Source organism: Chryseobacterium scophthalmum (genome assembly GCF_900143185.1).
GTDB lineage: Bacteria > Bacteroidota > Bacteroidia > Flavobacteriales > Weeksellaceae > Chryseobacterium > Chryseobacterium scophthalmum.
On record NZ_FSRQ01000002.1, the window covers coordinates 634,385 to 865,070 of the forward strand.

General features: G+C 33.5%; 218 protein-coding genes, 3 tRNA genes and 1 riboswitch (2 of these 222 cut by a window edge). Of the genes, 127 read left to right on the plus strand and 94 right to left on the minus strand.

What is annotated here, in order from left to right; genetic code table 11:
* Positions 1-336, minus strand: partial view of a DUF4271 domain-containing protein gene (locus BUR17_RS13150; RefSeq protein WP_074230811.1) — the 5' portion only. 333 nt of this gene lie to the left of the window's left edge; 336 of the gene's 669 nt are visible here — the first part of the coding sequence; the start codon lies at positions 334-336; the stop codon falls past the left edge of the window.
* A gap of 75 nt (positions 337-411) precedes the next feature.
* On the opposite strand from BUR17_RS13150, the gene BUR17_RS13155 reads away from it, so the two are divergent.
* From BUR17_RS13155 to BUR17_RS13170, 4 genes are all read left to right on the plus strand, one after another.
* A complete protein-coding gene (locus BUR17_RS13155) occupies positions 412-1,128 on the plus strand; it encodes a polyprenol monophosphomannose synthase (protein WP_074231237.1) in 717 nt (238 codons plus the stop codon).
* Entirely contained in the window at positions 1,125-1,499 is a 375-nt protein-coding gene (locus BUR17_RS13160) for a DUF4296 domain-containing protein (protein WP_074230812.1), read from the plus strand. The genes BUR17_RS13155 and BUR17_RS13160 overlap by 4 nt, the downstream gene beginning before the upstream one ends.
* A gap of 41 nt (positions 1,500-1,540) precedes the next feature.
* Positions 1,541-2,671 (plus strand): tRNA guanosine(34) transglycosylase Tgt, encoded by a 1,131-nt coding sequence (tgt, locus tag BUR17_RS13165; protein WP_074230813.1) that lies wholly within the window; start codon positions 1,541-1,543, stop codon positions 2,669-2,671.
* A 74-nt stretch (positions 2,672-2,745) separates the two neighbouring features.
* Positions 2,746-3,858 carry an LptF/LptG family permease gene (locus tag BUR17_RS13170; protein WP_074230814.1) on the plus strand — a complete coding sequence of 371 codons (1,113 nt, stop codon included), beginning with the start codon at positions 2,746-2,748 and terminating at the stop codon, positions 3,856-3,858.
* On the opposite strand, the gene BUR17_RS13175 is transcribed toward BUR17_RS13170, so the two are convergent.
* Positions 3,852-4,568, minus strand: a complete 717-nt coding sequence (locus BUR17_RS13175) for a biotin--[acetyl-CoA-carboxylase] ligase (protein ID WP_074230815.1) — start codon at positions 4,566-4,568, stop codon at positions 3,852-3,854. The two genes, BUR17_RS13170 and BUR17_RS13175, sit on opposite strands and share 7 nt — an antisense overlap.
* 86 nt (positions 4,569-4,654) lie before the next feature.
* Between BUR17_RS13175 and rsfS the strand changes: the two genes are divergently transcribed.
* From rsfS to BUR17_RS13205, 6 genes are all read left to right on the plus strand, one after another.
* On the plus strand, positions 4,655-5,023 hold the full coding sequence (gene rsfS / locus BUR17_RS13180; RefSeq protein ID WP_074230816.1) for a ribosome silencing factor: 369 nt from the start codon (positions 4,655-4,657) through the stop codon (positions 5,021-5,023).
* A 16-nt stretch (positions 5,024-5,039) separates the two neighbouring features.
* Entirely contained in the window at positions 5,040-7,049 is a 2,010-nt protein-coding gene (gene ftsH / locus BUR17_RS13185; RefSeq protein WP_074230817.1) for an ATP-dependent zinc metalloprotease FtsH, read from the plus strand.
* Positions 7,050-7,188: 139 nt separating this feature from the next.
* Positions 7,189-7,770, plus strand: a complete 582-nt coding sequence (locus BUR17_RS13190; protein ID WP_074230818.1) for an LUD domain-containing protein — start codon at positions 7,189-7,191, stop codon at positions 7,768-7,770.
* Between the two features lie 23 nt (positions 7,771-7,793).
* Positions 7,794-8,666 (plus strand): phosphatidate cytidylyltransferase, encoded by an 873-nt coding sequence (locus BUR17_RS13195; protein ID WP_074230819.1) that lies wholly within the window; start codon positions 7,794-7,796, stop codon positions 8,664-8,666.
* Positions 8,667-8,729: 63 nt separating this feature from the next.
* Positions 8,730-9,383, plus strand: coding sequence for a phosphatidylserine decarboxylase family protein (locus BUR17_RS13200; RefSeq protein ID WP_074230820.1), 654 nt, complete (start codon positions 8,730-8,732; stop codon positions 9,381-9,383).
* A 195-nt stretch (positions 9,384-9,578) separates the two neighbouring features.
* Positions 9,579-10,907 carry a peptide-N-glycosidase F-related protein gene (locus BUR17_RS13205; RefSeq protein WP_074230821.1) on the plus strand — a complete coding sequence of 443 codons (1,329 nt, stop codon included), beginning with the start codon at positions 9,579-9,581 and terminating at the stop codon, positions 10,905-10,907.
* Between the two features lie 143 nt (positions 10,908-11,050).
* On the opposite strand, the gene BUR17_RS13210 is transcribed toward BUR17_RS13205, so the two are convergent.
* Positions 11,051-11,410 carry a helix-turn-helix domain-containing protein gene (locus BUR17_RS13210; RefSeq protein WP_074230822.1) on the minus strand — a complete coding sequence of 120 codons (360 nt, stop codon included), beginning with the start codon at positions 11,408-11,410 and terminating at the stop codon, positions 11,051-11,053.
* A 256-nt stretch (positions 11,411-11,666) separates the two neighbouring features.
* On the opposite strand from BUR17_RS13210, the gene BUR17_RS13215 reads away from it, so the two are divergent.
* The 4 genes from BUR17_RS13215 (at position 11,667) to BUR17_RS13230 (ending at position 16,309) form a co-directional block, all read left to right on the plus strand.
* A complete protein-coding gene (locus BUR17_RS13215; RefSeq protein ID WP_074230823.1) occupies positions 11,667-11,936 on the plus strand; it encodes a hypothetical protein in 270 nt (89 codons plus the stop codon).
* 95 nt (positions 11,937-12,031) lie between these two features.
* Entirely contained in the window at positions 12,032-12,802 is a 771-nt protein-coding gene (locus BUR17_RS13220; RefSeq protein WP_074230824.1) for a GLPGLI family protein, read from the plus strand.
* Between the two features lie 28 nt (positions 12,803-12,830).
* On the plus strand, positions 12,831-13,595 hold the full coding sequence (locus tag BUR17_RS13225; RefSeq protein WP_074230825.1) for a GLPGLI family protein: 765 nt from the start codon (positions 12,831-12,833) through the stop codon (positions 13,593-13,595).
* Positions 13,596-13,669: 74 nt separating this feature from the next.
* The gene (locus tag BUR17_RS13230; protein ID WP_074230826.1) at positions 13,670-16,309 is read left to right on the plus strand and encodes a carboxypeptidase-like regulatory domain-containing protein; all 2,640 of its coding nucleotides are present in this window, start codon (positions 13,670-13,672) and stop codon (positions 16,307-16,309) included.
* Between the two features lie 18 nt (positions 16,310-16,327).
* Here the strand turns inward: BUR17_RS13230 and BUR17_RS13235 are convergent, their stop codons facing one another.
* The 4 genes from BUR17_RS13235 to BUR17_RS13250 all read right to left on the minus strand — a co-directional run bounded on the left by BUR17_RS13235 (position 16,328) and on the right by BUR17_RS13250 (position 20,113).
* Positions 16,328-16,675, minus strand: a complete 348-nt coding sequence (locus BUR17_RS13235) for a DUF1801 domain-containing protein (protein ID WP_074230827.1) — start codon at positions 16,673-16,675, stop codon at positions 16,328-16,330.
* Between the two features lie 22 nt (positions 16,676-16,697).
* Positions 16,698-18,536: an ABC transporter ATP-binding protein gene (locus BUR17_RS13240; RefSeq protein WP_074230828.1), complete on the minus strand. Its 1,839-nt coding sequence runs from the start codon at positions 18,534-18,536 to the stop codon at positions 16,698-16,700.
* A 50-nt stretch (positions 18,537-18,586) separates the two neighbouring features.
* Positions 18,587-19,510 carry a M28 family metallopeptidase gene (locus tag BUR17_RS13245; RefSeq protein WP_074230829.1) on the minus strand — a complete coding sequence of 308 codons (924 nt, stop codon included), beginning with the start codon at positions 19,508-19,510 and terminating at the stop codon, positions 18,587-18,589.
* A gap of 213 nt (positions 19,511-19,723) precedes the next feature.
* Positions 19,724-20,113, minus strand: coding sequence for a DUF4293 family protein (locus BUR17_RS13250; RefSeq protein ID WP_074230830.1), 390 nt, complete (start codon positions 20,111-20,113; stop codon positions 19,724-19,726).
* A gap of 145 nt (positions 20,114-20,258) precedes the next feature.
* Between BUR17_RS13250 and rho the strand changes: the two genes are divergently transcribed.
* Positions 20,259-22,142, plus strand: a complete 1,884-nt coding sequence (gene rho, locus BUR17_RS13255) for a transcription termination factor Rho (protein WP_074230831.1) — start codon at positions 20,259-20,261, stop codon at positions 22,140-22,142.
* Between the two features lie 56 nt (positions 22,143-22,198).
* On the opposite strand, the gene BUR17_RS13260 is transcribed toward rho, so the two are convergent.
* Positions 22,199-22,792: a hypothetical protein gene (locus tag BUR17_RS13260; RefSeq protein WP_074230832.1), complete on the minus strand. Its 594-nt coding sequence runs from the start codon at positions 22,790-22,792 to the stop codon at positions 22,199-22,201.
* 149 nt (positions 22,793-22,941) lie between these two features.
* On the opposite strand from BUR17_RS13260, the gene BUR17_RS13265 reads away from it, so the two are divergent.
* Positions 22,942-23,538, plus strand: coding sequence for a superoxide dismutase (locus BUR17_RS13265; protein ID WP_074230833.1), 597 nt, complete (start codon positions 22,942-22,944; stop codon positions 23,536-23,538).
* Between the two features lie 53 nt (positions 23,539-23,591).
* On the opposite strand, the gene BUR17_RS13270 is transcribed toward BUR17_RS13265, so the two are convergent.
* Positions 23,592-24,011, minus strand: a complete 420-nt coding sequence (locus tag BUR17_RS13270) for a DUF6146 family protein (protein WP_074230834.1) — start codon at positions 24,009-24,011, stop codon at positions 23,592-23,594.
* A 47-nt stretch (positions 24,012-24,058) separates the two neighbouring features.
* Entirely contained in the window at positions 24,059-25,258 is a 1,200-nt protein-coding gene (locus BUR17_RS13275; protein ID WP_074231239.1) for an endonuclease/exonuclease/phosphatase family protein, read from the minus strand.
* Positions 25,259-25,496: 238 nt separating this feature from the next.
* On the opposite strand from BUR17_RS13275, the gene BUR17_RS13280 reads away from it, so the two are divergent.
* The 10 genes from BUR17_RS13280 to BUR17_RS13325 all read left to right on the plus strand — a co-directional run bounded on the left by BUR17_RS13280 (position 25,497) and on the right by BUR17_RS13325 (position 40,282).
* Positions 25,497-28,226 (plus strand): TonB-dependent receptor, encoded by a 2,730-nt coding sequence (locus BUR17_RS13280; RefSeq protein ID WP_074230835.1) that lies wholly within the window; start codon positions 25,497-25,499, stop codon positions 28,224-28,226.
* Positions 28,227-28,238: 12 nt separating this feature from the next.
* Positions 28,239-30,302 (plus strand): DUF5689 domain-containing protein, encoded by a 2,064-nt coding sequence (locus BUR17_RS13285; RefSeq protein WP_074230836.1) that lies wholly within the window; start codon positions 28,239-28,241, stop codon positions 30,300-30,302.
* A 134-nt stretch (positions 30,303-30,436) separates the two neighbouring features.
* Complete coding sequence (locus BUR17_RS13290; RefSeq protein ID WP_074230837.1) at positions 30,437-31,066, plus strand: NAD(P)H-dependent oxidoreductase; 630 nt, start codon at positions 30,437-30,439, stop codon at positions 31,064-31,066.
* A gap of 30 nt (positions 31,067-31,096) precedes the next feature.
* Positions 31,097-32,674 (plus strand): L-aspartate oxidase, encoded by a 1,578-nt coding sequence (gene nadB / locus BUR17_RS13295; protein WP_074230838.1) that lies wholly within the window; start codon positions 31,097-31,099, stop codon positions 32,672-32,674.
* A gap of 13 nt (positions 32,675-32,687) precedes the next feature.
* Positions 32,688-33,731, plus strand: a complete 1,044-nt coding sequence (locus BUR17_RS13300) for a PDDEXK nuclease domain-containing protein (RefSeq protein ID WP_074230839.1) — start codon at positions 32,688-32,690, stop codon at positions 33,729-33,731.
* On the plus strand, positions 33,731-34,591 hold the full coding sequence (gene nadC, locus BUR17_RS13305; RefSeq protein WP_074230840.1) for a carboxylating nicotinate-nucleotide diphosphorylase: 861 nt from the start codon (positions 33,731-33,733) through the stop codon (positions 34,589-34,591). The genes BUR17_RS13300 and nadC overlap by 1 nt, the downstream gene beginning before the upstream one ends.
* A gap of 212 nt (positions 34,592-34,803) precedes the next feature.
* On the plus strand, positions 34,804-37,536 hold the full coding sequence (locus BUR17_RS13310; RefSeq protein ID WP_074230841.1) for a TonB-dependent receptor: 2,733 nt from the start codon (positions 34,804-34,806) through the stop codon (positions 37,534-37,536).
* 89 nt (positions 37,537-37,625) lie between these two features.
* Entirely contained in the window at positions 37,626-38,063 is a 438-nt protein-coding gene (locus BUR17_RS13315) for a hypothetical protein (RefSeq protein WP_074230842.1), read from the plus strand.
* Positions 38,064-38,092: 29 nt separating this feature from the next.
* On the plus strand, positions 38,093-39,085 hold the full coding sequence (locus tag BUR17_RS13320; protein WP_074230843.1) for an aspartate-semialdehyde dehydrogenase: 993 nt from the start codon (positions 38,093-38,095) through the stop codon (positions 39,083-39,085).
* A gap of 201 nt (positions 39,086-39,286) precedes the next feature.
* On the plus strand, positions 39,287-40,282 hold the full coding sequence (locus BUR17_RS13325) for a cation diffusion facilitator family transporter (RefSeq protein WP_074230844.1): 996 nt from the start codon (positions 39,287-39,289) through the stop codon (positions 40,280-40,282).
* A 338-nt stretch (positions 40,283-40,620) separates the two neighbouring features.
* Here the strand turns inward: BUR17_RS13325 and BUR17_RS13330 are convergent, their stop codons facing one another.
* Both BUR17_RS13330 and xrtF read right to left on the minus strand, forming a co-directional pair.
* Entirely contained in the window at positions 40,621-41,061 is a 441-nt protein-coding gene (locus tag BUR17_RS13330; RefSeq protein WP_074230845.1) for an exosortase F system-associated membrane protein, read from the minus strand.
* Positions 41,048-41,578, minus strand: coding sequence for an exosortase family protein XrtF (gene xrtF / locus BUR17_RS13335; protein WP_074230846.1), 531 nt, complete (start codon positions 41,576-41,578; stop codon positions 41,048-41,050). The genes BUR17_RS13330 and xrtF overlap by 14 nt, the downstream gene beginning before the upstream one ends.
* Positions 41,579-41,628: 50 nt before the next feature.
* Here xrtF and BUR17_RS13340 point away from each other — a divergent pair, with 50 nt between their 5' ends.
* From BUR17_RS13340 to BUR17_RS13360, 5 genes are all read left to right on the plus strand, one after another.
* A complete protein-coding gene (locus tag BUR17_RS13340) occupies positions 41,629-42,651 on the plus strand; it encodes an aminoglycoside phosphotransferase family protein (protein WP_074230847.1) in 1,023 nt (340 codons plus the stop codon).
* Between the two features lie 181 nt (positions 42,652-42,832).
* Positions 42,833-43,243, plus strand: coding sequence for a RapZ C-terminal domain-containing protein (locus BUR17_RS13345; protein WP_074230848.1), 411 nt, complete (start codon positions 42,833-42,835; stop codon positions 43,241-43,243).
* Positions 43,244-43,343: 100 nt separating this feature from the next.
* A complete protein-coding gene (locus BUR17_RS13350) occupies positions 43,344-44,057 on the plus strand; it encodes a nucleotidyltransferase family protein (RefSeq protein ID WP_074230849.1) in 714 nt (237 codons plus the stop codon).
* A 5-nt stretch (positions 44,058-44,062) separates the two neighbouring features.
* Entirely contained in the window at positions 44,063-44,815 is a 753-nt protein-coding gene (locus tag BUR17_RS13355; RefSeq protein ID WP_074230850.1) for an LOG family protein, read from the plus strand.
* Between the two features lie 57 nt (positions 44,816-44,872).
* Entirely contained in the window at positions 44,873-45,343 is a 471-nt protein-coding gene (locus BUR17_RS13360; RefSeq protein WP_074230851.1) for a DUF6702 family protein, read from the plus strand.
* 351 nt (positions 45,344-45,694) lie between these two features.
* Here BUR17_RS13360 and BUR17_RS13365 read toward each other — a convergent pair whose 3' ends face one another.
* The 15 genes from BUR17_RS13365 to BUR17_RS13435 all read right to left on the minus strand — a co-directional run bounded on the left by BUR17_RS13365 (position 45,695) and on the right by BUR17_RS13435 (position 65,819).
* A complete protein-coding gene (locus tag BUR17_RS13365; RefSeq protein WP_074230852.1) occupies positions 45,695-47,968 on the minus strand; it encodes a T9SS type B sorting domain-containing protein in 2,274 nt (757 codons plus the stop codon).
* Positions 47,969-48,166: 198 nt separating this feature from the next.
* Complete coding sequence (locus BUR17_RS13370) at positions 48,167-50,422, minus strand: T9SS type B sorting domain-containing protein (RefSeq protein ID WP_074230853.1); 2,256 nt, start codon at positions 50,420-50,422, stop codon at positions 48,167-48,169.
* 156 nt (positions 50,423-50,578) lie between these two features.
* Positions 50,579-51,055: a ribonuclease HI gene (gene rnhA, locus BUR17_RS13375; protein WP_074230854.1), complete on the minus strand. Its 477-nt coding sequence runs from the start codon at positions 51,053-51,055 to the stop codon at positions 50,579-50,581.
* Positions 51,056-51,138: 83 nt separating this feature from the next.
* Positions 51,139-52,716, minus strand: coding sequence for a replicative DNA helicase (gene dnaB / locus BUR17_RS13380; RefSeq protein WP_074230855.1), 1,578 nt, complete (start codon positions 52,714-52,716; stop codon positions 51,139-51,141).
* 154 nt (positions 52,717-52,870) lie between these two features.
* Positions 52,871-54,940, minus strand: coding sequence for a T9SS type B sorting domain-containing protein (locus BUR17_RS13385; protein WP_074230856.1), 2,070 nt, complete (start codon positions 54,938-54,940; stop codon positions 52,871-52,873).
* Positions 54,941-55,052: 112 nt separating this feature from the next.
* A complete protein-coding gene (locus tag BUR17_RS13390; protein ID WP_074230857.1) occupies positions 55,053-57,131 on the minus strand; it encodes a T9SS type B sorting domain-containing protein in 2,079 nt (692 codons plus the stop codon).
* A 91-nt stretch (positions 57,132-57,222) separates the two neighbouring features.
* Positions 57,223-58,458: an MFS transporter gene (locus tag BUR17_RS13395; RefSeq protein ID WP_074230858.1), complete on the minus strand. Its 1,236-nt coding sequence runs from the start codon at positions 58,456-58,458 to the stop codon at positions 57,223-57,225.
* Between the two features lie 94 nt (positions 58,459-58,552).
* Positions 58,553-58,915: a hypothetical protein gene (locus BUR17_RS13400; protein WP_074230859.1), complete on the minus strand. Its 363-nt coding sequence runs from the start codon at positions 58,913-58,915 to the stop codon at positions 58,553-58,555.
* Between the two features lie 135 nt (positions 58,916-59,050).
* Positions 59,051-59,428, minus strand: a complete 378-nt coding sequence (locus BUR17_RS13405) for a hypothetical protein (RefSeq protein WP_074230860.1) — start codon at positions 59,426-59,428, stop codon at positions 59,051-59,053.
* Between the two features lie 22 nt (positions 59,429-59,450).
* Positions 59,451-60,950, minus strand: a complete 1,500-nt coding sequence (locus tag BUR17_RS13410) for a GH3 auxin-responsive promoter family protein (RefSeq protein WP_074230861.1) — start codon at positions 60,948-60,950, stop codon at positions 59,451-59,453.
* A 124-nt stretch (positions 60,951-61,074) separates the two neighbouring features.
* Positions 61,075-61,320, minus strand: coding sequence for a hypothetical protein (locus tag BUR17_RS13415; RefSeq protein ID WP_074230862.1), 246 nt, complete (start codon positions 61,318-61,320; stop codon positions 61,075-61,077).
* Positions 61,321-61,400: 80 nt separating this feature from the next.
* Positions 61,401-61,646, minus strand: a complete 246-nt coding sequence (locus tag BUR17_RS21245; RefSeq protein ID WP_084550619.1) for a T9SS type A sorting domain-containing protein — start codon at positions 61,644-61,646, stop codon at positions 61,401-61,403.
* Positions 61,643-63,250, minus strand: a complete 1,608-nt coding sequence (locus BUR17_RS13425; RefSeq protein WP_074230864.1) for a hypothetical protein — start codon at positions 63,248-63,250, stop codon at positions 61,643-61,645. The genes BUR17_RS21245 and BUR17_RS13425 overlap by 4 nt, the downstream gene beginning before the upstream one ends.
* Positions 63,251-63,457: 207 nt before the next feature.
* Complete coding sequence (locus BUR17_RS13430) at positions 63,458-63,847, minus strand: hypothetical protein (RefSeq protein ID WP_074230865.1); 390 nt, start codon at positions 63,845-63,847, stop codon at positions 63,458-63,460.
* Between the two features lie 139 nt (positions 63,848-63,986).
* Positions 63,987-65,819 carry a T9SS type A sorting domain-containing protein gene (locus BUR17_RS13435; protein ID WP_074230866.1) on the minus strand — a complete coding sequence of 611 codons (1,833 nt, stop codon included), beginning with the start codon at positions 65,817-65,819 and terminating at the stop codon, positions 63,987-63,989.
* Between the two features lie 196 nt (positions 65,820-66,015).
* Between BUR17_RS13435 and mfd the strand changes: the two genes are divergently transcribed.
* The 4 genes from mfd (at position 66,016) to pth (ending at position 72,077) form a co-directional block, all read left to right on the plus strand.
* On the plus strand, positions 66,016-69,378 hold the full coding sequence (gene mfd / locus BUR17_RS13440) for a transcription-repair coupling factor (RefSeq protein ID WP_074230867.1): 3,363 nt from the start codon (positions 66,016-66,018) through the stop codon (positions 69,376-69,378).
* 125 nt (positions 69,379-69,503) lie between these two features.
* Positions 69,504-70,397: a hypothetical protein gene (locus BUR17_RS13445; protein WP_074230868.1), complete on the plus strand. Its 894-nt coding sequence runs from the start codon at positions 69,504-69,506 to the stop codon at positions 70,395-70,397.
* A gap of 100 nt (positions 70,398-70,497) precedes the next feature.
* Positions 70,498-71,424 carry a hypothetical protein gene (locus tag BUR17_RS13450; protein WP_074230869.1) on the plus strand — a complete coding sequence of 309 codons (927 nt, stop codon included), beginning with the start codon at positions 70,498-70,500 and terminating at the stop codon, positions 71,422-71,424.
* A gap of 89 nt (positions 71,425-71,513) precedes the next feature.
* Positions 71,514-72,077 (plus strand): aminoacyl-tRNA hydrolase, encoded by a 564-nt coding sequence (gene pth / locus BUR17_RS13455; RefSeq protein WP_074230870.1) that lies wholly within the window; start codon positions 71,514-71,516, stop codon positions 72,075-72,077.
* A gap of 61 nt (positions 72,078-72,138) precedes the next feature.
* On the opposite strand, the gene BUR17_RS13460 is transcribed toward pth, so the two are convergent.
* The 9 genes from BUR17_RS13460 to BUR17_RS13500 form a co-directional block, all read right to left on the minus strand.
* A complete protein-coding gene (locus BUR17_RS13460) occupies positions 72,139-72,774 on the minus strand; it encodes a carbonic anhydrase family protein (protein WP_074230871.1) in 636 nt (211 codons plus the stop codon).
* 63 nt (positions 72,775-72,837) lie between these two features.
* On the minus strand, positions 72,838-74,433 hold the full coding sequence (locus BUR17_RS13465) for a SulP family inorganic anion transporter (RefSeq protein WP_074230872.1): 1,596 nt from the start codon (positions 74,431-74,433) through the stop codon (positions 72,838-72,840).
* Between the two features lie 146 nt (positions 74,434-74,579).
* Positions 74,580-74,879 (minus strand): hypothetical protein, encoded by a 300-nt coding sequence (locus BUR17_RS13470; RefSeq protein ID WP_074230873.1) that lies wholly within the window; start codon positions 74,877-74,879, stop codon positions 74,580-74,582.
* 23 nt (positions 74,880-74,902) lie between these two features.
* Positions 74,903-75,571, minus strand: a complete 669-nt coding sequence (locus BUR17_RS13475; RefSeq protein WP_074230874.1) for a carbonic anhydrase — start codon at positions 75,569-75,571, stop codon at positions 74,903-74,905.
* 156 nt (positions 75,572-75,727) lie between these two features.
* Entirely contained in the window at positions 75,728-76,282 is a 555-nt protein-coding gene (locus tag BUR17_RS13480; RefSeq protein ID WP_074230875.1) for a serine O-acetyltransferase, read from the minus strand.
* A gap of 55 nt (positions 76,283-76,337) precedes the next feature.
* Complete coding sequence (locus tag BUR17_RS13485) at positions 76,338-77,489, minus strand: glycosyltransferase (protein WP_074230876.1); 1,152 nt, start codon at positions 77,487-77,489, stop codon at positions 76,338-76,340.
* A 104-nt stretch (positions 77,490-77,593) separates the two neighbouring features.
* Positions 77,594-78,742 carry a glycosyltransferase gene (locus tag BUR17_RS13490; protein WP_074230877.1) on the minus strand — a complete coding sequence of 383 codons (1,149 nt, stop codon included), beginning with the start codon at positions 78,740-78,742 and terminating at the stop codon, positions 77,594-77,596.
* 2 nt (positions 78,743-78,744) lie between these two features.
* Positions 78,745-79,641 carry a glycosyltransferase family A protein gene (locus BUR17_RS13495; RefSeq protein WP_074230878.1) on the minus strand — a complete coding sequence of 299 codons (897 nt, stop codon included), beginning with the start codon at positions 79,639-79,641 and terminating at the stop codon, positions 78,745-78,747.
* Complete coding sequence (locus BUR17_RS13500; RefSeq protein ID WP_074230879.1) at positions 79,638-80,792, minus strand: glycosyltransferase; 1,155 nt, start codon at positions 80,790-80,792, stop codon at positions 79,638-79,640. The genes BUR17_RS13495 and BUR17_RS13500 overlap by 4 nt, the downstream gene beginning before the upstream one ends.
* A gap of 93 nt (positions 80,793-80,885) precedes the next feature.
* Between BUR17_RS13500 and BUR17_RS13505 the strand changes: the two genes are divergently transcribed.
* Positions 80,886-81,662 carry a class I SAM-dependent methyltransferase gene (locus BUR17_RS13505; RefSeq protein ID WP_074230880.1) on the plus strand — a complete coding sequence of 259 codons (777 nt, stop codon included), beginning with the start codon at positions 80,886-80,888 and terminating at the stop codon, positions 81,660-81,662.
* A 34-nt stretch (positions 81,663-81,696) separates the two neighbouring features.
* Here BUR17_RS13505 and BUR17_RS13510 read toward each other — a convergent pair whose 3' ends face one another.
* Together BUR17_RS13510 and BUR17_RS13515 are read right to left on the minus strand one after the other, a co-directional pair.
* Positions 81,697-82,503 (minus strand): glycosyltransferase family 2 protein, encoded by an 807-nt coding sequence (locus BUR17_RS13510; protein WP_074230881.1) that lies wholly within the window; start codon positions 82,501-82,503, stop codon positions 81,697-81,699.
* A 42-nt stretch (positions 82,504-82,545) separates the two neighbouring features.
* Positions 82,546-83,661 (minus strand): glycosyltransferase, encoded by a 1,116-nt coding sequence (locus tag BUR17_RS13515; RefSeq protein ID WP_074230882.1) that lies wholly within the window; start codon positions 83,659-83,661, stop codon positions 82,546-82,548.
* Between the two features lie 313 nt (positions 83,662-83,974).
* On the opposite strand from BUR17_RS13515, the gene BUR17_RS13520 reads away from it, so the two are divergent.
* Entirely contained in the window at positions 83,975-84,973 is a 999-nt protein-coding gene (locus BUR17_RS13520) for a glycosyltransferase (RefSeq protein WP_074230883.1), read from the plus strand.
* A gap of 4 nt (positions 84,974-84,977) precedes the next feature.
* On the opposite strand, the gene BUR17_RS13525 is transcribed toward BUR17_RS13520, so the two are convergent.
* Positions 84,978-85,988, minus strand: a complete 1,011-nt coding sequence (locus BUR17_RS13525; RefSeq protein ID WP_159437605.1) for a glycosyltransferase family A protein — start codon at positions 85,986-85,988, stop codon at positions 84,978-84,980.
* A gap of 127 nt (positions 85,989-86,115) precedes the next feature.
* Between BUR17_RS13525 and asnB the strand changes: the two genes are divergently transcribed.
* Positions 86,116-87,936, plus strand: a complete 1,821-nt coding sequence (asnB, locus tag BUR17_RS13530) for an asparagine synthase (glutamine-hydrolyzing) (protein ID WP_074230885.1) — start codon at positions 86,116-86,118, stop codon at positions 87,934-87,936.
* A gap of 41 nt (positions 87,937-87,977) precedes the next feature.
* Here the strand turns inward: asnB and BUR17_RS13535 are convergent, their stop codons facing one another.
* From BUR17_RS13535 to BUR17_RS13640, 22 genes are all read right to left on the minus strand, one after another.
* Complete coding sequence (locus BUR17_RS13535) at positions 87,978-88,925, minus strand: glycosyltransferase family A protein (protein WP_074230886.1); 948 nt, start codon at positions 88,923-88,925, stop codon at positions 87,978-87,980.
* Positions 88,926-88,931: 6 nt separating this feature from the next.
* Positions 88,932-89,720 carry a class I SAM-dependent methyltransferase gene (locus BUR17_RS13540; protein WP_074230887.1) on the minus strand — a complete coding sequence of 263 codons (789 nt, stop codon included), beginning with the start codon at positions 89,718-89,720 and terminating at the stop codon, positions 88,932-88,934.
* 134 nt (positions 89,721-89,854) lie between these two features.
* Positions 89,855-90,535, minus strand: a complete 681-nt coding sequence (locus BUR17_RS13545; RefSeq protein ID WP_074230888.1) for an NAD-dependent epimerase/dehydratase family protein — start codon at positions 90,533-90,535, stop codon at positions 89,855-89,857.
* The gene (gene wecB, locus BUR17_RS13550; RefSeq protein ID WP_074230889.1) at positions 90,532-91,611 is read right to left on the minus strand and encodes a non-hydrolyzing UDP-N-acetylglucosamine 2-epimerase; all 1,080 of its coding nucleotides are present in this window, start codon (positions 91,609-91,611) and stop codon (positions 90,532-90,534) included. The genes BUR17_RS13545 and wecB overlap by 4 nt, the downstream gene beginning before the upstream one ends.
* A gap of 29 nt (positions 91,612-91,640) precedes the next feature.
* Entirely contained in the window at positions 91,641-92,423 is a 783-nt protein-coding gene (locus tag BUR17_RS13555; RefSeq protein ID WP_074230890.1) for a glycosyltransferase family 32 protein, read from the minus strand.
* Between the two features lie 2 nt (positions 92,424-92,425).
* Complete coding sequence (locus BUR17_RS13560) at positions 92,426-93,196, minus strand: FkbM family methyltransferase (protein WP_074230891.1); 771 nt, start codon at positions 93,194-93,196, stop codon at positions 92,426-92,428.
* Between the two features lie 83 nt (positions 93,197-93,279).
* The gene (locus BUR17_RS13565) at positions 93,280-94,155 is read right to left on the minus strand and encodes a glycosyltransferase family 2 protein (RefSeq protein WP_074230892.1); all 876 of its coding nucleotides are present in this window, start codon (positions 94,153-94,155) and stop codon (positions 93,280-93,282) included.
* Positions 94,152-95,276 (minus strand): glycosyltransferase family 4 protein, encoded by a 1,125-nt coding sequence (locus BUR17_RS13570; RefSeq protein WP_074230893.1) that lies wholly within the window; start codon positions 95,274-95,276, stop codon positions 94,152-94,154. Before BUR17_RS13570 ends, BUR17_RS13565 begins: the two co-directional genes overlap by 4 nt.
* Positions 95,273-96,367, minus strand: a complete 1,095-nt coding sequence (locus BUR17_RS13575; RefSeq protein ID WP_074230894.1) for an acyltransferase family protein — start codon at positions 96,365-96,367, stop codon at positions 95,273-95,275. Before BUR17_RS13575 ends, BUR17_RS13570 begins: the two co-directional genes overlap by 4 nt.
* Complete coding sequence (locus BUR17_RS13580) at positions 96,360-97,250, minus strand: glycosyltransferase (RefSeq protein ID WP_074230895.1); 891 nt, start codon at positions 97,248-97,250, stop codon at positions 96,360-96,362. The genes BUR17_RS13575 and BUR17_RS13580 overlap by 8 nt, the downstream gene beginning before the upstream one ends.
* Positions 97,251-97,317: 67 nt before the next feature.
* The gene (locus BUR17_RS13585; RefSeq protein WP_074230896.1) at positions 97,318-98,109 is read right to left on the minus strand and encodes a glycosyltransferase; all 792 of its coding nucleotides are present in this window, start codon (positions 98,107-98,109) and stop codon (positions 97,318-97,320) included.
* Positions 98,110-98,466: 357 nt separating this feature from the next.
* Positions 98,467-99,492 carry a glycosyltransferase family 2 protein gene (locus tag BUR17_RS13590; protein WP_074230897.1) on the minus strand — a complete coding sequence of 342 codons (1,026 nt, stop codon included), beginning with the start codon at positions 99,490-99,492 and terminating at the stop codon, positions 98,467-98,469.
* Positions 99,477-100,358 (minus strand): alpha-1,2-fucosyltransferase, encoded by an 882-nt coding sequence (locus BUR17_RS13595; protein ID WP_074231241.1) that lies wholly within the window; start codon positions 100,356-100,358, stop codon positions 99,477-99,479. Before BUR17_RS13595 ends, BUR17_RS13590 begins: the two co-directional genes overlap by 16 nt.
* Positions 100,359-100,362: 4 nt before the next feature.
* On the minus strand, positions 100,363-100,671 hold the full coding sequence (locus BUR17_RS13600; RefSeq protein WP_074230898.1) for a hypothetical protein: 309 nt from the start codon (positions 100,669-100,671) through the stop codon (positions 100,363-100,365).
* Positions 100,664-101,590, minus strand: a complete 927-nt coding sequence (locus tag BUR17_RS13605) for a glycosyltransferase family 2 protein (RefSeq protein ID WP_074230899.1) — start codon at positions 101,588-101,590, stop codon at positions 100,664-100,666. The genes BUR17_RS13600 and BUR17_RS13605 overlap by 8 nt, the downstream gene beginning before the upstream one ends.
* Positions 101,583-102,302 (minus strand): class I SAM-dependent methyltransferase, encoded by a 720-nt coding sequence (locus tag BUR17_RS13610; RefSeq protein ID WP_074230900.1) that lies wholly within the window; start codon positions 102,300-102,302, stop codon positions 101,583-101,585. Before BUR17_RS13610 ends, BUR17_RS13605 begins: the two co-directional genes overlap by 8 nt.
* Positions 102,302-102,943 (minus strand): CmcI family methyltransferase, encoded by a 642-nt coding sequence (locus BUR17_RS13615; protein WP_084550631.1) that lies wholly within the window; start codon positions 102,941-102,943, stop codon positions 102,302-102,304. Before BUR17_RS13615 ends, BUR17_RS13610 begins: the two co-directional genes overlap by 1 nt.
* A 24-nt stretch (positions 102,944-102,967) precedes the next feature.
* Positions 102,968-104,209, minus strand: a complete 1,242-nt coding sequence (locus BUR17_RS13620) for an ABC transporter ATP-binding protein (protein ID WP_074230901.1) — start codon at positions 104,207-104,209, stop codon at positions 102,968-102,970.
* Positions 104,210-104,287: 78 nt separating this feature from the next.
* On the minus strand, positions 104,288-105,145 hold the full coding sequence (locus BUR17_RS13625; RefSeq protein ID WP_074230902.1) for an ABC transporter permease: 858 nt from the start codon (positions 105,143-105,145) through the stop codon (positions 104,288-104,290).
* 171 nt (positions 105,146-105,316) lie between these two features.
* The gene (gene rfbA, locus BUR17_RS13630) at positions 105,317-106,180 is read right to left on the minus strand and encodes a glucose-1-phosphate thymidylyltransferase RfbA (protein ID WP_074230903.1); all 864 of its coding nucleotides are present in this window, start codon (positions 106,178-106,180) and stop codon (positions 105,317-105,319) included.
* 11 nt (positions 106,181-106,191) lie between these two features.
* Positions 106,192-107,271, minus strand: coding sequence for a dTDP-glucose 4,6-dehydratase (rfbB, locus tag BUR17_RS13635; RefSeq protein ID WP_074230904.1), 1,080 nt, complete (start codon positions 107,269-107,271; stop codon positions 106,192-106,194).
* Between the two features lie 79 nt (positions 107,272-107,350).
* Positions 107,351-108,661: a UDP-glucose dehydrogenase family protein gene (locus BUR17_RS13640; RefSeq protein WP_074230905.1), complete on the minus strand. Its 1,311-nt coding sequence runs from the start codon at positions 108,659-108,661 to the stop codon at positions 107,351-107,353.
* Positions 108,662-108,955: 294 nt separating this feature from the next.
* On the opposite strand from BUR17_RS13640, the gene rimP reads away from it, so the two are divergent.
* The 15 genes from rimP (at position 108,956) to pckA (ending at position 134,055) form a co-directional block, all read left to right on the plus strand.
* Positions 108,956-109,423, plus strand: coding sequence for a ribosome assembly cofactor RimP (gene rimP, locus BUR17_RS13645; RefSeq protein ID WP_074231245.1), 468 nt, complete (start codon positions 108,956-108,958; stop codon positions 109,421-109,423).
* Between the two features lie 15 nt (positions 109,424-109,438).
* Positions 109,439-110,674 (plus strand): transcription termination factor NusA, encoded by a 1,236-nt coding sequence (gene nusA / locus BUR17_RS13650; protein WP_074230906.1) that lies wholly within the window; start codon positions 109,439-109,441, stop codon positions 110,672-110,674.
* Between the two features lie 78 nt (positions 110,675-110,752).
* Positions 110,753-113,761 (plus strand): translation initiation factor IF-2, encoded by a 3,009-nt coding sequence (infB, locus tag BUR17_RS13655; RefSeq protein ID WP_074230907.1) that lies wholly within the window; start codon positions 110,753-110,755, stop codon positions 113,759-113,761.
* A gap of 547 nt (positions 113,762-114,308) precedes the next feature.
* Positions 114,309-117,218 (plus strand): SusC/RagA family TonB-linked outer membrane protein, encoded by a 2,910-nt coding sequence (locus BUR17_RS13660; RefSeq protein WP_074230908.1) that lies wholly within the window; start codon positions 114,309-114,311, stop codon positions 117,216-117,218.
* A gap of 109 nt (positions 117,219-117,327) precedes the next feature.
* Positions 117,328-118,821 carry a RagB/SusD family nutrient uptake outer membrane protein gene (locus tag BUR17_RS13665; RefSeq protein WP_228418734.1) on the plus strand — a complete coding sequence of 498 codons (1,494 nt, stop codon included), beginning with the start codon at positions 117,328-117,330 and terminating at the stop codon, positions 118,819-118,821.
* Positions 118,822-118,840: 19 nt separating this feature from the next.
* On the plus strand, positions 118,841-119,668 hold the full coding sequence (locus BUR17_RS13670) for a hypothetical protein (protein WP_074230910.1): 828 nt from the start codon (positions 118,841-118,843) through the stop codon (positions 119,666-119,668).
* Between the two features lie 468 nt (positions 119,669-120,136).
* A complete protein-coding gene (locus BUR17_RS13675; RefSeq protein ID WP_074230911.1) occupies positions 120,137-122,974 on the plus strand; it encodes a SusC/RagA family TonB-linked outer membrane protein in 2,838 nt (945 codons plus the stop codon).
* Positions 122,975-122,987: 13 nt separating this feature from the next.
* On the plus strand, positions 122,988-124,352 hold the full coding sequence (locus BUR17_RS13680; protein WP_074231246.1) for a RagB/SusD family nutrient uptake outer membrane protein: 1,365 nt from the start codon (positions 122,988-122,990) through the stop codon (positions 124,350-124,352).
* An 82-nt stretch (positions 124,353-124,434) separates the two neighbouring features.
* Positions 124,435-125,121, plus strand: a complete 687-nt coding sequence (locus BUR17_RS13685) for a hypothetical protein (RefSeq protein ID WP_074230912.1) — start codon at positions 124,435-124,437, stop codon at positions 125,119-125,121.
* A 33-nt stretch (positions 125,122-125,154) separates the two neighbouring features.
* The gene (locus BUR17_RS13690) at positions 125,155-127,095 is read left to right on the plus strand and encodes a putative porin (RefSeq protein WP_074230913.1); all 1,941 of its coding nucleotides are present in this window, start codon (positions 125,155-125,157) and stop codon (positions 127,093-127,095) included.
* A 12-nt stretch (positions 127,096-127,107) separates the two neighbouring features.
* Positions 127,108-128,694 carry a bacillithiol biosynthesis cysteine-adding enzyme BshC gene (gene bshC, locus BUR17_RS13695; RefSeq protein WP_074230914.1) on the plus strand — a complete coding sequence of 529 codons (1,587 nt, stop codon included), beginning with the start codon at positions 127,108-127,110 and terminating at the stop codon, positions 128,692-128,694.
* A gap of 37 nt (positions 128,695-128,731) precedes the next feature.
* Entirely contained in the window at positions 128,732-130,462 is a 1,731-nt protein-coding gene (locus BUR17_RS13700) for an amino acid ABC transporter substrate-binding protein (RefSeq protein ID WP_074230915.1), read from the plus strand.
* 56 nt (positions 130,463-130,518) lie between these two features.
* Positions 130,519-131,394 carry an ACP S-malonyltransferase gene (fabD, locus tag BUR17_RS13705; RefSeq protein ID WP_074230916.1) on the plus strand — a complete coding sequence of 292 codons (876 nt, stop codon included), beginning with the start codon at positions 130,519-130,521 and terminating at the stop codon, positions 131,392-131,394.
* A gap of 11 nt (positions 131,395-131,405) precedes the next feature.
* Positions 131,406-132,311 carry a GYDIA family GHMP kinase gene (locus BUR17_RS13710; protein WP_074230917.1) on the plus strand — a complete coding sequence of 302 codons (906 nt, stop codon included), beginning with the start codon at positions 131,406-131,408 and terminating at the stop codon, positions 132,309-132,311.
* A 127-nt stretch (positions 132,312-132,438) separates the two neighbouring features.
* Positions 132,439-134,055, plus strand: a complete 1,617-nt coding sequence (gene pckA / locus BUR17_RS13715; RefSeq protein ID WP_074231248.1) for a phosphoenolpyruvate carboxykinase (ATP) — start codon at positions 132,439-132,441, stop codon at positions 134,053-134,055.
* A 52-nt stretch (positions 134,056-134,107) separates the two neighbouring features.
* Here pckA and BUR17_RS13720 read toward each other — a convergent pair whose 3' ends face one another.
* The gene (locus BUR17_RS13720) at positions 134,108-135,085 is read right to left on the minus strand and encodes a helix-turn-helix domain-containing protein (RefSeq protein ID WP_074230918.1); all 978 of its coding nucleotides are present in this window, start codon (positions 135,083-135,085) and stop codon (positions 134,108-134,110) included.
* A 374-nt stretch (positions 135,086-135,459) separates the two neighbouring features.
* Between BUR17_RS13720 and BUR17_RS20900 the strand changes: the two genes are divergently transcribed.
* Positions 135,460-136,755, plus strand: a complete 1,296-nt coding sequence (locus BUR17_RS20900) for a hypothetical protein (RefSeq protein WP_074230919.1) — start codon at positions 135,460-135,462, stop codon at positions 136,753-136,755.
* A gap of 108 nt (positions 136,756-136,863) precedes the next feature.
* Here the strand turns inward: BUR17_RS20900 and BUR17_RS13730 are convergent, their stop codons facing one another.
* Positions 136,864-137,271, minus strand: coding sequence for a type II 3-dehydroquinate dehydratase (locus BUR17_RS13730; protein ID WP_074230920.1), 408 nt, complete (start codon positions 137,269-137,271; stop codon positions 136,864-136,866).
* A gap of 242 nt (positions 137,272-137,513) precedes the next feature.
* A riboswitch (SAM riboswitch) is annotated at positions 137,514-137,610 on the plus strand.
* Positions 137,611-137,693: 83 nt separating this feature from the next.
* Here BUR17_RS13730 and BUR17_RS13735 point away from each other — a divergent pair.
* The 13 genes from BUR17_RS13735 (at position 137,694) to BUR17_RS13790 (ending at position 150,779) form a co-directional block, all read left to right on the plus strand.
* Positions 137,694-140,603 carry a SusC/RagA family TonB-linked outer membrane protein gene (locus BUR17_RS13735; protein ID WP_074230921.1) on the plus strand — a complete coding sequence of 970 codons (2,910 nt, stop codon included), beginning with the start codon at positions 137,694-137,696 and terminating at the stop codon, positions 140,601-140,603.
* 19 nt (positions 140,604-140,622) lie between these two features.
* Entirely contained in the window at positions 140,623-141,177 is a 555-nt protein-coding gene (locus tag BUR17_RS21015) for a RagB/SusD family nutrient uptake outer membrane protein (RefSeq protein WP_228418737.1), read from the plus strand.
* Positions 141,081-142,115, plus strand: a complete 1,035-nt coding sequence (locus BUR17_RS13740; RefSeq protein ID WP_228418740.1) for a RagB/SusD family nutrient uptake outer membrane protein — start codon at positions 141,081-141,083, stop codon at positions 142,113-142,115. The genes BUR17_RS21015 and BUR17_RS13740 overlap by 97 nt, the downstream gene beginning before the upstream one ends.
* A gap of 120 nt (positions 142,116-142,235) precedes the next feature.
* Positions 142,236-142,655, plus strand: a complete 420-nt coding sequence (locus BUR17_RS13745; protein ID WP_074230922.1) for a Fur family transcriptional regulator — start codon at positions 142,236-142,238, stop codon at positions 142,653-142,655.
* Positions 142,656-142,699: 44 nt separating this feature from the next.
* Entirely contained in the window at positions 142,700-144,646 is a 1,947-nt protein-coding gene (locus BUR17_RS13750; RefSeq protein ID WP_084550634.1) for a heavy metal translocating P-type ATPase, read from the plus strand.
* A gap of 303 nt (positions 144,647-144,949) precedes the next feature.
* Complete coding sequence (locus BUR17_RS13755) at positions 144,950-145,312, plus strand: hypothetical protein (RefSeq protein WP_074230923.1); 363 nt, start codon at positions 144,950-144,952, stop codon at positions 145,310-145,312.
* Positions 145,313-145,394: 82 nt separating this feature from the next.
* Positions 145,395-145,670, plus strand: coding sequence for a YHS domain-containing protein (locus tag BUR17_RS13760; protein ID WP_074230924.1), 276 nt, complete (start codon positions 145,395-145,397; stop codon positions 145,668-145,670).
* Positions 145,657-146,340: an SCO family protein gene (locus BUR17_RS13765; protein ID WP_185116692.1), complete on the plus strand. Its 684-nt coding sequence runs from the start codon at positions 145,657-145,659 to the stop codon at positions 146,338-146,340. The genes BUR17_RS13760 and BUR17_RS13765 overlap by 14 nt, the downstream gene beginning before the upstream one ends.
* Positions 146,341-146,463: 123 nt before the next feature.
* Positions 146,464-147,138, plus strand: a complete 675-nt coding sequence (locus BUR17_RS13770; protein WP_074230925.1) for a superoxide dismutase — start codon at positions 146,464-146,466, stop codon at positions 147,136-147,138.
* A gap of 4 nt (positions 147,139-147,142) precedes the next feature.
* Positions 147,143-147,511, plus strand: a complete 369-nt coding sequence (locus tag BUR17_RS13775) for a hypothetical protein (protein WP_074230926.1) — start codon at positions 147,143-147,145, stop codon at positions 147,509-147,511.
* Between the two features lie 447 nt (positions 147,512-147,958).
* Entirely contained in the window at positions 147,959-148,786 is an 828-nt protein-coding gene (locus BUR17_RS13780) for an MbnP family protein (RefSeq protein ID WP_074230927.1), read from the plus strand.
* Positions 148,770-149,825 (plus strand): cytochrome-c peroxidase, encoded by a 1,056-nt coding sequence (locus BUR17_RS13785; protein ID WP_074230928.1) that lies wholly within the window; start codon positions 148,770-148,772, stop codon positions 149,823-149,825. The genes BUR17_RS13780 and BUR17_RS13785 overlap by 17 nt, the downstream gene beginning before the upstream one ends.
* Positions 149,826-149,837: 12 nt before the next feature.
* A complete protein-coding gene (locus tag BUR17_RS13790) occupies positions 149,838-150,779 on the plus strand; it encodes a transporter (RefSeq protein WP_074230929.1) in 942 nt (313 codons plus the stop codon).
* Positions 150,780-150,882: 103 nt separating this feature from the next.
* On the opposite strand, the gene BUR17_RS13795 is transcribed toward BUR17_RS13790, so the two are convergent.
* From BUR17_RS13795 to BUR17_RS13840, 10 genes are all read right to left on the minus strand, one after another.
* Positions 150,883-152,088, minus strand: coding sequence for an MFS transporter (locus tag BUR17_RS13795; protein ID WP_074230930.1), 1,206 nt, complete (start codon positions 152,086-152,088; stop codon positions 150,883-150,885).
* 48 nt (positions 152,089-152,136) lie between these two features.
* Positions 152,137-152,793: a FadR/GntR family transcriptional regulator gene (locus BUR17_RS13800; protein ID WP_074230931.1), complete on the minus strand. Its 657-nt coding sequence runs from the start codon at positions 152,791-152,793 to the stop codon at positions 152,137-152,139.
* A gap of 133 nt (positions 152,794-152,926) precedes the next feature.
* Positions 152,927-152,998 (minus strand) — tRNA-Glu (locus BUR17_RS13805).
* Positions 152,999-153,095: 97 nt separating this feature from the next.
* Positions 153,096-153,167: transfer RNA gene (locus BUR17_RS13810), tRNA-Glu, on the minus strand.
* A 10-nt stretch (positions 153,168-153,177) separates the two neighbouring features.
* Positions 153,178-153,432, minus strand: a complete 255-nt coding sequence (rpsT, locus tag BUR17_RS13815; RefSeq protein ID WP_048501176.1) for a 30S ribosomal protein S20 — start codon at positions 153,430-153,432, stop codon at positions 153,178-153,180.
* 77 nt (positions 153,433-153,509) lie between these two features.
* Positions 153,510-153,830 (minus strand): hypothetical protein, encoded by a 321-nt coding sequence (locus BUR17_RS13820; protein ID WP_074230932.1) that lies wholly within the window; start codon positions 153,828-153,830, stop codon positions 153,510-153,512.
* A gap of 203 nt (positions 153,831-154,033) precedes the next feature.
* A complete protein-coding gene (locus BUR17_RS13825; RefSeq protein ID WP_074230933.1) occupies positions 154,034-156,157 on the minus strand; it encodes a cation:proton antiporter in 2,124 nt (707 codons plus the stop codon).
* 6 nt (positions 156,158-156,163) lie between these two features.
* A complete protein-coding gene (locus tag BUR17_RS13830; RefSeq protein WP_074230934.1) occupies positions 156,164-156,727 on the minus strand; it encodes a hypothetical protein in 564 nt (187 codons plus the stop codon).
* 175 nt (positions 156,728-156,902) lie between these two features.
* Positions 156,903-156,977: transfer RNA gene (locus BUR17_RS13835), tRNA-Glu, on the minus strand.
* A 55-nt stretch (positions 156,978-157,032) separates the two neighbouring features.
* A complete protein-coding gene (locus BUR17_RS13840) occupies positions 157,033-158,325 on the minus strand; it encodes an N-acetylmuramoyl-L-alanine amidase family protein (RefSeq protein WP_074230935.1) in 1,293 nt (430 codons plus the stop codon).
* Between the two features lie 52 nt (positions 158,326-158,377).
* Between BUR17_RS13840 and BUR17_RS13845 the strand changes: the two genes are divergently transcribed.
* The 3 genes from BUR17_RS13845 to BUR17_RS13855 all read left to right on the plus strand — a co-directional run bounded on the left by BUR17_RS13845 (position 158,378) and on the right by BUR17_RS13855 (position 161,903).
* Positions 158,378-160,966: a putative LPS assembly protein LptD gene (locus BUR17_RS13845; RefSeq protein ID WP_074230936.1), complete on the plus strand. Its 2,589-nt coding sequence runs from the start codon at positions 158,378-158,380 to the stop codon at positions 160,964-160,966.
* 104 nt (positions 160,967-161,070) lie between these two features.
* Positions 161,071-161,451 (plus strand): RidA family protein, encoded by a 381-nt coding sequence (locus tag BUR17_RS13850; RefSeq protein ID WP_074230937.1) that lies wholly within the window; start codon positions 161,071-161,073, stop codon positions 161,449-161,451.
* A complete protein-coding gene (locus tag BUR17_RS13855) occupies positions 161,451-161,903 on the plus strand; it encodes a hypothetical protein (protein WP_074230938.1) in 453 nt (150 codons plus the stop codon). Before BUR17_RS13850 ends, BUR17_RS13855 begins: the two co-directional genes overlap by 1 nt.
* Positions 161,904-161,973: 70 nt before the next feature.
* Here the strand turns inward: BUR17_RS13855 and BUR17_RS13860 are convergent, their stop codons facing one another.
* Positions 161,974-163,503: a trypsin-like peptidase domain-containing protein gene (locus BUR17_RS13860; RefSeq protein WP_074230939.1), complete on the minus strand. Its 1,530-nt coding sequence runs from the start codon at positions 163,501-163,503 to the stop codon at positions 161,974-161,976.
* Positions 163,504-163,825: 322 nt separating this feature from the next.
* Between BUR17_RS13860 and trhO the strand changes: the two genes are divergently transcribed.
* Together trhO and BUR17_RS13870 are read left to right on the plus strand one after the other, a co-directional pair.
* Complete coding sequence (gene trhO / locus BUR17_RS13865) at positions 163,826-165,181, plus strand: oxygen-dependent tRNA uridine(34) hydroxylase TrhO (RefSeq protein WP_074230940.1); 1,356 nt, start codon at positions 163,826-163,828, stop codon at positions 165,179-165,181.
* 194 nt (positions 165,182-165,375) lie between these two features.
* On the plus strand, positions 165,376-165,951 hold the full coding sequence (locus tag BUR17_RS13870) for a 5-formyltetrahydrofolate cyclo-ligase (protein ID WP_074230941.1): 576 nt from the start codon (positions 165,376-165,378) through the stop codon (positions 165,949-165,951).
* On the opposite strand, the gene BUR17_RS13875 is transcribed toward BUR17_RS13870, so the two are convergent.
* On the minus strand, positions 165,900-166,481 hold the full coding sequence (locus BUR17_RS13875) for a hypothetical protein (RefSeq protein WP_074230942.1): 582 nt from the start codon (positions 166,479-166,481) through the stop codon (positions 165,900-165,902). The genes BUR17_RS13870 and BUR17_RS13875 overlap by 52 nt on opposite strands.
* Positions 166,465-167,631, minus strand: coding sequence for a hypothetical protein (locus tag BUR17_RS13880; RefSeq protein ID WP_074230943.1), 1,167 nt, complete (start codon positions 167,629-167,631; stop codon positions 166,465-166,467). The genes BUR17_RS13875 and BUR17_RS13880 overlap by 17 nt, the downstream gene beginning before the upstream one ends.
* Before the next feature lie 184 nt (positions 167,632-167,815).
* Here BUR17_RS13880 and BUR17_RS13885 point away from each other — a divergent pair, with 184 nt between their 5' ends.
* A complete protein-coding gene (locus BUR17_RS13885; RefSeq protein ID WP_074230944.1) occupies positions 167,816-168,043 on the plus strand; it encodes a hypothetical protein in 228 nt (75 codons plus the stop codon).
* Between the two features lie 74 nt (positions 168,044-168,117).
* Here BUR17_RS13885 and BUR17_RS13890 read toward each other — a convergent pair whose 3' ends face one another.
* The 7 genes from BUR17_RS13890 to BUR17_RS13920 all read right to left on the minus strand — a co-directional run bounded on the left by BUR17_RS13890 (position 168,118) and on the right by BUR17_RS13920 (position 174,192).
* The gene (locus BUR17_RS13890; RefSeq protein WP_074230945.1) at positions 168,118-168,885 is read right to left on the minus strand and encodes a TrmH family RNA methyltransferase; all 768 of its coding nucleotides are present in this window, start codon (positions 168,883-168,885) and stop codon (positions 168,118-168,120) included.
* 185 nt (positions 168,886-169,070) lie between these two features.
* A complete protein-coding gene (gene rmuC, locus BUR17_RS13895) occupies positions 169,071-170,561 on the minus strand; it encodes a DNA recombination protein RmuC (protein ID WP_074230946.1) in 1,491 nt (496 codons plus the stop codon).
* A gap of 20 nt (positions 170,562-170,581) precedes the next feature.
* Complete coding sequence (locus BUR17_RS13900; RefSeq protein WP_074230947.1) at positions 170,582-171,094, minus strand: hypothetical protein; 513 nt, start codon at positions 171,092-171,094, stop codon at positions 170,582-170,584.
* Between the two features lie 10 nt (positions 171,095-171,104).
* Entirely contained in the window at positions 171,105-171,860 is a 756-nt protein-coding gene (locus BUR17_RS13905; RefSeq protein WP_074230948.1) for a DUF5995 family protein, read from the minus strand.
* A 59-nt stretch (positions 171,861-171,919) separates the two neighbouring features.
* Positions 171,920-172,429: a YciI family protein gene (locus tag BUR17_RS13910; protein ID WP_228418743.1), complete on the minus strand. Its 510-nt coding sequence runs from the start codon at positions 172,427-172,429 to the stop codon at positions 171,920-171,922.
* An 11-nt stretch (positions 172,430-172,440) separates the two neighbouring features.
* Positions 172,441-173,619, minus strand: coding sequence for a nicotinate phosphoribosyltransferase (gene pncB / locus BUR17_RS13915; protein WP_074230949.1), 1,179 nt, complete (start codon positions 173,617-173,619; stop codon positions 172,441-172,443).
* Between the two features lie 96 nt (positions 173,620-173,715).
* Positions 173,716-174,192: a Dps family protein gene (locus tag BUR17_RS13920; RefSeq protein ID WP_074230950.1), complete on the minus strand. Its 477-nt coding sequence runs from the start codon at positions 174,190-174,192 to the stop codon at positions 173,716-173,718.
* A 124-nt stretch (positions 174,193-174,316) separates the two neighbouring features.
* Between BUR17_RS13920 and BUR17_RS13925 the strand changes: the two genes are divergently transcribed.
* From BUR17_RS13925 to BUR17_RS13965, 9 genes are all read left to right on the plus strand, one after another.
* Positions 174,317-175,720, plus strand: coding sequence for a hypothetical protein (locus BUR17_RS13925; RefSeq protein ID WP_074230951.1), 1,404 nt, complete (start codon positions 174,317-174,319; stop codon positions 175,718-175,720).
* Positions 175,721-175,893: 173 nt separating this feature from the next.
* Positions 175,894-176,307: a 30S ribosomal protein S12 gene (gene rpsL / locus BUR17_RS13930; RefSeq protein ID WP_027383325.1), complete on the plus strand. Its 414-nt coding sequence runs from the start codon at positions 175,894-175,896 to the stop codon at positions 176,305-176,307.
* 23 nt (positions 176,308-176,330) lie between these two features.
* Positions 176,331-176,807: a 30S ribosomal protein S7 gene (gene rpsG / locus BUR17_RS13935; RefSeq protein ID WP_027387226.1), complete on the plus strand. Its 477-nt coding sequence runs from the start codon at positions 176,331-176,333 to the stop codon at positions 176,805-176,807.
* Between the two features lie 6 nt (positions 176,808-176,813).
* Positions 176,814-178,931 carry an elongation factor G gene (gene fusA, locus BUR17_RS13940; RefSeq protein ID WP_074230952.1) on the plus strand — a complete coding sequence of 706 codons (2,118 nt, stop codon included), beginning with the start codon at positions 176,814-176,816 and terminating at the stop codon, positions 178,929-178,931.
* Positions 178,932-178,950: 19 nt separating this feature from the next.
* Entirely contained in the window at positions 178,951-179,256 is a 306-nt protein-coding gene (rpsJ, locus tag BUR17_RS13945) for a 30S ribosomal protein S10 (protein WP_002661363.1), read from the plus strand.
* A 184-nt stretch (positions 179,257-179,440) separates the two neighbouring features.
* On the plus strand, positions 179,441-180,268 hold the full coding sequence (locus BUR17_RS13950; RefSeq protein ID WP_074230953.1) for a GLPGLI family protein: 828 nt from the start codon (positions 179,441-179,443) through the stop codon (positions 180,266-180,268).
* A gap of 137 nt (positions 180,269-180,405) precedes the next feature.
* Positions 180,406-182,670 carry a TonB-dependent siderophore receptor gene (locus tag BUR17_RS13955; protein WP_074230954.1) on the plus strand — a complete coding sequence of 755 codons (2,265 nt, stop codon included), beginning with the start codon at positions 180,406-180,408 and terminating at the stop codon, positions 182,668-182,670.
* 130 nt (positions 182,671-182,800) lie between these two features.
* Positions 182,801-183,286, plus strand: coding sequence for a low affinity iron permease family protein (locus tag BUR17_RS13960; RefSeq protein WP_074231256.1), 486 nt, complete (start codon positions 182,801-182,803; stop codon positions 183,284-183,286).
* Positions 183,287-183,377: 91 nt separating this feature from the next.
* A complete protein-coding gene (locus tag BUR17_RS13965; protein WP_074230955.1) occupies positions 183,378-184,217 on the plus strand; it encodes a GLPGLI family protein in 840 nt (279 codons plus the stop codon).
* A 42-nt stretch (positions 184,218-184,259) separates the two neighbouring features.
* Here BUR17_RS13965 and BUR17_RS13970 read toward each other — a convergent pair whose 3' ends face one another.
* From BUR17_RS13970 to BUR17_RS13980, 3 genes are all read right to left on the minus strand, one after another.
* On the minus strand, positions 184,260-186,968 hold the full coding sequence (locus BUR17_RS13970; RefSeq protein ID WP_074230956.1) for a hypothetical protein: 2,709 nt from the start codon (positions 186,966-186,968) through the stop codon (positions 184,260-184,262).
* A gap of 191 nt (positions 186,969-187,159) precedes the next feature.
* Entirely contained in the window at positions 187,160-188,131 is a 972-nt protein-coding gene (locus tag BUR17_RS13975; RefSeq protein WP_074230957.1) for a hypothetical protein, read from the minus strand.
* A complete protein-coding gene (locus BUR17_RS13980; protein WP_074230958.1) occupies positions 188,131-188,544 on the minus strand; it encodes a hypothetical protein in 414 nt (137 codons plus the stop codon). Before BUR17_RS13980 ends, BUR17_RS13975 begins: the two co-directional genes overlap by 1 nt.
* A 240-nt stretch (positions 188,545-188,784) precedes the next feature.
* Here BUR17_RS13980 and rplC point away from each other — a divergent pair, with 240 nt between their 5' ends.
* From rplC to rplQ, 28 genes are all read left to right on the plus strand, one after another.
* Complete coding sequence (gene rplC / locus BUR17_RS13985) at positions 188,785-189,411, plus strand: 50S ribosomal protein L3 (protein WP_074230959.1); 627 nt, start codon at positions 188,785-188,787, stop codon at positions 189,409-189,411.
* A complete protein-coding gene (gene rplD / locus BUR17_RS13990; RefSeq protein ID WP_066679846.1) occupies positions 189,402-190,031 on the plus strand; it encodes a 50S ribosomal protein L4 in 630 nt (209 codons plus the stop codon). Before rplC ends, rplD begins: the two co-directional genes overlap by 10 nt.
* A gap of 3 nt (positions 190,032-190,034) precedes the next feature.
* A complete protein-coding gene (rplW, locus tag BUR17_RS13995) occupies positions 190,035-190,325 on the plus strand; it encodes a 50S ribosomal protein L23 (RefSeq protein ID WP_047442263.1) in 291 nt (96 codons plus the stop codon).
* Between the two features lie 22 nt (positions 190,326-190,347).
* Positions 190,348-191,169, plus strand: a complete 822-nt coding sequence (rplB, locus tag BUR17_RS14000; RefSeq protein ID WP_074230960.1) for a 50S ribosomal protein L2 — start codon at positions 190,348-190,350, stop codon at positions 191,167-191,169.
* Between the two features lie 2 nt (positions 191,170-191,171).
* Positions 191,172-191,450: a 30S ribosomal protein S19 gene (gene rpsS, locus BUR17_RS14005; protein ID WP_055861765.1), complete on the plus strand. Its 279-nt coding sequence runs from the start codon at positions 191,172-191,174 to the stop codon at positions 191,448-191,450.
* Positions 191,451-191,452: 2 nt separating this feature from the next.
* Positions 191,453-191,851 carry a 50S ribosomal protein L22 gene (gene rplV, locus BUR17_RS14010; RefSeq protein ID WP_066679843.1) on the plus strand — a complete coding sequence of 133 codons (399 nt, stop codon included), beginning with the start codon at positions 191,453-191,455 and terminating at the stop codon, positions 191,849-191,851.
* Between the two features lie 8 nt (positions 191,852-191,859).
* Positions 191,860-192,597 carry a 30S ribosomal protein S3 gene (gene rpsC / locus BUR17_RS14015; protein ID WP_074230961.1) on the plus strand — a complete coding sequence of 246 codons (738 nt, stop codon included), beginning with the start codon at positions 191,860-191,862 and terminating at the stop codon, positions 192,595-192,597.
* A gap of 78 nt (positions 192,598-192,675) precedes the next feature.
* Positions 192,676-193,101, plus strand: coding sequence for a 50S ribosomal protein L16 (gene rplP, locus BUR17_RS14020; protein ID WP_050378488.1), 426 nt, complete (start codon positions 192,676-192,678; stop codon positions 193,099-193,101).
* Positions 193,102-193,113: 12 nt separating this feature from the next.
* Positions 193,114-193,299 carry a 50S ribosomal protein L29 gene (gene rpmC, locus BUR17_RS14025; RefSeq protein WP_074230962.1) on the plus strand — a complete coding sequence of 62 codons (186 nt, stop codon included), beginning with the start codon at positions 193,114-193,116 and terminating at the stop codon, positions 193,297-193,299.
* A gap of 14 nt (positions 193,300-193,313) precedes the next feature.
* Positions 193,314-193,568: a 30S ribosomal protein S17 gene (gene rpsQ, locus BUR17_RS14030; protein ID WP_065400323.1), complete on the plus strand. Its 255-nt coding sequence runs from the start codon at positions 193,314-193,316 to the stop codon at positions 193,566-193,568.
* Between the two features lie 2 nt (positions 193,569-193,570).
* Positions 193,571-193,939, plus strand: a complete 369-nt coding sequence (gene rplN / locus BUR17_RS14035; RefSeq protein ID WP_034684837.1) for a 50S ribosomal protein L14 — start codon at positions 193,571-193,573, stop codon at positions 193,937-193,939.
* 21 nt (positions 193,940-193,960) lie between these two features.
* Positions 193,961-194,287, plus strand: coding sequence for a 50S ribosomal protein L24 (rplX, locus tag BUR17_RS14040; RefSeq protein ID WP_074230963.1), 327 nt, complete (start codon positions 193,961-193,963; stop codon positions 194,285-194,287).
* Between the two features lie 13 nt (positions 194,288-194,300).
* On the plus strand, positions 194,301-194,852 hold the full coding sequence (gene rplE, locus BUR17_RS14045; protein ID WP_074230964.1) for a 50S ribosomal protein L5: 552 nt from the start codon (positions 194,301-194,303) through the stop codon (positions 194,850-194,852).
* Positions 194,853-194,855: 3 nt separating this feature from the next.
* Positions 194,856-195,125 (plus strand): 30S ribosomal protein S14, encoded by a 270-nt coding sequence (gene rpsN, locus BUR17_RS14050; RefSeq protein WP_047442254.1) that lies wholly within the window; start codon positions 194,856-194,858, stop codon positions 195,123-195,125.
* Positions 195,126-195,272: 147 nt separating this feature from the next.
* On the plus strand, positions 195,273-195,671 hold the full coding sequence (gene rpsH / locus BUR17_RS14055) for a 30S ribosomal protein S8 (protein ID WP_074230965.1): 399 nt from the start codon (positions 195,273-195,275) through the stop codon (positions 195,669-195,671).
* A 17-nt stretch (positions 195,672-195,688) separates the two neighbouring features.
* On the plus strand, positions 195,689-196,234 hold the full coding sequence (gene rplF / locus BUR17_RS14060) for a 50S ribosomal protein L6 (protein ID WP_074230966.1): 546 nt from the start codon (positions 195,689-195,691) through the stop codon (positions 196,232-196,234).
* 14 nt (positions 196,235-196,248) lie between these two features.
* The gene (gene rplR, locus BUR17_RS14065) at positions 196,249-196,602 is read left to right on the plus strand and encodes a 50S ribosomal protein L18 (protein ID WP_074230967.1); all 354 of its coding nucleotides are present in this window, start codon (positions 196,249-196,251) and stop codon (positions 196,600-196,602) included.
* An 18-nt stretch (positions 196,603-196,620) separates the two neighbouring features.
* The gene (gene rpsE, locus BUR17_RS14070) at positions 196,621-197,142 is read left to right on the plus strand and encodes a 30S ribosomal protein S5 (RefSeq protein WP_034678028.1); all 522 of its coding nucleotides are present in this window, start codon (positions 196,621-196,623) and stop codon (positions 197,140-197,142) included.
* Between the two features lie 10 nt (positions 197,143-197,152).
* On the plus strand, positions 197,153-197,329 hold the full coding sequence (rpmD, locus tag BUR17_RS14075; protein WP_007839493.1) for a 50S ribosomal protein L30: 177 nt from the start codon (positions 197,153-197,155) through the stop codon (positions 197,327-197,329).
* Between the two features lie 19 nt (positions 197,330-197,348).
* Positions 197,349-197,798 (plus strand): 50S ribosomal protein L15, encoded by a 450-nt coding sequence (gene rplO / locus BUR17_RS14080; protein ID WP_074230968.1) that lies wholly within the window; start codon positions 197,349-197,351, stop codon positions 197,796-197,798.
* A gap of 9 nt (positions 197,799-197,807) precedes the next feature.
* Entirely contained in the window at positions 197,808-199,187 is a 1,380-nt protein-coding gene (gene secY / locus BUR17_RS14085; RefSeq protein WP_074230969.1) for a preprotein translocase subunit SecY, read from the plus strand.
* Positions 199,188-199,190: 3 nt separating this feature from the next.
* A complete protein-coding gene (infA, locus tag BUR17_RS14090) occupies positions 199,191-199,406 on the plus strand; it encodes a translation initiation factor IF-1 (RefSeq protein ID WP_029297754.1) in 216 nt (71 codons plus the stop codon).
* Positions 199,407-199,517: 111 nt separating this feature from the next.
* Positions 199,518-199,634, plus strand: a complete 117-nt coding sequence (rpmJ, locus tag BUR17_RS14095; protein ID WP_007839480.1) for a 50S ribosomal protein L36 — start codon at positions 199,518-199,520, stop codon at positions 199,632-199,634.
* A 3-nt stretch (positions 199,635-199,637) separates the two neighbouring features.
* Positions 199,638-200,015, plus strand: coding sequence for a 30S ribosomal protein S13 (rpsM, locus tag BUR17_RS14100; protein ID WP_074230970.1), 378 nt, complete (start codon positions 199,638-199,640; stop codon positions 200,013-200,015).
* Positions 200,016-200,027: 12 nt separating this feature from the next.
* The gene (rpsK, locus tag BUR17_RS14105) at positions 200,028-200,417 is read left to right on the plus strand and encodes a 30S ribosomal protein S11 (protein WP_066679832.1); all 390 of its coding nucleotides are present in this window, start codon (positions 200,028-200,030) and stop codon (positions 200,415-200,417) included.
* Positions 200,418-200,436: 19 nt separating this feature from the next.
* Entirely contained in the window at positions 200,437-201,045 is a 609-nt protein-coding gene (rpsD, locus tag BUR17_RS14110) for a 30S ribosomal protein S4 (RefSeq protein WP_074230971.1), read from the plus strand.
* A gap of 33 nt (positions 201,046-201,078) precedes the next feature.
* On the plus strand, positions 201,079-202,074 hold the full coding sequence (locus BUR17_RS14115; RefSeq protein ID WP_074230972.1) for a DNA-directed RNA polymerase subunit alpha: 996 nt from the start codon (positions 201,079-201,081) through the stop codon (positions 202,072-202,074).
* A gap of 6 nt (positions 202,075-202,080) precedes the next feature.
* Positions 202,081-202,599: a 50S ribosomal protein L17 gene (gene rplQ / locus BUR17_RS14120; protein ID WP_074230973.1), complete on the plus strand. Its 519-nt coding sequence runs from the start codon at positions 202,081-202,083 to the stop codon at positions 202,597-202,599.
* A 57-nt stretch (positions 202,600-202,656) separates the two neighbouring features.
* Here the strand turns inward: rplQ and BUR17_RS14125 are convergent, their stop codons facing one another.
* A complete protein-coding gene (locus BUR17_RS14125) occupies positions 202,657-203,085 on the minus strand; it encodes a hypothetical protein (RefSeq protein WP_074230974.1) in 429 nt (142 codons plus the stop codon).
* A gap of 171 nt (positions 203,086-203,256) precedes the next feature.
* Here BUR17_RS14125 and BUR17_RS14130 point away from each other — a divergent pair, with 171 nt between their 5' ends.
* The 13 genes from BUR17_RS14130 to BUR17_RS14195 all read left to right on the plus strand — a co-directional run bounded on the left by BUR17_RS14130 (position 203,257) and on the right by BUR17_RS14195 (position 218,961).
* A complete protein-coding gene (locus BUR17_RS14130; protein WP_074230975.1) occupies positions 203,257-203,889 on the plus strand; it encodes a response regulator transcription factor in 633 nt (210 codons plus the stop codon).
* Between the two features lie 5 nt (positions 203,890-203,894).
* Entirely contained in the window at positions 203,895-204,671 is a 777-nt protein-coding gene (locus tag BUR17_RS14135; RefSeq protein WP_074230976.1) for a hypothetical protein, read from the plus strand.
* Positions 204,672-205,246: 575 nt separating this feature from the next.
* Positions 205,247-206,032 carry a sensor histidine kinase gene (locus tag BUR17_RS14145; RefSeq protein ID WP_074230978.1) on the plus strand — a complete coding sequence of 262 codons (786 nt, stop codon included), beginning with the start codon at positions 205,247-205,249 and terminating at the stop codon, positions 206,030-206,032.
* A gap of 136 nt (positions 206,033-206,168) precedes the next feature.
* Positions 206,169-206,495, plus strand: a complete 327-nt coding sequence (locus BUR17_RS14150) for a hypothetical protein (RefSeq protein WP_074230979.1) — start codon at positions 206,169-206,171, stop codon at positions 206,493-206,495.
* A gap of 23 nt (positions 206,496-206,518) precedes the next feature.
* Positions 206,519-206,950, plus strand: coding sequence for a hypothetical protein (locus tag BUR17_RS14155; protein ID WP_074230980.1), 432 nt, complete (start codon positions 206,519-206,521; stop codon positions 206,948-206,950).
* 1 nt (position 206,951) lies between these two features.
* On the plus strand, positions 206,952-208,187 hold the full coding sequence (locus BUR17_RS14160; protein ID WP_074230981.1) for a hypothetical protein: 1,236 nt from the start codon (positions 206,952-206,954) through the stop codon (positions 208,185-208,187).
* Positions 208,188-208,381: 194 nt separating this feature from the next.
* A complete protein-coding gene (gene eno, locus BUR17_RS14165; protein WP_074230982.1) occupies positions 208,382-209,674 on the plus strand; it encodes a phosphopyruvate hydratase in 1,293 nt (430 codons plus the stop codon).
* A gap of 89 nt (positions 209,675-209,763) precedes the next feature.
* Positions 209,764-211,050 carry a citrate synthase gene (locus BUR17_RS14170; RefSeq protein WP_074230983.1) on the plus strand — a complete coding sequence of 429 codons (1,287 nt, stop codon included), beginning with the start codon at positions 209,764-209,766 and terminating at the stop codon, positions 211,048-211,050.
* A 464-nt stretch (positions 211,051-211,514) separates the two neighbouring features.
* Positions 211,515-212,576, plus strand: a complete 1,062-nt coding sequence (locus BUR17_RS14175) for a helix-turn-helix domain-containing protein (RefSeq protein WP_074230984.1) — start codon at positions 211,515-211,517, stop codon at positions 212,574-212,576.
* A gap of 80 nt (positions 212,577-212,656) precedes the next feature.
* Positions 212,657-214,828 carry a TonB-dependent receptor domain-containing protein gene (locus BUR17_RS14180; RefSeq protein WP_074230985.1) on the plus strand — a complete coding sequence of 724 codons (2,172 nt, stop codon included), beginning with the start codon at positions 212,657-212,659 and terminating at the stop codon, positions 214,826-214,828.
* Between the two features lie 341 nt (positions 214,829-215,169).
* Positions 215,170-216,084 carry a dimethylarginine dimethylaminohydrolase family protein gene (locus BUR17_RS14185; protein WP_074230986.1) on the plus strand — a complete coding sequence of 305 codons (915 nt, stop codon included), beginning with the start codon at positions 215,170-215,172 and terminating at the stop codon, positions 216,082-216,084.
* A 72-nt stretch (positions 216,085-216,156) separates the two neighbouring features.
* Positions 216,157-217,080, plus strand: coding sequence for a citrulline utilization hydrolase CtlX (gene ctlX / locus BUR17_RS14190; RefSeq protein WP_074230987.1), 924 nt, complete (start codon positions 216,157-216,159; stop codon positions 217,078-217,080).
* A 123-nt stretch (positions 217,081-217,203) separates the two neighbouring features.
* The gene (locus BUR17_RS14195; protein ID WP_074231258.1) at positions 217,204-218,961 is read left to right on the plus strand and encodes a discoidin domain-containing protein; all 1,758 of its coding nucleotides are present in this window, start codon (positions 217,204-217,206) and stop codon (positions 218,959-218,961) included.
* 43 nt (positions 218,962-219,004) lie between these two features.
* Here the strand turns inward: BUR17_RS14195 and BUR17_RS14200 are convergent, their stop codons facing one another.
* Entirely contained in the window at positions 219,005-219,859 is an 855-nt protein-coding gene (locus BUR17_RS14200) for an alpha/beta hydrolase (protein WP_074231260.1), read from the minus strand.
* 75 nt (positions 219,860-219,934) lie between these two features.
* On the minus strand, positions 219,935-222,250 hold the full coding sequence (locus tag BUR17_RS14205) for a TonB-dependent receptor domain-containing protein (protein ID WP_074230988.1): 2,316 nt from the start codon (positions 222,248-222,250) through the stop codon (positions 219,935-219,937).
* Positions 222,251-222,530: 280 nt separating this feature from the next.
* Here BUR17_RS14205 and BUR17_RS14210 point away from each other — a divergent pair, with 280 nt between their 5' ends.
* Positions 222,531-224,312: a hypothetical protein gene (locus tag BUR17_RS14210; protein WP_074230989.1), complete on the plus strand. Its 1,782-nt coding sequence runs from the start codon at positions 222,531-222,533 to the stop codon at positions 224,310-224,312.
* A 54-nt stretch (positions 224,313-224,366) separates the two neighbouring features.
* On the opposite strand, the gene BUR17_RS14215 is transcribed toward BUR17_RS14210, so the two are convergent.
* The 4 genes from BUR17_RS14215 to recJ form a co-directional block, all read right to left on the minus strand.
* On the minus strand, positions 224,367-224,705 hold the full coding sequence (locus tag BUR17_RS14215) for a DUF3817 domain-containing protein (RefSeq protein WP_074230990.1): 339 nt from the start codon (positions 224,703-224,705) through the stop codon (positions 224,367-224,369).
* A 71-nt stretch (positions 224,706-224,776) separates the two neighbouring features.
* The gene (nadD, locus tag BUR17_RS14220; protein WP_074230991.1) at positions 224,777-225,361 is read right to left on the minus strand and encodes a nicotinate (nicotinamide) nucleotide adenylyltransferase; all 585 of its coding nucleotides are present in this window, start codon (positions 225,359-225,361) and stop codon (positions 224,777-224,779) included.
* A 25-nt stretch (positions 225,362-225,386) separates the two neighbouring features.
* Entirely contained in the window at positions 225,387-225,746 is a 360-nt protein-coding gene (locus tag BUR17_RS14225) for a four helix bundle protein (protein WP_074230992.1), read from the minus strand.
* Between the two features lie 36 nt (positions 225,747-225,782).
* A complete protein-coding gene (gene recJ, locus BUR17_RS14230; RefSeq protein WP_074230993.1) occupies positions 225,783-227,495 on the minus strand; it encodes a single-stranded-DNA-specific exonuclease RecJ in 1,713 nt (570 codons plus the stop codon).
* 215 nt (positions 227,496-227,710) lie between these two features.
* On the opposite strand from recJ, the gene BUR17_RS14235 reads away from it, so the two are divergent.
* From BUR17_RS14235 to BUR17_RS14245, 3 genes are all read left to right on the plus strand, one after another.
* Entirely contained in the window at positions 227,711-228,421 is a 711-nt protein-coding gene (locus BUR17_RS14235) for a ferritin-like domain-containing protein (RefSeq protein ID WP_074230994.1), read from the plus strand.
* 19 nt (positions 228,422-228,440) lie between these two features.
* Complete coding sequence (locus BUR17_RS14240; protein ID WP_074230995.1) at positions 228,441-229,256, plus strand: ferritin-like domain-containing protein; 816 nt, start codon at positions 228,441-228,443, stop codon at positions 229,254-229,256.
* Positions 229,257-229,357: 101 nt separating this feature from the next.
* A complete protein-coding gene (locus tag BUR17_RS14245) occupies positions 229,358-230,173 on the plus strand; it encodes a M48 family metallopeptidase (protein ID WP_074230996.1) in 816 nt (271 codons plus the stop codon).
* 76 nt (positions 230,174-230,249) lie between these two features.
* Here BUR17_RS14245 and BUR17_RS14250 read toward each other — a convergent pair whose 3' ends face one another.
* On the minus strand, positions 230,250-230,686 hold the 3' portion of the coding sequence (locus BUR17_RS14250) for an ABC-F family ATP-binding cassette domain-containing protein (RefSeq protein ID WP_074230997.1). It continues 1,186 nt past the right edge of the window; the window shows 437 of its 1,623 coding nt (coding positions 1,187-1,623); the start codon falls outside the window, past its right edge; it ends in the stop codon at positions 230,250-230,252.

A 230,686-nucleotide genomic window follows, 5' to 3' on the forward strand; every position in this document is an offset into this window, starting at 1 on the left:
ATAAAAAAGTGAAATAATTATTAAAGTATATCCTATTTTATTAAGTTGATAGCCAAAAGGCTGAAAGTCGGCAATATATTTTGGGACAATCGGTATGTATTGAGAAACCAGAACGCTTAAACTTAAAGCAGTAACAAGCGATGTAATCATCCAACTTGGAAGATTATTGCTGGAGTCATAATATTTCTGCAGAAGAAAATCTTTAAGATTGGCTTCACGCTCTATCACATTCATCATAAAAATGTACAGAAAAAGGCAGCCGATAAGGATAAAAACTACCCAATCATTATTTTCAGGTATTCTTACTTCGTTTTTGAAAGTTTGTAATAATGGCAAAGGAAATTTTTTGCAAAATTATAGATTATTTTGTATAAAATAAAAAACTTAAATAAACTATCTTTGCAAATTGAAATGAAAAAACTCGTCATAATTCCGACCTATAACGAAAAGGAGAATATAGAAAATATAATTTCCGCTGTTTTTGCATTGGAAGAAGAGTTTCACGTCTTGGTCGTAGACGATTCTTCGCCAGATAAAACGGCAGACATCGTAAAAGAACTTCAAAAAAAGTTTCCACATACGCTTCATCTTTCCATAAGACATATTAAAGACGGCTTAGGAAAGGCATATATTCATGGTTTTAAATGGGCACTTCAAAACAATTATGATTACATTTTTGAAATGGATGCCGATTTTTCTCATGATCCGAAAGATTTACCAAAACTTTTTGAAGCCTGCAAAAATGCAGATATGGCAGTCGGTTCGCGTTATTCTAAAGGAGTAAATGTTGTGAATTGGCCAATGGGAAGAGTTTTGCTTTCTTATTTTGCTTCAAAATATGTGAGATTTATTTTAGGCCTTCCAATTCATGATACAACGGCAGGTTTTGTATGTTTTTCAAGAAAAGTTTTAGAAGAAATCGGTCTGGATAATGTAAGATTGAAGGGGTATGGCTTTCAGATTGAAATGAAATTCAGAGCTTTCAAAAAAGGGTTCAAAATTGTAGAAGTTCCGATTATTTTTACCAACAGAATTTTGGGTGAAAGTAAAATGAATGGCGGAATTATACATGAAGCTGTTTTTGGTGTTTTAAATTTAAAGTGGAAATCAATTATCAACAGGTTATGAAAAAGCTGATTTTCTTTTTTGTTTTATTGAGTTTATTTTCATGTAATGAATATATAGATAAACCGAAAAATCTTGTTGGGAAAACTAAGATGTCAGAAATTATTGCCGATTTGGCGATTAATGATCAGGTAGTTTTTCTATATCCTAAGACAAACTTAGAAAGCGGAACAAGATTTATTCTGAAAAATCATCAGGTGAAAACTGAAGATTTTCTTGAAAGCTACCGTTATTATATTGTAAAGCAAAAAATGAAGGGGATTGTAGAAGATGCCCAGAAAATTATTATAGAAAAAGACCCGAAGTCTGAAAAGACAATAAGAGGTGATATTCGATTGAAAAATACGGAATTACCAAAGTTAGAAAGGCAATAATGAAGTAATGCTTTCTCGCAAAGCAGTTAAAATGTATAAGAATGAATTTTTTTAATATAGAAAAAACCTCAGAAGGCAAAGCAAGAGCCGGAGTTTTGAATACAGATCACGGAACCGTTCAAACACCAATTTTCATGCCTGTAGGAACTGTAGCAAGTGTAAAAACCGTTCATCAGAGAGAAATAAAAGACGATATTAAAGCTCAGATTATTTTGGGAAATACATATCACCTTTATCTTCGTCCGGGAATGGAGGTGATGGAAGCTGCAGGAGGTTTACATAAATTTATGAATTGGGATCTTCCGATTCTTACCGATTCAGGAGGTTTTCAGGTTTTTTCACTTTCTGGAAGCAGAAAAATGTCTGAAGAAGGGGTGAAGTTCAAATCTCATATCGACGGAAGTTATCATTTATTCACTCCGGAAAAATCAATGGAAATTCAGAGACAAATTGGAGCTGATATTTTCATGGCATTTGATGAATGTGTTGCTTATCCCGCACACTATAATCAAGTGAAAAAATCGATGGAAATGACGCATCGTTGGTTAAAGAGATGCATCGACTGGAATGCAGAAAATCCTGAACTATATGGTTATAAACAAAGATTTTTTCCGATTGTTCAAGGTTCAACGTATTCAGATTTAAGAAAAATTTCTGCAGAAGTAATTTCAGAAGCTGGTGCAGAAGGAAATGCAATTGGCGGTCTTTCTGTAGGTGAACCTGAAGAAGAATTGTATAGAATTACGGATGAGGTAACCGATATTTTACCGAAAGACAAGCCAAGATATTTGATGGGAGTCGGAACTCCTTGGAATATTCTTGAATCTATCGGTTTGGGAATCGATATGATGGATTGTGTGATGCCAACAAGAAACGCAAGAAACGGAATGCTTTTCACTTGGCAAGGGGTAATCAATATGAAAAACGAAAAATGGAAGAAAGATTTTTCTCCATTAGACGAGTTTGGGACAAGTTTTGTAGATCACGAATATTCGAAAGCTTATGTGCGTCATTTGTTTGTGTCTAAAGAATATTTGGCAAAACAAATTGCATCAATCCACAATCTTGCATTTTATTTAGATTTGGTGAAAGTAGCAAGAGAACATATTTTAGCAGGAGATTTCTATCAATGGAAAGATTCTATAGTTCCTGTATTGAGACAAAGACTTTAGAAATAAAAAAGAATCCCTAATTAAGGATGATTTAAAAGAAAATAGGGTGTAATTCTATTTAAAAATAAACAAAAATGCTTAAAATCGTAGACGGATATATCGTAAAAAAATACCTTGGAACATTTAGTTTCATGTTGATATTGCTGTCTATTGTGGTTTTGGTAATCGATGTTCAGCAGAAAATTCCCAGAATTGAAAAAGCAACTGAGATTGATCCTAAATTAGATTTAACGTACTTTCTTATTCATTTTTATCCTTATTGGATCATTAATTTGGTGATAACATTCTTGGCGATTCTTGTTTTTATATCGGTGATTTATTTTACCTCAAGAATGGCAAATAATACCGAGATTGTTGCGATCATAAGCAGTGGCGCCAGTTTTCACAGATTTGCAAGGCCCTATTTGTTAACTTCTTTATTTATTGCCCTTATTTCTTTAACGGTGAATCATTTCGTTTTGCCTTGGGCAAATGTTAAGAAAAATCAGCTAGAAGCCTATACTTATAATGCCGCTGCTAAAGAGAAGATCCTTGGAACAGCTCCTGTTTCAGCTCAGCTCAGCAAAACGGAATATATTTTTATTAACTCCTGGAATAAAAGAGAAAAAAGAGGCTACGGATTTCTGTATCAGAAGTTTGATAAAGACCGAAAACTCATTTATGAACTTAAAGCAACTGATGTTTTCTGGCAACAGGACAAAAAAAGTTTTGTGTTGAATAGTTATTTGGAAAAGACCATCAATAAAGATGATTCTGAAAAATTAGGACAGGGTTTTGAGTTGAAAAAAAATTACGGACAAGATCCTGAAGAACTGTTTCCAAACGAACTTTTAGGTCAAAATAAAGTGACTCCAGAGCTTATAAAATTCATTGAGCGTGAAAAAGATAAAGGAAACAGCAACCTGAATTCTCACCTGAATGAGCTGCATCAGCGTACTTCAATGCCGGTTTCAATTATTATTCTGACGTTTTTGGCGCTTTCTCTTTCATCACAAAAGAAAAGGGGAGGTTTAGGAATTAACCTTGCGATAGGGATTTCTCTGGCATTTGTATTTGTATTCTCTTTTGAAGCTTTAAAAGTGGTTTCAGAGAACAAAAGTATGTCACCTGCATTGGCAATGTGGTTCCCGAATATTATATTCTTCCCGATTACTTTGTTTTTATATTTAAAACGAGCCAATCAATAAAGTAACTTAATTTCTTTGTGGTAGAAAGACTGTAATCCGGATTGCTCCATTTCTATCCAGATATTACCTTTTTCGTCAGCGTTTTTAATGATGCCATTTTGTCTTACATTGTCCAATTCGAAAACTGAAATTTCATCTTTTCTGAATAGGTTTGAATTAAACTGAGCCAAGATTTCTGCATGATCAGGAATATGGGTCAGCTTTTCAATTAAAAATAAATGCAGAGCTTCAGTAAATTGTTTTAAATTAAATCTTTTTCCTGTTTGCGTTAAAAGTGATCCTGCATTAGAAATTTCGTCAAATTTTTCTTGTAAAATGTTAATTCCTATTCCAATAACAAAATAGTTTTCCTGATTCATTTTCTTCTTTTCAATCAGTATTCCGACAACTTTCTTATTTTTTACGATAATATCATTTGGCCATTTTATTTTTACTATCTTTTCAGTCAGATTGGCAAGATAATTTTGTACAGCAATTGCGGTATAATAATTGAACAAGAAATCCGAGTGAATAGTGCATGAGGTTTTTACAGCCAATGTATAAGCTAGATTCTGTTCCGCTACTGATGTCCAGGAGTTTCCGTATTGTCCCCGTCCTTTTATTTGATTAAATGTGTAAAGACCAACAAAATTTGATTGCGGATAAAGTAAAACGTCATTTATTTCGTCATTAGTAGAAGAACACGCATTGCGGTAAAATAGCTCACTCATTTAAGAAAACTTTAAGACTTTAAAACCCTAAAAGTAAGGCTAAAGTAAAAGAAAAACAATAAATTTGCAGATTATAGTATATTTTAATGAATAAAACAGCAGAAAAGCAAGCGCTAATAGATAAAATTGTAGAGGCAATTCAAGACGTAAAAGGTGAAGATATTATGATTTTTGACCTTACTAAAATCGAAAATTCAGTTGCAGAAACGTTTATAATTTGTAGCGGAAACTCAAATACACAAGTTTCGGCATTAGCGGGAAGTGTAGAAAAAAAGGTGAGAAACGATCTTCAAGACAGACCTTGGCATGTAGAAGGTACAGAAAATTCAATGTGGGTATTGGTAGATTACGTTTCAGTGGTGGTGCATATTTTCCAGAAAGAAACTCGTGAATATTACGATATTGAAGAACTTTGGGGAGATGCAAAAATCACAAGGATAGAAAGTGAAGTATAAATTTTAAAAGTAATAAATGAATAATAAAGGATTTAACTGGTTTTTCCCTGTAATGATTATAGCACTTGTGCTATTTTTTATCGCCACTTCTATGGGTGACAACAGTGCAAAATCGATCGATGAAGATTCGTTCTTCAAAGAGATGCAGGCTGGGAAAATTCAGAAAGTGTTGATAGACAAGCAAAAACAAAATGCTGAAGTTTATCTAACGCAAGCTGCTAAAACGGAAACGGTAAAAACTCAGGATAAAAGTTCTAACCCATTCTCATCACTGGGAATGACTCCAAAAGCAGATTATACACTTAAATATGGTGATTTACAGCTGTTTTTATCAAAGTTTGAAACTTTGAAAGCTGAGAATCCCGCATTAAAGACAACAAAAGATTATGCAGAAGGCGAAAGCCCTTTAATGAGTATTCTTATTCAGGCATTGATCTGGATTACAATTTTGGGTCTTTTTTATTTCATTCTTTTCAGAAAGATGGGCGGCGGTGGCGGTCCTGGTGGACAAATTTTCTCTATCGGAAAATCTAAAGCAAAACTTTTTGACGAAAAAGAAAAAATTCAAACAACATTTAAAGATGTTGCAGGTTTAGAAGGTGCAAAAGAAGAAGTGCAGGAAGTTGTAGACTTCTTGAAAAACTCTGAAAAATACACGAAATTAGGAGGTAAAATTCCTAAAGGAGTACTTCTGGTAGGACCTCCGGGAACGGGAAAAACTTTATTGGCAAAAGCTGTTGCTGGTGAAGCTAAAGTTCCTTTCTTCTCATTGTCAGGTTCAGATTTTGTTGAAATGTTTGTTGGGGTAGGTGCTTCAAGAGTGAGAGATTTGTTTGCTCAGGCTAAAGCAAAATCTCCGGCAATTATCTTCATCGATGAGATTGATGCAATTGGTAGAGCAAGAGGTAAAAATAATTTCTCTGGCGGAAATGACGAAAGAGAAAATACTTTAAATCAGCTTCTTACAGAAATGGATGGTTTTGGTACCGATGTCAACGTTATTGTAATGGCAGCGACCAACAGAGCAGATATTTTAGATAAAGCATTAATGAGAGCAGGTCGTTTTGACCGTTCAGTTTATGTTGACCTTCCGGAATTGCATGAAAGAAGAGAGATTTTTGATGTTCATTTAAAGAAAATCAAATTAGACGAAAATATAGACAGAGAGTTTTTATCTAAGCAAACTCCTGGTTTCAGTGGAGCAGATATTGCAAATGTTTGTAACGAAGCAGCACTTATTGCAGCGAGAAACAGCCACGAGTCGGTTACTAAACAAGATTTCCTTGATGCGGTAGACAGAATCATCGGTGGTCTTGAAAAGAAAAATATGGCAATCAAGCCTTCTGAGAAAAGAAGGGTGGCCTTCCACGAAGCAGGTCATGCAACAATTTCTTGGTTGGTAGAGCACGCTTCACCGCTTCTAAAAGTAACCATAGTTCCGAGAGGAAGATCTTTAGGAGCAGCTTGGTATCTTCCGGAAGAAAGACAATTGTCTACTACTGAGCAGATGTTAGACGAAATGTGTGCTACTTTAGGAGGAAGAGCTGCAGAGCAGGTAATCTTTGATAATATTTCTACAGGTGCCCTTTCTGATCTTGAAACAGTGACGAAAAGAGCTCAGGCAATGGTAACAATCTACGGTCTAAGCCCGAATATTGGGAATATTTCTTATTACGACAGCTCAGGTCAGTCTGAATATAGTTTCGGGAAACCTTATTCTGAAGCAACAGCCTCAAAGATTGATGCAGAAATTAAAGGCATTATAGAAAACCAATATGAGAGAGCGGTAAGAATTCTTACTGATAATAAAGATAAGCTGAATGCTTTAGCAAATAAACTGTTAGAGAAAGAGGTTATCTTCCGTGAAGATTTGGAAGAGATTTTCGGTCAAAGAGCTTGGGATCCTGAGTTGACAGAAAAACCGGTGACCAATACAATTCCTATTCTTGAAAAAGAAGAAGAGCAACCGAGCGAAGAACTGAAGGATAGTGAAATTCAGGCTCCTGAAAGTTCAAGTCAAATCTAAGAATATCCTTATTGGATTTAAAATAACTCCCGGCAAATAAATCTATTTGTCGGGTTTTTTGTTATTTAAACTATATTCTTAGACGAATTATAATTATATTTTCTATTTTTGTATAGAAGTTGACTAAAAATATACTAAGTTGAGTTTATTTAAAAGAATTGTAAGCAGACTTACCAACCAGCCAGAAGATGATGAGAAGCAGAGCCTGGAAAAGCTTGGAGATTCGCTGAAAAATGCAGATCTCGACTATAAGTTTGCGCAATTATTTACGCATTCTGGTGGCTTTTTCAACTATTGCGCAGATGAGGCAGAAGCATTGCAGACCTTGAACCAGATTTTGAAAATCGAGGGGATTAACTCTGTTTTTTGCTGTGATAAAGATCTTCAGGGATTTTTGAACGTAATTAAAATAAATAATACGCCCGAGCTGGAATCGCGTAACGATGCCGCTTTTATATCATGCGAATACCTTATTGCGTACGACGGCAGAATCATGCTTTCGCACAATAACATTCTGCATTATCATTCTTCAAGACTGCCCGGTAAAATAATTATTATGGCAAATGTTTCTCAGATCGTCAATAATCTGAATGACGCGATGGGCAAGATCAAACGTACCGGAAACATCAAAAACCTTACTTCAATCAGCGGAAATCACTCTAAGCTGGATGCTGCTGCAAACAATAATACGAAGCTATTTTTACTTTTACTGGAAGATTAGCATCGCTTTCTAAATTTTAAATTTTGGACAAAAATCTTATTCAGAGAACGCTTTCAGGGCTGGTTTATGTAGCCGTAATATTTCTTTGTGCAACACCTTTTGGTGCGCAATTGCTAGATTCGGTTTCTCCCGGTCTCGTTCAGCAGCAATATTTGTATTATGGTTTAATAAGCTTTCTTTTGCTGGTTGGAACATGGGAATGTATGAAAATTATGAAATTCGGAGACGGCTACGAAAAGTGGATTGTTTTTCCATTAGTCATTTTTATTTTCTATGTTTTCTCTAAACGATATTTCCAGCACGGATTTTATTTTGACTTCAGGCTGTCGGAAATCTTGGCAATTTCATTAACTCTTATTGCGGTAATTACTTTATTTAAATTCTCAAACGAACTTTATATCGACAGCGGAAAACTTATTTTTACAGTAATCTATGTCGCTTTACCGTTTTCTTTTGCCTTAGGTTTGCCTAAATATTCTTCTATTGAAAATACTTTTTCACTGGAAGTTATTTTCTTATTTATTTTAATTTGGAGTAGCGATACCTTTGCTTATCTCGTTGGGAAATTCTTCGGAAAACATAAAATGGCACCAAAAATTTCACCCAAAAAAACCTGGGAAGGTTATATCGGAGGTGTTGTTTTAACATTGGTACTTTCATATTTCGTTGAGCAGTATCAACCACAGCTTCGCGGAAATTGGATGGTTGTAGGTTTTCTGATTGCTGCATTTGCACCTTTGGGAGATCTGGTAGAAAGTCAGCTGAAAAGAAATTTTGGCGTAAAAGACAGCGGAAACATCATTCCGGGGCACGGTGGAGTATTAGATAGGTTAGACAGTTTTTTAATTTGTGTTCCTGTCGTATATTTGTACTTTATTTTAGAAAAATTTATTTAAACTTATATTACTGTTATACTTCGGAAACTTCGTTGCTTATAACAAACAACAATTAGTATCATTATGAAATTACATAAAGAGTCGAAAGGAACCATCACGGTAGCGTCTATACTTTTCGCAATTATTGCTGCGGCATCTATTTATTTTCTTGAAATGTGGTCGCTTTTGATTATCATACCATTATTGGTTATTTACAGTTTGGTATTTTGGTTCTTCAGAGTTCCGAACCGTGATATTTTAGATCACGTAGAAAATGTAATTGCTCCGGTTGATGGAAAAGTAGTGATGATTAAAGAAGTAGAAGAGGATGAATTCATCAAAGGAAAGGCAATTCAGGTTTCTATCTTTATGTCTCCACTGAATGTTCATATTTGTAGATATCCCGTTTCTGGAGATGTAATTTATAAAAAATATCATCCTGGGAAATACTTGGTTGCATGGCACGAAAAATCGTCTACAGAAAATGAAAGAACGACTGTTGCCGTACAAAGTTTAACCAATCATAAAGTTGTTTTTAGGCAGATTGCTGGATATGTAGCTAGAAGAATTGTTTTCTATTGTAATGAAGGGGATGCTGCAAAAGCGGGTCATGAGTTTGGATTCATTAAATTCGGTTCTAGAATGGATGTTTTCTTGCCACTCGATACTGAGATTATCTGTAAAATAGGTGATATTACCAAAGGTGGGATCGATGTGATTGCAAAAATGAGAGATTAATATTTAATGAAAATATATAAAGACCGTTTCGAGAGAGACGGTCTTTTTTGTTTCAAATAAATCATGATATTTTTATTGAATCGAAATCAAAAATAAAAATACATTGCTATTGTGATACTCATTTAATACTTTGATGCTTGTAAATAATTTTTTAGGTTGTAGTTTTGATGCGAAATCAAAAATCTAATTTTTTAAATGAAAAAAATTCTACTTCCTTTAATGGTCTTCACAGGACTATTTAAAATGTATGCTCAAACCAATATCAATGTATTTTCTCAAATCGTCTTTTATGACGGATATGCATCGAATGTATCTAACCCGGTTCCTGCAAATACGATAAGACTTGCCAATTACAGATATGCTAAAAAACTTACAGATGCTGAACTGAATTCTTTTCAGAATAAAATTACGATGAATGTTACCATCGGCGCATTGTGTGATAATTATGACAGAATTGGAGGTGTACACATAGCGTTAGTTCCAAAAAATCAATTGACTTATTCTTTAAGTGATACAAATGTCAAAAGAATTGAAATTGGAAGATATATTACTCCTTTTATGAATAAAAATATTTCTCCAACTTCGGTTCCTTATACCTATAATGTTGATAATTTGTATTCTATTTTCAGTAATACGACTTTAAGAAATGCCTATGATATTTATGTAGAGCTTGATGTTTTTGGAGTTCCTTATGCTGCAAATACGCAAGTTGCGGGTTGTTCAGGAAGAAATGATGTCTTTGCCGGAACGCTTGATTTTGTTACTTCTAATGATCCTGCAATCACCACTTCTTACAATAATTTACTTCCGTTATTAGATTCAAACGAACTGAATAATTATAATAATACAGACCAACCCGGACAAACGGTTAGATTGGTTAATTTTAATTTAAACCAAAGTACAGACAATGCAAAGTTTTTTATTATTTCTACACCGCATGGAGCAGGTTCTGGTGGTGAAGAATACATAAGAAGACAAAACTTTGTTTCTTTAGACAATACTCAGGTTTTAACGTTTACACCGGGAGGAAAATCTTGTGAACCCTACAGAATGTATAACACACAAGGAAACGGTATTTATGGAGCAAACGCGCAAAGTCAGTCTTGGTGGACATCGTGGAACAACTGGTGTCCCGGAGATTCTGTACCTATTCGAAGCTTTACTACACCTACACTTTCAAATGGAAGTCATACTTTGAAATATGAAGTTCCTGCCGCTGTTTTCAACGGACAAGACGGTAGAGTAGTGCTTTCTATTTATATGCAAAGCAACAATCAGTTGTTATCTGTAAAAGATATTTCTACGGTTGATGTTTCTATTTTTCCTAATCCTACTGCAGATTTTGTGAATATCAGATCCGATAAAAAAGTAAGAAATGTAATTATTTACTCACTTGATGGAAGAAGATTGAATGAAACTAAAGATTCTAAAATTGACTTATCGGCTTATCCATCCGGAAATTATTTGTTAGATATTACATTGGAAGGTGGAACTCAGTTTAAGCATAGGGTCATTAAAAGGTAGTTTAAACATTCATTATAACAGAAAAGAGAAACCAATTGGTTTCTCTTTTTATTTGATTATTTTGTGTTATTAGTATTTTTTAATCTATCACAATAAAACATATCTTTTGTCATTTTCAGTTTGTTTTGCTGAGCATTGTTTATCTATTTTTGTTTAGATTTTAAGAGCTTGATTTCTTCTAAAAGATCAGAATTCTCTTTTTCTAACTTTTCAATATACTTTTTCTGGATTTCTAAGAAAAAGTCTGGAATATTAGAAAAAGTAATATTTCTTTTAGGATAATCATTAAATGATTGAAATGAAAACTTAGTTTCATTATTCTTAATGTCCTTTACAGAAACTTCAAGAGCATCTGCAAGCTTTTGCCACTCTTCGTCGTGTATTCCTATTTCACCACGTTCTTTTCTAGAATAGTTAGATGGATCTGTAGATAGTATTTTTGCCATTTTTTCCTGAGAGAGACCTCTTTGCTTGCGTAAAATTTTTAATTTTTCTTGTACCATTTTGTGTGTTTTTATTATTTGTAAATATGTGAAATTTTTACATGTATTGCAATAAATTTACAATAAAATTGCATATTTTTTTAATTATTTTAAGTAAATTATTTTTAGTTTTGAAATATGAAGAAAATAAAAATTCTTTAGATATTTAAGTTTTTGTATGTGTACAATGCAAAAATGTAAATATAAATGCTGATCAGCAAACCCTATGTCGGGGATTATATGACAAATTGAGTTACAAAATTTTAAATCAAAAAACATGAAAAAACTAATTTTCGGTGCTGTTACAGCACTTCTTATTTCAGGAACCGTGTTCGCTAACGAAACGACTAAAGATTCTAAAAAAGCAGATCAACCTGAACAGGTTGTACGAACTTATTGTAAAATTACTATTGTTACAACACATTCAAATGGGACTAAAAGTTATGATACAACATATTATGAGGTGTCAAGTGGCGAGGCAGGAGCAAAACAATGTGATAAGATTAAGAAAAATGTTCAAGCTTCTTTGTCGGTAGCGACAGATTAAGCTAAAAGCTATTATTCTGAGTTTCCTTTTGTGAATAAATTCATTAAAGGAAACTCTTTTAAATAATTTTTTTTATAAAATACTTACCACCAAATATGAAAATAGTAAATAAAATTTCTTTAGTATGTTCCGTAATGTTTTTTGCATTTTCTTTTTCCCAAAATATAAAAGTGACCTATAAGTACATGCCTTCTGACGTTTTTGAGTTCGAAGAAAATGTTTATCTAAACAATAATTACAAGGTTAGTATTATAGACTCTATTCCTGTAAAAAGATACAAAGAAAATAAAGTTGCGGATGTGTATATTGAACAAGATAAGGGTATTAAACAATATCGTACAATTTTAATGAATGACTTAAAAAATAATAATATTTTTTTTACTTATCAAATAAAGAAAATAAATTATTTGGTGTCAGATACTCCACCGGTCATAAAATGGAATCTGAAACACAAAGAAACCAAAAAAATAGGCAAGTACATCTGCAAAAAAGCCACGGCTGTTTTCAGAGGAACAGATATAGAAGCATACTATACCACTGAAATTCCTGTTTCTGTTGGTCCATATAAATTTAAAGGATTGCCGGGATTGATACTAGAAGTAAGAACTTTAGGTATTAATCCAATGTCGTGGAGAGTGAAAAATGTACAATTTCCTTATAAAGGAACCCCTAATTACAGTAAAAAATTTGTAAATTCTTTAAAAAAGATAGATATTAAAGAATTGATTAAAAAGATTGATGATCGTAATGATGAAGATAGGAGGATTTTTCACAGTAAACTAAATTTACCAATGCCTGCTAAAGTGGAAGTAACTGGAGGAAATCCCAGAGGGGTGGTAGAGAACAAATTTGAATGGGAAAAGTAATTTAAAAATAAAACATTTCCTATCAAATATGAAAATAGCAAATAAAATTTCCCTCTTGTTTTTCATTGCATTTTTTGCATTTTCTTTTTCACAGAATATAAAAGTGACTTATAGGTATGTTCCTTCATATACTGTTGAATACGAAGAAAATGTGTATGTGAACGATAATTACAAGATTAGTATTATAGATTCTATACCTATAAAAAAATATAAATTAAACAGAGAATCAGCTGATGTTGTTATCGAAGATAAGACTAAACTTTTCAGAAGAATTCTAATGGGGGATATTCGGCAAAATAGCCTCTATTTTACCCATCAGATAAAAAAGACAAATTATTTAGTATCGGATACCCCACCACTAATTAGATGGAACCTAAAATACAAGGAAACCAAAAAAATAGGCAAGTATGTCTGTAAAAAAGCTACAGCATTTTTTAGAGGAACGGATATAGAAGCGTACTATACTACTGAAATTCCTGTTTCAGCTGGTCCATTTAAATTTAAAGGATTACCAGGACTGATACTGGAAGTAAAAACTTTAGGTATTAACAAAGAATCCTGGGTTGCGAAAAACATGCAATATCCTTATAAAGGAATGCCCAATTACAGTAAAAAATATGTAAATTCTTTAAAAAAGATAGGAATTAAGGAGTTGATTAAAAACATTGACAATCTTAATGATGAAGAACAAAGAATTTTTCACAGCAAACTAGGTTTGCCAATGCCGGCTAAAGTAGAGATAAACGAAGGAAATCCGAGAGGAGTGATAGAAAATAAATTTGAGTGGGAATAAACACAAAAAAATATCTTATTTCATTTAACAGACAAAAGATTTTGTCTGTCTTTTCTTATAAAATATTTTTGATATTGTTACTGTTTTCAATATCAAAATTTAATGCACAATCATTTTCTGGCATTGTTTATAATGATAGCAAAAAGCCTTTGGCTGGAGCAATTATAACCTTACTTACCCCTGAAACAGAAGAAACAGAAGACTATGTACTATCTGATGAAAAAGGTTTTTTTAGCATAGAAAATGTGAAAAAAGGTAATTATAAAGTCGTTATCAATGCTCTGGGGTACACTAAAATTGAAAATAAAATAAATGTTACCGGAGATTTAAAAATCAATTATAATTTAATATTAGAAAAAGAACAAAAGATTGAAGAAGTTATCCTTACTGCTACAAAACCTATAAAAATAAAATCTGATACCATTGAAATGACTGCTAAATCTTTTATGAATGGTACAGAGAAAAATGTAGAAGATCTTCTGAAAAAGCTGCCCGGTGTTACGGTAGAAAATGATGGCAAAATAAAAATTCAAGGCAGAGAGGTTGAAAAAGTTATGGTGGAAAATGACGATTTTTTTGAAAGAGGGTATACTCTGCTTACTAAAAATATGTCGGTAAAGCCAATTGAAAAAGTACAAATATTACAAAGCTATTCGAATAATAAATTATTAAAAGGTGTTGAAAACTCGGATAAAGTTGCCATAAATCTTACACTCGCAGATGATGCAAAAAGAGACTGGTTTGGCAGCGCAGATTTATCTTCTTCTTTTTTTCCTGAATCTTTTTATTCCGAAAAAATTAATCTGGCAAAATTTGGTAAAAGGGCAAAATATTTTCTTTTAGGAAGCATAAATAACATAGGAAATAATACGATAGGGGATATAGATCACTTAATAAAACCCTCTATACAAGACGAAGCGGGCTTTATAAATATAGAAACTGATGCTTACAAATTTGGAGCTGAAAATTTTATTTATCTTCCTTTTGGTTCGGAGAAAGCAAAGTTTAATAATGATAAATTAATTTCTGCAAATGCTATTTTTAAATTAAATGAAAAGATGAAATTAAAAATAGTGAGTCTAGGAAATTTTGAAAAGATTAATTTCAACAAAACATCAACTACAAATTTTAATTTAGGAGATACGCAATTTACCAATATTGAAGAATTTTACAGAAAATCTAAAAAGACAAATTATTTTAACAAATTAGATTTTGAATTTGATATTTCAAAAAAAATGACATTAAAATATTCCGGAAATATAAATTACTGGACTAATAATAAGTTTGAAAATCAAAATCTTAATGGTTTACCCTGGAGTGTAAATCAGAATACAGATAATCATTCAACAGACAGTCATTTGCTTCTTACAAATAAAATAAATGAGAAATTAGTTTGGCTAAATGGTATAAGATATCTTAATCAATCTGTCAAGGATTATAATTTTTCAGATCAATTCTTTTTTAATGAATTATTTACAGAATATGAAGGAGTTTCAAATTTTAATCAGAATTCAAATTCTAACATTCAGTTTTTAGGAATTATTTCACAAATACTTTATAGGACGGAAAAAGAAAATCTATGGAATTTTTCTTTTTATAATTATAATACAGTACAGGGATTTAGAAATATCATGGGCTTTGAAAAAAATGCTGTATCATTCTTTTTTCCTGATGATTATAAAAATGATTTTAAAAATAGAAATAATGATTTTGTAGTATCATTAAAGCAAACTTCTTCTTTTGGGAAATTTAAGATTAACCCACAATTAGATATTCATTATGTGAAAAACAGCTTTGAAAATAGGAACGAAAATATAAAAAATGAAGATTTTTTTTATATTATTCCAAATTTAAATATTTCTTGGGCCGTTCATAATAAAGGAAAATTAAATACTTCTGTGTTTTTATCTCGTAACAACACTATGGTTACCGATATGTTACCAAACTATTTTAGTGATGCACCACGAAGTTTAATTAAAGGTTTAAATGATTTTGATTATTTAAAAAATTCCGGAGCTACATTAAAATATACTTATGGAAACTGGAATGATCGCGTATTTATCAATCTATATGGCTCTTATACAAAATTTCATAATTATCTGTCTTACAACTATAATATACAACAAGAATATACAGTTTCAGATTTATTGTTTCTAAAAAACAGGAACGATTATTTATTTTCCAGCGAACTAAGTTATTACCTAAGAGCAATACGTTCAAATTTAAAGATAGGATATACAGTAAGTACATCTCAATATGAAGATCAAATTGAAAATGGTAACATTAGAAATGTTTTATCATCATATAATCAAATCGGATTTCAATTAAAATCTGCTTGGAAGAAAGTTCTCGATTATCGTATCGGTACAAATTTAAATGTTTCAAAAATTAATACAGACCAGCAAGAGAGTAAAGTTCTTAATCAAGAAGCATTTTTAGATTTAGTTTTTACTTTGAGTGAAAAAACAAAACTTGAATTGAAAGGCAAGTATTACTCTTTTGACGGGTTCATTAACAAAGAAAATTCTTATAGTTTCTTAGATTTTAAGCTCAAATATCAGTATGATAAAAATGTTTCTTTTTCACTCATTGGTAATAATTTATTTAATACGAAAAAGTTCAGAGAGTTTTCAATCACAAGCTATTCTACATATATTTCAGAGTATTCATTGTTTCCACGATATTTAATGCTTGAAATGAATTTTGGCTTGTAAATAACGATGTTTTAAAGACTACTTTATGTGCTTTTTTACCTCCGTAATTAAGCTTAAAATAAATTCCACAGGCAAATCCTTATTTTCATCAATTAAAAGGATTTTAAACTTCTTTCTGCCTTCGCTGATGAGTTCTGGGTAATCTAACCGGTCGCCGTGATAAAAGCTTATGTAATGTTTCTTATGCTTTTTGCTGTAATAAAGGTAGCAGAGCATTTTCTTTTTAAACTTAAAAAAGGGCAGTCCGAAACTCAGAGTTTCTGTAATGTTTTCGAGATCAGATTCTAAGATTTTTTTTCGTAAAAACAAAAGAGTACTTCTTTCAGGCTCATCGATTCTGTAGAAGTACTCTTGTATAGGATTCATTTTAAATAGAATTTAAAATAGTTTAGTCAAAATTCTGAAGCTCTACCAATTTGTGATAAGTACCTCTTTTTGCCATTAATTCTTGATGACTTCCCTGTTCTACAATGTCGCCTTTCTCCATCACTACAATCCAGTCAGCTTTCTGAATGGTTGAAAGTCGGTGAGCGATAACCAGTGAAGTTCTGTTTTCCATCATTTTTTCAAGGGCATCCTGCACGAATTTCTCAGATTCTGTATCTAAAGCAGAAGTTGCTTCATCCAAAATCATAATCGGTGGGTTTTTCAGAACGGCTCTTGCGATAGAAACTCTTTGTTTTTGTCCGCCGGAAAGTTTTCCTCCATCGTCACCGATATTTGTGTCGTAACCATTCGGAAGCTGCGTAATGAAATTATCTGCGTTGGCAATTTTTGCTGCAGCAATTACTTCATCTCTTGTTGCTTCAGGTTTACCCATCAAAATATTGTTGTAAACCGTGTCATTAAACAATACAGATTCTTGGGTAACCATTCCTAAAAGTTTTCTGTAATCGGTCAATTTTAGATGTTTGATATCAGTTTCGTCAATTAAAATCTGACCTTCTGAAACATCGTAGAATCTGGCTAAAAGATTGGCAATTGTAGTTTTTCCACTTCCACTTTGTCCTACCAATGCAACTGTTTTTCCTTTTGGAATCGTCAGACTGAAATTTTTTAGGATTAAATTAGATTTATCGTAGTAAAAACCAATATTTTTAAACTGTATTTGTTTATCTAAAGTAGAAATAGAAACAGGTTCTGCAATTTCCTCTATTTTCACATCGGCTTCAAGAATTTCCAAAACCCTGTGTAGAGAAGCTTCCCCTTTCTGAACATTAGAAATAGAAGATGATAAGCTTTTTACCGGAGGTAAAATCTGGAAGAACATTCCTAAAAATACCAAGAAGTCTTCCGGAGCAATACTTTGGTCTACAATAATTTGTTTACCACCATACCAAGCAATAATTAAAAAAGTAACAGATCCCAAGAATTCGCTTATGGGTGAAGCCAGTTCTTTTTTTCTTCCTAATCTGATCGAGCTGTTAATCCATTTCTGCATAGAACCCATAAAACGGTTGTCCATTATTTTCTCAGCACTGAAAATCTTGATCACCTTAGAAGATTTCAAAGTTTCATCAACGATTGAGAAGATGGTTCCCATTTCGTTTTGAGCTTCGTGAGAATCTTTTTTAAGACTTTTTCCGATTAATGCAATCATAGTTCCCATTACCGGTAAAACTAAAAGAGAAAATAAAGTAAGCTCAGAGCTTAACCAGAAAAGACTGATCAATGTGCTGATTAACATAAACGGAGCGTTGATCAAATCAACCAAACTTCCCAAAATATTTCCTTCTACTTCGCCCACATCGTTTGACATACGAGACATCATGTCACCTTTTCTGCTTTCTGTAAAAAATGAAACAGGTAAAGATAACACCTTACGATACATTTCGCCTCGAAGATCTTTGGTAACACCGACACGATAGTTAATTAAAAGAAAAGATCCTAAGTATCTGAAAATATTTCTCAGTAAAAACATGAATGCCGTGATGACACAAAGCCAAGCTAAAACATTCAGCGTACCATAATCATCAACTAAAGTCTGAATATAATAATTAGAATATGTTTTTAGATATGAAAATAAATCTACAAGCTCTCCGGAATATACAGGAGCAGATTTGAAGTTTTCACGTTTAATGGTGCCAAAAAGCATCCCCAAAACCGGAAGTATAGTTCCTAAAGAAGCAATCTGAAACACAGAATATAGCAAGTTGAAGAATAAACTTCCGTAAATGTATTTCTGATGCGGACGGGCGAATTTGAGTATTTTTTTATATTCGTTCATTCAATAAAATTGGAAAGCAAAATTAATTAAAATATAATGATAAGACGTTTTTAATTGAAATTTACTTTATCATTATACTTCGGATTGAAATTTTTAGGGCTTAATTTCTCTAAAGTTTTTGCAAAGTTATTGATAATCTGCGTCATATTTTCAGAATTTACAATGCTCATATCGTCATTTGCCTGATGATAATGTTTTATTTTGCTCATGTCTGCAGTAGAGATGGAATGGGCAATAATTTTCTTTTTTACAAAGCTTACATTATCTGATCTGTAAAATAATTGTTGCTTCGCATAAGGATCGGGATAAATTTTTAATCCGTTTACCGCATTTTTATTAAACAATTCATCAAGGTCAGAAAACTCATCACCGGTAATAAAGACTGTGTTTTTTCCAAACTCAGCTTCTGTGGCAACCATTTCAAAATTAAATAATGCTGAAAGATTATTGTAGATGTGATCTAATTTTTTGTCTTCAGAAATAGCAATTGAGCCCAACATTCCTTTTTCTTCTCCATTAAATGCCATGAAAACCATTGAAAAGTCAGGTGTTTTATTTTTAAAATAATCGGCAATGCCTATCAAAGTCGTAATTCCGCTTGCGTTGTCATCTGCGCCATTGTTGATATTGTCTCCGGATTTATTGCTTACTCCAATATGATCAAAGTGACCTGTAAATCCTAAAAACTTTTCAGATTTTCCTTTTTTAACTGCGCAAACATTGTAAGCTATTTTTCCTTTATAATTAAAAGGAACGAGATAAGAATTACCTGTACAATATTCCAGATTGTTTTCTTTAAAAAGCTGTGCAATATATTCTGCGGCTTTATCATTTTCAGGAGTTCCGATTTCGCGACCTTTCATTTCATCTGAAGCCAGAGTTGAAATGACGGTTTTTACTCTTTCTTCAGAAACATCCTGTGCAAAAGCCGAAGTTGCGAAAAACGATAGGGAAAGATAGATTAGCTTTTTCATATTTAAATTATATTATTTCTTTATACTAATTGAATAAGTAGTGGTTTTATATAAAATGTTGCAAGTAATCTTAATTTATTTACGTCCCACAGATTTTATTCTCTATTCTAATTAATAATATCATTTTATTTCCAATCATCTGCGTAAATCTCTTGGAAATAAAAAAACAGCTCCCAAAAGGAAGCTGTTCTCACTCAAAAAATCGTTGTAAGGTTATCGTAGTCTGTCTACAGATTTTACGAGCCTCTCATCTTTCTTGATAAAAATATTTGCCAAAAACAAACAAATTACCGCAATCGATGGGAAAACCGGCTCAATACCCTTCTCAGGAAAATCTATTCCTCCGGATAAGTTTTGCATCCAGTACACCAATACACCAATCAACAAAGCGTTTATAATGATGCTGATATTATTCAGCAAGATTTGTCTTTTTCTGTTTTTAAAACTGAACAAACTCAATGCTCCTACCAAAACTAAAACAATTGACGAGATACTGATAATCGGAGTTTTTCCGAAAACATCTACATCTTGTCCTGTAATATATAAGAAAGCTGCTGCTAAAACCGACAGCAAAATCCAAATGGTCTGTATTCTCTGTAACATAGAATTTCAAATTCAGAAGCAAAAATAACATAAATTTTGCACAATTCAAAAATAAGTGTAGATTTGCAACATACAATGTACTTGAAAACAAAAGTCACCCGACTTACTTTTCTTACTCACAACTAATTACATTTTTACATTAAATATGTTTAACATAGAAACGTTAAGGTCAAAATCTGTAACGGAATTGACTAAAATCTTAAAAGATTTGGGCGTTAAGGTTGCAAGAACCAGCAATGAAAATGATAAAATTTTTGCTATTCTAGATTTTCAGGCTTCCAACCCTAAAGTTACAAAAGATTATTTCAATACCACAGAAACACCGACTGTTGTTACAGAGGAACAACCGGCAGAGAAGGTAGCTAAACCAGCTCCTAAAAAGGCAGCTCCTAAAAAGACCGCAAAACCTAAGGTAGAACCAAAAGCTGAAACTGAGCCAAAAGAAACTCAGGCTGCTCCGGAGCCGGAAGTTATTAAAACAGAAGAAGCTCCAGTGGAAGAAGTAAAGGCAGAAACGCAGGTTGATGCTGAAGAGAAAACTACTCCTTCTAACAACAGACAAAAAAGAAAAAGAGTTTCGCCTCCTGCGCAAAGCAGCGAGATTGAAGCAAAAGGAACAATAGAACTTCCTTTAAATATAGATTCTCAGCCAAGTGCACCTGCACAAGCTAAAGAAGAAAGACCTAAAAGACCGCAACAAGCACAACAAGGTCAGTCTCAACAACAAAAAGGTCAAAACCATCCACAACAAAACAGTGGAAATTCTCAAAATAGAAATCAGAACAATAACCAAAATCAGAATTCTAACCAAAACAACCCTAATCAAAACCAAAATCCTAATCAGAACAGACAGCAACATGCTGAAAGACCTGAGAGACATGAGGAGCAACACGAGCAGAAAAAAGAGTTCAGCTTCGATGGAATGGTTAGTATTGAAGGGGTTTTAGAAATTTTACCAGATAACTACGGATTTTTACGTTCATCAGACTTCTCTTATATTTCTTCACCGGATGATGTGTATGTTTCTACAGCACAGATCAGAAATTTTGGGTTAAAAACAGGAGATACCGTAAGAGGAATTGTAAGACTTCCGAAAGAAGGTGAAAAATATTTCTCATTACTAAAACCAACCGAAGTTAACGGTCGTGATTTAGCATATATTAAAGATCGTGTTGCTTTCGAATATCTTACGCCATTATTTCCTGAAGAGAAATTTAATCTTTCGGGAGATAATTCTACGATGTCAACAAGAATTGTAGATCTTTTTGCACCTATCGGAAAAGGTCAAAGAGCAATGATCGTTGCTCAGCCGAAAACCGGTAAAACAATGTTGTTGAAAGATATTGCAAACTCTATCGCAGCCAATCACCCAGAAGTTTATATGATGGTTCTTTTGATCGACGAACGTCCTGAAGAAGTTACCGACATGGAAAGAAGTGTGAATGCAGAAGTAATTGCTTCTACATTTGACGAAGCTGCAGATAAACACGTAAAAGTGGCTAACCTTGTTTTAGCGAAAGCTCAGAGAATGGTAGAATGTGGCCATGATGTGGTGATTCTTTTAGATTCAATTACAAGATTAGCGAGAGCTTACAATACCGTAACTCCTGCTTCTGGAAAAGTACTTTCTGGTGGTGTTGATGCAAATGCTCTTCACAAGCCAAAAAGATTCTTCGGAGCTGCAAGAAAAATTGAAAACGGAGGATCGTTAACGATTATCGCAACCGCTTTAATTGATACAGGTTCTAAAATGGATGAAGTTATTTTTGAGGAATTCAAAGGTACCGGAAACATGGAGCTTCAGTTAGACAGAAAAATTGCGAACAGAAGAATTTATCCTGCCATCGATTTGGTTTCTTCAAGTACAAGAAGAGACGATTTATTGCTTGATGAGGTAACTTCACAGAGAATGTGGATTTTCAGAAAGTATCTTTCAGAAATGAATCCTATCGAAGCAATGGAATTTGTCAACAAAAACATCAGAGGAACTTTAAATAACGAAGAGTTCTTGATGTCGATGAACAGATAATAAAGTATTTTACTTTAAAAATATAAAAGCAGTCAAAATTTTGACTGCTTTTTTTGTTAACTCCTTTTAACCCATTCGTTATGAATTTTTCGGAAGCGGATAAATCTTGGCATACAATCGTTACCGGTAATGTTCTTACATTTCTGATAATAGATAATTGCCTTTTCGCCCGATTTGTCGATGATGGGTCTGCTTAAAGTGATTTTGCCAAGAAATTCGCCATTTTCGCTTGGTTTTTCTACCTTCTCATAATTTTCAGGGAATTTTATTTTAGTTAAATCTAAACTTGTTGCTTTTAAATTTTCTTTTGCGGGAACAATGCTGTCTAATTCTAAAAGAGAACGGTATACGTTACTTTTCGCAGAAGAAGCTTCGATGCTGTCGGAAATAGCAAACTCAAATTTTCTTCTCATTGCAATTGCGTCCTCAATTATTTTTGCATCTTTTTCATTCATTGTTCGGTTTAAATCAATTCCGTTATTGGCGGCAATTTCATTCATTTCATCCTGTGAAAGATAGGTCATTCCGTATGGCTTTAGAATTTCGCTGACTGATTCATTGAGTAAAGCGTATTCATCTTTAGAAATACCGTCTGAGTTACAGCTTATCAATAATAAAAATAATGTGGAGATTGTATAAATTTTCTTCATAACGACAAATTTAAAAAAATAATGGATTTATCAACATTTAGGCACCTTTTTGTTATTATCAATGTTAAAGATTTATTAAAGTAATCTGCAATTTTTGATATTGGCTTGAATATTGGCTAACTTTGAGTCATAACATTAAAAATAAACTTATGTCATTTGAATTACCAAAATTAGGATATGCTTACGAAGCTTTAGAGCCAACAATTGATGCAAAAACAATGGAAATCCACCATTCAAAACATCACCAAGCGTATGTTGATAACTTAAATAAAGCAATCGAAGGAACTGATCTTGAAGGATTATCTATCGAAGAGATTTGTAGAACAGGTGTTGAAAAACCAGCGGTAAGAAATAACGGTGGTGGTCACTTCAATCACTCTCTTTTCTGGGAAATCTTAACTCCTGGAGGAAGCAAAGAGCCTGTAGGAAGCGTAAAAGCTGCAATCGAAAATTATGGTGGTTTTGAAAAATTCAAAAATGATTTTTCTGAGGCTGCTAAAACAAGATTTGGTTCAGGATGGGCTTGGTTAGTGAAAAATGAAGACGGATCTGTTTCTGTAACTTCTACTCCAAACCAAGACAACCCATTAATGCCTGTTGCTGATGCAAAAGGAACTCCAGTTTTAGGATTGGATGTTTGGGAGCATGCATATTACTTAAACTATCAAAACAGAAGACCTGATTATGTATCTGCGTTCTTCGATGTTGTAAACTGGGATAAAGTAGAAGAATTATTCAACAAATAATCTTTAGATTACTTCAAATAAAAAAGGTTCAGAAATTTTCTGAACCTTTTTTGTTATCTGAATGTGTCGCTTGCGCTCAATCCATTCATTCTCAGTTTATACTTCCAATTAACATAGGCAAAAACCTGATATAATTTGTACTCAAATTTAATTCCGTATTTCTCTCTTGAGTCATAATCTATTGAAGATTCAATGATATTACGATATCTTCCCGACATGAAATAAGAATTCCACTCATTGACCAAAATTGCATTTCTACTTTTCAAGTTAGCTTCAGTATACTGATTTATTGGTCTTGCAATAGCATTCATAAAATAATCAAACTGAGTGTCGATTACAATCAGATCCCATTCTCCATCATCGTTTTTTGATGGTTTCATTGCAGAATTTTCCTTTTCGTTTTTAGGATTATTCTGAGCAAATGAATGTAATGGAATAAGAACTGTAAATAATATGATGATTAAATTTTTCATAATGAGTGATTTACACAAAAAAAGCACTCCAAATAGAGTGCCTTGTTTTATTTTTTGATGTATTCTTTCTGAAGAACCGATACAGCCGGGAAGTGGTCACTGTAACCACCGGTGAATCTGTCACCATCCCAAGAACGAAGCGGATAACCTTTCCATTGTCCTTCTTTATTAACTAAATAAGATGGAGCATAAATTTCTGCTTTAAAAATACTGTAAGTAGGAGTCAATTTTTCTTTTGAATATAAATTCTGAGAAACGATAATCTGATCAAATAAATTCGGAGCGTCTCTATAGGCTAAAGAAGCAACTCCTGCTTTATATAATTTGTACATTAAATTATAATAAGGAGTTTTATCAGATAGATCTTCAGGATTTTCTACTGCACCAAGATGTTTTTTCAAACTCGGGCTTACCGGATCGTCATTGTAATCACCCATTGAAATTAATTTAATTCCGGGATATTCTGCAGATAATTTATCCATTTCACCTTTTAAAACGGCTGCAGCTGCATTTCTTCTTGGTTGAGAAGCTGCTTCACCACCACTTCTTGAAGGCCAGTGATTCATGAATACTGCAATTTTTTCACCATCCAAAAGTCCGATTGCTACCAAAACATCTCTTGTGTATTGTCTTTTTCCGTCTTCATTGTAGATTTTTATTTCTTTAGTATAAGTATTTTGAACTACAAATCTGTTTTTCTGATAAATTATTGCAATGTCAATTCCTCTTGCATCATAAGAATTGTAATGTACAATTCCATAATTGCTTTTTGCTAAAACAGGTTGCTTAATAAGGTCTTCAATTACCTGTCTGTTTTCTACCTCAATTAAACCACAAATTGCAGGGTTGTCATTAGTATACTGTCTTCCAAGCTCAGAAATTACCTTTGCTTCGTTAGCTAATTTTTGGTTATAGTATTTTGTTCCCCATCTTTTCGGGCTGTTTGCCGTGAAGTCGGTAGCTAAAATTTGATGACGAATTACTTTTTTTCCTACTAAAAGCTCATTGCTCCATTCTCCTTTGTAATCTTCTGTAGTTTCTAAAAACTTTAGAGAATCGATAGGTACGCTTCTATGGAACTTAGGATTAGAAAAAGGAAGTGTTCCGTCAATATAATCTGCAGATGCAATGGTATCCCAAAGGTTTTCTACATTCAGGAAAGCTACGGCTGCTCTTTTAACTTGTTTCTGCTGAGAAAAACCAAAATTAAAACACAATACCGCAAAAATGATAAGATATTTTTTCATGTTTTTAAAATATTCAAAAAATTGAGGGGCTAAAATTACAACTTTTAAAATCATTTAGAGATTAAATTAATCTTAAGAAGCATTTTTGAATTAAATCATAATACGGACTTTTTATTGAGAGTATTATTAAGTGTTAAGAATAATTAATAGAATAAAGTACTAAAAATGTTTTAGTTAATGAAAATAATCCTAAATTTGTTGCCCCTTAAATAAAGAAGGTGTTAAAAACTAAGTTATTATGATTAAAAAACTATCCCTAATCTCTTTGTTTACACTATTACCTGCATCGTATTATTATGCGCAAACAACTGTTTATGCGTACGTTAAAGGTCAAGACGGTAAACCGGTAGAGAGAGCAGAGGTTGATCTTGAACAATCTGTTGATGATGTAACTGCCGACAAAATCGGTTACTTCCAGTTTGTAGATTTAAAGCCAGGACATTATCTTATTACAGTTACAAAACCAAATTTTGAATCTAAGATTTTAGAGTTTGATGTGACAGCCGATGAGAAAAGAAAAGACTTAGGTGTTATTGTGCTAAACAATAGTTTGGGAACAGATGCCGGAGTTGTTGTGATTGATGACTCTGCAACTGATACCGAAGACGGAGGTTCTTCAATGCAACCTACAGTAGGGCTTTTGAGTTCAGGTAGAGATGCATTTCAAAATGTTTCTGCTTTTGAATTGGGAGCATATTGGTTCAGACCGAGAGGGGTAGATAACCGTTTCGAAGACGTAATGTTTAACGGTGTTTCGATGTCTAAAAATGATGATGGAAGAATCGACTTCAACAACTGGGGCGGTTTAAATGATGTAACAAGATATCCTTATGAAAATGTGGATAACATTACCCCTTCAGAATATGCTTTTGGTAACTTGGGAGGTGTTGCTTATTACAATACAAGAGCTTCTTCTTACAGAAAACAGACCTCTTTAGCTTATTCATTTACGAATAGAAGTTATTTGCACAGAGCAATGGCAACTTATTCTTCAGGAATGACTAAAAATGGATGGGCATTTACAGTTTCTGGAAGTAAAAGATGGGGAGATCAGGCAATCATTGATGGAGTTTATCAGGATGCTTATGCTTATTTTGCGGCAATTGAGAAAAAATTCAGCGAAAGACACTCTATTAACTTCACTGGTTTCGGTTCTCCTACTTATAGAGCTTCAAACTCACCAAATACTCAGGAAGTTTATGACATTATGGGGAAAAATTACAACTCATATTGGGGATGGCAAGATGGTGAAAAGAGAAACTCAAGAATCAGAAAAGTATTCGAACCTATGTTTATGCTTACTGATTATTTGAAAATCGGTAAAAATTCAAACTGGATCAATACTGTTTCTTACCAAATCGGAAGCGATGCAAGAAGTAGACTAGATTGGTTCCATGCATCAGATCCAAACCCTACTTATTACAGAAAATTACCAAGTTACGGTCTTTTAACAGCTGATGAATTCAGAGCTCAGTCACAAATCGATTGGAATAGTCTTTATCAGGCAAACTACCTTAACAACCAAAATATGGATGGTTCTAAAAGAGGAGCTGTTTATACAATTGTAGAGGATGTAAACAGAGATAAAACGTTCAACTTTGCTTCTCACTTTGATACAAGATTAAAAGAAAACTGGAAATTAAATGTTAACTTTAATTATCAGAATTTAAGATCAGATAACTTCAGAAGGGTTAAAGATTTATTAGGAGCGAATTATGCTAATAATCTTAATGCATTCAATAACGATGTGCAATACAATACGGATGATACAAATACACAAGTAGGAGTAGGAGACAGAACACAATATTCTTATGAACTTTTGAAAGATCACTATTCATTAAATGTTTCTACAGAAGTAGATTTCAACAAATTTAATGTTGTAGCATCTATCTTTAGTTCTTACTCAGAATCTCAGAGAGATGGTGATTACAGAAGTGGAATTACTGCTTTTAAAGATAATTCAAAAGGAAAAAGTGCAATCTATGATGCTTTGGATGCAGGTATTAAAGGTAAAGTTACTTACAAGATCAATGGTAAAAACTTTATTGTTTACAACGGTGCATTCTTTAGCTTAGCTCCTACATTGAATGAATTGTATATCAATCCGAGAGCGGTAGATTATTTGACTCCAGGAGTTAAAAACCAAATCATTAACTCTAATGATTTAAGCTATATTTTAAGAAGTCAAGTTCTTAAATTAAGAATTTCAGGTTATTATACTACCATCAGCAATTCTACAGAAATTTCAAGGTATTATGCTGCAGTAAGTGATCAGACAGGATCAGTAAATACTTTGATTAATGAGGCAATGACCGGAGTTGATAAAAGATATATGGGTGCAGAATTAGGTTTTGATGTAAAAATTACTCCAACATTAAATGCCACCGGAGTTGCAAGTATTGGAGAATACAAGTATACAAACCGTCCTTATGTTTACTCTTTTGATGACTTAAATAACTTTAGAAGTTATGGTAAAGCAAATGTGAAAGATTATAAAGTAGCAGGTACTCCTCAAAAAGCATTTTCATTTGGTTTAAAATATAATTCGCCTAAATATTGGTGGGTAGGTGCATCAGCAAATTATTTGATGGATCAGTATCTTGATTTTTCAGCATTAAATAAAACGGCTTCTATGTACACTGATCCAGGAACAAACGATCCTTATACTGGTGTTACTCCTGAGCTTATTCAACAGTTAACAAAGCAGACAAAATTTGATGACCAGTTTATGTTAAATGCTAACGCAGGAAAATCTTTCCTTCTAGGTAAATACAGAATGGGAATCAGTGTATCTGTAAATAATATTCTGAATAACAGGAATTATGTGACTGGAGGTTTTGAGCAAGGTAGGGCAGCAAACTTCCCGCAAGTTCTTGAAGAGTCTCAGAGACAAACACCATATTTTGGACCAAAACTTTGGTATGACAGAGGAACTACTTTCTTTACAAATGTTTATTTAAGATTCTAAAACAAGGTAATAATGAAAAAATATAATTCAATTTTAAAGTATATTTTCGTGATGATTGCAGCGTTGGTAATTACCGGTTGCGTACACGATGATAAATATAATGAGCCCAATCTTGATGGCTATCAGTGTGCAGATCTTACTGCGACAATGACGCTTACTCAACTGAGAGCAAAATATACAACCACATCTTTCACTTTTCCAGATAATTCTACTGATATTGTAGAAGGATACGTTTCGTCAACTGATGAAACAGGAAATATTTACAAAACAATTTACATTCAGGATAAGCCTGAAAACCCTACTCAAGGATTTGTGATCAGTGTAGATGCTGTAAGCACGTATACAAACTATCCTCAAGGTTCTAAAGTTTATATTAAACTTGCAGGTTTATCTTTAGGAACTTATGGTGGTGTTGTACAATTAGGAGTGAAAAATGGAACTGAAACTGCAGCAACTTCAGTATCAAGAATTCCTGAAAAACTTGTACCGGCAAAAATTTTCAGATCTTGTTCTGTTAGAGCGAATATAGTTCCTAAAATCATGACTTCTTTACAGATGGTTTCTGCAAACGATCAATATATCGGATGTTTAATTCAAATGGATAATGCTGAATTTGACAGCAGAATCTTATGTACAAATTATGCTCCAAACGGAGTTACGGTTGATAGACTTATCAGAGATAACAGTACAGCTACAACAAGAGTGGTGAGAAACAGTGGATATGCATCATTTGCAAATCAAACTCTTCCTTCAGGAAATGGTAAGTTTGTTGGTATTTACAGTAAATTCAACAGCACTTACCAAATGTATATCAACAAGGTTACAGATCTTGAGATGACTAAATTCCCAAGACTCGATGGTATTGCATCAAACCCTTGTGAATACAGTGATAATGGTTTAACTCAGAAAACAGTTGCAGAAGTAAAGCAATTGGCAACAAGCCCGCTTACTTTAATTACTGGTGATTTTGTTTTAAAAGCGAAAGTAACAGCTAATGATAAATCTGGAAACCTTTTCAAATATATTTATGTTGAAGATGCAACAGGAGGTATAAGAATCAATATCGATAAAGCAGACATGTTCAATGATCCTCGATTTATTGTAGGTAAAGAAGTTTATGTAAAGCTTAAAAACTTATATGTAGGAGCTGTTAACGGAGAGATCCAGTTGGGAGTTCCATTCAGTGGAGCAGTTGGCAGAATTGCTGAAGCAGATGTTTACAAATATTTCTTCGATTCTAAAAAAGCAATTACTGCAGTCACGGCTACTGAAAAAACAATCACTCAGTTTACAATGGCAGATGTTGGTAGATGGGTTAAGATTAAAGATCTTCAATTCATTGCAGGAGATTTAGAAAAAGTATACGCTTCCGGGCAGGTTACAAACAGAACTTTAGAAGACTGTTCAGGAAATAAAGTTTTATTAAGAACAAGTAACTTTGCTGATTTTGCAGGTCAGGTTATCGAATCTGGAAAAGGTGATGTTTATGGTGTTTTAAGTATATTTAATGGTACTTACCAATTATGGATCACAGATATTTTAGGTGCAGATTTAGATGATCCTAGATGTGATGGTTCAGTTTATGTACCGCTTGCAGTATTATACAAAGATGATTTCGCAGCAGGAGGTTTCGGATCAGATTGGACAACTGTTAATGTTGCAGGTACTCAAGTTTGGAATACTTCAAACCAAGGTAACGGAACCAATTATTATGCAGTGATGAGTGCTCCATTAAATAATCCCGCAAACGAAGACTGGTTGATCTCTAAAACAGTTAGTTTAGTTGGTAAAACTAAAGCGGCAGTAAGCTTTACATCTGATGTAAGATACGGCGGAAATGCTTTACAGGTTTATGCTACAGAAAATTATACAGGAAATCCTGCAACAACTACTTGGGTTCTTTTACCAGCTGCATTAGATACAAACAACGCAGCGTTTGGTGACTGGGTAAGTTCAGGAAATGTAGATTTATCAGCATTCTTAGGGAAAAATGTAAGAATTGCATTTAAATATACTTCAACATCTTCCGCGGCTGCAACGTGGGAAATTGATGATTTCAAAATTAAAGGTCAGTAATTAACTGATTTATTTAGATTTATAAAGAACCTGGCTCTTCATTGAGGCAGGTTCTTTTTTTATGTAGAGAATTTCCAAATAGATATTTTACTTAAAGCAGGCTTTATTCAGCATCAATTCTTAAATTTGTTGTTATGAATTATTTGGAAGCTTTAAGCAGAAGATATTCTGTGAAAAAATTCAACCCCGAAATGATTATTCCGCAAGATACCCTTCTCAATATTCTTGAGTCTGGAAAACTGGCGGCAAGCTCATTGGGACTTCAGCCTTATAAAATATTCGTAGTGGAAAGTCTAGAAATGAAGGAGAAGTTAATACCGGCTTTCTACAATCCTTCACAAATTTCTACATGTTCACATCTCATTATTTTAGTTTCAAAAAAAAATATTGAAGAGACATATCTTGATGGGTATTTTAGACACATCTCTGAAGTGCGTCATCAGCCTGTAGAAAGTTTAGATTTATTCAGAAATAGCATTACAGGTCATTTTGGAAGACAAGAACATGATGATATTTTAAACTGGGCAGAAAAACAATCTTATATCGTTTTAGCCAATTTAATGTATGCTGCAGCGATTGAAAATATTGATACCTGTCCGATGGAAGGTTTTCGACAAGATATCATTGAAGAAATTTTGAATATAGATTCTGAAAAAGAAAAAGTAACAGTTACTTTGGCTTTGGGGTACAGATCAGATGAAGATCAATTCCAACACATGAAAAAAGTAAGAAAACCAAACGAAAAATTGTTTAAATTTATTTAATTATTTAGACGATTGTCTTAAAGCAAGAATATGATAAAAGCGGATGTATTAGTGATTGGTTCCGGAATTTCCGGATTATCTTATGCCATAAAAGTTTCAGAACAATTCCCCGATGCCAAAATAATCATTGTAACAAAATCAGACGAAGACGAGAGCAATACCAAGTATGCTCAAGGTGGTTTGGCGGTGGTTACCGATTCTAAAAATGATAATTTTGAAAAGCACATCGAAGATACCATGAGAGCCGGCGACGGTGAAAACAAACGTGATGTTGTAGAAATGGTCGTAAGAGAAGCTCCTGCAAGATTTAATGAAATTGTAGAGTGGGGCGCCAATTTTGATAAAAAAAATGGTGAATTTGCTTTAGGAAGAGAAGGAGGTCATACCGAAAACAGAATTGTACATCACAAAGATATTACCGGTTTTGAAATTGAAAGAGCTTTGCTTCAAACGGTTAAAAACAGCCCGAATATAGAAATACTCGATCATCATTACGTAATCGATATCATTACGCAGCACCATGTTCCAGGAAAAGAATTAAATGAAGGTGAAATTAATTGTTATGGTGCCTATATTTTAGATGAAAAATCAAAATCTATAAAAAAAATCACTTCCAAGATTACGTTGGTAGCTACTGGTGGAGCAGGGCATGTTTATAAAAACACAACAAACCCTACCATTGCAACCGGAGACGGAATCGCTTTCGTTGCTCGTGCAAAAGGGAAAGTGACGAATATGCAATATTATCAGTTTCATCCTACTGCTTTGTATAGCAAAATCGATGGAATGTTGTTTTTAATTTCTGAGGCAGTTCGTGGTGATGGAGCAAAATTGAGGACCAAAAGAGGGGAGAAGTTTATGCAAAAATATGATGAGAGGGAAGAATTGGCTTCTAGGGATATTGTTGCAAGAGCTATCGACGCAGAAATGAAAATCACAGGTGATGAATATGTTGGTCTTGATTGTCGTGAAATGAACCAACAAAAGTTTCTAGAACATTTTCCCAATATTTATAAAAAATGTAAAAGTGAAGGTGTTGACCCTTTTACTCAGCTTATTCCTGTTGTTCCGGCATGTCATTATCTAATGGGAGGAATTGATGTAGATAAAGATGGGCAATCTTCATTAAATAATTTATTTGCTGTCGGAGAATGTACCAATTCCGGACTTCATGGAGCAAACAGACTGGCTTCAAACTCTTTATTGGAAGGTTTGGTTTTTGGCCACAATGCAGCAATGAAAACAGTAGAATTATTAAAAGAAAATAATTTTAATTTTGATGATTTAAAAGCTGTTCCCGAATGGAATGAAGAAGGAATGAAAATTATTGACGAAATGGTCATTGTGTCTTACCTTAGAAAACAGCTCCAAGAAATGATGAGCAATCTGGTAGGAATTGTAAGAAGCAATAACAGGCTGAAAATGGCATTGCAGAAACATGCAGAAATTGCTGCTGCCGTTGACGAAATTTATCATTACTCTATCCTCTCGCCGCAACTTTCAGAATTAAGAAACCTTACAACAGTTGCACATCTGATTATCACCCAATCGATGGAAATGACTCAAAATAAAGGTGCATTTTATAATAAAGATTTAGTTCAAGCATAAAAATCAAGCAATAATGCTAGAAAAAAGCAATGAACAATACATAAGTTGGATTTTAGATTTAAAACAAAAAATTCAGCAAAGCCAAATCAAAGCGGCAATTCAGGTAAATTCTGCTCTGATAGAAATGTATTGGGATTTGGGGAAAGAGATCTCTGAAAGAAATTTTGAAAATAGCTATGGTTCAGGTTTCTTTTCGCAATTAAGCAAAGATCTACGTACAGAATTTCCCGAAATAAAAGGTTTTTCTGAGAGCAATTTAAAATACTGTAAAAGATTCTACTTATTTTATAATCAGGATGATGAAAATCGTCAACAACTTATTGACGAATTGAGTGATCAGATTTTTCTTGTTCCGTGGGGGCATCATGTCACATTAATAACAAAATGTAAAGACCCGAAAGAAGCTCATTTTTATATTAAAAAAACGATAGAAAATGGTTGGAGCAGAGCAGTTTTGCTCAATATGATTTCAGGAAAACTTATTGATACGCAAGGAAAGGCAATTACCAATTTTTCCAAAACGCTCCCTGATTATGAAAGTGATTTAATTCGTGAAACGCTCAAAGATCCCTATATTTTTGATTTCATTAATGTCACAGAGAGCTATAAAGAAAGAGAGCTAGAGAATGCTTTGGTAGAAAATATCTCAAAATTTTTAATTGAGCTTGGAAGTGGATTTGCTTTTGTAGGTAAGCAAGTTCAAATATCTGTAGGCAATCAGTCATTTTTTATAGATTTGCTTTTTTATCACATCAAACTGAAAAGATATGTTGTAATAGAATTGAAAACCGGACATTTCGAACCGGAATTTGCAGGGAAGCTCAACTTCTACGTCACAGCGGTCGACAAGCAGATGCGGGACGAAAATGACAATGCCACTGTGGGAATGATTATCTGTAAAGACAAAAATAAAATTATTGCAGAATATTCTCTTACCGATCTGCATAAACCTTTAGGGATTTCTTCTTATGAACTTAAAAAAATATTACCCGAAAATTTAAGATCACATCTTCCATCAATAGAAGATGTTGAAAAAGAATTAAAAAAATTACAATAATGAAAAGACCAAGCTACGCTACAGATAAAGTTTTAAAGCAGTTCATAAAAAATGCTTTAGAAGAAGACATTCAGGATGGAGATCACTCTACTTTGTCTACAATTCCTAAAGATCTTCAGCAAAGTGCAAAACTTTTGGTAAAAGAAAACTGTATTTTGGCAGGCGTTGAGCTGGCTGAAATTATTTTTAAAACTTTTGATAAAAATTTAGTAGTTGAAAATTACATTAAAGACGGTGACGTTGCAAAAGCAGGCGACATCGCTTTTATTGTAACAGGAAGTGCTAGATCAATTCTTTCAACGGAAAGATTAGTTCTCAATTGTATGCAGAGAATGAGTGGGATCGCTACATTAACTCATGATTGGGATTCTAGATTAATCGGTACAAAAACAAAACTTTTAGATACGCGAAAAACCACACCTAATTTCAGAGTTTGTGAAAAATGGGCAGTTGCTATCGGTGGCGGAACCAATCATAGATACGGTTTGTACGATATGATTATGTTGAAAGACAATCATATAGATTATAACGGGAGCATTACCAACGCCGTAAAAATGGCAAAAGACTATGTGAAAAAGTCGAAGAAAAAACTGAAGATCGAGGTCGAAACCAGAAATCTTGAAGAAGTACAGGAAGCGATCAATGCAAAGGTTGATAGAATTATGCTCGACAATATGGATGTTGCCACAATGAAAAAAGCAGTTAAGCTAATCGATGGCTCTTGTGAGAGCGAAGCTTCTGGTGGAATTACAAGAGATCAGCTGAAAGATATTGCTACCACAGGAGTTACTTTTATCTCTGTAGGAGCGCTTACTCATTCTGCTAATAATATCGATTTAAGTTTAAAAGCTGTTATGTAAAACATTATATTTTTAATAAAAACAAAGGTATTTTGTTAAAAATTAAATAATATGATTTTTTTCACCCCATAATTCGATTTTTGTATTTTGTTCTGAAAATCAGCAAATTAAGCTTTGTTAAGAATAGTTAAAAATTAACATTCAGTTAATAATAGTTAAATTTTATTTGTCGAATTTTGCATAAAATTTAATTCTAACTATTACTTACGATTATGAAATTAATCAACAAATCGATGCTAACTGTGATGATCTCACTTTCTACAGCTAGTGTTTATTATGCACAACAGGTTAAAGATACCGTTAGGGACGAAAGATCCAAGGATATTGAAACTGTTGTACTTACAGGTGTTGCCGATCTTGCTAAAGATAGAAAAACACCGGTTGCTGTTTCTACAATTAAAGAAGCACAAATTGTTGAAAGATTAGGAAATCAAGAATTTCCGGAAATCTTAAAATCCACACCATCAATTTATGCTGCAAAAGGCGGAGGAGGTTTTGGTGATGGTCGTATGAATATCCGTGGTTTCGATACCAATAATACTGCTGTAATGATTAACGGTGTACCTGTAAATGGTATGGAAGACGGAGCTGTTTATTGGAGTAACTGGTTAGGTCTTTCAGACGTAACTTCTGCAATGCAGATTCAAAGAGGTTTAGGATCTTCTAAATTAGCAATTGCTTCTGTAGGGGGAACAGTAAACATCGTAACAAGAGCTGCTGACAAGAAAAGAGAAGGAAATGTAATGCTTGGTGTTGGTAATGATGGTTATTTAAAAACTTTATTTTCATACAATACTGGTAAATCGGATAAAGGATGGTCTACATCATTCTTAATGTCGAGAACTGCAGGAGCTACTTATATTGATGGGTCAGATTTTGAAGCATATAACTATTATTTTGCTTTAGGTTATCAGCCTAATGAAAAGCACGATTTCCAATTTACTTTTACAGGAGCACCACAATGGCACATGCAGAACTTTCAAAGTTCAATCGCAAACTTCATTAAATATGGTGAAGATGGTGAGCCAAATAGAAGATACAACTCAAACTGGGGTTATATGAATGGAGATATAATGTCTCAATCAATCAACTTCTATAGCAAGCCTGTTGCCTCTGTTAACTGGGATTGGAAAATTTCTGAAAGATCAAAATTATCTACTGTTATTTACGGATCTTGGGGTAGAGGTGGTGGTACCGGTGTTATCGGTAGTGTCAATGGTACAAACATCAACAGTTTAGGTAAAACATCAGATGGTTTAATTAGATTTGATGATATTGCTAGATGGAATCAAGGACAGAATGTAATTTGGGATCCTAACGTAGCAAATAATACAGGTGTTAACAAAATCAACACAACTCCTGGTGTAGCAACAAGAACAAATGGTCTTGTTAGAAGAGCAAGTATCAACTCTCACGACTGGTATGGTTTGCTATCTAATTTCCAACATAAAATCAATGAAAACTGGAATTTTTCAGGAGGTATTGATTTGAGATATTATTATGGATATCACCCAGGAGTTTTAACAGAACTTTGGGGTAATAACAAATATATTGAGAAAGATAACATGAATATTCCTGGTGGATACGATGTTACTTTAGTTCAAAACCCTGCTCCTTCTGCGAATCCTTTTGTAAAGTCTGTAAAAGATCAAAATCAGATTGTTTATAGAAACTATGATGGGCAAGTTCTTTGGGGAGGTGTTTTCGGACAATTAGAATATTCAAAAGATAAAATTTCAGCATTCATTCAAGGTTCTGCTTCAGAGCAAGGATACAAAAGAATTGATAACTGGTTAAAAGATGGTGCTATTCAACAAGGGCAGGTTGTTACTCAAAAAACAGATACTAAATTCCTTTTTGGATTCAACGCAAAAGCAGGAATTAACTATAATATAGATGAGCAACACAATGTTTTTGCAAACGTCGGTTATTATTCTAAACAGCCACTTTTTAACTCAGTTTATAATGCACCACTTGCTGCTGCTTCAGGTACTAATCCCTTAGTTAATACGCCGGATGGTAGAGCACAGGGAAGTCAGCAAATTGTAAATCCATTATTAACTAATGAAAAAATTGCTTCTGCAGAATTAGGATATGGTTTCAGAAGTAAAATGTTTACTGCAAATGTAAACCTTTACTACACTTCTTGGAAAGACAGATATCAGAGATTTACGAACTTACCAAATATTCCAATCAACCCTACTTTACCTGCAACAGGTACAAATGTATATACAAGACCTTTTGCTAATTTAACAGGGATTGAAGAAATTCACATGGGAGTAGAATTTGAGGGAACATTAAAAGTAACTGATTATTTATCTTTCAACGGAATGTTTTCAATCGGTAATTGGGAATACAAAGGTAATCCTAATGGAACTTTATACGATGAAAACGGAACTCCAATTAGCTTTAATGGAAATACAGAAGTGAGCTTTGCTTTAGATGGAGTAAAAGTTTCCGATGCTGCTCAAACAACGGCTGCTTTAGGATTTACACTAAAACCAGTAAAACAACTTAGTGTATTTGCAAACTGGAATTACTATGATAACTATTATGGGCTAATCAATTTCGCTGATGTATATGTAAGACCTAATGGAACTACTACCAATAATGGAACTAAAGGGGCTTTAGAGTATCCAAGTTATAACTTGTTTGATCTAGGTTTATCTTACACATTTAATGTAGGTAAAAACCAAAGATTAGTACTTACAGGTAATGTTTATAACTTATTTGATACTACATATATTTCTGATGGTAAATCTTCTACGCACGTTAAAGATTTAGCAGACTTCAAAACTGCAACCAATACAGATGCACAAGCACAAGCAGCATATAATACTTATATTAATAATCCGCAAAACTTCTACAAAGGTTTAGATACAAGTAATACTGTTTATTTCGGTTTCGGTAGAACTTGGGCGGCGTCTATTGCATTCAAATTCTAATAATTTAAAACTTATTACATATCAAATCCCAGCTTTATCGCTGGGATTTTTTTATATTTGTATACTTTAAAAATAGAAAAAATAGAAGTATGGATTTTTACAAGATTTTATTGAGCGCTCATAAAGGATTTGCCTATTTGGAACTCGGATTAACAGCACTATTCATCGTCGCTTTATTAACCGTAATGTTCGGATATAGCGGGAAAGTAAACAAGTTACTGAAGAAAGTTACTTTATTTACAATGATCTTCTTCCACGTTCAGTTTACACTTGGAGTAATTATGCTAATAACATCTCCAGGCTTAAAAGTTGTTTTATCAGCTGGAACATTAATGAGTGATGCGTATTCAAGATTTCAATATGTAGAACATCCATTTTCTATGTTAATTGCTGCAGTTTTGATGACCATCATCAACAAAAAAGTAAAATCTAATGATACCATTTCTTTAGGAATTGTAATCATGGGATTGATTGCAGTAGGTTTATTTGCTTTTGCATTTCCATGGACAAGAGTCTTTGGAGCTTAATTATATTAACTTAATTTTTTTAAACAACAATGAAAGTAGCTGTAGTAGGTTCAACAGGAATGGTTGGACAAGTGATGCTTAAAGTTCTCGAAGAGAGAAATTTCCCTGTAACAGAATTAATTCCGGTAGCTTCGGAAAGATCTATTGGTAAACAGGTGAAGTATAAACAGGTAGATTATACTATCGTAAGCATCGACGACGCTATAGCTGCCAAACCTGATATTGCAATTTTCTCTGCAGGAGGCGATACTTCTTTAGAATACGCTCCCAAATTTGCTGAAGCAGGAATTACCGTAATCGATAATTCTTCAGCTTGGAGAATGGATCCAACTAAAAAATTAGTTGTTCCGGAAATCAATGCTGATGTTTTAACAAAAGAAGACAAAATTATTGCAAATCCAAACTGTTCTACCATTCAGTTGGTAATGGTTTTAGGTCCATTGAATAAAAAATACGACTTAAAAAGAGTCATTGTTTCTACCTATCAGTCTGTAACAGGTACAGGAAAAGCTGCTGTAGATCAGTTGAACGGAGAGATCAGCGGAGACGATTCTGTAGCTAAAGTTTATCCTTATCAGATCTTCAAAAATGCATTGCCACATTGTGATGTATTTTCGGATGATGATTACACTAAAGAAGAAATTAAATTAATGAAAGAGCCTAAAAAGATTTTAGGTGACGATACATTCAATTTAACGGCAACTGCAGTAAGAGTTCCTGTACAGGGAGGTCACTCTGAAAGTGTAAATATCGAATTTGAAAACGAATTTGAATTGGATGAGGTAAGAAAAATCTTATCTGAAACTCCGGGAGTTGTAGTAATGGATAACGTAAAAAACAATGAATATCCTATGCCGTTCTATTCAGAAGGGAAAGACGAAGTTTTCGTCGGAAGAATCAGAAGAGATCTCTCACAACCGAAAACACTTAACCTCTGGATTGTAGCAGACAATCTGCGAAAAGGCGCTGCCACCAACGCAGTACAGATTGCAGAATACTTAGTAGCAAACAACTTAGTATAAACTAACAAAAAAGAAAAGAGTCTCCAAAAGAGATTCTTTTTTTTATCAAATAATTTTAAGTTATTGGTTTTAGTTGCTGGTTTTAATAAGCCCTGAAAGGACGACTTAACAAAGGATAGGATAGAGTCCTATCAAAAAAACAACGGTTTACCAATATTAATGGTTCAGATAAATAATGAACATTAAATATCAAGACAAAAAATGGCAACAAAAAATATCAATAAAGACAAAATAGGCTTCCAGAAAATCATTGCCGTTTTCGGAATCATTTTATTCATCGGGAAAATCATCGCGTGGAAACTCACAGATTCCGATGCTGTGTTTTCTGATGCTATGGAAAGTATTGTGAATGTTATCAGTGCTTTTATGGGACTGTATTCTTTGCATTTGGCATCAAAACCAAAAGATGAAGACCATCCTTACGGGCACGGAAAAGTAGAATTTGTCACCTCCGGAATTGAAGGAGCATTGATTGCCATTGCAGGGGTAATGATTATTTATGAAGGGATCAACAGTTTAATAACAGGTAAGGTTTTAGGACAGTTAGATTGGGGAATTGCCATTATTGCAGTGACGGCGATTGTTAACTATATTTTGGGCTATATTTCAGTTAAAAAAGGGGAAAGAGAAAACTCTTTGGTTCTCATATCATCAGGAAAACATCTTCAGTCAGATACAATTACCACTTTGGGAGTGGTGATCAGTTTAATCATCGTGTACTTCACCAAAATCTATTGGATTGACTCTGTTGTTGCCTTAATATTCGGTTTCTACATTATTTTCGTAGGCTACAAAATTGTTAGAAAATCGCTTCGTGGAATTATGGACGAGCAAGACCCTGAACTTCTAAACAACATTATTGATCTTCTCGAAAAAAACAGAAAAATAGAATGGATTGACATTCACAACATGAAAATCCAGCAGTTTGGTTCGTCACTTCACATCGATGCGCACATCACTTTGCCATATTATTACAGCCTTCGTGAGGCACATAATCAAATGGAACAGGTAATACTTCTTTTAGCCAAAAACACCAAACGTACCGTAGAATTCAATTTCCATATGGATGATTGCAAGACAATTTCTTGCCCGCTTTGCCAGATTATGGACTGCCCTGTACGAAAACAACCATTTGTAAAAAGAGTAGAATGGACGGCAGAAAATGTAACAAGAGTCGAAAAACATACCGTCGATTAGTTTTTTTTAGAAGCTGTTTCCCGCTCTACGCTCATACTCCTCACACAGCCGCTTTTCCATCTCTTGTTGCGGGGTAACCGCTGCGATCGGGGCTATAAAAACTCAAACCTAACAGGTTTTAACTATGTATAAAAAATTGTGTTTACGATGATGTAGTCAAGAATAGTTGCTATTTTTTACGAGAATAATTCGCCTACTTATTGAATTTATAAAGAATCATCCGTATAAATTCTAATAAAAACACTCCGTAGGAGTGATATCTGTGTAGCAAAAATTAAAATGAATAAAACATGGCGCTCCGTAGGAGCGCTATCTTAATATTTAAGATTTCTTTTAAATTAATTTGAATTCCTCAACATCATTTGCTTTCTATAATAAAACAAAGGAATAATCAAAAGCAGAATCAAAGGTTGTATTACAAACCTTCTCATATAAAAAGAGAAAAGATAACCAATATCAAACCTATCTGAAATACAAAACAGGTAGATAGGAAACGTAATCACGAAAATAATCGAAATTAAGACCGCTCCTTGAACTGTCCATTCCTTATTTTTAAATAAAAAATGAATGATAACACATGAAAAAAATAGGTTTAAAACAAACCTGAAAATATGACTGATAATCAGTTTTTCCCATTCAAATTCAGGAAAAGGAATATCTTTATTGCCTTCGTGGAAAAAATTCAAAAAAGGATCGTAGAAAATCTGGTCTTCCAGCATTCTTACTCCAACGAGTCCGAAAACTCCAACGATAACCAGAAACCAATTAAGAATTTTCATTTTTCAAAGCAAAAAATTTAATCCAGACTAACCAAAGTACAACTACGCTTCCATAAATCACGGCTGGAAAAACATAATCATGTCCTATTTTGTTGTATTCATGATAATCACGAGAAATAATATTGAGCCCGACTATTCTCAAAACATTCATAATATAAAGTATTAAAAGACTTATCGCTATAAAAACGAAAGTTTTAGTTCCTTTATAAAATGCAAAAATAAACGCCACAAAAAGAATGATTACCGAGATTGCGTTACAGCCTTCCACCATTCTGGTAACATATACTTTATTTACGTAAAACCAAACCTGCTCTTTAGGAACATCATTGTACAAAAGAGTGGTGTAACCCATTTTGTTTTGAATGAAAGCTACATTCTCGGCGATAAAACGCGAATAAGGATCAAGACCTTGTTCTTTAAAACTGGTAAGATAAAACTGATACGCAAAAAGCAGCACCAAATAAATGATGATAAAGCGCAGCAGAATACCCAAAACAGGCTTAAAGTCTTTTAACATGCTGCAAAGATAGCAATTAGCACGTAAATTAGTATATTTGTTACCATATTATGACTTCTGAAAACGCAAAAAGATTTTTTGAAAACCATTTTGGCGAAAAATCAACTCAATTTGTTACGTTAGCTCAAAGCGGTTCTGCAAGGGTCAATTTTTTGGCTCAAAATCAAATCGGGAAATACATCATTACCTACAACGAGAATATTGCCGAAAATGAAAGTTTCCTGTATTTCTCAAAACTGTTTTCTGAATTGAATCTCAACACGCCAAGAATATTTTCTGTTTCAGACGATCGGAAAATATATATTCAGGAATTTTTAGGAGAAAAAACTTTTTCAGAAATCATTGCAGAAGAAGATTTGTCAGAAAATGTACAGACTTTGGTGAAGCAAACGCTCAAACAGCTTTTTGAACTTCAGGAAAAAACAAACGGAAAAATAGATTTCCACAAAACTTTTGAATACGAAAGTTATGATGAGCTTCCGGTAATGCATGATTTGTATTACTTTAAAAATTTCGTTGCTGATGTTTTAGAATTAGAATATCACAAATCATCTCTACTGAAAGAATTTAAAGAAATCATCAATCTGATAGAAAACCTTGAGCCGAAAGGCATCATGATTCGGGATTTTCAGGCAAGAAATATTATGGTGAATAATGAAAATAAAGTTTCTTTTATTGATTATCAGTCTGCAATGAAAGGTCCTTTAATGTATGATGTCATTTCATTTTTGTTTCAGGCTAAAGCCAATTTTCCTGAGAATTTCAAAAACGAAATGCTTGAATTTTATATTCAGCAGTTTGAAGATAAAGAAACTCAGTCTCAACTGAAAAATTCGGTAAAGCCAATTCAGATGATGAGGTTTTTACAGGTTTTGGGAGCTTACGGTTTCCGTGGACTGATTCAAAGAAAGCAACATTTCATTGCAAGCATCGATAAAGGCATTCAAAATATTACAGCATTTTCAGATAGTTGGGATGAGATGAAAAATTATCCCGAGCTGAAAAAAGTAATTGAACAAATGAGTTCTGAAAAAGTTAAATTTAAAATATTAGAAATATTAAAGGTAAATTAAACCATTAAGGATTAAGGTTGATTAAACTCAAGGTTTGTCATTCCGTAGGAATCTCAACTCTGAAAAGAATTAACTTCGCTTAGATTCCTACGAAATGACAAAGAGAATTTAAAACTTTAAAAAAAATATCACCTTAGTAATCAATCATCATTTATCAACAATCAATTATAAATAAACAAACATGCTACACATAGACATTCACAGTTTTTCATATAAAAAAGGAGGAATCCCTAAAGACGATTCAGGAAACGGAGGTGGTTTTACATTCGATTGCCGAGGAATTTTAAATCCGGGAAGAGTAGAAGAATATAAAATCCAGACCGGAAACGATATTGGAGTTCAGGAATATTTAGAAACAAAAACAGAAATGCCTCAGTTTTTAGAATTAATTAAAAACTTAGTTTCAATTAACATTGATAATTATTTAGGAAGAGGTTTTGAAAACCTGCAAATCAATTTCGGATGTACCGGAGGACAACACAGATCGGTTTATTCGGCCATTAAAATTGCTCATTTTATTGAAGAAAAATATGGTGATAAAGTAGAAATAAGTCTTCACCACGACGAGCAACACCAACTTAATCATAAGTAATGGGTGATGTGCAATAAGTAATATATTAGCTTCGCTATTATTATTATTTATTTACATGTTTTTAAATTACTCATTACCAATTATTTATTACCCATAATTTATGAAGGCATTAATTTTTGCAGCAGGAAAAGGCACCCGATTGAAACCTTTTACAGATCATCATCCTAAAGCTTTGGCTAAAGTGAATGGCGTTCCGCTTTTAGAAAGAAATATAAAATATCTCAAAGGTTTCGGGATTACTGACTTTGTGATCAATATCCATCATTTTGGGGATCAAATCGTTACGTTTTTAAAGAAAAATGATAATTTTGGCTGTAAGATTGAAATCTCCGACGAATCAGATGAGTTGTTGGAAACAGGTGGTGGTTTGATTTTTGCTAAAGAATTCCTCAATCATGGTGAAGACTTCCTGATTATGAATGCCGATATCCTTACCAAGATCAATATTGATGATTTTGTAAGCTATCACAAAGAAATTAAAGATTTTGCTACCTTAGCGGTTTCAGACAGAGAGAGTTCTAGAAAACTGTTGTTTAATGATGACTTGGTTTTAAGAGGCTGGCTGAATGTACAGACAGGAGAACAGCGTCTTGCAGAATTCAACAAGGGATTCAGACCTTTGGCTTTTAGCGGGGTGCATTGCATTAATCCTGTTATTTTTGACAAAATAAAAAGAAAGGGAAAGTTTTCTGTGATGGAAGAGTATCTGGATTTGATGCAGACTGAAAAAATTCACGGTTTTGTGCACGACAGCATTTTAGTTGACGTAGGAAGACCGGAGTCTGTAATTGAAGCAGAAAAATATTTTAAATAATTTGAATGAGAACTGAAGGAACAAGAGACGAAAGTTTAGAAAATACAGAATTAGATATCAACGAAACTAAACTACATAATAGTTTACGCGAAAAAACCTGGGACGAAACCATTACCAAAGACAGCTGGATGGTTTTCAAAGTAATGGCAGAGTTTGTAGATGGCTACGAAAAAATGGCAAGAATAGGACCTTGCGTTTCTATTTTCGGGTCTGCAAGATTGAAGCCTGAAAGTAAATATTACCAAATGGCTGTTGAAATTGCTGAAAAAATCACCAAAATAGGTTTCGGTGTAATTACAGGAGGTGGTCCCGGAATTATGGAAGCAGGAAACAAAGGCGCTTTCAATGCAGAAGGAAAATCAATCGGGCTAAATATCGACCTTCCTTTCGAACAACATTTTAATCCGTATATTAACAAACTGTATTCGCTGAATTTTGATTATTTCTTTGTAAGAAAAGTGATGTTTGTAAAATACTCTCAAGGATTTATTGTTATGCCGGGAGGTTTTGGTACATTAGACGAACTTACAGAAGCAATGACATTAATTCAAACCAATAAAATAGGACGTTTTCCAATTGTTTTGGTAGGATCTGAGTTTTGGGGAGGTTTGCTGGATTGGTTTAAAGCAACATTACTAAAAGAAGGAATGATTTCTGATGGTGATCTTGATCTTTACCGTGTGGTAGATAGCGCAGACGAATCGGTAGCTCACATTAAGGCTTTTTATGACAAGTACTCTGTGAACGTTAACTTTTAATTGGCATCAAATTTGACCAAATATATTTAGCAATATGCTGTAAATCTATAAATTGAGATGAAAAAATTTTTATATATATCGGGTATTTTTACATTGATTATACTGATGAGTTTTTCTGTGGCAGACTTTTTCTCGTCCATGACAAAAGCAGATTATGTTGATGGTAGCAAAACGCTAAAGTTTACGATGAAAGTAAATACAAGCCATATTTCTGATGCGATTAAAATCAACAGAAATACTGCAGGATTTGAAGCTGAAGTAAAAAAATATGTAAATAATAACTTTGATGTATTTGTAAATGGTTCTCCTAAAGCCTTAACCTTTACAGGAAGTCAGGTAAGCGGAGAAACGGTTTGGGTGTATTTTGAAGCCGGAGGTATTTCTGATATTAATACTTTAAAAATAAAAAACACATTACTTTTGAGTGCATTTCCTAAGCAAATAAACCTAGTAAGCATTGCATATAAAGGAAACCAGAAAATGATGAATTTTCAGCGCGGAAAAGAGGTAAATGAAGTGTCTTTCTAAAAGAGATTTCTAATATGAATAATGAAACCATTGCTTTTGCAGTGGTTTTTTGGTTTTCTTATGATACTTAATAATTATTTGTAAAACTTTTTAATGAGAATTTTCAATACTGGAAGATAAACAAAGCCGTTTGACTACGTAATTTATTTCAGAAAGACAAAATTTAAAATCATAATGGGGTGAGAATTATATTTGAAGATAAATTAAGCTTTTTTAATTTCTTTTAATCGTTCAATAACTTAGATTATTTAGTATTAAAATTATACTAACGGATGACATTTAAATAAAAAAAGAATCCATCTCACGAATGAGACAGATTCTTTAAAATTAAGTATAGTTTGAAAAAAAAAATTATTCTCTGTTTTTTACAATAATCCAACCAGATAATTTTACCGGAGTTTTGGTTTTATTGTTTTCGTTCCATGTTACAGAATACCAGTAGCTTCCTGTAGGAACTTTTCTTCCATTTGCAGTTCCGTCCCATTTGTAATTATTGGTTTTGTCCCCCTGATGAATTTTTGCTCCGTATCGGTTGTAAACACTGAATGTTAAATCTATTTTACTTCCCAATGCAGAGTAATCTATCACATCGTTACGACCGTCTCCGTTTGGAGTGATTACGTTAATGATATTAGGAACCGTAACTTCAGTTTCCATTGGTTCGCAATCGTAAGAATCTTTCACAAAAATCTTGTGTACTCCTCTCGAAAGTCCTTTAAATACATTAGAAGCTTGCCAATTTACATTATCTAAAGAATATTGGTAAGCAGGAGTTCCACCATTAGCATAAACTGTAATTGTTGTTGCAGCGACATCAACTGATGTAATTACAGGTTGCTCCGAAGCAAATACTTTTACATTTTGAAGAGCAGTACAGTCTCCGGTTTTTAGCTTTACCCAATACGTTCCGACTCCAACGTTTGAAATAGTTTGAGTAGTTGCACCTGTGCTCCATTCGTAGCTATCAAAACCTGTTCCTGCATCTAATGTCGTTTTATCTTCTACGCAGATGATTTTATCTTTTAAAACTGTAGAATATACTGGTGGGATTACCGTTAAAGTCACCTTCGCAATTGCATAACATCCGTTTGCATTGGTTACTTTGATGTAAACTACACCATTTGGAGCAATGTAAGGATTAGTCGTGATTATTTCGTTGCTTCCGTTGATGGCATCTTGTAATGACGGATAATATTTTTTTGTTATTCCGGTCTGTGTGGTTACTGTCGCATTGGTAAGATTAAATGATCCCATTGAAACATTGTTTTCCAGGAAACATGATCTGAGAGTTGCATCGTTTACAACAACAACAACAGGGAAGTGGTTAAGAGTAATAACTGCATTATCTGTACATCCTTGTGGAGTAGTAACTTTTACATGAACTGTTGCTCCGTTTGCTGCAGGATAATTTGCCCAGTTTAGGATTTCACTAGTTCCTGCATTAAGGTTAGCAAGGGTAGGATAGTATCTTTTTGTAACACCCGGAAGTGTAGTTACAGCAGCGGTACTCAAATCGAAGTAAGCAAGTCCTGCATTGTTATTGTTACAAGCTGTTATCGTGGCATCATCTGCGGCAAACGGACTCGGATTTAAAACAATTCTTGCATCACCATTATCACATAACGTAGATGAAGGATCTTTTATAACCACAGAAATTGTAGTATTCCCAGAATATTGAAAATTTGTAGGAGTTGCAATAGGCGTAGAACTTCCTAAAACATAATAAGTGATGATATAGTTTCCAGGGTTGTTTACAAACTGATTGGCATAAGAAGTTAAATCTACAAATCCGTTTCCGGTTGCAGGGTTTGTACACACAAACGGAGTGATGCTGTTTTGTAAAATTGGAACTTTATCAATATATATTTTCGCATTTTTAATAGAATGTCTTGCACTTGCAGCTCCTGTTCCTGCAGAAAACCCAAAATATCCCTGAGTCATACCGATTGCACCACCAGAAGGAGCAAAAGAAGTATCTGTAATAAGCACGCCGTCTATTCTTATCTGGATTTTCCAGTTATTAATGTTACCTGGATCTACCTCACCATTTACTTCCACATGTTTATAATTAGCTCCTACAAAAGGTTGCGTAGGGTTTAGATCTGCAGAGTGGAAAGTACTGTTTGCCGTCATATTGTATTCAATATTTGGATTTCCGGCAGGTACATTGTTTGTACCATATAAAACGTGCACTTTACTCATCTGTCCTTCCGTAGAGTTATTGAATATATCGAATGCAACCATTAATCCGTTTGCGTTTGCGGGGATTCCAAGTCCGCCTCCGGTTGTAAATGTTGTTGGAGGATTAGAAAGATACCAGAATGTAAGACCGTCACCTCTTCCGTAAGCAGTCGTTCCGTTTCCGTCTATTCTGAAATCAAATTCAACTTTCCATTTATCACAATATTTAAGATTGATAGGGTCAGACAACTTAATTGCACCAAATTTACTGGTTTGGTCAGGAGTAAGCTGTACAAAATCTCCGGTTGCTGTCGCAGAAGGAACGATGTCCCATCCTGTTGTATTGATTACAGGTGTACCGGTGAGTTGATAAGTTTGGGCATCGATTTGAGTATTGAATATTGTTAGTATTAACAGAAAAGTGGTGAGTAAAAGTTTTTTCATACTTACTTTAATATTTATTATTTGGTAAAATTATTCGTTTTTTTTGTTTAAAATAAGGTTAAAAAGGTAAGGAAGTAGCTATTGAGTATTAAAAAATAATAACTGAATATAGTCTGCTTGCTGCTTATTATTGCTTTGTTGATGAGGCTTTTGAAATTTAAAAAGCACCACGTTAAAGTAAGTGGTGCTTTTATAGGATTACTCCCTATTTTTTACCAATACCCATCCGTCATATTTTGTCTGTGTATTGTTTTTGTCGTTTTCTGTCCAGGTTATAGAGTACCAATAAGTACCGGTTGACAATTTTTTACCTCCGGAAGTTCCGTCCCAAGTATAATTTCTTAGTTTGTCTGCTTGATACTTCATGTTTCCATATCTGTCATAGACTGTGAAGACAAGATTCTTCTTATAAGCAAGAGCTGAATAATCAATGAAGTCGTTCACATTATCGCCATTTGGTGTGATTGCATTGATAAGATTCGGAACTGTTACCTGAATGTGTGTAGGATCACAATTATAAAAATCTTTCACAAAAATTTTATTTTCACCTCGTGGAAGTCCTGTAAATACATTAGAATCTTGCCAGTTGATTCCATCTAAAGAATATTTATATGGAGCAACACCACCGGAAACATTCACGGTAATGGTATTGTTAGTAATATCTATGCTAGAAATGACTGGGTTTGTTGCTAGTTTTACAGTTACAGCCTGTAATGTGTAACAGCTTCCTGTTTTTAATCTTACCCAATAATCTCCCACTGCTATGTTTGAGATAGATGAAGTTGTAGCTCCTGTGCTCCATTCGTAACCATCAAATCCTGGACCTGCATCTAATGTTGTTCTGTCATCAATACAGATTGTTTTATCTTTTAAAACAGAAGATCTTACCGGAGGAATTACTTTCAGCGTTATTTTTTTAATAATATAACAGCTGTTTGTACCCGTTATTTTTACATAGACATCTGTAGATTGAGAAATGTACGTTATAGGAGTGACGATTTCGTTGGTTCCGGCTAATGCATTTGCCAAAGTAGTATAAAACTTTTTAGTAATACCAGCTTCAGTAGATACATTGGCTGTGGTCAGATTAAATAATGCTGCTGTTGGAGTTGCTTCAATAAAACATGATTCTAATATAGCATCAGTTGACACAGGCAAAGGATAGAATACAAGTGTAATCTCTGCATTTCCAGTACAGCCTTGAGGCGTAGTTACTTTTACATAAACCTTTCCTGGAGCCGAAACGTAAGCTGTAGGATTTGTGATTTCGTTAGTTCCTGCATTTAAATCGGCCAATGTTCTGTAATACTTTTTAGTAACGCCGGGAACTGCTGTCACATTCGCTGCAGAAAGGTCAAATGTCGCTGTGGAAGCACCGTTATTGTTACATGCAGAAAGTGTTCTGTTGGTTGCTGTAAACGGCGAAAGGGTAAGGATGATTTTTCCGTCCGGATTATCGCAAAGGATTGCACTATTATCTCTGATGATAACATTTACCGTTGTATTAGCATTAAACTGATAATTGGTAGGTGTTGTAATAGGAGTACCACCAACAGAATAAGTGAAAGTATAGTTGGCCGGGTTTGCAACAAACTGAGAATTGAATGATGTTAAATTCACTGTTCCGAAACCTGTTGAAGGATTTGGACAAAATGTTTGTGTAGCTGTAGGTTGAAGTAGGCTTACTTTATCAGTATATATTTTTACATTTTTAATAGAGTGTCTCGACCTGTTACCTCCTGTGGAAGCAGAAAACCCGAAATATCCCTGAGTCATTGTAGCGGCTGCTCCAGATGCAGTAAATGGTTGATTGCAGATTTGAGTTCCGTCAATCATTATTTTTATATTCCAAGTATTAGGAATAGAAGTATTTACTTCAGCTGTAACCTCTACATGTTTATACGTAGTTCCCTGAAATGGCAGGGTAGTATTCATATCCGGCGAGTGAAAAGAACTTCCTGCAGTGTTGAAGAATTCTACATTGTTGTTGTCTGTAGTGTTTGCAACTTGTCCATAAGCAACATGTACTTTACTCATTACGGCAGTTGTAGTGTTGTTGTAAGTGTCGAAACCTACGATAAGACCTATAGCATTTTGTGAAACACCAAGACCAGACCCCAGTACACTTGCTACAGGCGGATTGGCAAGATACCAAAATGCAATACCGTCACCATTAGCAGTTTGGTTAGAATCCATTCTGAAATCGAATTCTACCCTCCATTTATCGCAGTATTTTAGATTGATAGGATCATTTAGCCTGATCGACCCAGATTGATTATTGGTGTCCGGAGTTAATTGAATAAAATCACCTCCGGCTCCTACTGCAGTTGGAGAGACCATCGTCCATCCAGTTGTGTTAATAGGAACTCCTGTGAGCTGATAAGTTTGGGAGGAAAAATTTCCGGAAATACAAAGTACAAAAAGGGTAAAATAAAACAGTAATTTTTTATTCATTTATTAGGATACTTTTATTAGACGTGTAAAGATATTGAATCTTTGCTAATAAATGTATATATAATGTTAATTTTGTAGAAAATTTTGATTATTTTGTAATAAAAAATATTAATGATAACGAAAAGTTGAATATGATAAGCGTTATGTTAGTTTAATTCAAAATAGAGAATTGTTTTCCAGGTTCTCAAAATAAGCATCTACTTCCAAGTTTTGTGAGTTTGCGGCTGCAACTGCCAGTTTATCGCAAAGCTCATTTTCAAAATGCCCTGCATGTCCTTTTACCCAATGCATTTTTGGAGTATGCTGATTAAAAAGTACAACAAATCTCTTCCAAAGATCCGGGTTTTTTACGTTTTTCCAGCCTCTTTTAATCCAACCTGAAATCCAGTTTTGGTTGATAGCATCAGAGACATATTTGCTGTCAGTAAAAACGTGAATGTCATTTTCTGTAGATTTCAGCTTTTCTAATGCAGTGATTACTGCCAGAAGCTCCATTCTGTTGTTAGTGGTTTTTCTGAAACCTTTTGAAAATGTTTTCTGATAATTTTTTTCGGGAACGCGCATCAAAATTCCGTAACCTCCTTTTCCGGGGTTTCCACTGCAGGCTCCGTCAGTATATATTTCAATTCTCATTTAAGATAAGTTGCCACGAATACACGAATTTCTTTTTTAAAAACATTCGTGCATTCGCGGCATTAATTTATTGAATTAATTTTTTAAAACGGAAAATCTTCTTCATCATCAAGATCATTCATAGAAGATCCTGAAAGTTTAGAATTGTCTGGTAAATCAAACGCAGCTCCTGGCTGTATCGTTGTTTTAATTTTTTCAAAACCACTTGGTTCGCCAAGCGTATTTGAATAGCCCATTCCATTGGTTGCCTCTTCAATATTCCCAAATTTTGCAAAATGTTTCAGGAAAGATAATCTTACATCCGCGGTAGCACCATTTCTGTGTTTTGCAATAATTAATTCAGCTTGGTTTTCGGTAGAAGTTTCAGCTCCATCTTCGTCATTATCCCAAACAGTGATTTTATAATATTCAGGTCTGAAAATAAATGATACGATATCTGCATCCTGTTCAATTGCTCCGGATTCCCTTAGATCAGAAAGCTGCGGTCGTTTTCCGGGACGGGTTTCCACACTTCTTGAAAGCTGAGAAAGTGCTATTACAGGTACATTTAATTCTTTTGCAATTGCTTTTAATGAACGTGAAATCATTGAGATTTCCTGTTCACGGTTTCCGCCACCTTTTCCGCCACCTCCTGCAGTCATTAGCTGAAGGTAGTCGACCATGATTAATCTTACTCCATGCTGCATTACCAGTCTTCGGCATTTTGCTCTAAAGTCAAATATGGAAAGGGAAGGAGTTTCATCAATATATAAAGGTGCGTTTTCTAATTCTGATACATTGGAAAATAGTCTTTGCCATTCTTCGTCGTCCAACGTTCCTTTTCTTAGCTTTTCTGATGAAATTTTTGTTTCGGAAGCAATCATCCTTGTGATGAGCTGCACCGATGCCATCTCTAATGAGAATAGCGCCATAGGAATTTTGTACTCTACGGCAATATTTCTTGCCATTGAAAGAATGAATGCCGTTTTCCCCATTGCAGGACGTGCCGCAATAATAATAAGGTCAGAATTTTGCCAACCTCCGGTTTCTTTATCAACATCTCTAAATCCTGATGGTACACCAGAAATTCCTTCTTTGTCTTTTAAAGCTTTAATGATGTCAATAGCTTCCTTTACTAAAGTATTGGCAGTATCGAATCCTTTTTTGATGGTTCCGTTTGTGATTTCAAAAAAAGACTGTTCAGCCTTATCTAAAAGTTCGAAAACATCGGTAGATTCTTTATAAGAATTGTCAATTACGTTTGCTGAAACATTAATTAAACTTCTTAAAATATATTTTTCAAGAATTACACGTACATGGTATTCGATATGGGCAGATGAACTTACCCCCATCGTAAGCTCGATTATATAATGGTCTCCACCTGCAGAACTGAGTTTGTCTGTTTTTCTCATTTCCTGAATAACAGTCATAATGTCAACAGGGTGGTTTCCTTCGTACAGTTTTAAAATAACAGAAAATATAACCTGATGTCTCGGATCATAAAAGACTTCCGGAGTAAGAAGGTCGATAGAATGATCGAGCCCTTTTTTATCAATTAAAAAAGTACCAATTACCAATCTTTCAAAATCTATTGCATTAGGAGGCATTTTTCCGTCTGCAATCGATAGTTCCCTTGCAAAGTTCCCTTGTGTAAGAGAAGAGAGTGTTTCTTTCTGCGCCATTGTGCAAAGATAGTTTTTTTAAAAAATAATTTAAAAATAGTAACTAACAATTCTATGAAAAACATAACTCAAGTATCGTAAACAGATGAGGTTGAGTGTTAATAAAAAAATCACCCCATTGCTGAGGTGATTTATTATGATTAAGAAAAAAATATTATTCTCTGTTTTTTACCAATACCCATCCGTCATATTTGGTTGGTGTACTGTTTTTGTCATTTTCATTCCATGTAATAGTATACCAGTAGGTTCCTGTAGGGATTTTTTTACCTCCTGAAGTTCCATTCCATTTGAAGTTTCTTATTTTATCAGCTTCATAGATTTTATTACCATATCTGTTGTAAACAACAAATACTAAATTCTTTTTGTAAGCTAATGCTGAGTAGTCAATTTCGTCATTAACGTTATCTCCGTTTGGAGTAATTGCATTAACAAGATTTGGAACAGTAACTTGTATCTGTACTGGGTTACAATCAAACGAATCTTTTAAGAAAATCTTACTTTCACCTCTTGGTAAATTTGTAAATACATTAGAATCTTGCCAGTTGATTCCATCCAATGAATATTGGTAAGGCGCAGTTCCTCCTGATGCATTCACGGTAATTGTGTTATTTTTAATATCGATACTTGCAATCACAGGTTGTTGTGAAGGGTAAACGTGTACTTGCTGAAGTGTAAAACATTTACCTGTTTTTAATTTTACCCAATAATCTCCAACACCAACATTTGTAATGGCTTGTGTTGTAGCACCAGTGCTCCATTCATATCCATCGAATCCTGAACCGGCATCTAAAGTAGTTTTATCTTCTAAACAGATGGTTTTGTCTTTCAGAACTGTAGATTTTACCGGAGGTAAAACTTTCAATGTGATTTTTGTAATAGCGTAGCACCCAAATTCGTCTGTCACTTTCACAAAGACATCAGTACTTGTAGTGATGTAATTTGTAGCTGGAATGATTTCATTAGTTCCGGCAGTAAGGTCTGCCATTGTTAAATAGAATTTTTTAGTAATATTAGCCATTGTGGTAACTCCTGCAGAGGTTAAGTCAAAGGCTGCGGTATTGGTAGCAGAAGGGATATAACAAGATTCTAAAGTTACCGGAATTAAGTTGATAACCGGGTAGAAGGTTAATTTTATCTCTACAATATTTACACAATTAAAATTATTGGTAGCTTTTACAAATACAGATTTTTCTCCTGAAGTATAATTGCTGGGATTGGTAATTAAATTTGTTCCAGCATTTAAATCTGCCATTGAAGGGTAATATTGCAATGTAAGATTTGGTATTGAAGTAGGATTGATACCAGCTGCAACTAAATTAAAATCTGCAGTTCCTTTGTTGTTGTTGTTACAAGCTTTTAAGGTTACTGGAGTTAATTTAAAAGATCTGTCAATAAATCTTATAGTTCCAAATTCTCTACATTGATTAAGAAAGCTTACAGGGCTTACAGGATCTACATAACCGATAGCATAGTGATAAACAGTAGTAGAATTTACGGAAATGGGAGTTGTAATTGCGTTGTCATCATCAAGCGCATCGGCTGCATTTAAAAAGTATTTTACATTGAAATTCGGATTTCCGTTTATAATTCCTGAAGTTAAAGTAGAGAAATTGAAAATTGTAGGATTTTCACAAATATTGATTTCTCCATTTTGGTTAGGACCAGGAGCAACAAAAGGATTGGGTTGATAGGTTTGATCAGCATTGTGGTCAAAAGGTGTCAACAAAGTTGCGGTACCGCCAAAATCAATTGAAAACCCATTTATTGAGTTAGAATAATTATCTATTACCAGATAATAAACTTGTCCTGGAAGTACATTTAAGGCGCTGCTCCATTGTCCGAAAGTACCTCCGTTTGGATCGGTCGATATAAGGTTAAGTCCTGTAGGGCCGTCGGCTCCAGAAAAATTACATCTTATTGGTGGCCCTAATGATGCGCAATTAGGGTTTGGGCCATATACTGCGAAATCATAATCATCAGCAAAAACGTTTGGATCAATAGTGAAAGTAAGTACCCCTCCTGTATCAATTGTAAATTTATACCATAACGAAAAGTTTTCGTCATCTGTTAAACATCCGCCAAGATCTTCTAAAATGAGTCCTGGCCCGGTGGGAGTTGCCGAGAAATTAGTGTCCCCACATATTGGAGCTGCTGTAACGCAGTCTGATTGTGAATAATATAATTGGGAAGTGATTAAAATAAAAAAGAGTAGTAGTTTTCTCATTTCTAAATGATTTTAATCACAAATTTAACAAAAATTTAATTAAATCAACTTTATATTATTTAAAATTAAAAAGCCACTTATTAAAGTGGCTTTTTTAATTTTATTTTGATTATTATTCTCTGTTTTTCAATAATACCCATCCAGAGAATTTAACTGGAGTGCTTTGTTTATTGTTTTCATTCCATGTTACAGAATACCAGTAATTTCCGGTTGGTGCTTTTTTACCGGCATTTGATGTACCATCCCACTTGTATCCGTTGGTTTTGTCTGCCCGGTAGATTTTGGCTCCGTATCTGTCGAAAATGCTAAGAACTAAATTCTGTTTTCCAGATAGCGCAGAGTAATCAATTACATCATTCACGCCATCACCATTTGGAGTAATTACATTTGTGATATTTGGTACCACTACATTTACCTGAATAGGGACACAATTGTAGTTGTCTTTAACGAAAATAGTATAATCTCCTCTTGATAAATTGGTGAAAACATTAGAGTCTTGCCAATTTATATTATCAATTGAATATTTATAAGGAGGCGTTCCGCCAATTACATGTACAGTAATTGTATTATTTGAAATGTCAACATTAGAAATAACGGGAAGCTCTGAAGCGTAAACCTTTACGGTTTGTTTTACAGTACAGTCACCGGTCTTTAATTTTACCCAATAGGTTCCTATTCCTACGTTGGTAATAACTTGAGTGGTTGCACCGGTACTCCATTCGTAACCATCAAATCCAGTGCCTGCATCTAATGTTGTTTTATCTTCTGCACAAATAATTTTATCTACCAGAACTGTTGAATAAACTGGAGGAATTACAATTAAATTTACTTTTGCTACATTGTAACAACCATCAGCATTAGAAACTCTCACATATGCATATCCCGTAGGAGCAATGTGGGTCGCTGGAGTTAATATTTCGTTAGTTTGGTTTACAGCATCAGCCATTGAAGGATAGTACTTCTTGGTCATATTTGCTTGTCCATTCACGATTGCTGTCGTCAGGTTAAACAATCCTGTTGAAGGATTTGTTTCGATAGAGCAAGATCTCAAAGTAGCTTCAGTTACAATAATCTCAGGGAAAAAGTTAAGCTTAATTTCTCCTATATCTGTACATCCAAATTGTGAAGTAACCAAAACAAACACAGATCCTACTGCAGATACATACTGGTAAGGATTGGTAATTTCTCCTGTCCCATTGTTTAGATCAGCAAGCGAAGGATAGTATTTCTTAATAACCGTGGGATCATTAATTACGTTGGCTGTAGTTAAATCATATAGTGCAGTTCCTGCATTGTTGTTGTTACAACTTGTTAAGGTGGCATCAACTACATTGATAGCACGTTGTACAAATTTAAATGTTCCGGGCATTCTACATTTGCTGATGGCTCCACCAGGCGCACTCGGATCCGAATAAGTAATTACATAATAGTAAGTATCTGTTGTGTTTACAGGAATAGCACCTAAAATAGGGTTGTTTCCACTAATCGCATCATTAGAATTCTTATAATATGAAACTATAAAATTAGGATTACCATTGATAATTCCGGCAGATAATGTGCTGAAATCAAATACAGGAGGTTCAGTACAAACAATTACTTCATTAGGTGCGGTAGGGTTTGCAGCTGGACTTCCTGGCGGAATGAATGGGTTTGGCTGGAATGCTGAAGTAAACGGCGATACTAATGTTGCTGTTCCACCCCAATTTAATACAAATCCATTGGCAGATTGCGAGAAGTTGTCAACGACGATGTAATAGGTTTGTCCCGCCAAAACATTCAGAAATGAACAGAATGGAGACCCTGCAGCATCAGAAGTAGTATTTGTGTTGGTAAAATTTAATCCCGTAAGACCAGAGGTTCCGGAATAATTACATCTAATAGGTGTACCTAAATTATTACACGCTACATCCGGTCCATACAACGCCCAGTCATAATCATTAGCCATCGCATTAGGAACGATGGTGAAGGTTAAAGTTCCTGATGTAGCAACAGTAAAGGTGTACCAAATAGAAAAATGCTCATCAGATGTCATACATCCTCCTAAGTCTTCTTTAATATCGCCCGGACCGGTGGGTGTAAAAGAGATAGGTGTATTTCCGCAGACCTGAACAGTTCCGCCACAATCAGAGCTAGATTGTGCAAAGATCATCTGGGAAATAATCATTAAAAAAATAAGTAGAGTTTTTTTCATTTTCGAAAAATTTGTTAATACAAATATAAAGAAATTATTAATCTTACATTAAAGTTTTTATTGTATATCGTAGGAGAACGGTAGAATGTATTTAATATTGCATTTTTCTCAATTTTGAGTTGGTGCTTCCTACAATTAATGCAATCAATACTGTCATACTTCCTCCAAAAATTACTGATCGTACCACACCTAAAAGTTTAGCCATCAATCCGCTTTCAAACTGACCCATTTCATTGCTCGACATAATGAAAATTGAGTTCACACTTAAGACTCTTCCTCGGATATGATCCGGAGTTTTCAACTGTACGATTGTTCCACGGATGACCACAGAAATACCATCCAACATACCGCTTAAAACCAAAAACATAAAAGAAAGCCAGTAATAATGTGACAAGCCGAAACCGATAATGCAGACTCCGAAACCTGCTACAACAGCCAATAAAATTTTACCCTGATTTTTTCTTAACGGAACTAAAGATAATGTCGTAATAATAATCATCGAGCCAATATCTGAAGCAGCATTTAGCAATCCGAAACCTTCAGCTCCCGATTTTAAAATATCTGTTGCAAAAACTGGAATCATCGCAACGGCACCTCCAAAAAGTACAGCAAACATATCAAGACAAAGCGCTCCCAAAATTTCTTTAGTTTTAAAAATATAAGCAATTCCTTCACGCATACTTTCCATCACTTTGATTTCTTCTTTTTTATGCTCAGAAAACTGTTGATTCAGTTGCCAGAAAAACAGTGAAGCGACCAGCAAAAGTGAAACAATGACCACTAAAGTCCATTTTACTCCAAAAAATCCGATAAGAAATCCTCCTGCTGCGTGACCGCAAACTGACGAAATTAAAAAAGTGGCTTGGTTTAAAGTAATTGCACTCGGAAGATTGACTTTTTTTACGATTTTAGGAATCATCGATGGAACAATTGGTCCGATAAAGGCTCTTGCAATTCCTGTGAAAAAAATAACGCCGTAAATGAAATAGGTAATTTCGTGACCTGTAAAATGAAGTTCCACATCAAAAAATGCGGGAATCATTAATAAACTGATCAGAAAAACATAGACGTAATTGCAAATCAGGAGAAGTCTTTTCTTTTCGTTCATATCGATCACATGACCAGCATACAAAGCGCAACTTACCGCGGGAATTACCTCAGATAACCCGATAAGTCCGATAGAAAAAGGATCTTTAGTTAATTGATAAACCCACCATCCGAGTAAAGTAGCGAGCATTCTGAAAGCTAAAACAATAAAAAATCTCCCCGTAAGAAGATTTCTGAATTCTACATTTTGTAATGTTTTGAGCGGTAATAAAGAAATCATTCCACAAAAATAGCCCTAAATATTCATTTAAGGCTATCGATATTTTCGGTTTTCAAAAGATAAATAAAATACCTTCTGAAAGATATTGTCTATTTTAGTCAGCTCTCAAAGAACCTACTACAATGGCAGCAGCAGCGGCAGCTCCAATTACAACAGCACCTCCTGCAACTCTTGCTTTTGATCTGTCTTTTACAGCAGCAACGTTAGATTTAGGGATGATTACTTCTGTACTGTCTTTTTTTCCTGCTGTACCAATGATGTTGTCTCCATCAATGTTACGGAATAAGAATTTCTGTTTTTTAGTTCCGTCTTTGTGAGTAACGATGTAGATTTTACCCGCTTCAAGGTTAGAGTAATTGTTTTGTGCAATATCTTCGCTGTACTTTGTAGTTGCACAAGATGAGATTACAAATAAAGACGTTAATAATGATGATTTTAAAAGTACAGATGCTTTCATTATAATTTTTTAGTTTTCCAAATTTATAATTTTTTTTGAATATACGTTTTCATTAAAGGGGAAAATCTTATATTTTTTGTAATATTAAAGTATAAAATGAAGAAATTTTATATTTGAAAGATTATTTTTTGCTCATTAATTTAAACCAGTTCCAAATGCTGTCGCTACATCTTCAATGTCGTCAGTAGCATTTTTTATACCAATAACAATTACAGTAGCGGCAGCAATTCCTCCGGCTGTGGCAACTACTGCAATTGCGGTTTTATCTTTTCTTATTTCCGTAATATTGTTTTTTGAAATAGAAATTCTTTCTTTTTTTCTGGTTCCAATAATGCTGTCTTTAGAGATTGAGCTAATTGTCATAGGTATTTTGCTTCCGTCTGACTGATGAAAAGTGTATTTATTTCCAGCCTTTATATTTTTATAATTGTCAGGGTTTTTTGTAGCACTATATTTTAGCGAGCTACAAGATGTAATTAAAGTAACGACTAAAAGGAACAAGATTCTTTTCATAAAATGTGATTGTTATAGTATCTTATTTTTTATAAATTTTCAATAAATCTGCTATTTTTCTATCATTTGCCAATCTTGGGATTTTATTTTGCCCGCCTAATTTTCCTTCGGATTTTGCATATTCCTGAAAAGCATTTTTCTGAAGTTTAGAAATATGAAGCTTCTGCAGAATGTTTCCTGAAATCAAATCATCATAATAAGTGTTGCGCTTTCTCAACTGATCATCCAGTTCATTTTTAAATACATCTAAATTTTCAGGCTCTTTTTCAAACTCAATAAACCATTCGTGATAAGGTAAACCTTCTTCCGGATTTACTTCCGGAGCCAAATGAAATTCTGTAATCTGTGCAGGAAATTTTTCTACTGTGGCTTTTATCGCTTCTTCCACTTCAAAAGCAATAACGTGTTCGCCAAAAGCTGAGGTGAAATGTTTTGTTCTTCCGCTTACCAGAATTCTGTGCGGATTTTTATCAATAAATCTCACAACATCACCAATGGAATATGCCCACAAACCGGAGTTGGTTGTTAAAATTAAAGCATAATCTTTATTAAGCTCAATATCTTTTAGTGTTAATCTTTGAGCATTGGGTTTTCCGTATTGTTCTAAAGGAATGAATTCGTAAAAAATTCCGTGATTGGTTAAAAGCAATAAACCTTCTTTGGTATAGTCATCCTGAAATGCAAAAAATCCTTCCGAAGCCGGAAACGTTTGTACAATATCTACTTTTCCGCCTAAAAGTTCTTCCATTTTCTCGCGGTAAGGTTCGTAATTTACACCACCTGTAACGATGAGTTGAAGATTTGGGAAGATCTGCTTGATTTTTTTACCGTTTTTCTCAATCAGTTTTTCAAAATACATAATCAACCAAGGTGGAATTCCCGAAATCAAGGTCATGTTTTCTTTCTCGGTTTCCTCAACGATTTTATCTACCTTGGCTTCCCAGTCTTCCATCATATTAGTTTCCCAGCTTGGTAGACGGTTTTTCTGAAGATAATTGGGGATGTGATGCGCTACAATTCCTGAAAGTCTGCCGGTTTTTACGCCAAAAACTTCTTCTAATTCCGGGCTTCCCTGCAGGAAAATCATTTTTCCGCCTACAAAATCAGCGTTATTCTTTTTAGCAATATAATGGAAAAGCGCACTCTGAGCTCCTTTCACCTGAAAAGGCATTCCTTCTTTAGAAATCGGGATGTATTTTGAGCCGGAAGTTGTGCCGGAAGTTTTTGCAAAATATTCGGGAGTTTCTATCCACAGAATATCTTTTTGTCCGCGTTTTACTTTTTCGATGTAAGGTTTCAGATCTTCATAATCTGCAATGGGAACTTTTTCCTGAAAATCTTTTACAGATTTAATGTTTTCAAAATCATATGTTCTTCCAAAAAGAGTTTTCTTAGCCGTGTTTAGAAGAGAAAGCAATAATTCTTCCTGATTCTTTTCCGCATTTTTCTTGAATTCTTCTGCTTTTTGAACATGTTTTTTTGCCCAAATCAACGCTGCATTTTTCTTTAGAAAGTTTAACATGGTTCAAATTTATAAATAAGTATAGAATTCAAAGAATATTTTAAAATTTAAAAATAAAAAAACCGATGATCTAGGCATCGGCTTATTGAAAATTTGATTATGAATAGCAGCTATCTGCCTTTTTTTATTTGTTTACTTTATATCTCTTATCCGGAGTTCCGTCTTTTTTCAGTTTCTGATTTTCTTTGTATCGTTTATCGGGAGTACCGTCTTTTTTCAACTTTTGTGCTGGTTTTGCTGCTTTGGTTTCAACAGCTTTTACGGGTTTTACAGCTTTTGTAGTTGCGGTTTTAGTTGCAGGAGCAACTTGTTGAGCGCTTGCAAATCCTAATCCTAAGATGATAGACATTGCAGTAAGAAATTTTTTCATGTCAGATTTATTGTTTTTGTTTAAGTAAAGTTAGATAAAATCTCAAAATGAAAATCAAATTTGACAGATTTAATTAAATTTTAATTTTTCACAATCATTTTAATATTGGCGAGATTGTTATTCTTGCTATCGTTCACTTGTACCATATAAGTGCCTCTTATAAGTTTTTCTTTTAAATAGATGTTTTGTGACTTGTTTTTTTCTAGAGTCTGAGAGTGTATAAATTTTCCGGTCATGTCATAGAGCTTAATGGTGCAGGTTTCTTTTTCCAATATATTCCCTTTTAATGAAAAATTACCATTATTGGGGTTGTTGTAAAGTATCAGTTTCTCAGATTTATTATTCTCGGAGGTGGAAAGATTGGTAAGATCAAATTTTGCAACAAAAGCGACATTCTTCTTTGGTTGTTAGGGTCTATGATTTGTGGTTGCCAACTGTTGGGAGTTGAGTAGCCCGTTGTAGCAAGTGTTTCTCCGTATAAATATAAAGATGAATTATTAACAGCAATATTGATAGGAAGATTATAGCCAAGACTTGAATCTCCATAATAAGAGGCCCAGATTCTTTGTCCGTTACTATTAAATTTTACAAAAAATTGATTGGTAGCCAAATTTGTATTTAATGTTGGTGATGATTTGTAGGTTTCTGGTGTTGCTAGATTATTTCCAAGCCCGTATGTCCAGCCCGTAATATAAATGTCATTTCCGTTTAAAGCGAGCGGCTGCATACAAGAGTAGGCCTGGTCTAAACCGGTACCCCCAAAATAAGTACTCCAGATGCGTTCTCCGGAATAATTAAATTTACTAAGAAATAAATCATAGCTTCCAGCATTCGTTGTTTGGTGTGTTCCCTGAGTTCCAAAGTAGCCTTGTGTAGCGGTATTCGATTGTGCATCTCCCATTACATAAATTCCGGTTTCGTTAACGTCTATGCTGCTAATTCTGCTGGATCCGTCAGAATGCCCATAATAAGTGCCCCAAAGTCTTGTGCCGTTTTCTGCATTGAATTTTTGAAGGTTAAAATTGGCAGGAACCGATTGGAATGCATTTGTAGATGCAATGTTGTATTGATTACCTGTTGGTTCTTGTCCTCCTACAATATATAGTGAATTGTTATAATATTTTAAATTATAAATTTGGCTAGGAAAATAAGTACCCCAGATTTTTTCACCATTGGAGTTTAGTTTTACAATGTATCCGTTAAGAATTTCAGTTGTTTGATTGTATAAGAGTTGATAAGTGTCTTGAAATGTACCCTGAGTTGCAATGTTTTGCTTAATATCACTGGAGCCTGCAAGATAAATATTTCCCGATTCGTCTTCAGCAATACTTATGTTAGTCAAAAGACCATAAATATAAGTTTGATTACCTACAGGTAGATAAGTTGCCCAAAGCAAAGTGCCATTTGGGGAATGTTTGGCTAAAACTGTACCTAATTGTGGATGATTGGAATTTTGCAGCCAGGCATTTTGTGTCGGTGCAATGGGTAAATTATTTATAAATGCAGCATATTCATAATAGTAATTATTGTTGTGGTCAATATATTTTAGTTTTTTCTTATAGCCGTCATTGTCTAATAAATAATTGTAATATTCATAAGCTTGTACATTACCAGACGGATTTATTTTTGCTGCAACAGTATTGGTTGTATTCATTATTGATGGGTTTATCTTAAAACCCTGACCACCATTTCCAACTCTGAACTGATCATAATAAGAAGAAGGGTAGTTGTTGGGATATCCCATTGCTGTACCGGTAAGATGGATGTTATTCTGGCTGTCAAATAGCATTGTTTTCGTTGCACTTTCTGTCCAGGATGTAGCTCCTACAGGACCTATATATGTTCCCCAGGTTCTTGAGTATTCAAAACTTTGAGCGTTAAGTGGGATAAATGCAATAATATTGAGAAAAAAGAGTAAAATTTTTGACATATGTGATATTATTTTGTGAGTTTAATTGTAAAAGTATAAAAAATATTGAATATTTCCCCAGTTATTGATGTGGTTTTGTTTGTGGTTTTTCTTTTTAGAATAAATTTTAGTTATGTTTTAAGGCATTTATTTTGTGAATATTATATTAAAATAAAGCCCGCCTCCAAATTTGGAAACGGGCAACATATGAATGAATAGTTATTTGTATTATCTTGTACAGTTGGCTCTCCATGTTTTGCCATCTGCGGTATAAAGCATTTTAAGCTCATTGTTGTCGATTCTTACATAAACAAGTGCAGTGGAATTGACCATAACTAAAGTATTATCACCCTGTTTTTGAAATTCTAATCCGTTAAGGTCAGGAATTCCGTTAGAAAATCTAAAATTATATTTAGTTCCGCTTGCAATTTTCGTTACGAAAACTTCACCGTTATCGGTTGCAATATCATTGTCGTTATCTTTATAGGAAATGCTCCCTTTATAAGTTCCTGCGAAAAAATCGTTGTCTGCCGGATCGTCATCGTTACTGCACGAGGAAATCGACATGAAGGTAAACAGAAGCATTAAAGCCCCCAGAATTTTGAATGCATTTTTCATAATATTTTATTTTTTGGTTTATGTTGTTTAAATTTTCAAAGATTATGCCGTGTGCAAAATGATTAAAAACTTTAACTTTTTTTAAACTTTATAAGGAAAATATTATGAAATAGGAGTTTTTTTACTTTTTTAAGAAAATTTATTTTTTAACAGACATTTTGAAATTTCTAATTAAGTTACCTGATTGTGAAGTAATATTTACCATGTAATTTCCTGTAGTAAGTTTATTTTCAAGAGAAAAATGATGTTCACCATTGGCTGTTTTGCCGAGGTCTTCTCTGTGTATAAGCTTTCCGGAAAGATCAAAAATGATTATTTTATATTCTTCTTTTTTAAATAAGTCGCCACTTATTGTAAAATTACCATTGTTCGGATTGTTGTATAGTTTTATTTCAGAAATCTTTGTTAGTTCTTGAGTGTCCAGATTCTTAACATCAAATTTTGCTAAGAAAGTCACATTCTTTTCAGCCACTGCAGACGGATTGGGATCTACATATTGAGGTTGCCAACTTCCCGGAGTTGAAAATCCTGTGGTAGAAGTGGTTTCACCATAAAGATAAAGAGAATTGTTGTTTATAGCGATATTAATAGGCTCGTTCCCACTTTGGCTGGTTCCACCGTAGTAAGATGACCATTGTAAAATTCCGTCTGAATTGAATTTTGAAAAAAAGCGGTTGGTTGATGTGTTTAGGTTTTGTCCGGGATTTTGTTGATAGACATTTGGGGTAGCAATATTGTTGCTGACTCCCCAAATAAGACCACAAACGTAAATATTATCGCCCGAAACTGCGAGAGGCTGTTGAGATGACTGGGCAATTTCTCTGCCGTTGCCACCTACATAAGTACTCCAAAGTCTTTCACCGGAATGACTGAATTTTGTTAAGAAAAGATCACCAGCGCCTGATAATTGTGGTTGATGACTTCCGGCTGTTCCATAATAATTAGGGCTGTTCGTGTTGCTGTTGTTGCTGAAAGATTCATCTCCTAATATGTAAATACCGCTTTCATTTACTTCAAATTTTCTGATAGAGCTAGATCCTATAATAGGATAACCATAATAAGTTCCCCATTCTCTGGTGCCATTATTGGCATTCATTTTTAAAAGGGCAAAATGAGATTTTGTAGTCTGGAAAGCATTCGGTGTTGTTAATGAAATTTGATTTGATGAAGGTTCCTGACCAATGCCAATATATAAAGCATTGTTATGATAATGAATAATTGAAGCGTAACCCGGATAATAAGTTCCCCATATTCTTTGCCCGTTTGGATCTAATTTTACTAAAAACCCGTTTGGATAAGGACTTCCGTTGACTGTAATGTCTTGGTAGTTTTCTTGAAAAACACCGGGTGTACCCACATCTTGTGCGCTGTATGTAGTTCCTGAGATGTAAACATTTCCTGAAGGATCGGCTATCACTCTTCCCAAGGTAGGCATATAAGTTGACCAGATTAAATTATCGTTGGCGTCGTATTTGGCTAAAAGATACTGAGAGTTTGTGGTCATCCAAGCTCCTGCGCTTATTGTAATTGGTGGTGTACTTGAATTATGCTGATATTGAAAATATTTATTGTTTTGCTGATCAATAAACATCAATTCTTTAGTGTAGCTTCCGGGAAGACCGTAATGAAATTGATTATATTCATATGAAAGCATGTTTCCCGAACTGTTAAATTTTGAAGTGACATTTGTATAAGAATAATTGTTGCCAAGATAGAAATTTTGGCCAACTCCCATACTGAACTGTTGGTAATATGATGTTCCATAGCTTGCGATAGGAACAATTAAACCTTTAGTATAAATATTATTTTGAGAATCAAAAAAAAGTTGCTTGCCTTGAAATGTTGCAGACCATGATCTTCCACCGACGGGTCCAAAGTACGTTCCCCAGGTTCTTTGGAATTCAAAATTGCTTTGTGCGTTTCCTGAAAAATAGGCAAGGAGAAGCCCAATAAAGGATAGTTTTTTTAGCATATTATTAGTTTTTAAAATTTGATGGTTGTAAATTTATAAAATAATAGTCATATCGATGGGAAATATTTTATGTAAATGTTAAATTGTTGTTTTTAATTTAAATCAAATGTTTTTCATTTTGTGTATCTTTGTTAGGCAAGATTAACGATTTCGGAAAACCCCGAAATCGATTTTGTCGTTTATACCTACATTATTTATGCAGTTAAAAAATATCAGCGAAAAATTCCTTCCCGATTTACTTAAAAATGAATTTGGAAAAGAAATTTTCTCACAAATTGATACCCAGCCGCATCTTTCTGTAAGAGGAAGTGCAGGTTCTTCAGCTTCTGTTTTTGCAGCCGAGCTCTTTCTTACTCACAAAAAGACGGTTCTTTTTCTTTCAGATGACAAAGAGGAAGCATTATACATTAACAGTGAAATGGAAGATTTGCTTGGAAAAGAAAGTGTACTTTATTTTCCGGCAACTCACATGGAGCCTTATCAGGTCGAGAAAACTCAGAATGCCAATTTGGTATTGAGAACTGAGGTTTTAAATAAAATAAATTCAGAAAAATCTCCAAAAGTTATTGTGGCTTACGTGGGAGCTTTGTCTGAAAAAGTTTTGAAGAAAGAAGATTTTAAGGCGATTTCTCATAACATTAAAACAGGAGATCAACTCGATTTTGATTTTGTGGATGAATTACTGAATCATTATCAGTTTCAGCAAACAGATTTTGTTTCTGAGCCGGGAGAATTTTCCGTTCGTGGTGGAATTGTCGATGTATTTTCTTACTCCAATGAAAAGCCTTATCGTATTACTTTCTTCGGCAATGAAGTGGAGAATATTAAAACTTTCGATATAGAAACCCAACTTTCTATTGATAAAGTAGAAGGTTTTCAGTTGGTTTCTAATATGAATTTTTCGGTTTCGGGAACAAGGGTTTCTTTTCTCGAAATTTTGCCTAAAGAAAGTTTTGTTATTTCTAAAAACGGAATTGTTGGTCTTCAAAAACTTAGGACGTTTTACGAAAAATCTTTGGTTAAGTATGAAGATTTAAATAAAGATATTGCACACCGTACTCCACAGGAGCTTTTTATCTCTGATGAAGAGTTTTTATTTGATTATAAAAAATTTAAAACCGTTGATTTCAGCAGTGTTGGAATTGAAAGCATAAAATCTCAAGAAGTAAAGCTTAATCAAACAGCCCAACCTTCGTTTCACAAAAATTTTCAGTTATTAATTGAAGATTTACAGGAAAAAAAGGAAGAAGGTTTTGATATCTGGATCTCTTTTTCTACAGAAAAACAAAAAGAAAGATTGGTGTCTATTTTTGATGAACTTGGTCATCAGTTGGCTTTTAAAAGCTTTAAATCTGAATTGCATGAAGGTTTTGTAGATCCCGATCATAAAATTCTGGTCTACACCGATCATCAGATTTTTGACCGTTACCAACGATATAAAGCGAAAAATACATTTGCTAAATCCGAGCAGTTAACGCTGAAAGATTTAATGTCGCTGAAAGTTGGAGATTTTATTGCCCACATTGATCATGGGATCGGGAAATTCATGGGATTGGTAAAAGTCAATAATGATGGTAAAATTCAGGAGTGTTTTAAACTGACTTATAAAAATGGGGATTTATTATATGTTAGCATTCATTCGCTTCACAAAATTTCAAAATACAACGGTCCGGATGGAAAAGAGATTGTTCTAAGCAAGCTTGGTTCTCCTGCCTGGAAATCATTAAAACAAAAAACAAAAGCGAGAGTTAAGCAAATTGCTTTCGATTTGATTAAATTATATGCGGAAAGAAAAACCGCAAAAGGATTCCAATATTCCCCAGATTCTTATCTTCAAAATGAGTTGGAGGCAAGTTTCGCTTATGAAGATACGCCAGATCAGGAAAAAGCGACTCTTGATGTGAAAAAAGATATGGAAGATGAAGGAGTGATGGATCGTTTGATTTGCGGTGACGTTGGTTTCGGAAAAACAGAAGTTGCCATTCGTGCTGCCTTTAAAGCTGCTACAGATGGTAAACAAGTTGCAATTTTAGTTCCGACTACCATTCTGGCTTTTCAACATTACAGAAGTTTCAAGGAAAGGTTGAAAGATTTTCCGGTGACTATTTCTTACTTAAACCGTTTCAGAACAGCGAAACAAAAATCTGAAACTTTACAGGGATTGGACGATGGGAAAGTTGACATCGTTATTGGGACGCATCAGTTGGCTGCCGATAAAGTGAAATTTAAAAATTTAGGTTTATTAATTATTGATGAAGAGCATAAATTTGGAGTTTCTGTAAAAGATAAACTGAAAACGATGAAAACCAATGTTGATACTTTAACATTGACTGCGACTCCGATTCCGAGAACTTTACAGTTTTCTTTGATGGCTGCACGAGATCTTTCGGTGATCAAAACACCACCGCCAAACAGACAACCGGTTGATACAAATATTATTGGATTTAGCGAAGAAATTATTCGTGATGCGGTTTCTTATGAATTGCAACGTGACGGACAGGTTTATTTCATCAATAACAGAATCGAAAATCTGAAAGATATTGCAGGTTTGATTCAAAGATTGGTTCCTGATGCAAGAGTTATTACGGCTCACGGACAAATGGAAGGGAAGCAAATGGAACAGAACGTTCTGGATTTTATGGATGGAAAATATGATGTTTTGGTCGCAACCACGATTATTGAAAGTGGAGTAGATGTTCCTAATGCGAATACGATTTTCATTAATGATGCGCAACGTTTTGGAATGGCAGATCTTCACCAAATGAGAGGAAGAGTGGGGCGAAGCAACAGAAAAGCATTTTGTTATCTGATTACGCCGCCTTTTGATATGATGACTTCCGATGCGAGAAAGCGTTTGGAAGCAATTGAACAGTTTTCAGATTTGGGAAGTGGTTTCCAAATTGCGATGAAAGATTTGGAAATTCGTGGAGCAGGAGATTTATTGGGTGGTGAACAAAGCGGATTTATCAATGAAATGGGATTTGAAACCTATCAAAAAATGATGCAGGAAGCGCTTGAAGAATTGAAAGATGATGAGAATTTTGAAAATCTTTTTGAAAATGAAGAAGATAGAAATAAGCTTTTCAAATCGGTAAAAGAAGTAAATATTGATACTGATTTGGAACTGATGCTTCCGGATTTTTACGTTTCCAGTACCGAAGAAAGATTGCTGCTTTATCAGAAATTAGCCGAAATAGATAATGAAAAAGATCTTCAGAAATTTGAATCTGAACTGAAAGACCGTTTTGGAAATCTGCCAAGTGAAGCTGTTAACTTACTGAAAAGTGTTGCTCTTAAATGGTTGGCTGCCGAAATTGGTTTCGAAAAAATTGTAATGAAAAACGGAATTTTCTTAGGATATTTCCCAAGTAATCCGCAAGATAAGTTTTATCAGACCGATAAATTCAGACATATTATTTCTTATTTAACTCAAAACCCAGCACAAGCTCAGTTGAAAGAGAAAGCAGGTAAAGACGGAAATAATCTGATGATGCGAAAAGATAAGGTGAAAAATGTAGATGAGGTGAATATATTGCTTAAATCTATTTTAGGAATTTAATTAGCTATTTCCTTAATTTATAAAAGATCTAAAAGTTGTTTTAGGTCTGTTTTTATTAATTTTTTTAAATAAATCCTTTGGTGTTGAAAATAATTTATATTTGTGAGATTAATAACTATTAACTTATGACTAAAAATTTATTTAAAGGTTTTACCGTTTTACTCCTTGGTTTTATGTTTTCATGTGATAACACAACCGCAGATCCAATTAACAATACACTCAATAATCCTGGAGGTTCAGGAAGCAGTGGTGGAAGTACACCCACAATTACCGGGCCTCGAATTTTACACAAAGTTGTTGCAAATAATGTTACCAATCAGGAATATGTAACCACCGGAAATGTTTTAGAAAAAGCAATATTTAAGGAAGCTAGCGGACCAAATTCTTTTCTGGTTGGAACAGTTACTTATACTTCAGGAAAAATTACAAGAGTAAAATTTGCACAAGAAGTTAACGGGGCAGTTCCTGCGAATAGTTTGTCGTATGACTATAATATTACTTACGATTCAGGTGGGAAAATTAATTATACAACTTGTGCTACGATGTTAGGTACTATGCCAAACTTTAATAGTGAATATACCTACACTTACGATGGTTCTGGGAAGATGACAAAGATTGTTGAAAAGAAAAAATCAGGAACGACTTATACTCATTTTATCAATTATAATTTAACGAATACAGGAGATAATATAACAAAGCTGGTAACAGAAAACGGAATTACAAGTTCAACAGGGGTTCCAGATATGTCTACCGTAATGAGCTATACTTATAATTTCTCTACTTATGATGCTAAAATAAACCCTTACAATACTTTACCTAAGACATTTTTTGTGATGTGGAGCTTATTGCATCCTAATAATTTTTCGTCCTTATCGGCTAATAATCTTGTGAATTTTAATATTGTATATCCTGCTCCTGCTCCAGCAATCCCAGGAACTTATACTTATCTGTATGATACTCAAAATTATCCGGTTTCAGATCAGACGCAAACCCAGAAGTATATTTATAAGGCTTTATAATGAGTTTTTCGTTGTTAGTTTTGCTAGAATATTAATTAAAATATGATTTTTATACAAAAAAAAATTATATTTGTGGAAAAATAAATAATCCCATTACATAATGAAAAGACTTTTCTATTTTATTTTGCTAATAGCAGGTTTTTCTTCAATACATTCTTGTAAAGATTTGACTGACGAAGAAGGGAATCCACTTTTGGATTTGAATGACAATACTGGTTTGAATGGTCCAAGAGCTTTATCGAGAGAGGTAACAGATTTTGGCTTAATTGCACAGTATCAGTATAATGGTTTGCTTCTTTCTAACGTTATTACAGAAAAAGCTTCTTTAACGAATGTAGAATGGAGTGGTGACAAAATCAGTAAAATCACCTTTAACGGTTTTCTGGATTTAGATAGTGATGGTACAATAGATACAGACAGTGTTTCTTATACTCAACAATATACTTACGGTAATTTGGGTAAATTAACATTGATTTCTGAAAACAGAACAATATTTAGAAGAGCTGCTCCTGTGCCTCCGTCTACAACACCTGGTCCTTATGCTGTTTTTGCAAAAACAAAATCGATGTATAATTTAACGTATAGTTCTACAACATCAAAATTAGCTTCTATTGTAATGAAGAAAGGTAATGATGTTACTCCTTTTGTTTATACAGATTATACTAAAGCTGCTTACAGTTATTTAGGAGATAATGTGTCTTCGGTAACTAAAGAAGTAGGGAAGTTGACAGGAACTGTTTTTGAACCTGCTGTACAAAACTATAAGTTTGATTTTAGCAGTTATGATTCTCAGATTAGTGGATATACTTTACTGCCTTTTGAATATAAAGTTTCGGTGCTTATTTCTACAAATATTAATGACGACAGAAGTTTAATGTTATCACCAAACAGTCCTAAAAGAGCTGCTGTGACAGATATGACGCAGCCGGTTCCTACACCAATTGTGGTTTCTACTAATTATAGATATGATCCACAGACTTATATGACTCAAGGATTTGGAATCAATTATTTCTACAAACCTTTGTAATTAATAGAATATTTAAAAATATTTAAGCTCAATCCTTTTTAGGGTTGAGTTTTTTATTTTAGAACTCTTAATTTTGCAAAAAATTTCTCATGAAATATTTAATTGTCGGTCTTGGAAATAAAGGCCCGGAATACGAAAACACACGTCATAATATAGGTTTTAAAGTTGCTGAAAAAATTGCCGAAACTTTAGAAGCGTCATTCAATACGACCAATTTTGGTTGGATGGCAGAAGGGAAATATAAAGGAAGAAAAGTACTGGTTTTAAAACCTGATACCTATATGAATCTTTCCGGAAACGCCGTAAAATACTGGATGCAGAAAGAAAATATTCCTTTAGAAAATGTAATGATTGTTACCGATGATCTGGCTTTGCCTTTCGGAACATTAAGAATGAAAATGAAAGGTTCTGATGCAGGTCATAATGGTCTTAAAAACATTCAGGAGGTATTGCAGACTCAGAATTATGCAAGACTTCGTTTCGGTATTTCTGCCGAATTTTCTGAAGGGAGACAGGTTGATTATGTTTTGGGAACGTGGAATGAAGAAGAACGTGAAAAACTTCCCGAAAGAATAGAAAAGTTTTCAAAAGCTTGTCTGTCTTTTGTTTTTGCAGGAATCAATAATACGATGTCTGCTTTTAACGGAAAATAAAAAATAAATTCGGGCGGAAGCAAAGCTTCCGCCCGAATGATTAATGAAAATGAATGTTTTATTATAACCAAGTTACAACGCCGGTTTCAACGTCATAGTTAGCTCCGACTATTTTAATTTTACCATCGTCTTCAAGTCTTTTTAAGGTAGAACTTTGCTTACGAATCTCGTCAATCGCATTTTTTACGTTGTGCTGATTCAGTCTTTCAAGAAGATCTGCATTGGCAGAAGAACGCTCTTCACCATCTTGAATGATTGTATTAATAATTGGATCGAAATGACCGATTAAATGGTTCAGGTTATCCATTCCCATTCCTTCGATTTTAGCAGCATCAAGTCCACCTTTTAAAGCTCCGCATTTTGTGTGTCCTAAAACAACAACCAGTTTAGAACCCGCTACGTTACAGCCAAATTCCATAGATCCTAAAATATCCTGATTGACAAAGTTACCTGCTATTCTGATACTGAAAACATCACCTAGTCCTTGATCAAAGATTAATTCTGCAGAAGTACGGCTGTCGATACAGCTTAAAACCACTGCAAAAGGCCACTGTCCTTCACGTGTAGCATTTACCTGCTCTAAAAGATCTCTGTTTGCCTTTAAGTTATTTACAAATCTTTGGTTCCCTTCCTTTAAAAAGTTTAATGCTTTTTCAGGAGTAATCGTAGACTGAGTTTCTGATGTATGTGCTTTCATATGTTTTTTTTATTTTTTGAATTATTATTAAAATTAAAGTTAAAGAAAATATTTGTGATGAGCTTACATTGCTCTTCTGTGGGTAATGACGATGTGAGAGTCTTCATCGGTTTCGTAGTCTCTGTACGAAGTTTTGAAGCCTAATAGTTCCACATTAATGTCTTCTTCTTTCGCTCTGATGTTGGCAAAATCCTGAATCATTTCCAGTACATCTGTTGCGATATATGATGTTCCTCTCGCATCAATCGTTACCGTAGAGTTTGATTTAATGTTTTTTAATGTCTTTTTAATAGCAGCTTTATTAAGGAAAGATACCTCTTCTGCCAATTTTATCGTAATACCGTCTGCATCGATCAGTTTTTCTCGGCTTAAATAATAAGCACGTTTCATATTTCCCTGCAAAATATAGAAAACCGAGATTGCCAAACCAATTCCTACTCCTTTCAGCAAATCTGTTGCTACAATAGCAACTACAGTTGCCACAAACGGGATAAACTGGAACTTTCCTAGATGCCAGAAATGTTTGAATGTAGCTGGTTTTGCTAATTTATATCCTACCAAAAGTAAAACTGCTGCAAGAGTAGATAAAGGAATCAAATTTAAAATAAAAGGAATAGTCAACACACAAACCAATAGTAAAACCCCGTGAATCATTGCTGAAACCTTCGAAGTTGCTCCCGCATTAGCATTTGCCGAACTTCTTACCACTACTGATGTCATTGGCAATCCACCGATAAATGAACTGATAAGGTTTCCGATTCCCTGAGCTTTTAATTCTAAATTGGTGTCGGTAATTCTTCTTTGAACATCTAATCGGTCTGAAGCTTCAATACAAAGTAGCGTTTCAATAGATGCTACAATAGCGATTGTTGCTCCTACAATCCATACTTTAGGATTTGTAAAACCGTTAAAATCGGGTAGTATTACCAGGTTTTTAAAATCATCAAGACTTTGAGGAACTGGTAAGGAAACCAAATGCTCTGTACCAATTGCTAAAGAACTTCCCGACATTTTAAATGCTTCGTTAAGTAAAATTCCAACAGCTACGGCAACTAATGCGCCCGGTAACATTTTCATTCTTTTTAAAGCAGGAATTTGATCCCAGGCTAAAAGTAGTCCTACAGAAACCAAAGTAACAATAACCGCTCCCGGATGTATTGCACCCATTAACTCACTGAAATAGTTGAAATTGATTCCGTTGGAAAATAATGTTTCATTTCCTTCATAGTCGTTATCAAAACCTAATGCATGCGGAATTTGCTTGATAATGATAATAATTCCGATGGCAGCAAGCATTCCCTCAATCACATTATTTGGAAAATAATTGGAAATACTACCTGCTCTGATGAAGCCTAAAACTAACTGTATAAGACCAGCAATAATACCGGCGCAAAGGAATAGTTCGAAAGCTCCAAGATCTGTAATTGCAGTTAAAACGATTGCAGTAAGACCTGCAGCAGGTCCTGAAACCGAAATATTTGAATTACTGAGTGCTCCAACGACTAAACCTCCTACAATACCTGCAATAATACCAGATAATGGCGGTGCGCCAGATGCTAAAGCAATTCCTAAACATAGAGGAAGAGCTACTAAAAATACAACGAGGCCTGAAGGGAAATTCTCCTTAATTCCTCCAAATAATGAATTTGATTTTTTCATGACAGCGAAAAATACTTAGTGTAACCGATTAATCTTAATTAAATAAAATATTTAACCAAAATCATCAGCGATAAAATTGAAATTAATTTAAAAAGGGCATCTATTCAACATCAAATCTGATATGAATATTTGCTAATGTATTTCAACTAAGCTTCGGGAGGTGGAGAAAATATGGTAAGAAATGGTGAAAGATGAAAGGAATCATCAATCAGCACAAAAGATCTGCGCTCGAGATCAGGCTCGAAAAACTTTAGAAAATCATGTACGTTTAAAGTCTTTGGTAAAGTCTTTTCGTAAACCGTAAATGATGAATAATGAGAGTGTGTTTCTTCTTCGTTTAAAATTACATTGGTTCTCTGTATTTCCCAACCGAAAACCGCAGCGATGCTCGGCAAGGCTGTGAAGTTTAGGATAAACAGTAATGTAATAATACTCCAGAATTTCATTCACTCAATTTTTTAAAGAAAGATTATTTCGTCTTTCTGCTCATAACCCAATCTGAGCTTGTAAGATTATAAATCTTCTGAATGTCTTTTAAGATTTCCTCAAAATCAATTTCAAGATCGATAATTTTACCTGTTCTTAGGTCAAAAACCCAGCCGTGAACAATAGGATATTCTTCTAAAATATACCTTTCCTGTACACAGGCCATTTTAATTACGTTAATACACTGCTCTTGAACATTCAGTTCTACAAGTCTGTCATAACGTTTACTCTCATCTTCGATAGAATCTAATTCTGCTTGATGCAATCTGTAAACATCACGAATATTTCTCAGCCAAGGATTTAAAAGTCCTAAATCTTGAGGCGTCATCGCTGCTTTTACACCACCGCAGTTGTAATGTCCGCAAATGATAATGTGTTTTACCTTCAAGTGCTCTACGGCGTACTGTATAACAGCTGTGGAGCTCATATCTAATGTATTTACAACATTTGCAATATTTCTGTGGACAAAAACTTCTCCCGGTTTTGCTCCCATGAGTTCTTCTGCGGTTGCTCTGCTGTCTGAACATCCTATGTAAAGGTATTCAGGATTCTGAGTTTTTGCAAGATCCTCAAAGAAGTGGGGATTGTCTGCTACTTTAGATTCTACCCATTTTCTGTTGTTCTCAAAAATAACTTCGTACGAATTCTTCATTAATTAAATTTTAAAGATTATAATTATTTATTTCGTTTAAATTATTTTCAAATTCAATAGACTGAATCAATAATTATGCAAAAATATTAATTTTGTAGAATTATCTACCATTTTTAACAAAGTTTAATATACTTAAAAATATGATAAAATTCAGGTTTAAACCCTGTTGTTGATGTAATCGTCTGTCGCTTTTTCGTTTGGATAAATCTTTGCAGGATTACCAGAAACCACCGAATTGTCTGGAACATCAAAATTTACAAACGCATTCGGAGCTATCAAAACATTTTTACCAATATTTATTTTTCCTACAATCACAGCATTTGGACCGATCCAAACCTCATCGCCAATAACGGGATAACCTTCGTTTTTCCCTCTGTTTTGCTGTCCAATCGTTACACCTTGAGCAATATTACAGTTTTTCCCTATTATCGTTTTTGGGTTAATCACCAAGCTTCCCCAATGTCCGAGATAAAAACCTTCCCCAATTTGAGTTTCAGGATAAATCTGAAAACCATATTTAATTTGGAAATGCCTTAAAACAATTCTCCAATAAAGTCCTAAAACAGGGATCTTACTATACTTTTGAGTTTTCCTTAAAACATAAATAAAATGTAAATTGGGATTGACGCATTTTGCCAAAATTTTGAAAGTAGAAAGCCATTTTCCGCTTTCCCGGTAGAAATCTTTCTGTATAGTAGAGTAGTCTGCCATGTAACAAATTTAAAAAATCTAAATGGTCTTGAAGCCAAAATAAATAAAAATTAATCTACATTCCGTCAAGAATAGAAACGATTTTCTGCACAGAGTTTTCAAGATTAAAAGGCATTTCGTAATCTTTTAGCTTATCGGTATATTTTTCAAAATCCTGAGAATCCAACAGCGCTTTTTTCATTCCGGAATAAATGCCTTCTTCAGAATTTTCAACAATTAAACCCAATTCTCCGTTATTCAGCATTTCTCTAACGCCGGAAACTTCAGTTGCAATAATTTTCTTTTTTAAAGTAATTGCCTCAAACAAAACGGTCGGAAAACCTTCATATCTTGAACTTAAAATATAAAAATCTGCTTTGTTGAAATATGGATAAGGGTTGTCTGTAAAACCCAACATCGTTGCAGTTTCATCAACATTCAGTTCAGTTTTCAGCTTTTTGATATTTTCAAAATCATATCCGTCACCAACAATTAGAATTTTGTGCTTAAAACCTTGTTCTAAGAGTTTTTTGTGTACTTTCAGCAGTCTGTCAAAACCTTTTTGCGGAAATACGGTTCCTACGGAAATAAAGGTTGAGACTTTCTGATCAAACTCATAATTAATGACGTTTTGCTCTGCTTTAGATACAATTTCTTCAGTGTCTAAAGGATTGTAGATTTTAACGATTTTCTGTTTCTGGATTTCGTTTTCGGCTAAATCAAGAAAAAGTTTTTCTATTTTTTCTGAAATGACCATGATTTTATCAAAACCGAAGAATTTTTTAATCTCAGTTTCGGTGTACTCTTTCACCTGGGAAAGATCATTATGAATCCAGACTATTTTTTTTGAAGACTGAAGCGGAGAATTGAGAATTTCATCCCGCATTCCATGAATCGCTGCAAACTCGATGTCGTATTTTTTTCCTTTTAATTTTCCATTATAAAGAAGAGTAGGAAACTTTTTCAATGCATTCTGATAAATAACTCTCGCTGCCTTTTTCGGAATATCCTGAATTCTGTTGGTGATGATCATTTCACCTTTATTGAGATAAATGATATTAATCCAATTGGGAACTTCGCTCAAATATTTTCCGGAATATAAATTTAAAAGTAAATCAATTTCATATTGATCCTGCGGGAGATTTTTCAGAAAAGTAACCAACACTTTTTCTGCACCACCGTGACGAAGTGAACCAATACGGATAAGGATTTTCTTTTTTTGAGACATTTATTGTAATTTATATTCTTTGATCAATTTATTTTTTACTAATTTATAAAAAGAAGTTCTTTTCGGTTGTAATATGCTGTAATAATTGAAATCATGAAGATCGTTTATTGAGAAATTGAATTGATGATTTTATTCCATTGAATAAGTGCTTCGCTTTTACGCCAGTTGAAAGATTCCTGAAAAGAAGATTGATTGAGTTCATTTAATAAATCTGGCCTATTGATAAGGGTTTGCAGGTTTTCTTGAAATTTATTTTCATTATTCATCGGGATTAAAAAACCGTTGTTTTGATTAATAATATCAGACGGACCGTAATTACAATCGTAAGAAATAAGAGCATTGCCACAAAATATTGCTTCTAAAAGCACCATTCCAAACGCTTCATTTATACTTGTAAATAGAAAAATTTTACTTTTTAAAAGTTCATTTTTGATTTCGTTAATTGGCAATCGACCTGTAAAAATAACTTTTGATTCTAACCTTTTTTCTTCAACTAGTTTTTTTAAGTTCTCCATTTCAGAGCCTTCACCGATTATTTTAAGGCTAAAATCTTTTAAATCTATTTCAGAAATTATATTAATGATTGCACCCACATTTTTTTCTTGATCTAACCTTCCAACATAGATTAGTTGGCTTTCTTTGCTTTGAAAGTCAATATTTTTAATGCTTTCAAAAGGTTCGCCTATAATATTCGGAATTAAATAGACATTAGGATTAAATGTTTTGTAATAATTAGACGAAGCTTTGTTAATGCAAACAATTCCGGCTAAGTTTTTATATTTGGGTCTTAATAAATCTCCCCAAATTTTACCACCCACTTCAAAATTAGAGTGCTCCCAAGCAAATGTTTTAGATGCAATTTTTTTATTTATAGAGATTTGTGCGGATAATTTGTACCAACATGAAATGATAGCGTCAAATTGAGAATGATTTTTTTTCAACCATTCGTTCATCACATCCCATTGTCCGAAATCATAAACGTATTTTTTCAGGCTGTATCTGTGGCGGAATTTTTTTAAATATTTATCTAATAATGGATTGACTTTGTTCACTCCCCAATGACCAAAAGAATCAACGGTATGAATTTTTATCTTGGGATTTATTTTATAAAATGTATTTTCTCCTTCCATCAAAAATAAGATACTTATATCATATCCGTTTTCACAGAGTTCATTTGCAAGATTAATCATTACTCTTGCAACGCCACCTGGTTTAAGATTTTGATAATAAATGAAAAGTATTCTTTTTGGCATTTTTAAATGAGTTTTGAGAATGGAAAAAGTAAAGTTGCCAATAATTTCATTTCAGTTGATTTTAATTCTGAAGTGATTTTTCTTAAAGATCTGCCGTCAACTTTTGAAAATTTCAGATAACCTCCCAGATTCCTTATAACCGGAATAGGGTTGCTCCAGATTTTTGAGCTGTAAGTATTCAGAAATGCTTTGTAGTTTTCGGCAAGTCCGAATGCATTTTTTTTATCGTAGAACTGATTAGCAAGTGACTGTTCATCATCTTTGTCCCGGAAATAAATTCTCGTTACTTCATTAATGCAGTAATGAAAACCCAGTTTATCAAACTGAAACTGGAAAACTCCTTCAGGAATAAAGCCTTTTCCCGAGAGATTTTCAAAATTCAGCTTCATTTTTTTATAAATATCTGTCTTTCCCATTCCCCATTTATCACCTTTGATTTTGTATTTATATCGCATATCAAAAATGGTACAGATTAATGGTGATTCGGGGAAGTGATCTCCTACAATATTTCCAAACTGATCTTCACAAAGTGTTGATACAAATACAATATTTTGATTATTGTTGATTTGTTCCCATGTATTGGTAAGAATTTCCATAGAATCTTTTGGCAATGCATCATCAGAATCTAAGGGTGAAAAATATTTACCTTCAGCAAGATCAATTCCACGGAAAAAAGTTAAAAACTTATGTTGATTTTCCTGGTGATAGTATCGAATTTTGAAGTCAGATATTTTCTGAAATTCTTCAACGAGTTCTTTCGTTTTGTCGGTTGAACCATCATCGATGACGAGCCATTCAAAATCTTTAAAAGTCTGATTCTGTAAAGATTCAAAAACCCGTGGTAGAGTATGCGCTCTATTAAAAGTGGGCGTAAGAATGGTAACTAATGGTTTTTTCATCCTTTCAGTTGATATTGTTTTTGAAAAACAGAACTTACCTGATTGTAAATTTTTTCATTATCAAATTTCTCTACAGATTGTATCAGGTTTTTCTTAAATTTTTCTGTAATCTCTTTACTTGTAAGGAATAGTTTCATTCCCTCATAAATTGAGTTTTCGTCCGGCTCTACAAGATAACCATCAAAGTCGTGCTCAATCATTTCCGGAATTCCACCTACGTTTGTACTTACAATTGGAATATTTAATCCCATTACTTCTCCTATTGTTAAAGGATAAGATTCAGACTCTGAAGGTAAAACAAAATAATCAGAATTTTTTATATAAGGATATGGATTGATTTGGCTATCGAGTAAGAGAAATGTTTTTTCTACCTTTAATTCTTTTGCCTGTTTTTGTAAATTTTCCATCTCAGAACCGCCTCCGATTACTGCAATAGAATGGAGAAACCCTTCATCTAAAAGTCTTTTGTGTACTTTCATCAAAGTGTGATAGTTTTTACGGCTATGCAATCTTCCCATAGATGAAAATACAGGAGTGGTGTCGTAATCAACAGGAAATTCTAATGCTTTTATTTTTACTTCATCAATTTTTATAGAATTATAAATGACAGAGCTTTTAGGATATTCAATCTGATACAAATCTTTAATAACCTCTCTGGTTTGTTTAGAACCGAAAATCACCCAGTCAAATTTTTTGAGTGCATTGATTCTGCTTAAAACTCTTTTTTCATCGGGATCATAGCTTACATCAGTATGAAACCAAGCAATTTTTCTTGAATTTAAAGGGCTTGATAGAATATTCTCAAACTCGGCATAAGTCGGTGCGATTTCTAGGTCGAAATCTTTTTTAATGATTTTACGGTATAATATTTTAGGATTATTTCGGTAAAAAGAGAGAATTATATTTCTTTTAACAAGCTGTAAGGTTCTAAGGAATTTATTGCTGCTCATATCTTCTCTTCCCTTTTGCAGAGTGATAAGTTCAATATCTTTAGGAATACTTTTTCTAAGTTCTCCCTGGTCAATTGTCAGAAAAAAAGTAATGTCAAACAGCTCTCTTGGTAGGTTTTCCAACAGATCAAGAAGAACCCTTTCAACTCCTCCCATTTCCATGGAACGATGGCGGAACAGAACTTTTATTTTTTGAGGCATTTGTGTATTTTAAAAAAAATTAATCCTTAAAGAAACAAATATAAGACTGTTTGAGCAATTCTTTTGTATTTTTACCCCTCAAAACATAACTGTATGAGTAAAGTTTCAGAAATTGCAACCACATTTGTCGCCTATCTTAAGCGTCCGGATCTATATCCTGAATTAAGACGTAAGATATGGAAAAATATATTCAACCGTTCATCTGGTTTACGAGGTAAAGAGGAAGCCGAAAAATGGTGTAAAAGCATCTCTGTTTCAGAGAAAGATTTTATAGAAAATATTTTGAAGATGAATTTCGTTCCTTTTGAAAAAAAATTCCCTCAAGAATACGAAAACGCATTGCAAGCACAAGAAAAAGCACCTGTAAAAATGGGAGGAGCGGGTTCTTTAAGCGTTATTTATTACATCAACGAATTTGCAAAAGCCCAAAGTTCTATTGAAACAGGAGTTGCCTATGGTTGGTCTTCTTTTGCCGCTTTAGCATCTTTGGTTTTCAGAAACGGAACGCTTTACAGTTCAGATATGCCTTATATTTTACAAAATCAGAGTGAAGACTTTGTAGGATGTGTAATTCCTGAAAAGTACAAAAGCAATTGGGATCTTTACAGATTTGCAGATAAAGAATCTCTTCCGAAAATTTTTGAAAAAACAAAAACTTTCGATGTAGTGCATTATGACAGTGATAAAACCTATGACGGAAGAATGTGGGCATATAAAATGCTGTGGGACAGATTGAGAAAAGGAGGCGTTTTTATGAGCGATGATGTGGGAGATAATGCTGCATTTAAAGATTATTGCGAACAGAATAACCACAAACCACATATTATTGAGTTTGACGGTAAGTTTGCCGGAGTTATTATAAAAGAATAAAGAAAAACCACAGATGATTCTGTGGTTTTTTAGTTTATAAAAATTTTCGTTGAATTTTTTTGAAAATACTATTTTGCTTTACTTTCAAAAATCCTGGGAGATTTTCAATGTCGGTTATTTTTTCGCCATATAAACTATCAATTTTCCTCCTTTTTGTGGTATCTAAAATAGTTTGATGCCAGTTTTTGTGCAGTTTTTCTTTCTTGGAAAATTCCTGGGAAACTCCTTTTTCATGTATGCGATAATAGTAAAGCGGAGCTTTTACGAATTTAAAATTACCAATTTCGTAAAGTTTTAAATACAAATCCTGATCGACAGCTGAGGTCAGTTTATCATTAATCCCCGAAGTTTTATAATACGCTTCTCTTTTGAATGTGAAAAAATGAGTAGCTTCAAAAAAAACATTAAAAAATAATTTATTACCGTTTTTAATTGCACGAGAATGTGGAAATAATTTAATAGGATTTAGTTTTGCGTCGCATTCGTAGAATTGAGAATACACTACAATATTATTTTCAGAGTAGTTTTCTATAATAATCTGCAGCGCATTTTCTGTTAAAGTATCGTCGGGATCAACAAATCCGCAGATTTCTCCTGAGGCTAAGTCAATACATCTTTTTTTTGTAAGACCTACACCGCTATTTTCTTCATTTCTAAAAATTTTAACTTTTGGATTATCTTTTGTGAGTTCTATTATTTTTTGATAAGAATCATCTGTAGAACAGTCGTCAACAAGTACAATTTCATATTCCTGATAAGTTTGTTTCAGAATACTGTCGTAGCACTCTGTAAAGTAGTTATAATTATTATAATGTGCGACAAGAATTGAAAATTTAATCATATGGAGAAAACAATATTAATTTTCTTTAAAATGGTTACTAAATTACGGTGCAACAGCTTTTAGTATCGTTTGGGTAACGGTATCAAGATGTTTATTCAATGAAAAATTTTGGTGAATAAATTCTTTGCCAGAATCTCCGAATTCTCTCATGATATTTTGGTTTTCTAAAAGAAAAATCATCTTTTCTGCCATTGAATCTAAATCGTGTTCATCAACTAAAAACCCTGTTTTACCATCAATCACCGTATCGATAATACCGCTATGTTTGGTTGAGACTATAGGCAATCCGGCAGCAGAAGCCTCTATAATTACTACAGGTGTACCTTCTGCATCTCCATTGGCTGCAGTTACAGAATGCTGTATAAAAACACTGCTTTTCCGGAAAAGCTCTAATTGCTCTTCCTGATTAATCCAGCCTACTAATTCTACTCGATCCCCAATTTGTAATTCTTCAATTAATGTTTTGCATTCTTCGAATAATTCTCCGTCACCTGCAAAAACTAATTTTGCCTGAGGAAATTTTTGAAGAACTTTCGCAAAGGCCTTAATGCTTATTTGAGGAGCTTTTGTTGCTGTAAAACGACCAATTGCTAAAAATTGGTATGCATCATATGCCGGATTAATTTTAAAAAAATCTTCTTTTGCTCCAATAGGAGAATATATTATTTGTTCATCTTCGAATCCAAAATTTTTCAGCTTAGGAATCATGTTTTTTGCTACAGGAATGACATAAGAGTTATAATTTGCCAGGTTTTCGTAATTTTTTGTATTACCGTCTACCACATCCTTTTTATTTATTTCATACCCTAAAACATTAGCAACTATCGGGATATTTAATTCTTCACAGATGCTTTTTACAGCGGCGCCGGTATTTAAATAATCTGCAACAACACAGTCAACTCTTTCTTTTAAGAGAATTTTCTTAAAACGTTTTTTGATAAGTATTTCCAGCCTTTTTTGATTCATTAAAGAGAGGGCAGTAAACAAATATCTTACTATTTTTTGTCTTTTAAGACTTGTGTTTAAATAAAAATAAGGAACAAAGCCTCCAAAAAGAACAACTTTCTCAAATGGTAGTTTATCAATATAATTTTTTACAAAAGGACCCATAGGTTTATTTAAACCTGGGGTGACAATTAAAATTTTAGGTTTTTTCATTGTGTTTTTTTAGATATCAAGAATTTGCCTGTAATAATCTTTAGTCATTATCATTTATCCTTTTGAGGATGTTTATATCTTTTGCATTAAAATTACAATAATTTGTAAAAATATCAAAACCCAAGACCAAGTATCATTTATTGAAAAATAGATTATGAATTTCCAGTTAAGCACTTTCAAGTTTCTAAAATACGACTAAAACATATTGATTTAAAGAGAACAAGGACAAAAAAAATGGTTTGTTATAACAGCAAAAATAAATTTTAGATTTATTTCTATATTTTTGTCTACAATTATTTATTAAATTCCCTCCATGCAACCATTAGTAACTGTTTCTATTCCCGTTTTTAAATGTGAAAAGTTTATCATCAGATGTTTAGAATCTGTGAAAAGCCAAACGTATAAAAATTTAGAAATTATTCTTGTTAATGATTGTACACCAGATAACAGTATGTTTCTTATCAAAAATTTTATGGAAGCTAATCAGGAACTCAATATCAAGATTATTGAGCATGAAGAAAATTCGGGGCTTTCTGTAGTAAGAAACAATGGGATAAAAGCAGCTACGGGGAAATATCTGTTTTTTTTAGATAGTGACGACGAGATTACGGCTAACTGTGTCGAATTATTGGTTGAAAAAGCTGAGAAAACAGACGCTCAGGTTATTGTAGCACAGAATAGATGGATTAACACTTTTGATAACAGCACAAAAGATTTCGGCTTTCCTACCATCGCAGAAAAAAAATACTACGATAACAATCTGGAAATATTTTCAGTTTACAGTAAAGGAGGATTTCCTTCATCATCATGGAACAAACTATATAAAAGAGACTTTATTGCCGACAACAAAATTTATTTTGTGCCAGGATTATTTGCGCAGGATGAGTTGTGGTTTTTTCATTTATTACTCAAAACAGAAACTTTGGCAATTATTGACGATATTACTTATCTGTACTATCTTCATGGCGAATCGGTTATCTTTAACAGGAAAAAAAAGAATTTTGAGAACTATCTTACTATTCTTGACTATTTTTCAAAGTCGTATAAAGAGGAAAAGAATCTGTTATTAAAAAGTCTTATTAAAAGTAAAATTATTCTTTTCAAAGAGATGGTTTTAGTGATGCAGTGGAAAGCGTTAAAAGACAGAGAATATCTGAAAACCAACATTTCCAGAATGCAAAAACTAACAAGATTAAATCTTGTGGATTATTTCAGTTCAAAATTTCCGATAGATGTTAAAAAGAAAAATTTTTTCCAAAGCTTACCGGCTAATTTTTCCTTAAAGCTTTTTATCTGGCGTTTTGAAAGATAATTTTCTATTTTTTGTACTTGTAAAAAGTAAATAGCAGGGAAAAATCTGATAACAATAAAGTGTTGTAAATTTTTGCAAAACCGCGAAACTGAGAAGTAACAATTTTTTTATCTAATTCGGTATAAGATTCCTGAAGTCTTTTTTTCTGCAGTAGTTTTTCTTCAGAATTCATGTTTTTAGAAAAGTAATGAAAAAGTTTAATTGCGTTGACAAGGTTTTTATATGCAGTAAATTCAAATATAGGACGGCGATTATCATAAATCCCTTTTTCTTTAAATAATTTACGAAGTAAATAATCTGTTCGGGCAAAATCAATTTTTTTAGGAGAAATCAGTTTTGATGATGAATCAGAATGTATGTAATGGGTATAGACAGCATCACAACTTCCTACAAATCTCGCTTCTTCCAAAATAAGTCTTTCAACAATTTCATCACCATTCAAAAGTGGTTCTGTAAAACGATAAGAGTGAGATTTAAAAACGTTTTTTCTGTACAATCCTCTGATATGATTGTCATATCTACCTACAGTGTCTTTCATAATCTGAGATCCTGTAAATTTTTTAAATTCAAAATTTTTTAAGTCAGATTGATAAATATTGTGGGTGTTTTTTATTTTCCCGTCCGTAAATTTTGTAATAACAATAGGACTTACAATATCAAGCTCGGGGTGAGCTAGAAATGTTTGGTAACATTTTTCAATCGTATCAAAATCAATCAGATCATCATGATCAAAAAGGAAAATAAATTCTCCTACAGCCTTTTCCTGTCCATAAGCCTTAGAATATTGAGCGTACTTCTGATTTTTTTTGGTATAAATTTTAATCCTAGAATCCTGTTCTGCAAAACGTTCCAAATCCTCTAATGTAGAATCTGTAGAACCATCATTTACACAAATGAATTCAATATTTGAATAAGTCTGATTCAGAAGGCAATTCATAGAAGATTTTACAAAATCTCCCAACTGTACAGAGTTGTAATATGTTGTGATAATTGAAATTAAAGGTAGTGCTTGCATATTTGTACAAATATCTGAATTTAATTTTATTAAATTGATTGAAACTTTAAGATCTAACTTGTGTAAAACTTTGACGCTCACAAATGTTCCATAAATAAGTTTTAAATTTGTCATATATTAATGATCTATGTGCGGAATTGCAGGTATTGTGAAAAAAAATATTTTAAACGATGATTTTTATAAAAGAAGTCTGAAAAATATGACCGATTCTATTATTCATCGTGGTCCGGATGATGAGGGTCATGAGTATTTTCAAAACTGTTTTTTAGGTTTCAGACGATTAGCGATTGTTGATCTTTCAAAAGACGGGCATCAACCAATGTACTCAAATACAAAAAATGAATGTATTGTCTTCAATGGAGAAATTTATGGTTATCGTGATTTAAAAAAGGATCTTTCTGAATATTCTTTCAAAAGTAATACAGATACAGAAGTTATTCTTTCACTGTATCAAAAATATGGTTCTGAGCTTCCAAAACATTTAAACGGAATGTTTTCTGTTGCAATTTGGGATGAAGAAAAACAACAGCTGTTTTGTGTAAGAGATCGTTTTGGAGAAAAGCCGTTTTACTATGCAACAGGAAAAAACGGTGAATTTATTTTTGCCTCTGAGATTAAAGCTATTTTGGCAACAGATTTAGCAGATAAAGAATTAAATGATGAAGCAGTTTCCCATTTTTTACGTCATTCATACATAAATAGTCATCAAAGTATTTATAAAAATATTAAAGTTTTGCCACCGGCTTCACAATTAGTCTATAAAAATGGGGAAGTTAAAATTTCTCAATATTGGAATTTGCCTGAAGAAGAATTAAATATTTCAGAAGAGGATGCTGTACAAAAATTTAAAAATCTGGTTCAAAAATCTGTAAAGAAGCAACTGATTGCTGATGTAAAAGTAGGGGCTTTTTTAAGTGGTGGATTAGATTCCGGAACTTTGGTTGCATTGTCATCCAAATATAATTCAAAACTTACAACATTAGGATTTGGTTACGAAGGTGAATGGAATGAAATGCCTGAAGCAAGAAGTATTTCTCAAAAATACAATACCAATCACAAAGAAGTTTCCCTTAAAGATGAAGAAATTCCCAAGTTATTGGTAGAAGTTTTAAAAAAATTAGATGAACCACTTGCAGATACCGCAATTCTAGCAACGTATACCATTTGTGAAGAAGCAGCAAAAAATATGACGGTTGTAATTACTGGAAATGCAGGTGATGAGCTTTTTGGCGGATACAAATGGTACCAGAAAGAAAAAGAAATTCTCGACAAAGGAAATGCGAATCCAAGTTTGTTGAATTTTTATAAAATAGGATCTACTGTTAGCAAAAAAATAGGTTTTAGAAAAGGACAGGATTATTTTCTGGATAAAGTTTTCAGGGCAAAATTTCCGGATATTGTGGCTTATCAAAAAGAAAAAGTACATAGTAATTTTACAAAAAAAGAAACTGCTTTACTTTTAAAATCAAATACGGAATATGAACATTTATATGATTTTCCGTTAGATAAAACCAATCTGAATACTCCCATGAAAATGGATCTCACCAATATTATTCCGGGAGATTATATGGTAAAAGATGACCGAATTGCGATGATGCACTCGATCGAGTTAAGAACTCCTTTTTTAGATAAAGATTTGGTCGAATTCTGTTCTGCTCTTCCTGCAAGATATAAAGTAAATACTGACCAGACCAAAATTATTCTAAGGAAAGCTTTTGGTGAATTACTGACAGATAATATTCTAAATAAACGAAAACAAGGATTCGGTGCACCTGTAGAAAAATGGCTAAAAATTCCGGCTATGGAAGAGCTTTCATCAAAAATTTTAAAAAATCCGGCATCAAAAATTTTTAATAAGCTCGATTTTCAGCAGGTCCAGAAAAATTTACATTATAATTATAAACATTGGTCTCTTTTGGTATTGGGAATTTGGATGGAGGAACATTGATCAAATTATAGATTAAATTTAGTAGGAAGATTTTGTATTTATTATTTGAACTGATTTCTGATTTTGATTAAAATTGCTTTAAAGATTATATCAAATTTTGAAATATTTAAAAAAGAAAATTTAGTAATTTCAAAAAAGGAGGGTAAAAAGGATTCTTTCAATGAATGATAACGAATCCACTCGCTTATTAAGCTTTCACATATTTCATTTTTTTGATCAGTACTATAATTAAGATTTTCAATAAAATAATGATTTATCTTAATTTTTTCTAATATTCTTCTTTCTCTTTTCTCTAAAGTATTATAATTTCTGGTAGACTGTAAAGAGTGTCTGAAATAATTTTGTTTATCAGCATGAAAGTATACATCTCCTTCAGATAATAAAATATGAGAATAAAAAAACCAATCTCCAGATGTTTTAAGATTATTAATAGAATTTACAGCTTCATAACCAAGTTCTTTTTTAAAAATAACCGAACTTGCATTGAGTATAAAATTCTTTTTTGAAAGATATTTTTTTACATATATTTTCCCATCTATTTTGTGATCTTTATTCCACAATGTACTATGAAGCTCTTGCGTATATTTTTGAACATTGTTATGAAAAGGCTCTTCATTTTCACCAATTAAATTTGAATCGCAATAGTAAAGTGAAATTTCAGGATTTTTTGAAAGAATTTTATGTGCTGTGTCTAAAAAATCAAATGTGCAAAAATCATCGCTTTCCGCAATCCAGATATAATCATACTTCGCCAACTGAATGCCTTTCTTCCATTGTTCAAAAGTATTTCCTGTATTTTTTTTGTTATAAATCTTATGTGATATTCGCGAATCTTTATAAGATTCTAAAATTTGGATGCTGTCATCGGTAGAATAATCATCTAAAATAATAACTTCAAAATCCTCAAAGGTTTGTTTTAGAATTGATTCAATTCTTTTCTTAAGATATTTTCCGTGATTATAGTTAGGAAGAATTATTGAAAAACCCATTGAAGACTATTTTTTACGCAAAACTAATGTCTGGAAACCTCCAATGCAATTTTCCATATTATATTGATGTTCAAATTTTTCCCATGCTTTGCCAAATATTGTTTTTTTTGGATTTCTGTTTTTCTCATTCAATACAACAGATTTTACATAATTTTTGATCCTTACAAGAGGAATATGATTACGCACAAATGCAGCATTTTGCAAGTAAATTGCCTCAATTTGAAATTTATCTTTCCACAGATTATGAAAATCATCAAAACTCCATTCAATAACATGATAAGGATTGCGTAATTCTGTTGTTGTTTTTCTGTTAATAGGAGTTGAGATTATAAGTGTACCATTATGATTTAATAATCCGTTAAGATTTTCTATGAAGTCGGAATAGTTGGGTATGTGCTCAATCGTTTCAAAACTTACAATAACATCAAATTGCTTTTCTGAAGTAAATTTTGTAGCATCTGCACAAATATGATTTATTCTGTCATGCCCATATCTGTGTTCGGCATATCGTAGAGCGTTCTGATCAAGATCAACTCCCACAATATATTTAGCATCTCCCTTAGTAGCTATTAAATATGAGCCGAATCCGCTTCCACATGCGATATCCAAAACATTCTTATCTTTTACATAATCGCATACAAATTCATAGCGATCCTGATGTTGTTTTTCGGTAGTGTGCAGGAGAAAGCCTTTTACCCATCTCTCGCCACTCGTATGTAAAACACCTTCTGCAAAGGTGTTTAATTCATACTTTAAGCAAAAAACTTCTTCTTCTAATATATTTTTAGTATTCATTATTTAGTTTTTAATTAAAGGTTGTATGTATGTTTATTTTTATGGCTTATAATTACTATTTATTTTTATTTATAGTGATATAGCTTCATATTAAAGATAAATTTTTTAATATAATTCATTATTTTATTATCTTTTTAAAGATAATACTTGTTAAGTATTTTTTTTAAATAAACTTCTTTGTTGTTCAAATTATTTTTTATAAAATAATCTTCTACGCCTGGAATATTTATATCATATCCCGACCCACTTCTGATTAAATTAATTTGAGGCTTGATATCATAAAAACGCTCTATAATCTCCAATATTTCTATAATAGAATAATTCTGAGTATATGCAACATTAATGATTTTGTTAAGATGTTGCTTGTCTAGTAGGTCAAATGTTATATTTTTTACGTCTTCGGCATCGATAAGATTTCGCGTAGCTTTAGTGTGAACGTTAATGGTCTCATTATTTTTTACTGCATTCACAATATAATTCATGAGAAGATTGGGGTTTCCGCCTTTTCCTACTGCATTGCTTACTCTTAATATTAAAAATTGATTACACGATTTCTTAATCAGCTGCTCCATTTTGAGTTTATGAAGAACATAATCGCTTCCGGTTTTAGAAGAATCATAAATGCTGCAGGTAGAAAAATAGATAAATATTTTATCTGGATTTTCTGTGATCGTATTTTTAATAAGATTTTCTTCACGTAAAAATTCTTCAGCTCTTGTTTCTAAAGAGTTTGAAACTCCGGATGCAAAGAAAACAGTATTTTCTCTATCATGATTTATAAATAATGATGCTATAAGTCCTTTTCCTACAATCATTCTAATATTTTTTTTACGATTCGTTCTGAAGCTTTTCCATCACCGAAAGGATTATTTTCACTTTTAAAAATAAATTCTTCAGGATTATTATAAATAAAATTAAAGTTGCTTTTTATTTTCTGAATATCTGTTCCTACCAATATACCACAGTTACAGGTAATCACTTCTGGCCTTTCTGTTTCTTCACGGAGGATCAATACCCTTTTTTGTAAACTGGGCGCTTCTTCCTGTATTCCTCCGGAGTCGGAAATGATTATTTTAGATTTTGCCATTTTTGTGATGGCTTCAAGATAAGAAAGGGGTTCGGTGAAGTTTATATTTTTAGGTGTCTCGTTTTCGAAGACCTCCATAATGATGCTTCTTGTATTCGGGTTTGGATGAAGAGCCCATTCAAATTGAGTTTCGGGATTTTCTTCAGCAAGTTCTTTCACTGCCTGAGCAATATTTTTCAGTGGCTGCCCAATATTTTCCCGTCTGTGAGCGGTAATAAATACGTAATCTTTATATTCAACAGAAATGTTTTCTTTTTCTGTAACATATTGAATCATATCAACGATGCTGTTTCCAACCAAAGAAATTTTATTCTCAGAAATATTTTCTTTCAAAAGGTTTTGTTTTGCCAATTCTGTAGGAGCAAAATTTACATCAGCTGTTAATGAAATAACGCGTCTGTTGTATTCTTCAGGAAAAGGAAGCTTGATATCTGATGTTCTTAATCCAGCTTCTACGTGATAAAATTTTCTCTGCTCCAAAAAAGAAGACATAGATGAGGCCAATACTGTGAATGTATCACCCTGTGCAATTATTTTCTGAATATTTTCTTTATGGATAAGATTAGATATTTCATCAATCAGTTTAGCAATTAAATTAGAATTGGTAAATGATAACGACTGTACTGATAGACGATGCTTTGGAATAATGCCGAAGCTATTTTCCATTTCTGTAAGTAAAGAATCGTGCTGCCCAGTATTTACAACACAAATATCTACATGAAGTTTTCTGAATTCATTAATAATTGGGAATAACTTTAGAAATTCTGGTCTCGTCCCATAAATAATTGCAATTTTATCATCCATCAGATACGTTTTTACAAAAATAATAAAACTTAGCGTCTTATACGTTTAATAATATATTTCACCAACATTCTTAAAGGAAACTGATCAAGAATCTCATCTGAAGAAATCATTTTCATATTATTGATGACATTATGAATTTCTTTTTTTCCTTCTTTTATTTCAGCCACATTCTTCACATGATAGTAAGCGTGTACAAAATCTTTAAAAGGGTTGGGTGTGTCTCTTTCGTGCCAAGTTCCTACAAAATGGTGACTGGCATAATTTTTTGGAAGATCCAGACAAAAGTAAGTGGAAGGATAAATCACAATTCCATCTGCTAATTCCTGATACTCATCTTTTTCTGCATCCGCATTGTATTCATTCACCAAAAGATCTGAAACAAAAACGGTATTGGTGGTAAGATCAAAATCTGTTTTTTTATGGTAAAAATCTAAGACTTTTTTTGGCCATGGATGTCCTGCTTCTGTACCCCAAAGTGCAGTAAACGGAGATCCTTTAATTTCGAACCCCGAAAAAGCACGGTGAATGAGAAATTCATTTAAAGAAAACTTTACTTCAACATCTATATCCATGTAAATTCCGCCTTGTTCAAACAATGCTAAAGCTCTTGCATAATCTGATACAAATGCCCATTTTTTCTGTTCAGTAGCTAAACGAACATATTCACAGCAATTGATGTCAAAATTGGTTTCATTCCATTCTATAATTTCATAATCCGGAAGGTTTTTCTTCCATGAGTCTAAACATATGAAAAAAGAATCTGGTTTTGGTTTTCCGCCAAACCAGCAGTAATGTATTTTTTTTGGGATCATTGTTATCTTTTTACAGACATATATAAAAATATTCCTGCAGTTATTATTTTATTTTTATTTTTATCAAAAATCCAGCGATGTTTTGGATGACCTCTGAAAGTACCTTTTATCTCAAGACCTTCTAATACATTTTCAATTTTTTTATTTTCTAATATATCATCATAAATAATAGAAAGGTCGTGAGTATTTTTAAATCTGCTGATAAGATTTCCTAATATTTTATTGTCGTAAAAATGATGAATCTCAACCAGGATGTCTGTATTTTTTTGCCATACAAATTTCTGTGGCTGTAACAAAAAATCTTCTGCACCTTCGCAGTCAATAAGTAAGAAATCTATTTTGTTATTCCATCTAAGTAGAATCTCTTCTGAAGCTTCACCAAATGTATGATAGGTTTTTTTTAGATTATTTGCTTCAACCCAAGAGTCAATAAGAGGCTGGAAATTTGAATCCATCTCAAAAACATACATGTTTTCTGGTCTTAAGAGATTGCTTAAACCTGCTGGATAATAACCTTTATGACCACCAATTACCATTATGTTTTTTATGTCTTTATTAATTAGATCAGAGAAAAAACGATGCAGAGCGTATTCATATAAACCAAGTGCTTCTGCTAATTTTAAACTAGGTTTTAAAATATCCGGAATAACTAAACCTGCAAAAGGACCTGTGTAAATCTGATTGCCTGTTTTTTCTAGTACAGTAATAGTGGTAGCATTTTCTGAGAGTGATTTCGAAAATATATTGTCTTTTATTTTTGTTAGAATTTTCATCAGCTTTTGGTAATTTGGTTATTGAGTAAAATTTACTTTCAATATTATTTTTAAAATCAGTTTTCGTAAAGAATGTCTTTTTATTAGGCTGTAGTTTTAAAAAAAGATTTTTTAAGAAAATAATTAATCATATAAATTTTTATTTGAACTCCTTTAATTTTATTTATTTTAGAAATAAAACTTTTGTTAGTCAAATTTTCATAATCCCAATAGTTCTTTGCAAACATTTTTCTATTTTCTAACGGGATTTTAAAATTGTTCATCTTTTCTTTATATGCCAAGGCCGCTCCTTTAGGATTGTCGATTAATTTTTTCTTTCCCTGCGCTGTCAAACCATCGGGGATGTATTCTGCATTGACAATTGATTCAAGGATATATAAAAATTTATACATTTTATCCATTCGGTTAAATACAACAGATTCTAACATAAATTTCTCTTCTGTAAAAGTAGGATATTCAAACCTTTTGGCTAACTCAGTTTTGAAGATTAGAGTAACTTCACCATGTATTTTATATCTATAAATCATTTCATAAGTGGTGGCGACAGTTTCTGTGGTAATTTTATTATTGGCTGTATTTTGGTTTAAAATATTTATTGGCGAAGCTAATGCAATAATATCTTCTGTCTGAGCTATTAATGGCAGTTTGGTGAAAATTGTTTCGATCGCATTATTTTCTAAAAAATCATCACTGTCAATGGTCGCAAAATATGAAGTGTTAATGTTTCTAAGAGCAGTATTAATGGCAACATGTTTACCCTGATTTTCCTGATATATGTAGGTGATTTTAAAGTTTGCTTTGCTCTTAAAGTCTTCTACTAAATCTTTAGTATTATCAGAAGAACCATCATCTACAATAAGCCATTCAAAATCTTTTGAAGTCTGAGATTGCAGGCTTTCAAATAACTTTGGCAATATATAAGCCCGGTTGTAGGTAGGTGTAAATATCGTTAAAGTCATTTCAGTTTTTTTATAATTTTTGCAAACTCATTTCCCCAATTTTCCCAATTGAGCTCTTTATCATAAAGCTTTCTTGCATTTTCTGAAAATTCTTTTACTTTTTCAGGGGATTTTAGCAATTTTTCGATTTCATTGGCATAATCTTTTGCTTCGGCTTCAGCAGATAATAAACAACCGTTGTATCCGTTGATAACATGAGCCGAAACTCCCCCCGTATCTGTAGAAATTACAGGGAGACCATATCCTGCCGCTTCACAGAATGCAATAGGAGTGCAGTCTGCTTTTGTAGGAACAAACAGAAAGTGAGAGCTTAGCAAGTGATTTTGAATTTCTCTAAATTCATCTGGATTATTTTTATTAAGAAAAGGAATTATCGTCACCCAATCAGCTTTTATTTCAGGATTACAGCCTACAATTAGCATTTTTACAGGATATCCTTTTTCTTTTAAAATCTTTAAACTTTCGTAGGCGAGCATTCCTCTTTTTCTGATCCAATCTACGGCAAGGAAAAGAAAAGTAAAATGATCTGTACTTTTATTAAAATCTATTTTTTCTGGTACAATGATGTTGGCTCCGAATTTTATAGTCTTTACTTTTTCCTTATTAATTCCATAATAGTTTATCGCAAAATTGCTTGCCCAATCTGATGAAAATACAGCATAAAACGAGTTTTTTAATGTTTTCTTTTCTAAATATTTGGTTTCTATTTTTGATAAAATCCCAAATCCGGAATAGTAGTGGTAATAATTAAGAAGCTGCGCAACATTTGCATCATTCAGATAAACAATTGGAATATCAGTTTTTAAATATGCAAAATCATTGACATGAGTTGGATTGAAAATAACATCCACTTTGAAGTTTTTTAAATTTTTCTCCAAACGGCTGGCTGCAACTTTTGCTTTATAGGTAAATAAATGACGGTTATAACCTCTATTAAATATTTTATTAAAAACTTTTTCTATCAACCTAAATCTCTTCTCCTCTTTTTCTGTGAAAAGAACTCTGGGAATCCAAACCACCTCATATCCTTGAATGAGGAGTTGCTCATACATCTTAAACATCGTTCCGGACCAGTTTTTTTTGTCCTCCAATGGCACTACGCTGTAGAATCCTATCTTCATTTTAGTATTTTGTCTCTAAATGTTAAAAAAGGTAACTCTAATCTTTTATAAAGAATTGTAGAGATAATAATAGTAATACTCCAAAATAAGAAAAAATTTATAATATCTGTTCTTATTTTAAATAAAGGTAAGATCCAAAAATTGACCAATGAGAGATTAATTAAGTACATAGAATACGATATCAACGATATGTGGATAATTATATTCTGTAAACTTTTAAACTTTATATTTTTAATGCTGTTTAGAAATGGCAAGGTGATCATAATAGCTATTGATGCAAATGTAAAGGAGAACAGATATTGGAAAGGTTGGTACAGCGATTCTAAATTGTGAATAAGCAATATGGCTATACATCCAATGATGAAATTTATATTTCTGTATTTATTGAATACATTGGGATAATATACATAAATCCAGGCAGCTAAAACTCCATAAATAATGGCATCAATTCTTGTTATAACTTGTCGTACAAAATACCGGTCGTAGATAAAATAGTTTTTTGTTCCAAGATCAAAATAGTAATATATTCTTACCGTGTTTGCTAATAGAATGATTAAAATTATACCGACCAAAAAGGTTGTTTTTTTACTTTTTCTGAAGAGAAAATGAATTAAAAAAAACAGTAAAGGACAAATCAAGTAAAACCATTCTTCTACAGTGAGACTCCATGACTCAGGGAAAAAATTCTCAATAGGGTAGTATAAGTTTTGAAGAAAAAAAGAATATTTAAAAAGGTCAGAAGTTATATTTTTTCCATTGACTAAACCTTCAAGACCAATTAAGATCAATAAGATGAAATAGTAATTTGGTAAAGTTCTAAGCCATCGTCTCGCCCAGAAATTAAATATTTGTTTAAAAGAAGTTTTTTCAGTAAACACTTTAATCATTATTTTACCAATCAAAAAACCACTTAATACAAAGAAAACCGCAACACCATCAATTAAAAAAAAAGATAAAAAATTTTGAAAATCCTCAGGCAGATATACTTTGCTATGAGAAATCATAACCAATAAAATAGCTAATGTCCGCAAAATATCCAAACCGACAGTTCTGTGACCGGAAGTGGATAAAGAAAACAATTTTTTAAGCATATTTTTTTATTAAATATATTCTCAGGTTTCCTCTCTTTTTAAGAATCCATTTTAAATGTTGAAATGCTAAGCTGAATTTTCCTTTTTTTAAAAGATTAAAAAATGCTATTCTGCTTCTTGAAAAAATCTGCCAGTTGGCATATTCTTTTACTTTTTCACCATACGTTTCAGCAATAATTTCGTCAAGATGATTGTGTCGCAAATCTCTTTTATAGTTAATACCGTTGGACAATCCTTCTTCGTGTCGCAGATAAGCAGACATCGTAAAACCTGAACCCCGAATTTTTCCGTTTAAAGAACATGCCATGTAGAGGAAAGTGTCAAAATATAATAATTCGGGATGTCTGAAAAGTATTTTTACTGCTGTGTTTTTTAAAACCTCAGCATTCATAAATACAGAAGTGGTATGTACGATCCAGTGCCGGAAAATCTCAAAAGGGGAGTAATCTTTGTCTTCTACTTTGGCAAATATACTGTCGTTTAGCAGAGGATTAGAAGATATATTTTTCACCTGATGAAAGCACATTGAATAGTCTTGGTTTCTTTCTAGAAAGTCATACTGTATCTGGAGCTTATTTTCATCAATCCAGTAATCATCACCTTCACAAAAAGCCAAATATTTTCCTGTAGATTTTTGTAGTGCATTAAAAAAATTAGGCGTTGCACCTAAGTTTTTTTTATGTGATATAAGGTTAATTTCAATGTGAGATGGTTTATTTTTGATAAAATTATTGATAACCGTTACTGTCTGATCAGTTGAGCAATCATCAGAAATAATAAGCTCAACAGGAAAATTTACTTTCTGCATAAAAATTCCCTGCAAATTTTTTATAATAAATTTTTCTTGATTATAGGTAAGAACAATAATGGAAACTTTATTCATATAATTGAATGATATCTATGCCTTTATAAAATTGGGTGTCTACCAACTAAATTTAGGATAATTTATTTTAATACGTTCTTTCTTTTGTTTGTCCGGTATTATCAATAATCCAAGAACTTGAATCGGAAGCATGTGCTCTATAATGCTTTTGTTCATCAGTAAGATTAGAATAATCAATATGCCATCCCATGTGGTCGCACGTGAAATTTCCTGCAATTCTAAGTGCTTTGAAATGATTGTCATCCTTTTGGTAATCTTCAAAAGAAATGGGTTTGTATAGTGCGAAAGTTGTATCTAGTCTCGTTAAAAATATATCTTTATCTACTTCATTTTGCCAAAATCTCTGTTCCCAAGCTATAACCTTATTTTTAGCAGGATAAAAATCGGGAATGTTTGAAATATCCAAGGCAAAACCTGCTTTAGTAATCCACTCATCGTATTTCAGTAAATTTTTAACTAATATTCTCATAAAGTTTTTTGGAAGCTTTTTATTCGGCAGAATATCCGGATCAGTCAATATAAAAAAACCACCCTTGGCAAGTCTGTTGAATAAATCTTTGTTTTTGAAAAAAACCATATGTCCCTCATTTTTCTGCAATGAGATAATTTCAACCCTCTCTTTAATTTCTTCATAATAGTTTAAAAGAGGCTCGTATGTTGATTGATTATCAATAATATAAATTTTGGTAAATTTTCTTTCTATTAAAAAGCTTACGAGCTCTTTCAGTGTTTTTAATTGATTAAAATTTACAATAATTACGGGAATTGTTTTGGGAAACACGATTTGTCTTAAGAGTCGTATACTAAGATATTTTTTTGCAGCTTTTGCGATTCGAATAAATTCTGTAGATTTTTTCATTATGACTTCTCTGATTCAACAATAAATTTTTTAAAAAACTTTTCATCATTTTTTTGTAGAATGATGAAATATTTATGCTGTATGCAAAATAAGTTACAGTGTAAGATATTGTTGTGTAATGTGCTTTTAAAAACAAATATATTAAAAATCTTATAGTTATATGGTTTAAGAGATGTTATATTCTTTTAAAAAACAGTCATCAAAGGCTTATGAATGACCAGATATAATGTGGTGAGAGTAAATTTTAAGTAAAAATATAATCGACAGAACAAAGAAAATAAAGATATTCATCAGTTGCTCTGGAAAATATATTAAAGAGTCTAAATAAATTTAAAAAACACGACGAGAGTCATGTTTTTATTTTTCTAAAATCATTTTTACCAGCATTTTTGTATTAGCAAGAATACTTCTTTGTAAGATGATTTCTTTTCTGTTTTTTAATAAAAAAGGAAGGGTTGAAAGTTTCTTATCAACAGTTTTATTAAAAATTTCAATCAATCTTCTGTTAATAATTTCATGAAACTTTTTCTTATCATATACCTTTTTTTGTAAATTCTGATATTCAAGTTGATTTGCAAAGCTAATAAGCTTTCTAAATTCATTATCCGTATAAAGGAACTTAGATGATGCCACTAATAAAATACGGCATAATTCTATATTTTCTTCACTGTTCGCAATATCTATATATTTCAGTTGATTTCCTGTGATTATTTTGGTATTGATAACCTGAACACTGTTTTCTAATACTGATATGTTCGAATTATGAAATCGATACTTTAGAAGAGATTCTTGAATATTATAGAATTTGGTTACCCGAACGAGCCTTGTCCATAATTCAAAATCTTCTGCAGCCTGATAATTAACGTCATATCTGTAATTTTCAAGTGCTTTTTTTCGCATCATTACGGTTGGGTGACCAATAAAGCATGAGGTAAGAAGCCCTATTTTTATAGAATCGTTATATTCCGGATGTTGTATAGTCTTATCTTCATGGTTTTCACGGAAAAGAGTAAACCAAGTGCCACAAACTCCTATTTCGGGATTACTTTCAAATAAAGCAATCTGTTTTGCAAACCTATCAGGTCTCGAAATATCATCTTGATCCATTCTCGCAATAAATTCTCCTTTTGCAAGATCCAAACCTTTGTTTAATGTCTTTATTAAACCTAAATTTTGCTCATTTTTAATATAAATAATTCGAGAATCGTTGTAAGAATTAATAATCTTCTCACTATTATCAGTTGACGCATCATTGATTAAAAGTAATTCAAAATCTGTAAAAGTTTGGTTTAAAATACTGTCGATGGCTTCTTTCAGATATTTTTCACCGTTATAAACCGGCATAACGACAGATACAAGAGGAGCTTTTAAATTTTCATCCATGATTCCGGGATTATATCTTGCGAATTAAGCACATCTGTATTGAACCATTTTGAAGGAGCGATCACTGTTTTGCTTTTATTGGTATTAAGCCAAGCTCCCCACCAACTGAAACTGCTATTTGCTATAATGTTGTGTTTGCAAGCACTCATCAGTTTCAAATCTTCATAGCTTGTAGAAGCGTCATTAAAATCTACAAAATAGGTTGTATTTTCTAATTTTAAATTTTCTTTTGCCCAATCAATGTCATCAGAAAAAATAAAAAATACAGGATGCAGTATCTTTTCTTTTACAATTTCAATGGCTCTATGATAATAGTTGAGATCGCAGGTTCCGTGTATTGCATTTACTGTAGGATTGCTTACATAATCACCACGTCTTATATGCAGAGAAACCGAGTTTTTCTCTTTAATTATTTTCAGTAGATCAATCGTTTCCTTTTTTAGTGGAGTTACAATTTTAAAATCTTTTCTCAGCTGATCTTCATATTTAACGAAATACTTTTCCGACTGGAAATATCCTTTCAGATAAATGTTTTTTTTACCGTTTCGAAAAAGAGAATCATCAAACAATAGATTCTTTTCCTGATAGACGCTGAATAGCTTATTTTGAAGAATAAAGGTGTTTGTTTTTTTTAGAATTTGATCGACTACTTTTTTCGAAAAACCTGGTGTCTTTAATGGGAGATCATTTTTTACAACAATAGCTTCTATGCTAAAATGGCTCAAACAAAAGTTGCGGAGCTTATAGTTGTCAAAAAGACGACCGTCTATTGAAAGAGGCTCATCACGATGTAATGCTAGTGCTCTTGCTGTTGCGTATTGAAACATCTGGTTTCCTAACCCGCCAATGAGTTCTACTGCTACCATATATTTATTTGCTAAGTAATTTTTCAAAAATAAAAAGGTCTGCTCCGGGCATATTGTAAGTGTCTGCTATATACTTTTTGCAGAATGGCTGGCTTTGCATATTTCCTGTCATAATCTGACGAACTTCTTCTCTTATCTTTATAAATTTCTGAATATAATGTGCTAATAATTTTGGCGTTTTACAAACAAATGGAAAAGCAAATGTGGTTGCAGTAATAATATTGGTATAACCGATATTTTTAGATGCATCTAAATTGACGCTTCCTAATATCCCACGATGACCTGTGATGTATATTTTTGAGGATTTATTCATTGTTTTTTTTAGAAAAATTGCTGTTCTTAATTATAGATTTTAATTTTTCTTTTAAATTACTAAAAAATATTTGTCTAAATAATTTGTTGATATCTATAGGAAGAGAATCTTTAAATCCTAGTTTTTTAATATCCTGTGCATTTCTTATTCCGAATCTTTTTATCTGAGAATATGTAGTCTGTTCAACTGGAGACCCTATGACTTTTTTTATATCCCACTTATTTAAAAGATAAAAGTGTTCAACAATATTTATTGCTTTATTACTTTCTACACTTTTTGTTATTTGGGTAGGACTTGCTCCTATACTAATTGCATCAATTTCTGAAAATATTAAGTTATTATTTTGTGTGAGTATTTGTATATAAAAATCAATATCTACGAACCAAATTGTGTTAACATCAAAAATAGAAAAGTTATTTTTTCTGAATATAGTAGCACTTGGGGCTCCTATAAAATTACCATTCAAAAGAGTGATAGGGTTATTTTTAATTTCGTCAATTTTCTCTTTAGAAGGACGATTGTAATTGATAATTGTATTGTTTTCTAAATTTATATTTTTAGATGCTACAAAAGCAAATGCAGATGCAGGGTGTTTATCAAGTAACTGTACAAATATTCCTAAAGAATTTTCGTGAGTAAACCAATCATCGTGATGAAGTATTTTGATGTAATCTCCTTTAGATTTTCTTATTGCCTCATTCCAGTTTTCAGGAGAGCCTAAAGCTTTTTGATTTTTGAAATAGAAAATATTTTCCAGATTACTATTGCCTGCCAAATAGTTTTTGATGTCTTCGTTCGAAGAATCGTCCGTAACCACAACTTCATAATCTGTATAAGTTTGAATTAAAACAGAATGTAAGCATCGTTTGAATGCTTCAAGATTATTATATGTTGGGATACAAATTGATACTTTAGGCATTTTTGCTGGCAATACAAATTATAAACTCTTTATCATCTAAAGTTTGGTGAATGGTATGTGTTTTATAATTTTGGTAATAATTTTTTTCAATAATAAATCCTGTTTGATTTAGCCAGTTTGAAATTTTATCTTCATTGATTTCAAACGTCAAATGAAAGCCGAGTTTTTTCGCATTTTCAGATTCTTCCTGCATGTAAGGAACTGAAAATATAATCTGTCCATTATTTTTCAAAGCCTTATGATAAAGTTTTAGTAGGACAACAATATTCTCTTCTGTGAAATGCTCAATAGTTTCAAAAGAAATGATGGCATCAAATTTATTTTCAAAATCAATTTCCAACAGATTTTTATTCTCAAAAGATACATTTCCAATATTTTGGTATCTTTTTTTTATTTCTTCAATTACCTTAAAATTAAGGTCAATACCTAATACACTTTTGCTTTTTTTGCTGAGAATCACACTTCCGTAGCCTGTGCCACAGGCAAAGTCGCCACATTCTAAATTATTGCCGATAGTTTTTTCCGCAAATAAATACCTTTGAATGTGGTTTTGTTGGTACATATCTAATTTTGATATATCCAGCGACGGAGTATACGTAAAATCTACCCTTTCACCACCATCGCCCAAAGGATTGTTTTTGTCGAAATCGTATGGTTCGTTTTTTTGATCTAACCTTAAGATGGATTTTATAATTTTTTTTATGTTATTCATTACTTTACTTTTTTCAGGTATCCGTTTGTGTTAAAAGTGGCATTTTCACCAAAAAAATTTGTCCATTTAAGATCGATTTCAAAGCTTTTATTCTTCTTAAGAAATTCTTTTATTGCTTTATTGGGGCCTCCCTGATAATCTTTACTCATTCCAAGTTTATCAATTATCCCATCCTCAACAATAAAGTATGAGTTTAAATTTACTAAGTCATTAAATTTATCAAGAGATTTTTTTACATCTTCATAGGTGTGAGAACCATCATCGATTACTAAAATCTTTGAGAATTTTTTGGCTTCCTCAATATCATATTGTTCAAATCCTTCGGTAAATAATTTAATTCTAGGATGATCAATAATTCGTTGATCTTTTTCCATCTCAATAATATCTATTGTATGAATTGTACCATGACCTAATGCATCCAAAATGGTTGCATAGTAATAAGCAGACCCGCCTCTGTTAGTACCTATTTCTATAATTAAGTCTGGCTTTACTTCCCAAATCAACATTTGATAAATTACATAATCAAATGGACACCTAATCATGGGGATGCCATGAAACAATACTTTGTGATGTCCTTTTTCAATACTTTTTACCGAAAAATCTACCTTATCACTATAATTTTCAATTTTCTTTGTAAACATATGTGGTTATTTAATTTGAAGAATTTAAGATTTTGTCCATTCTTGTGGCAATATTATGCTTCCTTGAGCTTGTTCAGTAAGTATTTTCACATAATTTTCATCGAAAGATTCTACCTTAATAATTAAGCCCTTATCGTAGTAATCGAAAGTTTTGTCACCATTTCCGATATAAATCTCAACTTGATAAGTACCTAGTCTGAGTGGAAATTTCGCAATACTACAAGATATTATATTTTCTCCTACATTTAGATTGAATTTTTTATCAAAATGCATTGAAAATGGAGTCATAATTCGGGTTCCCATATTGTCATTTATTCCGAGACCAATTACAATATTCTCTAAATTTTGTTTAGAAAATATTGTAAACTCGAATTTTACATCTGCTCCACAAATGATACCTAATTTGTCGTTGGAAAATATTTTGAGTCCAGTCAAATAAGCTATGTTTTCAGTATTTGGAGTGATCTCTTCCGACAAATCACTTGTGGTAGAATAATATGATATAACATCACTGATTTCGCCTGAGAATTTTGATTTTCCATTTTCTAAAAGAATACCATAGTTGCATAATGTTTGTATTGCTGCCATATTATGACTCACAAACAAGATCGTTCTTCCTTCACCTTTCGTTACATCTCCCATCTTCCCCAAACATTTCTTCTGAAACTCGGCATCTCCTACAGCTAAAACTTCATCCACAATAAGGATTTCAGATTCCAAATGCGCTGCTACAGCAAAAGCTAAGCGAACGTACATTCCCGAAGAATATCTTTTCACCGGAGTGTCAATATATCTTTCAACTCCGGAAAAGTCTACAATCTCGTCAAACTTCCTTGTAATTTCTTTCTTTGTCATTCCAAGGATGGCTCCGTTGAGATATACGTTCTCACGACCTGTCATTTCAGGGTGAAAACCTGTTCCTACTTCCAATAGGGAGGCAATTCTTCCGTTGGTATATATTTTTCCGGTAGTAGGTTTGGTTACTTTGCTTAGTAGTTTTAGTAAAGTAGATTTCCCGGCGCCGTTTCGTCCTATAATTCCTACAGCATCCCCTTGCTCAATTTCAAAGTTAATATCACGAAGCGACCAAACATAATCAGATGATCCCTTAGTAGAGCGATCATTAGATTCTCCAATTTTAAGATAAGGGTTTTCTTTACCACGTACTTTATGCCAAAATCGGTTGAGGTCATGGGTTAATGTTCCGGTTCCCACTTGTCCGAGACGATATTGTTTTGATATATTTTCTGCCTTTAATGCAAGCATGTGTGTTCAGTTTAAATTAAAATGTAGGCTTAAAGCTAATAGATTATTAATATAAACTATTATTTATTACCTATGCTACTACACAGTATCTATGAAAGATTTTTCAGATTTATTGAAAACAAAAATTCCCAGAAGCAATATAATTATGATAAACGAAAAACTTATCAATAATCTTGTTATATTGAATTCTCCGGAGCCAATAAATCCGTATTTAAAACATTCAAAAATTGGTGTTAAGGGATTCAGGTCTGCCAAAAAACCATAGTTCCCTAATTTTTGTTTTACTAAAGAGGTTGGTAAAATAACCGGCGTAAACCACATAAATAAACTTACTCCAAACCCCAGTAATAATGATAAATCTCGATATTTTGTGGTGAGTGAAGAAAATATCATGCCGAGTCCTAAAGAGAATAAAGCTAAGAAAATAATCAATACAGGAAAGAAAAATGCCCATGAATTGGGGTGCACATCACCTTTGTAAAAGTAATAGGCTAAAACAGCCCAAAATAAAATCAACTGAATTCCGAGCCTCATAAAACTTGAAATAATAGTTGAAATGGGAGTGACTAATCTTGGAAAATAAACTTTTCCAAAAATTGCAGCATTGCCTGTAAATACATTAGAAACACTTAACATAGTGGTGCTAAAATATCCCCAAAGTGTATTTCCTGCCAAATAAAATAGTATGGGCGGGATGCCGTCTGTAGGTAAATTTGCAATGTTTCCAAAAACAAGTGTAAAAACTATTGTCGTTAAAATAGGATTGATGAAAAACCAGAGCGGACCTAATATAGTTTGCTTAAAAGAAGAAATGAAATCTCTTTTCACAAACATAAATACCAAATCTCGGTATTGCCAAACTTCTTTTAAATTAAGCTTGAATAATGAGTGATTAGATTCTATAGTTTCTGTCCACTTTTGTTGTGGTTCATTCATTTGTGGGAATTTTTACAAATTTAAAATAATTAATTGATTTTCAATTCGCTGAATTTTGAAATATTGTTCATATTCTGGCAAAAGCATAGCTAATATATTAATAATTATTTCTTTAAACAAAAAAAGCTACTGATCTCAGATCAATAGCTTTGTGTATTTTAGATTATTTTATTATTTATTCACAAGTTTTTTCAGATATTCTCCATATCCGCTTTTGCCATATTTGGTTGCCGTTTCCAAAAGTTTTTCTTCATTGATGAAACCGTTTCTGAAAGCAATTTCTTCAATACAGCCGATTTTGAAACCTTGTCTTTTTTCGATAACGCTTACAAATTCTGAAGCATCATTCAGAGAATCAAAAGTTCCCGTGTCTAGCCATGCTGTTCCTCTGTCTAAAACAGCAACTTCCAGTTTTCCTTTGCTTAGATAAACATTGTTTACATCGGTGATTTCCAATTCTCCTCTTGGAGAAGGTTTAATGTTTTTGGCAATTTCTACAACTTCATTATCATAAAAATATAAACCTGGAACGGCATAATTTGATTTCGGTATCAAAGGTTTTTCTTCAATAGAAACAGCTTTAAACTCGTTATCAAACTCTACGACACCATATCTTTCAGGATCTGAAACATGATATGCAAAAACAACACCTCCTTCAGGATTTGTTTTGTTTTTTAGTAAAGTTCCCATCTCGGAACCATAAAAAATATTATCTCCTAAAACTAAAGCTACAGAATCGTCACCAATGAATTTGTCTCCAAGAATAAAAGCCTGTGCAAGACCATCCGGACTTGGTTGTACAACATATTCGATATTACAACCAATTTGTGATCCGTCGCCTAAAAGCTTGATAAATCCAGCCTGATCATGAGGAGTTGTGATAATCAGAATATCCTTAATTCCTGCTAAAAGCAATGTGGAAAGAGGGTAATAGATCATCGGCTTGTCATAAACAGGCATCAGTTGCTTGCTTACAGCGATGGTAAGAGGATAAAGTCTTGTTCCGGAACCTCCGGCTAAAATGATACCTTTCATCTTTTGTGTGATTAGTTATATTGCTTTTCGTAATATTTCTGATAATCTCCGCTGGTCACATTTTCCAGCCATTCTTTATTTTCCAAGAACCAATCGATTGTTTTTCCTAATCCTTGTTCAAAAGTTACAGAAGGTTTCCAGCCTAGTTCAGAGTTTAATTTTGTTGCATCAATTGCATAACGTTTGTCGTGACCCGGTCTGTCTTTTACATAAGTAATTAATTTTTCTGAATGTCCTGCAGGATTCCCAAGCTTTTCATCCATTTGCTTAATTAATTCTTTTACCAAATCAATATTTTGCCATTCGTTGAAACCTCCAATATTGTAAGTTTCTCCCGTTTTAGCATCATTAAAAATCTGATGAATTGCTTTAGCATGATCAATTACAAATAACCAGTCTCTTGTGTATTTTCCGTCACCGTAAATTGGCAAAGGTTTTTCGTTAATAATATTCGAAATGCAAAGCGGAATCAGTTTCTCAGGAAAATGATTTGGTCCGTAATTGTTTGAACAGTTCGAAACAATAAATGGCATTCCATAAGTATTTCCGTAAGCTCTTACCAAATGGTCTGAAGCTGCTTTTGAAGCTGAATATGGAGATTGAGGGTCGTAAGAAGTGGTTTCTAAAAAGAATCCTGTTTCACCCAAACTTCCGTACACTTCATCTGTAGAAACATGGTAGAAAAGATTGGTTCTTTTTTCGTTTGGAAATCTTCCGTGGGTGTGATCTGGGTTTAATGTCCAAAATTCTTTACAAAGATTTAAAAGATTGGCAGTTCCGTTAACGTTGGTATTAATAAATGCCATCGGATCTGTAATGCTTCTGTCAACATGACTTTCTGCAGCTAAATGGATAACTGCATCCGGATTATATTTGTCAAAAACCTTTCTTAGTTCTTCCGGTTTTGTGATATCAGCTTTTTCGAAAACATAATTAGGCTCATTTTCGATGTCTTTTAAATTTTCAAGATTTCCGGCATAGGTTAGAGCATCCAAATTGATGATGGTAGAATCCGGATTGTTTTTTACAAATTCTCTTACAACATGTGAACCGATAAATCCGGCTCCGCCTGTAATGATAATGTTTTTCATATTGATAATATGCGTTTACCGTAAGCTTTTGGCTTTTGGTGTTTGTTTTTCTTTTTACTTGAGTCTTTTTCCTTGGCGCTTATTGAATCGTTTTTCTTCCGATGCTCTTGTAGTAGAAACCATTTTGTTCGGGAACTTCTAACGGATACATATTTCTTCCGTCGAAAATAGCTTTATTATTCATTTTTTTAGCCATCATATCAAAGTTCGGATTTTTGAATTCCGGCCATTCTGTAGCAATAAATAATGCGTCTGCATTTTCTAAAGCATCATACATCGTTTTTGCGTAAGCTATTTTGTCTCCTAATAATTTTCTTACGTTTTCTTCTGCAATAAGATCGTAGGCAACAATTTTTGCACCTTTTTGAAGAAGTAAATTGATGTTGTCTAGCGAAGAGGCTTCCCTAATGTCGTCGGTATTTGCTTTAAAAGCCAATCCCCACATTGCAATCGTTTTTCCTTCAATATTTCCACCGAAATATTTTTCAATTTCAGAAACCAAAATTACTTTTTGTGAAATATTCACATTTTCTGTTGCTTCTAAAATCTGGAAATTAAAATTATCGTCTTTTCCTGATTTAATTAAAGCTTTAACGTCTTTAGGGAAACAGCTTCCACCATAACCGATTCCCGGAAACAGGAAACGGTGTCCAATTCTGTCGTCGCTTCCCATTCCTAATCTTACTTTGTCTACATCTGCGCCTACTTTTTCACAATAGTTGGCAATTTCGTTCATAAATGTAATTTTTACGGCTAAGAATGAATTAGATGCATATTTTGTAAGTTCGGAAGACTTTTCATCCATAAAAATAATAGGAATTCCTGTATTGGTAAATGGCTGATAAATTTTCGCCATAATATCTTTGGCTTTTTCAGAGCTCGATCCTACAACAACTCTTGCAGGATTCATAGAATCTTCCACTGCAAAACCTTCACGTAAAAACTCAGGATTTGAAACGACATCAAAATCAATAGTAGTTTTTGCGGAAATAGTTTCTCTTACTTTGTCGGCTGTTCCTACAGGAACTGTACTTTTATTAACAACCACTTTATATTCGGTCATCAGTTCACCAATATCATTGGCTACTTTCAAAACGTAAGATAAATCTGCCGAACCGTCTTCTCCGGGTGGAGTGGGAAGAGCAAGATAAACGACTTCACTTTTATCTAAAGCTTCTTTTAGGTTCGTTGTGAAAAATAATCTTTCAGATTGAATATTTCGGTGAAACATCTCTTCAAGATTAGGCTCGTAAATAGGAACGATACCGTTTTTCATTCCTTCTACTTTTTTTTCATCAATATCAACACAATAAACCGAATTGCCAAGTTCTGCAAGGGTAGTTCCTGTAACCAAACCTACATAGCCTGTTCCTACTATCGTTATATTCAAAATGTATGTTTTATAAAATTCCTGACAAAAATACTAAAAATTGTTTCATGGTCTTTTTTAAATAATGATAACTTATTAAAGATGACAGATTAAAAAAGAATTTGCAGCGAAAATTAATTTTTATGAGAGTAGAGTTATTGTAATTTTTTTTGATGAATTCTTATTCTGTTGATTATGAAGAGTATTTGTGTATTTTATAAAAATGTCATATATTTGCAGGAGATTTACGGAAAAAATGGAAAGGCTTCTAAGAGAAAGCCTTTTTTCGTACTGTTAAATCAGGATATATATTATATGGAGTTTAGAAAAAATATTGAAACATTATTAAATGATTTCCTTCAGACAAGAGAAGATCTGTTTCTTATTGATTTGAAGTTTTCCGCAGGAGATGGTATTACAGTAATCTTAGACGGAGATCAAGGTGTTACTGTGCAGGATTGTCTGGATGCAAGCCGTGCAATAGAATTTAATATGGATCGTGAAGAGCACGATTTTAGTCTGCAGGTAATGTCTGCAGGACTAAGCGAGCCGCTTTCAATTCCGAGACAGTTTCGTAAAAACATCGGAAGAGAAATTGAAGTTTTGCTGACGGATTCTTCAGAAATAGAAGGTGAGCTTGCAGAAGTAGATGAAGAGAAAATTACTCTTGTACTGCGTTACCGCAAACCGAAAGAAGTAGGTAAAGGTAAAGTAGACGTAGAGGAGGAAAAAGAAATTCCTTACTCTGACATAAAAAAAGCTTTGGTAGTACTTAAATTTTAAAAGAAAAAAAGATAAATGGATAATATAGCGTTGATTGAATCCTTTGGTGATTTTAAAGACGAAAAGGGGATCAGTAAAATTGATCTGATGGCGATCATTGAAGATTCTCTAAAGACTTTGTTGAGAAAAAGATTTGATTCTGATGATCACTTTGATGTAATTGTAAACCCTGACAAAGGTGACTTTCAGATTTTCTTAAATAAAACCATCGTTGAAGACGAAATGTCTGAAGATGATGATTTGGAAATTGAAATCACTGAAGCTAAAAAAATAGATCCAACTTTTGAAGTTGGTGAAGATTTTACCATGGAAATTCCGGTAGCGCAGTTGGGAAGAAGAAATATTTTGACGCTGAAGCAAATTTTAGCAACAAAATTGCAGGAGCATAACAATGCGATGTTGTATGATCAGTTCAGAGACAGAATCGGAGAAATTGTAATCGGAGAAATTCACCACATTCGTCACAAACATGTGATCTTGTTGGATGATGAAGGAAACGAGTTTATCTTACCTAAAGAAAACCAGATTCCATCGGATTTCTTCAAAAAAGGAGAAAACATCAGAGCAATTGTTGAAACGGTAGATTTTAAAGGTTCAAAACCACAAATTATCATTTCAAGAACAGCTCCTAAATTCTTGGAAAAATTATTGGAATTAGAAATTCCTGAAATCCAGGACGGAACAATCATTCTTAAAAAAGCAGTGAGAATTCCTGGTGAAAAAGCGAAAATAGCAGTGGATGCTTACGACGACAGAATCGATCCTGTAGGAGCTTGTGTCGGGGTGAAAGGTTCTAGAATTCACGGTGTCGTAAGAGAATTAAGAAACGAAAATATAGATGTAATTCAGTGGTCTAAAAACCCTGAGATTATGGTGAAGAGAGCTTTAGGAAATGTTACCATCAATAAAATTGACATCAACGAAGAGACAAACTATGCATTGGTTTATACTCCAATTGAAGAGATTTCTAAAGTTATCGGTAAGCAAGGACAAAATATCAGATTGGCTTCTTGGCTTTCTGGATACGAAATTGACGTGTTTAGGGAAGCAAGTGAAGATGATGATGTTGACTTGAGAGAATTCAATGACGATATCGAACAGTGGATTTTGGATGAGTTTAAGAAAGTAGGTCTTACAACTGCAAAATCTGTCTTAGATAAAGATACGACAAGTCTTTTAAACATGGTAGACTTAGAAGAGGAAACCATCGAAGACGTGAAACGTATATTGAAGGAGGAATTTGAAGATTAATATTTAGAAATAAATTTTAATAACAGTAAAAAAGAATACTTTAATTTTAAGAATTAAAAAAAACAGTAAATAATATAGATGCCAAAAATAAGATTAAATAAAGCGGTTAAGGAATTTAACATATCGATGTCTAGGCTGGTAGAGTTTTTACAGTCTAAGGATATTGTGGTTGAAAACAATCCTAACGCTCAATTAGAAGAAGCGGCATATTCTGCATTGGAAGCTGAGTTTGCCAAAGACGGTGAGCAACGTAAAGCTTCCCATGAGGTGGTTATTTCTAAAGTTCCGGAAGAAAAACTGGAGATGGAAGAAAAGAAAGCACCTGAAGTAATAAGAGCTAAAGCTAATACAAAACCAGAAACCAGAATTTTAGGTAAAATCGATCTTGAGCCTAAAAAAGCTGAACCTGTTGCGGAAGAACCAACTCCTGCACCAGCTGCACCTGTAGAAGAAAAAAAAGAAGAGAAAGTAGAAGTGAAGGAGGTGAAAGAAGAGGTAAAAGCTGCAAAAGAAGAAGTGGTACCGGTTTCTGAAGTAAAAGCAACTCCTGAAAGGCAAGAGTTCAAGGTTTTGGATAAAATTGATCTTTCTCAAATAGAAGGAAACAGAAACAGACCTGCAAAAAAAGATAAACCTAAAACAGAAGAGGTGAAAGCAACAGCAAAACCAGCTGAACCTGCTAAAGAAACACCAAAACCGGTTGAAAAACCTGTAGAAAAAGTGGAAGAAAAAAAACCTGAATCTACTAGTGAGGAACCTCAGGAACCTCAGAAAATAGAAACTGTTTATCAAAAACTTGACGGTCCTAAAATCGTTGGTGAAAAAATTGACTTAACTCAGTTTGCACCAAAACCAAACTCAGGAGCTAAAAAGAAAAGAAAGAGAATTGAAAAGCCGGGTGGTCCTAACCAGAATACTGGGAACAACCAACAAGGTGGAAACAATCAGCAAGGCGGTCAAAACCGTCCTCAAGGTCAAAATGGACCAGGAGGAAACCGTCCGCCGGGACAAGGTGGTTATCAAGGAAACAGACCTCCGGGACAAGGTGGTCAAAACCGTCCGGGTGGTCCTCAAGGTAACAGACCTCCGGGACAAGGTGGTCAGAATCGTCCTCAAGGACAAGGTGGAGGAAACCGTTTCGGAAACAACAGACCGGGACAAAGAACTATGCCTGTTGAATTAACTGACGAGCAAGTTAAAAACCAAATCAAGGAGACCCTTGAAAAATTAACCAATAAAGGAGGGAAATCTAAATCTTCTAAACATAGAAAAGATAAGAGAAGTTTCCGTAGAGAGCAAGATGAGCGTCAGCAAGAAATTGATGCAGCAGACAGAACATTAAAAGTAACCGAGTTCATCACTGTTGGTGAATTGGCAAGTTTAATGAACGTTTCTCCTACTGAAGTAATCTCAGCTTGTTTCTCTTTAGGAGTAATGGTTACCATGAACCAAAGATTAGAAGCCGATACTTTGTTATTGGTGACTGATGAATTTGGATATAAAATTGAATTCTCTGATGCTGATCTTGAAGATACAGACGCTGATGATGAAATCGATACAGAAGAGAGCCTTGTTTCAAGAGCACCAATTGTAACAGTAATGGGACACGTTGACCACGGTAAAACTTCATTGTTGGATTACATTAGAAAAACTAACGTAATTGCAGGTGAGTCAGGTGGAATTACACAGCACATTGGAGCTTATAATGTGAAGCTGGAAAATGGTCAGAGAATTACATTCTTAGATACACCAGGTCACGAAGCCTTTACTGCGATGAGAGCTAGAGGGGCACAGGTTACCGATATTGCAATTATTGTAATTGCTGCGGATGATGATGTAATGCCTCAAACAAAAGAAGCAATTTCTCACGCACAGGCTGCAGGGGTACCAATGATTATTGCAATCAACAAAGTGGATAAGCCGAATGCAAACCCTGATAACATCCGTCAACAACTTTCCGGAATGAATATTTTGGTAGAAGAGTGGGGTGGAAATGTACAGGCTCAGGAAATTTCAGCTAAAATGGGTAATAATATGGATCTTTTATTAGAGAAAGTATTGTTACAGGCAGAAATGCTTGAATTAAAAGCTAATCCTGAACGTGCTGCAAACGGAGTTGTAATTGAAGCATCTTTAGATAAAGGTAGAGGTTATGTAGCAACAATGTTGGTACAAACTGGAACTTTAAAAGTTGGAGATTATGTAGTAGCAGGTAAAAATCACGGTAAAGTAAAAGCTTTATTGGATGAAAGAGGGAAAAACCTTGAAGAAGCAGGGCCTTCAATTCCGGCAACAATCTTAGGTTTAGACGGAGCGCCTACAGCAGGTGATAAATTCCGTGTTTATGCCGACGAAAGTGAAGGAAAAGCTATTGCTAATAAGAGAGAGCAGTTACAGAGAGAACTTTCAATCAGAACGAAAAAACATACAACGCTTGAAGAATTAGGTAGACGTATTGCTTTAGGAGAATTCAAAGAATTGAATATTATCCTTAAAGGTGACGTGGATGGTTCAGTAGAAGCACTTTCTGATCAGTTACAAAGATTATCAACAGAAGAAATCAGCGTGAAAATCCTTCACTCAGGTGTTGGACAGATCACTGAATCTGATATCAACTTAGCGGCGGCATCTGATGCAATTATCATCGGATTTAACGTAAGAGCTGGAGCAAACGCTAAAGATCTTGCAGACCGTGAAGAAATTGAGATCAGAACATATTCTGTAATCTATAAAGCAATCGACGAGGTGAAAGAAGCGATGGAGGGAATGCTTTCTCCGGAAATTCAAGAACAAGTTATTGGTAATGTTGAAATCCGTGAGGTATTCAAGATTTCTAAAGTTGGAACTATTGCAGGTTGTATGGTTCTTACTGGAAAAGTAACGAGACAATCGAAAGTAAGATTACTAAGAGATGGTATCGTGAAATTTGATGGCGAACTTGAAAGCTTAAAACGTTTCAAAGACGACGTAAAAGAAGTTACGAAAGGCTACGAATGCGGATTGAACCTTAAAGGATATAATGATATCGAGCAAAATGATATTCTTGAAGTATACGAAGAGGTTGCTGTGAAGAAGAAATTAAAATAATTTAATTTTATAAATAATTAAAAGAATCCGTCTCATATATGAGACGGATTCTTTTTGATTTTTAATTTATGTATTAATTTGGTAGCTTAATCTAAAGCAATAGGCCAACATAATTAATAATCTTCTCTTCTTTGATAGGTTGATTCTTAAAGGCATTTAAATTTGTGTCGTGAATAAAGTTGTCAAATCAATAGAAAGTATAAATCAAGAAATCTATTGTCATTCAAAGATAATACTTATGTATTATGTGAAAGTCCACGCTACTCGTCCGTGTATTAAATTTACTTTAGACAATTTTAAGAAAATAAGTGTTGGAGATACAATAAGTATTTTTTAACATTTGTTAAGTGTTTCTCAAATAAACATCTTAGGGTGGCTTTTCTTAATTTTTTTGTTTTTTACATGTTGGTTAATTGTTGAATTTTGACCATTTTAAGCCAATTGGAAATAATTTAATAAAAAATTAGTGATAATCTTAGCTTAAAATTTGCATATATTAATATTTATTAACATATTTGCTCATTAAAAATATTAAAATTTTGTTAATATGAATGTTAAATTACGTGTTCTAACGGCTGGTGTGCTATTCTTTACAGGACAAGCAATGTTTGCTCAAGATACTACAAGGTCAACAAAAGAAAAAGAATCTAAAATTGAAGAGGTAGTTGTTTTGGGATATAACAAAACACAAACAAAGCCTAAAGATGTTACTTCATCAGTAACTGTATCTGCTGAGAAATTGGAAAATAGACCCAATGTTTCTTTCTTAAGTTCTCTACAAGGAGAGGCTGCGGGATTAAGTATCAACTCAACTTCTGGTTCTCCTGGATCTTCTAAAATTGATGTTATTATTAGAGGGGTAGGTTCTATCAATGCTAGTACAGAACCTTTGTATGTAGTAGATGGTATGATTTCAAACTCAGTTCAGTTTAGAAATTTAAATCCTAATGATTTAGAGTCTGTTTCTGTATTGAAAGATGCTGCTGCTACGTCGATTTACGGAAGTAGAGGTGCGAATGGTGTTATTGTTATTAGAACAAAACAAGGTAAGTATGGGAAACGTTTTGATGTTTCTTATTCTGGAACTGTCGGGATGAGTTTGATTCCTAAAACCGACTATAATATGGCTAATTCTAAGCAAATTTTAACTTTGCAGAAAAGAGTAGGTGTAGGTGCTGGATCTGAAATGACAGATGCGCAAATTGCAGCTTATGATGGACCTGACACAAAGTGGAATGAAGAATTGTTTAAAACAGGTTTTACACAATCTCATGATTTGTCGATGATGTTTGGTGGTGAAAATGTAAATGATTATTTCTCAATTGGTTATTTAGATCAAACAGGAACTGTTCCTCAAACAGATTTCAAAAGATTTACACTTAGAAATAATCTTAACGGAAAATCAACTAATGGTAGATTTACTTATAACTCCAATATTGCTTTAGGGTATTCTAAAAGACATCAATTAGACCAAGAAACAAATGGAAATATTGCTTCAAACGTTATTCAAAACCCACTTCTTGCAGCTATTGTCGGCTTACCAACAATAGAGTCAAATAAGTACAAGACTGGCCAAGAGTTATTTACAGCTATTGGAGGTAACTATGGGGGTGGGCAAAATGTATGGGTTTTACAAGATGTTCTTAGAGGAACTCTTCCAAATTTATTAACAGAAACAAGTATTGTAACCAACTTCTCTGCATCATATAAACTGACTGATGATTTAACAGTTACAAACAGATCAGGGCTAGATTATAAATATAACGAACGAATATTTGCGAGATCACCTAACTCTTTCTTAGGATTGATTACTGCATTTAACTCTAGAAATGCTACATTGAATCCAAATCCGTTTGGTGGTATAGAACTAATTCAAAAAACAAGAGAATTTAACTTCAATTCAGTTACAAGTGTTAATTATCATAAAGTAATCAATGATGATCATACATTTGATGTAGGTGCATACATGGACTGGATGAAGGTTCATTATAACTCTACCTCTCAGCAACAAACAGGTTTGTATCCTAAAACTTGGGTGTTTGGTGCTGGTACAGGATATGTTGCTCCAGTTTATTATGATAATCCAAATGCAGGTCAAGATCCAATTGTTTACTATGTTCCAACTGCATCTGCTGGGCAAATTACAGGTTCAACACTTGCTTATTTCTTAACTTTAGATTATGACTATAAAAGTAAGTATGGTTTATCGGGGGTTATTAGAAGAGATGGAACTTATAGATTTACAGGAGATAACAGGTGGGCTACGTTTTGGTCTGCTGCTGGTAGATGGAATATTGATCAAGAAGATTTCATGGAAGGATCTATTTTTGACATGTTAAAGTTAAGGGCTTCCTATGGTATTCAAGGTAATCAAAACGTAGTAGCTGCTGCGTATGGAACAAATCCTTTATTGCAGTCGCCAAATTTAGTTAGAGAATATGATTCTCAGGCGTTAGGTTATGCAAATACTCAAGGTGCTTATTATTTTAGTGGTCGTCAAAATCCTTATTTACAATGGGAAGAAGTTGGACAAGCAAATATCGGTATCGATTACAGATTGTGGAATAGCAAAATTGAAGGTTCGGTTGATGTGTACAATAAAAAGACGGATAAATTATTTAGTAGTTTAAATGTATCATCAATTACAGGTGAAACGTCTTTAGAAGCTAATAATGGAGCTCTTCAAAATAGGGGTATTGAAGTAATGTTAAGATATAACATTATAAAAAATGAGAATGCTAGCTTGTCTATATATGGAAACACTGCATATAATAAAAGTAAGATACTTAGCTTAGTTAAAGATGATACTGCTGGAAATGTAAGAAACGTTACAGGTGGTATGCTTGGTGAGTGGTATTTAATTAGATATGTTGGTGTAAATAAAGACAATGGAAATATGTTGTTTTTAGATAAAGACGGTAACGTTACAGAAACTCCTAATACACTTACAGATCAAGTAAAATCTGATAAGAGTTATTTACCAAAATGGAATGGTGGTTTTGGGTTTAATGCTTCATATAAGAATTTCTTCCTTGATGCTCATTTCTCTTACCAGGCTGATGTATGGAGATATGATAATCAGTTAAATTATGTTTTAGATCCAACAACTGTAAATAACTACAACGTATCTGCAGATCTGTTAAATGCTTGGACACCAACAAATCAGAATACTAATGTTCCTTCTTATCAAGCAACTAATTTTGACCAAGCTGGTTCTTCTGATAGATATCTGAAAGATGCTTCTTTTGTAAAATTAAAAGTTTTGACTATGGGATACAGTTTGCCAAAAGCAATGATTGGTAATTCTATAAAAAGTATGAAGGTTTTTGTTTCGGGTGAGAATTTATTCTTGTTCTCTAAATGGAAAGGTTATGATCCAGAGCCAACATTTGCTGTATCAACTTCAGTATATCCAAATTTAAGAACAGTAACTCTTGGGGTAAATGTTGATTTTTAGAAAAGGGGGAATTTAAATTAAATAAGTTACAATGAAAAAAATAAAAGTTTTATTATCAATATTAAGTATTGCTGTAGTAATGCAGTCTTGTGAAAATTCATTAGACATTGTGCAACCGGGGCAAGTTCCAGATGAGACAATATTTCAGAATTCTAAAGATTTAGAAAAATATTTGGAAGGTGATGTGTATGGCTCATTAGATATTACCAGTCAGGTAGGTTTTACATCATTTTTCACAGATGAAGTTAAAATAGGACCTTCAAATGCTGGTCAAAATCAAGGTTTGTTTAGATATAATCTACAGCCTGATGATGGTTTTGTGAGTGGAATATGGACTGGTAATTATCTTACAATTAATAGAGTTAACAGATTGTTAAAGCAAGCGGGAAAAATTGTTCCTGCTACAGCAGCTGAAACAACTACTTACAAAAATACTCTAGCAGAAGCAAGAGTATTGAGAGCTTTCGCATATTTGAATTTGATGTCTTTTTTTACAACAGATATGAAAAATGATAATGCTTTAGGTGTAATTTTATCAGATACGTATACAGATGATTATACTGTTCAATTGCCGAGAGTGAAGAATGCAGATATTTGGCAGTTAATCGAAAGTGATCTTGCTTTCGGGGTAGCAAATCTTCAGGGTACTGCTTATCAAACATCAGTAGGGCATCGTTTCCCTTCTTTTGCAAGCCCAGCTTTGATTAGTGCTCTAAGAGCTAGGATGTATCTTTATAGAGGTAATTATCCGTTGGCACGACAATACGCACAAGATGCTATTACTGCATCTGGAGTTACTTTAACACTTGGTAGTCCAATTCCTACGGGAACTCCTTCTTGGGCAAATGCAACGACGGCTGGTTCTTGGGCAAATACATTCTATAGTGAATCTTTAACTCCTACACCTTATAGAAGGTTATGGTCAGACGGAGCTAATGGAGAGATAATTTTCAAGCTTAGTCGCCCTACAAACGGTACAGGAGGAAATATTGCGTCACTTTATACTACTAATAGTACTGCTAGTAATGGTTCTCCTTTATGGACTATGGGGTTAAACTTATATTCATCGCTGACATCTTATGCTAGTGATATCAGAAGTTGGTCATTTCTTGATCCTAGCTCAACAGCTACAACATCTAATTTTATTATTGATAAGTATCCAGGAAAAGGAACTACAATTCTTAAAAATGATATTAAGGTATCAAGATTAAGTGAAATGTATTTAATTTTAGCAGAATGTGCTATTATGATCAATGATGATTATGCAACTGCAGCAACGAATATAAGAGCTGTACGTTCTGCAAGAAGATACGTTACTACTGCTGCACCTTTACCAGTATATACAGATAGAGTTACAGCTTTAAAAGATATTTTGAAAGAAAGAAGGGTTGAGCTTTGTTTTGAAGGGCATCGTTATGTTGATTTAAGAAGATTAGGGCAAGCTGCTGGAGTAAGTGTTGACAGAAATGCTGCAGATGACACATATAACTCTGCAACTCCAACTACTATTAGTATTACGGATCATAGATTTACTTTACCTATCCCTTCTGTGGAAATTAACGGTAACCCTGCAATCGCGAACCAGCAAAATCCTGGTTATTAACATTTAATTTAATTTAATTATGAAGAAAATATTTAGTTTATTTGGATTCTTATTAATATTCCTTTCACTTTCATCATGTAAAGATGAAGAAATATTTTATGAGGGAGATTCTTATGTACATTTCTTAAAAGATAAAGGTGAAGCTTTCGTATTTGCTGACCAAACCTATAGAGATGTTGATGTTGAGTTTGGAACTGTGCAAGCAGTTTCAGGTAATCCTGATGTTAAAATTGTTTATGATCCTGTAAATTCAACAGCTGTTGAAGGAGTTGATTTTCAGATTTTAAATGGTGGTTCAGGTACAGTGCCTGATGGACAAGCTATCGGTAAATTTACAATTAGAATTTTAAAAGCTTCAGCAACACAAGCTGGAAAAATAGCTAATTTTAAAATAAAATCGTCGGTATTTGGAAATAATTTAAACTATCAAAGTTATTCTTTAAGAATGTCTCTTACTTGTTCAGATGCAGTTTTCATCGGGACTGGAAAATTCAGAAATAATGTAGCTTGGTGGACTGGAGATACAACTGCTGTTTATGATGTTGTAAAATCTACTCCTGTTGATGGGAATGAGCAATTACGTGTTGATGGTTTTTGGGATAATGGTGATGATTTAGTTGTTTATTACAATCCAACAACCTTTAATGTGACAATCCCAGATCAGTTTACTGGATATACTTATAACTCTGGAGGTATAAACGCTCCGGTTTGGGCTAGACCAGCAACTGATGGTACAAGTTCTTCTTATAACCCATGTACGAGAAGGCTGACTTTGAGAATTTATTATTATTTAAAAGGTACAACTTACTTTTTAGCTAATGATACTGAGGAATTTACTGGGCAATAGTAGCTACTAATTCAAAATCTTTACAGATTTAAAAGTAGAACTGATCCTATGTGAGTTTACACATTATTAATTAAAACAAAAATCCGGAAAAGTGAAATTTTCCGGATTTTTTATGCATTTTTCTAAAGTTTCTTTTTTAGCGAAATAATATTAATTTCAATGTAGAAAAACAGTCATTAACTATTACCTTATTCATAATAATTTATGCTTTTCAACTATAGTGTGTTAAGATTTTGAAGGGAATTAACTTAAATTTATAATAATTTGAAATTATTAATTTCTATAACAAAGCATTTTTTTTTTAAATATCATGTATTTTTAATTGTCTATTGGTAATAATTTTGTATGTAGAAAAAGTTAATTAACTAATTTTTATTAATTGTGTTTGCTTGTTGCTTATTTTTAAAATTTGTTTGTGTTAATATTAATTAACATCTTTGTGAAAATAAATATTAAAATTTAATTAATATGAATGTTAAATTAAGTGTATTAAGTGCAGGAGTTCTGTTTTTTACAGGTCAGGCATTATTCGCTCAAAACAAATCAAACGATACCGTAGCTAAAGAAACTCAGATAGAGGAGGTAGTAATGGTAGGCTTTGGTCAGAAAAGAGCAGTTCAGGAAATTACTGGATCAACTTCAACAATGAAAGCAAAGGCTATTGATGATGTACCAGTAGCTTCCGTTGATAAATTGTTGCAGGGTAGAGTAAGTGGTGTACAAACTGGCTCATCTTCAGGGCAACCCGGAGGTTTTGCTTCTGTAAGAGTTAGAGGGGTAGCTTCTATTAATGGAGGAGTGTCGCCAATCTACATTATTGATGGAGTTAGAGTTTCTTCAGGTGACTTGACAGGTAACAGTACTTCAGCAAACATCTTGGCAAACCTTAACCCTGATGATATTGAATCATTAACAGTTCTTAAAGATGCAGTTTCAACAGCGGTTTACGGAGCTGATGCCGGTGCCGGGGTAATTATTATTACTACAAAGTCAGGAAAGAAAGGAAAGCCTAGATTTAATATTGGTTTTAACCATGGGGTTAGTGATAGAGCAGTTGAAGGATATAGAGGTTTAAATGCATCTCAGTATCAAGATTTGGTAGCGGCTCAAGTTTTAAATAGAATTCCTTCATTAGGGTCAATTGATGCAGTTAAATCTGCTCTTGCTAATCAAGAAATAGGTGGTCTTGAAGGAGCTTCAGTAATCTACAACTCTGATGCTGATACAAATTGGAGAGATGCAGTTTCAAGTAAAGGAGCATATGTTCAGAATGCAGATTTTAGTATGTCTGGAGGTAACGAGAATATTTCTTATTATAACTCAATCAATTATTTTGATCAGAACAGTATTATAAAAAACTCATCATTCAATAGATTGACTTTTACTAACAAATTAGATGTTAAAGCTACAGATAAGTTTAGATTTGGAACAAATCTTCAGATGTCTTACAGTAAAATCAAGACTTTAGGAAATGGAGGTGGTTTTGCTAATCCTATTTTGGGTGAATATTTTCTAAGACCTACAGATCCGCTATATAATGCTGACGGAAGTTACTATTGGGGAAATAACGGACGTATGTCTAATGGTTTATTTAATAATGCTGCATTACTTGAATTGAATTCGCAAGTAGGAAAAACAGCTAGGATTTTTGGTAATATGTATGCAGAATACGATATTCTTAAAAACCTTAAGTACAGATTTGTTTTTGCACCTGAGTATATTAATATCGAAGAAGACCAGTATTCAAGTCCACTACATGGAGATGGTACAAATTATAACGGTCTGGCAGATTCAGGAACAAGAAGATATTTTAATTTCAATGTTCAGAATATTTTAAGTTATAATTTCAGATTAGAAGATAAACATAATTTTGATTTCTCAGTTATTCAGGAAGCATATAAATCAGATTTTAGAGATCTTAGAGCGAGTGCTTCTGCTGTAGGAGCATTGTCTTTGTCAACGATTTCTAATTTTGTAAAAATGCAATCTATTGCTGGTACTAGAGCTGAAAACAGCAGACATGGTTATGCCGTAACAGGACATTATGACTTTGATAAATTAGTATTGCTAGATGCATCATACAGAAGAGATGTATTGTCTAATTTTACACCAGGACAAAAAGCGGGTAATTTCTGGTCAGCTGGTGTTGGTATTGACTTAGCTAGACTTAATTTTATTAGAGAGGTTGAAGCTATTTCTACTTTAAAGTTTAGAGCGTCTTACGGTAAAGTAGGTAACCAAGTGACAGCAAACCCATACGCATTGTATGCTTACTCAACTAATTATGGCGACTTAGCTGCTGCATCTTATTCAGGAGTATATAATCCAAATTTAAGATGGGAAACGATTAAGCCTTTTAATGTTGGTTTTGACTTTGGTTTCTTTCAAAATAGATTAACAGTTTCTGCTGAATACTACAATAAGAAAACTGAAGATTTAATTTATAATATTCCATTATCTTTATCTCAAGGTTTAGGAAGCTATGTTGATAATATTGGAGATTTAGTAAATAAAGGTTTTGAATTTTCTGTTAATGCAGATATTTTCAAAGGAAGCAGAGATCAGTTTAACCTAAGTGTTGGTGCTAATTTAAGTACATTAGATAACGAAATTACCTCTCTTTATGGAGGTGATGTAAATACGGCGACTACCACAATAAGAGTAGGTGAAGGTGTTAGAACTTGGTACATGAGAAAGTGGGCTGGTGTAGATCCTACCAATGGAGATCCACTATGGTATCTGAATGGTGTTGATGGTGAAACTACTAATAATTATAATGCTGCTAAACAAGCTGTACAAGGAAGTTGGTTGAGTACAATCTTTGGAGGAGCTAATATCAGTATGTCTTATAAAGGGATTGGCTTAGACGCTCAGTTTACCTATGGTTTCGGAGGTAAAATTTATAACGATTGGGCAAACTATATGTTGAGTGATGGACAATATACTTTAAACTATTCTGGTTATGCTGATCAGATGGATTATTGGACTCCGGAAAATACAGGTGCTGCGAATCCAAAACCAATTTATGGAGGAAATAAATTGGCTAACAGAGCTTCTACAAGATTTTTATACGATAGTGATTATATCAGATTAGGAAATGCAAGATTATCTTATAGTTTTACAGGGGATGTTTTAAAAGGTTCCGGTCTTAATTCTGTTCAAATATATGTAATGGGTACTAACCTTTGGACACATACGTTTGATGACAGATTAAAATTAGATCCTGAAATTAACTTGGATGGTACGTCTAATTTGAACTTACCTATAATGAGAACATATAGTATTGGTGTTAATATTGGGTTCTAAAAAAATAAATAAAATGAAATTAAATATTTTAAAAACAGTTGTATTAGCAGTTGGTGTATCTACAGCTTTCGTTTCATGTAGCGAAGATTTTGTAGAGACAAAGTTTTATCAAAACGTTGAACAGGCTCCGTTAACGAGCTTAAACGAAGTTGAAGCATTTCAAAGAGGAATGTACACTTCGATGAGAGCGGTTACTTATTATGGTAGAGATTATACCGTATATGGGGAAACTAGATCAGATGAAATGTATAGTAATGGTTATGCAGGGTATTTTAATACTGTTCATAATTATACAATGACTTCTGCAGATGCTTATGCAAGAGATACTTGGTCTCAGATTTATGCAGCTGTTGCAAAAGCTAATATCCTAATTAATACAGATGTTAATAGTATTAAAGGATCAGAGGCAGATCGCGAAGCCGTAAGGTATCATATTGGTCAGGCTCATGTATTAAGAGCAATGTTTTTCTTTGATCTTTTAAAGTTATACGGTCAAAAATATACAGGGGGAACTTTGGGTATTATAACTCCTCTAAAATATGATCCAAAAGCATTACAGGGTAGAGGTACTATTGCTGAAAATGAAGCTCAGATTACTTCAGACTATAATGCTGGGTTAGCAATGATGGTAGCAAACGATCAAGGTATTACAGATCGTGGAACACTTACAATCAATGGTGCAAAAGCAGTAATGAGTAGATTTTTCTTATATAAGAAAGATTATGCAAGAGTAAGAACTCTTACTGATGAAATTATTGCGAGTACTCAGTATCAGGTAATCCCGGCTGCTTCATATGCTGGTTCTTGGGAAGCAGCTAAGCAAAATAATAGCATTTTCGAATTGGAAGTTGGAGTAGCTGGTGCTAACGGTACTAACTCTCTAGGATATATTTATAATTACAATGGTTACGGAAATATAGTTGTACGAGCTTCAAGATATAATAGTTTTGCAGCAAATGATGTAAGAAAAAGTCTTATGACACTTACTGATGGAGAATATTATCTTTATAAATACCCAAACCTTGAAGGTGCTGATAATTTGAAAATTGTAAGATTTGAAGAAGTGCTTCTTAACGGTGTTGAAGCTGAACTTAACGGTGGAAGCGCTACAAAAGCACTTAATTACTATAACAATATTGTAACAAATAGAGGTTTAACAGGAGTTAGTACTGTTGATATGGTACTATTAAAAACTGAGAGATCTAAAGAATTATTAGGTGAAGGATTAAGACAATGGGATCTTCTAAGATGGGGAGATGCTGTGCCTAGACCTGCTGGTGCAAGTACTGATATCAGATTAACTGCTTTCCCTATTCCGAGAGCTGAAACTGATCTTGCGGGTACTCCTGTTGTTGCTAACCCTGGTTATGACAATTAATTAACAAGATAATTTATTATAGAAAAAAGCCTGTATTTTACAGGCTTTTTTCTATTTTTACTCATCATAAAAATTAATAATCATGTATAAAGTCTTAATCACATTTTTACCATTATTTTCTGCTGGAGTGTTAGCTCAAAATACTAGCACTGGGGGAAATATCAATACTGTAGGAAATCGAGTTTTCCTTTCACAAACCAAACTTATAAAAACTTCTGAAGTGAGGGATGGAGATGCTTATTATAACGGCACTAGCTTTTTGAAAGCTAATATTCCTGGTTACTCGAAGAATTTGCAAGAGCTTCGATACAATGCCTATTCCGATGAAATGGAATTTACTAGGGATAATGAAGTATATATTGCTGATAAAGAATCTGGTATGATAGTGAATTTTGAGGATCTAAACAAAAAATATATTTGTCTCAATTATAATTTTGGATTTGGTGATCGATACGGATATCTCGTATTACTGGTATCAAATCCTCAAAAATATTCGCTATATAAAAGAGAAAAATTTGAACTTTTGAAAGGGGAAAAAAGTATCAATGGAATCAATAAAGACAGGAATGATTATTATTCAAAGGAAAAAGATTTGTATCTTCTAGGGTATGAAAATGATTTCAAAAAATTAGATAATAGTAAGAAAAACCTACTAGAAGTCTTTAATTCTAAGTCAAATGAAGTAGAAAATTATTTGAAAACAAACAAAATTAATCTTAAAAAAGAAGCAGATTTAATTAAACTCATCACTTATGTAAATACATTATAACATATTTTATATTTTTGCAGATTAATCATTACAATGAAATATCTTCTTTTTATAATACTTTTCTTCGGCTCTCAGGTAAAAGCACAGGTTATTGTCAATAAAACAGACTCTAACATGCTTGATAAAAAACTAAAAGACACCTTAGTAATAGATTCCGGGACAAAAGATTCTCTTAAAATTTTTAAGCCGACGATTAATGATTATCAGTATCAGACTCAGTTTTCTGAAAAGAAAATCTTTGATACAGCGATGACTTTTAATAAGACGTATATTTTTTCTCAGTACAATAACAGAGATAATTTTGGAAGAGTGCAGTTTGCAAATATCGGATCGGGATTCAATCCTTTATCTTATGAAGTAAATGCCGAACAAAATCTTTCTCTATTACCAACAAATAAATCGTATGGTATTTTAGGAATTAATGACATCAAATATTATGATGTAAAAACTCCTACGGCAACTTTTATTTATCATACTGCGATGAAAAACGGTGCGGCTTTGCAGTCAACGTATACCCAAAATATAGGTAAGAGATTCAATTTTGCTTTAGATTATATGGGACTTCGTTCTCAAGGGTTTTACAGAAACTCTTTGTCGGCAAATAATAATACTTTGTTTTCCGGACACTATACTTCAAAGAGCGGAGATTATGAATTATTCGCTCACTACCTTCATCAGAATGTAAACAATCAGGAGAATGGTGGAATTGTAAATGATGACCTTTTCCAATCAGGAGATAGCGAGTTTAGAAATCGTGATAGAGCTTTGGTGAATTTGGCATCATCCAGCTCACAATATTCTTATAGAAGATATTACCTGAGTCATCAGTTTACTCCTTTTAATGCTGAAAAATTTCCTTTTAGAATTAGACACACCATCTTTAATCAAGGGAATAAATATTATTATAACCAAAGTAGTTTAGAACCATATTGGTACACTTCTGAAGCCGAAATTGTTAATGGCTTTCCTCTTGCAACTAAAAAGTATTCAAATAATTTCAGCAATACATTCAGTTTGGTTTTCGATAACGAGCGTTTTAAATTAGATGCAGGATTAAGATATCAAATGCTGAAATTCGGGGTCGATCAAATTACATTGCCTATTCTTCAAATTCCTTCTGAGATGAAAGAAAACAGATTGGGAGCTGTCGGAAATCTACAGATTAAACTTTTCGATAAATTCCAGGTCAATTCATTCTTGGAAATTTCAAAAGGAAATCAGTTTGGAAATTATTTGAAGACGACAAACAATATCAAGTTTGAGCCGATTAAAGATTACTTTGTGAATGCAAAAGTAAATTTCCAAAGTTCATATCCGTCGTTTAATTATCTTGCGAATGCCTCGGTATACAACAATTTTAATTATTTCCTTAGTGATGCAAAAAATCAGTCGGTAACAGAAATTGGTGGAAATGTTAATTTAAAATGGTTCCAAACTCAACTTTTTGCCAACTATTTTAGAGTAGATAATTATACTTATTTTGATGCAGCTGCAATGCCGAGACAGAGTGCAAATTCTGTAAATATTTCTCAGATTGGAGGTGATGCTACTTTCAGTTATGGTAAATTTCATTTAAATACAAGATTGCAGTTTCAAAATGTTTTAACCAATAAAGAATTATTACCATTGCCTTCTTTTATAGGAAGAGCCAACTTTTTCTTTCAGTCTAAAGCATTCAAAAATGCAGCAGAAATTCAGGCTGGTTTAAAAGTATATTATTTCTCAAAATTTGCTACCCGAGAATATTTCCCGATTCTTAACGAATATATTTTGCCAAGCGCAGATTCTTTCTCAATCGGAGGACAGCCAATTGCTGATCTATATGTTAATATGAAAGTGAAAAGAATGTTTTTCTTTATCGAAGGTCAGCAAATAGGAACGGTCGTTTCACCAAACAAATCGTATGCATTCCCACATTATCCGGTCTATGATTTTAGACTGAATATTGGGATTTTATGGTATCTGTTCAACTAAAATTTAATCAGGTTGAAAACAATAAACAAAATAGCATTCAGCGAAATCGAAAGTATTCCAAAATTGGTAAAAGATTTCCTGAATCATGATATACAAGGATTTGAAGCACAAACTTTTTCGCTTGAAAACTTTGCTCAGCAAATTCATTTAAAACAAAACTCTTTTGCATTAGAAAAAAGAGAAATTCTATCTGAAACAATAAAATCTCAACTTTTAGATTTTAAGTTGTCTTCTAAACAGACAGAGAACTTAGAAAATCTTAAGCATAAAAATACATTCACCATTACAACCGGACATCAGCTTAATCTTTTTTCCGGACCTGTGTTTTTTGTATACAAAATTCTTCAGACGATAAAAACCTGTACTTATTTACAGCAGAATTTCCCTGATTTTAATTTTGTTCCAGTCTACTGGATGGCTTCCGAAGATCACGATTTTGCGGAAATCAATCATTTTAAAACCGAGAATAATTATTACGAAATCAATGAGAAATCGGGAAGTGCAGTTGGAAAAATTCAAATCAACGATACTTTTTTTATTTCTGAATTTGAAAAAGAATTTAAAGATTCTGTTTTCGGAACTGAGCTTATTTTAATGCTTAAAGAAGCTTACAAAAACGGAAATACTTTAACGAAAGCAATTCAGACTTTGGTTAACAGATTGTTTTCAGATTTTGGTTTGTTGATTCTTGATGGTGATTCAAAAGCATTAAAAAATCAGATTAAAGATGTTTTTAAAGATGAACTTGAAAACTTTAGTTTACATAAAAACTCAAAAGATAAAGTAGATTTTCTGACGGATAAATATGGAAAAGTTCAGGTAAATCCACGTGAAATTAATTTATTTTATCTTTCTGAAACCCGAGACAGAATAGATTTTGACCGCGAAAATTATATCGTTGTAGATAAAAATATTCAGTTTACGAAAGAAGAAATTTTAAACGAGCTTGAAAACTATCCCGAAAAGTTTAGTCCAAATGCATTGATGCGACCTGTTTATCAGGAAACTGTTTTGCCCAATCTTGCCTATATCGGTGGAAATGCCGAAATCATGTATTGGCTTGAGCTGAAAGATTATTTTACCCAACTTAATTTACCGTTTCCGATTTTAATTCCGAGAAACTCGATGTTGTTTTTAAAAGAAAAAACAATCGGTAAAATCGAAAAATTAAATTTAAAACTGGATGACTTCTTTCAGAATTTCACAAAAATCACGAACGATAAGATTTTAGATAATAATGAAATTCTTCATTTGCTTAATCAAAAAGAAAATCTTCTGACGAAACAGTTTTCAGAATTGAAAAATGCAGCCGAAAATACAGATCAGTCTTTTGGAAATCTTGTAAAAGCTGAAGAAACAAGACAAATGAAATCTTTTGAAAGAATGAAAAAAAGACTTCTTCGTGCTGAAAAAATAAAACAAAACGAATTGTTGGAGCGTTTAGAAAATCTGTTTTTAGATGTTCATCCTTCAAAAACGTGGCAGGAAAGAATATATAATTTCTCTGTATTCTTTGCAGATTTCGGATATTCTTGGATAGAATTTTGCATGGAAGAAATGGTGGTAGAAGATTCAAAATTAATAATTGTTGCCATTTAATTTTAAAGAAGTATTTTTGTAAATTATAATATCGAAAATGATTAAGAGGTTTTTTGTACTATCTGGTTTATGTTTGTTTCTTGGTTTAACTGCTCAGAAAACACACACGGTTATAAAAGGTGATACTCCCTACAATATTTCAAAGAAATACGGAATTTCTGTAGACGAGCTGTTGAAGTTGAATCCTAAAGTAAAAGACGGAAAACTGGCGATTGGAGATGTGGTTACCGTAAAATCGGGAACTGCAAATGCGGTTGCTGCAAAAACTCCTGTTGTAAACGCCTCTTCTAAAACCGGGAAAATCATTCTTCAGCCTAAACAAACGGTTTACGGAATTACAAAACAGTATAAAATTTCTGAAACCGATTTGAGAAAGCTCAATCCAGAGTTAGATTCTCACATGAAAATCGGTGACGAAATCACTTTACCTCTTGATAGCATCAAAAAATATGGTGGAAATCAGGCTGTAGCGACTACAGTAACAAAACCTGTCGAAACTTTTACAGAAACTGCTCCGGTAAATAATAACAAAACTAAAATGGATTCCGGAAACGAAAGATCTTCAGCCGGAAATTCTCATTCTAATCAGGATGAATACGCTACTTATACCGTTGAACAAGGTGATACCGTTTTTTCAATTGTGAATAAGTTCGGAATTACAATTGATGAACTGGTTTCTTTAAATCCTGAATTATCAAAAGGTTTAAAAGCCGGAATGGTTATCAAAATCAGAAAGCTTGATGCTGCTTATATCAAAAAGAATGGCGATGCTTTAAGTGTTGTTTTGATGCTTCCTTTCGGTTACAATACTGGCGAAACGCAATATCGAGCAATGGCGACAGATTTTCTTACGGGAGCTAAATTAGCGATTGAAAGAAATGCTTCAGCCGGACAAAAATTAGATATTAAAATTGTTGATTCTGGTAACGAAGCTTCATTCAAAAGCTCTTTATCACAAATCAATCCAAATAATACCGATTTAATTATCGGACCTTTCTTCAAGTCGAATGTAATTGATCTTTTAGATTTTACTAAAACTCAGAAAATTCCTGTTGTTGCACCATTTGCAAACTCACCGGAATTATATAATTACAGCAACCTGATTATCGTTGAAACCAACGATCAGACGTATGCCGATAAAATTGCGGAAGAAGTAAAATCGGTGTATTCTGATCAGAAAATTTATATTGTTGCAGACGCTAAAAAAGACAATGCCAATTATCTGAAGTCAAGTCTTGAGAAAAATGTTAAAAATGCTCAGATTATTGTTGTAAATGCTGCTTCAGAAATCCAGTTGGATCAAAATATGATGACAGGACAATCTGCTCCGGTTATTGCAATTTTGGCAAGCGATAATGATACGGTAGGTGAAGCTTTTTCAAATAAAGTAATTGCTTTGTCTAAAGAAGTTCAGGGTATGAAAGCATTCAGTATGTATGCTGTTCCGAGTTTCGATAAAAAAGTGGATGAGTTGAGCCAGGCAAGTTTGGTTTATCTGATGGACAGAAAAATCAACGCTGATGGAAATTTTGAAAAAGAAATTTTAGCTACTTACAAATCAAAATACTGCAAAACTCCTGGGAAATATGCGGTAATTGGTTTTGATGTGGTAAACGATATGTTGACAAGAGAAAACAAAAAAGGAGAAATCTTTAAGCAAATCAATAAAGTACAGACTCAGTTGGCTACTAAATTTGAATTTGTAAAATCTAAATCAAACGGAGCTTATGTAAACACAGGCTTCAGAGTGATCAGATTGGTTCCTTAATTTCTTTAAGGACTTTATATTAAACTATATTTTTGTATTAAACTTTAAATAAATAAATGAAAGCACTTGTATTTCCTGGTCAGGGATCACAGTTTGTAGGTATGGGAAAAGAATTATACGATTCCCGTAAAGACATTAAAGATCTGATGGAATCTGCTAACGAAATTTTAGGTTTTGATATTCTTTCCCTTATGTTTAGCGGGACAGATGAAGATCTTAAGAAAACGGAGGTTACTCAACCTTCAATATTCATACATTCAGTTGCTGCTTTAAAAGCGGTAAACGGTCTTGGTGCCGAAATGGTTGCAGGACACTCTTTAGGAGAATTTTCTGCATTGGTTGCCAATGGAGTTTTATCTTTTGATGACGGTTTGAAACTGGTATCTGAAAGAGCTAAAGCAATGCAGGCTGCTTGTGATGCAAACCCAAGTTCTATGGCCGCAATTTTAGGTTTGGATGATGCTAAAGTGGAAGAAATTTGTGCATCAATCAGTGGAGTAGTGGTTCCTGCAAATTACAATTGTCCTGGACAATTGGTAATTTCTGGTGAAACGATTGCCGTAGAAGAAGCTTGTGTTAAATTAAAAGAAGCTGGAGCAAAAAGAGCATTATTATTGCCGGTAAACGGAGCTTTCCATTCGCCATTAATGCAACCTGCACAAGAAAGATTGGCTGCTGCAATTGAGAATACGAAATTCAGAAAGGCAACTATTCCTGTTTATCAGAATATTACAACAACTGCTGTTACAGATCCGGATCAGATTAAAGCTAATCTTATCGCTCAGTTAACGGGGCCTGTAAAATGGACACAGTCTGTTCAGAATATGATTAAAGATGGTGCTACAAATTTTGTAGAAGTGGGTCCTGGAAAAACACTTCAGGGATTAATCAAAAAAATTGATAGCGCAGTAGCATCTGCTTCTGCCATCTAATTAAAATAAAAATGGGCGAAATTTATTCACCGGGAAAGCTTATGCTTACTTCAGAATATTTCGCTGTAGACGGAGCTCTTGTCTTAGCGGTACCCACAAAGCTAGGACAGGAGTTTTTTTTTGAAGAAAAGCAAGACGGAAAATCAATTGTTTTCTGGGAAGCTTATCATCAAAACAAATTATGGCTAAAAGCTGTCATCGATTATAAAACATGGCAGATTTTAGAAACCAATATCAATCAAAGCGCAGAGTTTATTCTTAAAACTCTTAAAAATGTTCAGAGTCTTTCTGAAACTAAATTTAAAAGCACCGATACCTATCATTTAAAAACAAATCTTCAGTTTCCATCAGATTATGGTTTGGGAAGCAGTTCTACTTTAATGAACAATCTTGCGGAATGGTCGCAGATTGATCCTTTCCATTTAAATTCTATAAGTTTGGGTGGAAGCGGATACGATATTGCAGTTGCTAATGCAAAATCTGCAGTTTTGTTTCAGAACAAACCTAAAATACATTTTGAGAAGATAAATTTCAATCCAACATTTAAAAATGACTTGATTTTTATTCATCTCAATCAGAAGCAAGATAGTCGCGAAGCGATTCAACTTTACAGGTCAAAAATAAAGTCTCAAATTATAGTAGACGAATTTTCAAATCTCACAAGAAATATTTTGTTATGTGATGAATTGGAAAATTTTTCAGAACTAATGATGTTACATGAGCAAAAAATTTCAGATTTTATTGAAATTCCGACAGTTAAGTCAAGGTTTTTCTCAGATTGCCCTAGTTTTGTTAAAAGTTTGGGAGCTTGGGGTGGCGATTTTGTAATGAGCTCAAAATTTGTAGGGTTTAAGGACTATTTTTGGGGAAAAGGTTTTACTACTGTTTTTGAGTGGGATGAAATAATCGGTTGTTAATCAGGTTTTTATATCTGTCATTTTTTATTTGTCATTTTCGCTTATATGTTTATATTTATCCACGTTTAACAATTTGTTAATATTCATAATGTTAAACAGGCAAAAAGAAAAAGAAAATATAAGTAAAATGAAAAACGCTAAAATCGTCCAAGATTTACAAAAATTAGGAATTAAAGGAGATTACGAATTAATTTATAATCCTTCATACGAAGAGTTATATCAAGCGGAAGTTTCACCTGAAAATCAGGGTTTTGAGAAAGCTGAGCTTACAGAATCTGGTGCAGTTTCTGTAAAAACGGGAATTTTCACTGGTCGTTCGCCTAAAGACAGGTATATTGTTCAGGATGATGTTACAAAAGATACTATTTTCTGGGATGGTAAAGTAAATTTACCTACAACACCTGAAATTTTCGAATCATGTAAAGATTTGGTATTGACTCAACTTTCTGATGCGAAAAAGATTTATGTAGTGGATACTTTTTGTGGAACCAATATCGACACAAGATTAAAAGTAAGATTTATCGTTGAAGTTGCTTGGCAGGCGCATTTCGTTACAAATATGTTTATCCGTCCTTCTCACTTCGAGTTAGAAAACTTCGGAGAACCAGATTTTACAGTAATCAACGGATCAAAAACTACAAACCCTAACTGGGAAGCGCAGGAATTAAATTCTGAAAACTTTGTCATGTTTAACCTTACTGAAAAACTTCAGATTATTGGAGGAACTTGGTATGGTGGTGAAATGAAAAAAGGAATGTTTGCAATGATGAATTATTACCTTCCATTAAAAGGAATGGCATCAATGCACTGTTCTGCAAACGTAGGAGAAGAAGGAGATGTAGCGTTATTCTTCGGACTTTCGGGAACAGGAAAAACTACTTTGTCTGCAGATCCTAAAAGATATTTAATTGGTGATGACGAGCACGGTTGGGATAATAACGGGGTTTTCAATTACGAAGGTGGTTGTTATGCTAAAGTAATCGATTTGTCAGCAGAAAAAGAGCCGGATATTTTCAGAGCGATAAAAAGAGATGCACTTCTTGAAAACGTTGTGGTACACGACGGTGTTGCTGATTACACAGACGGATCTATCACTGAAAACACAAGAGTTTCTTACCCGATTTATCATATCAACAAAATCGTTTTGCCTTCTAAAGCAGGTCACGCAAGTAAGATTGTTTATCTTTCTGCTGATGCTTTCGGAGTATTGCCTCCGGTTTCTATTTTAGATGAAAACCAGGCTCAATATCATTTCCTTTGTGGATATACTTCAAAATTAGCGGGAACTGAAAGAGGAATTACTGAACCAGAACCATCTTTCTCACCTGCATTTGGTGAAGCGTTCTTAACACTGCACCCAACAATGTATTCTAAAACATTGATCGGGAAAATGAAAGAACACGGTGCAAAAGCTTATTTAGTAAACACTGGATGGAACGGTACCGGAAAAAGAATCTCGTTAAAAGATACAAGAGCAATCATTGATTCTATCATCGACGGATCAATCGAAAAAGCTGAAAAAACAACGATCCCAGTAATGAATTTAGAAATTCCAACTTCATTGCCAAATGTTTCTGAAGGGATTTTAGATCCTAGAGATACATACAACGATGTTGCAGAATGGGAAGAAAAAGCAAAAGATCTTGCTGCAAAATATATCAAAAACTTCGAGCAGTATTGTAATACTGACGAAGGCAAAAAGCTGATTGCTTCTGGTCCTCAATTGCAGGAACAGACCATTTAGAAATAGTGAAGAAAGGCTCATCAATTTGATGAGCCTTTTTTATTTTTGTAAATTAATTTTTATAATTTAATTGCACATATTCTGAAGGTGTAATTTCTTCTATCTGCTTAAAAACACGGTTAAATGTCGATTGATTTGAAAAGCCAGCTTCTGTATAAATATACATTAAAGTAGTTTTTTGAAAATCAATTTCATTAAAAAGTTGTTTTACGTGATTGATTCTGTAAATATTTAGATAGCTGTTGAAATTAGGATACCCTTTATAGCGAATAGCTTTGGAAATGTAAGTACTATTAACATCCAATATTACGCTCAGTTTTGAAAGATTGAATTTTACATCTTTAAAAAGCATATCTTCTTTCATTACGTTTTCTATTTTTCCGAATAATTTTTCCATATTTTCAACATCGGTATCCTCTGTTAGTACATTGGCCTCTGTTACTTTTATGGTTTCTTTATGAGCTTCTTCAAATTTCATAAATCTAGATAAAACTTCAAGTTTTCTGATTTTATCTTTGTAATAAATCAACAAAACAACAACCAGAATATTTGAAATATATACAATAGTATCTGTAAAGATTACTTCTTGTTGGCTATGTGCTGGAAAATTGAAATTATTTGCCACTATATATCCAATAATAATGTTTAATAATGTATATATAGTATATTTTAACACTTCTTTGCGTCTAAAAAATATATGAGCAGCAAGAGGAATTGGTAAAAGCCAGCAAAAACTTGCAACGGAATTATGCCAAAATATAAGCATAATATAAAAGTTAAATAATGGTGCAACTATTAAATATGTATGAACAATTGTATTGATATTGTATTTTTTTCGCGCAAGCAAATAACTGTAACTTGCAAAAAACAACCCTATAATTAAGTACCAAGAGAGTATTTTATTTGGAATGAAAAAGGTGAATATTATAATATATACAATTAATACGGATGCCATAAGAATTGTATATCTGTCCATCAATTCATATTTTACTTTTTTTATTTGTTCATCTTTCGATTTTAAATCTGACATCCTTAATTAATATTTCTATAATGATAAATGAATTTTAATAAATGACTTACGTAACGTGCTCATTTAGAAAGGTACAAAAAAATATCAGTTATATACGGGTTTTCATTTATGAAGTTTTTTTTTGATTTACACAGATCTGTAATTTTGTAAAAAGACAAACGAAATTACTATTACGTGTTATCTGCACTAGTGTATTTGATCTCAATTTTTTACTGCAAGGGTTGGCTTAGCGAAAATTAATATACTCAAAACATAAAAATATTTATTTACATTTTTACGATAAATCACTAACACAATTGTCATTATATAAAAAAGTAGTTACGGAAAGAGCATAATTCTGTGCTCTTTTTAGATGTTAATTAAAAAAAATTAAAATGAAAAAAACATTATTTCTTTTTTCAATCTTGTCTTCTATTTTGGGATACTCCCAAGTTGGTGTCAATACCGAGAATCCCCAAGGGATTTTTAACGTAGATGGACGAAAAGACAATACAGCTACCGGAATACCAACGGTTGCTCAGCAGGCGAATGATTTTGTTGTGACAGTAAATGGGAGTGTAGGAATCGGAACAACTATTCCCAACGCATCTGCAATTTTAGACATTAATGTAGATGGGCTAACTTCCGGGAATAAAAAAGGTTTTTTGGGTCCCAAAGCAGAATTGTCATCTGAAACGGATCAGGTTACAATACCTTCACCAGCAACAGGATTATTGGTATATAACTTGGGAACGGGAGGACTTGTTTACAATGGATATGTATTTTGGAACGGTACGGAATGGAGAACACTGAGTAATGGGAGTCTTACTCCCGGAACCATTGGTGCCATTACTTGTAACGGTGTACAGCTTAGTCCAAGCACATATACTTTAGGAATTCCTTATACAGGAACGATGAATGTGCCTTATACAGGAGGAAACGGAGGGGTTTATCCTGCGCAAACTGTTGGTCCTGTGAATGGACTTACTGCAACTTTATCTGCAGGCAATTTTAATTCTGGTTCAGGCACGCTTAGTTATACTGTTTCCGGAACACCCACTGTGACGAGTCCTGTTACTACAGTTTTTTCATTAAATATTGGTGGGAAAACATGTAATGCAGTTATTGGAGCAGGGGAGGAAATTGCGCCAGGAAGTCTGGTTTTTTATAAAGCAAGTATTCCTGCTAATCCTGCCAATGTTTGGTTAAGTGCTTATGCTTCTGATCTTCCTATTTTAGGGGGGAAATTGAGATTGGATGCTTTTTTTAATGCTGACTCAAGTATTGGTGTAGGAGGAGTTTCCATGTTTCCACGATTGGTTAATACTTCTTCGTCACCTGTTAAATTTTGGTTTAGTGCATTAACTACTGTTGATAGATTCAATGCTGGAAATTATTTGCTTGCTCCTAGTATTCCTACAGGTTCTGGTACTGCTCTTGCTCCTTCTGCTTATGTAGAATTGGATAACGGAATCTATTTTAACTTAGGATACGATGATAGAGTAGGAACCAGTATACCAAGAATTATAGGAAGTGGTGGGAATGCTCACCAAGAGGTTCTTACAATGGATCTTGCATTAGATGATACTTGGTACAGGGTTTATTATTTCCCAATAGTTAATAATAAAAATACAGCAGTAACAACAGATGATACAAGAGATATTTATTTGTCTATACAAAGATTGTATTAATTAAATTACTTACGAAACTAAGTTCGGTTTAAACATTTGTTTAAACCGAACTTTTTTATTTTAGCAATAAATTAAATTTTCTACAATTTATGATTGTGTAAACATATATTATTTTAAACTCAAAACTGCCAATCGATATCCTTCCATTCCAAAGCCGGACAAAACTGCATCCGTACAAGCTGCCGTTACAGATTTCTGCCTAAATTCTTCTCTTTTGTAAATATTACTGATGTGAACTTCTACTTTCTGTTTCTGAATATTCTTTAAACAATCCGCAATTGCATAAGAGTAATGTGTGAAAGCTCCGGGATTAATAACAACTGCATCAAAATCATCTACCTGAAGCCTGTTAATCAGTTCTCCTTCAATATTCGACTGATAATAATTCAATTCATGAGCGGGAAATTCAGACTTTAATTTTTCTAAATACTCTTCCATAGAAACACTACCGTAAATTTCGGGCTCTCTCGTGCCTAACAGATTGAGATTAGGACCATTTATAATTAAAACTTTCATAGTATAAATTTAGAAAGTTTTTTTAATAAGTCGAAAGCTTTTCTATTTTAAATCATTTTTTAGAATTGCATTATTTTTAATGATATTTATCATATTTGAGAATTTGATAATCTTTATAACCCCCTATTTTAGTGTTTTTTAAGAATGTATTAAGTTAATTTTTATTAAATAATAATTTAAAATCATAAAGTCTACTTGTTTTGTAGACTAATTGTTTTTAGATTTGCAAACATATTTCGATCGGCTTATAAAGAAAGATGGAGGGAACTGACCCTGTGAAGTCTTAACAACCTGCTCTTTGCAAGGTGTTACATTCAGCCTTTAAAGGAAAAATAAGCAATTGGTTAATCGTATTTATCGATGCCCTTTGCTGTCTTTTCTGCAAAGGGTTAATTTTTAAAATTTGATAAATGAAATGAGTTATGATTAACAAAAATTTAATTAATTCTAAAGCTTGGATTCCACCTGTTGCAGTATTTTTCTTAGGAATAATCAACATTCATGGTCAGGAAGCAAAAAAAGATACACTTCGCGAACAAGATATAGATGAAGTAGTAGTTGTTGCTTACGGAAAAGCGAAAAAAACAAGTTACACAGGCTCTGTGGCAACGATTTCGAGCGAAAAAATAAATAACAGACCCGTTACCAATATTACCAAAGCTTTGGAAGGACAGGTTCCTGGTCTTCAGGCGGTAAGTGCTTCAGGACAACCGGGTGCAACGGCATCTATCCGTATTCGTGGAATTGGCTCGGTGAGTGCTTCAAGTAATCCTTTGTTTGTCGTAGACGGAATTCCTTTTGACGGGAATATCAATTCGATAAGTCCCAATGATATTGAATCGATCAGTGTTTTGAAAGATGCTACGGCAAGTTCACTATATGGTTCAAGAGCAGCGAATGGAGTAATTATTATTACAACAAAATCCGGAAAAAAGGGTGAGGCAAAAGTGAATTTTAATATCAGTCAGGGTTTTTCTACCAGAGCGGTTAAAGATTACGAGCAGGTAAATACAGATCAGTATTTTCAGTTGTACTGGGAAGCTTTGAGAAATGGCTACAAATCGAGTCAGGTTACTTCTCAACAGGCGGCGCAAATGGCGAGTGATAATTTAGTTTCTGCTTTAGGAATCAATCCTTATGGTTCAGGTTACGCAAAACCAGTGGGGACCGATGGAAAACTTTTGTCAGGAGCTAATGCTTTATGGAACGACGACTGGAGAGATATTCTTCAGAGAGTTGCAGCAAGAAGTCAGGTAGATTTAGATTTCAGTGGCGGAAGTGAAAAGAGCAACTATTTCTTTTCATTAGGGTACCTTGATGATAAAGGAATTGCTATTGGATCAGGCTTTACAAAATACAGTACAAGACTTAAAATAAACTCTGAAGTCAAAAAATGGTTAACTGTTGGTGCTAATTTAAGTTATACCAACAGTCTTCAGGAAGCGCCGCCTTCTTCAGATTCCAGAACGGATAATATCATTAATGCAGCAAGAGTAATTCCTTCTTTTTATCCTTATTACGAAAGAAATGCAGACGGAAGTCACCGGTTAGATGCCAATGGAAATTATATCTACGACTTTGGAAAATACCGTCCTACAAGTGCTTTGCAAAATCAAAATGCTGCGGCAACATTACCTTTAGATAAAAATGAAAACCGTGAAGATAACTTTTCAGGAAAAGGATTTTTAGACTTTACTTTCTTACCGGAATTAAAGTTTAAATCTAGCTTTTCTGTTGATTTGGTTAATTACAACGGTCACTTTTATTCCAATCCTTTGATAGGGCAAGGAAGCGAAATCGGTGGTTCGGTAACAAAAACAAATTCAAGAACGCTGTCTTATACAACCAGTAATATTTTGACTTTTGATAAAAAATTCAACCAGCATCACTTTAATATTTTAGCGGGACAGGAATTTTATCATTACGAATTTCAAACCATCTCAGGAAACAGAAGTCAATTTTCACTTCCATATTACTATGAGCCAGATGCAGCAGCTTTGTTAGGAGGATTTAGCGGAAGCAGCGATAAACTAGGTTTGTTAAGTTATTTAGGAAAAGCGGAATATGATTTTAAAAATAAATATTTCATTTCCGGATCGGTAAGAGCAGATGGTTCTTCAAGATTTTCACCTGAAAACAGATGGGGAACTTTCTGGTCAGTTGGTGGTTCATGGAAAGCTTCGAGCGAAAATTTCATTAAAGATTTGAATATTTTTGATCAGTTGACGCTTCGTGCAAGTTACGGAGGTCAGGGAAATGATAAGTTGAGTACGTATTATGCCTACCAAAGTTTGTACACATTTTATAATAATCTAGGTGAAGGCGGTACGGTTGCAAGCAGACTTCCTACTCCGGATCTGAAGTGGGAAACCAATCTCAACTTAAATGTAGGATTAGAATTTGCCATTCTGAAAAACAGAATCAAAGGTAATGTAGAATATTTCCAGCGTCAAAGTAAAGATCTTTTGTTTGATATGCCTTTGGCTCCATCAGTTGGTTTCAGCGGTTATCAGGCGAATATTGGAGAATTAAAAAACACAGGTTTTGAATTTTCTCTCTTTACAACTCCTGTTAAAACAGATGATTTCGAATGGAATGTTGATGTGAATCTGAGTACTTTAAAAAATGAAATTACAAAGCTTCCGAAAGGTTCAATTGTTAGCGGGACAAAACGTTTGCAGGTTGGAGGTTCTATTTATGATTTCTTCATTCCAGAATGGATGGGAGTTGATCCGACTAACGGAAATCCGCTTTGGAAAACAATTACCACTGATGCAAACGGAAATACAGTAGAAGGAACGACTTCTGAGTATGCAAAAGCTACGAAAACTTTGCAGGGTTCTTCTTTGCCTAAAGTAATGGGTGGCCTTACAACCAGCATCAGATATAAAGATTTTGATTTTTCTGGATTATTGACTTTCAGTTTGGGTGGTAAAATTCTCGATACCGATTATACGATGTTGATGCATAACGGAAGTGCTGCAGGAAGAGCGTGGAGTTCTGAAATGTTAAACCGATGGACTCCTGAAAATACAAATACGGATGTTCCGGCTTTAAGCACAACAACCAATAACTGGACTTCAGCTTCGTCAAGATTTTTGTATTCCGGAACGTATGCAAGAATTAAAAACGTAAGCTTAGGATACACCCTTCCTTCAGATTATTTCGAAAAAATCGGATTGAAAAAGCTGAGAGTTTATGTTCAGGCAGAAAACCTTTTCACATTCTATAAACATAAAGGAATGGATCCTGAGCAAACTTTAGACGGAACAACGTACTACAGATATCCTGCAATGAGAACGGTAACTTTTGGTGTGCAGGCTACTCTTTAAAATATTTAAAATCTTACATATGAAAAAATTAAAATATATATCTTTTGCTTTAATTGCTGCAGTTTCTCTGATAAGTTGTGAAAATGACCTTGAAACTGCCCCGACAAATCAGGCAGATGAAGCCGAAATTTTCAAGACTGCCGAAAGTGCAGAAACGGTGATCAACGGAACTTGGGCAAAATTTAATGATGATGGAACTACGTATGCCAATATTGGATATTCAACGGTTTTAAGAACCAGCGATGCAATGGGAAGCGATGTTGCTGTTTTGACCAATAAATATGGTTTTCCATCAGCGTATGCATTCACTGATCTGGTGAATAATACAGGAGGTAGATCGCTTTATATCTGGACCTCATTGTATTCTGTTATCAATAATATGAATAACGTGATCGCTAAAATTGATGCAGCAGAAGGAACCCAGGAAAAGAAAGATCAGGTGAAAGGTCAGGCGAAAGCTTTGCGTGCTTTCTGTTATTGGAATCTTGCAAGTTTTTATCAGTTCAGTTATTTAAAGATAAAAATGCACCAACGGCTCCAATTTATACAGAACCTGCAACGACCAATTCTGTAGGAAAGAAAAAAGCGAGTCTTGAAGAAATTTATAATTTAATCAAAAGCGATTTAACTGATGCCAACCAATTGCTTCAAAATTATTCTAGAAATAACAAAGATAAAATTGATCGTTCTGTAGTTAATGGGCTTTTAGCAAGAGTATATCTGAATACAGGGGAGTGGACGAAAGCTGCGGCTTCTGCACAAATTGCCAAAGCAGGATTTCCGCTGATGAATACGGAGAAATACAAAGAAGGTTTCAATGATATTACCAACGGAGAATGGATCTGGGGACATGCACAAACTCAGGAACAGTCTGGTGAAAGCTATGCATTCCACTATTTAGATGTTTCATCTTCGGGAAGTTATTATTACAGTTTTATGGCAGATCCTTATTTTAAAGATTTGTTTGATACGAATGATATCCGTTCTTCTTTATTTTCTTGGGATGGATTACCGGGAAGAGAAGGGCTTTTGAGATATGCTAAATTTAAGTTTAAAGCTAATTTAATTGCCGATATAGTTTTCATGAGAGCCGCTGAAATGTATTTAATTGAAGCCGAAGCCGAAGCAAGAAGCGGAAATGTTACGAATGCAATCACTGTTTTAAACCAACTAAAAACAGCAAGAAAAGCCAATGTTTATACAGGTTCACTTGCTCAAAATGATGTCATTAAAGAAGTTTTGATTGAAAGAAGAAAAGAACTTTTCGGAGAAGGTTTTTCTCTTTCAGACATCATCAGAACACAAGGGAAAGTGGAAAGAAAAGCTTATGTAAACTCAAGTGGACAACCAATTCCGGTGCAAATCACAACGCCAAATGGTACGATGAAAACGGTTAATGGAAGAGGACATTCTGTTTTTGCATTTCCTGATCAGTCGGCTTTTGCGCCCAATAGCAGATATTATTTGTTTTCAATTCCGCAGAAAGAAATTGAGAACAATCCAAATTTATAGTTTTGATTTTATTTTGGAGTCTTTGTAGAAATGCAAAGGCTCTTTTTTTTGATTTAAAACATTAAAATATATTCTAAAAAGCTAACTTTGAAAGGCTTTTACCAATGAAAGCTCAATATTATGAAACAAAAAATCGAAAATAAACTCATCGACAAAAATACCAAACCTACAAGCATGAGGATCTTGGTGTACGATTTTTTAAGTTCACAAGAAACAGCTTTGTCTTTGTCCGAGATCGAAAATTATTTTGAAAATGCAGATCGAACCACAATTTACAGAACATTAAAAACCTTCGAAGAAAAAGGAATTGTTCACAGCATTCAGGAAAATTCGACCACGAAATATAAATTGTGTCATGATGATTGCAACGAAAAAACGCATAAAGATTGGCATTTGCATTTCTACTGCAAGATCTGTAAACAAACGACCTGCAAAGAAGATATTTCTTTCCCCGAAAGCATGAAAACCAATTTTAGAATTGATGAAATAAGGCTTTTTGCCAAAGGTATTTGCGAAAACTGTCTAGAAAGTTTGCAATAGTATTGCATTCGCGTTCACTCTATATTTGTTTAAAATTATTTGTTATGGAAGAATGTTGCACTACAAAACCTAAAAAAGAGCACAACCACGAAGGTCACGACCATGATCATTCTCATGAGGTTCAAGATAAATCAACGCTTCAGCTTTTCTTGCCGGCAATTATATCATTTGTTTTGCTTTTAATCGGAATTACGTTTGATAATTTCATTGAAAACAATTGGTTTAATGGTTGGGTGCGTCTCGTTTGGTATTTGATAGCTTACATCCCTGTTGGAATTCCTGTTTTAAAAGAAGCTTATGAAAGTATTATTAAAGGCGATGTTTTCTCAGAATTTTTCCTGATGGGAATTGCTACAATCGGTGCTTTTGCGATTGGAGAATATCCTGAAGGTGTTGCTGTGATGCTGTTTTATTCGGTGGGTGAAGTTTTTCAGGCAATGGCAGTTACCAAAGCTAAAACCAATATTAAATCTCTTCTGGATCAGCGTCCTGATGAAGTGACCGTTTTAGAAAATGGAACTCCCAAAGTAATAAAAGCTGAAAAAGCGAATATTGGAGATATTATTCAATTAAGATCTGGCGAAAAACTGGGATTAGATGGAGAATTACTTTCTGAAAAAGCTTCTTTCAATACCTCCGCTCTTACCGGAGAAAGCAAACCTGATACAAAATCGAAAGGCGAAATGGTTTTAGCAGGAATGATTAATTTAAATACAGTCAGTCAGGTAAAAGTGACGACTGCTTATAAAGATAGTAAGCTGAGTAAAATTTTAGAAATGGTTCAGAATGCGACCTCTCAAAAAGCTCCAACAGAATTATTCATCAGAAAATTTGCTAAAGTTTATACTCCTATTGTTGTATTTCTGGCGATTGGAATTACTTTTTTACCTTACTTTTTCGTTGAAGATTATCAGTTTAAAAGTTGGCTGTACCGAGCATTGATTTTCTTAGTGATCTCTTGTCCTTGTGCATTGGTGATTTCCATTCCGTTGGGTTATTTTGGCGGAATTGGTGCAGGTAGCAAAAATGGGATTTTGTTTAAAGGAAGTAATTTTCTGGATGTTTTGGCGAATGTTCAAAACGTTGTGATGGATAAAACTGGAACGATGACTGAAGGTGTTTTCAAAGTTCAGGAAGTAAATTTTGGGAACGAATTTAATAAAGATGAAATTTTAAAACTGGTCAATGCGCTTGAAAGTCAGAGTACACATCCTGTAGCAACAGCTATTCATCAGTTTGTGGGCGAGATCGATCATTCTATTCAATTAGAAAATGTAGAAGAAATTGCCGGTCATGGTTTAAAAGCAACGATTACAGGTAAAGAATTGCTGGTTGGAAATTTTAAGCTGATGGATAAATTCAATATCAACTACGATTTGAAAACTGAAAGCATTGTTTATACTTTAATTGCCATAGCGTATGATAAAAAGTTTGTTGGATATCTTACCATCGCAGATTCCATCAAAGAAGATGCTCAGTTAACGATCAATAAATTAAAAGCACTGAATGTAAAAACGACGATGTTGAGCGGCGATAAAACTTCTGTTGTACAATTTGTAGCCAATGAATTGGGAATTGAAAATGCTTTCGGAGACTTACTTCCCGAAGATAAAGTAAATAAAGTCAAAGAACTGAAAGCGAAAGATCAAACCGTTGCTTTTGTTGGTGATGGAGTAAATGATGCACCCGTTGTTGCTTTAAGCGATGTCGGAATTGCGATGGGCGGTTTGGGAAGTGATGCAACCATTGAAACTGCCGATGTCGTGATCCAGGATGATAAACCGAGTAAAATCCCAATGGCTATCAATATCGGTAAGCAAACTAAAAAGATAGTTTGGCAAAATATAATTTTAGCATTTGCTGTGAAAGCTATTGTTTTAGTTTTAGGAGCAGGAGGTTTAGCAACGATGTGGGAAGCTGTTTTTGCTGATGTGGGAGTTGCGTTATTAGCGATTTTAAATGCGGTAAGAATTCAGAGAATGAAGTTTTAATAATGTTGGAAGACGGGAGCTTGATGTTGGAAGTTTTACAAATAAACTACAAAAATTTCTAATAATTTTTATCAATAGGGGTGGACTTTAGTCCGCCCTTAAAAATATCAATTCCATTGGCTTTAGCCAAAATTTATCTCACGCAGATTTTGGAGATAGAGCAGATAAAAAAAATCAATGCAGACATTTGCGAAAATTCGTGCAATCTGTGGGGAAATAAAAACCTCCATCTTACCTGACTTTCATCATAAATTAATGCAGAAACAAATTTTGTACACTATATTTGTACTAAAGATTTGATACTTGAAGTTTTTCTTATCCTTTTTCATCGTATTTACCATTGCAATTCGTCCCGTTTTGCCAATGTTAAATTATGCGATCAACTACGATTACATTGTGAAAAACCTTTGTGAGAACAGAAAAGTTGTAGAATCTGATTGTAAAGGAAAGTGTTTTGTAAAAAAAGAATTAGCAAAAACCGAAAAGGAATCTAATAATGCTCAAAATATTAAGATTGCAGGATTAGATGTTTTTTTATCTCATGAAATTCTGTCTTTTTCAAATATCAGTAAAGCTGATTTAAAATCAGAAAAGCCTAATTCAAATCATATTCAGTTACATTCTTCAGAATATTTTTCACGAATATTCCATCCTCCTTTAGTTTAATTTGTTTGACCTGAAACTTTAGTTTTGATCTTTATCAAGGCTTATATTCATATTAATTAAACTTAATTTTAAATTCTATTTAATGAAATCTAAAGTTATCTTAACAGCATTATTGTCTGTTTCATTATTCGCCTGTGCACAGGAAACACCTAAAGTAAAGCATAAAAAGAAAAATACAACTACAAAAACTACTGCTCAAAAAGTAAAATTTGCCAATGCTATCGATCCTATTTGTGAGATGAAAACGGAAGACGATATGAAAGATACGGTAGTTTACAAAGGAAAAACGTACGGTTTTTGCAGTAGCTACTGTAAGGATGAGTTTAAAAAAAATCCTGAGAAGTATGTCCAAAAATAAAAAGACCGAGAGCAGCGCAAAAAAGAAGATCATTATTCCGATTGCGGTTATTGCATTGTTGTTTTTGGGAATTGGAGTTGGGATGAGCTATTTTAAAAGCAGTCTTTACACGGTGATGAAAGTTCCGGATTTTGAACTGACGGATCAGAACAGTAAAAAAATTACCAACAAAGAGATGCTCGGAAAAGTATATTTAGTTGAATTTTTCTTCAGCAAATGTCCTACAATTTGTCCGGTGATGAATACCAATATGAGATTTATTGAAGATGAGATCAACAATCCCGATTTTGGAATAATCTCAATAAGCATCGACCCTGAAAATGATACTCCCGAATTATTAAAACAACATGCGCAAAAGATCGGAGCAAAATCTCCAAACTGGCATTTTCTGACAGGTGACCGAACTTACATCGGAGATCTTGCAGATAAATTTGATATCTACGTCGGAGATAAAGAAGATGAAAGCGAAAATCTCAATCACAGCGGAATGATCGCTTTAGTTGATAAAGAAGGAAATATCCGTTGCAGATACAACAAAGAAAATATGCCGATCCTCTATTATTCAGGATTGAATTATGAAGATGCCGATGGAAAAATCCCTAAATTGAATGGGAAATTTCATCCCGACAGGGAAATTTTAATTGAGGATATCAAGAAATTGTTGAAATAAGGCAGGAAGTTTGAAGTTAGATACTGGAAGTTTTAACGGCACCGAAAAAAGACATCCATCTTCCATCACCCCGCTTCCAGCCCAGATTAAAAAATAAATGTTAAACCATATAAACAAAAAGTTATGAAGATTTTTAAAATCGCTGCACTAAGTGCGGTTTTTGCGGCGCAGTTTGCGTTTGCACAGTTTAAGCAGACGCCTTTACCGTACGCATACAATGCATTGGAAGGTAATATTGATGCGCAAACTATGGAAATTCACTATTCAAAACACGCAGCCGCTTATGTTGCCAATTTAAATAAAGCAATTGCCGGAACTCCACAGGAAAAGCAAACTTTATTTGAAATTCTTTCAAAAGCGGGAACTTTACCAATGGCTGTAAGAAATAATGCGGGAGGTCACTACAACCACGAGTTGTTCTGGACGGTTCTTACACCTCAAAAAGACACAAAACCATCTGCAAAATTAACAAAAGCAATCACCGATGCTTTCGGAAGTATGGATGCTTTTAAAGAAAAAATGAGTAAAGCTGGAGCGGACCGTTTCGGTTCGGGTTGGGCATGGCTTTCTGTTGATAAAAGCGGAAAATTATTCGTTTCTTCAACGCCAAACCAAGACAATCCTTTGATGGATGTTGTGGAAGAAAAAGGTACTCCGATCTTCGGGATTGATGTTTGGGAGCATGCTTATTATTTAAAATATCAGAACAAAAGAGCTGATTATTTAACTGCGATCTGGAACGTGACTAACTGGAAAGAAATCAGCAGAAGATATGACGAAGCGTTAAGCAAAAAATAATCTTTTGAATTTAATTTGCAGCATATTTCTCACCTTTTTCACGGTTTTCAGGCCTCTGATTCCGTTGGTGGAGTATGCTGTAAATTATCAATACATCAGCGAAGAACTCTGCGTCAACAGGAAAAATGTTACGCTCAACTGTAATGGTAAATGTTATCTTGCTAAAGAATTATCAAAAACAACCGATACCGATTCTTCACCTTTACACAAAACAAAAAATTCAGGGCAGAAATTACTCGACATCTACGTCCTTCCTGAAATTATAGCCGTCAATTCCACAGAAAAGTCAATCTTTTCTACAACCAATTTTCTTTACAAAATAGGCTACTCGTTTCTGTTTTTAAAACACATTTTCAGACCGCCGGTTTCTTAGTTTTCCTTTTTATTATTTTGGGCGATTCCCTTTCCATGGCTTTTCCAGCTGCTTGGGTCGGGCTGTCCGCTCATATCTTTTTTTAGATTCTTCCTGGCGTCGGGATCAAAAAAAAGGATAACCGCTTCCATCCCTATCGCGATGGGGCATCTCAATATAATTTGAGTTCAGGTTAAATAATGAATATCAATAGTTAGTTATTTAACGCAAAGAATTATTAAAATAATTTTGATTTAAGTAGGCAAAGAAAAATCAATAAATTGATTGATAAAGCTCTTGCTCACGCTTCGCGATGCAAATTTATTTGCCTTTGCTTTCTAAAATATAAAGTTTAAATACAAGAATCTTTGCGTAAAAAAATCTTTTCAAACTTTAAAGATTACAAACTGTTGTCAATATTTATTAACCTGAATTAAGCTAACATATCTATCACTAAAAAATCAAAAAATGAAAATTTATAAATTTTTATCATTATTCTTTATTGCCTTTACATTTTTCACTTTTACGTCATGTAGAAACAGCGATGAAGAAGATTTATCACCAGAAACAAAAGGAAAACTTCAGCTCAAATTCGAAAACGGATTCAATAATTTAGGAGATATTGTTCTCAATCAAACGACTCAAACCTCTTCAAACGGACAAAAACATCAGTTTTCAACTTTAAAATATGTTATCAGCAACATCAGTTTAATCGATGAAAACGGAAACGAATTCAAATACAACGAAAATAACCCTGATAAAGGCGCTTTCATCATCAATCAGGAAAAAGCAGTTGCTGGAATTGTCTATGTAGATTTAGATGATGTTCCGAAAAACAATTATAAAAAAATAAAATTCGGATTAGGAATCAGTCAGAATGCTTATCTGCTCGGACAAAACGGACAGGCAGAATTTTGGGAAAAAGCTAAAAAAGAAAGTCTTACCTGGTCTTGGGCTGCAGGATATATTTTCGTGAAATTAGAAGGAAAATACGGAACAGGTTCTTCCAATACAGAATTTATGAATCACACCGGAAACATGGGAAATGTAGCCGCAAACAATACTCCGGATTTATATCGTGAAGTAATTTTAGATCTTCCCACAACAGCAAGAGTTTCTGCAAGTATAAAACCTTCGATTCATATTTTGGCAGATCTTAATCAATATTTAAGCGGAGAAACAGCAATAAGTCTTTCCACAACAAATGATATGGCGATGGGTTCTAATCAGCATTTAGTAAATGTGACGAATAATTTAACCAAAATGTTTAAAGTAGACCATGTTCACAATGATTAAGCAGATCTTTAAAATTGGACTGGTCTTCATTACTTTTCTGAATTTCATCTCGTGTTCTGAAGAAGTTATTCAACCTTTAGAAAAAGATGAAGCCGTTCATCTTCAGTTTCCTTCTTATTTTCCGGAAATGACTTTCGATCCAGCAGAAAATCCTATCACAAAAAATGGAGTGGAGTTGGGAAGAAAATTATTTTATGAAGGCAGACTTTCCAGAAACAATACGATTTCATGCGGTTTCTGTCATATTCAGGAAAATGCGTTTACGCACCACGGTCACACGGTAAGTCACGGAATTGATGACAGACTCGGAATCAGAAATGCACCACCAATCCAAAATATGGCGTTTTTGAAACGATATATGTGGGACGGTGTAATTCATAATTTAAATCAACAACCTATCATTCCGATGACAGATGTAAACGAAATGGATAGTTCGATGCCTGAAGCAATTGCAAAACTCAGCAAAGATGAGGTGTATAAAAGGCTTTTCAAGCAAGCTTATGGTGATGAAAGTATTACGGGAGAAAGAGTTTTGAAAGCATTGTCTCAGTTTATGGCTACTTTAATTTCTGCTGATTCACAATATGACCGTTTCAAGCAGGGAAAAGAAAAGTTAAACTCTGAAGAATCTCAAGGAATGGCTTTGTTTCAGCAAAAATGTGCATCGTGTCACAGTGGAGAATTATTTACCGATGAAAGCTTCAGAAATACCGGAATGTATTACAATACACAGTTCAAAGATGCAGGACGATATCGGGTAACGCTTGACCAAAATGACTGGATGAAATTCAGAGTTCCGAGTTTGAGAAATGTAGAATATACTTCGCCTTACATGCACGACGGAAGATTTTATACTTTGGAAGCGGTACTCAATTTCTATTCAGATAATGTAGAAGATAATCCAAATCTTGACCCGCAATTGAAACAGAACAATGATGTAGGAATTGCCATGAACGCTCAGGAAAAGCAATTCATTATTGCTTTTCTAAAGACTTTGTCCGACAAAAGTTTTATTTCTAATCCAAAATTTGCGGAATAAATTTCACCTAAAATGAAGAAGATATTTTTAATCTTAAGTCTGGTTTTATTTAATTTAAATCAGGCTAAAACAATCAATGACAGTTTATATATTCCAAACGATGTGAATGAAATTTTATTTAATGAATGTGATGCTTGCGGATGTGCTGCCGGAAACGGCTCTTCCGGTTTTGAGTCGCTCTTAAATCCTCAGTTTATTGGAATTAAATATTTTGCTCAACATTATAAAGCAAAAGAAAATTTATTTGTCAATGATTTAACGCAAGACCAGTACTTTAATACGATTCAGATTTGGGCTAAAGTTCCTTTAACTCAAAAATTGAGTGTTTATGCAAGTTTACCGTTTCATTTTCATGAAAAAAAAACTTTGCAGGGTGATATTAATATCAATAGGATCGGTGACTTTAATCTGATGGGAATTTATAAACTGATCAATTCAAAAGATAATACGCATGAGTTGAATGGTGGAGTAGGAGTAAAAGTTCCGCTCGGAAAATTTGATGAAAAAGGAGCTTCGGGAGTTAATCCAAGTTTTCAGTTGGGAACCGGAAGTTGGGATTATCAGGCTGTTTTGAATTACAGATTTCAAAAAAATAAAGTGGCTGTTCTTCTCAATACCGATTATACCATAAAAACTGAGAATAAGAAACACTACCAGTTTGGCAATCAATGGAATTATTCAGCCACCGGATTTTATCAAATTTTTAGAAATGAGAAAACCGTTATCTCTGGAAAATCCGGTTTTCAGGGGGAAGTTTATGACAGAAACCGTCAGTACAAAGAAAATCTTCCGAAAACTGCAGGAAGTGCTTTGTATGGAAAAATGGGTTTTGAAGCTTCCTTTAAAAAGTTGAGTCTGGGAACAGAATTAATGCTTCCTACTTACACCAATTTGGCAGGAGGAGATATTGAAGCGAAATCCAGATTCAGTGTTTTCATCAATTTTGGGATTTAAATAAAAATAGAACTTTAGGAAAAACCATTTTTATAAATGATCTTTAAACCTAAAATTCTATTCGTTTTTAATTTTTATGTAGTCCTCATCAGCTTTGGTGAGGCTATTTTTTATGTCCTTTTATATTGGGTAAAAAAGCAGTGATGATCCCCATTAAAGGTAAGAATGCGCAAATTTTAAATACAAATTCTATACTGGTGTCATCTGCAACAGCGCCTAATATTGCAGAACCAATTCCGCCCATTCCAAACATGAAACCGAAGAATAATCCGGCAACCAATCCGATTTTGTTAGGCATAAGGTCTGTGGCGTAAACTAATATTGCGGAAAATGCTGAAGCGATTATTAATCCTATTAAAACTGCAAAGATGATCGTCCAGAATAATGAAAGATAAGGAAGGCAAAGCGTAAATGGCGCGGCTCCCAAAATAGAAGCCCAAATGATTTTTTTTCTGCCATATTTATCTCCCAATTTTCCCCCTAAAATTGTTCCTACAGCAACTGCCGCTAAAAATATGAACAAATAAAGTTGAGAATCTTGTACCGAAACATGGAATTTATCAATTAAAAAGAAAGTGAAATAATTCGTCATCGAAGCTAGGTAAATGTACTTTGAAAAAATCAGAGCCAATAAAATAGATACAGAAAACAAGATCTTTTTGCGGGAAAGCTGTATCTCAATAATATCACTTGGGTGTTTAGCAGATCTTTTTAATGATAGTCTTTCAGCATACCAGTTTCCTATCCTCCATAATACAATGATTCCGATGAAAGCTGCGATCGCAAACAATCCTACATAGCCTTGTCCCAAAGGAAGAATAATTAAAGCGACCAAAAGTGGTCCGATGGCACTTCCCGAATTTCCGCCTACTTGAAATATCGATTGAGCCAATCCTTTTTGTCCACCCGATGCCAATTGCGCAACTCTTGAAGCTTCTGGATGAAAGATAGAAGATCCCATTCCGATCAATGCGACAGAAATTAAAATAACATAATATTCGTGAGCAGCTGCTAGCAAAAGTAACCCAGCCATTGATAATGCCATTCCGATCGCTAAAGACCTGGGATTTGGTTTTTTATCAGTATAAATTCCAACAAAAGGCTGCAAAATAGATGCGGTGAGTTGAAATACCAAAGTGATTATTCCAATTTGTGAAAAAGATAAGCTGAATTCTCCTTTCAAAATAGGATACAATGAAGGAATCGTAGATTGGATCAGATCATTCAAAAAATGTGAAAAACTGATCATAAAGAGGATAGGATAAACAATTTTTGTGGTGTCAATTGTTTTGGTAGTAATATTTTCCATGTTATTATTTTATTCATCATATCATCTGATGAATTTTGTTAAATTTTTTTAATAGATCTGATCTACTATTTTTTGAGCAATGATAGCAGCTTTCTCAGCATCTCCGTTTTCAATAGACAAATAAAGGTCGATATGTATTTTCTGAGAAATTTTAAAAGACTCCGTATTGTTGTGATGTCTTGTTTCGAAAGAACTCATAATATGCTTCGTTGCTATTTTGTAGATTTCTTTTAAAAGATCATTTCCGCAAGCTTCTGCAATGGCTAAATGGAAATTTATGTCCGCCTGATAACATTCTGTCGCAAGATTTTGTTCTGCAAATTGATTTCTGAGATTCAGATAATTTTTAATTGCTTCTAAATCTTTCTCAGTTCGGTTAATCGCTGCTTTTGCTGCAATTTTCGAATCAAGCAATGAACGTACTTCCTGTACTTCCTCAATCTGAGCTTTATTCATTTGAGATTCTAAAGATTCGTGAGCATTTTTAGAAATTACAAATGTTCCTACGCCTTGCTGTACATTAAGAATTCCCTGAATAGATAAGATCTTTATCGCCTCACGAATACTAGAGCGGCCCACGCCGTAGATCTTCATCAGCTCAGGCTCAATTGGCAGTTTTTCGCCAATAACATATTCATCGTTGGATATTCCTTCGATTAATCTTTCCGCTACTTCCTGTGCTAAAGTTTTTCTTTGAATCTGCATTATAAAAACATCATATCATCTGATGAATTGCAAAAGTATAACTTTTAGAGATAAATAAGCAAACTTTATTGATGATTTTTAACAGTGTTTTATCAACGAAAAAAGAGATTTCAAAATTTGAAATCTCTTTTTGTAGCCCGTAGGGGAATCGAACCCCTCTTACCAGAATGAAAATCTGAGGTCCTAACCGATAGACGAACGGGCCATCTACCAAACTGTAAATAAATTTACAGGGTTAGTTTTTTGTTTTTATAAGTTTCAACTCTTATTTTAATTACCCGGTTAGTAGTAATTAAGTTTAGTAGCCCGTAGGGGAATCGAACCCCTCTTACCAGAATGAAAATCTGAGGTCCTAACCGATAGACGAACGGGCCAACTATATAATTACGCTAATTTATTAACGTGCTTAGTTAATTTACTTTTCAAGTTAGCTGCCTTATTCTTGTGAATAATGTTTTTCTTAGCTAATTTGTCTAACAAAGCGATAACTTTTGGCAATTGCTCAGTAGCCGCTGCTTTGTTTTCTTCGTTTCTTAAAACTTTTAGAGCTGTTCTAGCAGTCTTGTGATAGTATCTGTTACGAACTTTTCTAACTTCGTTTTGTCTTATTCTTTTAAGTGCTGATTTATGATTAGCCATATCGTTTAAATGTGAGTGCAAATTTATAGACTTTTTTGTTACCCACCAAATTTATTTTTAATTATTTTAAAATATTTTTAGTTTTCTTCTGAAAGGTACTTTTTAAGCTTGTCTAAGGCCTGTTGTACTTTAATATTTTCAGTTTCTTTTCCTAATTTATTGATGATGTTTTCCAACATAATCATTGCATTATTCCATTCTCCGGTAGAGTTGGAAAAAGTAAGTCCGTCGATGGTTACTTCAAAAATACTTTTTTCTCCGCTCTTGTAGAGTTTGAAACTAATTTTATCATCCTTGCCTGTAATCCCTTCCGTACTAGTTTTTAAATCATACCCTTTCGGGTTAGAGCGAATCTTATTAAAAAGCTGTTGCGCTTCTTGAATTTTTAAATTCGGCATGATGTAAAATTTGGTAGTCTTGTGAGGCCTGTGTTTATTTACTCATTTTAGAGTAAAGTTTACCAGTTTTTATCCTGTCGACTGATTTCTCAGTCTCTAAACTTTTGCAAAAGTAATGTTTTTCGCATTTTAAACAAAATCAAATTTAATTTTGAATGAAAATTTACTGATGTTTAGTTTTACGTACTTGTTTTTCAGCATGTTTATCTGAAAACTTTATTTACAATATTTCCTATTTCCATAAAATCACTGTGATTTCCTACAGATCTTTTTTCAAAATCAGCATTTTCAAATTCCGAAAAAGGGAAGATTAGTAGATAATTTTTATCATTCAAATATTTGTTGAGAAGCTCGGGAATCAATCGCATTTGTGGAATGTAAGACTTCATTCCTCTTTTTGCCATAAAGATAATAAGAGCTTCATTATCTTTAAGTTGAGTGGCTGTTTGCTCACCGTCTTTCCAGGTGTTCATAACGATGAATTCGGCTTCAATATTGGCTTTTTTAATAATTCTTTGCAAAATATTCAAAATCTCTTCTGAAGCATAAAACGTCACCGTTGCCCCAGAATTTCTTGCAATATTCCAAACTCTCAACAAAGCATGAAAAAATCCGGCTTCTTTATGTGCATTTTCCGGAATCATTACCGCATGGTTTGTTATGGTAGCCAAAGGCTGAATTGCATGATAAACCAAGACATTCAAATCATCACGCTGTAAATATCCGTTGTAAAGATTATCGGTGAAAGAAGGCGAAAAACCTTTGCTGTCTTCTAATCCTATAATAAGATCGGTGATGTTTTGCTCTTTAATTACGTTGTTTACACCATTAATAACATCATTATCATATCTTTTTAGAGGCTGTATTTTCACATCTGCCGCTGCTGCCATATCGGTTGCCTGATGTAAAAGTTTCTCTGCATTTTTTACAGAAGATTCATTTTTATCTTCATTAATTACATTTAAAGCAAATAAATTTTCTGTATTCGAATGAGCTTTAATTAAAATTCCAAGATTCACCATTCTTTCAACAGTCGATTCGTGATTTAATGCTAAAAGAATATTTTCCTGTTCGTGACTGTTTCCGGAAACGGTTTCCTCATTATCCTGTTCTGCAATCTTCTGAGCACTCGACATAGAGATGAATGATGAAATGGTACACGAAATAAGAATTAATAAAATACTTCCGTTAAGAACATGTTCGTTTAATAATCTAATCGGTTCTCCGGTTTCTGTTTCCGAAATTATAATATTGTAACCTACCATCACAGTAGCTAAAGTTGCTGCTGCAGAGGCTGAGCTAAGACCAAATACGAGTCTGCCTTCTTCTTTGGTAAACCGAAATGTTTTTTGTGCAATAACAGCAGAAATATATTTTCCGCCGATAGATGCTACAAGCATAATTGAAGCAACTTTTATTGTTTCAAAACTGTTGAAAAAAACTTTAAAGTCAATCAACATTCCCACACTTATCAGAAAGAAAGGAATGAATATCGCATTTCCTACAAATTCTACCCTGTTCATTAAAGAAGAGGTGTGCGGAATGAGCCTGTTTAAAGCTAAACCTGCAAAAAATGCTCCTATTATTGCTTCAACTCCTGCTAGTTCTGCCAAAACTGCAGCAAAATATATCATCACCAATACAAAAATATACTGAGAGATTTTATCATTAATTTTTTTAAAAAACCAACGTCCTATCAAAGGAAAAAGCATAAGAACAGCCAAACTGAAAGCCAGAAAAGAGATGGATAGTTTCACCCAAAAAGAAATACCCATATCGCCTTGTACCAAACCTACAACTATAGCTAAAACCAATAATGTGGCAACATCAGTAATCATAGTTCCTCCTACAGTAATATTGACAGCTTGATTTTTAGCAATTCCAAGCTTACTGATTAAAGGGTAGGTAATTAAAGTTTGTGAAGAGAACAGACTTGCAAACAGCACAGAAGTGAGCATAGAAAAACCGAGAATGTAAAACGCTCCGAAATATCCTAAAATAAAAGGAAAAATAAATGCGTAACCTCCGTAACCTAAACTTTTCCATTTGTTTTTCTTAAAATCTCCCATATCGATTTCAAGACCGGCAAGAAACATAATATAGAGCAGTCCGGTTGTTCCGGTCACTACGATGCTGCTGTCTCTCACTAAAACATTAAATCCGTTCGGTCCGATTACTGCACCTGCAATAATCAACCCCAACAAATGAGGAACTTTAATTTTATTGAGTAAAAGCGGTGCGGCAAGAATGATGATGAGCACCAAAAGAAACTTCAATACCGGATCTTCAATGGGAAGACTGAGGTTGTGTATACTTAATAGAGTCATCTGTGTTTATTTTGTTGAACGTATTAATTCTACAGAGAATTTTGCCACACAATTGTCAACTGCAACGGTTCTTGTTCCTCTGATTTTGTTTGATGAAATCTCATTCAGTAAGACATTCATATTTACCTGTTTTTTTGCAGTAGAATCTGTTTTAAAATTAAGCTTGATTTCGTTATTCTCAAATTTTCCTGAATATAATCTTACCAGATTATTGTTATTGATGATTTTGGTAAATAACTGTATTGAATCGCTATCGAATTCCCAGGTGTCGGTACGCTGATCTCCTACAACATAATCTCCGCAGTTAGATTCTGTGCAGATTACTTTGCCTGTCCAAGTTCCGGAAATTTCATCAGACCATTTGACAATTTTTATTGAATCTGAATTTGTATGGTTGAAAATACTGTCTCTCATTTTTAACAGAGATTGGTATTCGGCTTCTTTTTGTGCAAATAATTTTTCTTTATTCAGTAATTCCGTTTCTCTCAAGGCTAAATCGTTTGCTTTGTCTTTATTATCGCAACTGAAAAGCAGAAATAAGAAGGAAATTAAGAGTATTGAATTTTTCATAAAAATAAGTTGTAGCCTAAATATACAAAAAAATTACAGATAGATTCGGGCTTTACTTCTGGAAACTATGGATTCAAAAGATAAAAATTAATACAGAAGATCTCCTCTGAGCTTTTTATACTTTGAAAAGTTTTAGAAAAACGCATAAAAAAAGCTCTCTGAAATAGAGAGCTTTTGGTAGTCTATAGGAGAATCGAACTCCTGTTGCAAGGATGAAAACCTTGAGTCCTGACCACTAGACGAATAGACCAAATTTTGAGGTTGCAAAAGTATAAATAAACTTTTAAACTTCAAAATTATAGAGTTTATTTAAAATTCTTCTGAATAACGGTATTTTTTATTCCTTTGGCTTCCAGTTCTTTTTGAAGTTTTACTGCATCTTCCAGGGTGTAAACTTTTCCGTAAGTGTAGTAGAACATTCCGTTAGATTTGTTTCTTTCTACATCTTTTAAGGTTTGAAGGATGAAAGAATTTGAGCTTAATTTATCTTTTCCTACATACACTTCAATATTATAATAACCGATGCTCAGTTTTTGGTTTGGCATAAATCCTACCGCATAAGAATTTCTGAATCCGGCATCTTTAGCTGTTTTAAGATTAATGTCTTTTACAGATGCCATATTGGTTACACCATAATAGTATTTATACAATCCGTTTTCTTTGATCGGAAGAATGTAATTCAATCCTTTTAATTCCGGATCTCCATCGTTGTATTTTACAGGCATTGTCATCAGTAAAATTCTGAAGTCATTTTTCAATGCAACTTCTGCCGGTTTTTCTGGCTCAGGTTTTTTGGTAATGACTTGCGCTCCTGTTTTTCTGTCAACTGCTTTTTTATAGTCAATAATTGCTTTATAAATATTTTCTGCTGTTTCCTGCTGTCCATTTTCAGAATTTAAGAATGCGGCATCTTCATAATTATTTACAAATCCTGTTTCAATAAGAATAGAAGGCATCGCACTTCTTCTTAAGATATGTAGGTTTTCCTGTTTTACACCACGCGAAAAACGGCCGCTTTTTTCAAAGTTTCCTTCTACAAAGCTTCCTACAATTAAGCTGTTTTCAAGATATTTACTTTGCTGTAATTTTAAGGCAATCAAAGATTCGGGTGAAGATGCATCATAAGAGGCAAAAGTCTCTTTATCTTTTTCATCAAGGTAAATTACGCTGTTTTCTTGCTTCGCTACTTCAAGATTTTCTCTGTTTTGAGCCGGCCCCTGTACGAAAGTTTCGGTTCCTCTTGCTGTGGCAGAACGACTTGGTGAAGAATTAACGTGTACAGAAATAAATAAATCTGCCCTGCTTCGGTTGGCGGTATTGGTTCTGTCTGTTAAAGAAGGGTACTCGTCTATTTTTCGGGTATAGATAACTTTAAATTCTTTGTTTTTCTCAAGCATTGCTCCTAATTTCAGAACAATTGCTAACGTAACATGCTTCTCCTGAACAAGACCCAGATCGGGATAATTTCTGTTAGCTCCGTTATCGCTTCCTCCGTGTCCTGCATCCAAAACTACAGTGAATTTTTTTTGAGCAAAAGTAAAAGAGGTAAAGAATATCAGTAGAAATGCTAAAATTGTTTTAAAATTTAGTTGGTACATCATACAGTTATAAAAATTATATTAATTTTGAGCCAAATTATACAGAACAAAATTGGACAAAACCGTCTTCAAAAATATATTACAATTTTTAATTATCCTAATTTTTAACAGTTTTTTAGCACAGGAAGGTCCTAAAAAAGTAGTTAAAGCTACGATAATTAATGATACTATTTCCAAAAAGGATACCATTGCTGCACCCAAAGAATCTCTAGATGCTGTGGTAGATTATAAAGCCGATGATATTCGTAGAGATGTTCCGAAAAAAATGATTTATCTGAATAAAAATGCTCAGGTAAAATATCAGGATATGCAGATCGATGCAGATTATATCTCAATTGATGAAGAAAGAAACTTAATTTTTGCCCGTGGAAAGCTTGATTCTTTAGGGAAAGTATTTGAACTTGCGCAGGTAAATCAGGCTGGGAAAAAATATGAAGTAGAAAGCTTTAATTATAATACGAAAACTAGAGAAGCTATTGCCTATAACGCAAGAACAGAGGAAAGTGAAGGTTTAATTGTTGCGGATAAAACTAAAAAGTACAACGATTCTGTTTTTGTAATGCGACATGCAGAATTTACGACCGATAGTTACTACATTGATAAAAAAGATACAAGACCCGATTATCACCTTTTGGCATCTTATATTAAAATGCAGAAAGGGAAAGAGAGTTCAACCTTAATTGTAGGTCCTGCACAAATGTACATCGAAGATGTTCCGACACCTTTGATTTTACCGTTTGCTATTTTACCTTTTTCAAGTAAAAGATCTGCAGGAATTTTGATTCCAAGTTTTGGGGAAAGAGAAGATGTAGGTTTTTTCCTAAATGGAATAGGGTATTATCAGCCGATTGGTGAACATTTCGATTTAAAAGTTCTTGCAGATATTTATACAAAAGGAAGCTGGACGATAAGGCCAGAAATGAATTATCTTAAAAAATATAGATATTCAGGGAATTTCGCGGCAGATATCGGAAGTACCGTCCGCGGAATTAAAGGTCTTGATAATTACAGCAAAACAGGAACATACAGAATTGCTTGGAGACATACTCAAGATACAAAAGCGAATCCTTTCCTTACATTTTCTGCATCCGTAGATGTTACAAGCCAAACGTTTTACAACAACACGGTGAACAACAACTATATTATGGATCAGAGTGTTTTGAGAACCCAGCAAAACTCTACATTGACGCTTACCAAAAGGTTTTTGAAACTTCCGGCTACGATTACAGGAACGGCTTCTTATTCTCAGAATTTTGCTACCGGATTGGCAGATTTACGTTTGCCACAAATGAACGTAGCGATCAATCAGTTTTATTTATTTAAATCTAAAACCGGGGTAAGATCTGGTTTGCTTGAAAATATTACAGTAAATACAGGTTTGAATTTATCAAACTTTGTAAGTACAGAAGAAGGAGAATTATTTACCGATGCAATGTGGGATAAAATGCAGACCGGTTTGAAAAATAACATCGCATTAGGAACCAACACGACTTTTGCAAAGTATTTTACTTTCAGTTTAGGAGCTACAATTGATAATGCTTTAACAACAAAAACGCTTACCAAATATTACGATCCAATACAAAATATAGAGGTTGACCAGATCAACAAACAAATTGCGGGATACAGTATTTTTTCTACCACAGCAAGTGTGCAGACTCAATTATACGGGCAGGCAAATTTCAAGAAAGGGTCTGCAATACAGGCAATAAGACATATGATGACACCAAGTATTGGTTTCACTTATTCTCCTGATTTTGGTGGTGAACAGTTTGGGTATTTTAAGAATTTCTATAATGCAAATGGTGCTTTAACGCCTTATTCTATTTTTGATAAAGGAATTGTGGGATCACCAACAACAGGGATGACGGGAGCTTTAAACTATAACATCGGTAACAATATCGAAATGAAGGTAAGATCTAAGAGTGATTCTACCGGAGTGAAAAAAATGAAGATTTTCGAATCTTTAAATGTAAGCGGAAATTATAATTTTGCTGCAAAAAGTCATCCTTGGTCAATTATTTCTGTGAACGGACAATCTTCTTTCTTTGATAATAAACTAAGCGTAAATACAAGTTTAACGATTGAACCGTATAAGATTCTATTTGCTCCGGGATCAGATACCGGAATCAGAACGGAAGATTTTGGATCTTTTAGCGTACAAGGTTTCAACGTGCAGCTTTCTTATCCTTTAAGCAACGAACTGTTTGGTGAGAAAAAAGATTACGCCAAAACTTATTCGCAAAAAGGGGAAATCAGAAATGAAAATTATTTCTTTGATGATGATAATTATGCCCATTTTGATCAGGCGTGGACGTTAAATGTGAATGCCAATTACCAATATTCAAGAAACTTAACGAGAACAGCTACCAAAATGGCTTCTATTGGTTTAGACGGAAGCGTGAAGCTTACTCCTTACTGGAATATTAATGGTAGTACACACTACGATATGGTGACCAAAGAATTGGCGTATACAAGAATTGGTTTCTCGAGAGATCAGCGTAGTTTTACGATTAATTTTAACTGGGTTCCTTTTGGGCAGTATAAAGTTTATGATTTCTTTATCGGTATTAAAGCAAATATATTAAGCGATGCATTGAAGTATAAAGACAGAAGTTTTACTCAGCCTAATGCACCTTTCTAAAGTCATACTGATTTTACAATATAAATTTTATCTTTGCACCCAAAATAAACTATATTCAAGTCGTAAATGATTTGGTATGATTTTTAAAGTAAATAAATCTATATATGAAAACAATCATCAACACAGTTAATGCTCCTGCAGCTATTGGTCCTTATTCTCAGGCAAATCTTGCCAACGGAGTTTTGTATATCTCTGGTCAGATTCCTGTAGATCCTGCAACGGGTAAACTGGTAGAAGGAATTGAAAAGGAAACACATCAGGTAATGAAAAACCTTGAAGCGATTCTTACAGAAGCAGGAATGACGTTTAAAAATGTAGTTAAAGCAACAATCTTCCTTAAAAGTATGGATGATTTTGCGGTGATGAATGATATTTATGCATCATATCTTGATGCTGAAAGCTTTCCGGCTCGTGAAACTGTACAGGTTTCTTGTTTGCCAAAGAATGTTGATATCGAAATTTCTATGATTGCACATCAGGATTAATGAATTTTTTAAGAAATACATTTGCAGTTTTGGTAGGTCTTGTGATTGCAGGGCTTATTATCACTCTTGGTATAAGGGCTTTTCCAAAGTGGGTTACCTTTGATGCATTTGCTCCGTTTGAGCATTGGCAGAGATTTTTAGAAAGCATGAAAGATAATGATGCCTTCTTCGGCTTTCTGCTTTTTATTTCAGGATTAGGAACTACCGTGGGAGGAGTTGTTACGGCAATGATTGTAAAATATGCAAAAGTAGCTTATGCAATTCTTATTGGTTTCATCATGCTTTTTATAGCAATGCTTGATGTAATCATTCTTCCTTATCATCCTACATTTTATAAAATTTCTATTTTTCTGGTCTTTTTTCCATTTGCTTGGATGGGAGGTAAGATCGTAGAGATAATTTATGAAAGAAATAAAAAGAAAAGAATTGCTGAAAAAATGAATAAAAAGTAATTTTTTAAAACATAAAAAAACGCTGCAGATTTTAAAATCTACAGCGTTTTTTGTTTATTATTTGTTTCTACTAAGGCATTTTAAATCCTCTTTGATAGCCTCTTCCGTAATCATCCATATATTTTATCTGGCCTGTTCCGGTGAATTTATTTAATAAGTTTTCTACATCTTTCTGAGAATTTACAGGCTTCCCGTTAATTTCAGTAATGATATAACCGTCTACTATACCTGCCTTAGCGATTTCGCTTCCTTCTACTACATTTTTAGCAACAACTCCGTTGCTTAATCCATAGTAAGCTTTCGTTCTGTCATCCAGGCTTTGGAAATCTGCACCAATTTTTTCGGTGACGCTCAAATCAGCTTTCGTTCTTGCAGAAGTTCCGCCTTTTTGATCTTTTAAAGTAACTGTAGAGGTAGTCTCTTTTCCGTTTCTTGAGTAAGTTACCTGTACTTTATCACCTGGTCTTTTGCTTCCGATGGCAACAGAAAGATCTGCAAAATCTGTAATGTTGGCTCCGTCAATTTTGGTAATGATGTCTCCAACTTTCATTCCCGCTTCTTGTGCACCACTATTATCAGGAAGTCCTGTAATATAAACTCCAGAACCTGGTTTTATATTGGTTTTCTTTTCTTGATTGTAGTAAGCAACTTGTTGGTCATTAGATAAATCTAAAGAGTTTACACCTAAGAAACCTCTCTGTACAATCCCAAATTTCTTAATATCCTCAATGATCTTTCTTGCCAAATTCGCAGGAACAGCAAAGCCGTAGCCTTGATAATATCCGTTTGTAGATGAAATCGCTGAGTTAATTCCAATCAAATCTCCATTTACATTTACCAATGCTCCTCCTGAGTTTCCAGGGTTAATGGCAGCATCGGTTTGTATAAAGCTTTCAATTGGGTTGGTTGCTTTTCCTTGTCCGCCCAAAATTCCTATTCCTCTTCCTTTTGCAGAAATAATTCCTGCTGTAACAGTAGAGTTTAATCCAAGAGGGTTACCTACAGCTAAAACCCATTGTCCGACTTCAACGTTATCGGAATTCGCAAAGTTTAAGAATGGCAATCCTTTTTCTTCGATTTTCAGTAATGAAATGTCAGTGTTTGGATCAGTTCCTACCAAAGTTGCGATATAAGATTTTTTATTGCTTAAAACAACTTCAAGCTTATTGGCTCCTGCTACAACGTGGTTGTTTGAAATAATATATCCATCTGGAGAAATGATTACTCCAGATCCTAAACCTGAAGGCATATTTTCTGGCGCTTGCTGTTGCTGTCTCTGTCTTTGTTGGCCTTTTCCTCCAAAAGGATCGCCGAAAAAGAAATCAAACAAATCCTGCTCAGAAGCTCTGCTTGATGCCCTGTTCTGATAATTTTTAATAGTTACAACAGCCGGAACTGTCATTTTAGATGCTTTTACAAAATCATCACCTACAGTTGCGGTATTCATTCCTACAAACGAAGCGTTGGTAGATTTTGTAAAATAAGATTGGTCACCGTTGTTAGAATCGTGACTTAGATATTGTTGCACGCCAACGGTAGTAGCTCCTGAGAGAACCCCTACAACGGCAAATGGTAAAAGTTTTTTAAAAGTACTCTTCATTGTATGTCTTCTTTGTTTGATTGTTATTTTATCTTACACAAATTTAATGCTAAATATGTATGTAAATAATCTTAAGTGTTTCACTTTTAACTAAAATTTAACGAGAATTATACCATTTTATAGTTTATGTAATAATTATCGTATGAGTTTAACACTGCTTAAAAAATTATTAAAGACAAAATGTCATCTATTAGATTGTAAAATCAGTCAAAAAGTTAAATGGTAATTAGAGTCATAAGAAGGTGCTTTATGTCATATCAATCAAATTTGAAAAATTAACTATCTTTGCAAAAATAATTTTCTCACTTAAACCGTTTATAGCATGCAACTGTATAACACCTTAAGCGCAGAAGAAAGAGCTCAACTTATTGATGAAGCTGGTAAGCAACGCCTTACTTTGTCTTTCTATGCGTATGCCAAAATTGAAAATCCCAAAAAATTTCGCGACGATTTATTTATAGCCTGGAATGCACTTGATGCATTAGGACGTATCTATGTTGCCCATGAAGGAATTAATGCTCAAATGAGTATTCCTGCAGATCATTTGGAAGATTTTCGAAATACGCTGGAAGTCTATGATTTCATGCAAGGAATTCGTCTTAATGTTGCAGTAGAACAAGACAATCATTCTTTCTTGAAATTAACGATTAAGGTAAGACATAAAATTGTTGCCGATGGTTTGAATGATGATACTTTTGATGTAACCAATAAAGGAGTTCACTTAAAAGCACAGGAGTTTAATAACTTATTGGAAGATCCTAATACAATTGTAGTAGATTTTAGAAATCATTACGAAAGTGAAGTAGGCCATTTTGAAGGTGCAATAACTCCGGATGTGGAAAACTTCAGAGAAAGTTTACCAATTATCAACGAACAATTACAAGATTTTAAAGAAGATAAAAATCTTTTGATGTATTGTACGGGCGGAATTCGTTGTGAAAAAGCAAGTGCTTATTTCAAACATCAAGGTTTTAAAAATGTTTTCCAATTAGAAGGTGGAATTATTGAATATACCCGTCAAATCAAAGAAGAAAATATTGAGAGCAAATTTATTGGAAAAAACTTTGTATTTGATCATCGTTTAGGTGAAAGAATTACCGACGATATTATTTCTCAGTGTCACCAATGCGGAAAACCGTGTGATAATCACACTAACTGTGCTAATGATGCTTGTCATTTGTTGTTTATTCAGTGTGATGACTGTAAAACGGCGATGGAAAACTGTTGTTCTACAGAATGTTTAGAAATAACACACTTGCCGGTTGAAGAGCAAGTAGCCTTAAGAAAAGGATTGCAGGTTGGAAATAAAGTGTTCAGAAAAGGAAAATCTGATGCTTTGACCTTTAAAAATTCAGGAGATTTACCAAATAAACCTTTAGCAAAAGTTGATTCTAAAAATATTAGACAGAAAATTGCAATCAAAAAAACATTGATTGGGAAAGCTGAACATTATTATACAAAATCAAAGATTGCACAGTTTTTAATTGAAAATAATGAAGTTTCAGTTGGAGACAAAGTTTTAATCTCTGGTCCGACTACAGGAGAACAGGAAATTGCAATTACTGAAATATTTGTTGATGGAAGTTCTTGCGAAACAGCAAAAGCAGGTGATCAAGTTACTTTTGAACTTCCGTTCAGAGTTCGTTTGTCAGATAAAATATATAAAATTTTAGGATAGTCAATCCTCAGATTTATGATGATATAAAGGTTGCGCTCCGTAGGAGCGCAACCTTTTTTTGTTCAATTAAATGTCGTTAGAAAACTCCAGAGGAGTTTTATCTGTGTAGAAACATAGTGTGAGAAAATTTGCGCTCCGTAGGAGCGCTATCTCTAAAATGATTTTGTATAACACTATTTTTTATAAATTTGAAAATGAAAAAATCAGATCTCAGAAAAATATATCTTGAAAAAAGAAAAAATCTGTCAAAAGATGAAATTTCTCTTTTTTCTAAAAGAATTTTTCAAAATTTCATCAATTATTTTAAACCAGTTTCTGATCAAAAAATCCATATTTTCATTCCGATTGAAAAGTTTAAAGAAATTAATACCCAGATTTTTATTGATTACTTTTTAAGCAGAAATATCAAAGTTTTTGTTCCTAAAATCGTCGATACAAAATTGATTTCTGTTGAAATTTTCTCTGATACCCAATTTGAAACCAATAATTGGGGAATTTCTGAACCTGTTTCAAACGAAGATTCTGAAGTTTTAGATTTTGACTTTGTGATTACTCCTTTGCTTTATTGTGATTTTAAAGGAAACAGGGTAGGGTATGGAAAGGGATTTTATGATCAATTCTTTGAAAATATTTCAAAAGATTCAAAAAAAATCGGAGTTAATTATTTTAACCCCGATGATATCATTGATGATGTCTGGGAAAACGATATTCCTCTAGATTATCTGGTTACGCCTACTGAAGTGCTGTCTTTTTCCAGCAAGTCTGAATAAAATTTAATAAAATAAAATTTAAATTCTTTATTCTTTTCTGTGGCTTTAGAAACAAGGGTATATTGTGCACTTCTTTCAAAATTTCCTATTGATTTATTTTTGTCGCCAATATATTCCACATTAAATTTTGCGAAATCTAAAGTGTCTTTATCGTTGATTTTCTTGAAAACATTAATGTTACTTACTTTCACCTTTTTCACCTTCAGACTTTCAAGTTCTTTAAATAGCCCTTGGAAAGTTGTAGAGTCAGATTTCTGAAAATACTTCTCAATTTTTGAATAAATAGCGGTGTCTATTTCAGTCTTTTTATTTCCGGAAAGATAAAGAGTAGATAGGTCAAGCACATCCTGTACTTTTTGCAAAGTAATAGAGTTAATGGCTTGTGTACTGTCCATTTGTACATTGATATTGTTTGTGTTTCTTAGCTTTTCAAGATCACTTATGTTGTTGTTTTCTTCTTTTTTTGTACAGGCAATCATGATGACGCCAAGAAGTATCGTCAAAAACAAAAAGTTATTTATTGTTTTCATGGTTTGAGATTTTAAATTTGATAGATACTATTTTTCCTTTATCTTTTTTCATTTCAATAACGTTCAGGTTTTTTAATGAAGTGGTGGGTGTAGTCACCAAAGTGATGTAGTCCTGCTTGTCTAGAGTTTCAAGACCGTATATATCACTGTCATAAACCTGCGTTATGGTAGCTGTGTTGCTGATGAGGTTTTCCAGCTGTTTTCTTTTCTGTTTGATGAGCTGCTCAGAATTTTCGCCATTAATATCTTTTATAGAGAAATAATAAAGCGCCATCTTATAATCATCAGGTTTCAGCTCTATCGTTTCTTCTTCAGGTGCATTTTCAAGATTTCTGTTGACTTCAAGGTCTTCATAAACCGTCGAACTGATCTGCATTTTCAAAGTTTTATCCTTTGTTGGATAGATGAAACATTCTCCTGGTTTAATTCTATATAAAATAGGAGATTCGTTTTCTTTAATAACTTTAATTTCAATATCACGCTGAACATTTAAATTTCTGTCGGCATCCGTAAAACAATACTTATAAGTTTTTTGAAAAATTTCATCTTTAAAACCTAAAAGCCCCAATAAAATAACAAAAACTGATGCCGCAGCAATCCATGCAGTTCTTTGGTAGTTCTTTTTCGGTAGTTTTATTTCTGATATTTTAGAAGATTCTAAAATAGTTTGTTTTTTTTCAATTATTTGATTTTCAGTATTGTTTTCTTGTAAAACGGTGTTTTCTTGGTTGCTAGATACTAGTTTTGTAGGCTCTTCTTCGGTTTTAGGTAGGTTTAATGCACTTGAAACTGTTTTTTCTAATTCTTTCAGTTCATCATCACTCAAATCTTTCTCATCACTTAATAATTCTCCTGCAAAAAGATGGTTCTTTTTAAAATCATACCATGAGTCGTAACCCGCATAGATACTCAATAAATTAAGCATATCAATACGAGGTAATTTTGAAACCGGAGAAGATTTAAAATAGGTGTAAAAAGATTTTTCACTGATGTTACCTTTAGCCTTTTTCCTAAGGTCTTCCTGAAAATATATAATATCAATCCCCTTCCACTTAGATATTTCATCATAAGAAGGGGTGTATTCTTTCAAATATTGAGCTTGAACGTCCTTTTTGAGCTGCTCAAAATGTAAGAGGTCTAAATCTGTCACTTTATAAAAAAGTAGTTAAATTGTTGATTATCAGTATTTGTTATTTGTAAAACTATTTTACAAAGTTATTACAATTATTTTTCATAAACAAATTTCACATCTGCTATACCTTTGTCTTGTTCAAATAACCGAACAGAGAAAAAGATTTAAAAAACAATATTAACAAAATTAAATTTAATTTATTATGAAAAAGTCATTATTCGTAGCTGCTATCGCTGTTATTTCTTTAGTTGCTTGTAAAAAAGGTGAAGCTACAACTGGAGCTGATTCTTTAAACGCTAAAGCTGATTCAGCTACTGAGCAAATCGATTCTACTGCTAAAGTTGCTACAGATTCAATCAACAAAGTTGCTGATTCTGCTACTAAAGCTATCGATTCTACTGCTAAAGTTGCTGCTCCAGCTGCTCACTAATCAGTTACGATTGAAGAATAAAGAACCGTTTCGCTCAGCGAGACGGTTTTTTTATGTCTTATATTAAAAAACAATTAAGACTTTTTCTGTCTTAAAGCTTCATAGCATGTAATCGCTACAGCATTACTCAAATTTAATGAGTCAATACTTCCGGTCATCGGTATTAATGTATTTTGACCTTTACAATACCAGAAATCACTCAATCCTGAATGCTCTGTACCAAATAAAATTGCCGAACGTTTTGTGAAATCTCTTTCAAACATATCTTTGGAAGTTTCATCCATAATGGTTGTATAAATATTGAAACTGTTTTTCTGTAAAAATTCATAGACTTCGTTATTGTCAGCCTGAAAAACTTCCATTCCAAAAAGACATCCAACACTTGATCGGATTACATTGGGATTATAAAAATCTGTTTTACCGTCAGCGACAATTAAGGCATCAATTCCGAAAGCTTCACAACTTCTTAAGATTGCACCTAAGTTTCCTGGTTTTTCAACACCTTCTACGATGATTACCGTTGAATTTTCTTTTGGTTGAAAGTTGTTTAAATGAGATTCTTTGGTTTTGTAAACTCCGATAATTCCTTCTGAAGTCCCACGATAAGCAATTTTTTCATACACTTTGTCACTCACCAAATGAATTTTCTCTTTAGGAGTATTTCCTTTGAAAATGTTTTCGCAGATATAGAATTCTACAGCTTCAAAATTGTATTTCTGAGCTCTTTCGTTTTCCTGTTGTCCTTCTACTACAAAAACTCCCGATTTTTTACGAAAACGGTTGTCTGTAAGAAGTTTGGTAATATGTTTTATCTTTTCGTTTTGAAAACTTTCGATGATCATAAATGGGGAATGATTGATAATTGATGCAAAAATAAGATTTACATCAGACTTATCAATCATTCATTGGCGGAAGATTAGTTATATAATTTAGTGTATTTGATTAAAAATCAATTCTCAATTGTAAATTTTGCTTTACAAATGAGTTTAAAATTGACAAACGAAGTGAATTGACTATTCACGTTTATCTATTCATCACTTATATTTCCAATCAAGCTTTGTGGAAGCTCTTTTTTATTTTTAATTCCTAAAGATTTTAGTTTCTGAGTCTGGACAATTAAATTGTCATTTCCTGTGTAGAGTTGCTTGTAAGCATCATTGTAAACATTTTTTGCTAAGTCTAAATTTTTTCCAACCTTTTCAAGATTTTCTACGAAACCTGCAAATTTGTCGTATAATTTAGCACCACGCTCGGCAATTTCCATGGAATTTCTGTTCTGATATTCTCTTTTCCAAAGATCAGCGATTAGTTTTAATGAAGTAATCAGGTTGCTTGGATTTAAAAGTAAAATTCTTTTCTCGTAAGCGAAATTCCAAAGGTTTTGATCCGCCTGCATTGCAGCAATATAAGCCGGTTCGCTCGGAATAAACATCATGACAAAGTCTAAAGATTTTCCGTAATCGTCGTACGCTTTTTGACTCAATTGACTGATGTGAGTTTTGATGGAAGATAAATGCTGGTTGACTTTAATTTGATAGATGTCTGAATCTGTTTCGTCTACCAATTCTGTAAAGGCGGTCAAAGAAACTTTGGAATCGATGATCACATTTCTTTCGTCGGGATATTTTACAACTGCATCAGGACGCATTTTTTTACCCGAAAACTCTGAAAACAAAGCTTTATTATCTTCATCTCTCAGTTCGTGCTCCAGGAAATATTCTCTTCCTTTTACCAATCCTGATTTCTCTAAAATGCTTTCCAGAATCATTTCGCCCCAATTTCCCTGAGTTTTGCTTTCACCTTTCAGAGCTTTGGTCAGTTTTTTAGCATCTTCCGAAATTTGTTGGTTGAGCAAAGCCAATTCTTTCACTTTTTCAGCCAGAGAAAAACGTTCTTTATTTTCCTTTTCATAAGCTTCGTTGACTTTATTTTTTAAATCATTGATTTTCTCCTGAAAAGGTTCAAGGATATTTTTAAGATTATTTTGATTGACCGTTGTGAATTTTTCTGTTTTTTCTTCTAGAATTTTGTTCGCCAAATTTTCAAACTGCAGTTTTCCTTCTTCCTGAATTTTTTTAATCTCTTCTTTCTGAGTTTCTAAAGATTGTTGTAAACCTTCATTTTGAGCAGATAATTCTGAATTTTTAGCATATAAATGTTGCTTTTCATTCAAAATCAATTCAATTTGAGCGTTTTGTTTTTGATTTAAAAATTTTTGTTCATCAAATTGTGTTTGGAGAAAAGTGTTTTCTGCTGAGATTTTGGAGAACTCATTTTTAAGATCATTCAATAAATCAGATTGTTGAAGATTTAAATTTTTTTCATTTTTAATAATTTGATCTAAATCCTGAATCTTCAGATTCAAATTTTCTAAATCAGCTTTAGTTTTAATATGTAAATAATTCAATTCATCATAAGAACTTCTTGAAACCATAGAAGATTTCAAAACAAAATAAACTAAAATAGCGCCGATAATTCCTCCGGCAAAACATCCAATGATGAGATAAGTGATTTCCATAATTCAGAAAAAAGATAATTTTAGGCAAAAAAGATTTTTATTAATGTAATAAACATGAATGAAATTCCCGCTACCAAACAAAGTGTTGCAATAATAAGTGAATATTTTGAAAAATCTAAATCATTTTCAAATGACTTGCTTTCGCTTTGGATTTTTTTTTCAATTTTTTCCTTTTCTTGAATATTGATTTCCTGTGTAAACTTATTACGTAAACGTAATTTTCTGATGTGATGAGTCATATTGTCACTTGAAAAATAACGATGCGCTAAACATGAACAAACTGAAACAATTAATAAAACTACGGTAATGATGAATAGGCTTTTGCTTTCCTGGAAGGATTTCTGAAGTAAGCCACACTGTTTACTGTCGTTGATTAATTTTGGTAAATATCCAATGATTGCAAGTGTAAGTAAGGCAATTCTTAAAATTTCTGATGAATATTGCTGATATTTTTCCAGAATAATAAAATCTGCTTTATATGAGTTTTCTTCAATGGGAAGATGACCGAAATATTTTTCTCTTGAGGATCTCATGGTTTTTATTTTAAGTGGTTATTGTTTTTTCTAAAATCTCAATATTTTTCACAATATCATTGCTTTCGCACTTTTTCAATTCCTTAGCTAAGGTTGAGGAAAGTAATTTTGGATTTAAAATCTGTGAAGCAACTTTTGCAGCAGCGTAGTCTACAATATTAATAACCGATTCTTTTAAAAAATTCGGAGTGTTGGACGAAATTACCGCCGTTGCCCAGGAAGTGTCTCTTGCTTTTGAAATAGCAAAATCTAAAACTGCATTGTCTTTTCCGTTTGAAAGTTTGTCTATGAGATTGATCGGATAACAGATTTTATTTAAAGAATCCTGAACATTCTGGTTGATCGAAGCAATAACCGAATTGATATTTTCAAAATCTTTTTTCAGTGGATTGATTTTTCGATACGGCATAATCGATGCTGCGGAAATTCCCAAATCTAAATTGATATGCGCATTCATACCAAGGAAAATATGCTGAAGAATCAGAAGGTCTTTATTTTTTGCGGCTTCAAAAGCTAAATACCAAGAATTTGTACATTTCTTTCCTTTGTTATAGTTTTCCCATGCGTTTAAATATCTTGTTGCAAAAGCGATGTCAAGCAAAGTCATTCTCGGATTGTCTTCAAATTTTTTCTGTTGAATTCCTTTCAAAACCTGTGCGGTCATAATTTTGTAAGTGCACGCAAAATATCCTAAAGGACTTTTGTTTGCTTTGCTCCAGAGAATAATTTCGTCTAATTTTTTTAAGACTTCTTCGATGGTTTTCATATCAGATTAGTTTTAATTAAAGATAAGAAAAAACCTCGCAGATTTGCGAGGTTAGTATTTTAAGGATTCTCTTTCGAAATTTCATCATGATGTTTCAAATACAAAGGCAGCGCTGCAGAGCCATACCAAGAGAATATGTCATAACTGAAAATTCCGGCCGCAACGGCGGGATCGGTTTTTACCCAAGATTCGGCTTCTTCTTTTGACTTGGTGTTGAAGATAAACATTCCGCGGTAATTTTCTTTATTCTTTTCTAAGAACGGTCCGGCAACGATGATTTTACCTTCTTTAGCTAGTTTGCCGATGTTTTCCATATGACCTTTCATTAATTCTGCTTTTTTCTCTTTATCATCAATTTTTGCAGAGCCGGTTGTCAACATTACGATGGTGTAAGCTTTCATACCATATTTATCTGCTCCTAAAGAATCTGCCAGTTTTTGGTTGAAACCTATTTTTGAAACACCAGAAGTTCCATCTTTTCCGGGTTTTCCATCTTCACCTTTTGTATAGATAAAACAAGAAGTGAAAGAAAAAGAAATTGCTATAAGTAGAAATAAATTTTTCATCATATTAAATGTTTTTAATCTTTAATCCTCAAAAACTCTTTTGCTAATTCAATCATTTTAGGGTCACCAGTGTATTTTCCATGTTCATCAGAAAGTTTTACGGTAGGAATCCATTCGTTGTTGAGAGATTGTACGCCGATAAGTTTCATGACGATATTCATTGGTTTTAAACCGACATCATTCGTAAGGTTGGTCCCTATACCAAAAGAAACTCCGATTTTTCCTTTACAGTAATTGGTGATCTCTTCTACTTTTTCAAGATTTAAAGCATCAGAAAAAATAATATATTTAAATAAAGGATTAATTCCGTGTCGTTTGTAATGGGCAATGGTTTTGTCGGCAAATTCTAGCGGATCACCACTGTCGTGACGAACTCCGTCGAAAAGTTTTGCAAATTTTTTATCGAATTGCTGGAAGAAAACATCAGTGGTATAAGTATCTGAAAGAGCGACTCCCAAATCCCCACGATAAACATCAACCCAATGTTCAAGGGCTAATTCGTTGGCCATTTTAAATCCAAACTCGGCTCCGTGAAACATAAACCATTCGTGAGCATGGGTTCCAATTGGTTTTACGCCGTATTTCATGGCGAAATGTACGTTGGAGCTTCCTATAAATGTAGAGTCTTTTTTCTGGGTTAAAGCTTCCATTACTAAATTTTGTACCTTATAAGAATGTCTTCTTCTTGTACCAAATTCTGCGAAGTTAACTCCCAGCTTGTTTAGCGAATCTGCTTTTTCCAGCGTTTTTGCCATTACGATTTCGTTAGAATCTCTTTCCATGTGATTCATTTCGTAATGCAATTCGCTAATCAAAGCTAGTAAGGGAACTTCCCAAAGAATGGTTCGGTACCAAAGTCCTTCAACAGTAACCGATAGATCATTTCCTGTTTGTACAATTTTTACTTCAGATGGATCGTAATGATAGCCTTCTAGAAAATCAAGATAAGGTAAGTTTAAATAAGGACAGGTTTTAGCTAAAAACTTTTTCTCATCTTTAGTCAGTTTGAGCTCTGCCATTTTGTTGACAGTTTCTCTTAAAGCGTGATCAAAACCTTCAGGAAAATGATGTTTCCCACGATTGATAAATTCGTATTTTACAGTTTGACTTGGGAAAAGTTTTACCACCGCATTTTGCATGGTAATTTTATAAAAATCGTTGTCTAGAATTGAGTTAAACGTCATATGTTGCATATTGTGTAATTTTAACACAAATTTAGTTTATTTAAAATAAAAATCGTCTAAATGTAAGACGATTTTTTAAATATTGTAATGATTTTTGTCTTGTTTTTACTTCCCTAAATAAGAATTGTACATCCAGACTTCTTTTTCCTGCTCTGTAATATAGTCGCTCATTTGCGAGTTGGTACCTTCGTCACCTGCTTTGTCTGTAATATCTAAAAGCTCTCTTTGCAAATCGATCACCACTTTGAAAGAATTCAGAATGATCTCTACACTTTTATTACCGTCACTTACTTCTTTGCTTTCTTTAATGGTAGAAACCTGAAGGTAATCTGAATAATTGTGCGCCGGAGTTGCTCCTAAAGTTAATATACGTTCTGCAATCTCATCTATTTTTAAAACTAAACTATTGTATAATTCTTCAAACTTAGGATGCAGCGTAAAAAATTGTTCTCCTTTTATATTCCAGTGAGAACCTCTTGTATTCTGATAAAATACAGAATAGTTAGCAAGTAAAATATTCAGTTTTTCTGAAATGTTTTGGCAGTCGGCTTCTTTTAAACCGATAATGTTTGCGTTTTTCATAAGTCTATTTTTTGATAATTCTAATGCAGGAAATATTGTGCCGAAACGAGATTGGTATGATAGATGGCAACTATTGGAGAGTTTTTTTTAATAATTTGAAAGGGAATTCTTAATATTGTGTCCTATGGAAACTTTTCTAAATACAGATGACCGCTCTTTCAAAAAGTATGGGATTTTAGCGGTAATTATTGTTTTGATTTATTTTTTGCAGACATTTTTTGTGTTGTACGGCGGAATTGGTTCAGACAGTTTGTCATATTTTGGTATTGCAGCAGATTTACCGAATCCCGAGACTAATCTTTTTCCTTTAGGATATCCTATAATGTTGAAATTGTATCATTCTGTATTTCAGGATTATTTTTGGGCATATAAATTTTTGAGTTTGTCTTTTATAGTATGCATTCTGCTGTTTTCTTATTACAAAAAGTTTTATTTTAGGGAAACGGTATTGCTTTTTGCGGGCAAAACTTTTTTCTTTGTTTTTATTCAGGCGATGTCAGAAGGACCTTTTATATTTTTCCTCTATTTTCTTATTTATTTTTTACATCAATTATTTGCAAAAAAGGATCATTTTTACAGCAATGTTATTTTAGCTTCTGTAATGATGATCGGTTTGTTTAGTGTAAGATATTCGGGAATATATATTTATTTAGGTATTTTGTTTTTTTTTGTATTTGCTTTTTTTAAGATAAAAGATAAAAATTATACTTACGGGATTTTTTTATTTTTACTGTTTGCAGGTTTAGGTATAGGAGGTTATTTGTTTTTTAATTTTCAAAAATTCGGAAGCTTTACAGGTGAAAATTTAAGAGGTGCTCCCGGTGTAATATTACCTATATATATATTGCGTGATCTTTTGGGTGTAAGTAATGTGATTGATCCATTTATTGGCTTAAAACCTGCTTCCAATAGTTTGGCGAGCATTGCATTTCAATTTTTTGTTTTAATAATAGACTTGTTTATTTTTATTTATTTCCTTAGATATTACAGAAAAGCAAAAGAAACTTCACTTTATTATTTTCACGTTTTATTGTGGGTTGTTGCGGCTGTATATTGTGTTACCTTGTTGATTTCAGGATGGTTTCAGCAAATTGAGGAGATGAACGTAAGGCTTTTGGCAGCTGCTAACTTTTGTTTATTTTTCTCTTTTCTTATTCTTTATTTTAAGCATCAAAAAAATGATAAGTGGATATTGAGAGTTAGTTGCTTCTTTTTTGCTTTTCTTACTTTGTATAATTTAAAGTCACCGGCTAATTATTTGAAGAAAAGAAGTCAGATTAAAGCTCAAATGCCAAAATTTGAAGACAAAAAATATCTTTTTAATGATGAAACAGGCCTGAAAACTTTTACTACATATCAAATTCCTGTAATCAATAAATCTTTTCAGTATGAACATACCAACAATCAGAAAGGTAAAATAAAAGAAAGTATAGCAGGTAGCATTAATCCTAAAATAAAATGGTTGATGAATGATACTGTGAGAAATAAATCTGAAGTTTTATATACGTCTCAACTTAGTTTAGATTAGCACTTTTCTGTTTTTTTTTACTCTTAATTTTTATAGATTTTCTTTAATCCTGCTATTGCTTAAAGTTTTAGGGTTTATATGATGAAATTTTAATTATTAAGATTATTTCTACATAACTACTTGTCAATTAAAAAATTATTATTATTTTTGCACCCTAAAATAAAAGCAATTAAATGCCTACTATTCAACAATTAGTTAGAAAAGGAAGAGTCGCACTTACCAAGAAGAGTAAATCGGCTGCACTTGATTCTTGTCCACAAAGACGAGGTGTATGTACGAGAGTATATACTACCACACCTAAGAAACCTAACTCTGCACTTAGAAAAGTTGCAAGGGTAAGACTTTCAAACGGTAAAGAAGTTAACGCCTATATCCCAGGTGAAGGACATAATCTTCAAGAGCACTCGATAGTATTGGTACGCGGGGGGAGAGTAAAAGATTTACCAGGAGTTAGATACCACATCGTAAGAGGTGCGTTAGATACTGCTGGAGTAAGCGGAAGAACTCAAAGAAGATCTAAGTACGGAGCTAAGAGACCTAAGCCAGGTCAAGCTGCAGCTGCACCGGCTAAAGGAAAGAAAAAATAATCATTAAATAAGGTACAGAAACAATGAGAAAGACAAAAGCGAAAAAAAGACCGTTGTTACCAGATCCAAAATTTAATGATCAATTGGTAACTAGATTCGTAAACAACTTGATGCTTGACGGTAAGAAGTCAATCGCATTCAAAATATTCTATGATGCATTAGATATCGTAGAAACTAAAAAAGGAGAAACTGAAAAGACTGCCCTTGAAATCTGGAAAGATGCATTAACTAACGTTATGCCTCACGTAGAAGTACGTTCTAGAAGAGTAGGTGGAGCAAACTTCCAGATTCCTATGCCAATCAGAGCTGATAGAAAAATTTCTATGGCAATGAAATGGTTAATTAGCTACTCTAAAAAGAGAAATGATAAGTCTATGGCTTTGAAATTAGCTAATGAAGTAGTTGCCGCTTCAAGAGAAGAAGGTGCTGCTTACAAGAAGAAATCAGATACTCACAAAATGGCGGAAGCTAACAAAGCTTTCTCACACTTTAAATTCTAATCTGAAATGGGTAGAGATCTTAAATTTACAAGAAATATTGGTATTGCTGCGCACATTGATGCTGGTAAAACTACCACTACAGAAAGAATTTTATTCTATACAGGTGTAAACCACAAAATTGGTGAAGTTCACGATGGTGCTTCTACAATGGACTGGATGGAGCAGGAAGCAGAAAGAGGTATTACTATTACTTCTGCTGCAACTACTTGTTCTTGGAACTTTCCAACAGACCAAGGAAAACCTTTAGCTGATACTAAGCCTTACCACTTCAACATCATCGATACACCGGGACACGTTGACTTCACAGTAGAAGTAAACAGATCTTTGAGAGTATTGGATGGATTGGTATTCTTATTCTCTGCAGTAGATGGAGTAGAGCCTCAGTCTGAAACAAACTGGAGACTTGCTGACAACTACAAAGTTGCAAGAATGGGATTTGTAAACAAAATGGACAGACAAGGTGCTGACTTCCTTAACGTGGTAAACCAGGTTAAGACTATGTTAGGATCAAACGCAGTTCCTATCGTTTTACCAATCGGTGCTGAAGAAGATTTCAAAGGTGTTGTAGACTTAATTAAAAACAGAGCGATCATCTGGGATGAAGCTGGACAAGGTGCTACTTTCGAGGTAGTTCCAATTCCGGAAGATATGAAAGATGAAGTTCTAGAATATAGAGAGAAATTAGTTGAGGCTGTTGCAGATTATGATGATACTTTGATGGAGAAATTCTTCGAAGATCCAGATTCAATCTCTGAAGACGAAATCAACGAAGCTCTTAGAAAAGCTACTATCGATTTATCTATTATCCCAATGACTTGTGGTTCTTCATTCAAGAACAAAGGAGTACAGTTTATGTTGGATGCAGTATGTAAATACTTGCCTTCTCCATTGGATAAAGATGATATCAAAGGTACTGACCCAAGAACTGACGCTGAAATTTTCAGAAAGCCAGACGTAAACGAACCTTTCTCTGCATTGGCATTTAAGATTGCTACCGATCCTTTCGTAGGAAGATTGGCATTCTTTAGAGCTTACTCTGGAAGACTAGATGCAGGTTCTTATATCTTGAACACTCGTTCAGGAGATAAAGAAAGAATCTCTAGAATCTATCAGATGCACGCTAACAAGCAAAACCCAGTAGAATATATTGAAGCTGGTGATATTGGTGCTGCTGTAGGTTTCAAATCTATCAAAACTGGTGATACTATGTGTGACGAGAAAAACCCAATCGTTCTAGAATCGATGGTTTTCCCTGATCCGGTAATTGGTATCGCTGTTGAGCCTAAAACTAAGGCTGACCAAGATAAAATGGGTAACGCTCTAGCTAAATTGGCTGAAGAAGATCCTACGTTTACGGTTAGAACTGACGAGGCTTCAGGACAAACGATTATCTCTGGTATGGGTGAGCTTCACTTAGATATCATTGTAGATCGTATGAGAAGAGAATTCAAAGTTGAAGTTAACCAAGGTCAACCTCAGGTAGAATACAAAGAAAATCTTACAAGAGTTGCTCAGCACAGAGAAGTTTACAAAAAACAATCTGGTGGTAAAGGTAAATTTGCTGATATTGTATTTGAACTAGGACCTGCTGACGAAGGTAAAGTTGGTTTAGAATTCATCAATGAGATCAAAGGTGGTAACGTTCCTAGAGAATTTGTTCCTGCAATTGAAAAAGGCTTTAAAGCTGCAATGAAGAACGGTCCTTTGGCTGGTTTCGAAGTTGAAGGTATTAAAGTTACTCTTAAAGACGGATCTTTCCACGCGGTAGATTCTGATGCTCTTTCTTTCGAATTAGCTGCTAAATTAGGATTTAAAGAAGCGGGACGTGCTGCTAAGCCAGTAATTATGGAGCCTATTATGAAATTGGAGGTTGTAACTCCGGAAGAATATATGGGTAACATCATTGGTGACCTTAACAAGAGAAGAGGTACAATCAGTGGACAAGAAGAGAAGAACGGTGCCGTTGTTATCAAAGGTTCAGTTCCATTGTCTGAAATGTTTGGTTATGTAACTACTCTAAGAACACTTTCATCAGGAAGAGCTACTTCTTCTATGGAATTAGAGAAGTACCAAGCTACTCCTCAAAACGTTGCTGAAGATATCATTGCTAAAGCAAAAGGTTAATTTTTTTAAAGTACAAGAAATGTCACAAAGAATCAGAATAAAACTAAAATCTTACGATTACAACTTGGTAGACAAGTCTGCTGAGAAAATCGTAAAAACGGTAAAGGCTACTGGTGCTGTTGTAAACGGACCAATTCCATTGCCAACGAATAAGAGAATCTTCACAGTGTTGAGATCTCCGCACGTAAACAAGAAAGCAAGAGAGCAGTTCCAATTATCAGCTCACAAGAGATTGATGGATATCTACTCTTCTTCTTCTAAAACTGTTGATGCTCTAATGAAATTAGAACTTCCTTCAGGAGTTGACGTTGAAATTAAAGTGTGATAAATATGCTGGAAGATGGATGATGGAAGTCGGAAGTTTTTTAGCAACACCTTAAATATTAAATCCCTTTTCGAAAGAAGAGGGATTTTTTTTTGTTTAAATTTTAAAAATGTTTTAACTAAATATTTAGTAATAAATTAATATTAATTCAAACAGTATTGATATTTTTGATTAAAATTAATATATGAAAAAACTAATTTTATTATTGTTTCCTTTAATCATTTCAGCACAAACACATCGATTCGTTTATCAGTTTCACTACAAATTAGATTCAACAGCAACAGAATTGACTGCCGAAAATATGATCTTGGATGTCAATCCTGATAATGTTAAATTTTATCCTTATTCTTATGCAGAAACAGATTCTTTAAATATTATTAGAGATCAGCATGTATCGAGATGGGACGATCATCTTCCTGCTCTTATTAGAAAAAAAGGTTCTTTTGAAAATACTTCATTGATTTTATTGAATGATTTATTCTCTTTAAAATCAACAGACAAGATGACATGGAAACTTTTGAATGATACAAAAGTAGATGGTCAATATACATTACAAAAAGCAACCACAACTTTTGGGGGAAGAAATTGGATCGCATGGTTCTCTAAAGACGTTGATCTAAGCGAAGGTCCGTACAAATTCCGTGGACTTCCGGGATTGATTTTCGAGATTGAAGACGACAAAAATAACTTTATGTTTAAGCTTTCAAAAAGTATGAAGTTTCCTAAAACGTATGAAGCCAAATTCCTTGAAAGTTTTGCTGGGAAAAAACCACTTTCCGTGACTGAGAAAGTCATTGCTAAAAAACAGTTAGAACTTTACAATAATCCGCTACAGGATATTGCGGAAGCCTTTAAGTCTAATACAAATCCTGAAAATACCTTTTACGTTTCGAGTGTTCAGATAAAAAGTTTAGACCAGCTAAAAGGAATGTCTGATGAGAGAAGAAAAGCAATGCTCAAAGAAAACAACCCAATCGAGATTGATAAAGCGATAAAATACCCTGTAAATTAAAACGCCAATCACATATTTTTGATCATTCTCTAAAAAAGCGACGTAATTTGGCATAAATTTAACATAAGTGACAATTGTCATTCCATATAATTTATTTAGAATTAATAAAAATAATATTTTTGTTTCAAATTTATGAAATGAAAAAAACGGTATCTGTTTCATTGCTAATTTTGGGAGTAGCTTTTTCTAAAGCACAACAAAAAGCAAATGATACAATCAGAAAAGAAACCACGATTGAAGAAGTAGAACTTTTTGGAGAGAAAAAAAAGCAACCTCAAGGTTTAGATGCAATTACACGTTTGCCTCTAAAAACAAGAGATCAAATACAGAGTATTTCAGTAGTATCTCATAAGGTTATCGAGCAATTAGGAGGTCTTACCGTAACTGATGTTGCAAAAAATGTTCCGGGAGTAACGTTGTTTTCAAGTTATGGAGGTGCAAACGAAAGTATGTCTATAAGGGGCTATCGTGGTGTTCCTGTTCTGAAAAACGGTGTGCAAATGGATTCTGATTTTCGTACTGCAGGAATGATAACTGATATGCAGGGTGTAGAAAGTATTCAGGTTATTAAAGGCTCTGCTGCTATAAGCCAAGGGGTTGGTAACGGTTTGGGATCTGCAGGTGGAGTTATTAATGTAGTAACCAAGCGTCCTCAGTTTATCAACCAAACGAATGTAGGTTTCAGATACGGAAGTTGGGATTTTTACAGACCGACTGTAGATTTTCAGAGAGTTTTAGATTCTCAGGGTAAAGTTGCAGTAAGATTTAATGGAGCTTATCAAAATAATAATTCTTTCAGAACTCATGTTGGAGCCGAAAGAATATATATAAATCCATCAATTACATACCGTCCGGATGATAAAACCGAGATCAATGTTGAAATGGATTATCTTAATGATAATAGAACTCCAGATAGAGGGACAATAAATACGGCGACAGGTGATATAGAAGCTTTGTACCATATGCCGAAAGGAAAATTTCTAGGATATACTTCCGATTATAACAAAACAGAAACTTTTAATTTTGCAACGACTGCTGTTAGAAAACTTAATGATAAATTTAAGGTAAGAGCTGCGTTCATCAACTCAAATAATAATGGAGATAATGAAGCTTCATCAATTTCATTGCCGACTGGAGATACTAATTATAATATAAGACAAAGGGTAATAGGAAAATCTGAGTCAGAAGATATAAACAGAGTTTTACAGTTTGACTTCATTGGTCAGGATGTAAAGACAGGCTTTATCAACCACACATTCCAGGTTGGCTTTGATTGGCGAGAAACAGAAACTTCAGCAGTTACTTACAATGCTTATAAAAATTCAATAGCTCCACAAAACCTAATCACAGCACGTGCTACAAAAATTGGAGGTATAAACTATCCTGCAAATCCTTTAGATACTTTTGATGTAGTGAATGGTTCTATTCCCAATACACTTCCTGTAAATGTAGTTTATGAAAATCTGGGAAGATCAAATCCAGTCTTAACTCCAAGTATAGGTGCGATGGCTCAAGATGTGATGTCTTTCGGAAAATACATTAAAGCACATTTAGGAATCAGATACAGCAGACTAAATGGTTCAGCAAATCGAATTGTAGACACTTGGAATCCTTCATTAGGTTTGATTGTTTCTCCATTTGAAAATGTAAATGTTTTTGGATCTTATACCACAACAACATCATTACGTTCTGTAAATAATATTTTGCAGGGAGGTGGAAATGTAGGCGCTTCACAAACAAAACAGTGGGAAGCAGGAATTAAATCAGATTGGTTTAACGAAAGACTAAGATTTAATGTGACTTTATTTGACATTAATACAGATAATTTATCATTCCAAATATTAAATCAGGCATATCAACCCGTAAGAGATGATAATAACAACATTCTTTACGGTTTGGCAGGGAATTTAAGAAGAAAAGGTGTAGAAGTTGAGTTGATAGGTAGAATTTTACCCAACTTACAAATTATGTCTGGATGGGCATATTTAGATGCGCAATATCAAGATAGTCCGGCGTACATAAACGGTTCAGCTCCGATGAATGCTCCTAAGCATACTGCAAATGGATGGCTGAATTATAAATTCAATCAAGGAGTTCTAGATGGCCTTGATGTAGGTGCTGGAATTTATTTTGTAGGAAAACGTCCGGTTGATGAATGGACTCAGAAAACTTTTACTGCAGGTCACTTAAATAGTGTTGAAGCCGGAACAAAGCCTTTTGATATGCCAGAATATACAACCGTAGATGCTCAAGTCGGTTATCAGTTGAAAAACGGATTAGGTTTAAGAGTTTTCTTTAATAATATCTTCGATGCAGTAGGATATAGTTCTTATTTCAGAGGTGGATATATTGACCAGATTCAGCCGAGAAATTTCTCAGCACAAATCAATTATAAGTTTTAATAGATAATTTTCAAGTAATAGTTTTATCTATATCGGGAGAGTCTCTGAATTTTTTCAGAGGCTTTCCTTTTTTTAATTGAATACTTGTCTATACAGATGCATGTTTTTTGTTACTTTTAATAAAAAAATAATGGCAAAATCAGATAGCAGTGTTTTCGAGAGATTTTCAAACTGGGCAACCAAATTTACGGGCAGTTCGTATGCGTTTTTGGGAGCGGTTGCCATCGTGGTAATTTGGGCAGTTTCGGGCCCGGTTTTTAATTATTCCGAAACTTGGCAGTTGGTGATCAATACCGGAACAACCATTATTACTTTTCTGATGGTTTTCCTGATTCAGAAATCTCAAAATAAAGATTCTAAAGCGATTCAGATTAAATTAAATGAATTGATCGCTGCCAACGAAAAAGCAAGCAACCGAATTGTTGATATCGAAGATTTGACAGAAAAAGAGCTCGACCAATTACATTGCTATTACGAAAAGCTCGCTGATTTTGCTGAAGAAGATGAGGACATTCATGCTTCACATTCTATAGATGCTGCAAAAAGAAATCAGGATTATAAACATGAGTTTTTTAAAAGAAAGCATGAAGAATGGCTATCGAAACAAAAGAAGTAATTTTTAATTTATCACACCGAAGTGTTTTTATCAACAATAAATTAGAGCAAATTAATTTTTCATCTTACTTTTGTGTCTAAAGTTATTTTATATGTTGAAGGTTTTTATTTCAATTTTGATTTTTTGTTCGGCTTTAATTTCTGCTCAGCAAACTAAAATTCTCGGTGATTTTTCGATGAAAGCATCATCTTACAGTGCAAAGGTTTTTGAGAAGAGTAATCTTAATATTTATTATCAGTTTAAATTTTTAAAAGACACAAAGGTTTCTCAAAATCCGAGAGAAGGGTTTTGTATTTTACAAATTGGAGAAAACTATTCAAAGTTCAGCGATACAAAAACATTACAGAAAGATTCTTTGTTTGAAAAATTTTCTCATCTCGAAAGTGTCGGTGCGAAAGAAATGAATCAGCTTTTTATGTACAATCCTTTATGGAGTATGGAAAGTTTAAAATCTGTAGCCGATAAAAAAGTTATTTATCAAAAAAGATATAAAACAAAATATGAGTATGAAGAAATTCAGCCGGAATTGAAGTGGCAACTTCATAACGAATCGAAAAAAATTCTTGATTATAACTGTAAAAAGGCAACCGTAAAATATCGAGGAAGAGAATTTATCGCTTGGTACGCAACGGAAGTTCCCATAAACAATGGGCCGTATGTTTTTGAAGGATTGCCAGGTTTGATTTTAGAGCTTGAAGATTCACAGAATAAATATCATTTTACAGCAGTTGGAATAGATAAAAAACCAATGGATATTTATCTGCGAAACGATAAAGAGATCCTGAAAATAGGCAGAGCAAAGTTTAGAGAAGTTGAGAAAACGTATCACGATAACCCGGGTGCATTTCATGGTAAAGCTGTAAATGAAGATGGTTCACCGATGGTGGTTAAATCAAAACCTCTTCTTTACGACCCTTTTGAATTAGAATAAAATTAAAGCCTTACAAAATCTGTAAGGCTTTAATTTTATAGTTTATCTCTTCATAAAATAATCAAAATACGTACAGCTTCCCATCAGTTCGCGGGCGGTTTCTGTATTTGAATATTGAGATTTGAGCTGTGTAAAGTAAGTTCTGTATTTCTGGTTTTTCAGATCAGCCATCTGTTTTTCGTGAGCATCGTTTTTCTCAGACCATTTCGGATCAGCATAGTCAATGTTTGCTTGGTTTTTGGCTTCATACTGATAATATTTTCCCTGTTCTGCACTTGCCATTTGGAAAAGCACTCTTGCTTTCTGTTCTCTGTCATTAGAAAGGTCGTACGCTTTTTTGTAATAGTTAATCGCTAAATCAAAATTATCAGGTTCTATAAAAGTCGTGTACGTGAAATTCTTGTAATAATACTGATACGGATTTTCTCTTTTTGTATTCCAGAAATCATATTTTCCGCCGTTGCTGTTGTCGACATCCATCACAAAAAGTTCTCTGTAATATCCAAGAATTGAAGTGTTGTACAAAAGATTTCCGATTAACTGATTAGCTTGAGCTGCTTTTGCATCTTTTCCGTTTCCGATTTTTTTAAGCTGAATTAATGCATCTGCCAATTCCAGTTTATTCATTTTGTTTTTGATGAATGGAAATACGGTGTAATCTTCCGCTTTCATGCTTTGTGATTCAGAACTTTGGAAGCTTTCCCAAACATTATGTCCGAAAACTAAATTCGGAATATTTCGATAACCGTCATAATTTTCACCATTGTAAACCAGTTTTTCATATTTTCCGGTTTCAGGATTATATTTTTCATAATTGTCTCTCGGAATTCCTGAGAAGTTTACTGCTTTTTGATAATACGATTTTGCCTTATCAAAATCAGCCAGTCTCATTGCTCTGTCACCATAAATGTTAGCAAAAAAGGCATCAATATTTCCTACGTCATCAAGGTTTTTGGCAATAATTTGTTGTTCAAATTGAGTTTTATTCGGTTTTCTGTAAAACTCTTCAATACTTTTTACCAGGCTTGAATTTGGGTTGTACTGAAGATCAGAAAGTTTATTATTCATCAGGTAAGATTTTCCGTCTTCGCCTTGAAGAAAATAACGGTTGGCTAAAACATCTTTCAGGAAATCTGCAGTTGACGGAGCTTCACCATAATAATCGTAAATATTTTCTTCAATCCATATACTGTCTCTTTTTTGTTTTTTTTCCACAAAATATTCTGCATAGTCTTTCATTAAATGGTCCTCGTAATCTGCATCAATTTTGGGTTGCGAAACAATATCATTCAGCACTTTCATTCTTTTGATCTCTTCAAGATATTCCGGATTGCTTGTTTTAATATCTGCTAAAATATCGCTGCTTTCTTCATAATCTTTTTTAAGGAATTTTAAATAAGCATCTGCAATCTGCCAATATTCATCTTTAGATTTTTCTTTTGTTTTGGCGGTGAATTTTTCCAGATCATCTAAGAAATCTTTTTGATTTTCATCCTGAGAATAATAATAAGCATTGTTCTTTACATATGTTGGAATCCTGTCCGGATTTTCAAACAATTCATCATTACTTTGCTCAGATTTATCATTGGTTTTGTCAGATTTCTTACCACCAAAAAGGTTTTTAAAGAATAGAACTATTTTCTGCCAGAAACTCAGTTCCTTTTTCTTGACTTCCGGTTTTTCGGCTGTTACGTTCCCTTTTTTATCTGAATTTGATTTAGAATCTTTTGAAGCATAATAATAGGTTGGAAGATAATTTCTTTCCAGTTCATTGATGCTTCTTGCAGCCATTACTTTCAGAATTTCAGAATCGGGATCGATGTCGTACATCTTTTCCATCATCGGAATAGGATTGGTAAAATCTTCATAGCCTAAAAGAAAATACGCCATATTCTTTTCCTCATTCGTTCCGGCTCGTTTCATAATGTTGTTGAAAGAAGCCGTGTCTGAAAGTTTCATTGATATAAATGCAGATTCTTTACGGCTTTTAGATTTCATAAAAACCTGAAAAAAATTCCAGTTGGCCTCACTTCCCATTTCCATACCTCTTTGCGCTCCCGCCAATTGATCGAGCGCCATATAATAAGCTGCGCCTTTTAACGAAATGGGTTGTACGTATTTTTTAAATGCCTCCAAAGCTGCATCAAAATTTCTCGTATAATGATTAAATCTCACAAACTGATAACCGTAACGCTGTTTGATTTCTGGATTTTTAGTTGCGTTGTATAAAGAGGTTAAAGCCGAAACAGTTTTGTTGTAATCTAATTGGTTCGCGTTTTTCTCACTTTCATTTTCGCGGTAATAAAAAGAATCCGGACTTTCTACATAATTAATCTTCATGTAAGGTTCCAGATATTTTGCTTCAATTAAATAATCGATTGCTTCACGGTATTTTGTATAAAAACCAGGTCCTAATTTTTTAAGTAACTGATTATTGGGATTACCTTTTTTTAAATCATTTAAATCTGCCATTGAGATTTTGTTGACCAGATAATTGGTTTCTGTATAGCTAATTTGATTGCCAAAAAATTTTCTCCACGATTCTATATTTTCATCAGGAATCTGAGAAGATTTGTAATTGGTGTAAAATCGATCAGAATAATTATGTAAAAAAGGAAGATATGATTTGTCTTTTATAATGCTTTGCGTGAAAAGATTAAAATACTCATGATCAGGATCAGACCATGCACAAGCTTCAGTTCTGGTGTAGAAAAGCGATGCAACCGCAAGTGAAATGATATACTTTTTCATATTAATTTTTAGTGTTTTGTTTGTTTTTTGAAAGCCTTGTCAAGGTTTTAAACCTTGACAAGGCTTCTTCATAATTTTAAATGTATAAGCTGCAAGAGAAAATAATTCCCACAGATCACACAGATTTGCACGGATTTTTAATTTATGCATACTTGAAAACTTCCATCATCAAGCTTTCAGCCTCCTTCATTCTAAAATTTCCGTCCTTCTACAAATTTACCATCTAATTGATAATATATAATGTTGTAAGAGCTAATTTTTTTGTCTAAAAATTCTATTGCGCTATTAAGTTGTTCTGGTGAGATTTCTTCCACTTTTATTTTGAAGCCTTTGTTTAAGAAATTTCCAAAGTAAAAACCGTCTTTCAGGATTTCAATTTCGTTGTCGGAAATTTTTTTGAAGTTAGGATTATCCAAATCTTTTGCAGAAAGTGCATTAATGAGTTTATGTTTTCCTAAATGGTTGGTGACGATTCCCCACGAATAAATTGGAAGAGCAACTTCAATTTTTTTAATTGGATACTCTTCCAGCTTCGATAAGTAACTTTTCATAATATTCAAATCTAAAATTGAATTTTTATCTGAATTTTCCAAAGGCGAAGAAGTAGAGTAGCACATCAGATACACTTTTTCAACGGGCGGAATTCCGGTAAGATCTTTATCTTTCACCTGATGAAGTCTTAAAGTGCAGGTAATTTCTTTTTGTGAAATCTTTTTTAACTGTTTTAAAAATTCAAAATAATCATCTTTTGTTCCTGCAGTCCAATCGCAGTCGATTTGAATTTCGTCATTGATTTTTAATTGATAATCCTGAGCTTTCTTTTGAATGAGTTGATGAATGCTTTCAGCCAGAAACTGTATTTCTTCTTTTTTGATATGTAAAAACGTTTGATTGGTTATAAAAATTGTTGGAACAATCTGCTTGTCCGTTTCAAAACTTTTATCTTTAGTAATTACCGCAACAGGCTGAAATTTTTCCCCGACTTTATCAACATCAAAAAACCGTGTATATAAAACTGAATTTGTTGATTCACTCAACGATTTTTTTTCAATTTCATTTAATTTGAGGTGGGTTTTCCAGTAATAAAATGAATAAGGGTGCTTTTGTTTCTCGCTACATGAAATCACCAAAAAACAAACGAAAAGAAGTTGTAAGATTTTCATTATTTATAAAGAATACTTTCGCAGTTACAGTTCATTTCTGCCATTTCAGAAACAGGGCAGCAATCGTCTGATTTTTTGATATTGCCTTTCTCATCGGTAAGGTAGATTTTCTCTTTATCAAATTTCACATAGAAGGTTTCATTATACGTTTTAAAATGAACTTTCATTACTTTAGGATTGTATTTTCCGGCATTTATCTCTTCTTTAGTTTCTTTTCCGTCGGCCTGATTGATTTGCAGAAAACCAAAGTGTACATTTCCGTTTTTCTTTACATCTAAATAATAAGCAGGAGTTCCGGATCCGCTGGCTCCGTCTTCGATATTAAAATCTCTTTTCCCTGTAAATGGAATGGCAGTCTGTGCAAAAGAAATGACTCCGAAGAATAAAATGAATGTGGTGAAAATATTTTTCATATTACTTTTTCTCAAAATTAAAAAATTATTCAGAAGAAATTCTTTTCAAAATCTGTGCAAATCTCTAAATGATTAAAAATCAAAATATTTTGCAAGAAATATTTGTCAAATTAAATTTTATTCATACATTTGCACACTCATTTTAGGGGAGGAGTATGCCCAATTCAAACTTGGTAATTACTTGAGCACTCGAAAAATGAAAGTGAATACAAGAAAATTTTATAACATATTATATAAATAATGTCAGGTATTATTGGAAAAAAAATTGGGATGACTTCTCTGTTTGACGAAAACGGCAAAAATATGCCGTGTACCGTTATTCAGGCAGGTCCTTGCTCAGTTTTACAGGTCAGAACCATTGAAAAGGACGGATACAAATCTGTTCAGTTGGGTTTCGATGACAAGAGTGAAAAGAACGTTGGTAAAGCGTTGGCTGGCCATTTTAAAAAGGCTGGTTCTGCTCCTAAAGCTAAGTTGGTAGAATTCTACAGAGAATTCGTAGACGAAGTAAAAGTAGGAGAAGAAGTAAAAGTTGATTTGTTCACAGAAGGTGAATATGTTGACGTAACAGGAACTTCAAAAGGTAAAGGTTTCCAAGGTGTTGTTAAAAGACACGGTTTTGGAGGTGTAATGCAAGCTACTCATGGTCAGCACAACAGACTTAGAGCTCCAGGTTCTATCGGTGCTGGATCGGATCCTTCAAGAGTATTCAAAGGAATGAGAATGGCAGGTAGAATGGGAGGTAAGCAGGTAACTGTACAAAACCTTCAAGTATTAAAAGTGGATCAAGAACAAAATCTTTTAGTAGTAAAAGGTGCTGTTCCGGGAGCTAAAAATTCTTATGTAATTATCAGAAAATGGAATTAGTAGTATTAAATACATCAGGAAAAGAAACCGGAAAGAAAGTAACTCTAGACGAATCTATCTTCGGAATTGAGCCAAACAAGCACGCGGTTTACTTAGAAGTAAAACAATATCTTGCTGCACAGCGTCAAGGTACTCATAAATCAAAAGAAAGAAGCGAAATTACTGCTTCTACTAAAAAACTTAAGAAGCAAAAAGGATCTGGTTCTGCTAGATACGGTGATATTAAATCTCCTACTTTCAGAGGTGGAGGTAGAGTATTCGGTCCTAAGCCAAGAGACTACAGATTCAAATTGAACAAAGCTCTTAAGAGATTAGCTAAAAAATCTGTTCTTTCTCAGAAAATGAGAGATAACAGCATCAGAATTGTTGAAGGTTTAAGCATTGCTGCTCCTAAAACTAAAGATTTCATCACGGTATTGAATGCTTTGGCATTGAATGACAAGAAGTCTCTATTCATTTTGGCTGATACTAACAAGAACGTATATTTATCTTCAAGAAACTTACCTAAGACTAAAGTTATGAAATTCAACGAAATTTCTTCTTATGACTTAATCAATGCAGGTGAGATCGTTTTCTTAGAGGGTGCAGTTGAAAAATTCCAGGAAAATTTAAAGAAATAAATCATGTCACTAATTATTAAACCAGTTATTTCAGAAAAAGCAAACTATCTTACAGATTTAAGAGGTGCTTATTCTTTCTTAGTGCAACCTAAGGCGAATAAAATCCAGATTAAAAATGCAATAGAGCAAGCTTACGGTGTGAAAGTAGCAGACGTTAGAACCATGATTTATGCGCCTAAAGTTTCTTCGAAATACACGAAAAAAGGTCTTCAAGTAGGAAAGACAAACAAATTGAAAAAAGCGGTTATCACTCTTGCTGAAGGGGAAGTAATCGATATTTTTGCTGTAAATTAATTATTAATTATAAATAATAGTAATGTCTGTTAGAAAATTAAAACCTATCACCCCAGGACAGAGATTCAGAATTGTAAATAATTTTGAGGAAATTACTACCAACAAACCAGAGAAATCTCTAACTGTTGGTATTAGTAAGTCAGGTGGACGTAACCAAACTGGTAAAATGACCATGCGTTACACCGGAGGTGGACACAAAAAGAAATACAGAATTATCGACTTCAAAAGAAACAAGCATGATGTTGAAGCAACGGTAAAAACTGTAGAGTACGATCCAAACAGAACTGCTTTCATCGCTTTAGTGGAGTATGCAGACGGAGAGAAGAGATATATCATCGCTCCAAACGGAATCAAAGTTGACCAAAAAATTATTTCTGGCGAAAGCGTAGAACCGAACATCGGTAACGCAATGAAATTGAAAAATATTCCATTGGGTACTGTAATTTCTTGTGTTGAAATGAAGCCTGGTCAAGGTGCGATTTTAGCAAGAAGTGCTGGTTCTTCAGCTCAGTTGACTTCAAGAGACGGAAAATATGCAATCATCAAATTGCCTTCAGGAGAATCTAGAATGATCCTTACTGAGTGTTATGCAATGATTGGATCTGTATCTAACTCTGATCACCAGTTAACTGTATCAGGTAAGGCTGGTAGAAGCAGATGGTTAGGTAGAAGACCTAGAACTAGACCAGTAGTAATGAACCCTGTAGATCACCCAATGGGAGGTGGTGAAGGACGTTCTTCTGGAGGTCACCCAAGATCTAGAAACGGTATGCCATCTAAAGGTTACAAAACTAGAAAGAAAAACAAAGTGTCTAACCGTTACATCGTATCTAAAAGAAAATAATTATGGCAAGATCACTTAAAAAAGGACCATTCATTCATCATACTTTAGATAAGAAGGTTCAGGCAAATGTAGAGTCTGGTAAGAAGACTGTTATCAAAACTTGGTCTAGAGCATCTATGATCTCTCCAGACTTTGTAGGACAAACTATTGCTGTACACAACGGGAAATCTTTTATCCCGGTTTACGTTACAGAAAACATGGTTGGTCATAAGCTAGGCGAATTTTCTCCAACAAGATCTTTCAGAGGTCATGGTGGTAACAAAAACAAAGGAAGCAGATAATCATGGGATCAAGAAAAAGAGAAAGTGCATTAGCACGTAAATTAACAAATCAAGATGTAGTAAAAGCATTACACAATGATTGCCCTTCATCTCCAAGAAAGATGAGATTAGTAGCTGATATCATCAGAGGGGTAGAAGTTGAAAAAGCTTTAAGCATCCTAAAATATTCGAAAAAAGACGCTTCAAACAAATTAGAGAAAGTACTTCTTTCTGCGATGGCTAACTGGCAATCTAAGAACGAAGGTGCAGATATCGAAGAAGCTAACCTTATCGTTAAAGAAATTTTTGTAGACAGTGCAAGACAATTGAAGAGACTAAGACCAGCTCCACAAGGTAGAGGGTACAGAATCAGAAAAAGATCAAACCACATTACACTAATCTTAGGAACAAAAGAAAATTAATTCAAGGTATGGGACAGAAGACAAATCCAATTGGTAACAGATTAGGTATCATCAGAGGATGGGATTCAAACTGGTTTGGTGGTAAAAACTACGGTGATAGAATCGCTGAAGATTACAAAATCAGAAGATACCTTGAAGCAAGATTATCTAAAGGTGGAATTTCAAAAATCTATATTGAAAGAACACTTAAATTAGTAACTGTAACAATCACTACTGCTAGACCGGGACTTATCATCGGTAAAGGAGGTCAGGAAGTTGACAAGTTAAAAGAAGAATTGAAGAAACTTACTAAAAAGGATATTCAAATCAACATTTTCGAAATCAAAAGACCTGAGCTTGACGCAGTATTAGTTGCAGACAGTATTGCTAAGCAAATCGAAAACAGAATCTCTTACAGAAGAGCTGTAAAAATGGCTATCGCTTCTACAATGAGAATGGGTGCTGAAGGTATCAAAGTTCAAATCTCTGGTAGATTGAACGGTGCTGAAATGGCAAGATCTGAGTCTTTCAAAGACGGAAGAATCCCATTGTCTACTTTCAGAGCAGATATCGACTATCATATCGGTGAGGCATTAACTCAGTACGGTAAGTTAGGAGTTAAAGTTTGGATCATGAAAGGAGAAGTTTACGGTAAGAGAGATCTTATGCCATTAGTAGGACAACAGAAGAAAGGTGGTCCTTCAGGAGGTGGAAACAGAGGAGATAGAGATAACAGAAGACCTTCAAGAGATAAAAAAAATAATTAAAAAAATTTTAGAGGATAGTTTTTAAATGACCGTTACTTTTTTAAAATCTAAATTCTAAAATCTAAAATTTAAGAAATTATGTTACAACCAAAAAGAACCAAATTCCGTAGAGTTCATAAGATGAAAATGAAGGGGATTGCTCAAAGAGGTAATCAACTTGCTTATGGAACTTTCGGAATCAAAGCAACAGAAGGTGCTTGGATCACTGCAAGACAAATTGAAGCTGCACGTATCGCTGCAACAAGATATATGAAGAGAGAAGGTCAACTATGGATCAAAATCTTCCCGGATAAGCCAATTACTAAAAAACCAGCGGAAGTACGTATGGGTAAAGGTAAAGGTGCTGTGGAATATTGGGTAGCTGTAGTAAAACCAGGTAAAATTATGTTTGAAGTTGGAGGAGTATCTTACGAGATCGCTAAAGAAGCTTTAAGACTTGCTGCACAAAAATTACCGGTAGTTACCAAATTTGTAGTTGCTAACGATTTTGTTAAACCTCTTTAATCTCTGAATATTATGAAACAAGCTGAAATTAAAAATCTAAGCCTTGAAGATGTTCAAGCTAAATTGACTGAAGCTAAAGCTCAATTTTCAAAAATGAAATTGGCTCACAAAATCAGTCCACTTGAAAATCCGATCCAAATCAGAGATTTAAGAAAAACAATCGCAAGATTAAATACTGAGTTAACTAACAAACAATAATATTCCTTTTTACAATGGATAGAAATTTAAGAAAAGAAAGAATCGGAGTGGTTTCCAGCAATAAAATGGAAAAAACTATTGTTGTTAGTGAAACGACTAGAGTAAAACACCCGATGTACGGTAAATTCGTTTTGAAAACGAAAAAATATACTGCACACGACGAAAACAACGAATGCGCAGAAGGAGATACAGTTCTTATCCAAGAAACTAGACCTTTAAGCAAGAGTAAGAGATGGAGATTAGTAAGAATCATTGAAAAAGCTAAGTAATAATGTTACAAACAGAATCAAGATTAAAAGTTGCTGATAACACAGGTGCAAAAGAAGTACTAGTTATTAGAGTTCTGGGAGGAACCAGAAGAAGATATGCTTCAGTTGGTGATAAAATCGTAGTTACTATTAAAGATTCTACACCATCAGGAAACGCAAAAAAAGGTCAGGTATCTAAAGCAGTTGTAGTAAGAACTAAAAAAGCAGTGAGAAGAAAAGATGGTTCATACATCAAATTCGAAGACAATGCTTGTGTTTTACTAAACGCTGGAGGAGAAATGAGAGGAACCCGTGTTTTCGGACCGGTTGCTCGTGAGTTGAGAGACAAAGAATATATGAAAATCATTTCATTAGCTCCTGAAGTACTTTAATTTTAAAAATTTTTAAAAGAAATGTCAAAGTTAAAAATAAAAAGAGGAGATAACGTAATCATTACTACTGGTAAAAAAGATATCAAAGGTAAAACTGGTGAAGTTATTGAAGTGATCAAAAAAGAAGGAAAAGACCCTAGAGTAATCGTTGCAGGACTTAACATCGTTAAAAAACACGTTAAGCCTTCAGCTTCAAATCCTCAAGGAGGAATTACTGAAAAGGAAGCTTCTCTTCATATCTCAAACGTAGCTTTAGTTGGTAAAGACGGAAAAGCTATCAAAATCGGTTACAAAATCGAAGGAGATAAGAAAGTAAGAATCAACAAAAAAACGGGTGAAACTTTATAATTTTAAATAACACATGGAATATATAGCAAGACCCAAAAAAGCATATAAAGAAACGATTGTTCCTGCAATGATGGAAGAATTCGGATACAAATCAGTAATGCAGGTACCAAGACTAGAGAAAATTATTTTATCTCAAGGTTTAGGAGACGCTACTGCTGATAAAAAGATCATCGATTATGCTGTAGAAGAACTTACAAATATCACTGGTCAAAAGGCTGTTGGTACTATCTCTAAGAAAGATGAAGCTGCTTTCAAATTAAGAAAAGGTATGCCTGTAGGAGCTAAGGTAACTCTTAGAGCTACAAAAATGTACGAATTCTTAGACAGATTAACTTCTTCTGCTTTGCCACGTATCAGAGATTTTTCTGGTATCAAAGCTGATGGTTTCGACGGTAGAGGTAACTATAACTTAGGTATTACTGAGCAGATTATCTTCCCTGAGATCGCAATCGACAAAGTAAAGAAAATCCAAGGGATGGACATTACTTTCGTTACTACTGCGAAAACAGACAAAGAAGCTAAAGCATTATTAACTCACTTCGGTTTACCATTCAAAAAGAACTAAGAAATGGCTAAAGAATCAATGAAAGCGCGTGAGCGCAAAAGAGAAGCTACTGTAGCTAAATACGCTGAAAAAAGAAAGGCTCTTAAAGAAGCAGGTGATTATGAAGGACTTCAAAAATTACCAAAAAACGCTTCACCTGTAAGATTACACAACAGATGTAAATTAACAGGTAGACCAAGAGGTTACATGAGAACTTTCGGTATTTCAAGAGTAACTTTCAGAGAAATGGCCAACAACGGTCTTATCCCGGGAGTGAAAAAAGCTAGTTGGTAATAATTACTAATTAAAAATCGGGACAATTAAGTTGTCGAGATACTAAAGAAATAAATATCAGACCTAAGATCTTCTGAAGTCTGATATTTTAATCTTCAAGTCTTTTCAAAACTGATTGTTCTTTAACCAATAATTTAAAACAAAGAAATGGTAACAGATCCAATTTCAGATTTCCTAACTAGAGTAAGGAACGCACAAAGCGCAGGCCACAAAGTGGTGGAAATTCCTGCATCGAAAATCAAAAAGGAGATTACAAAGATTTTATTTGATCAAGGGTATATCTTAAACTTTAAGTTTGAAGAGAACGCTGTTCAAGGAAACATCAAAATCGCTTTGAAGTACGATAAGCAAACCAACAAACCAGCTATTAAATCTATCCAAAGAGCTTCTAGACCAGGTTTGAGACAGTACAAAGGTTCAGGTGAACTTCCAAGAGTACTAAACGGTTTGGGTATTTCTATCATCTCTACTTCTAAAGGAGTAATGACTGACAAGAAAGCTAGAGAAGAGAAAGTAGGCGGTGAAGTAATCTGCTATGTTTATTAATTTTTAATCAAAGGAAAATGTCAAGAATTGGTAAAGCAATTATAACAATTCCAGCTGGTATCACAGTTTCTGAAAAAGAAGGTGTAGTTACAGTAAAAGGTCCTAAAGGAGAACTTTCTCAGGAGCTTACAGAAGGAATTACTATTGAGCAAAACGAAGGTACGTTAACTGTTAACAGACCATCTGATGCTAAACAACACAGAGCACTTCACGGTTTATACAGAGCGTTAATCGCTAATATGATCGTTGGTGTAAACACTGGTTTCGAAAAGAAATTAGAATTAGTAGGGGTAGGATACAGAGCTTCTCACGCAGGTCAAAAACTTGAGTTAGCTTTAGGATTCTCTCACGGTATCGTTTTAGAACTTCCTAGCGAAGTGAAAGTTGATACATTGACTGAAAAAGGTAAAAACCCAATTATTACTTTAACGTCTCACGACAACCAACTTCTAGGGATGGTAGCTGCAAAGATCAGATCTTTCAGAAAACCTGAGCCATACAAAGGAAAAGGTGTGAAATTCGTAGGAGAAATTGTAAGACGTAAAGCTGGTAAATCTGCTTAATAAAATTTAAGAAAATGGCACTAAGTAAATTAGAAAAAAGAATAAGAATCAAAAGAAGAGTAAGAGGAAAAATCTCTGGATCTGCTGATTTGCCAAGATTATCTGTATATAAGAGTAATAAGGAAATTTACGCTCAGTTAATCGACGATAAAGACGGAAAAACTTTAGCTTCAGCTTCTTCTAGAGAGAAAGGCGTTGATGCTAACGGAACAAAAAGTGAAGTTTCTGCTGCTGTAGGTAAAGCAATCGCTGCTAAAGCCCTTGCTGCAGGAATCGAAAATATTGTATTTGATAGAAACGGATTCGTATATCACGGAAGAGTTAAGGCTCTAGCTGATGGTGCGAGAGAAGGAGGACTTAAATTCTAATCATTAAATTTCGGAAATATGTTAGGACTAGATAATATAGAAAGAGTAAAACCGGGAGGATTAGAACTTAAAGATCGTCTCGTAGCTGTTAATAGAGTAACAAAAGTAACTAAAGGAGGTAGAGCTTTCGGATTTTCTGCAATTGTTGTTGTAGGAGACGAAGCTGGAACTATCGGTTTTGGTTTAGGAAAATCTAAGGAAGTTGCTTCTGCTATTGCTAAGGCGGTAGAAGATGCTAAGAAAAACTTAGTAAAAGTTCCTGTAATGAACCATACTATCCCTCACCAGACTACTGCAAGATACGGTGGTGCAGATATCTTCTTGAGACCTGCTTCTCACGGTACAGGTCTTATCGCAGGTGGTGCGGTAAGAGCGGTATTAGAATCTGCTGGTATTCACGATATCCTTTCAAAATCTAAAGGATCTTCAAACCCTCACAATGTAGTAAAGGCAACTTTCAAAGCATTGTTAGACATCAGAAGACCAGAAGAAATTGCAAGAATGAGAGGAGTTTCTCTAACTAAAGTGTTTAACGGTTAATAAATAAACAATGGCAACAATTAAAGTAAAGCAAGTAAGAAGCGCTATTGGTAGAACAAAAACCCAAAAGAGAACGCTTGAAGCATTAGGATTTAAGAAACTTCACCAAGTTGTAGAGCACGAAGCTACTCCTTCTATTTTAGGAATGATAGCTGCAGTTAGTCACTTACTTGAAGTTCAAAAATAATTTTTAAAATAATTTTAAAATGAATTTAAACAACATAAAGCCTGCTGCAGGTTCTACATTTAGTTCTAAAAGAATTGGTAGAGGACAAGGTAGTGGAAAAGGAGGTACTTCTACAAAAGGTCACAAAGGTCAGAAAGCAAGAGCTGGTTATTCTCAGAAAATCGGTTTTGAAGGAGGACAGATGCCTTTGCAAAGAAGATTACCTAAATTCGGTTTCAAAAACGTAAACAGAAAAGAATATAGAGCTATTAATCTTGATGATATCCAAATTTTAATTGAAAATAAATCTGTAACAGGAGATATTACAAAAGAAGTTTTGGTACAGCATGGTCTAGCTACTAAAAATGAAATAGTGAAAATTATGGGGAGAGGAGAATTGAAGTCTGCGATTTCAATTACTGCTGACAAATTCACTAAATCTGCTGAAGAGCTTATTGCTAAAGCAGGTGGAAAAGCAATTACCTTATAATAATTACTAATGAAAGAATTTATACAAACCCTCAAAAATATTTGGAGTCTTAAGGAACTTAGAGATAAAATTCTATTTACTTTAGGGATTATCCTTGTGTATAGATTCGCATCTTTTATCTCTTTACCTGCGATTAACCTTGCAGAAGTAGGAGATCTCTTAGAGCATTATAAAAATCAAGGCGGTAACAAGCAAGGAGCAGGTCTCCTTGGCTTGCTTTCGTCGTTTACAGGAGGAGCTTTCAGCCACGCTTCTGTAATGGCGTTGGGTATCATGCCTTATATTTCTGCTTCTATTATTGTTCAGTTGATGGGGATGGCAATTCCTTATCTTCAGAAACTTCAAAAAGACGGAGAGTCTGGTAGAAACACATTGAATCAAATTACTAGATGGTTAACGATTGGGGTTTGTCTTGTACAAGCACCTTCTTATTTAACTTCTATTACTCAGTTGTTCTTACCATATGCTCAGTTCCAGTCTGCATACTTTATAGATCCAAACTCTATTATGTTCTGGTTACCAAGTATTGTTATCTTGGTTGCAGGTTCTGTATTTGCAATGTGGTTAGGTGAAAAAATTACCGATAAAGGTATTGGAAATGGTATTTCTATCCTTATTATGGTAGGTATTTTATCTAGATTACCAGAAGCATTTGTACAAGAAATTGCAGTACAAAACGGAAAAGGAGGATTAGGTTCTATCATGATTATGATTGAAGTAATATTCTGGATGTTGGTGGTTCTTTTAGCAGTAGTATTATCTGTTGCGGTAAGAAAAATCCCTATTCAGTATGTAAGCAGAGCTCAGGCAAGAGGAGGTGTAAATAGAAATCTAATGCAAGGAGCGAGACAGTGGATTCCGCTAAAAGTTAACGCAGCCGGTGTAATGCCGATTATCTTTGCTCAGGCATTGATGTTCGTACCTGGTTTGTTGACCAAAGTAGATGAGTCTAATACTTTTCTTGCAGGTTTCAAAAATGTTTTTAGCTGGCAATACAACGTATTGTTTGCGCTATTAATTATTATCTTTTCATTTTTCTATACCGCAATTACAATTCCGGTAAACCAAATGGCCGATGATCTTAAGAGAAATGGCGGTTTGGTACCTAAAGTAAGACCCGGTAAAGAGACTGCTGATTACCTAGATGATATTTTATCAAAAATTACCTTGCCAGGTGCAATATTTTTATCTATCTTTGCAGTCCTTCCAGCAATAGTGCATGGAAGTCTTGTTCAGACAGATGCGTTCGCCCTATTTTTCGGGGGAACTTCGTTGCTAATTATGGTTGGGGTAGTATTAGATACTGTTCAACAGATTAACACTTATCTGCTGAATCATCATTATGATGGCTTAATGCAGTCTAAATTATCAAGATCGACTGGATATTAATTTATGGCAAAACAAAAACATATCGAACAAGATGGCGTTATAACGGAAGCACTTTCGAACGCTCAGTTCCGTGTAGAACTAGAAAATGGGCATGTACTTATTGCTCATATCTCTGGTAAAATGCGTATGCATTATATTAAACTATTACCTGGTGATAAGGTAAAATTAGAAATGTCTCCTTACGATCTTTCAAAGGGGAGAATTACATTTAGATATTAAACAAACGCCAAATGGAATCTTCGGATCTCCATTTGGCTCTTGTTGAAAATAAATATTTTCAAATGAAATCGTAGATTTTATTTGGTTATTGAAAAAATATAAATATTTCAAATGAAAGTTAGAGCATCAATTAAAAAAAGAAGTGCTGATTGCAAAATCGTTCGTAGAAAAGGCGTTCTATTTGTAATCAACAAGAAAAACCCAAAATTTAAACAAAGACAAGGCTAAATTATGGCGAGAATTTCAGGTATTGATTTACCAAAAAACAAAAGAGGTGTTATCGGTTTAACTTATATCTATGGAGTTGGAAGAAGTACTTCTTCTGAAATCCTTAAGGCTGCCGGTATCAGCGAAGACAAGAAAGTCAACGAATGGAATGACGATGAATTGGCTGCAATCAGAAACTATATCTCAGAAAACATTAAAGTGGAAGGAGAGCTTAGATCTGAAGTGCAATTGAACATCAAGAGATTGATGGACATAGGATGCCAACGAGGAATACGTCACAGACTAGGACTACCTTTAAGAGGCCAGAGAACGAAAAACAACTCTAGAACCCGTAAAGGAAAGAGAAAAACTGTTGCTAACAAGAAAAAAGCAAGTAAATAATCGTTAGGAATTATGGCAAAACAAACTAAAGTAGTTAAAAAAAGAAAAGTAAAAGTTGAGGCTATAGGAGAAGCGCATATTCAAGCTTCTTTCAATAACATCATCATTTCTTTAACAAATAAAAGCGGAGAGGTTATCTCTTGGGCATCTGCCGGTAAAATGGGGTTCAGAGGTTCTAAAAAGAACACTCCTTTTGCTGCTCAAATGGCAGCAGAAAATTGCTCTACTGTAGCTCACGAAGCGGGTCTTAGAAGAGTAAAGGTGTATGTGAAAGGTCCAGGTGCAGGTAGAGAATCTGCTATCAGAACTATTCACAATTCAGGTATCGAAGTTAGCGAAATTATTGACGTTACTCCTATGCCACACAATGGATGTAGACCACCGAAAAGAAGAAGAGTTTAATTTTTAGAATTTACCCATTATGGCAAGATATATTGGACCTAAAACTAAGATTGCTAGAAAGTTTGGTGCTGCAATCTACGGAGATGATAAAAACTTCGAGAAAAGAAAAAACCAACCGCCAGGACAACACGGTCCTAACAAAAGAAGAGGAGCAAAGAAATCTGAATATGCTGTTCAGTTAATGGAAAAGCAAAAAGCTAAATATACTTACGGTATTTTAGAAAGACAATTTGCTAACCTTTTTGAAAAAGCTCACAGAAGTAAAGGTGTAACAGGTGAAGTTCTATTACAACTTTGCGAATCAAGATTGGATAACGTTGTTTACAGATTAGGTTTTGCTAAAACCAGATCTGGTGCAAGACAATTAACTTCTCACAGACACATTACTGTAAATGGTGAGATCCTTAACATCCCATCTTATTTAGTAAAAGCTGGTGATGTAATCGCTGTAAGAGAAAAATCTAAGTCTCTAGAGGTTGTTGCTGATGCTTTGGCATCAAAAGCAAACTATGAGTGGTTACAATTCAACGACGAGAAAAAAGAAGGTACCTTCATTTCTGCTCCTGAAAGAATCCAAATCCCGGAAGACATCAAGGAACAGCTTATCGTCGAACTTTACTCTAAATAATTTTTTAATCAATTTTTTGCTCAACCCAACAATATGGCAATTTTACAATTCATAAAACCCGATAAAGTAATTCTACTTAACTCTGATGAATTTAAAGGTCAATTCGAATTTCGTCCTTTAGAACCAGGTTTCGGGCTTACAATCGGTAATGCTTTGAGAAGAGTGTTGCTTTCTTCTCTGGAAGGATACGCTATTTCATCTATCAAAATAGAAGGTGTAGAGCACGAATTTTCAACTATCCCAGGAGTAATTGAAGACGTTACCGAGATTATTCTTAACCTTAAGCAAGTAAGACTTAAAGCTACAGCAGAAAACCAGGCTTCAGAGCAGGTAGTTGCTAAAGTTTCTGGTCAAACTGTAATTACTGCTGGAGATTTAGGACAGTCTATCAACGGATTTGAAATCTTGAATCCAGATTTGATGATCTGTAACCTAAACTCTGATGTTACTTTTGAAATCACGTTTAATATAGAAAAGGGAAGAGGATACGTTCCTTCTGAACAAAACAAATCAAACAATGCACCTGTAGGTACTATTGCTATTGATTCTATCTTTACGCCGATTAAAAAAGTACAGTATAGTATTGAAAATTACCGTGTAGAGCAAAAAACAGACTACGAAAAATTGGTTTTGGATATAGAAACTGATGGCTCAATCAGCCCTCAGAATGCTTTAACTGAAGCTTCTAAGATATTAATTTATCACTTCATGTTGTTCTCTGATGAGAGAATCACTTTGGAGACTGAAGCTGTGAAAGCATCTATCCAATACGATGAAGAGACACTTCACACAAGACAACTACTTAAGTCTAAATTAGCAGATATGGATCTTTCTGTAAGAGCCCTAAACTGTCTGAAAGCAGCTGAAGTAGAAACTCTAGGTGAGCTTGTTTCTTATAGTAAGTCTGATTTGATGAAATTCAGAAATTTTGGTAAAAAATCTTTGACAGAACTAGAAGAATTGGTGCATTCAAAAGGTCTTAACTTCGGTTTCGACGTTGCAAAATATAAATTAGACGCTGATAATTAAATAATAATGAGACACGGTAAAAAATTCAATCACTTAGGAAGAACTTCTTCTCACAGAAGCGCGTTACTTTCTAATATGGCTTGTTCTCTAATTGAGCATAAGAGAATCAACACTACTGTAGCTAAAGCGAAAGCTTTAAGAGTATATGTTGAGCCTCTATTAACAAAGGCAAAAGAAGATACTACACACAATAGAAGAATTGTTTTCGCATATCTTCAAAGTAAAGAAGCAGTTACTGAACTTTTCAGAACAGTAGCTCCTAAAATCGCAGAAAGAAACGGAGGTTATACAAGAATCATCAAGACTGGTTTCAGACAAGGTGATGCTGCTGACATGGCTCTTATCGAGCTTGTTGATTTCAACGAACTTTACAATCCTAATGCTGAGGAGAAAAAGACGACAAGAAGAAGTAGAAGATCTACTACTGCAAAAGTAGCTGTTGAAGCTGCTCCTGTAGCAGAAGAAAAAGTTGAAGAGCCTAAAGCTGAATCAACAGATTCTACTGAAGAAAAAGCTGGAGAATAATATTCATCCGGATATAAATAAAAAACCGTTCAGATTTCTGAACGGTTTTTTTATGCTTTAAATTTTGGTTCTTTCCAATTCGATAATATTATTTCCCTGATGAATAATTAAGCTGTCGCCTTTTACGGTAGCGGTCATATCATCTTTTTTATAAATCGTCTCGTTTACTTTCGCTTCAGATTTCTCCAACACGAATGTTTTATTATTATTGGTAATAGAAACAGTTCTGTTTTTAGGATCATAGTTGAAAACCACTTTTACCAAAGATTTGTCGGTAGCTTTGTAAACATAATCTGTCTTTATGCTTTTCTTGCCATTGATATCTGTATTATAAGCAATCGTAGAATCTACAGCTCCATTATCAGCAAGAATTTCTGTGTTTGCAGAATCTGCTTTTATAATTCCTTTATTTCCTTCTGTCGATTTTTTGCAACTTGATAGCGAAAACATCAAGATGCCAATCGATAGGATAAGTTCTTTTTTCATTGAGTTTATTTTTGATATTATTAATTTTAATTAATTGCCAAATTTTCTTTAAATTTAATAAAAACAAAAAACAAACCAATAACCTCAACTCAAAATTCTATTATTACACAAAAGTGTAATTGTTTCTGTTTTGTTTTCTGTTGAAATTTGTCTTTACAAACAACAAACAATATGAGCATTTCTATCGCCATAGTAGAAGACGAAAAAAACTACAACAATGCGTTGAAGAAAGTCATCGATTATCAAAATGATATGAAGGTGATTGCTCAGTTTTTTGACGGAAATACCGCTCTAAAAAAATTATCTGATATTTCTCCGGATGTAGTGATGATGGATATCCAACTTCAGGATATGCTTGGAATTGATATTATTGGAAAGTTAAAAAAAGAGCTTCCAACCACACAATTTATTATGTGTACAAGCTTTGAGAATGACGAAATGATTTTCAATTCTCTAAAAGCCGGAGCAATGGGCTATCTTATAAAAGGCGAAAGCATGGATAAAATCCTGAGCTCTATTCGCGATGTCTACAACGGAGGTGCCCCAATGAGTTTTTCAATTGCAAGAAAAGTTTTGGCTCATTTTGAGAAAAAAACGATTGAAATAAAAGACTTTGAAGAACTTACAAAACGCGAAACAGAAATCGTAGAACTTTTATCACAAGGGCTTTTATACAAAGAAATTGCCGATAAAATATTTGTAAGCATTGATACCGTAAAAAAACACGTCGGAAATATCTACAGAAAACTTCACGTCAATAACAAAGTGGAGGCTATTAATAAATTTAACCATTTTAAAAACTAAGAGTTATGAGAACAATTTTAGGAAAGAACTTGTTATGGATCTTATTATTAAGTTTGATATTTTCAAGTTGTAATAAAAAAGATTCAAAAATTACTGAAAATAAAATCCCATCAAATTTACAGCAGGATACAACTAGGTTAAAAATTGAAAAGAGTTTTTTTCAAATTAATTTGGCAAGAATTCTTACTGAAATTCCAGACAGTTTAGCAATGGAATATACGAAATCATATTCTAAGAGTTTTCCGGAAGAAGATAAATTTCCAAGACTTTTAGCCATTGATAAAAAGGCATATAATAAAATCCTCAACGATAAAAATCCTAATGATAATATTAAATTTTTATTTACTGAAAGTGATGGAGTATTAGATGTTCTATATGAGAATGGAAATGGAGAAAGATTTAATTTTAATTTGGGAGAATATAATAAGGTGACAGATTCATCTTTCACAATTATGAATAGCGTATTTAAAGCAAATCTTTACGCAGTTATGAATAAAAGAATTAATGGTCTTAATAGTAGTATACACGAAAATACGAAAGAAATATCTATTCCTATAAGCAGTTTTAAACAGCTTGCAATTAATGACGATTTGTCTATGATTCTTTTATTTCCCGGAATTATAACAAAAGATAGTTCTCCGCAAACTGGTAAGAATAATCAAAAAAATTATATTACTTTAATAGCAGTACGAATAACTTTCGATTCAAGTGGCACAGCTTATAAACTTGAGAAAACTGTGCTTTATGATAATTTCTGTGTATCTCCGCCAAATGATTGCTAAATGTTTTACTTATACATTCTAATAATTACACTTTGTCTTGCATTGTCGCTTATAAATAAGATTGCAAGACAAAGATTTTTGTGGATATACTTCACATTTATATTATTGTCTGAAATTTTAGTGTTTGCGAAAATTTTAGACAATACTTTTTATAATAAAGCAAATTGTATTCACATTATATTTTTATGTTGGTATTTCCATAAAGAATTTGTTGACAGAAAGTTTTATAAAACATTTTTAATACTAATTTCGATAATTAGCTTTTTATTATTTTTCAACGAAAATATTTTAAAGATTGATACAAATATTTTTAAAAGTTTTCTATTTATATTTTTAAGTATAGATTGGTTTACAAATCAAATTCGAAAACCGAATGAAACTTTAATTTATCAGAAAATGACATTTTGGATAGCTTCAAGTATTTTGCTTTGGAGTACAATATTTATCATTAGAGTTATTCCAGGACAGTTTTTTGCGAAACTTGATATTGATTTTTTAAGATTAATAAATCAATTTTATCAAATAGTTACGATATTTTCTTATTTAATTTTTCTTAAAGGTCTTTTTTGCAAGCGATGATTCAGACAGATGAAGATATAAAGTTGATGTACATTATCATTTTGTTGATAATGTTTGTTTTTGTGGGTTTTATAATTTTTGTAGTATTAATATACAACAGAAAACAACTCCTTTACCTTAAGGAAAAACAACTTCAGGAATCAGAATACCAAAATCAAATCCTCCAAAAAGAACTTGAAAGACAAAAATCTATAAAAAATGAAAGAGAACGAATCTCTCATGATATGCATGATGATCTTGGAGCAGGAATTTCTGCATTGAAACTTCAGGCAGAATTTTTAAAACAACGAGCTGAAGATGAAGATTTAAAAAATGATATCGATGAACTTCTGAAAACGTCTGAAGAAATGAATATCTCGATGCGGGAAATGCTTTGGAGCCTGAATTCCGGAAATGATACATTGGGAAGCTTTATAGATTACTCAAAAATATATGCACTGAATTTTCTTAAAAAAACAAAAATTCAGCTAAGTATTGAAGATGAAAATGTAATTTCTGAAACTACCATTACTACAGAACAAAGGAGAAATTTATTTCTGTGTTTAAAAGAGGCGTTGAATAATGCGTATAAACATAGTCAATCTAATCAACTAAAGCTTTCGTTTGTTCAAAAAGATAAAGAATTCATGATGAAAATTTCCGACAACGGAATAGGAATCGATCATGAAAAACCAGAAGGAAACGGTCTCCGAAATATGAAAAGAAGAATGCAAGAACAAAACGGCCATTGTGAAGTTACCACCGAAAACGGAACCCACCTTTTTTTCAGAATAGATTTGTAACTAATTTTTAAGCTAAATATAGCAGCATCATTTTTTAATGGTGCTGTTTTTTGTTGTGAGAATCACCCGTTTGGGTAATTGACATGGAGCTTTTTTAGAAGGAACTTTGAGGTATAAATTTTAAAAGCGAGTAACCATGAAAACTACAATTGACAATACGTTTGATGATTTCAAAACAGCGCTAAATAACGATCCCAAACTTCAACAGGAATTTAGAGATAATCCTGTGAGAGCTGCAGAAAATTTGGTAACAACAAATCCAAAAGATACAGATTCCTGGATTTACAGGATAATTGTAGTATCAATGGGAATCGCAATTCTTGCAATAATAATCACATTGACAATAATGGCTATTAGCTTAGGCGAAAAACTAAATAATCAAGTGATTACGGTATTTACGGCAATATCATCAGGTGCAATCGGTGCATTAGCCGGACTTTTAGCGCCATCACCAAAAAAATAAATTAACAATTAAAATTTATAGATATGGAAAAGACTAATGAAATTCTAAAAGAAAGATTTGAAATTTTAAAAACAACAGAATTGTTAAATGATGATAAGGTTAAAAAAAGAAAATGGGAAACTAAATTTTATGATTGTGATGCTGGCAATAATGATGTAAAAATTTACATTTCAGTTGTTTCGCCTAATTTAATGATTTCCAATGCTGCTTTTTTTAATAATGATAAAGGACAAGAAATTGATGTCTCGAGCAATCCTATTAATATAGGAAAGTGTAATGCTTTAAAAGGACAAAGGCTGGTTGTTTATTCAGTAGCATCTTCCAACTCAGATAATGTGAAATATACATTAAATGTTGATTTAAAATGCAATGGCAAAAAGAAATCCTTTTCAACTTCTCTTTCTTTAAAAAATGGAGAAACTGGCGAGATAATTCAAGATATAAATTTTAGTTGATATGAGAAATAAAATTATTATAATAAGTCTTTTCTTTTCTTGTTTTTATTATGCTCAAGAAGAGAATTTGAATATAGATCTATTAAAGGCTCCATCTTCACCGGCATCAAATTTATTAGATATAGCTACAAGTGAAATTAATAAGCCGACAGATGTAAGTAATCTAATGTTAAATCTGCAAGATTTTACTTCAATGTTTAAAAATAATGCTGGTTATGCAATAGACTTTGCTCCATATTGGATATTTGGAAAACAAACAAAAGGTTTAGATAATATATTGAATGATAATAAGGTTTATGATGTTGCAAAACAAACTTTTGTTTTATCAATTGCTGTGAAAAATACAGATAGTACAAATACTAAATTACCTATAAATTCGGTTTTCACATCTTATGGTTTCAAATTTTCTCTTTTTAGAGGAAATGTTTCCGATAAAAGCTTGAAAATTTATAGGGAAATAAAAGATATTCATAGAAATATTATTAATACTTCACAGGAGATTTCCAGTATTGTAGAAAAAGATTCTGAAATTATTAGAAGGAAAAAGGCTATTTCTGATTTACGTGAAAAACTGAAAAAAAATCATCAAGATCCGGATACATCAACAGAATTAAATAATTTGGTAACTGAATTTAATGACTTGATGGAAACTATGATGCGTAATTTGGAAAATAGTAGAAAAGATGACGAAAATAATTTTGTGAAAAATTCAGTATTAATTAAAGAAAAGCTAAAAGATTTTTCAATTGTTCGAACAGGTTTTCTTTGGGATTTGGCAGGTGGTACAAGCATTCAATTTAAAGAAAAACAATTCAATAATTCTAAAATTTATAATGCAGGATTGTGGACGGTTATGGGCTATGCATTTGAAAAATCAGGAACTCCGTTGTTTTTACTACGATATATGTACAATCCAAAAGCTGATTGGATGACTACTGAAGATTTTAAACCAGATGGAAATTTTTCAACTTTTGATGCGGGTGTAAAATATGAATATTCACCAAAAGATTCAAAGTTTACAGGAAGTTTGGAAGGTTTATATCGAAGCTTTATTTCTGGATCAGATTTAAAACCAACATGGAAATGTGTTTTAAATTTTGATTATGCAATATTTGCCAATCAACATTTAACCCTCTCTCTGGGTAAAGATTTTGATAATAATATTATTAAAAAAGGAAATGTAATTGCAGGGCTTTCATTTTTAAGTGGAATTGGAACTAAGAGAAAGATTCAATAAATTATTTTCTAACATAATTAAAAAAATCTCCAATGCTGTTAAAGATTTGGAGTTTTTTTCACTTTTATACTGAAAATTATAATTAATTCAAAATTAACTAAAATTTAACTCAGATAAATACAGAAATTACCTCTTCCATGCGTTCAAAATTTAAATTTTGATTAAATTTGTATAAACTATAAAATAGATAAAAAATGAGTTACATTTCTTACATAGAAGCGAGACAAATTTTGGATTCAAGAGGAAATCCTACAGTTGAAGTTGATGTATTTACGGAAGGTGGTGCGATGGGTCGTGCAGCTGTTCCTTCAGGTGCATCTACAGGAGAGCATGAAGCAGTTGAATTGCGTGATGGCGGTTCAGAATGGATGGGAAAAGGTGTTTCTAAAGCTGTAGAAAATGTAAGAGAAGTAATTGCACCAGAATTGGTGGGTCTTCCTGTTTTTGATCAGAATCTTATCGACCAGATTATGATCGAACTGGATGGTACAAACAATAAAGGAAACTTAGGAGCAAACGCAATTCTTGGAGTTTCTTTGGCTGCTGCAAAAGCTGCTGCTGCTGAACTTAAAATGCCTTTATACAAATATATTGGTGGTGTAAATGCAAATACACTTCCGGTTCCGATGATGAACGTAATTAACGGTGGTTCTCACTCAGATGCACCAATTGCTTTCCAGGAATTTATGGTAATGCCGGTAAAAGCAGATTCTTTCTCTCATGCATTGAGAAAAGGAACTGAGATTTTCCACAACCTGAAATCTATTCTTCATTCAAGAGGTCTTTCTACTGCGGTAGGTGACGAAGGTGGTTTTGCACCAACTTTCAAAGGAACTGAAGATGCTTTAGATACTTTACTTCAGGCAATTGAAAAAGCAGGTTACAAACCAGGTGACGATGTAATGATCGCGTTAGACTGTGCAGCTTCAGAATTCTACAAAGACGGAGTTTACGATTACAGAAAATTCCAGACTGCAGATGCGCCTCAGTTCTCAAGCAGTGAGCAGGTTTCTTATTTAGCTGAATTGGCAAACAAATATCCAATCATCTCTATCGAAGATGGTATGCAGGAAAATGACTGGGAAGGTTGGAAAATGTTAACTGATAAAATCGGTGACAGAGTACAGCTAGTTGGTGACGATTTATTCGTTACTAATGTTGAGAGATTATCAAGAGGGGTAAAAGAAGGAATTGCAAACTCGATCTTGGTAAAAGTAAACCAAATTGGTTCTCTTTCTGAAACAATGGCAGCGGTACAAATGGCTCAGCACAACAAATTTACATCAGTAATGTCTCACAGATCTGGTGAAACTGAAGATTCTACGATTGCTGATCTTGCGGTTGCTATGAACTGTGGTCAGATCAAAACAGGTTCGGCTTCTAGATCAGACAGAATGGCGAAATACAACCAATTATTAAGAATCGAAGAAGCTTTAGGAGATACTGCTTATTTCCCAGGATTAGATGCTTTTAAAATCAAAAGATAATTCATTGAATTTATAAATAACGGCAAGCGAAATTTTTTGTTTGCCGTGTTTTATAATTAATAGTATATTTAAACAAAATAAATTAAATAATGTCAGACAACAAAGTGGTATTGAATTACGACGGTAATTCTTATGAATATCCTATCGTAGATAGTACAATAGGAGACAGAGGAATAGATATTTCAAAATTAAGAGACCAAACAGGTCTTATTACCTTAGATCTAGGGTACAAAAATACAGGTGCTACATTAAGCGAGATCACTTATCTTGATGGTGACCAGGGAGAATTGTTCTACAGAGGTTATCCTATCGAGCAGATCGCTGAAAAATCAAACTTTACTGAGGTAATGTATCTTTTATTACACGGTGAATTACCTACAGAAGATCAGCTTGATACTTTCAACGGTAACATCAAAAAATATAACTTCGTAGCAGAGGAGATGAAAAAGATCATCGATGCTTTCCCTCGTTCTGCTCACCCAATGGGAGTTTTGTCTACTCTTACTTCTGCTTTAACAGCATTTAACCCTAAATCGGTTAATGTACAGTCTAAAGAAGAGATGGATCTTGCAGCAGAATTATTGATCGCTAAATTTGCTCACCTTGCAGCTTGGACGTACAGAAAAACTCTTGGTTTACCATTGAACCACGGAGATAACAGCCTTGATTATGTAGAAAACTTCTATAAAATGGCTTTCAGATTACCAAACGAAGAGTTTGTGATCAACCCTGTAGTTACTGCTGCTTTAAATAAATTATTGATCCTTCACGCTGACCACGAGCAAAACTGTTCTACATCTACGGTAAGAATGGTAGGTTCTGCTCACACAGGTCTTTTTGCTTCAGTTTCTGCTGGTATTTCTGCACTTTGGGGGCCACTTCACGGTGGTGCAAACCAAGCGGTTATCGAAATGCTTGAATTGATCGAAAAAGACGGTGGAGATGTTAACAAATGGGTTGCTAAAGCTAAAGATAAGAACGATAGCTTCCGTTTGATGGGATTCGGACACAGAGTGTACAAAAACTTCGATCCAAGAGCAAAGATCATCAAAAAAGCTGCTGACGATTTGTTAGAAGCTTTAGGAATTGAAGATAAAGCGCTTGATATTGCAATGCAGTTAGAAAAAGTAGCTCTTGAAGACGAATACTTCATCGAAAGAAAATTATATCCAAACGTAGATTTCTATTCAGGAATCATCTACAGAGCGTTAGGAATTCCTACAGAAATGTTTACAGTAATGTTTGCATTGGGAAGACTTCCTGGATGGATTGCTCAATGGAAAGAAATGAGACTAAAAGGAGACCCAATCGGAAGACCAAGACAGGTTTACCAAGGAGCTCAAAAAAGAGACTATATCGATATTGCAAACAGGTAATATTGTTTTCTCAAATAAATATAAATCCCAAAGTTTTTTGCTTTGGGATTTTTTTTGTTTTAACTATTTGAGATAAAAACTAGTTTTATAATTACATCATCATTGCTGTCCGATAAAAATTAAAATACAATTAATAGGTCGCTCCTCTTGAGCTATATTTCTCTAAAAACTATCTTCTATTAACAGTTTGCTTCTAATGAAGCTATATTTGATCCCATCAGGATTTACTGTTAATTTATCCTATGAACATTATAATTATATAAGTCAATTTGTTTGTGTTTTTCATTGGCAACGGAAACAATGTTACATAATATATTCTATTTTTTTATTGAAAATTTTAAAATCACAATGATGTAATGCCTAGTAGATAAAAAATATTCCTGATAAATAATATTTTACAAGATTATCTAAATTCGGATATAAGAAATTTATTAAATTTACGATTCATAAAATGGTATTAAACAATGAGTTTCGGACAGCAGATGTTATTTTTTTTCAGCGTAATAGGAGCTTTTAACGGGCTTCTGCTTGGGATTTACCTATTATTTGTGAAAAAAATGAAACATATTCCGGATTTCTTTTTAGGGCTTATTTTACTAACATTAAGCATCCGTGTAGGAATTTCTGTATGTATTTATTTTTATCCCGATTGGCCTAAAATTATTCCACTTTTCGGTTTATCGGCTCTGTTTTTTACTGGACCGGCTTTGTATTATTATGTTCGTTCTTCTTTTTTACAAGAACAGTTTAATCTTAAAAATGCTGGAAATTCTTTTGGTATTCTGACATTGATTCTTGGAACAGTTGGTCTCTTGTATTTAATTTTCCCTATTACCTGGAATGAAAATTTTGCGAGATTTATTTATGGTGTTTGGACGGTTTTCATTTTTCTATCGGTTTATGAATATTTTATTTTTTCAAAAAAAGAAGCTAAAAAATGGACTCAACTTCTCCTTCCTATTTTAGCAAGTAATGTGATTATCTTTTTAGCATATCAACTGATGTCTACAGGATTGATCCAAGTATATTGTGCGGGCGGAAGTCTTGTTTTTTCTTTGCTTTTATATGGAAATGTTTTGATCTTTTTCAACAGTAAAAACAAATCGACAGCTGTAAAAGAAGAAAGTAAATATTCCAATAAAAAGATACCCGATCAACAGGCTGAAAGCTTTTTTTCAAAATTGGAAAGGTTGATGAATATGGAAGAATTATATAAAGATCCGAATTTGAAATTAAGTGATCTGGCCTTGAAAATGAATATTTCAACACATCAGCTTTCACAATTACTGAATGATAATTTGGGTAAAAGTTTTTCCACTTACATCAATGAATACAGAATCAATGAAGCCTGTGAAAAAATTGAAAATGGATCTTATCTTAAAATTGAGGAGATCGGATATGAAGTAGGATTCAATTCTAAATCTACATTTTTTTCTACTTTCAAGAAAATTATGAGCACGACACCGCTATTGTATAAACAATCTCAAACGACTTCTGATACAAGGTTTCAGGGTTCAAATTTATAATTCTGTACTTCGGAATTTAAACTTCAAAACCTCATTTTCGTCCACGTCCAATACTTTTGGTTTCATAAAATTTAAAGCTTATGAACTCCAAATTATGGATCTTTATCCTATTGTTATTCTTGTCATTTTTTGCAAAGTCTCAGGAAATTCTCAATGCGAAAGTTCCCGATTCTATACAACAAAAAGATTCGGTCGCAACAATTTCAGAAGTTATTATCCAATCTTCTCGTAGAGATCTAAAACTCAATCAAGGAAATATTGTGATGAGTGTTTCCGGGAATAAAGATTTTAAAACATCAACAAATATTCTCGAAGTTCTAAGAAAAACTCCGGGTGTGACGGTGGATTCTGAAGACGGAATTTTTATTGGCGGAAGAACTAACCCTGCATTTTTTATCAATGGAAAACCTGTTGTGATGAGCACTCAGGAATTACATTCTTATTTGAGATCTCTTTCACCGGAAATGGTAGAATCTCTTGAAGTAAATACGAATCCATCTTCAAAATATGATGCCGAATTCAAAGGGATTATTGATATTAAATTAAAGAAAAACACCAATTTGGGCTGGATAGGAAACTATATTGGGAATACGAGTGTCAATAAATTTAATTATAAGGAAAATAGCCTTAATCTTTCTTATAACACAGAAAAAATAAGCTATAATGTACAGTTGGGTTACAACAATGGAATCTCAACATACCGTTATAATGCTCTTCAGCGTTTAGCAAATACAAACGTTATGAGAACGCAGACCTATCAAAAAGATGACGTAGAAATTTATACTGTTCAGACGGGAATCGATTATAAATTAAATGATAAAAATAGGTTTGGGGTAAATGTAAGGGGTAACTTCAGAGATAGTGAGCGGATTCGTCTAGGTTCATTGTATACGGTTAATAAAGATGAAACCCAGTTGGTTTTTAATACAGAAAGTAAAAATCCGATTAACTATTTTCAAGATAATTATGGAATAACTGCAGATTATTCTTTCCAACATAAAAATTTTAAGCTAAGCTTTTTAGGCAACTATCTTTCGGTTAAAAATAAGCAAGAAGATGATTTTCTGAATAGCGATAAGCCGACTTCACAGCTTTTATCCTATTGGAGATCTGATCTGCTCAATAAAATTAATATTTACACAGGGCAAATTGATATTTCTCAGAAAATAGGAGAGGCCACTTTCGAGGCGGGTCTAAAATTAAGTGATACTAATACCAATAATATGATCAGGTATGATACGTTGTCAATAAATAAACAATTTATTTTTGATCCGACGAGGAGCAACCAATTTTCATATAAAGAGAAAATATTTGCAGGATATTGGGCGTACAGTCAGAAATTTAATAAGTTTCAGATCAATGCAGGATTGAGATTTGAAAATACTCAAAGTATTTCTAATGCGGTAACCATAGATTCTGTGATCTCAAGGAATTATTTGAAATGGTTGCCTTCTTTTAGTGCAAGTTATACCTTCAACAGATCTAGTGAGCTTTCATTGTCTTACAGCAGAAAAATTACAAGACCGGTTTTCTCGCAGCTTAATCCGTTCAGGTTTTATTACAGCCCGCTGAATTATTGGATCGGAAATCCTTACCTGCAACCTTCTTTTACTAATCAGATTAAAGCAACCTATCGATATAAAAATTGGGTTACAGCTTTTACCATTGGGAAAGAAACAGATGTGATGACTCGGTATCCTATCTACAATCCCGAAACGAATGTGCTTGAATTTTTAGGAACTAACTTACCTTATCGAAATTTTGCCAGTTTAGAAATGAGTTTTCCTATAAAAATAGCAAAATGGTGGAACATAAATACCCAGTTTGCGGGATATTATAATTACGAATTCAGACCGTATCTGGATGAGGTTTTTGCATTGAAAATTTATAACTACGAGATGAGATTAAATCAGGCTTTCTCTTTACCTAAAGGCTATACACTTAATGTTTTTTCAAATTATGAATCTAAAACCGGGAATAGTTTATATATTATTAAGCCACGATATACCGTTGATATTTCAGTGCAAAAATCATGGCTTGATAATAAACTGAACACGAAAATAAGCTTTAACAATATTTTCGATTCTTACGACCAACGACTGGAATTTAGGCATAAACAAATCATGGATACCCGATTTACACACTGGTGGGATACCCAAAAGTTGATCTTGTCACTCAGTTACAATTTTGGAAGCTCAAAATATCAGATGAAAAATATACAAAAGTCAGAGGAAGAAAACAGGACGAGGTAAACGAAACCATCTTTTTTATAAGCCGATCTTTAGTTTTAATTATAAGGAAAAAAGTACGCATAATTAATATGTTTTAGACCTTGTTTATATTTTAAAGGAAAAAAGAAAGTAGATCTCGAGTGATTTTTTGAATATAGGTAAAGAATAAACAACTTTTTCATAAATAAATATCTGGAAAATGTTTTTATATCAAAAGTAAATACTTGTTATTTTAGAAATCGCAAGTGTTAAAACTTGATATAAAATAATTTTTAGTGTAAAATTCTACTTTCATTGATAAAACATTTTAAAACTTTCAGCATCACATGGGTTTCATTATATTTGCTTAATTCTCATTCTTTATGAAATTAAATATTAAAAACGAAACCGGAAGACTGAGGTCTGTGGTTTTAGGTCAACCCAACTCTATGGGCGGTATTCCTACTTTGGAAGAAAGCTATGATGCAAAATCATATTACACCATAGAGCACAACATGTATCCGAAAGAAGAAGACATCATCAACGAAATGAATGCTTTTGAAGCGGTGCTGAAAAAATATGATGTAGAAGTTCTTCGTCCGGATATTATTGAAGATTACAATCAGGTCTTTGCAAGAGATGTTGCTTTTGTAATCGACGATAAAATGATTATTTCAAATGTAATTGCCGACAGAGCAGATGAGCAGGAAGCTTACAAAACGGTTTACGAAAAAGTAGCGTGGAGAAAAATTATCAACTTACCGGAAACAGCTCACATTGAAGGCGGAGATGTAATTGTTTGGAATGATTTTCTTTTCATCGGAACTTGTTTCAGTGAAGATTACAGAAATTATAAAACGGCAAGAACAAACGAGTACGCCATCGAAATTCTTAAAGAATATTTTCCTAAGAAGAGAATTATCGATCTTGAATTAAAGAAAAACGACCGAGAACCTTATCAGGGAATTTTACATTTAGACTGTACCTTCAATCCGGTTGGCAATGATAAATGTATTATTTATAAAAATGGATTTGTAGACGAAAGCGATTACAATCTAATCCTCGATATCTTCGGTGAAGAAAATTGTTTCCACGTAACAGACGAAGAAATGTTTGAAATGTTCCCAAATATTTTTTCGATTTCTCCGGAAGTGGTGGTTTCAGATAAAGCTTTCACAAGAATGAACAATCATTTGAGAGATGTTTGGGGAATGACCGTTGAAGAAATTCCTTACAGAGAAATTTCTAAAATGGGAGGCTTGTTGAGATGCTCTACAATGCCTTTAGTTAGAGATTAATTAGGGTGGGGAGTTTTAGAGTTTTAGCGAATTTTTTTAATCTTTCAATCATTTAATTTTTAAATTGATAAAATGCAGACAACAGATACAGTATTAATGATAGAGCCGATTGCATTCGGTTATAATGCAGAAACGGCAGAAAATAATTATTTTCAGGTAGAGCAGAAAGGTGCAGATATTCAGTCAAAAGCTTTGGCTGAATTCAAAATTTTTGTTGAAAAACTGAGAAGCAAAGGTGTTAATGTAATTACCATCAAAGACACTATCGATCCTCATACTCCGGATTCTATTTTCCCAAACAACTGGGTAAGTTTCCACAAAGATGGAAAAGTGGTTTTATATCCAATGTTTGCTTCAAACAGAAGGGTAGAGCGAAGAGAAGATATTATTGAGAGTATCAAAAATCAAGGCTTTGAAGTTTCTGAAATTGATGATTGGTCATTGCCTGAAATTCAGGGACATTTTTTGGAAGGAACAGGAAGTATGATTTTCGATCATGATAACAGAATTGCTTACGGATCGGTTTCTTTGAGACTTGATGAAGGTTTATTCAGAGAGTTTTGTACTAAATATAGATTTACACCTGTTGTTTTCCATTCATTTCAAACGGTTGGCGAAGAGAGACTTCCAATTTATCATACGAATGTGATGATGTGCGTTGCCGATAAATTCGTAGTAATTTGTCTAGACTGTATTGATTCTGAATTGGAGAGAAGCAAAGTTATTGAAACCATTAAAAATTCAGGAAAAGAGATTATTGAAATTTCTGAAGAGCAAATGCAGCAATTTGCCGGAAACATGCTTCAGGTACAAAATAAAGATGGCGAAAAGTTCTTAGTAATGAGCCAAACTGCTTATCAGTCTTTAAATGCTGAACAAATTTCTAATATTGAAAAATATTGTGAAATCATTTATTCAGATTTAAATACGATTGAAGTAAACGGAGGCGGAAGCGCACGTTGTATGTTAGCTGAGGTTTTCTTACCTAAAAAATAAATTATTTTAAATTAAACAAAATAAAAACTTCTGGCTTTAACTAAGGTCGGAAGTTTTTTTATGCTTCGATCTCAAGCAACCATTAAAAAAACTTTAAATTTGCAGAAATATAAAGTTTTGATTATGAGTAAGAGATTATATTTGAGTATGGTAATACTTCTGTGTTTCTTTTCAAATGCACAGCAGAAAACCTTTTGCAACCCGATTAATATTGATTACGGTTACACGCCTTTTGAAGTTTTTTCAAAGCAAGGAAAACACCGTGCAACTGCAGATCCGGTAATTGTTAATTTTCAGAAAAAGCTTTTTCTTTTTTCGACCAATCAGGAAGGATATTGGTACAGTGACAATATGCTCGACTGGAAATTTGTGAAAAGAAAATTCCTGAGAGACAATAAATATACTCACGATCTGAATGCTCCTGCAGTTTGGGCAATGAAAGACACTTTATATGTTTACGGTTCAACCTGGGAACAGGATTTCCCGATCTGGAAATCTACCAATCCTACAAAAGACGATTGGAAAATTGCTGTAGACACTTTGAAAGTTGGAGCTTGGGATCCTGCTTTTCATTATGATGAAGATAAAAATAAACTCTATTTATATTGGGGATCGAGCAACGAATGGCCTCTTTTAGGAACCGAAGTGAAAGTTAAAAACTTGCAGTCCGAAGGTTTTGTAAAACCTATTTTACGATTAAAACCAGAAGATCACGGTTGGGAAAGATTTGGAGAATATAATGATAATGTCTTCTTGCAACCTTTTGTGGAAGGAGCTTGGGTAACCAAATATAAAGACAAATATTACATGCAGTACGGTGCTCCAGCAACAGAATTCAGCGGATATTCTGACGGAGTTTATGTTTCTAAAAATCCTTTGGAAGGTTACGAATACCAACAGCACAATCCATTCTCTTATAAACCGGGAGGTTTTGCAAGAGGAGCGGGGCATGGAGCAACTTTCGAAGATAATTATAAAAACTGGTGGCATGTTTCAACCATTTTTATTTCCACAAAAAATAATTTTGAAAGACGTTTAGGAATCTGGCCTGCAGGATTTGATAAAGATGATGTAATGTACACCAATACTGCTTATGGTGATTATCCTACTTTGCTTCCGCAGTTTGCGCAGGGAAAAGATTTTTCTAAAGGACTTTTCACAGCTTGGATGTTGCTAAATTATAATAAACCCGTTCAGGTTTCGTCTACTTTAGGAGGTTATCATTCGAATAATGCAGTAGATGAAGATATTAAAACGTACTGGAGTGCCAAAACCGGAAATTCCGGGGAATGGTTTCAGACCGATTTAGGTGAAGTTTCTACCATTAATGCAATTCAGGTAAATTATGCAGATCAGGATGTTGAATTTATGGGAAAAACTGAAGGTAAAATGCATCAGTATAAAATCTATGGCTCAAATGATGGAAAAAAATGGAAAGTGATTGTTGATAAAAGCAAAAATACCAAAGACGTTCCTCACGATTATGTAGAATTGGAAAAACCTGCCGAAGCAAGATTTTTAAAAATGGAAAATCTAAAAATGCCAACAGGAAAATTTGCATTAAGCGGTTTCAGAGTTTTTGGAAAAGGAGCGGGTGCAAAACCTGCAAAAGTTCAGAACTTTGTTCCGTTAAGAGCTGATCCCAAAAAGTATGGTGAAAGAAGAAGCATCTGGATGAAATGGCAGCAAAACTCAGAAGCCGATGGTTATGTTATTTATTGGGGAAAATCTCCGGATAAATTATACGGAAGCATTATGGTGTACGGAAAAAACGAATATTTCTTCACAGGAGCAGACAGAGTAGATTCTTATTATTTCCAGATTGAAGCATTTAATGCAAACGGAGTTTCGGAAAGAACAGAAGTTGTTAAGTCTGAATAATCATTAAAATATTTAATTAAATAATAAGACGCTTTGAAATTTTTCAAGGCGTTTTATTTTTGTCAATTTGCTTTAAAAATTCACTAATCGAATTGATTACAAATGGAGCATTTCTCTCATTCACCCAATCAAGATGCCCACCTGTAAATTCGAAAGATTGATTAAAAATTCCGTTTTTGTTTAAAGTTGAGTCTAAAATATTTTTTTGTGATAATGGAATTACAGTGTCATTATTTCCGTAAAAAGAAATGGTTGGTGGAGATGTTTTATTAATCCAATAAACTGGGCTTGCAAAATTTTCCATAGAAATTCCGTTAGAAAGTAGAGTTGGATCAACCAAATGATTTTCGACAAATGAATAATCATAATAATTTTTAAAACTTGGATCTGATAAATCGGCTGGACCAACGATATTTACTACTACTTTTATATTTGCTTTACCATCAGATTTATACGAATAAAGCATTGATAAATGACCACCCGCACTATTTCCGAGAAGAATAATATTGGGTTTGTATTTCAATGTTTTTTCTAAAAATAAAATTACTCTATTAATATCGTCTGTCTGATTTGGAATTCCGAAACGATTTTCTGAAGCCAATCTGTAATTAATGTTTGCAAAAACACTTTTGGGGAATTTCTTCATCATCGACAAAATGAAATAAGTAAGCTGAGATTTATTCCCTGCTTTCCAACCCCCACCATGAATGATGATAAATAAATTTTTATTTTGTTGAGTGTTTTTGGGAATATATAAATCTAATTTTTGTTCAGAATCATTTCCGTAAGAGACATTCATTTGTTTATCGAAAGTAATGTCTTTACTGATATTTATTGTTTTTTCTTTACAGCTAAAAATAATTAAAACCAAAAATAAAATTGTCAGATTTTTTTTCATAATCATAAATATAAACGAAACCCACCAATTTCTTGATGGGTTTCTTACAAAATAAAATATATGAAAGATTGAATGTTAACGTGTTCTACTTTTGATATCGTCTGAAGCACCTTCGATGTTTCTTACTTTTTTTACTTTTTGATTTCCGAAATTGTAAGTGATGCTGAATGTTCCGCCTCTTCTGAATTGGTCATTTCTTACGTAATTGTAATTTCCGTTGGTTTGGTAATCTTCAATTTCTACGATGTTGGTTCTAAGTACGTCGGTAATATTTAATGCAAAGGTCCAGTCGTTCCAGTTTTTCTTTAAACTTAGATCAAGACTTGAAAGATTCTTAAGCATTCCCAATTCGATTTGTTGCTTGTCTACGAAGAAATAATTAACTCCTAAAAACCAGGTTTTCTTTTTATCTAAACGGATGGTATTATTGGTTTGAATTAAGATACTTGTAGATTTTATATTATTACTATATACAATTTGGTTTCCATCTTTATCAAGAAAAATATCACCATTCGTAGGGTCTACAGACAAAGAACCATTGTTAACGTTGTGCTGTACTCCAACATTGAAATTCATCGTTAGATATTGATTAAAAAATGTTTTGTTCATTCCCAACATTGCAGACATTTCCTGTTTGTCACCAAAATTTGTTCTGATGTAGCGAAGCACGTTTTGCTCGGTGATTTTACCATCCATCGATTTTGCATAGCCTTGTAATGGAACCTGAGTAATTACATCTTTGAAGAAGGAGTGATTTAAGATCAAGAAGTAAGAATTTTTGAACATGTAGGTCAGTTCCTGGTTATAGGTTGATGAAGCCTTAACAAAAGGGTTGTTCTGAGTATAATTGGTTTCTGTCAAAATATTTCTTACAGGATTAAGCTCCCAAAAACTAGGTCTTCTCATTCTGCTCGAAAATGCATATGATATATTATTTTTATCATTAATAGCATAATTAACGCTCAGATACGGAAGTAAATTATTATAATTTCTTTCAATCTTTCTGTATTCTTCAGTAGCATTATCTGAGGTTCCCAAGCTGTTGGTAATTTCGTATCGGGTACCAATTTTCCCTGAAAGTTTATCAGAGAACTTTTTCTCCAATGTTAAATAAGCACCATAGATATTTTCATCATAAATGAAGTGATTAGGTTCATATTTTGGGTTGTCAATAGTATTTCCGTTTGAATCAAATAATTCTGCAATATTTCCGTCAATATCATAAACTGTGGTTGTGTTTTTTGTATCGTTATCTGTTTTTGTTTTATTGAAATTTCCACCAACAGCTATTGTAAAATCATTTTTAAATTTCTGTATATAATCTATGGTACTTGAAAAGTTATTGATTATTTGTGGTAGATTCTGAATAGTTGTCTGGCTTGGATTCAATTGTGTGTTATTTCCTGAATGGTCTGCTACAAATGTTTTATTGTCTGTAAACTGAAATCTTTTGTAATTAAGATAAGCTGCATTTACATTTAATTTACTTCCTAATGAATCAGTCTTTAATTCGTAATTTAAATTAACCGAATTATTGTATGAACGCGCATCTTCTTTATTTCTAGAATTGGTATAATTGGTTTTGAAAGCATTTATATCTTCATCATAAGCACGAATTGTATTGAATAAATTAACGGTAGAATTATAACTTTTATTGGCGCTTGAGTTCCATGACAAAGCCAAGTTGCTTTTTTCTGTTAACTGATAATCAAAATTTAGATAACCGCCAAGGTATTGGTTTGGATCATCAATATTTCCTGTAGATTCATTAGATGATAGATCATTTCCGTTTCGTAAAACATAATGTTGTGCCTGAATATTTTCTCCTCCATACAAATTGGCACTAATTCCCAACTTATCTTTTCTGTAGTTTGCTGAAAAACTTGCCGAACTGCTGTTGTATTTATTTTGAGTATTAGACATTCTCATGTTTCCGTTCAGGCCGTCACTCATTTTCTTTTTAAGAATAATATTGATAATTCCATCTGAAGCTTCTACTTGAAACTCACTTCCAGGAACAGTAATTACTTCAATTTTCTGAATATTTTCTGCAGGAGTATTTTTTAGAAACTGCGTTACAGATTCAGCATCCATATTGGTTTTTCTACCATTGATGTAGATTAGTGCATTATTTTTTCCTACAATTTTTAATGTTTTATCATCTGTTGTCGAAAGTAGGGGAGTCTGTCTCAATAGATCGAAAGTTGTGTTTCCTTTAGCTACAGGAGATGCAGCTACATCATATACAAAACGGTCGCTTTGCTTTTTAAAAACCTGCTTTGTCAAAACAACTTCTTCTATTTTTTGAGTTTTTACTGTGTCTGATTTTTTTTCCTGGGCAAAAGTAAATCCGCTTAAGAAAAGTGCTGCGATGAATATTTGAGTTTTCATAATTATATTTTTTAGTTTAGATGCTTGTATCTGTTATTATTTTACATTGCAAAGATATATAATAAATTTAGTATCATGCAATACAAAGTAGTGTAAATGTTTTTAAATAAAAATTAACTATCTGATTGTCAGTTGTTAAATTTTATAATCTAAATTTTACTATGCTTAACTATTTATACAATTAGACAACTAAACCTAATGTTTTGTTACAAATAAATTAAAAATATTTAAATTCACTTTTTTTTGATTAATTTAGAACGAACAAAAAAATTAATAATTTATGACAAAAATCTATTCTTTATTCTTTATTCTAGCACTTCTTGTATCTTGCAAAAGCGACTCTTTTATTGAGCTAGACAACCCGGAAAATCCGGCAATCGATTTTAATTTTGGTAACAATACCCAGAAAAATTTTCACGGTATTGTACTTTCAACAGACGGAAGCCCAGTTTCAGGAGCATCAGTAACTATTGGATCTGCTACAGCACAAACTAATTTTAAAGGCATGTTTGTAATAAAAAATGCAGATGTGAAAGAAAATTTTGCCTATGTAAAAGCTACAAAAGCAGGTTTTGTAAATGGTTCACGTACGATGGTCCCTACCAATGGAAGCAATAGAATCAAAATTATGATGATTCCTGTAACCAACACATCAACTATTTCTTCGGGTACAACCTCTACCGTTTCTTTGCCAAATGGTACAAAAGTAAAATTTGATGGTAGCTTTAAAGACGGAAATGGAAATGCATACACCGGAAATGTAAATGTTGCGATGTTTCATCTAAAACCTTCAGATCAGTATCTTAATGAATTGATGCCGGGTTCTTTTCTTGCTAATAATTCTAACGGAAACTCAAGGATTATGGAAACTTACGGAATGCTTCATGTACAATTAACAGGAGCTTCCGGACAAAATCTTCAAATTGCCAATGGACATACTGCAGAGATGACTGTGGCTATCGATGCAACTCAAATGACAACTTCTCCAGCTACAATTCCATTATGGTCTTTTAACGAAACTACAGGTATTTGGCAGGAAGAAGGCACAGCAACCAAAGTTGGTAACGTTTATGTAGGAAACGTAAGCCATTTTTCTTGGTGGAATTGTGATACAATGTCTCCACAAGGGATTTTAAAAGTAAAAGTTAAAAACCCTGCTGGAGAGCCAATGATAAATACGGTTGTAGCTCTAAGAAGAGCCGGTCAGACTTACGATATGACTAATGTAACAGATAATGCAGGATTTGCTTCAGGATATATTCCCGCGAATGAAACCCTTGTTCTTAAAGTGTATGATGTCTGTAATACGGTAATTTACACTTCAAATGTACCACCTGTAGCGGGAGGAACTACATTGGTTTTGCCGGATATTACTGTTACACCTACGGGAAATCAGTACATTATTAAAGGTAATCTAAAAACTTGCTCAAATACAGATGTTATAGATGGTTATGCGCTTTTAAGACCTGTATCAAGTATAAATTACTTTCAGTATATGTCGGTTCCACTGAATAATACAGGTGATTTTTCATTTACAACTTATTCTTGTACGGCTAATCCACAGCTTATTTTGGAGGGACACGATTATACCAATTTACAGACCACCGGAGAAATCTCTTTTACTGCTAATTCACCAGTCATGAATTTTAATAATATCATGGCTTGTAATTCAGTGAATGAATTTATTAGTTTTAAAGTTGATAATCAGAATGTAAAATATGTTTTAGGGAATGCTATACGTGCCGAATGGTCCGGACTAACATCCTCATCTCCCAATATGACAGCAAAACAATTGAGGGTTTATCATGTTTTACCAGTTGGAGATATTTTTTCGATGACGTTAAATAATATGTTGGGAGTTCCGGGAAGTTTTAATACAGAATATTCTCTTGAGTTTTCTGGAGGAAATTTTAATTATAATACTGGAAATGTAGTTGTTCAGATTAGTAATTTCGGAGCTGTAGGAGATTATATTGACTTTACAGTAAATGGAACTTATACAGATATAAGTGGAGGAAATCATACTTTTACTGCAACAGGTCATGTTAAAAGAGACTTGTAAATTACTTAAAATAAATTATAAAAGAAAAAGGACTTGAAAAAGTCCTTTTTTATTTTATTCTCTATCGAAACGCGCCAGCTTTTTATCAATCCAGATCGTGGCAAAAGGGAAAAAGGCAGCTATCAAAGCAAAAACAGAATCTTCATCATCCCATTGATATATTTTTCTTGTGGAAGGAATAAACAGGAGATAAAGTGTGAAAAAGAATCCGTGAATACTTCCAATTGTACTGATGTACACAATAGGTAAAATGCCTTCAGGGTCAACCCTAATCCAAATCATTGCAGTAAAAAGGAAAAACCAAGAAATAGCTTCAGCCAAACAGATTTGCTTAAACCACTTGATGACTTTTTCCTGTCCATATTTTGCGAAAAAATTTTCGAGAAATTCCATTGTATTTAATTTTGCCTAACTTCTAACTTCTAACTTCTAACTTCTAACTTCTAACTTCTAACTTCTAACTTCTACTTATAAAAACTACTTCCATCCAAATATTCAAAAACTTCCGGCGGAAGCATCGGTCTTACGTTTTTGCCCTGCTTTATCATATTGCGAATTTCGGTAGCAGACAATTCGATAACAGGTGCTTTCACAAGCGAAATATTTTCGTTATTTATATATTCAGATTTTTTTTTGTCACCTTCAAAAACTCTGGGATAAACAATAATGTGATGATTTTTTATTAATAAATCAACATTTTTCCATTTGTGTAAACTTCCAAGATTGTCTTCACCCATAATTAAACTAAAAGAATAGTCAGGATGTTTTTCTTTCAGATAGGTTAAAGTATCGATAGTATAACTTGGTGTAGGAAGTGAAAACTCTACATTTGAAGCCCGCATATCAGGATAATTTTTGATGGCGAGTTCTACCATATCGAGCCTGTTGTGATCGTTAAGAAGTGACTTTTTTTCTTTAAACGGGTTTTGCGGACTCACCACAAACCATAATTCGTTCATATCCGAATTTTCAAGAATATAATTCGCCAATATCAAATGCCCAATATGAATTGGGTTAAATGATCCGAAAAATAAGCCGATTTTTTTCATTATTTCAGGGCTTGGGAATTAGGTTTTAGGAATTAGTTTGAAGTTTAGTGATGAGTGCGTTCAACATTTTTGCAATTTCTTCTGATTTTTTACTTAAATGATCAAACTCATCAGTATTTAAATAATTTAGATTTTTTGAGATTATTAACTGAGTTTCAAGTTCTGCACAACTTCCTCTCGCTATTTTTAAAAATTGTAGGTAATCAATTTGTGATCTTCTGGAATGTCCTTCTGCAATATTCGACGGAATTGAAATTGATGAACGGCGAATTTGACTAGTTAAAGAATAGAGTTCTTCTTTTGGGAAATTTTTGGTACAAGAATAAATATCTGTTACAAGATCTACAGATTTCTGCCAAACAATTAATTCCTTATAATTTCCCATATGTTTTTATAATCCCTAAAACCTAACTCCTAAAACCTAATCCAGAAATTTCACATCCTTAATATTCAAGCAGTGCGTTACATTTCCTTTCCAGTGATTTTCTTCTAATGTAAAAGCGATATCGAAATTTTTAGTTCTGAAATCATCTGCAAATTGCCCCAGTTTAAAACCTATACATTCTATATTTCTTCCGGTAGATTCTTGCTTGATGTAAAACTTCAGGTGATTATTATCTTTCCCCATCGTTTTTAAGTAACCGGAAATTTTCTGATTTCTTAAAACCAAATTAGGCTTCATATTGTGAGGTCCGAAAGGAGCCAGTTTTCTGTGGAAATTGATAAAATCTCTGTTAATTTCATCCACATCAACATCAGCATCTATGGTAATTGACGGTTCTTTTTGATGGTCTTTTATTTTTTCACCAACAATTCTTTCAAATTTAATTTTGAAATCCTCAAACTTCGATTTCTCCATAGAAAGTCCTGCTGCAGCATGATGTCCTCCAAATTTTAAAAAATATTCTGAGCAAAGATCTAATGCTTCATGTACATCAAAATCTGAAACCGATCTTGCCGAAGCTACCATTTCACCATTGTTTCCGTCTGTGAAAACCAATGTAGGTTTATAGTAAGTTTCGGTAAGTCTTGAAGCAACAATTCCTATTACCCCTTTATTCCATTCAGGATGGTAAACAATGGTTGAGAACTTTGTCTGCTGTTGCGATTCTATGATTTGGTTAAGTGCTGAAAGGGTAGAATTCATGTCGAGTTCACGCCTTTCATCATTAAGATTCATGATGTCGCTTACAATTTGGTGAGCGTGTTTCAGGTTGTCTGAAACCATCAGTTCTACAGCTGCTTTTCCTTGAGAAATTCTTCCGGCAGCGTTGATTTTTGGTGCAATTTCAAAAACAATATTTGAAATTTCAAAATGAGAAAGTTTATCTTCCGGGATTAAAAGTCTCAGTCCCATATTTCGGGTTTTTCTGAGCATTTTAAGTCCCATTTTTGCTAAAACTCTGTTTTCTCCGGTCATCGAAACAATATCTGCAGCAATAGAAATTGCCAGAAGATCTGTCAGTTCAAACAGTTCCGATTCGGGAATTTTATAAATGGTATTCAGACCTTGGCACAGTTTAAAACCTACGCCACATCCTGAAAGTTCTTTAAAAGGATACCTACAGTCAACTCTTTTCGGATCTAAAACTGCTGTTGCATCTGGAATTTCATCTCCGGGTAAATGGTGATCACAGATAATAAATTCGATGTCTTTGGTTTTGGCATAATTAATCATATCAATCGCCTTAATTCCGCAATCTAATGCGATAATAAGCGAAAAGCCATTTTCCTTTGCAAAATCAATTCCTTCGGTAGAAATTCCGTATCCTTCAGAATTACGGTCTGGAATATAGTAATCTAAATATTTTTTCTGAACAATTTTTCTGAGATAAAGATACATCAACGCAACTGCTGTGGTTCCGTCTACGTCATAATCTCCGTAAACCATAATTTTTTCACCATTTTCTATAGCTGTTGCAATGCGTTCTACTGCTTTTTGCATATCTGCCATCAGAAAAGGGCTGTGAATATCGGTTACGTTAGGTTTGAAAAATTCTCTCGCCTTTTGATAATTGTCGATTCCTCTGAGAACTAATAGTTTGGATTCAAAAGTTCCAAAACCAAGCGACGAACTCAATCCATCTACAATTTCTTCATCAGGTTCGGGTTTATAAATCCATTTTTGGCTCATGTCACAAAAATAGGTAAAATTTATTTTAAAAGCTATTGAAATATCTGCTCAAATTCAAATTCATCTTCCTTTTTAGGTTGAATTATTTTTAATATAAATAGTATTTTGTAATTAAGTTTTTAATGAATTTTAATTTTTTTTACAATTTAACAAAACCAAAGCGTTGAGAGTCTCGTAAGTAATTTTAAATATTAAACCCATTTAAAAATTATATTATGAAAAAACCAATTCAAGTTTCTAACCAGGGAGCAACTCTGGATACCGGCAGAAGAAACTTTCTAAAACTGAGCGGCATTGGTATTGCCGTTGCAGGCCTTACTTTGATAGGCTGCGATGACGACGATTTCGAATACATGGAACCAAACAAAATATTTGATTTGGGAACTGGTGATGTAGGTGTTCTCAATTATGCGTACGCACTTGAACAGTTAGAAGCAGATTTTTACACCAAAGTTGTTAATAATTTCTATTCCGGAATTTCAAATGCCGAAAAAGAAGTTCTTACAGATCTTTATCATCATGAAGTGATACACCGTGATTTTTTCAAGGCGGCCATTTCTGGAGTAACGAATAATGTTTTACCTACTTTGGAATTTCAGTATTCGAATGTGAATTTTAACGACAGAAACTCAGTTTTAGCTACAGCAAAAGCTTTAGAAGATACGGGGGTTGCAGCATATAATGCGGCTGGAAAATATATTTCGAATCCTGCTTATTTGGTGATTGCCGGAAAAATTGTTTCTGTAGAAGCAAGACACGCTTCCGCGATTAGAGATTTAATCAATCCGGGAACTGCAGCATTTTCAGGAGATGATGTTATTAATGCAAACGGACTTGATGTTGCCAAAGAACCAAAGGATATCGTAATGGCAGCCGGAGGATTTATAAAAACTCCATTCACTTGGAAAGAACAAGGTATCAACTAATCAAATTAAATCTATTATTATGAATATTCTTAAATTACTAGATAAACTTTCAGACGATTCTTTTTTTACAAGACAAACGTCTAGATCAGGTTCGCTTTCAGACATTTCAGCATTTGGAAAGAAAGCCGCAGTTGCAGCTTTGCCATTAGGTTTGGCTGGTTTAATGACCACTACAGCAAAAGCAGAAACGTTTAACGATAATGTTCCCGGAACAGCGATGAAAAGTGCTTTAACAGATGCCCTTCAGTTAGCATTAACACTTGAATACTTAGAAGATGAGTATTACAGAATAGGTCTCAACACCGGAACTTTAATTCCTACCGCAGATCGTACTGTTTTTATGCAGATTTCTAAACATGAGGCAGCTCACGTTGCGTTTTTAAAAGCAACATTAACTTCTTTAGGAGAAACACCGGGAGCAAAACCTACCTTCGATTTTACAGCCGGAGGAAACTTTACACCATTTACCAATTACCAACAGTTTTTGATTTTGGCGCAAGCTTTTGAAGATACAGGAGTAAGAGCTTATAAAGGACAAGCAGGAAATGTGATGTCTAACAAGGCGGTTCTTCAGGCTGCTTTACAAATCCACTCTGTAGAAGCGAGACATGCTTCTCAGGTGCGAAGAATGCGTGCCAATAAAGGTTGGATAGAATTGGCAGATGGCGGAAGTATGCCTCCTGCAACAAATCCAGTCTACGCAGGAGAAGGTGTTACACTACAAGCTGGATTTAATACTGCAACTGCTTTTGGAGCAGCGGCCGGATCTGCAGCTTATGATGAGGTTCTTAGCGGTTCAGATGCTGCAGCAATTGCAGGTCTGTTTATTGTATAAATAATTTCTTTTTTAATATTAAAAATCCTTTTTCGGTATCTCTCCGGAAAAGGATTTTATTTTGATGAAAAGTATTATCTTCACGGCACAAATTATTTAATATGAAAAAAATCTTCATTTCGGCACTTTTGATAAGTGCTTTCTCGGGCGTTCAGGCTCAAAAAATCAATCTTGGAAAAGCAGCGGGTGTTGTATCTAAAGGAGCTTCAGCTTTATCTTTTTCCAATGCAGATGCCATAAAATTATCTAAAGAATCTGTTGATTATATGGATAAGAATAATCCGATTGCAGGTCCAAAAGATCCTTATACAGTAAGGCTGAATAAACTTTTTGGAAAGCATAAATCTCAGGATGGTTTAAACCTAAATTATAAAGTTTATAAAGTGAAAGATATCAATGCATTTGCTTGCGCAGATGGCAGTGTTCGTGTTTTTTCTTCTTTAATGGATATTATGACGGATGATGAATTACTAGCTGTAATTGGTCATGAAATTGGTCACGTTAAAAATGAAGATACAAAAGATGCAATTAAATCAGCTTATCTAAAAGCTGCGGCTTTGGAAGCGGGTTCAGCTGCCTCTGGTACGGTTGCTGTGTTAAACGAAAGTCAGGTTGGAAAAATGGCAAATGATTTTTTGGATGCTTCTCACAGTAAAAAGCAGGAGTCTGAAGCGGATATTTATTCTTATAATTTTATGAAAGCAAATAATTATAATGTTGTCGGAGCTTACACAGCATTTAAAAAATTAGCTTTATTATCTGAAGCAGGAACGGCTCAGTCAGGATTTCAGAAAATGTTTAATTCGCATCCGGACAGCAATAAAAGAGCAGAAGCTGTGAAAAAACGTGCTGAAAAAGACGGTTTATGGAAAGATCCGGGAATAGTTTCTTTGCCTAAAACAAAATTGACAAAATAATAAGTAAACTAAATATTACAAAAAAATCCTCAAAATTAATTGAGGATTTTTTATGGATTTTAATGTTGTTCTAAAATTAAGAATACATTTTTTCTCTTAATTCTTTAATCTTTTTATCAGCAAGATATTCGTCGTAAGTCATTTCTCTGTCGATGATTCCGTTTGGAGTCAATTCGATGATTCTGTTACAGACAGTTGAAAGCATTTCGTGGTCATGAGACGCCAATAAAAGATTTCCTTTGAAGTTAGACAATGAGTTGTTCAAAGTCGTGATACTTTCAAGGTCTAAGTGGTTGGTAGGTTCGTCTAATAAAAGAACGTTTGCTTTCTGAAGCATCATTCTACTGAACATACATCTCATTTTTTCACCTCCTGAAAGTACTTTACAAGATTTTAAAGCTTCATCACCAGAGAAAAGCATTCTACCTAAGAATCCTCTCATGAATTCCTCGTGACGCTCTTCGTCATTTTTGGTAAATTGTCTCAGCCAGTCAACTAAATTGATATCTTCTT

Excerpts from the sequence above, each read along its gene's own strand:
- BUR17_RS13155 (WP_074231237.1), top strand. The coding sequence starts at position 412 with ATGAAAAAACTCGTCATAATTCCGACCTATAACGAAAAGGAGAATATA.
- BUR17_RS13160 (WP_074230812.1), top strand. The coding sequence starts at position 1,125 with ATGAAAAAGCTGATTTTCTTTTTTGTTTTATTGAGTTTATTTTCATGT.
- tgt (WP_074230813.1), top strand. The coding sequence starts at position 1,541 with ATGAATTTTTTTAATATAGAAAAAACCTCAGAAGGCAAAGCAAGAGCC.
- BUR17_RS13170 (WP_074230814.1), top strand. The coding sequence starts at position 2,746 with ATGCTTAAAATCGTAGACGGATATATCGTAAAAAAATACCTTGGAACA.
- BUR17_RS13175 (WP_074230815.1), bottom strand. The coding sequence starts at position 4,568 with ATGAGTGAGCTATTTTACCGCAATGCGTGTTCTTCTACTAATGACGAA.
- rsfS (WP_074230816.1), top strand. The coding sequence starts at position 4,655 with ATGAATAAAACAGCAGAAAAGCAAGCGCTAATAGATAAAATTGTAGAG.
- ftsH (WP_074230817.1), top strand. The coding sequence starts at position 5,040 with ATGAATAATAAAGGATTTAACTGGTTTTTCCCTGTAATGATTATAGCA.
- BUR17_RS13200 (WP_074230820.1), top strand. The coding sequence starts at position 8,730 with ATGAAATTACATAAAGAGTCGAAAGGAACCATCACGGTAGCGTCTATA.
- BUR17_RS13205 (WP_074230821.1), top strand. The coding sequence starts at position 9,579 with ATGAAAAAAATTCTACTTCCTTTAATGGTCTTCACAGGACTATTTAAA.
- BUR17_RS13210 (WP_074230822.1), bottom strand. The coding sequence starts at position 11,410 with ATGGTACAAGAAAAATTAAAAATTTTACGCAAGCAAAGAGGTCTCTCT.
- BUR17_RS13215 (WP_074230823.1), top strand. The coding sequence starts at position 11,667 with ATGAAAAAACTAATTTTCGGTGCTGTTACAGCACTTCTTATTTCAGGA.
- BUR17_RS13220 (WP_074230824.1), top strand. The coding sequence starts at position 12,032 with ATGAAAATAGTAAATAAAATTTCTTTAGTATGTTCCGTAATGTTTTTT.
- BUR17_RS13225 (WP_074230825.1), top strand. The coding sequence starts at position 12,831 with ATGAAAATAGCAAATAAAATTTCCCTCTTGTTTTTCATTGCATTTTTT.
- BUR17_RS13235 (WP_074230827.1), bottom strand. The coding sequence starts at position 16,675 with ATGAATCCTATACAAGAGTACTTCTACAGAATCGATGAGCCTGAAAGA.
- BUR17_RS13240 (WP_074230828.1), bottom strand. The coding sequence starts at position 18,536 with ATGAACGAATATAAAAAAATACTCAAATTCGCCCGTCCGCATCAGAAA.
- BUR17_RS13245 (WP_074230829.1), bottom strand. The coding sequence starts at position 19,510 with ATGAAAAAGCTAATCTATCTTTCCCTATCGTTTTTCGCAACTTCGGCT.
- BUR17_RS13250 (WP_074230830.1), bottom strand. The coding sequence starts at position 20,113 with ATGTTACAGAGAATACAGACCATTTGGATTTTGCTGTCGGTTTTAGCA.
- rho (WP_074230831.1), top strand. The coding sequence starts at position 20,259 with ATGTTTAACATAGAAACGTTAAGGTCAAAATCTGTAACGGAATTGACT.
- BUR17_RS13260 (WP_074230832.1), bottom strand. The coding sequence starts at position 22,792 with ATGAAGAAAATTTATACAATCTCCACATTATTTTTATTATTGATAAGC.
- BUR17_RS13265 (WP_074230833.1), top strand. The coding sequence starts at position 22,942 with ATGTCATTTGAATTACCAAAATTAGGATATGCTTACGAAGCTTTAGAG.
- BUR17_RS13270 (WP_074230834.1), bottom strand. The coding sequence starts at position 24,011 with ATGAAAAATTTAATCATCATATTATTTACAGTTCTTATTCCATTACAT.
- BUR17_RS13275 (WP_074231239.1), bottom strand. The coding sequence starts at position 25,258 with ATGAAAAAATATCTTATCATTTTTGCGGTATTGTGTTTTAATTTTGGT.
- BUR17_RS13280 (WP_074230835.1), top strand. The coding sequence starts at position 25,497 with ATGATTAAAAAACTATCCCTAATCTCTTTGTTTACACTATTACCTGCA.
- BUR17_RS13285 (WP_074230836.1), top strand. The coding sequence starts at position 28,239 with ATGAAAAAATATAATTCAATTTTAAAGTATATTTTCGTGATGATTGCA.
- BUR17_RS13290 (WP_074230837.1), top strand. The coding sequence starts at position 30,437 with ATGAATTATTTGGAAGCTTTAAGCAGAAGATATTCTGTGAAAAAATTC.
- nadB (WP_074230838.1), top strand. The coding sequence starts at position 31,097 with ATGATAAAAGCGGATGTATTAGTGATTGGTTCCGGAATTTCCGGATTA.
- BUR17_RS13300 (WP_074230839.1), top strand. The coding sequence starts at position 32,688 with ATGCTAGAAAAAAGCAATGAACAATACATAAGTTGGATTTTAGATTTA.
- nadC (WP_074230840.1), top strand. The coding sequence starts at position 33,731 with ATGAAAAGACCAAGCTACGCTACAGATAAAGTTTTAAAGCAGTTCATA.
- BUR17_RS13310 (WP_074230841.1), top strand. The coding sequence starts at position 34,804 with ATGAAATTAATCAACAAATCGATGCTAACTGTGATGATCTCACTTTCT.
- BUR17_RS13315 (WP_074230842.1), top strand. The coding sequence starts at position 37,626 with ATGGATTTTTACAAGATTTTATTGAGCGCTCATAAAGGATTTGCCTAT.
- BUR17_RS13320 (WP_074230843.1), top strand. The coding sequence starts at position 38,093 with ATGAAAGTAGCTGTAGTAGGTTCAACAGGAATGGTTGGACAAGTGATG.
- BUR17_RS13325 (WP_074230844.1), top strand. The coding sequence starts at position 39,287 with ATGGCAACAAAAAATATCAATAAAGACAAAATAGGCTTCCAGAAAATC.
- BUR17_RS13330 (WP_074230845.1), bottom strand. The coding sequence starts at position 41,061 with ATGAAAATTCTTAATTGGTTTCTGGTTATCGTTGGAGTTTTCGGACTC.
- xrtF (WP_074230846.1), bottom strand. The coding sequence starts at position 41,578 with ATGTTAAAAGACTTTAAGCCTGTTTTGGGTATTCTGCTGCGCTTTATC.
- BUR17_RS13340 (WP_074230847.1), top strand. The coding sequence starts at position 41,629 with ATGACTTCTGAAAACGCAAAAAGATTTTTTGAAAACCATTTTGGCGAA.
- BUR17_RS13345 (WP_074230848.1), top strand. The coding sequence starts at position 42,833 with ATGCTACACATAGACATTCACAGTTTTTCATATAAAAAAGGAGGAATC.
- BUR17_RS13350 (WP_074230849.1), top strand. The coding sequence starts at position 43,344 with ATGAAGGCATTAATTTTTGCAGCAGGAAAAGGCACCCGATTGAAACCT.
- BUR17_RS13355 (WP_074230850.1), top strand. The coding sequence starts at position 44,063 with ATGAGAACTGAAGGAACAAGAGACGAAAGTTTAGAAAATACAGAATTA.
- BUR17_RS13360 (WP_074230851.1), top strand. The coding sequence starts at position 44,873 with ATGAAAAAATTTTTATATATATCGGGTATTTTTACATTGATTATACTG.
- BUR17_RS13365 (WP_074230852.1), bottom strand. The coding sequence starts at position 47,968 with ATGAAAAAACTTTTACTCACCACTTTTCTGTTAATACTAACAATATTC.
- BUR17_RS13370 (WP_074230853.1), bottom strand. The coding sequence starts at position 50,422 with ATGAATAAAAAATTACTGTTTTATTTTACCCTTTTTGTACTTTGTATT.
- rnhA (WP_074230854.1), bottom strand. The coding sequence starts at position 51,055 with ATGAGAATTGAAATATATACTGACGGAGCCTGCAGTGGAAACCCCGGA.
- dnaB (WP_074230855.1), bottom strand. The coding sequence starts at position 52,716 with ATGGCGCAGAAAGAAACACTCTCTTCTCTTACACAAGGGAACTTTGCA.
- BUR17_RS13385 (WP_074230856.1), bottom strand. The coding sequence starts at position 54,940 with ATGAGAAAACTACTACTCTTTTTTATTTTAATCACTTCCCAATTATAT.
- BUR17_RS13390 (WP_074230857.1), bottom strand. The coding sequence starts at position 57,131 with ATGAAAAAAACTCTACTTATTTTTTTAATGATTATTTCCCAGATGATC.
- BUR17_RS13395 (WP_074230858.1), bottom strand. The coding sequence starts at position 58,458 with ATGATTTCTTTATTACCGCTCAAAACATTACAAAATGTAGAATTCAGA.
- BUR17_RS13400 (WP_074230859.1), bottom strand. The coding sequence starts at position 58,915 with ATGAAAGCATCTGTACTTTTAAAATCATCATTATTAACGTCTTTATTT.
- BUR17_RS13405 (WP_074230860.1), bottom strand. The coding sequence starts at position 59,428 with ATGAAAAGAATCTTGTTCCTTTTAGTCGTTACTTTAATTACATCTTGT.
- BUR17_RS13410 (WP_074230861.1), bottom strand. The coding sequence starts at position 60,950 with ATGTTAAACTTTCTAAAGAAAAATGCAGCGTTGATTTGGGCAAAAAAA.
- BUR17_RS13415 (WP_074230862.1), bottom strand. The coding sequence starts at position 61,320 with ATGAAAAAATTTCTTACTGCAATGTCTATCATCTTAGGATTAGGATTT.
- BUR17_RS13425 (WP_074230864.1), bottom strand. The coding sequence starts at position 63,250 with ATGTCAAAAATTTTACTCTTTTTTCTCAATATTATTGCATTTATCCCA.
- BUR17_RS13430 (WP_074230865.1), bottom strand. The coding sequence starts at position 63,847 with ATGAAAAATGCATTCAAAATTCTGGGGGCTTTAATGCTTCTGTTTACC.
- BUR17_RS13435 (WP_074230866.1), bottom strand. The coding sequence starts at position 65,819 with ATGCTAAAAAAACTATCCTTTATTGGGCTTCTCCTTGCCTATTTTTCA.
- mfd (WP_074230867.1), top strand. The coding sequence starts at position 66,016 with ATGCAGTTAAAAAATATCAGCGAAAAATTCCTTCCCGATTTACTTAAA.
- BUR17_RS13445 (WP_074230868.1), top strand. The coding sequence starts at position 69,504 with ATGACTAAAAATTTATTTAAAGGTTTTACCGTTTTACTCCTTGGTTTT.
- BUR17_RS13450 (WP_074230869.1), top strand. The coding sequence starts at position 70,498 with ATGAAAAGACTTTTCTATTTTATTTTGCTAATAGCAGGTTTTTCTTCA.
- pth (WP_074230870.1), top strand. The coding sequence starts at position 71,514 with ATGAAATATTTAATTGTCGGTCTTGGAAATAAAGGCCCGGAATACGAA.
- BUR17_RS13460 (WP_074230871.1), bottom strand. The coding sequence starts at position 72,774 with ATGAAAGCACATACATCAGAAACTCAGTCTACGATTACTCCTGAAAAA.
- BUR17_RS13465 (WP_074230872.1), bottom strand. The coding sequence starts at position 74,433 with ATGAAAAAATCAAATTCATTATTTGGAGGAATTAAGGAGAATTTCCCT.
- BUR17_RS13470 (WP_074230873.1), bottom strand. The coding sequence starts at position 74,879 with ATGAAATTCTGGAGTATTATTACATTACTGTTTATCCTAAACTTCACA.
- BUR17_RS13475 (WP_074230874.1), bottom strand. The coding sequence starts at position 75,571 with ATGAAGAATTCGTACGAAGTTATTTTTGAGAACAACAGAAAATGGGTA.
- BUR17_RS13480 (WP_074230875.1), bottom strand. The coding sequence starts at position 76,282 with ATGGCAGACTACTCTACTATACAGAAAGATTTCTACCGGGAAAGCGGA.
- BUR17_RS13485 (WP_074230876.1), bottom strand. The coding sequence starts at position 77,489 with ATGTCTCAAAAAAAGAAAATCCTTATCCGTATTGGTTCACTTCGTCAC.
- BUR17_RS13490 (WP_074230877.1), bottom strand. The coding sequence starts at position 78,742 with ATGCCAAAAAGAATACTTTTCATTTATTATCAAAATCTTAAACCAGGT.
- BUR17_RS13495 (WP_074230878.1), bottom strand. The coding sequence starts at position 79,641 with ATGAAAAAACCATTAGTTACCATTCTTACGCCCACTTTTAATAGAGCG.
- BUR17_RS13500 (WP_074230879.1), bottom strand. The coding sequence starts at position 80,792 with ATGCCTCAAAAAATAAAAGTTCTGTTCCGCCATCGTTCCATGGAAATG.
- BUR17_RS13505 (WP_074230880.1), top strand. The coding sequence starts at position 80,886 with ATGAGTAAAGTTTCAGAAATTGCAACCACATTTGTCGCCTATCTTAAG.
- BUR17_RS13510 (WP_074230881.1), bottom strand. The coding sequence starts at position 82,503 with ATGATTAAATTTTCAATTCTTGTCGCACATTATAATAATTATAACTAC.
- BUR17_RS13515 (WP_074230882.1), bottom strand. The coding sequence starts at position 83,661 with ATGAAAAAACCTAAAATTTTAATTGTCACCCCAGGTTTAAATAAACCT.
- BUR17_RS13520 (WP_074230883.1), top strand. The coding sequence starts at position 83,975 with ATGCAACCATTAGTAACTGTTTCTATTCCCGTTTTTAAATGTGAAAAG.
- BUR17_RS13525 (WP_159437605.1), bottom strand. The coding sequence starts at position 85,988 with ATGCAAGCACTACCTTTAATTTCAATTATCACAACATATTACAACTCT.
- asnB (WP_074230885.1), top strand. The coding sequence starts at position 86,116 with ATGTGCGGAATTGCAGGTATTGTGAAAAAAAATATTTTAAACGATGAT.
- BUR17_RS13535 (WP_074230886.1), bottom strand. The coding sequence starts at position 88,925 with ATGGGTTTTTCAATAATTCTTCCTAACTATAATCACGGAAAATATCTT.
- BUR17_RS13540 (WP_074230887.1), bottom strand. The coding sequence starts at position 89,720 with ATGAATACTAAAAATATATTAGAAGAAGAAGTTTTTTGCTTAAAGTAT.
- BUR17_RS13545 (WP_074230888.1), bottom strand. The coding sequence starts at position 90,535 with ATGATTGTAGGAAAAGGACTTATAGCATCATTATTTATAAATCATGAT.
- wecB (WP_074230889.1), bottom strand. The coding sequence starts at position 91,611 with ATGGATGATAAAATTGCAATTATTTATGGGACGAGACCAGAATTTCTA.
- BUR17_RS13555 (WP_074230890.1), bottom strand. The coding sequence starts at position 92,423 with ATGATCCCAAAAAAAATACATTACTGCTGGTTTGGCGGAAAACCAAAA.
- BUR17_RS13560 (WP_074230891.1), bottom strand. The coding sequence starts at position 93,196 with ATGAAAATTCTAACAAAAATAAAAGACAATATATTTTCGAAATCACTC.
- BUR17_RS13565 (WP_074230892.1), bottom strand. The coding sequence starts at position 94,155 with ATGACTTTAACGATATTTACACCTACCTACAACCGGGCTTATATATTG.
- BUR17_RS13570 (WP_074230893.1), bottom strand. The coding sequence starts at position 95,276 with ATGAAGATAGGATTCTACAGCGTAGTGCCATTGGAGGACAAAAAAAAC.
- BUR17_RS13575 (WP_074230894.1), bottom strand. The coding sequence starts at position 96,367 with ATGCTTAAAAAATTGTTTTCTTTATCCACTTCCGGTCACAGAACTGTC.
- BUR17_RS13580 (WP_074230895.1), bottom strand. The coding sequence starts at position 97,250 with ATGAATAAAGTTTCCATTATTGTTCTTACCTATAATCAAGAAAAATTT.
- BUR17_RS13585 (WP_074230896.1), bottom strand. The coding sequence starts at position 98,109 with ATGAAAAAATCTACAGAATTTATTCGAATCGCAAAAGCTGCAAAAAAA.
- BUR17_RS13590 (WP_074230897.1), bottom strand. The coding sequence starts at position 99,492 with ATGGATGAAAATTTAAAAGCTCCTCTTGTATCTGTCGTTATGCCGGTT.
- BUR17_RS13595 (WP_074231241.1), bottom strand. The coding sequence starts at position 100,358 with ATGGTAGCAGTAGAACTCATTGGCGGGTTAGGAAACCAGATGTTTCAA.
- BUR17_RS13600 (WP_074230898.1), bottom strand. The coding sequence starts at position 100,671 with ATGAATAAATCCTCAAAAATATACATCACAGGTCATCGTGGGATATTA.
- BUR17_RS13605 (WP_074230899.1), bottom strand. The coding sequence starts at position 101,590 with ATGCCTAAAGTATCAATTTGTATCCCAACATATAATAATCTTGAAGCA.
- BUR17_RS13610 (WP_074230900.1), bottom strand. The coding sequence starts at position 102,302 with ATGAATAACATAAAAAAAATTATAAAATCCATCTTAAGGTTAGATCAA.
- BUR17_RS13615 (WP_084550631.1), bottom strand. The coding sequence starts at position 102,943 with ATGTTTACAAAGAAAATTGAAAATTATAGTGATAAGGTAGATTTTTCG.
- BUR17_RS13620 (WP_074230901.1), bottom strand. The coding sequence starts at position 104,209 with ATGCTTGCATTAAAGGCAGAAAATATATCAAAACAATATCGTCTCGGA.
- BUR17_RS13625 (WP_074230902.1), bottom strand. The coding sequence starts at position 105,145 with ATGAATGAACCACAACAAAAGTGGACAGAAACTATAGAATCTAATCAC.
- rfbA (WP_074230903.1), bottom strand. The coding sequence starts at position 106,180 with ATGAAAGGTATCATTTTAGCCGGAGGTTCCGGAACAAGACTTTATCCT.
- rfbB (WP_074230904.1), bottom strand. The coding sequence starts at position 107,271 with ATGAAAAACATTATCATTACAGGCGGAGCCGGATTTATCGGTTCACAT.
- rimP (WP_074231245.1), top strand. The coding sequence starts at position 108,956 with ATGGAGTTTAGAAAAAATATTGAAACATTATTAAATGATTTCCTTCAG.
- nusA (WP_074230906.1), top strand. The coding sequence starts at position 109,439 with ATGGATAATATAGCGTTGATTGAATCCTTTGGTGATTTTAAAGACGAA.
- infB (WP_074230907.1), top strand. The coding sequence starts at position 110,753 with ATGCCAAAAATAAGATTAAATAAAGCGGTTAAGGAATTTAACATATCG.
- BUR17_RS13660 (WP_074230908.1), top strand. The coding sequence starts at position 114,309 with ATGAATGTTAAATTACGTGTTCTAACGGCTGGTGTGCTATTCTTTACA.
- BUR17_RS13670 (WP_074230910.1), top strand. The coding sequence starts at position 118,841 with ATGAAGAAAATATTTAGTTTATTTGGATTCTTATTAATATTCCTTTCA.
- BUR17_RS13675 (WP_074230911.1), top strand. The coding sequence starts at position 120,137 with ATGAATGTTAAATTAAGTGTATTAAGTGCAGGAGTTCTGTTTTTTACA.
- BUR17_RS13680 (WP_074231246.1), top strand. The coding sequence starts at position 122,988 with ATGAAATTAAATATTTTAAAAACAGTTGTATTAGCAGTTGGTGTATCT.
- BUR17_RS13685 (WP_074230912.1), top strand. The coding sequence starts at position 124,435 with ATGTATAAAGTCTTAATCACATTTTTACCATTATTTTCTGCTGGAGTG.
- BUR17_RS13690 (WP_074230913.1), top strand. The coding sequence starts at position 125,155 with ATGAAATATCTTCTTTTTATAATACTTTTCTTCGGCTCTCAGGTAAAA.
- BUR17_RS13700 (WP_074230915.1), top strand. The coding sequence starts at position 128,732 with ATGATTAAGAGGTTTTTTGTACTATCTGGTTTATGTTTGTTTCTTGGT.
- fabD (WP_074230916.1), top strand. The coding sequence starts at position 130,519 with ATGAAAGCACTTGTATTTCCTGGTCAGGGATCACAGTTTGTAGGTATG.
- BUR17_RS13710 (WP_074230917.1), top strand. The coding sequence starts at position 131,406 with ATGGGCGAAATTTATTCACCGGGAAAGCTTATGCTTACTTCAGAATAT.
- pckA (WP_074231248.1), top strand. The coding sequence starts at position 132,439 with ATGAAAAACGCTAAAATCGTCCAAGATTTACAAAAATTAGGAATTAAA.
- BUR17_RS13720 (WP_074230918.1), bottom strand. The coding sequence starts at position 135,085 with ATGTCAGATTTAAAATCGAAAGATGAACAAATAAAAAAAGTAAAATAT.
- BUR17_RS20900 (WP_074230919.1), top strand. The coding sequence starts at position 135,460 with ATGAAAAAAACATTATTTCTTTTTTCAATCTTGTCTTCTATTTTGGGA.
- BUR17_RS13730 (WP_074230920.1), bottom strand. The coding sequence starts at position 137,271 with ATGAAAGTTTTAATTATAAATGGTCCTAATCTCAATCTGTTAGGCACG.
- BUR17_RS13735 (WP_074230921.1), top strand. The coding sequence starts at position 137,694 with ATGATTAACAAAAATTTAATTAATTCTAAAGCTTGGATTCCACCTGTT.
- BUR17_RS21015 (WP_228418737.1), top strand. The coding sequence starts at position 140,623 with ATGAAAAAATTAAAATATATATCTTTTGCTTTAATTGCTGCAGTTTCT.
- BUR17_RS13745 (WP_074230922.1), top strand. The coding sequence starts at position 142,236 with ATGAAACAAAAAATCGAAAATAAACTCATCGACAAAAATACCAAACCT.
- BUR17_RS13750 (WP_084550634.1), top strand. The coding sequence starts at position 142,700 with ATGGAAGAATGTTGCACTACAAAACCTAAAAAAGAGCACAACCACGAA.
- BUR17_RS13760 (WP_074230924.1), top strand. The coding sequence starts at position 145,395 with ATGAAATCTAAAGTTATCTTAACAGCATTATTGTCTGTTTCATTATTC.
- BUR17_RS13765 (WP_185116692.1), top strand. The coding sequence starts at position 145,657 with ATGTCCAAAAATAAAAAGACCGAGAGCAGCGCAAAAAAGAAGATCATT.
- BUR17_RS13770 (WP_074230925.1), top strand. The coding sequence starts at position 146,464 with ATGAAGATTTTTAAAATCGCTGCACTAAGTGCGGTTTTTGCGGCGCAG.
- BUR17_RS13780 (WP_074230927.1), top strand. The coding sequence starts at position 147,959 with ATGAAAATTTATAAATTTTTATCATTATTCTTTATTGCCTTTACATTT.
- BUR17_RS13785 (WP_074230928.1), top strand. The coding sequence starts at position 148,770 with ATGTTCACAATGATTAAGCAGATCTTTAAAATTGGACTGGTCTTCATT.
- BUR17_RS13790 (WP_074230929.1), top strand. The coding sequence starts at position 149,838 with ATGAAGAAGATATTTTTAATCTTAAGTCTGGTTTTATTTAATTTAAAT.
- BUR17_RS13795 (WP_074230930.1), bottom strand. The coding sequence starts at position 152,088 with ATGGAAAATATTACTACCAAAACAATTGACACCACAAAAATTGTTTAT.
- BUR17_RS13800 (WP_074230931.1), bottom strand. The coding sequence starts at position 152,793 with ATGCAGATTCAAAGAAAAACTTTAGCACAGGAAGTAGCGGAAAGATTA.
- rpsT (WP_048501176.1), bottom strand. The coding sequence starts at position 153,432 with ATGGCTAATCATAAATCAGCACTTAAAAGAATAAGACAAAACGAAGTT.
- BUR17_RS13820 (WP_074230932.1), bottom strand. The coding sequence starts at position 153,830 with ATGCCGAATTTAAAAATTCAAGAAGCGCAACAGCTTTTTAATAAGATT.
- BUR17_RS13825 (WP_074230933.1), bottom strand. The coding sequence starts at position 156,157 with ATGACTCTATTAAGTATACACAACCTCAGTCTTCCCATTGAAGATCCG.
- BUR17_RS13830 (WP_074230934.1), bottom strand. The coding sequence starts at position 156,727 with ATGAAAAATTCAATACTCTTAATTTCCTTCTTATTTCTGCTTTTCAGT.
- BUR17_RS13840 (WP_074230935.1), bottom strand. The coding sequence starts at position 158,325 with ATGTACCAACTAAATTTTAAAACAATTTTAGCATTTCTACTGATATTC.
- BUR17_RS13850 (WP_074230937.1), top strand. The coding sequence starts at position 161,071 with ATGAAAACAATCATCAACACAGTTAATGCTCCTGCAGCTATTGGTCCT.
- BUR17_RS13855 (WP_074230938.1), top strand. The coding sequence starts at position 161,451 with ATGAATTTTTTAAGAAATACATTTGCAGTTTTGGTAGGTCTTGTGATT.
- BUR17_RS13860 (WP_074230939.1), bottom strand. The coding sequence starts at position 163,503 with ATGAAGAGTACTTTTAAAAAACTTTTACCATTTGCCGTTGTAGGGGTT.
- trhO (WP_074230940.1), top strand. The coding sequence starts at position 163,826 with ATGCAACTGTATAACACCTTAAGCGCAGAAGAAAGAGCTCAACTTATT.
- BUR17_RS13870 (WP_074230941.1), top strand. The coding sequence starts at position 165,376 with ATGAAAAAATCAGATCTCAGAAAAATATATCTTGAAAAAAGAAAAAAT.
- BUR17_RS13875 (WP_074230942.1), bottom strand. The coding sequence starts at position 166,481 with ATGAAAACAATAAATAACTTTTTGTTTTTGACGATACTTCTTGGCGTC.
- BUR17_RS13885 (WP_074230944.1), top strand. The coding sequence starts at position 167,816 with ATGAAAAAGTCATTATTCGTAGCTGCTATCGCTGTTATTTCTTTAGTT.
- BUR17_RS13890 (WP_074230945.1), bottom strand. The coding sequence starts at position 168,885 with ATGATCATCGAAAGTTTTCAAAACGAAAAGATAAAACATATTACCAAA.
- rmuC (WP_074230946.1), bottom strand. The coding sequence starts at position 170,561 with ATGGAAATCACTTATCTCATCATTGGATGTTTTGCCGGAGGAATTATC.
- BUR17_RS13900 (WP_074230947.1), bottom strand. The coding sequence starts at position 171,094 with ATGAGATCCTCAAGAGAAAAATATTTCGGTCATCTTCCCATTGAAGAA.
- BUR17_RS13905 (WP_074230948.1), bottom strand. The coding sequence starts at position 171,860 with ATGAAAACCATCGAAGAAGTCTTAAAAAAATTAGACGAAATTATTCTC.
- BUR17_RS13910 (WP_228418743.1), bottom strand. The coding sequence starts at position 172,429 with ATGATGAAAAATTTATTTCTACTTATAGCAATTTCTTTTTCTTTCACT.
- pncB (WP_074230949.1), bottom strand. The coding sequence starts at position 173,619 with ATGCAACATATGACGTTTAACTCAATTCTAGACAACGATTTTTATAAA.
- BUR17_RS13920 (WP_074230950.1), bottom strand. The coding sequence starts at position 174,192 with ATGAAAAACGCAAACATTATCGGTTTAAAAGAAGCCGACTGCCAAAAC.
- BUR17_RS13925 (WP_074230951.1), top strand. The coding sequence starts at position 174,317 with ATGGAAACTTTTCTAAATACAGATGACCGCTCTTTCAAAAAGTATGGG.
- rpsL (WP_027383325.1), top strand. The coding sequence starts at position 175,894 with ATGCCTACTATTCAACAATTAGTTAGAAAAGGAAGAGTCGCACTTACC.
- rpsG (WP_027387226.1), top strand. The coding sequence starts at position 176,331 with ATGAGAAAGACAAAAGCGAAAAAAAGACCGTTGTTACCAGATCCAAAA.
- fusA (WP_074230952.1), top strand. The coding sequence starts at position 176,814 with ATGGGTAGAGATCTTAAATTTACAAGAAATATTGGTATTGCTGCGCAC.
- rpsJ (WP_002661363.1), top strand. The coding sequence starts at position 178,951 with ATGTCACAAAGAATCAGAATAAAACTAAAATCTTACGATTACAACTTG.
- BUR17_RS13950 (WP_074230953.1), top strand. The coding sequence starts at position 179,441 with ATGAAAAAACTAATTTTATTATTGTTTCCTTTAATCATTTCAGCACAA.
- BUR17_RS13955 (WP_074230954.1), top strand. The coding sequence starts at position 180,406 with ATGAAAAAAACGGTATCTGTTTCATTGCTAATTTTGGGAGTAGCTTTT.
- BUR17_RS13960 (WP_074231256.1), top strand. The coding sequence starts at position 182,801 with ATGGCAAAATCAGATAGCAGTGTTTTCGAGAGATTTTCAAACTGGGCA.
- BUR17_RS13965 (WP_074230955.1), top strand. The coding sequence starts at position 183,378 with ATGTTGAAGGTTTTTATTTCAATTTTGATTTTTTGTTCGGCTTTAATT.
- BUR17_RS13970 (WP_074230956.1), bottom strand. The coding sequence starts at position 186,968 with ATGAAAAAGTATATCATTTCACTTGCGGTTGCATCGCTTTTCTACACC.
- BUR17_RS13975 (WP_074230957.1), bottom strand. The coding sequence starts at position 188,131 with ATGAAAATCTTACAACTTCTTTTCGTTTGTTTTTTGGTGATTTCATGT.
- BUR17_RS13980 (WP_074230958.1), bottom strand. The coding sequence starts at position 188,544 with ATGAAAAATATTTTCACCACATTCATTTTATTCTTCGGAGTCATTTCT.
- rplC (WP_074230959.1), top strand. The coding sequence starts at position 188,785 with ATGTCAGGTATTATTGGAAAAAAAATTGGGATGACTTCTCTGTTTGAC.
- rplD (WP_066679846.1), top strand. The coding sequence starts at position 189,402 with ATGGAATTAGTAGTATTAAATACATCAGGAAAAGAAACCGGAAAGAAA.
- rplW (WP_047442263.1), top strand. The coding sequence starts at position 190,035 with ATGTCACTAATTATTAAACCAGTTATTTCAGAAAAAGCAAACTATCTT.
- rplB (WP_074230960.1), top strand. The coding sequence starts at position 190,348 with ATGTCTGTTAGAAAATTAAAACCTATCACCCCAGGACAGAGATTCAGA.
- rpsS (WP_055861765.1), top strand. The coding sequence starts at position 191,172 with ATGGCAAGATCACTTAAAAAAGGACCATTCATTCATCATACTTTAGAT.
- rplV (WP_066679843.1), top strand. The coding sequence starts at position 191,453 with ATGGGATCAAGAAAAAGAGAAAGTGCATTAGCACGTAAATTAACAAAT.
- rpsC (WP_074230961.1), top strand. The coding sequence starts at position 191,860 with ATGGGACAGAAGACAAATCCAATTGGTAACAGATTAGGTATCATCAGA.
- rplP (WP_050378488.1), top strand. The coding sequence starts at position 192,676 with ATGTTACAACCAAAAAGAACCAAATTCCGTAGAGTTCATAAGATGAAA.
- rpmC (WP_074230962.1), top strand. The coding sequence starts at position 193,114 with ATGAAACAAGCTGAAATTAAAAATCTAAGCCTTGAAGATGTTCAAGCT.
- rpsQ (WP_065400323.1), top strand. The coding sequence starts at position 193,314 with ATGGATAGAAATTTAAGAAAAGAAAGAATCGGAGTGGTTTCCAGCAAT.
- rplN (WP_034684837.1), top strand. The coding sequence starts at position 193,571 with ATGTTACAAACAGAATCAAGATTAAAAGTTGCTGATAACACAGGTGCA.
- rplX (WP_074230963.1), top strand. The coding sequence starts at position 193,961 with ATGTCAAAGTTAAAAATAAAAAGAGGAGATAACGTAATCATTACTACT.
- rplE (WP_074230964.1), top strand. The coding sequence starts at position 194,301 with ATGGAATATATAGCAAGACCCAAAAAAGCATATAAAGAAACGATTGTT.
- rpsN (WP_047442254.1), top strand. The coding sequence starts at position 194,856 with ATGGCTAAAGAATCAATGAAAGCGCGTGAGCGCAAAAGAGAAGCTACT.
- rpsH (WP_074230965.1), top strand. The coding sequence starts at position 195,273 with ATGGTAACAGATCCAATTTCAGATTTCCTAACTAGAGTAAGGAACGCA.
- rplF (WP_074230966.1), top strand. The coding sequence starts at position 195,689 with ATGTCAAGAATTGGTAAAGCAATTATAACAATTCCAGCTGGTATCACA.
- rplR (WP_074230967.1), top strand. The coding sequence starts at position 196,249 with ATGGCACTAAGTAAATTAGAAAAAAGAATAAGAATCAAAAGAAGAGTA.
- rpsE (WP_034678028.1), top strand. The coding sequence starts at position 196,621 with ATGTTAGGACTAGATAATATAGAAAGAGTAAAACCGGGAGGATTAGAA.
- rpmD (WP_007839493.1), top strand. The coding sequence starts at position 197,153 with ATGGCAACAATTAAAGTAAAGCAAGTAAGAAGCGCTATTGGTAGAACA.
- rplO (WP_074230968.1), top strand. The coding sequence starts at position 197,349 with ATGAATTTAAACAACATAAAGCCTGCTGCAGGTTCTACATTTAGTTCT.
- secY (WP_074230969.1), top strand. The coding sequence starts at position 197,808 with ATGAAAGAATTTATACAAACCCTCAAAAATATTTGGAGTCTTAAGGAA.
- infA (WP_029297754.1), top strand. The coding sequence starts at position 199,191 with ATGGCAAAACAAAAACATATCGAACAAGATGGCGTTATAACGGAAGCA.
- rpmJ (WP_007839480.1), top strand. The coding sequence starts at position 199,518 with ATGAAAGTTAGAGCATCAATTAAAAAAAGAAGTGCTGATTGCAAAATC.
- rpsM (WP_074230970.1), top strand. The coding sequence starts at position 199,638 with ATGGCGAGAATTTCAGGTATTGATTTACCAAAAAACAAAAGAGGTGTT.
- rpsK (WP_066679832.1), top strand. The coding sequence starts at position 200,028 with ATGGCAAAACAAACTAAAGTAGTTAAAAAAAGAAAAGTAAAAGTTGAG.
- rpsD (WP_074230971.1), top strand. The coding sequence starts at position 200,437 with ATGGCAAGATATATTGGACCTAAAACTAAGATTGCTAGAAAGTTTGGT.
- BUR17_RS14115 (WP_074230972.1), top strand. The coding sequence starts at position 201,079 with ATGGCAATTTTACAATTCATAAAACCCGATAAAGTAATTCTACTTAAC.
- rplQ (WP_074230973.1), top strand. The coding sequence starts at position 202,081 with ATGAGACACGGTAAAAAATTCAATCACTTAGGAAGAACTTCTTCTCAC.
- BUR17_RS14125 (WP_074230974.1), bottom strand. The coding sequence starts at position 203,085 with ATGAAAAAAGAACTTATCCTATCGATTGGCATCTTGATGTTTTCGCTA.
- BUR17_RS14130 (WP_074230975.1), top strand. The coding sequence starts at position 203,257 with ATGAGCATTTCTATCGCCATAGTAGAAGACGAAAAAAACTACAACAAT.
- BUR17_RS14135 (WP_074230976.1), top strand. The coding sequence starts at position 203,895 with ATGAGAACAATTTTAGGAAAGAACTTGTTATGGATCTTATTATTAAGT.
- BUR17_RS14145 (WP_074230978.1), top strand. The coding sequence starts at position 205,247 with ATGATTCAGACAGATGAAGATATAAAGTTGATGTACATTATCATTTTG.
- BUR17_RS14150 (WP_074230979.1), top strand. The coding sequence starts at position 206,169 with ATGAAAACTACAATTGACAATACGTTTGATGATTTCAAAACAGCGCTA.
- BUR17_RS14155 (WP_074230980.1), top strand. The coding sequence starts at position 206,519 with ATGGAAAAGACTAATGAAATTCTAAAAGAAAGATTTGAAATTTTAAAA.
- BUR17_RS14160 (WP_074230981.1), top strand. The coding sequence starts at position 206,952 with ATGAGAAATAAAATTATTATAATAAGTCTTTTCTTTTCTTGTTTTTAT.
- eno (WP_074230982.1), top strand. The coding sequence starts at position 208,382 with ATGAGTTACATTTCTTACATAGAAGCGAGACAAATTTTGGATTCAAGA.
- BUR17_RS14170 (WP_074230983.1), top strand. The coding sequence starts at position 209,764 with ATGTCAGACAACAAAGTGGTATTGAATTACGACGGTAATTCTTATGAA.
- BUR17_RS14175 (WP_074230984.1), top strand. The coding sequence starts at position 211,515 with ATGAGTTTCGGACAGCAGATGTTATTTTTTTTCAGCGTAATAGGAGCT.
- BUR17_RS14180 (WP_074230985.1), top strand. The coding sequence starts at position 212,657 with ATGAACTCCAAATTATGGATCTTTATCCTATTGTTATTCTTGTCATTT.
- BUR17_RS14185 (WP_074230986.1), top strand. The coding sequence starts at position 215,170 with ATGAAATTAAATATTAAAAACGAAACCGGAAGACTGAGGTCTGTGGTT.
- ctlX (WP_074230987.1), top strand. The coding sequence starts at position 216,157 with ATGCAGACAACAGATACAGTATTAATGATAGAGCCGATTGCATTCGGT.
- BUR17_RS14195 (WP_074231258.1), top strand. The coding sequence starts at position 217,204 with ATGAGTAAGAGATTATATTTGAGTATGGTAATACTTCTGTGTTTCTTT.
- BUR17_RS14200 (WP_074231260.1), bottom strand. The coding sequence starts at position 219,859 with ATGAAAAAAAATCTGACAATTTTATTTTTGGTTTTAATTATTTTTAGC.
- BUR17_RS14205 (WP_074230988.1), bottom strand. The coding sequence starts at position 222,250 with ATGAAAACTCAAATATTCATCGCAGCACTTTTCTTAAGCGGATTTACT.
- BUR17_RS14210 (WP_074230989.1), top strand. The coding sequence starts at position 222,531 with ATGACAAAAATCTATTCTTTATTCTTTATTCTAGCACTTCTTGTATCT.
- BUR17_RS14215 (WP_074230990.1), bottom strand. The coding sequence starts at position 224,705 with ATGGAATTTCTCGAAAATTTTTTCGCAAAATATGGACAGGAAAAAGTC.
- nadD (WP_074230991.1), bottom strand. The coding sequence starts at position 225,361 with ATGAAAAAAATCGGCTTATTTTTCGGATCATTTAACCCAATTCATATT.
- BUR17_RS14225 (WP_074230992.1), bottom strand. The coding sequence starts at position 225,746 with ATGGGAAATTATAAGGAATTAATTGTTTGGCAGAAATCTGTAGATCTT.
- recJ (WP_074230993.1), bottom strand. The coding sequence starts at position 227,495 with ATGAGCCAAAAATGGATTTATAAACCCGAACCTGATGAAGAAATTGTA.
- BUR17_RS14235 (WP_074230994.1), top strand. The coding sequence starts at position 227,711 with ATGAAAAAACCAATTCAAGTTTCTAACCAGGGAGCAACTCTGGATACC.
- BUR17_RS14240 (WP_074230995.1), top strand. The coding sequence starts at position 228,441 with ATGAATATTCTTAAATTACTAGATAAACTTTCAGACGATTCTTTTTTT.
- BUR17_RS14245 (WP_074230996.1), top strand. The coding sequence starts at position 229,358 with ATGAAAAAAATCTTCATTTCGGCACTTTTGATAAGTGCTTTCTCGGGC.